The 173,876-nt window shown below is 55.7% G+C and carries 171 protein-coding genes, 7 tRNA genes, 1 other RNA gene, 2 pseudogenes, 3 riboswitches and 2 other annotated features (2 of these 186 cut by a window edge); of the genes and pseudogenes, 112 read left to right on the top strand and 69 right to left on the bottom strand.

The features are described 5' to 3' along the window. The 8 genes from JD108_RS14125 to JD108_RS14090 form a co-directional block, all read left to right on the top strand. Positions 1 to 72 (top strand) — tRNA-Trp (locus tag JD108_RS14125) (it extends 2 nt beyond the left edge of the window). 26 nt (positions 73 to 98) lie between these two features. Beyond that, a tRNA-His gene (locus tag JD108_RS14120) sits at positions 99 to 174 on the top strand. A 6-nt stretch (positions 175 to 180) separates the two neighbouring features. After that, positions 181 to 254, top strand: a tRNA-Cys gene (locus tag JD108_RS14115). 10 nt (positions 255 to 264) lie between these two features. Further along, a tRNA-Arg gene (locus tag JD108_RS14110) sits at positions 265 to 341 on the top strand. Between the two features lie 14 nt (positions 342 to 355). Further along, positions 356 to 437: transfer RNA gene (locus tag JD108_RS14105), tRNA-Leu, on the top strand. Positions 438 to 449: 12 nt separating this feature from the next. Next, positions 450 to 526: transfer RNA gene (locus JD108_RS14100), tRNA-Glu, on the top strand. 264 nt (positions 527 to 790) lie between these two features. After that, a complete protein-coding gene (locus JD108_RS14095; RefSeq protein WP_198826690.1) occupies positions 791 to 2,029 on the top strand; it encodes a glycosyltransferase family 2 protein in 1,239 nt (412 codons plus the stop codon). Between the two features lie 141 nt (positions 2,030 to 2,170). Further along, on the top strand, positions 2,171 to 3,133 hold the full coding sequence (locus tag JD108_RS14090) for a tRNA modification radical SAM protein MnmL/YtqA (protein WP_198826689.1): 963 nt from the start codon (positions 2,171 to 2,173) through the stop codon (positions 3,131 to 3,133). Between the two features lie 128 nt (positions 3,134 to 3,261). On the opposite strand, the gene JD108_RS14085 is transcribed toward JD108_RS14090, so the two are convergent. After that, entirely contained in the window at positions 3,262 to 4,041 is a 780-nt protein-coding gene (locus JD108_RS14085; RefSeq protein ID WP_228728147.1) for a glycerophosphodiester phosphodiesterase, read from the bottom strand. A gap of 353 nt (positions 4,042 to 4,394) precedes the next feature. Here JD108_RS14085 and ablB point away from each other — a divergent pair, with 353 nt between their 5' ends. Beyond that, positions 4,395 to 5,240 (top strand): putative beta-lysine N-acetyltransferase, encoded by an 846-nt coding sequence (gene ablB / locus JD108_RS14080; protein WP_198830128.1) that lies wholly within the window; start codon positions 4,395 to 4,397, stop codon positions 5,238 to 5,240. A 3-nt stretch (positions 5,241 to 5,243) separates the two neighbouring features. Here the strand turns inward: ablB and JD108_RS14075 are convergent, their stop codons facing one another. Then, positions 5,244 to 6,803, bottom strand: coding sequence for a PucR family transcriptional regulator (locus JD108_RS14075; RefSeq protein WP_198826688.1), 1,560 nt, complete (start codon positions 6,801 to 6,803; stop codon positions 5,244 to 5,246). Positions 6,804 to 6,944: 141 nt separating this feature from the next. Here JD108_RS14075 and JD108_RS14070 point away from each other — a divergent pair, with 141 nt between their 5' ends. The 8 genes from JD108_RS14070 (at position 6,945) to JD108_RS14035 (ending at position 16,524) form a co-directional block, all read left to right on the top strand. Continuing rightward, positions 6,945 to 8,294, top strand: coding sequence for an aspartate aminotransferase family protein (locus tag JD108_RS14070; RefSeq protein WP_198826687.1), 1,350 nt, complete (start codon positions 6,945 to 6,947; stop codon positions 8,292 to 8,294). Positions 8,295 to 8,313: 19 nt separating this feature from the next. Further along, positions 8,314 to 9,006, top strand: coding sequence for a CoA transferase subunit A (locus JD108_RS14065; protein ID WP_198826686.1), 693 nt, complete (start codon positions 8,314 to 8,316; stop codon positions 9,004 to 9,006). After that, complete coding sequence (locus JD108_RS14060) at positions 8,988 to 9,665, top strand: 3-oxoacid CoA-transferase subunit B (protein ID WP_198826685.1); 678 nt, start codon at positions 8,988 to 8,990, stop codon at positions 9,663 to 9,665. Before JD108_RS14065 ends, JD108_RS14060 begins: the two co-directional genes overlap by 19 nt. 12 nt (positions 9,666 to 9,677) lie before the next feature. Next, positions 9,678 to 10,949, top strand: a complete 1,272-nt coding sequence (locus tag JD108_RS14055) for a peptidase (protein WP_198826684.1) — start codon at positions 9,678 to 9,680, stop codon at positions 10,947 to 10,949. A 92-nt stretch (positions 10,950 to 11,041) separates the two neighbouring features. Further along, positions 11,042 to 12,400 carry a 4-aminobutyrate--2-oxoglutarate transaminase gene (gabT, locus tag JD108_RS14050; protein WP_198826683.1) on the top strand — a complete coding sequence of 453 codons (1,359 nt, stop codon included), beginning with the start codon at positions 11,042 to 11,044 and terminating at the stop codon, positions 12,398 to 12,400. 122 nt (positions 12,401 to 12,522) lie between these two features. Next, the gene (locus JD108_RS14045; protein ID WP_198826682.1) at positions 12,523 to 13,941 is read left to right on the top strand and encodes an aldehyde dehydrogenase family protein; all 1,419 of its coding nucleotides are present in this window, start codon (positions 12,523 to 12,525) and stop codon (positions 13,939 to 13,941) included. Positions 13,942 to 14,529: 588 nt separating this feature from the next. Continuing rightward, on the top strand, positions 14,530 to 15,942 hold the full coding sequence (ltrA, locus tag JD108_RS14040; protein WP_198826346.1) for a group II intron reverse transcriptase/maturase: 1,413 nt from the start codon (positions 14,530 to 14,532) through the stop codon (positions 15,940 to 15,942). A 493-nt stretch (positions 15,943 to 16,435) separates the two neighbouring features. After that, positions 16,436 to 16,524 (top strand) — tRNA-Ser (locus JD108_RS14035). Positions 16,525 to 16,664: 140 nt separating this feature from the next. On the opposite strand, the gene JD108_RS14030 is transcribed toward JD108_RS14035, so the two are convergent. After that, entirely contained in the window at positions 16,665 to 16,973 is a 309-nt protein-coding gene (locus JD108_RS14030) for a DUF3817 domain-containing protein (protein WP_198826681.1), read from the bottom strand. Between the two features lie 586 nt (positions 16,974 to 17,559). On the opposite strand from JD108_RS14030, the gene JD108_RS14025 reads away from it, so the two are divergent. Further along, the gene (locus JD108_RS14025; RefSeq protein ID WP_198826680.1) at positions 17,560 to 19,134 is read left to right on the top strand and encodes an acyl-CoA synthetase; all 1,575 of its coding nucleotides are present in this window, start codon (positions 17,560 to 17,562) and stop codon (positions 19,132 to 19,134) included. A 361-nt stretch (positions 19,135 to 19,495) separates the two neighbouring features. Here the strand turns inward: JD108_RS14025 and JD108_RS14020 are convergent, their stop codons facing one another. After that, positions 19,496 to 21,823: an exo-beta-N-acetylmuramidase NamZ domain-containing protein gene (locus tag JD108_RS14020; protein ID WP_198826679.1), complete on the bottom strand. Its 2,328-nt coding sequence runs from the start codon at positions 21,821 to 21,823 to the stop codon at positions 19,496 to 19,498. 286 nt (positions 21,824 to 22,109) lie between these two features. Here JD108_RS14020 and JD108_RS14015 point away from each other — a divergent pair, with 286 nt between their 5' ends. The 13 genes from JD108_RS14015 (at position 22,110) to JD108_RS13955 (ending at position 37,503) form a co-directional block, all read left to right on the top strand. After that, positions 22,110 to 22,934, top strand: coding sequence for a copper amine oxidase N-terminal domain-containing protein (locus tag JD108_RS14015; protein WP_198826678.1), 825 nt, complete (start codon positions 22,110 to 22,112; stop codon positions 22,932 to 22,934). Positions 22,935 to 23,010: 76 nt separating this feature from the next. After that, positions 23,011 to 23,634: a YhcN/YlaJ family sporulation lipoprotein gene (locus JD108_RS14010; protein ID WP_198826677.1), complete on the top strand. Its 624-nt coding sequence runs from the start codon at positions 23,011 to 23,013 to the stop codon at positions 23,632 to 23,634. Between the two features lie 131 nt (positions 23,635 to 23,765). Next, on the top strand, positions 23,766 to 26,957 hold the full coding sequence (locus JD108_RS14005) for an AfsR/SARP family transcriptional regulator (protein WP_198826676.1): 3,192 nt from the start codon (positions 23,766 to 23,768) through the stop codon (positions 26,955 to 26,957). 551 nt (positions 26,958 to 27,508) lie between these two features. Then, positions 27,509 to 28,513 (top strand): Bug family tripartite tricarboxylate transporter substrate binding protein, encoded by a 1,005-nt coding sequence (locus tag JD108_RS14000; RefSeq protein ID WP_198826675.1) that lies wholly within the window; start codon positions 27,509 to 27,511, stop codon positions 28,511 to 28,513. A gap of 49 nt (positions 28,514 to 28,562) precedes the next feature. Next, positions 28,563 to 29,045: a tripartite tricarboxylate transporter TctB family protein gene (locus JD108_RS13995; protein ID WP_198826674.1), complete on the top strand. Its 483-nt coding sequence runs from the start codon at positions 28,563 to 28,565 to the stop codon at positions 29,043 to 29,045. A gap of 20 nt (positions 29,046 to 29,065) precedes the next feature. Continuing rightward, complete coding sequence (locus JD108_RS13990; protein WP_198826673.1) at positions 29,066 to 30,562, top strand: tripartite tricarboxylate transporter permease; 1,497 nt, start codon at positions 29,066 to 29,068, stop codon at positions 30,560 to 30,562. Positions 30,563 to 30,645: 83 nt separating this feature from the next. Further along, positions 30,646 to 31,413: an MCP four helix bundle domain-containing protein gene (locus JD108_RS13985; protein WP_198826672.1), complete on the top strand. Its 768-nt coding sequence runs from the start codon at positions 30,646 to 30,648 to the stop codon at positions 31,411 to 31,413. Between the two features lie 96 nt (positions 31,414 to 31,509). Beyond that, positions 31,510 to 32,703 carry a transposase gene (locus tag JD108_RS13980; RefSeq protein ID WP_198826671.1) on the top strand — a complete coding sequence of 398 codons (1,194 nt, stop codon included), beginning with the start codon at positions 31,510 to 31,512 and terminating at the stop codon, positions 32,701 to 32,703. Between the two features lie 113 nt (positions 32,704 to 32,816). Beyond that, positions 32,817 to 33,776: a methyl-accepting chemotaxis protein gene (locus JD108_RS13975; RefSeq protein ID WP_198826670.1), complete on the top strand. Its 960-nt coding sequence runs from the start codon at positions 32,817 to 32,819 to the stop codon at positions 33,774 to 33,776. A 139-nt stretch (positions 33,777 to 33,915) separates the two neighbouring features. Next, entirely contained in the window at positions 33,916 to 34,506 is a 591-nt protein-coding gene (locus tag JD108_RS13970; RefSeq protein ID WP_198826669.1) for a TetR/AcrR family transcriptional regulator, read from the top strand. Positions 34,507 to 34,548: 42 nt separating this feature from the next. Further along, complete coding sequence (locus JD108_RS13965; protein WP_198826668.1) at positions 34,549 to 35,739, top strand: HlyD family secretion protein; 1,191 nt, start codon at positions 34,549 to 34,551, stop codon at positions 35,737 to 35,739. Then, positions 35,732 to 36,913 carry an ABC transporter permease gene (locus JD108_RS13960; RefSeq protein ID WP_198826667.1) on the top strand — a complete coding sequence of 394 codons (1,182 nt, stop codon included), beginning with the start codon at positions 35,732 to 35,734 and terminating at the stop codon, positions 36,911 to 36,913. The genes JD108_RS13965 and JD108_RS13960 overlap by 8 nt, the downstream gene beginning before the upstream one ends. An 89-nt stretch (positions 36,914 to 37,002) precedes the next feature. Continuing rightward, on the top strand, positions 37,003 to 37,503 hold the full coding sequence (locus tag JD108_RS13955) for a DUF3907 family protein (RefSeq protein ID WP_198826666.1): 501 nt from the start codon (positions 37,003 to 37,005) through the stop codon (positions 37,501 to 37,503). 60 nt (positions 37,504 to 37,563) lie between these two features. Here JD108_RS13955 and JD108_RS13950 read toward each other — a convergent pair whose 3' ends face one another. From JD108_RS13950 to JD108_RS13925, 6 genes are all read right to left on the bottom strand, one after another. After that, on the bottom strand, positions 37,564 to 38,157 hold the full coding sequence (locus tag JD108_RS13950) for an NAD(P)H-dependent oxidoreductase (protein WP_198826665.1): 594 nt from the start codon (positions 38,155 to 38,157) through the stop codon (positions 37,564 to 37,566). 12 nt (positions 38,158 to 38,169) lie between these two features. Then, complete coding sequence (locus tag JD108_RS13945; protein ID WP_198826664.1) at positions 38,170 to 39,570, bottom strand: S8 family peptidase; 1,401 nt, start codon at positions 39,568 to 39,570, stop codon at positions 38,170 to 38,172. A 93-nt stretch (positions 39,571 to 39,663) separates the two neighbouring features. Beyond that, the gene (locus JD108_RS13940) at positions 39,664 to 40,437 is read right to left on the bottom strand and encodes a Cof-type HAD-IIB family hydrolase (RefSeq protein ID WP_198826663.1); all 774 of its coding nucleotides are present in this window, start codon (positions 40,435 to 40,437) and stop codon (positions 39,664 to 39,666) included. Between the two features lie 103 nt (positions 40,438 to 40,540). Then, on the bottom strand, positions 40,541 to 41,656 hold the full coding sequence (locus JD108_RS13935) for an ABC transporter ATP-binding protein (RefSeq protein WP_198826662.1): 1,116 nt from the start codon (positions 41,654 to 41,656) through the stop codon (positions 40,541 to 40,543). A gap of 114 nt (positions 41,657 to 41,770) precedes the next feature. Further along, a complete protein-coding gene (locus JD108_RS13930) occupies positions 41,771 to 42,784 on the bottom strand; it encodes a PucR family transcriptional regulator (protein ID WP_198826661.1) in 1,014 nt (337 codons plus the stop codon). A gap of 43 nt (positions 42,785 to 42,827) precedes the next feature. Continuing rightward, positions 42,828 to 43,775 (bottom strand): metallophosphoesterase, encoded by a 948-nt coding sequence (locus JD108_RS13925; RefSeq protein ID WP_198826660.1) that lies wholly within the window; start codon positions 43,773 to 43,775, stop codon positions 42,828 to 42,830. 167 nt (positions 43,776 to 43,942) lie between these two features. On the opposite strand from JD108_RS13925, the gene acsA reads away from it, so the two are divergent. Then, a complete protein-coding gene (gene acsA / locus JD108_RS13920; protein ID WP_198826659.1) occupies positions 43,943 to 45,658 on the top strand; it encodes an acetate--CoA ligase in 1,716 nt (571 codons plus the stop codon). A gap of 69 nt (positions 45,659 to 45,727) precedes the next feature. Here the strand turns inward: acsA and JD108_RS22360 are convergent. From JD108_RS22360 to JD108_RS13910, 3 genes and pseudogenes are all read right to left on the bottom strand, one after another. Next, positions 45,728 to 45,973, bottom strand: a pseudogene (locus JD108_RS22360) (NAD(P)/FAD-dependent oxidoreductase); the annotation flags it as partial. Positions 45,974 to 46,127: 154 nt separating this feature from the next. After that, positions 46,128 to 47,504, bottom strand: a complete 1,377-nt coding sequence (locus JD108_RS13915) for a hypothetical protein (protein WP_198826658.1) — start codon at positions 47,502 to 47,504, stop codon at positions 46,128 to 46,130. 241 nt (positions 47,505 to 47,745) lie between these two features. Beyond that, a complete protein-coding gene (locus JD108_RS13910; RefSeq protein WP_228728146.1) occupies positions 47,746 to 48,135 on the bottom strand; it encodes an ArsR/SmtB family transcription factor in 390 nt (129 codons plus the stop codon). 180 nt (positions 48,136 to 48,315) lie between these two features. Between JD108_RS13910 and JD108_RS22600 the strand changes: the two genes are divergently transcribed. Then, positions 48,316 to 48,438: a hypothetical protein gene (locus tag JD108_RS22600; RefSeq protein WP_267459274.1), complete on the top strand. Its 123-nt coding sequence runs from the start codon at positions 48,316 to 48,318 to the stop codon at positions 48,436 to 48,438. A gap of 51 nt (positions 48,439 to 48,489) precedes the next feature. On the opposite strand, the gene JD108_RS13905 is transcribed toward JD108_RS22600, so the two are convergent. The 6 genes from JD108_RS13905 to JD108_RS13880 form a co-directional block, all read right to left on the bottom strand. Continuing rightward, complete coding sequence (locus tag JD108_RS13905; protein ID WP_198826657.1) at positions 48,490 to 49,374, bottom strand: metal ABC transporter permease; 885 nt, start codon at positions 49,372 to 49,374, stop codon at positions 48,490 to 48,492. Next, on the bottom strand, positions 49,371 to 50,723 hold the full coding sequence (locus JD108_RS13900) for a metal ABC transporter permease (RefSeq protein WP_198826656.1): 1,353 nt from the start codon (positions 50,721 to 50,723) through the stop codon (positions 49,371 to 49,373). The genes JD108_RS13905 and JD108_RS13900 overlap by 4 nt, the downstream gene beginning before the upstream one ends. Then, a complete protein-coding gene (locus JD108_RS13895; RefSeq protein ID WP_198826655.1) occupies positions 50,720 to 51,511 on the bottom strand; it encodes a metal ABC transporter ATP-binding protein in 792 nt (263 codons plus the stop codon). The genes JD108_RS13900 and JD108_RS13895 overlap by 4 nt, the downstream gene beginning before the upstream one ends. Positions 51,512 to 51,540: 29 nt before the next feature. After that, positions 51,541 to 52,497, bottom strand: a complete 957-nt coding sequence (locus JD108_RS13890) for a metal ABC transporter solute-binding protein, Zn/Mn family (protein ID WP_198826654.1) — start codon at positions 52,495 to 52,497, stop codon at positions 51,541 to 51,543. A gap of 232 nt (positions 52,498 to 52,729) precedes the next feature. After that, positions 52,730 to 53,395 (bottom strand): response regulator, encoded by a 666-nt coding sequence (locus JD108_RS13885; protein ID WP_198826653.1) that lies wholly within the window; start codon positions 53,393 to 53,395, stop codon positions 52,730 to 52,732. Further along, a complete protein-coding gene (locus JD108_RS13880) occupies positions 53,392 to 54,207 on the bottom strand; it encodes a sensor histidine kinase (RefSeq protein ID WP_198826652.1) in 816 nt (271 codons plus the stop codon). The genes JD108_RS13885 and JD108_RS13880 overlap by 4 nt, the downstream gene beginning before the upstream one ends. A gap of 103 nt (positions 54,208 to 54,310) precedes the next feature. Between JD108_RS13880 and thiD the strand changes: the two genes are divergently transcribed. The 11 genes from thiD (at position 54,311) to JD108_RS13825 (ending at position 63,132) form a co-directional block, all read left to right on the top strand. Then, complete coding sequence (gene thiD, locus JD108_RS13875; RefSeq protein ID WP_198826651.1) at positions 54,311 to 55,105, top strand: bifunctional hydroxymethylpyrimidine kinase/phosphomethylpyrimidine kinase; 795 nt, start codon at positions 54,311 to 54,313, stop codon at positions 55,103 to 55,105. 212 nt (positions 55,106 to 55,317) lie between these two features. Then, a complete protein-coding gene (locus tag JD108_RS13870; protein ID WP_198826650.1) occupies positions 55,318 to 55,527 on the top strand; it encodes a hypothetical protein in 210 nt (69 codons plus the stop codon). 89 nt (positions 55,528 to 55,616) lie between these two features. After that, positions 55,617 to 56,690, top strand: coding sequence for a spore photoproduct lyase (gene splB, locus JD108_RS13865; RefSeq protein ID WP_198826649.1), 1,074 nt, complete (start codon positions 55,617 to 55,619; stop codon positions 56,688 to 56,690). A gap of 176 nt (positions 56,691 to 56,866) precedes the next feature. Next, positions 56,867 to 57,502: a deoxynucleoside kinase gene (locus tag JD108_RS13860; protein WP_198826648.1), complete on the top strand. Its 636-nt coding sequence runs from the start codon at positions 56,867 to 56,869 to the stop codon at positions 57,500 to 57,502. Between the two features lie 47 nt (positions 57,503 to 57,549). Further along, a complete protein-coding gene (locus tag JD108_RS13855; protein ID WP_198826647.1) occupies positions 57,550 to 58,236 on the top strand; it encodes a deoxynucleoside kinase in 687 nt (228 codons plus the stop codon). Between the two features lie 152 nt (positions 58,237 to 58,388). Further along, positions 58,389 to 60,110 carry a hypothetical protein gene (locus tag JD108_RS13850; protein ID WP_198826646.1) on the top strand — a complete coding sequence of 574 codons (1,722 nt, stop codon included), beginning with the start codon at positions 58,389 to 58,391 and terminating at the stop codon, positions 60,108 to 60,110. Positions 60,111 to 60,210: 100 nt separating this feature from the next. Continuing rightward, the gene (locus tag JD108_RS13845) at positions 60,211 to 60,948 is read left to right on the top strand and encodes a class I SAM-dependent methyltransferase (protein WP_198826645.1); all 738 of its coding nucleotides are present in this window, start codon (positions 60,211 to 60,213) and stop codon (positions 60,946 to 60,948) included. A gap of 106 nt (positions 60,949 to 61,054) precedes the next feature. After that, positions 61,055 to 61,339 carry a 4a-hydroxytetrahydrobiopterin dehydratase gene (locus tag JD108_RS13840; protein ID WP_198826644.1) on the top strand — a complete coding sequence of 95 codons (285 nt, stop codon included), beginning with the start codon at positions 61,055 to 61,057 and terminating at the stop codon, positions 61,337 to 61,339. Positions 61,340 to 61,460: 121 nt separating this feature from the next. Further along, positions 61,461 to 61,784, top strand: a complete 324-nt coding sequence (locus JD108_RS13835; RefSeq protein WP_228728145.1) for a hypothetical protein — start codon at positions 61,461 to 61,463, stop codon at positions 61,782 to 61,784. Next, positions 61,781 to 62,563, top strand: coding sequence for a DUF3109 family protein (locus JD108_RS13830; RefSeq protein WP_198826643.1), 783 nt, complete (start codon positions 61,781 to 61,783; stop codon positions 62,561 to 62,563). Before JD108_RS13835 ends, JD108_RS13830 begins: the two co-directional genes overlap by 4 nt. Before the next feature lie 59 nt (positions 62,564 to 62,622). After that, positions 62,623 to 63,132 (top strand): acyl-CoA thioesterase, encoded by a 510-nt coding sequence (locus JD108_RS13825; RefSeq protein WP_198826642.1) that lies wholly within the window; start codon positions 62,623 to 62,625, stop codon positions 63,130 to 63,132. 56 nt (positions 63,133 to 63,188) lie between these two features. Here the strand turns inward: JD108_RS13825 and JD108_RS13820 are convergent, their stop codons facing one another. From JD108_RS13820 to uvsE, 5 genes are all read right to left on the bottom strand, one after another. Next, complete coding sequence (locus JD108_RS13820; RefSeq protein ID WP_198826641.1) at positions 63,189 to 63,605, bottom strand: thiol-disulfide oxidoreductase DCC family protein; 417 nt, start codon at positions 63,603 to 63,605, stop codon at positions 63,189 to 63,191. A 142-nt stretch (positions 63,606 to 63,747) separates the two neighbouring features. Then, complete coding sequence (hutH, locus tag JD108_RS13815) at positions 63,748 to 65,250, bottom strand: histidine ammonia-lyase (protein WP_198826640.1); 1,503 nt, start codon at positions 65,248 to 65,250, stop codon at positions 63,748 to 63,750. Between the two features lie 340 nt (positions 65,251 to 65,590). Beyond that, positions 65,591 to 66,943 carry an ISLre2 family transposase gene (locus JD108_RS13810; protein ID WP_198826639.1) on the bottom strand — a complete coding sequence of 451 codons (1,353 nt, stop codon included), beginning with the start codon at positions 66,941 to 66,943 and terminating at the stop codon, positions 65,591 to 65,593. A 263-nt stretch (positions 66,944 to 67,206) separates the two neighbouring features. Further along, entirely contained in the window at positions 67,207 to 67,545 is a 339-nt protein-coding gene (locus JD108_RS22355; RefSeq protein WP_228728144.1) for a hypothetical protein, read from the bottom strand. A 416-nt stretch (positions 67,546 to 67,961) separates the two neighbouring features. Further along, a complete protein-coding gene (gene uvsE / locus JD108_RS13800; RefSeq protein WP_198826638.1) occupies positions 67,962 to 68,897 on the bottom strand; it encodes a UV DNA damage repair endonuclease UvsE in 936 nt (311 codons plus the stop codon). 127 nt (positions 68,898 to 69,024) lie between these two features. Between uvsE and JD108_RS13795 the strand changes: the two genes are divergently transcribed. From JD108_RS13795 to JD108_RS13785, 3 genes are all read left to right on the top strand, one after another. After that, entirely contained in the window at positions 69,025 to 69,369 is a 345-nt protein-coding gene (locus JD108_RS13795; RefSeq protein WP_198826637.1) for a carboxymuconolactone decarboxylase family protein, read from the top strand. A gap of 258 nt (positions 69,370 to 69,627) precedes the next feature. After that, positions 69,628 to 70,419: an ABC transporter ATP-binding protein gene (locus tag JD108_RS13790; RefSeq protein WP_407649339.1), complete on the top strand. Its 792-nt coding sequence runs from the start codon at positions 69,628 to 69,630 to the stop codon at positions 70,417 to 70,419. Positions 70,420 to 70,504: 85 nt separating this feature from the next. Then, positions 70,505 to 71,197 (top strand): MBL fold metallo-hydrolase, encoded by a 693-nt coding sequence (locus tag JD108_RS13785; RefSeq protein WP_198826636.1) that lies wholly within the window; start codon positions 70,505 to 70,507, stop codon positions 71,195 to 71,197. Positions 71,198 to 71,216: 19 nt separating this feature from the next. On the opposite strand, the gene JD108_RS13780 is transcribed toward JD108_RS13785, so the two are convergent. Together JD108_RS13780 and JD108_RS13775 are read right to left on the bottom strand one after the other, a co-directional pair. Continuing rightward, the gene (locus tag JD108_RS13780) at positions 71,217 to 71,903 is read right to left on the bottom strand and encodes a tetratricopeptide repeat protein (RefSeq protein WP_198826635.1); all 687 of its coding nucleotides are present in this window, start codon (positions 71,901 to 71,903) and stop codon (positions 71,217 to 71,219) included. A 76-nt stretch (positions 71,904 to 71,979) separates the two neighbouring features. Then, positions 71,980 to 74,001, bottom strand: a complete 2,022-nt coding sequence (locus tag JD108_RS13775; protein WP_198826634.1) for a beta-propeller domain-containing protein — start codon at positions 73,999 to 74,001, stop codon at positions 71,980 to 71,982. A gap of 159 nt (positions 74,002 to 74,160) precedes the next feature. On the opposite strand from JD108_RS13775, the gene JD108_RS13770 reads away from it, so the two are divergent. The 3 genes from JD108_RS13770 (at position 74,161) to JD108_RS13760 (ending at position 76,804) form a co-directional block, all read left to right on the top strand. Continuing rightward, the gene (locus tag JD108_RS13770) at positions 74,161 to 75,687 is read left to right on the top strand and encodes a fumarate hydratase (protein WP_198826633.1); all 1,527 of its coding nucleotides are present in this window, start codon (positions 74,161 to 74,163) and stop codon (positions 75,685 to 75,687) included. Positions 75,688 to 76,052: 365 nt separating this feature from the next. Continuing rightward, positions 76,053 to 76,367, top strand: a complete 315-nt coding sequence (locus tag JD108_RS13765; protein ID WP_198826632.1) for a LysM peptidoglycan-binding domain-containing protein — start codon at positions 76,053 to 76,055, stop codon at positions 76,365 to 76,367. A gap of 248 nt (positions 76,368 to 76,615) precedes the next feature. After that, complete coding sequence (locus JD108_RS13760) at positions 76,616 to 76,804, top strand: hypothetical protein (protein WP_198826631.1); 189 nt, start codon at positions 76,616 to 76,618, stop codon at positions 76,802 to 76,804. A 42-nt stretch (positions 76,805 to 76,846) separates the two neighbouring features. Here the strand turns inward: JD108_RS13760 and JD108_RS13755 are convergent, their stop codons facing one another. Both JD108_RS13755 and yfkAB read right to left on the bottom strand, forming a co-directional pair. Then, complete coding sequence (locus JD108_RS13755) at positions 76,847 to 77,101, bottom strand: alpha/beta-type small acid-soluble spore protein (RefSeq protein WP_198826630.1); 255 nt, start codon at positions 77,099 to 77,101, stop codon at positions 76,847 to 76,849. Positions 77,102 to 77,129: 28 nt separating this feature from the next. Next, entirely contained in the window at positions 77,130 to 78,245 is a 1,116-nt protein-coding gene (gene yfkAB, locus JD108_RS13750) for a radical SAM/CxCxxxxC motif protein YfkAB (RefSeq protein ID WP_198826629.1), read from the bottom strand. A gap of 72 nt (positions 78,246 to 78,317) precedes the next feature. On the opposite strand from yfkAB, the gene JD108_RS13745 reads away from it, so the two are divergent. Continuing rightward, positions 78,318 to 79,004, top strand: coding sequence for a DUF1385 domain-containing protein (locus JD108_RS13745; protein ID WP_198826628.1), 687 nt, complete (start codon positions 78,318 to 78,320; stop codon positions 79,002 to 79,004). Positions 79,005 to 79,105: 101 nt separating this feature from the next. Here the strand turns inward: JD108_RS13745 and JD108_RS13740 are convergent, their stop codons facing one another. Further along, on the bottom strand, positions 79,106 to 79,639 hold the full coding sequence (locus tag JD108_RS13740) for a gamma carbonic anhydrase (protein WP_198826627.1): 534 nt from the start codon (positions 79,637 to 79,639) through the stop codon (positions 79,106 to 79,108). Between the two features lie 166 nt (positions 79,640 to 79,805). On the opposite strand from JD108_RS13740, the gene rnpB reads away from it, so the two are divergent. Beyond that, positions 79,806 to 80,188, top strand: an RNA gene (gene rnpB, locus JD108_RS13735) — RNase P RNA component class B. 103 nt (positions 80,189 to 80,291) lie between these two features. Here rnpB and asnB read toward each other — a convergent pair. Beyond that, entirely contained in the window at positions 80,292 to 82,148 is a 1,857-nt protein-coding gene (gene asnB / locus JD108_RS13730) for an asparagine synthase (glutamine-hydrolyzing) (protein ID WP_198826626.1), read from the bottom strand. Positions 82,149 to 82,299: 151 nt separating this feature from the next. Between asnB and JD108_RS13725 the strand changes: the two genes are divergently transcribed. The 5 genes from JD108_RS13725 (at position 82,300) to JD108_RS13705 (ending at position 86,289) form a co-directional block, all read left to right on the top strand. Then, positions 82,300 to 82,611 (top strand): hypothetical protein, encoded by a 312-nt coding sequence (locus tag JD108_RS13725; RefSeq protein WP_198826625.1) that lies wholly within the window; start codon positions 82,300 to 82,302, stop codon positions 82,609 to 82,611. Between the two features lie 109 nt (positions 82,612 to 82,720). Further along, the gene (locus JD108_RS13720) at positions 82,721 to 83,785 is read left to right on the top strand and encodes an HD-GYP domain-containing protein (protein WP_198826624.1); all 1,065 of its coding nucleotides are present in this window, start codon (positions 82,721 to 82,723) and stop codon (positions 83,783 to 83,785) included. A gap of 135 nt (positions 83,786 to 83,920) precedes the next feature. Beyond that, a complete protein-coding gene (locus JD108_RS13715) occupies positions 83,921 to 84,781 on the top strand; it encodes a universal stress protein (RefSeq protein WP_228728143.1) in 861 nt (286 codons plus the stop codon). 189 nt (positions 84,782 to 84,970) lie between these two features. Then, positions 84,971 to 85,831 carry a deoxyribonuclease IV gene (locus JD108_RS13710; protein ID WP_198826622.1) on the top strand — a complete coding sequence of 287 codons (861 nt, stop codon included), beginning with the start codon at positions 84,971 to 84,973 and terminating at the stop codon, positions 85,829 to 85,831. Between the two features lie 62 nt (positions 85,832 to 85,893). Further along, on the top strand, positions 85,894 to 86,289 hold the full coding sequence (locus JD108_RS13705; protein ID WP_198826621.1) for a hypothetical protein: 396 nt from the start codon (positions 85,894 to 85,896) through the stop codon (positions 86,287 to 86,289). An 83-nt stretch (positions 86,290 to 86,372) separates the two neighbouring features. On the opposite strand, the gene argS is transcribed toward JD108_RS13705, so the two are convergent. The 4 genes from argS to JD108_RS13685 form a co-directional block, all read right to left on the bottom strand. Beyond that, positions 86,373 to 88,088: an arginine--tRNA ligase gene (gene argS, locus JD108_RS13700; protein WP_198826620.1), complete on the bottom strand. Its 1,716-nt coding sequence runs from the start codon at positions 88,086 to 88,088 to the stop codon at positions 86,373 to 86,375. A 57-nt stretch (positions 88,089 to 88,145) separates the two neighbouring features. Continuing rightward, positions 88,146 to 88,399: a binding site (T-box leader), on the bottom strand. Between the two features lie 43 nt (positions 88,400 to 88,442). Further along, complete coding sequence (locus tag JD108_RS13695; RefSeq protein ID WP_198826619.1) at positions 88,443 to 88,922, bottom strand: hypothetical protein; 480 nt, start codon at positions 88,920 to 88,922, stop codon at positions 88,443 to 88,445. A 67-nt stretch (positions 88,923 to 88,989) separates the two neighbouring features. Beyond that, on the bottom strand, positions 88,990 to 89,877 hold the full coding sequence (locus JD108_RS13690; protein WP_198826618.1) for an effector binding domain-containing protein: 888 nt from the start codon (positions 89,875 to 89,877) through the stop codon (positions 88,990 to 88,992). Positions 89,878 to 90,015: 138 nt separating this feature from the next. Next, complete coding sequence (locus tag JD108_RS13685; RefSeq protein WP_198826617.1) at positions 90,016 to 90,120, bottom strand: YjcZ family sporulation protein; 105 nt, start codon at positions 90,118 to 90,120, stop codon at positions 90,016 to 90,018. Between the two features lie 199 nt (positions 90,121 to 90,319). Continuing rightward, positions 90,320 to 90,420, top strand: a riboswitch (SAM riboswitch). A gap of 101 nt (positions 90,421 to 90,521) precedes the next feature. Here JD108_RS13685 and metH point away from each other — a divergent pair. Together metH and JD108_RS13675 are read left to right on the top strand one after the other, a co-directional pair. After that, complete coding sequence (gene metH, locus JD108_RS13680) at positions 90,522 to 93,968, top strand: methionine synthase (protein WP_198826616.1); 3,447 nt, start codon at positions 90,522 to 90,524, stop codon at positions 93,966 to 93,968. 30 nt (positions 93,969 to 93,998) lie between these two features. Further along, entirely contained in the window at positions 93,999 to 95,867 is a 1,869-nt protein-coding gene (locus tag JD108_RS13675; RefSeq protein WP_198826615.1) for a bifunctional homocysteine S-methyltransferase/methylenetetrahydrofolate reductase, read from the top strand. A 97-nt stretch (positions 95,868 to 95,964) separates the two neighbouring features. Here JD108_RS13675 and JD108_RS13670 read toward each other — a convergent pair whose 3' ends face one another. The 3 genes from JD108_RS13670 to JD108_RS13660 form a co-directional block, all read right to left on the bottom strand. After that, positions 95,965 to 96,531, bottom strand: coding sequence for a mismatch-specific DNA-glycosylase (locus JD108_RS13670; protein ID WP_198826614.1), 567 nt, complete (start codon positions 96,529 to 96,531; stop codon positions 95,965 to 95,967). A gap of 157 nt (positions 96,532 to 96,688) precedes the next feature. Then, positions 96,689 to 96,835 carry a hypothetical protein gene (locus JD108_RS13665; RefSeq protein WP_198826613.1) on the bottom strand — a complete coding sequence of 49 codons (147 nt, stop codon included), beginning with the start codon at positions 96,833 to 96,835 and terminating at the stop codon, positions 96,689 to 96,691. 172 nt (positions 96,836 to 97,007) lie between these two features. After that, complete coding sequence (locus JD108_RS13660) at positions 97,008 to 98,525, bottom strand: carboxypeptidase M32 (RefSeq protein WP_198826612.1); 1,518 nt, start codon at positions 98,523 to 98,525, stop codon at positions 97,008 to 97,010. Between the two features lie 162 nt (positions 98,526 to 98,687). Here JD108_RS13660 and JD108_RS13655 point away from each other — a divergent pair, with 162 nt between their 5' ends. The 3 genes from JD108_RS13655 to JD108_RS13645 all read left to right on the top strand — a co-directional run bounded on the left by JD108_RS13655 (position 98,688) and on the right by JD108_RS13645 (position 102,424). Beyond that, positions 98,688 to 100,286: a peptide chain release factor 3 gene (locus tag JD108_RS13655; protein ID WP_198826611.1), complete on the top strand. Its 1,599-nt coding sequence runs from the start codon at positions 98,688 to 98,690 to the stop codon at positions 100,284 to 100,286. Positions 100,287 to 100,483: 197 nt separating this feature from the next. Beyond that, positions 100,484 to 101,125 (top strand): hypothetical protein, encoded by a 642-nt coding sequence (locus tag JD108_RS13650; RefSeq protein ID WP_198826610.1) that lies wholly within the window; start codon positions 100,484 to 100,486, stop codon positions 101,123 to 101,125. A 108-nt stretch (positions 101,126 to 101,233) separates the two neighbouring features. Next, positions 101,234 to 102,424 (top strand): MFS transporter, encoded by a 1,191-nt coding sequence (locus tag JD108_RS13645; RefSeq protein ID WP_198826609.1) that lies wholly within the window; start codon positions 101,234 to 101,236, stop codon positions 102,422 to 102,424. On the opposite strand, the gene JD108_RS13640 is transcribed toward JD108_RS13645, so the two are convergent. Next, the gene (locus JD108_RS13640) at positions 102,374 to 103,183 is read right to left on the bottom strand and encodes a DUF817 domain-containing protein (protein WP_198826608.1); all 810 of its coding nucleotides are present in this window, start codon (positions 103,181 to 103,183) and stop codon (positions 102,374 to 102,376) included. The two genes, JD108_RS13645 and JD108_RS13640, sit on opposite strands and share 51 nt — an antisense overlap. Positions 103,184 to 103,368: 185 nt before the next feature. On the opposite strand from JD108_RS13640, the gene JD108_RS13635 reads away from it, so the two are divergent. Further along, the gene (locus JD108_RS13635; protein WP_198830123.1) at positions 103,369 to 104,151 is read left to right on the top strand and encodes an exodeoxyribonuclease III; all 783 of its coding nucleotides are present in this window, start codon (positions 103,369 to 103,371) and stop codon (positions 104,149 to 104,151) included. 34 nt (positions 104,152 to 104,185) lie between these two features. Here the strand turns inward: JD108_RS13635 and JD108_RS13630 are convergent, their stop codons facing one another. Together JD108_RS13630 and JD108_RS13625 are read right to left on the bottom strand one after the other, a co-directional pair. After that, the gene (locus tag JD108_RS13630; RefSeq protein WP_198826607.1) at positions 104,186 to 104,614 is read right to left on the bottom strand and encodes a DUF6157 family protein; all 429 of its coding nucleotides are present in this window, start codon (positions 104,612 to 104,614) and stop codon (positions 104,186 to 104,188) included. Positions 104,615 to 104,683: 69 nt separating this feature from the next. Next, on the bottom strand, positions 104,684 to 105,511 hold the full coding sequence (locus tag JD108_RS13625; protein WP_198826606.1) for a sulfurtransferase: 828 nt from the start codon (positions 105,509 to 105,511) through the stop codon (positions 104,684 to 104,686). A 110-nt stretch (positions 105,512 to 105,621) separates the two neighbouring features. On the opposite strand from JD108_RS13625, the gene JD108_RS13620 reads away from it, so the two are divergent. Both JD108_RS13620 and JD108_RS13615 read left to right on the top strand, forming a co-directional pair. Beyond that, the gene (locus tag JD108_RS13620) at positions 105,622 to 106,254 is read left to right on the top strand and encodes a DUF502 domain-containing protein (RefSeq protein WP_198826605.1); all 633 of its coding nucleotides are present in this window, start codon (positions 105,622 to 105,624) and stop codon (positions 106,252 to 106,254) included. 262 nt (positions 106,255 to 106,516) lie between these two features. Next, positions 106,517 to 107,239, top strand: coding sequence for a gamma-glutamyl-gamma-aminobutyrate hydrolase family protein (locus JD108_RS13615; RefSeq protein ID WP_198826604.1), 723 nt, complete (start codon positions 106,517 to 106,519; stop codon positions 107,237 to 107,239). 48 nt (positions 107,240 to 107,287) lie between these two features. Here JD108_RS13615 and JD108_RS13610 read toward each other — a convergent pair whose 3' ends face one another. Next, positions 107,288 to 107,731 carry a DUF2621 domain-containing protein gene (locus tag JD108_RS13610; RefSeq protein WP_198826603.1) on the bottom strand — a complete coding sequence of 148 codons (444 nt, stop codon included), beginning with the start codon at positions 107,729 to 107,731 and terminating at the stop codon, positions 107,288 to 107,290. Positions 107,732 to 107,922: 191 nt separating this feature from the next. On the opposite strand from JD108_RS13610, the gene JD108_RS13605 reads away from it, so the two are divergent. Beyond that, a complete protein-coding gene (locus JD108_RS13605; RefSeq protein WP_198826602.1) occupies positions 107,923 to 108,297 on the top strand; it encodes an ATPase in 375 nt (124 codons plus the stop codon). 111 nt (positions 108,298 to 108,408) lie between these two features. Further along, complete coding sequence (locus tag JD108_RS13600; protein ID WP_198826601.1) at positions 108,409 to 109,368, top strand: tetratricopeptide repeat protein; 960 nt, start codon at positions 108,409 to 108,411, stop codon at positions 109,366 to 109,368. A gap of 171 nt (positions 109,369 to 109,539) precedes the next feature. Here the strand turns inward: JD108_RS13600 and JD108_RS13595 are convergent, their stop codons facing one another. Genes JD108_RS13595 through JD108_RS13585 form a run of 3 tightly spaced genes read right to left on the bottom strand, consistent with a single transcriptional unit; the run spans position 109,540 to position 112,128 of the window. Further along, positions 109,540 to 110,346: an ABC transporter permease gene (locus tag JD108_RS13595; protein WP_198826600.1), complete on the bottom strand. Its 807-nt coding sequence runs from the start codon at positions 110,344 to 110,346 to the stop codon at positions 109,540 to 109,542. Then, the gene (locus JD108_RS13590) at positions 110,327 to 111,130 is read right to left on the bottom strand and encodes an ABC transporter ATP-binding protein (RefSeq protein WP_198826599.1); all 804 of its coding nucleotides are present in this window, start codon (positions 111,128 to 111,130) and stop codon (positions 110,327 to 110,329) included. Before JD108_RS13590 ends, JD108_RS13595 begins: the two co-directional genes overlap by 20 nt. A gap of 5 nt (positions 111,131 to 111,135) precedes the next feature. After that, a complete protein-coding gene (locus tag JD108_RS13585) occupies positions 111,136 to 112,128 on the bottom strand; it encodes an ABC transporter substrate-binding protein (protein WP_198826598.1) in 993 nt (330 codons plus the stop codon). Positions 112,129 to 112,266: 138 nt separating this feature from the next. On the opposite strand from JD108_RS13585, the gene rnz reads away from it, so the two are divergent. The 4 genes from rnz (at position 112,267) to JD108_RS13565 (ending at position 114,421) form a co-directional block, all read left to right on the top strand. Then, a complete protein-coding gene (rnz, locus tag JD108_RS13580) occupies positions 112,267 to 113,244 on the top strand; it encodes a ribonuclease Z (protein WP_198826597.1) in 978 nt (325 codons plus the stop codon). A gap of 24 nt (positions 113,245 to 113,268) precedes the next feature. Next, positions 113,269 to 113,502, top strand: coding sequence for a hypothetical protein (locus tag JD108_RS13575; protein ID WP_198826596.1), 234 nt, complete (start codon positions 113,269 to 113,271; stop codon positions 113,500 to 113,502). Between the two features lie 58 nt (positions 113,503 to 113,560). Continuing rightward, positions 113,561 to 114,217, top strand: a complete 657-nt coding sequence (locus tag JD108_RS13570; protein WP_407649336.1) for a YczE/YyaS/YitT family protein — start codon at positions 113,561 to 113,563, stop codon at positions 114,215 to 114,217. A 108-nt stretch (positions 114,218 to 114,325) separates the two neighbouring features. After that, complete coding sequence (locus JD108_RS13565) at positions 114,326 to 114,421, top strand: YjcZ family sporulation protein (RefSeq protein ID WP_198826595.1); 96 nt, start codon at positions 114,326 to 114,328, stop codon at positions 114,419 to 114,421. Between the two features lie 111 nt (positions 114,422 to 114,532). Here JD108_RS13565 and JD108_RS13560 read toward each other — a convergent pair whose 3' ends face one another. Next, the gene (locus JD108_RS13560) at positions 114,533 to 114,763 is read right to left on the bottom strand and encodes a stage VI sporulation protein F (protein WP_198826594.1); all 231 of its coding nucleotides are present in this window, start codon (positions 114,761 to 114,763) and stop codon (positions 114,533 to 114,535) included. 203 nt (positions 114,764 to 114,966) lie between these two features. On the opposite strand from JD108_RS13560, the gene JD108_RS13555 reads away from it, so the two are divergent. Beyond that, entirely contained in the window at positions 114,967 to 115,890 is a 924-nt protein-coding gene (locus JD108_RS13555; RefSeq protein WP_198826593.1) for a S8 family peptidase, read from the top strand. Between the two features lie 70 nt (positions 115,891 to 115,960). Here the strand turns inward: JD108_RS13555 and JD108_RS13550 are convergent, their stop codons facing one another. After that, the gene (locus tag JD108_RS13550) at positions 115,961 to 116,302 is read right to left on the bottom strand and encodes a hypothetical protein (protein ID WP_198826592.1); all 342 of its coding nucleotides are present in this window, start codon (positions 116,300 to 116,302) and stop codon (positions 115,961 to 115,963) included. Between the two features lie 47 nt (positions 116,303 to 116,349). Between JD108_RS13550 and JD108_RS13545 the strand changes: the two genes are divergently transcribed. Further along, positions 116,350 to 116,790: a DUF188 domain-containing protein gene (locus tag JD108_RS13545; protein ID WP_198826591.1), complete on the top strand. Its 441-nt coding sequence runs from the start codon at positions 116,350 to 116,352 to the stop codon at positions 116,788 to 116,790. 39 nt (positions 116,791 to 116,829) lie between these two features. Here JD108_RS13545 and JD108_RS13540 read toward each other — a convergent pair whose 3' ends face one another. Continuing rightward, positions 116,830 to 117,711, bottom strand: a complete 882-nt coding sequence (locus tag JD108_RS13540; RefSeq protein WP_198826590.1) for a LysR family transcriptional regulator — start codon at positions 117,709 to 117,711, stop codon at positions 116,830 to 116,832. Positions 117,712 to 117,843: 132 nt separating this feature from the next. Between JD108_RS13540 and JD108_RS13535 the strand changes: the two genes are divergently transcribed. Next, complete coding sequence (locus JD108_RS13535; RefSeq protein WP_198826589.1) at positions 117,844 to 119,064, top strand: MDR family MFS transporter; 1,221 nt, start codon at positions 117,844 to 117,846, stop codon at positions 119,062 to 119,064. Between the two features lie 265 nt (positions 119,065 to 119,329). On the opposite strand, the gene JD108_RS13530 is transcribed toward JD108_RS13535, so the two are convergent. After that, positions 119,330 to 120,739: an amino acid permease gene (locus JD108_RS13530; RefSeq protein ID WP_198826588.1), complete on the bottom strand. Its 1,410-nt coding sequence runs from the start codon at positions 120,737 to 120,739 to the stop codon at positions 119,330 to 119,332. A gap of 177 nt (positions 120,740 to 120,916) precedes the next feature. Next, positions 120,917 to 122,329: a sigma-54 interaction domain-containing protein gene (locus JD108_RS13525; RefSeq protein ID WP_198826587.1), complete on the bottom strand. Its 1,413-nt coding sequence runs from the start codon at positions 122,327 to 122,329 to the stop codon at positions 120,917 to 120,919. A gap of 229 nt (positions 122,330 to 122,558) precedes the next feature. Here JD108_RS13525 and JD108_RS13520 point away from each other — a divergent pair, with 229 nt between their 5' ends. Next, positions 122,559 to 123,770, top strand: a complete 1,212-nt coding sequence (locus tag JD108_RS13520; RefSeq protein ID WP_198826586.1) for an ornithine--oxo-acid transaminase — start codon at positions 122,559 to 122,561, stop codon at positions 123,768 to 123,770. 255 nt (positions 123,771 to 124,025) lie between these two features. Then, on the top strand, positions 124,026 to 124,202 hold the full coding sequence (sda, locus tag JD108_RS13515; protein WP_407649437.1) for a sporulation histidine kinase inhibitor Sda: 177 nt from the start codon (positions 124,026 to 124,028) through the stop codon (positions 124,200 to 124,202). An 85-nt stretch (positions 124,203 to 124,287) separates the two neighbouring features. Here sda and JD108_RS13510 read toward each other — a convergent pair whose 3' ends face one another. Beyond that, a complete protein-coding gene (locus tag JD108_RS13510) occupies positions 124,288 to 124,797 on the bottom strand; it encodes a molybdopterin-binding protein (RefSeq protein ID WP_198826584.1) in 510 nt (169 codons plus the stop codon). Between the two features lie 214 nt (positions 124,798 to 125,011). On the opposite strand from JD108_RS13510, the gene glsA reads away from it, so the two are divergent. The 3 genes from glsA (at position 125,012) to JD108_RS13495 (ending at position 128,133) form a co-directional block, all read left to right on the top strand. Continuing rightward, complete coding sequence (glsA, locus tag JD108_RS13505) at positions 125,012 to 125,953, top strand: glutaminase A (protein ID WP_198826583.1); 942 nt, start codon at positions 125,012 to 125,014, stop codon at positions 125,951 to 125,953. Between the two features lie 108 nt (positions 125,954 to 126,061). Then, positions 126,062 to 126,346, top strand: coding sequence for an Fpa/YlaN family protein (locus JD108_RS13500; protein WP_198826582.1), 285 nt, complete (start codon positions 126,062 to 126,064; stop codon positions 126,344 to 126,346). Positions 126,347 to 126,443: 97 nt separating this feature from the next. Further along, positions 126,444 to 126,681, top strand: a binding site (T-box leader). A 117-nt stretch (positions 126,682 to 126,798) separates the two neighbouring features. Next, positions 126,799 to 128,133: a sodium-dependent transporter gene (locus tag JD108_RS13495; RefSeq protein WP_198826581.1), complete on the top strand. Its 1,335-nt coding sequence runs from the start codon at positions 126,799 to 126,801 to the stop codon at positions 128,131 to 128,133. Between the two features lie 228 nt (positions 128,134 to 128,361). Here the strand turns inward: JD108_RS13495 and cax are convergent, their stop codons facing one another. Further along, positions 128,362 to 129,405 (bottom strand): calcium/proton exchanger, encoded by a 1,044-nt coding sequence (gene cax / locus JD108_RS13490; RefSeq protein ID WP_198826580.1) that lies wholly within the window; start codon positions 129,403 to 129,405, stop codon positions 128,362 to 128,364. Positions 129,406 to 129,510: 105 nt separating this feature from the next. On the opposite strand from cax, the gene JD108_RS13485 reads away from it, so the two are divergent. Then, a complete protein-coding gene (locus JD108_RS13485) occupies positions 129,511 to 129,768 on the top strand; it encodes a hypothetical protein (RefSeq protein ID WP_198826579.1) in 258 nt (85 codons plus the stop codon). A gap of 92 nt (positions 129,769 to 129,860) precedes the next feature. On the opposite strand, the gene sleB is transcribed toward JD108_RS13485, so the two are convergent. Beyond that, positions 129,861 to 130,619: a spore cortex-lytic enzyme gene (gene sleB / locus JD108_RS13480; RefSeq protein ID WP_198826578.1), complete on the bottom strand. Its 759-nt coding sequence runs from the start codon at positions 130,617 to 130,619 to the stop codon at positions 129,861 to 129,863. A gap of 120 nt (positions 130,620 to 130,739) precedes the next feature. On the opposite strand from sleB, the gene JD108_RS13475 reads away from it, so the two are divergent. After that, the gene (locus JD108_RS13475) at positions 130,740 to 132,395 is read left to right on the top strand and encodes a thiamine pyrophosphate-binding protein (RefSeq protein ID WP_198826577.1); all 1,656 of its coding nucleotides are present in this window, start codon (positions 130,740 to 130,742) and stop codon (positions 132,393 to 132,395) included. Between the two features lie 66 nt (positions 132,396 to 132,461). After that, positions 132,462 to 132,791, top strand: a complete 330-nt coding sequence (locus tag JD108_RS13470) for an Asp23/Gls24 family envelope stress response protein (RefSeq protein WP_198826576.1) — start codon at positions 132,462 to 132,464, stop codon at positions 132,789 to 132,791. 45 nt (positions 132,792 to 132,836) lie between these two features. On the opposite strand, the gene ftsW is transcribed toward JD108_RS13470, so the two are convergent. After that, positions 132,837 to 134,009: a putative lipid II flippase FtsW gene (ftsW, locus tag JD108_RS13465; RefSeq protein ID WP_198826575.1), complete on the bottom strand. Its 1,173-nt coding sequence runs from the start codon at positions 134,007 to 134,009 to the stop codon at positions 132,837 to 132,839. 83 nt (positions 134,010 to 134,092) lie between these two features. Beyond that, positions 134,093 to 134,437, bottom strand: coding sequence for a YugN family protein (locus tag JD108_RS13460; RefSeq protein ID WP_198826574.1), 345 nt, complete (start codon positions 134,435 to 134,437; stop codon positions 134,093 to 134,095). Between the two features lie 191 nt (positions 134,438 to 134,628). Between JD108_RS13460 and JD108_RS22350 the strand changes: the two genes are divergently transcribed. The 5 genes from JD108_RS22350 (at position 134,629) to JD108_RS13440 (ending at position 138,226) form a co-directional block, all read left to right on the top strand. Beyond that, complete coding sequence (locus tag JD108_RS22350; RefSeq protein WP_228728435.1) at positions 134,629 to 134,709, top strand: putative holin-like toxin; 81 nt, start codon at positions 134,629 to 134,631, stop codon at positions 134,707 to 134,709. Between the two features lie 276 nt (positions 134,710 to 134,985). Beyond that, positions 134,986 to 135,432, top strand: coding sequence for a CBS domain-containing protein (locus JD108_RS13455; protein ID WP_198826573.1), 447 nt, complete (start codon positions 134,986 to 134,988; stop codon positions 135,430 to 135,432). Between the two features lie 174 nt (positions 135,433 to 135,606). Further along, entirely contained in the window at positions 135,607 to 136,656 is a 1,050-nt protein-coding gene (locus JD108_RS13450) for a MerR family transcriptional regulator (RefSeq protein WP_198826572.1), read from the top strand. 360 nt (positions 136,657 to 137,016) lie between these two features. Further along, positions 137,017 to 137,730 (top strand): thermonuclease family protein, encoded by a 714-nt coding sequence (locus tag JD108_RS13445; protein WP_198826571.1) that lies wholly within the window; start codon positions 137,017 to 137,019, stop codon positions 137,728 to 137,730. Between the two features lie 67 nt (positions 137,731 to 137,797). Continuing rightward, positions 137,798 to 138,226, top strand: a complete 429-nt coding sequence (locus JD108_RS13440) for a hypothetical protein (protein ID WP_198826570.1) — start codon at positions 137,798 to 137,800, stop codon at positions 138,224 to 138,226. An 87-nt stretch (positions 138,227 to 138,313) separates the two neighbouring features. Here the strand turns inward: JD108_RS13440 and JD108_RS13435 are convergent, their stop codons facing one another. Continuing rightward, on the bottom strand, positions 138,314 to 138,739 hold the full coding sequence (locus JD108_RS13435; RefSeq protein ID WP_198826569.1) for a protease complex subunit PrcB family protein: 426 nt from the start codon (positions 138,737 to 138,739) through the stop codon (positions 138,314 to 138,316). A 50-nt stretch (positions 138,740 to 138,789) separates the two neighbouring features. Here JD108_RS13435 and JD108_RS13430 point away from each other — a divergent pair, with 50 nt between their 5' ends. Together JD108_RS13430 and JD108_RS13425 are read left to right on the top strand one after the other, a co-directional pair. Next, entirely contained in the window at positions 138,790 to 140,685 is a 1,896-nt protein-coding gene (locus JD108_RS13430; RefSeq protein ID WP_198826568.1) for a hypothetical protein, read from the top strand. A 61-nt stretch (positions 140,686 to 140,746) separates the two neighbouring features. Further along, a complete protein-coding gene (locus JD108_RS13425) occupies positions 140,747 to 141,205 on the top strand; it encodes a YlbF/YmcA family competence regulator (protein WP_198826567.1) in 459 nt (152 codons plus the stop codon). A gap of 12 nt (positions 141,206 to 141,217) precedes the next feature. On the opposite strand, the gene JD108_RS13420 is transcribed toward JD108_RS13425, so the two are convergent. Further along, positions 141,218 to 141,535: a hypothetical protein gene (locus JD108_RS13420; RefSeq protein WP_198826566.1), complete on the bottom strand. Its 318-nt coding sequence runs from the start codon at positions 141,533 to 141,535 to the stop codon at positions 141,218 to 141,220. 72 nt (positions 141,536 to 141,607) lie between these two features. On the opposite strand from JD108_RS13420, the gene JD108_RS13415 reads away from it, so the two are divergent. Then, a complete protein-coding gene (locus JD108_RS13415) occupies positions 141,608 to 141,952 on the top strand; it encodes a YlbG family protein (protein ID WP_198826565.1) in 345 nt (114 codons plus the stop codon). A gap of 150 nt (positions 141,953 to 142,102) precedes the next feature. Continuing rightward, on the top strand, positions 142,103 to 142,867 hold the full coding sequence (locus JD108_RS13410; protein WP_198826564.1) for a 5-oxoprolinase subunit PxpA: 765 nt from the start codon (positions 142,103 to 142,105) through the stop codon (positions 142,865 to 142,867). Positions 142,868 to 142,904: 37 nt separating this feature from the next. On the opposite strand, the gene JD108_RS13405 is transcribed toward JD108_RS13410, so the two are convergent. The 3 genes from JD108_RS13405 to modA are packed head-to-tail and all read right to left on the bottom strand — an operon-like array spanning position 142,905 to position 145,139. Continuing rightward, positions 142,905 to 143,573, bottom strand: coding sequence for an ATP-binding cassette domain-containing protein (locus JD108_RS13405; protein ID WP_198826563.1), 669 nt, complete (start codon positions 143,571 to 143,573; stop codon positions 142,905 to 142,907). A gap of 15 nt (positions 143,574 to 143,588) precedes the next feature. Continuing rightward, positions 143,589 to 144,272 (bottom strand): molybdate ABC transporter permease subunit, encoded by a 684-nt coding sequence (gene modB, locus JD108_RS13400; protein ID WP_198826562.1) that lies wholly within the window; start codon positions 144,270 to 144,272, stop codon positions 143,589 to 143,591. A gap of 33 nt (positions 144,273 to 144,305) precedes the next feature. Continuing rightward, positions 144,306 to 145,139, bottom strand: a complete 834-nt coding sequence (gene modA, locus JD108_RS13395) for a molybdate ABC transporter substrate-binding protein (protein ID WP_228728141.1) — start codon at positions 145,137 to 145,139, stop codon at positions 144,306 to 144,308. Positions 145,140 to 145,275: 136 nt separating this feature from the next. On the opposite strand from modA, the gene JD108_RS13390 reads away from it, so the two are divergent. The 5 genes from JD108_RS13390 to JD108_RS13370 all read left to right on the top strand — a co-directional run bounded on the left by JD108_RS13390 (position 145,276) and on the right by JD108_RS13370 (position 149,269). Further along, positions 145,276 to 146,244, top strand: coding sequence for a helix-turn-helix transcriptional regulator (locus JD108_RS13390; RefSeq protein ID WP_198826561.1), 969 nt, complete (start codon positions 145,276 to 145,278; stop codon positions 146,242 to 146,244). Positions 146,245 to 146,366: 122 nt separating this feature from the next. Beyond that, on the top strand, positions 146,367 to 148,229 hold the full coding sequence (locus JD108_RS13385) for a stalk domain-containing protein (protein ID WP_198826560.1): 1,863 nt from the start codon (positions 146,367 to 146,369) through the stop codon (positions 148,227 to 148,229). Positions 148,230 to 148,236: 7 nt separating this feature from the next. Then, the gene (locus tag JD108_RS13380) at positions 148,237 to 148,761 is read left to right on the top strand and encodes a shikimate kinase (protein WP_198826559.1); all 525 of its coding nucleotides are present in this window, start codon (positions 148,237 to 148,239) and stop codon (positions 148,759 to 148,761) included. A gap of 62 nt (positions 148,762 to 148,823) precedes the next feature. Next, positions 148,824 to 148,985: a YqzE family protein gene (locus tag JD108_RS13375; protein ID WP_198826558.1), complete on the top strand. Its 162-nt coding sequence runs from the start codon at positions 148,824 to 148,826 to the stop codon at positions 148,983 to 148,985. Between the two features lie 29 nt (positions 148,986 to 149,014). Next, on the top strand, positions 149,015 to 149,269 hold the full coding sequence (locus JD108_RS13370; protein WP_198826557.1) for a YkuS family protein: 255 nt from the start codon (positions 149,015 to 149,017) through the stop codon (positions 149,267 to 149,269). Between the two features lie 178 nt (positions 149,270 to 149,447). Here the strand turns inward: JD108_RS13370 and JD108_RS13365 are convergent, their stop codons facing one another. The 3 genes from JD108_RS13365 to JD108_RS13355 all read right to left on the bottom strand — a co-directional run bounded on the left by JD108_RS13365 (position 149,448) and on the right by JD108_RS13355 (position 153,416). Continuing rightward, positions 149,448 to 150,317, bottom strand: a complete 870-nt coding sequence (locus JD108_RS13365) for a hypothetical protein (RefSeq protein ID WP_228728140.1) — start codon at positions 150,315 to 150,317, stop codon at positions 149,448 to 149,450. A gap of 114 nt (positions 150,318 to 150,431) precedes the next feature. Beyond that, positions 150,432 to 151,682 (bottom strand): YqhG family protein, encoded by a 1,251-nt coding sequence (locus JD108_RS13360; protein WP_198826556.1) that lies wholly within the window; start codon positions 151,680 to 151,682, stop codon positions 150,432 to 150,434. A 30-nt stretch (positions 151,683 to 151,712) separates the two neighbouring features. After that, on the bottom strand, positions 151,713 to 153,416 hold the full coding sequence (locus JD108_RS13355; RefSeq protein ID WP_198826555.1) for a DEAD/DEAH box helicase: 1,704 nt from the start codon (positions 153,414 to 153,416) through the stop codon (positions 151,713 to 151,715). A gap of 221 nt (positions 153,417 to 153,637) precedes the next feature. Beyond that, positions 153,638 to 153,732, top strand: a riboswitch (glycine riboswitch). Further along, a riboswitch (glycine riboswitch) is annotated at positions 153,733 to 153,843 on the top strand. 78 nt (positions 153,844 to 153,921) lie between these two features. Here JD108_RS13355 and gcvT point away from each other — a divergent pair. From gcvT to JD108_RS13335, 4 genes are all read left to right on the top strand, one after another. Then, positions 153,922 to 155,025, top strand: coding sequence for a glycine cleavage system aminomethyltransferase GcvT (gcvT, locus tag JD108_RS13350; RefSeq protein WP_198826554.1), 1,104 nt, complete (start codon positions 153,922 to 153,924; stop codon positions 155,023 to 155,025). 41 nt (positions 155,026 to 155,066) lie between these two features. Further along, entirely contained in the window at positions 155,067 to 156,416 is a 1,350-nt protein-coding gene (gcvPA, locus tag JD108_RS13345; protein ID WP_198826553.1) for an aminomethyl-transferring glycine dehydrogenase subunit GcvPA, read from the top strand. Continuing rightward, positions 156,409 to 157,875: an aminomethyl-transferring glycine dehydrogenase subunit GcvPB gene (gene gcvPB / locus JD108_RS13340; protein WP_198826552.1), complete on the top strand. Its 1,467-nt coding sequence runs from the start codon at positions 156,409 to 156,411 to the stop codon at positions 157,873 to 157,875. The genes gcvPA and gcvPB overlap by 8 nt, the downstream gene beginning before the upstream one ends. 709 nt (positions 157,876 to 158,584) lie before the next feature. Further along, entirely contained in the window at positions 158,585 to 159,382 is a 798-nt protein-coding gene (locus JD108_RS13335) for a lipoate--protein ligase family protein (RefSeq protein ID WP_198830119.1), read from the top strand. A 118-nt stretch (positions 159,383 to 159,500) separates the two neighbouring features. On the opposite strand, the gene dat is transcribed toward JD108_RS13335, so the two are convergent. Continuing rightward, positions 159,501 to 160,352: a D-amino-acid transaminase gene (gene dat, locus JD108_RS13330; protein ID WP_198826551.1), complete on the bottom strand. Its 852-nt coding sequence runs from the start codon at positions 160,350 to 160,352 to the stop codon at positions 159,501 to 159,503. Between the two features lie 309 nt (positions 160,353 to 160,661). On the opposite strand from dat, the gene JD108_RS13325 reads away from it, so the two are divergent. Continuing rightward, positions 160,662 to 161,876: a PA domain-containing protein gene (locus tag JD108_RS13325; RefSeq protein WP_198826550.1), complete on the top strand. Its 1,215-nt coding sequence runs from the start codon at positions 160,662 to 160,664 to the stop codon at positions 161,874 to 161,876. 74 nt (positions 161,877 to 161,950) lie between these two features. Here JD108_RS13325 and JD108_RS13320 read toward each other — a convergent pair whose 3' ends face one another. Continuing rightward, entirely contained in the window at positions 161,951 to 162,967 is a 1,017-nt protein-coding gene (locus JD108_RS13320; RefSeq protein WP_198826549.1) for a hypothetical protein, read from the bottom strand. A 159-nt stretch (positions 162,968 to 163,126) separates the two neighbouring features. Here JD108_RS13320 and JD108_RS13315 point away from each other — a divergent pair. The 3 genes and pseudogenes from JD108_RS13315 to JD108_RS13305 form a co-directional block, all read left to right on the top strand. Continuing rightward, positions 163,127 to 163,600, top strand: a pseudogene (locus tag JD108_RS13315) (NADPH-dependent FMN reductase); the annotation flags it as partial. A gap of 97 nt (positions 163,601 to 163,697) precedes the next feature. Then, positions 163,698 to 164,126 (top strand): transcriptional regulator MntR, encoded by a 429-nt coding sequence (mntR, locus tag JD108_RS13310; protein WP_198826548.1) that lies wholly within the window; start codon positions 163,698 to 163,700, stop codon positions 164,124 to 164,126. 113 nt (positions 164,127 to 164,239) lie between these two features. Then, on the top strand, positions 164,240 to 165,184 hold the full coding sequence (locus tag JD108_RS13305) for a patatin-like phospholipase family protein (RefSeq protein WP_198826547.1): 945 nt from the start codon (positions 164,240 to 164,242) through the stop codon (positions 165,182 to 165,184). Positions 165,185 to 165,200: 16 nt separating this feature from the next. On the opposite strand, the gene JD108_RS13300 is transcribed toward JD108_RS13305, so the two are convergent. Together JD108_RS13300 and JD108_RS13295 are read right to left on the bottom strand one after the other, a co-directional pair. Beyond that, entirely contained in the window at positions 165,201 to 165,539 is a 339-nt protein-coding gene (locus tag JD108_RS13300; RefSeq protein WP_198826546.1) for a hypothetical protein, read from the bottom strand. Between the two features lie 30 nt (positions 165,540 to 165,569). Beyond that, positions 165,570 to 166,505: a DUF1385 domain-containing protein gene (locus tag JD108_RS13295; protein WP_198826545.1), complete on the bottom strand. Its 936-nt coding sequence runs from the start codon at positions 166,503 to 166,505 to the stop codon at positions 165,570 to 165,572. A gap of 138 nt (positions 166,506 to 166,643) precedes the next feature. Between JD108_RS13295 and JD108_RS13290 the strand changes: the two genes are divergently transcribed. The 4 genes from JD108_RS13290 (at position 166,644) to efp (ending at position 169,394) form a co-directional block, all read left to right on the top strand. Then, a complete protein-coding gene (locus tag JD108_RS13290) occupies positions 166,644 to 167,144 on the top strand; it encodes a YqhR family membrane protein (RefSeq protein WP_198826544.1) in 501 nt (166 codons plus the stop codon). Between the two features lie 92 nt (positions 167,145 to 167,236). Continuing rightward, positions 167,237 to 167,677 (top strand): type II 3-dehydroquinate dehydratase, encoded by a 441-nt coding sequence (aroQ, locus tag JD108_RS13285; RefSeq protein WP_198826543.1) that lies wholly within the window; start codon positions 167,237 to 167,239, stop codon positions 167,675 to 167,677. Between the two features lie 47 nt (positions 167,678 to 167,724). Further along, positions 167,725 to 168,795, top strand: coding sequence for a M24 family metallopeptidase (locus JD108_RS13280; RefSeq protein WP_198826542.1), 1,071 nt, complete (start codon positions 167,725 to 167,727; stop codon positions 168,793 to 168,795). Between the two features lie 41 nt (positions 168,796 to 168,836). After that, positions 168,837 to 169,394, top strand: coding sequence for an elongation factor P (gene efp, locus JD108_RS13275; RefSeq protein WP_198826541.1), 558 nt, complete (start codon positions 168,837 to 168,839; stop codon positions 169,392 to 169,394). Between the two features lie 157 nt (positions 169,395 to 169,551). Here efp and JD108_RS13270 read toward each other — a convergent pair whose 3' ends face one another. From JD108_RS13270 to comA, 3 genes are read right to left on the bottom strand one after another with little or no spacing between them, the layout of a single operon-like run. Further along, entirely contained in the window at positions 169,552 to 170,013 is a 462-nt protein-coding gene (locus tag JD108_RS13270; protein WP_198830117.1) for a DUF441 domain-containing protein, read from the bottom strand. A 42-nt stretch (positions 170,014 to 170,055) separates the two neighbouring features. Continuing rightward, positions 170,056 to 170,772 (bottom strand): 2-phosphosulfolactate phosphatase, encoded by a 717-nt coding sequence (locus tag JD108_RS13265; protein WP_198826540.1) that lies wholly within the window; start codon positions 170,770 to 170,772, stop codon positions 170,056 to 170,058. Then, the gene (gene comA / locus JD108_RS13260; RefSeq protein ID WP_198826539.1) at positions 170,763 to 171,584 is read right to left on the bottom strand and encodes a phosphosulfolactate synthase; all 822 of its coding nucleotides are present in this window, start codon (positions 171,582 to 171,584) and stop codon (positions 170,763 to 170,765) included. The genes JD108_RS13265 and comA overlap by 10 nt, the downstream gene beginning before the upstream one ends. A gap of 149 nt (positions 171,585 to 171,733) precedes the next feature. On the opposite strand from comA, the gene JD108_RS13255 reads away from it, so the two are divergent. From JD108_RS13255 to spoIIIAB, 4 genes are all read left to right on the top strand, one after another. Then, positions 171,734 to 171,997: a YqhV family protein gene (locus tag JD108_RS13255; RefSeq protein WP_198826538.1), complete on the top strand. Its 264-nt coding sequence runs from the start codon at positions 171,734 to 171,736 to the stop codon at positions 171,995 to 171,997. A gap of 78 nt (positions 171,998 to 172,075) precedes the next feature. Beyond that, a complete protein-coding gene (locus tag JD108_RS13250) occupies positions 172,076 to 172,573 on the top strand; it encodes a CD1247 N-terminal domain-containing protein (protein ID WP_198826537.1) in 498 nt (165 codons plus the stop codon). Positions 172,574 to 172,872: 299 nt separating this feature from the next. After that, positions 172,873 to 173,835 (top strand): stage III sporulation protein AA, encoded by a 963-nt coding sequence (spoIIIAA, locus tag JD108_RS13245; protein ID WP_198826536.1) that lies wholly within the window; start codon positions 172,873 to 172,875, stop codon positions 173,833 to 173,835. Then, on the top strand, positions 173,823 to 173,876 hold the 5' portion of the coding sequence (spoIIIAB, locus tag JD108_RS13240; protein ID WP_198826535.1) for a stage III sporulation protein SpoIIIAB. Its footprint extends 465 nt past the window's final position; only the first 54 of its 519 coding nucleotides appear in the window; the start codon lies at positions 173,823 to 173,825; the stop codon falls past the right edge of the window. Before spoIIIAA ends, spoIIIAB begins: the two co-directional genes overlap by 13 nt.

The following is a 173,876-nucleotide window of genomic DNA, read 5'->3' as shown; positions in this document are numbered from 1 at the left end:
GGGCATAGTTTAAAGGTAGAACGAAGGTCTCCAAAACCTTTGGTGTGGGTTCGATTCCTACTGCCCCTGCCAAAGTACAACATTTTTTTCATGTCGTGGCGGTCGTGGCGAAGTGGTTAACGCACCGGATTGTGGCTCCGGCATTCGTGGGTTCAAGTCCCATCGATCGCCCCATGCTAAGGGAGTATAGCCAAGTGGTAAGGCACGGGTCTGCAAAACCTTCACCCCCGGTTCAAATCCGGGTACTCCCTCCATCTATCATACGTCCCAGTAGCTCAGCTGGATAGAGCAACGGCCTTCTAAGCCGTCGGTCGGGAGTTCGAATCTCTCCTGGGACGCCATTACCAACAAATTTGCGGTCGTGGTGGAATTGGCAGACACACCATCTTGAGGGGGTGGCGGGGCGACCCGTGCGAGTTCGAGTCTCGCCGACCGCATCTTGGATTTACGGCCCGTTGGTGAAGCGGTTTAACACAGCAGCCTTTCACGCTGTCATTCAGGGGTTCGAATCCCCTACGGGTCACCATTTTTGGCATACCTTTTTGTAGCAAAGCCTTTCTTCACAGGGCTTTTTTTTCTGTTCACGTATCATGTTTCCGAATAGAACGACATAAAGCTGGGAATGGTGATAAAAGCGCTCCTATTTTCCCACTTTTGATTCATTGCGATCTGACCGATTTTGAGGTAAACTCCCAATGGAGAGAAAGAGAATAGGTAAAAATCGGAAAAACACACACCACCTAAATCACAACAAAAAAATAAAAAAGATTTAGGTCGAGGAGAAGAATCCATGAGTGTATTAAGAGAGATCATTGAGGGATTGTTCATCGGATTTACCACTACGGTTGGTGTCGTCGGTACGTACCAGACATTGGTGTCGAGTGCAGGGCTGTTCCGCAAAAAGGAGCAGGTCACGCATGAACCGCAGAAAACATTTGCCGTATTGGTTGCAGCACACAATGAGAGTGCCGTAATCGCGCCGCTCATTGAAAATTTGAAAAAACTGGATTACCCCCGCGAGATGTACGACATCTTTGTCATTTGCGACAATTGCACCGACAACACAGCGGAGATCGTACGGGAGCACGGTGCATACGCATGCGAGCGTTTCGACTCCTCCAAGCGCGGGAAAGGTTATGGCATCGAATGGATGTTGGAAAAACTGTGGATGATGCCGAAACAGTACGATGCTGTCGTCATGTTTGACGCAGATAATCTGGTTGAGAAAAACTTTCTGCAAGTGATGAATGACCGCTTGTGCAAAGGTGCTCGCGTCATTCAAGGGTATTTGGATTCGAAAAACCCGTTTGATTCGTGGATAACGCTTTCGTATGCCGTAACGTACTGGTTTACAAACCGGATGTGGCAGTTGGCCCGCCATAATTTGGGGCTGCCGAACACGCTGGGCGGCACGGGGCTTTGCATCGAGAGCAATTTGCTGAAAGAGATGGGCTGGGGCGCTACCAGCTTGACGGAGGACCTGGAGTTTGCCACCCGTTGTATCGAGCGGGGGATCTATCCGACATGGGCTCATGATACAAAGGTATGGGATGAGAAGCCGATTGATCTGAAGGCTTCCATGCGCCAGCGGTTGCGCTGGATGCAGGGCCATTACGACGTCGCCGGCCGCTACATCGGATCGGTGCTGAAAAACGGCCTGCTGAAAGGGAAGCTGGGGATGCTGGATGCGGCATTCTACCTCTTCCAGCCGATGTATGTGTTGATGGTGTCGATGATGTCCTTTCTCTTCATGGGCCGCTTTTTTGAGATCGACCTGTTTATGCCGGTAGCGACGCTGTTGCCGACCTGGCTGATCTACGGCACGACAGCGGTCTTTTATCTGCTGCCGCTGCTCGCGCTCTATCTGGATAAGGTGCCATGGAAAGGATATCTGGGGCTGCTGCTCCTGCCCTTCTTTTTCCTAACGTGGCTGCCGATCATGTTTTATGCCTTCTTCACGAAAAAGAACCAGACATGGAGCCATACCTCGCACACACGTGCCATCCGGATCGAAGAAATTCAACAATAGCAAGCCGACTGCAAAACCACAGGGGTCTGCCCTGTGGTTTCCTGTCTTGCTCGTCGCATAAGCCCCCTCCTATTTGCTATAATGGGAGGTGGTTGTCAAAATCAAAGGCACAAACTCACCACCAGGAGGGGATCAGTTGTAATGAATGTACGGACGACACCGTTGGAAGTCCCCCAGTTGTGGGGGGATAAACGTTATCATACATGGAACTACCATCTTCGCCAGACGTTTCAGGAAAAGATCTTTAAAGTGCCTCTGGACGGGGGCTTCAGCTGCCCGAACCGGGACGGGAGCGTCGCGACCGGGGGCTGCACATTTTGCAGCGCCAGGGGGTCGGGCGATTTCGCCGGAGATCGGCGCATGGATCTGGAGCGGCAGTTCCACGATGTGAAGAACCGCATGCATCAGAAGTGGCCCCATGCCAAATACCTCGGCTTTTTCCAGGCCTACACCAATACGTATGCGCCTGTGGAAGAGCTGCGCGAGATGTACGAGGTGGTCCTAATGCAGGAGGGGGTCGTCGGGCTGTCGATTGCGACCAGACCGGACTGCTTGCCGGACGACGTCGTGGAATATCTGGCGGAGTTGAATGAGCGCACCTACCTCTGGGTGGAGCTGGGACTGCAGACGATCCATGAACGCACCGCTCAACTGATCAACCGCGCGCATGACTACCAGTGCTACCTGGATGGCGTGGAAAAGCTGCGCAAGCATAATATCCGCGTATGCTCCCATATCATTTACGGATTGCCGGGAGAAACGCACGAGGACATGATGGAGACCGCGAAGGCCGTAGCCCATCTGGATGTGCAGGGGATCAAAATTCACCTGCTCCATCTGCTTCGCAAAACGCCGATGGTCAAGCAGTATGAAGCGGGATTGCTGGAATTTTTGACACAGGAAGAATACACCAAGCTCGTGGCGGATACCCTGGAAATCCTGCCGCCGGAAATGATCGTGCACCGCGTCACCGGCGATGGACCTCCTGACCTGTTGATCGGGCCGATGTGGAGCCGCAAAAAATGGGAAGTCCTGAACGGCATTGACGCCGAGCTGGTGCGGCGAAACAGCTGGCAAGGGAAGCACTATACGCCTTGCCGGTAAAACGTTACGCGCCTGGTCCAAACGGCTAGAGGGTGGCGTACAGTCATAGGAGACTGTGCAGCCACCCTCTTTTTTTGTGCCATCTAGCTGCGGGCGAGATCCGCTTGCGAGCAAGGACAAAGGCTCGGCTACGGAGCAAGCTGCGCCAATGCTTTTCGGGCTCTCCCCGGATAATTGGTGATGATGCCGTCTACCCCCATTTGCGCGGCAGCCTGTATGCGGGAAGCAGAGTCCAGTGTCCAGCCGAGCACGCGAAATCCGTTCGCCTGCGCCTCCGCAACCAGAGACGGACTCAGCTGATCCTCGGGCACATGCAGCTCATCCGCTTGATACTGCGCCCCCACCTCCCAGGGGTGCTGCAGCGGACCGACGTACAACAGGCCAGTCTTGATCCGGGGATCCAGCTTTTTTACCGTAAGCAGGCTGTTAAAGTTAAACGAAGAAACGACGGTGCGCTCCGCCAGATCGTACCGGTGAATCAGCTCGATGACAGATTCCTCGAGATGCGGCTGGGGGTGAAAAAAGTTTTTCAGCTCAATGCAAAAACGCAGGGAAGTCGGCGCGAACGTGTGCAGCACCTCGCGGAGGGAGGGAATGCGACGCGGTCGATTCCGCTGGGGGTGTCCGTGCCCTTTGTCGGCACGCAGCTTCTTCAGCTGTTCCCAGGTGTGATCGCGAATCGCTCCAGACCCGTTCGTCGTCCTCTCCAGACGGTGATCATGGATGACCACCACCTTGTCGTCCTGGCTCAGCTGAACGTCCAGTTCGATTCCGTCTGCACGGCGTTTCCGTGCGGCGTGAAAAGCCTCCATGGTATTTTCCGGATGGCGACCGGAAGCACCGCGGTGAGCATAGATCAGAGGGATCACCAGAGCTTCCTCCTCCCGTTTCACCAGATCTTGACCCATCCAATGGCTCCTACTTCCATACATATGTAAAAAGCCCCTCTCTACGACCTGTCGAGAGGGGAATCCACTTTTTCAGGAACACGAACAAAGAACGATGACGAGCAGAATAAACAGTACCAGCACGAGGGTGTTATTGTTGTTCCTGCAGCTCATCCCAACCTCTCCTTTCCCATGGCCACATACCTTATCGTATGTGGCGGGGTGACAGATGGCGATGGTTGATTGCCCGCTTGCGTCAGACGGGAAGAGGGACAGCCGATTTATACAGTATGGAGAATGCCACCAGGATTCAGCATGATACAATAACAAGTATAGCTGACACAGTGAAAAAGGAATGGAAAGGCGTGATCTTGATGCTGGATGTATCAGGAATGATCGCAGCAGGAGATTTTGTCATCGACGATCGCAACAAACGAATAAAGATCCATCAATACGACGCCGAGGAGATGGAGTCGCTCCATGAATCGATGCTGAAAGCGGCGCAACAGTCCGAGGCGAGCAAATTGATCGTATATGCAAAAAAGTGCGATATCCCCGCATGGGAGCGCATCGGATACCGCTTGGAGGGGACGATCGACGGTTTTTTCCGGGGAGAACATGCTCATATGATGGCGTGCTTCCTGACAGCGGAACGGGCCGAATCGAAAAACCGCCAACAGGCGGAGGAGATCCTGCAGCTCAGTCTGTCTAAGGCTGGAAGCGGCGGCCCCAAGCCGCTGCCGGAAGGGTACACGCTGCGAGCGGCTGCCGAAGCGGACGCTCCCGAGCTGGCCCGCTTGTACAAAACCGTTTTTCCGACGTATCCGACTCCGATGGACGATCCCGCCTATGTGCGCAAAACGATGCAGGAGTCCACTTATTACCTGGTGGCGGAGCGCGAGGGAAAAATCGCCTGTGCCGCTTCTGCCGAGGTGACGGAGCGATTTGGCTCGGCGGAGCTGACTGACTGCGCCACGCATCCCGATCATGCGGGAATCGGCTTGCTTCAGCCAATTTTTTCCGCCTTGGAGACAAAAATGGAGGAGATGGGGATCTACTATCTCTACACGCTGACTCGCGCCCTGTCGGCCGGAATGAATATAACGGCGGCGAAGCACGGGTATCAGTACAGAGGCCGCCTGGTCAATAACTGCACGATTTACTCCGGTTACGAGGATATGAACATCTGGGTAAAGTCTCTGCGGCCCACCCGGGAGTAAGCCTCACATCGTTTCCGGATAGAGCATTTCCTGGAGCCGGCGGGCCATCAGCGCGAGCTGCAGCTGCCAGCGCTGGTGGGCGTCGTCCAGATCGAAGCCGGTCTTTTCCCTGATCTGCGCCAGCCGGTAGGTCAGCGTATGGCGGTGGATATAGAGTGCCTGCGCGGTCTTGAGTCCGTTTCCGTTGTGCTTAAGGTACATGTCCAGCGTCTCCAAAAGCTGATGATGATGCTTGGAATCATAGCCGAGCAGAGCGTCGAGCAGCGGCCGCCAGAGGGCCTCCAGCCGTTCCGGATGCTGGTGGTACGGGAAAAGAAACTGGTAGCCGCGCATCTGCTGATAGGAGAGCAGCGCGGGAGATTGCGCCAAAAGGGGATAAGCCTGCAGGGCAAAGCTGGCCTCTTCTGCCGCATCCTTGAGCTCGGTCAGGCTTCCGCGCGGACTGCTCAGGGCGAGGCGCAGCGCTCCTCCATGCTCCAGCCTGTCCCAGCGGGCGGCAAACTGCTCCAGCAGCTGCAGGCTGACCGGATCATGGGGCACGATGAACAAGAGCGAGGACGGCCTCTCCCGAAGCAAAAAGGATCGCTTGTGCGGGTCGAACAGGCGCTTCATCAGCGTGATGCAGGTCTGGTGCAGCATAGAGCCCGGCCGCTCCGGCGTCTCGTCGACCTGGATGGCGGCGACCAAATGGGAGCCCGTCAGCGGATAGCCCAGCATGCGGCAGCGGCTTTCCAACTCGGCTTGCGGAATCTCTTTGCCGCTGAGCAGTTCCTCCACAAAATCACCTTTCAGCCGCCATTCTGTGGCGGCTACGGCATTTTCCTTGATGTACTCCATCGCACACAGGGTGGCCGCGTGTTGCAGGGCCACGTCATCCAGCTCTTTCCACTCGCTTTGCGGCTTGGACAGACGGAGGGAGCCGAACATTTCCCGATGGGCACGGATCTCGACGGAGTGGGTCTGCACGCGCTCCTGCTCCTGCCGCTTTTCCGCGTGAGAAGCATCGTCTCCCTCCTGCTGGCCGTACACCTTGAAGCCGAGGGCGTCGGTCAGCGAGACGCGTCCGCCGGTCAATGCGGCCAGCTTGTCGACGATCGCGGGCAGACCGCCCCGGGAGAGGGCCGCTTCAATCATCTGGGTATGGATCGCCTGCGAATAGGCAAGCGTTTCGAACTGTCGATTGATGATCGGTTGCAGGATTGCCTTGGTAATTGTCGAAAAGTTCAGTTCAACAGGAATTTCCATGAGCGGCAGCTGGTACCTATCCGCCTGCTCGATCAGGTCGGGGGGGATCTCCCGCAGATAGAAGCCGGTGTGGAAAGCGATGCCGCTCAGCTTCCGTTCGGCCAGAGCAGGGATCAGCGAAGCGCGCCGCTTCTCATTATCCGCGAGGCCGAATCCGGTCGTGATCAAAAATTCTCCTTCTTGCAGCCGTCCTACATCCTCCAGCACCTCGACGATCGTCACCCAGCGGATCGGCGTATCAATCCCGCCGGCTCCGCCGACCAGGCGTATATGGACCATGTCCGGGAGTTGCAGCGCTTCACGGATCGTAATCGTCATTTCAGATTCCCCCTCGAGATCTCTTATACAAAATGTATAAAACATTCCGTCACTTTGTCACGCTTTTTCTTGCAGCCAGTCGAATGGCATCCCGCTGTCCTTCCGCTACGATTAGGGAAGAAAGAAGGAGAGGTGGCTCGCATGCAAAGAAGCTATGTCATAAAACCTGAGCTGGGCAAAGAGTATGCCCGCGTATCGCACGGCAAGGGGATTTATTTATACGATGTGTCCGGAAAGCGCTATATCGACGGCAGTTCCGGCGCGGTGACGGCCAGCATCGGCCACGGCATCGAAGAAATTGCCGATGTCATGCGGGAGCAGGCGCTAAAGGTGTCATTTGCCTACCGTTCCCATTTCAGCAGCGACGCCGTAGAGGAGCTGGGAGCCAAGCTGGCTGACTGGGCTCCGGGCGAGCTCAATTGGAGCTTTTTTGTCAACAGCGGATCAGAGGCGACGGAAACCGCCCAAAAGATCGCCATTCAATACTGGCAGGAGAAGGGGCGTCCGACCAAGACCAGAATGATTTCGCGCTGGATGAGCTACCACGGCATCACGATGGGGGCCCTGTCCATGTCCGGACATGTGCTGAGACGCAAGCGGTTTGTTCCACTGCTGGCCGATTATCCGGTCATCTCGCCGCCTTATCCGTACCGCAGGCCGGAGGGGATGTCGCTGGAAGATTACGCGATGCACTGTGCAGGTGAGCTGGAGACGGCCATCCTCCGCATCGGGCCCGACCAGATCGCCGCTTTTATCGCGGAGCCGGTCATCGGAGCATCCGGCGGCGCAGTTGTCCCGCCAGACGGGTATTTTCAGCGGATTCGCGAAATCTGCGATCGCTACGATGTCCTGTTCATCGCCGATGAAGTGATGACCGGAATCGGCCGTACCGGGGCCAAGTTCGGCGTGGATCACTGGGGCGTGAAACCGGACCTGATGACGCTGGGCAAAGGGATGAGCGCCGGCTATACGCCGATGGCCGCCACGATGGCGACCGACGAGCTGATCGATACCATCACGCGCGGCTCCGGCCTGATCATGGCGGGCCACACCTACAGCGCCAACCCGCAGTCAGCCGCAGTATCACTGGCCGTCCTGCGCTATGTGGAAGCCCATAATCTCGTGGAAAAAGCGGCTGTTCAAGGCGCCTATCTTCAGAAAAAACTGCAGGAGCTGGCGGATGAGTCTCCGATCATCGGAGAGGCGCGCGGCCTGGGATTGCTCTGCGGACTCGAATTCGTCAAAGACAAACAGACCAAAGAGCCGTTTCCTCTGTCCATGGGAGTGGCCGCCAGAGTCATTGCCAAAGCCTTTGAGAGCGGCCTGTTGGTCTATCCCGCAAGCGGCGGGCTGGACGGTGTAGCGGGCGACGCGATTATCATTTCGCCTCCGCTGACGATCACGACCGAAGAGATCGACGAGCTGATGGATCTGCTGAAGAAAGCGGTGCAGCAGGTTCAAGAAGAAGTGAGACAAGAAGTACGGACCTGATTTTTGGAGGGGAGGACATATGGCACACGGATTTGACAAAGTGGTATCGATCGAAGAAGCGCTGCGTCATTTTCATGACGGGATGACGCTCCTGGCGGGAGGCTTCGGCGGGGTAGGCAATCCGCCTACCCTGATCCAGGGCATCCTGGACAAAGGGATAAAAGACATTACGCTGATCAGCAACGACACGGCCTTTCCCCATATCGGCATCGGCAAGCTGGTTACGGAGCGGCGCGTGCGGAAAGTGATCGCATCCCATATCGGCTCCAATCCCAACGCCGGCGCACAGATGACTGCGGGCGAGCTGGAAGTGGAGTTCTGCCCACAGGGGATTCTCGCCGAGCGGGTGCGTGCGGGCGGCGTAGGGCTGGGCGGCATTCTCTCGGACATCGGCATCGGCACCATCGCGGAAAAAGGCAAGGAGAAGGTGCTGGTCAACGGTAAGGAATACTTGCTGGAGACGCCGCTGACCGCCGAAGTGGCGATCGTGCACGCGAAAAAGGCGGATCGCTTCGGCAATCTGGTCTACGACACCAGCGCGCGCAACTTTAACCCCTTGGTGGCGATGGCCGGCGATATCACCATCGTCGAAGCGGACGAGATCGTCGAGGTCGGGGAGCTGGATCCGGAGGAGATCGTGACGCCGGGCGTCTTTGTCCAGTACATTGTGAAGAGCGAGGGGGTGAACTGGCGATGGGCGTGGGAGAAGTAAAGGAGACGGAGAGCTTCCGTGAAAAAATCGCCAGAAGAGCCGCACAAGAGGTAGAGGACGGGATGATCATCAATCTGGGGATCGGCATTCCCACATTGGTGGCTGACTTTATCCCCAAGGAGAAAAACGTCCTGTTCCACGCCGAAAACGGCATTCTCGGCACAGGTCCAAGCCCGGCAAAGGGCGAGGAAAATCCAATGCTTTGCAACGCGGGCGGTTTTCCCGTAACGCTGGCGACCGGCGCCTCGTTTTTTGACAGCGCCACCGCGTTTGCCATTATCCGCAGAGGCCTTTTGGACATGACCATTCTCGGCGTCCTGGAGGTAAGCCAGCGCGGAGATATCGCGAACTGGATCGTGCCGGGCAAAAGAGTGCCGGGCATGGGCGGTGCGATGGAGCTGGCCCAGAAAGCGAAAAAAGTGATGGTCCTGACCACCCATCTCGATAAAAACGGACGCTCCAAGATCGTGCGCGAATGCTCCTTGCCCCTTACTGCAGTAGGGGCAGCCGATCTGATCATTACGGACATGGCAGTGCTGGAAGTCTGCGAAGATGGTCTATATCTGCGCGAAGTCATGTATCCCTATAGTGTGGCCGACGTGATTGGTGCGACGGAAGCGGAATTGAAGATCGACAAAGAGGTCAGAGTTTTCCGATAAAGGAGGATATGCATGACGAACTGGCATGCGCTGATACGGGAACAAATCGCCAAGGAACGCTCTGCTGCCGTGGAGCTATTGCAGGAATGGGTTCGCGAACCCAGCGTGCAGGGGGAGGAGCGTTCGATCCAGGAAAAAATCGCCGCCAGGCTGCACGCGATGGGCATGGACGTGGACATGTGGGTGATGGAGGGAGAAGAACTGCTCCGGCATCCCTACTTTGTCTCTCCGCGCACGGATTTTTCCGCAAGTCCCAACGTCGTCGGGGTGTGGAAAGGAACCGGCGGGGGGCGCTCCCTGATCTTGAATGGTCACGTCGACGTAGTCCCTGCAGGCGATCCTGCCCAGTGGACACATGATCCATTCAGCGGCGAGATCGTGGATGGCAAGCTGTACGGGCGAGGCTCCACCGATATGAAAGGGGGCAATCTCTCCTCGCTGCTCGCGATCCAGGTGCTGAAAGCCCTGGGCGTCCGTTTGAAGGGAGATGTCATCTTTCAAAGCGTCGTGGAGGAGGAGAGCGGCGGAGCAGGGACACTGGCGACCATTTTGCGCGGCTACAAGGCGGATGCGGCACTGATCCCCGAGCCGACCAACATGAAGATTTTCCCCAAGCAGCAAGGATCGATGTGGTTCCGGCTGCAGGTGAAGGGGAGATCGGCCCATGGCGGCACCCGGTACGAAGGCGTGAGCGCGATCGAAAAGAGCATGCAGGTGGTCTACGCCATCGCCAAGCTGGAAAAAGAGCGGAATGAGCGAATCACCGATCCCCTGTACGCCAAGCTGCCTATCCCGATCCCGATCAATATCGGCGTGATCGAAGGGGGGAAATGGCCCTCCTCTGTCGCGGATCTGGTCAAACTGGAGGGGCGCATGGGCGTCGCGCCGGGCGAGCAGATGGAAGACGCCAAGCGGGAAATGGCGGAGGCCCTCGCTGACCTGGCGAAGCAAGATCCCTGGTTCGCGGAGCATCCGGTCGAGCTGGAGTGGTTCGGTGCGCGCTGGGTGCCCGGAGATGTGGGAGAGGATCATCCGCTGATGGAGATCTTGCAGCAGCAGTTCCTTCAGGTAAAAGGGGAGCGGGCCGTGGTCGAGGCGTCTCCATGGGGGACGGACGGCGGTCTTTTGACGGCGCTGGCCGATACCCCGGCCATTATCGTCGGGCCCGGCACGACGGCGATTGCCCACTATCCCAATGAATCGGTAGAGCTGGACGCAGTCTTTCAATGTGCGGAAATCTTTGCCCTGACCATGATGGAATGGTGCGGGGTGGAGGAAGCGTAAGCGAGCCCGGCGAGGTGCGAAGAAAGGACGGCATGGGGTCCTCCCCGTGCCGATGCGATAAAAAAAAGCGAGATTGAGAGGAGCGAACCCAAATGGCATCGACGCAAACCAAATTCATTCAGCTCAAAACGGCAATTCCCGGGCCAAAAGCTCAGGAGCTGCTTGCCCGCAAAGAAAGCCATGTGCCGCGCGGACCGTTCAACACGGTGCCGACCTTCGTCGAAAAAGCGGAAGGGGCTTTGCTGACCGATGTGGACGGCAATACGTTTATCGATTTTGGCGGCGCCATCGGCACGATTAACGCCGGACACTGCCCGCCAGCCGTGGTGGAAGCCTTGAAAGAACAGCTGGACCAGTACATCCACACCTGCTTCCACGTGATGATGTACGAGCCATACGTGCAGCTGGCCGAGACACTCAACCGCATCACCCCGGGGACGCATCCCAAGAAGACTTTCTTCCTGAACAGCGGTGCCGAAGCCGTGGAAAATGCGGTCAAAATCGCCCGGAAATACACGGGACGGAAAGCGATTATTTCCTTTGAGCGCGGCTTCCACGGCCGGACCCTGCTGGCGATGTCGCTGACGAGCAAGGTGCGACCTTATAAGTACCAGTTCGGCCCGTTTGCACCCGACGTCTACAAGATGAGCTATCCGTACTACTACCGGGCAGGCGGAATGACGCCGGAGGAGTGCGACGAGCAGGTGCTGCGCCGCTTCGAAGACTTCTTCCTGGGAGAAGTGGCTGCCGACGATGTGGCGGCTGTGATCATGGAGCCGGTACAGGGCGAGGGCGGTTTCGTCATTCCGTCCAAGCGCTTTGTCCAGGGCGTCAAAGCCATCTGCGAAAAATACGGCATCCTGTTTATCGCCGACGAGGTGCAGACCGGATTTGGCCGAACCGGAAAGATGTTTGCCATGGAGCATTTCGGCGTCGATCCCGATCTGATCGTCATGTCCAAATCGCTGGGAGCGGGTCTGCCGATCAGTGCGGTAACCGGACGCGCTGAGATTATGGAGGCGCCCAATCCGGGCGAAATTGGCGGCACGTACGGAGGCAGTCCGCTGGGCTGTGTCGCCGCCCTGAAGGTCATCGAGATGATGGAGCAGGACGGCTTCATGGATCGGGCCAACCGGATCGGAGAGCGCATCCTGCAGAAGTTCGAGGAGTTCCGGGAGCGCTTTGTCCAGGTGGGAGACGCGCGCGGGATTGGCGCGATGTGCGCGATCGAGATCGTCAAAGACAAGACGACCAAGGAGCCTGACAAGGAACTGACGGCAAAGATCGCCCAGACCTGCTGCCAGCGTGGTCTGGTCGTGCTCTCCGCGGGCCTCTACAGCAACGTAATCCGCATCCTCTCCCCGCTGGTAATCACGGATGAACAGTTGGAGGAAGGTTTGCGGGTGATGGAGAATGTATTGGAAGAGCTGTGCACGCCTGCACAAGCATAAACATACCGCTTCGAAGACCTCCTGGTTTTGCAATAGTGGACGGAACCGGACAAAAGAGGCATAAGCAGACAGGAACGATCGTATAACAGGGGATGAAGCGAGTCTGAGAGGGAGGCTGGATTATGAAAAAAGCGTGCTACATTGGCGGACAATGGGTAGAGGCAACTGCCTACGCGCCGCTCTATTCCCCCTACAGCGGGGAGCAGATCGCGGAGATCGCCCAAGCGGACAGTGAACTGGTGGAGAAGGCGATTGCCTCAGCCCAGGAGGCTGCCGGCGTAATGAGACGGATGCCTGCTTATCAACGGGCGGCCATCTTGGAAAAAATCGCCCTCATCATCGATCAGCGCATGGAAGAAGCGGCGCGGATCATCGCCATGGAGGCGGGTAAGCCGATCAAGACGGCTCGCGGCGAAGTGATTCGGACCGTACAGACGTACAAATTTGCCGCCGAGGAAGCGAAGCGGATACACGGCGAGACGATTCCGCTGGATGCGGCGATTGGCGGAGAAGGCCGTCTGGCGTATACGGTCCGCGAGCCTCTGGGCGTGATCGGGGCCATCACCCCGTTTAACTTCCCGATGAATCTCGTGGCTCATAAAGTAGGCCCGTCTCTGGCCGCGGGGAACACAGTCGTGCTGAAGCCTGCCTCCCAGACGCCTCTCTCTGCGTATTTCCTGGCAGAAGTGGCGGAGCAGGCCGGACTGCCAGCGGGCGCTCTGAATGTGGTCACCGGCAGCGGGGCCACGGTGGGCGATATGCTCGTAAAAGACCCCCGAGTCAAAGCCCTGACCTTCACCGGCAGCCCTGCGGTGGGAATCGACATCCGCAATCGGGCGGGTCTGAAGCGCGTGACGCTGGAGCTGGGCTCCAACTCGGCCGTGATCATCGACCGGGGCGTCAATCTGGACGAAGTGATCCCACGCTGCATTTTCGGCGCGTTTGCCTACTCCGGCCAGGTCTGCATCTCCGTGCAGCGCATCTATGTGGTCAAAGACGAATACGAGACATTCGTGGAGCGCTTCGTCGCGGAGACGAAGAAGTTGGTGGGGGGCGATTCGCTTTCCGAGGATGTCGACTATTCCGCGATGATCTCGCCGAAGGAGACCGATCGAGCTCTGGCCTGGATCGAAGAGGCCAAAGAGCGGGGAGCCCGCGTGGAATGCGGCGGAATCGTAGAGGGACGCGTGCTGCAGCCAACCGTCCTGACCGGTGTTCCGGCCGATGCCAAGCTCTCCTGCCAGGAGGTGTTTGGACCGGTTGTCGTGATCAATGCAGTAGACTCCGTGGAAGAAGCGATCGAACTGGTGAACGATTCGGTCTACGGGCTGCAGGCTGGCGTCTACACCCAAAATCTTTCGCTCGCACTGAAGGCGGCGGATGAGCTTCACGTCGGCGGCGTGTTGATCAACGACATCCCGACCTTCCGGGTCGATCACATGCCTTACGGCGGCGTAAAAGAGAGCGGCATGGGGCGCGAAGGCCTCAAATACGCGATTGAAGAGCTGACGGAGCTGAAGCTGGTCATCGTCAAGCGTTAGGACTGCTTCGCAGCAGTGGGACGCGTGGGCTCGTTTGGAACCGCTTCGCACAGTAGACAGCTTTGAAGTTTGGAAAGTTTGTGCTCTGTAAAGACGGGAGGGTGCGGCGGACCAATGCCGAAAATGGTTTGCCCGCCTGCGATATACGAAAAAGTCTTGGCCCAGATGCCAAGACTTTTTTCTAGTGCGCCACGCATGGCGACTAACTAGGCGGTGAAAGTCCGCTGTGGGGGCTGGTAGTGGCCAACCACTAGCCAAGAGCAAGGGTGTCCACCGTGAGGTGGAATCTGAAGGAAGCTGGAGGCAAAATCCCGGCCCGAGGAACACGAACATCATCAGGCATATGGAATGGGACAAGCTTGCGAGACAAAGCAAAGTCCAATACACTACACGGACATTCCGGTGTAAATGATGCGGGTATATGGGAGGAAAGTGAGTCGTCTTACCGTGGGAGGTCTCATGGACGTGAGAAGATGACATTCGAATCACGGTTGAAACAAGATTTATCATGAGAAGTCAGCAGACGCCATAGTACCTCGAGCAGTCGACGGCTTGAGGGAAGGGCTGAACCTTAGGAGGTGGTCGTCAATGAATGTTACCGAAACAGGAGATAAGGGCAGCCAACTTCCAACGGAAGGCTCACCGCAAAAGAATAGTGCGGAACACGAAGGATATGCGGGAGTGCACGTTCCTGAGAGGATAGCTGAAACCGACGACACCAACGCAAACGAGTCGAAGGAAAGGTTACTTGAGAAAATCATAAGCAGAGACAATTTGAACGAAGCGTTCAAAAGAGTCAAAGCGAATAAAGGTTCACACGGAATCGACGGGATGGGCGTAGATGAACTTCTACAATATCTCAAAGAAAACGGTGAAACCATCAAGGAACAAATCCTGGCGGGCAGATATCGCCCAAATCCCGTTCGAAGGGTAGAAATCCCAAAAGAGAACGGAAAGAAAAGAAACCTGGGCATCCCAACGGTGGTTGATCGAGTAATCCAGCAGGCAATTGCACAAATGCTCACGCCGATCTATGAGCAACAGTTCTCGGACAACAGCTTCGGGTTCCGACCCAAACGAAGTGCCCACCAAGCCATAAGGCGCAGCCAGCAATATATTCAGGAAGGCTACCGCTATGTTGTGGATATGGATCTAGAGAAATACTTTGACACCGTCAACCAAAGCAAGCTCATTGAAGTACTCTCAAGAACGATTAAGGACGGACGAGTCATTTCACTAATTCATAAATATCTTCGGGCAGGAGTTGTCGTGAAGCACAAGTTTGAGGAAACAGAAGTCGGCGTACCGCAGGGCGGGAATCTGAGTCCAATTCTCAGTAATATCATGCTGAATGAGTTGGACAAGGAGCTGGAGAAGAGAGGACACAAGTTTGTGCGATACGCAGATGATTTACTCATCTTCTGCAAGAGCAGACGAAGTGCCGAACGGACACTAACCAACATTCTCCCCTACATTGAAAAGAAGCTGTTCCTAAAAGTAAATCGGGAGAAAACCGTGGTGGACCTAGCCATTCGAGTGAAGTTTCTGGGATTCTCATTCTACAACCAACGAGGGCAAGTGAAAGTCCGCATCCATCCCAAATCCATCGCCAAAATGAAAACAAGAGTGAAGGAACTAACCGCAAGAAGCAATGGCATGGGAAATGAAGAGAGAGCCGAAAGGCTCAGACGCTATATCATGGGATGGGTCAACTACTTCAAGATTGCGGATATGAAGAACCTGCTCCAAACAACGGATGAATGGATGAGAAGAAGGATTCGAATGATCTACTGGAAACAATGGAAACGAATAAGGACAAAATTCGAAAAGCTGATCTCGTTTGGAATCCCAAAGTTCAAGGCATGGGAATACGCAAATACAAGAAAGAGCTACTGGAGAATCTCCAATAGCCCCATCCTCGCGAAAGCCCTCGATAACAACACCATTAAAGGCCTCGGATTTCTTTTCTTCTCAGATTATTATCGACAAGTGACTGCGTGAACTAAGGAACCGCCGTATACCGAACGGTACGTACGGTGGTGTGGGAGGTCGGCTACTCAACTAATGGGTAGCCCCCTACCCGATTGGGCGATCGCTGTATTCCATGAGCCAGCAGTCCCGCGCTTCCTTTTCATGCCATTCATGCTTGGGTAGCAGCTTGACTTTGCGGAAGCCGGAGCGCTGATAGCAGCGGATGGCTCTTTCATTCCAGGCCTGGGGGGCCATGACGAATGCCGGTTCACTTTTTCGATGTCGTGCGGGTTGTCTCTGCCTTCGAAAAATTCCAGGATAACCGGATCGGTGAGCCATTTTACGAGCAAGTGCTTGTCGCTTTCAGATAAGCGGCGAACCCGCAGCCGATCATGTTGGTAAATCACGATATACCCCCCTTCTTCTGGTTGCCCCTGTACGGGCAGCCAGGCAGCTTTCTGTGCGGCCCGGCACTTGAGATTCCGGTGTTTTTATGCTATTATTATAGCGGTTTCAACCGTACGGAGGGATACCGAAGTGGTCATAACGGGGCGGTCTTGAAAACCGTTAGGGTGCAAGCCCACGGGGGTTCGAATCCCTCTCCCTCCGCCATATTCTCTGAGATTGCAGACGGGTCGATCAGCCCGTCTTTTTTTATCGTTTCCGCACGTGCCCATCGCAGGAAGCGGGTAAGGAATGACGAGCAAAGCCCCCAATGCCGATGCTGGGGGCTTTTTGACCGCTTTTTCAGATTAAGATCGCTTCATGGCGTTTTCTTCTTTTTTCAGATGCGCATCGAGAACGAAGTTTCCAAACGGGACCAGGGACGCGACGAATGCGCCGACTGCCCGCAGGATGGACCAGCGGTGCGCAAAGAAGACATGGGCGAGCGCCAGCATAAACAGGACGAAAAACAGTCCGTGCAGCGAACCGGCGATCGTCACGGCTTTGGGCATGTCTGCCAGGTATTTGAGCGGCATGGCGATGCCCAAAAGTACGAGATAGGAGATTCCTTCGATCAAGCCGATAAAACGCAGGCGGCCAATGGGCGTATGCAGCAAAGAGAACACCTCCAGCGAATAGTACCACTATTACGTATTCTAGCGAGGAAGATCAGCGGTATCAATGGAACGGCATGCTTTTTCATGCTTTTCCCTTCGATTTGTGGCAAAAACCAAAACTTTCATCTGCAGCCAGCGACTTCATATTCCAAGGTATGTACCCTTTGATATATTCTTTAGGTAAGCACTCATCAATTTCTTGGGGGCTGCGGCGACTTAGTAATGCAGATCGGGTCGCCGCACTTTTCTTTGCAGGCTCTGCCGAAGCGGCAAAAAGAGGCTGCCTTTTGCATGCTAAAATATACCGATTGAGTATATATTCGAGTGTATACTATAATGTAAGTACAACCTTCATAACCTTGAGTTCTTCTCCCTGACCAGTGATCCTTCTGGTCAGGTTTTTTTACTGTATCAGAAAGAATAAGCTTCCGGATCTTCTTCCTGATACAGCAAGAATAAGCAACGGCTAAATCGCGGTCGCTCCCCTTGAATCGACCTCGATAGAGGTTTTCTTATAGCTATACACTTAGCAATTTTCTGACAATTGGTAGTATAATAGCAGAAGGAAGAAGATGGAGGGATGAAGATGAGGGAGATCCAAAGAGCGAGAAGGCATACGCTGGGCGATATTTTGCGCAGAAGCCGGGGGCGGTTTCCGCAGAAGGTGGCGCTCCGATTCAGGGAGGAAGCACTCACCTATGAGCAGCTGGATACGCTGGTCAACCAGGCGGCTCAGGCCATCCTCCAGCACGGATTGAAAAAAGGGGACAAGGCAGCAATTCTCTCCCGCAACTCGATGGACTTTGTCATCCTCAATTTTGCCTTGGCCAAAGCGGGTGTCGTAATGGTCCCGATTAATTACATGCTTCATGCCGAAGACGTCGCGTATATCCTGGGGCATGCAGAAGTGAGGGCAGTCTTTGCCGCACCGGAGTTTCAGGCGGTGGCTGACGAGGCGATCCGCCAGTCCGGATGCAGCCCGATCCTGCGCGCCTCCATCTCCCAAACGGCGGAGAGGCCCGGCGACTGGCCGGAATTCCGCACACTTCTCGCAGAGGGCGGCACAGAGGAGCCGGAAGTGGAGTTGGACGATGACGACGTTGTACATATTCTCTACACGAGCGGAACCGAATCCAGACCAAAGGGTGTCATGCTGACGCATAAAAATGTGCTGTCCGAGTATGTCAGCACGATTATTGATGGGGGCATGACCGAGGACGATATCGCGATTCATGCCCTGCCGCTGTTTCACAGTGCGCAGCTGCACTGCTTTTTGGGTCCTTACGTGTATCTCGGAGCGAGCGGCATCATTTTGGAGCAGGCGCAGCCAGAATCGATCCTGCAGACGGTAGAGACGTACCGTGCGACACAGCTCTTCTGTCCGCCTACCGTATGGATCGCCCTGTTGCGTTCGCCCGACTTCGCCGTCCGTGACCTGTCTTCCCTGCAGAAATGCTACTACGGCGCCGCCATCATGCCTGTCGAGATTTTGCGGGAGCTGGGCAGCCGTTTGCCGGGGGCGCAGTTCTGGAATTTCTACGGACAGACGGAGGTGGCTCCTCTGGCTACCGTACTCAAGCCGTCTGATCAAATCCGCAAAGCAGGCTCAGCCGGCAGGCCGTCGCTCAATGTGGAGACCCGCATCGTCGACGATGAAGGACGCGAGGTGCCGAGAGGGACGGTGGGCGAGATCGTACACCGCACGAGTCACGCCATGCTGGGCTACTACCGTGACGCCGAGAAGACGGCTGCGGCTTTTCAGCGGGGATGGTTCCATTCCGGCGACCTCGGCATCATGGATGAGGAAGGCTATCTCACTGTCGTCGACCGCAAAAAGGACATGATCAAATCGGGCGGAGAAAATGTAGCCAGCCGGGAAGTGGAGGAGGTCATCTACCAGCACCCCCTCGTCTCGGAGGTGGCGGTGATCGGGATACCCGATCCGTATTGGATCGAGGCAGTCACCGCCGTCGTCGTGCCAAAGGCGGGATCGGTCCTGCAGGAAGAGGAGCTGATTCAGTTTTGCAAAGGCCGTCTGTCGTCCTTTAAAGCACCCAAATATGTAGTGATCGCCGAAAATCTGCCGCGCAATCCCAGCGGAAAAATCCTCAAACGGGAGCTGCGCCTCCGGTATGAAGGGCTGGCTTCCGCAAGGCCGTGAAGTCGGGACCGGCAAAGACAACGCTGCGAATCGTTTGTAACCGCCTGAGAGCTGTCTCAGGCGGTTTTTTTGCCGGCACGTCTTTGGATAAGGGGACCGGGGACGGGAGGGCTACACGTCCACCTTCAGGCCCTCTAGCCAGTCGGCGTAACATTCTTTGCAGAGAAGCTCGTCTCTTTCCTCCGTTCCACGAAAAAAAGTGATCATGTTCGCACTCTCTGTCTCGTGCTCACAGTGGTAACAGGTGTAGCTCACCGACATTTCCTCCCTGTGTTAAGAATCGTCCCTCGTATTATCTCCAGAAGAAAAAAACCAACTCCCGTAAAGAGTTGGTTCCGATTGCCCTGTTCCTTATCCATCTTTATTTGACGGTGGCTACGGTCGGCCTGTCTGCACGAATCGTCTCAAAGCGGTAGCCGTGATCTTTTAAAAACTGGATGACCGCGGGGAGGGACTTGGCTGTCGCCTCTTTGGTGGCGGCATCGTGCATCAGGATGACGATCTCTTTCTGGTTTTTCACCTGAGCCTTGATGTTGGCCAGCGCGCTTTCCGGTGTGTATTTGCTGCTTCGCGCATCGCCGTTGGTCACATTCCAATCGACGAAGATATAGCCGCGTTTGGCTGCTTCTGCTTTGATGGCGCCCATGACGGTGTGCTTTTGATTGTAGACGGAGGCGTTCTGATATTTTTTGCTGATAGTATTGGTGCTTCCGCCCGGATAGCGGAATACGGTCGGTTTGATGCCGGTCACACGCTCGATGAGCTGATTGCCTTTTTCCAGGTCGGCGAAAAAGGCGGAGATGTCTTTGTAGATAGTCCGGTAATTATGGGAGTAGGTATGGCCGCCCACTTCATGTCCCTCCGAAATGGTCCTCTTCAGCAAATCTTCATGGCCGGGAATGCTGGTGCCGACGACAAAGAAGGTGGCTTTGACCTGATGCTGTTTGAGGATGTCCAGGATTTCACCTGTGATCGGCGAGGGACCGTCGTCAAATGTCAGGTAAGCGACTTTATCCTGTGCAGGCTGACCGGCTCCTGACTTAGCGCTTTGCCCGGTTCCGGCTGGAGGAGGTGCGGTTGGCGCTGCCGCTTGGGGAGCAGCGGGAGAACCTGCTTCCGCCTGTGCCGCTGGCGTGCTGCCGGATGGGTTCGGAGCAGTAGGCTGGGGCGCTGGAGGCTGCCCAGGCTCAGCCGAATCTGCAGTCTTTCCGTTGCCGATAGGTCCGGTCTGTTCAGGTGTTGCTGGCTGTACCGGCGGCTTTTGCTGATCAGCGGGAGCGGCTTTGCCTGACGGATCGGATGGTTCGGAATTGCCCGCATCTTTTGCGGGTTGCTGCGCTTTTGGTGCTGAAGACTGTCCGGCTTGGCCCTGCTGTCCGCTTTGTGCGGGTGACGTTTGCCCCGCTGCGGCAGGATCAGTCGCCCCCGGCTGCTCCGAAGCGGTCGGGGCAGGAGGCGGGCTTGCGTGTTTCGCCACTAGCGGCTGGGTAGGCACATACGGTTCGCCGGAGTAGATGAGATGCATTTCCCGCAGCTTCCGAAAAGCCGCCAGATCGCTTGCATACTGCTGCTCGATTTGCTGGGGCGACAGGCCTTGCTCCAGATACTGCCCGATTTTGTCCGTGCCCATCAGAAGGTCAAACATCGACTGGGATGAACCGCTTTTGGGAACGGGAAACGGATGGAGCTGATGGGCATAGGCCAATGCGTACAGTCCCGTCCGTGCAGGGTTGAACCGCAGCGGGTCCGTGATGTGCAGGCGGACGCCTCCCATGCCCTCTTTGTTCTCCGGCAGGAAGATGACCCCGGGGAGCAGAGCGCCGTTCAGCAGGTCGGCATACCGCCCGGAGTCAATGCCCGGCCCGCCGATCCAGCGAAAATGATCTTGGGCCGTCACAGGGGTGCCCTCTCCCAAGCCTGTCGCCATGTACCCGAAAACGGCGGCCAGATCAGGGAACTGCGGCGAGGAGGGAATCCAGGCAAGACCGGTGTCCAGATAATTCATCTGGCGGGTGTAGCCCTTCATCGGGATGACGGTGAGCGGCGCGTCCAGCTGGCGGTTGAAAAACCGGGCCAACTCGCCGATGGTCATGCCATGAGCGAGCGGCAGGGTGTCCACTCCGACAGGGGAGCGGAAGTCAGGCGCCAGGACAGGTCCTTCGACGATAGTGCCGCCCAGGGGATTGGGCCGGTCCAGGACGACAATCGGCTTGCCTTGCTCCTTGGCAGCGCTCATGCATTGGTAGAGGGTAGTGAGATACGTGTCCCTGCCCGCGCCGCTGTCTTGCAGGTCCACCAGCAGCATATCGACAGAGGCGAGCATCTCTGGTGTCGGTTTGCGTACAGCGCCGTACAAGCTGTAGACCGGTATTCCGTAAACGGGATGATGAAAAGAGGCCACCTGCTCTCCAGCAGGGATTTTCCCGTAGAGGCCATGCTCAGGGGTGAACAAGGCGGTCAATTGTACGTTCCGTTCGCGGCGGAGTGCATCGATGGTGCTGACTCCTTTGCTGCCTACACCCGTTTGGTTGGTGAGCAATCCCACTTTCTTTCCCTCGATGAGATCGGAAAACTGGCTGAACAGTACGTCACTTCCGAGAAGTACGGCCGTTGTGTTGGCGGAGCTGCCGCCGGGGGGAATCATTGTCATGATCAGGATAAGAATGAGGAAAGGTATAAATCGTTTCATCGCTTCGGCCTCTTTCGAGATAAAATGTCGTCGTTGTATGTCTATTGTAGCTCGATTTTGTAGGAAATTGGTTTCATTTATGTAACAAATTCAAATTAGGTAAAAAGTTGGAGGAAAGAAGTCTCTTTTTGCAAGGCGAAAGCCAATTCTGTCTTGCATCTCGTGCAGGCCGAAAGCTACAATGACAAAGCGATCCCGCCTGTGCGAAAGGCTTGAAGAGGCGGCAGCAAGTATTGTACAGTTACGAGAGTAGAGGAAATGTCGAACGAAATGGAGTGAATCTGCGATGATGAAAAAATGGGCCGCACTGGCATTGGCACTATCTCTGGCGCCCGCATCGGTTTCGGCTGCGGCCGCGGTTACCGCACCTCCATCCGTCGTAAAAGTCGAATATAGTCAAAAACCGATCCATTTTCCCGATCAGAAGCCGGTGATCAAAGACAGCCGGACGCTGGTCCCGATTCGGCCGATCGCGGAAGGGCTTGGCTTTGACGTGGACTGGAACGAACAGAACCGGTCGGTTGTGATCAAAAAAGGTGATACGCAGATCAAGCTGGTGGTTTCGCAAAAAATTGCCAGACGAAACGGGGAGACCATCCCGCTTGACGTGCCGGCACAAATTATCAACAAGCGCACGATGGTACCTGTTCGCTTTATCGCCGAAGCGCTGTCCTACGAGGTAAACTGGGACACGGCGACGCAAACCGTCTCGATCGCGGATAAAACGCCGGAAAAATCTCAGCAGCAAACGGCGAAAGCTGCCGAAGAGGCAACTGCCGTGGGGACGGGCGTGCCGCAGCCGAAAAGCGAGCCGCCCGCGGCCGGCAACCAGCCCTCGAAAGAGAGTCAGCTGGTTGACAGCGAATCGATCAGTGCCCGGCTGGGCAAGATCATGGGACTGACTATTCTCAGCGTAAAAGGGAAGGCTGAGCCGGATTCCTCGCTGGTGCTGAATATCGAAGGCGTTAATTACGAAGTGCCGATCAATCCGGATGGCAGCTTTCTCTTTGAACTGGTAGAGAAAAATCTGTCAGTCGAGGAATATACACTGGCGGCCACCCGAGGGGACGAAGAGCAGACGCTGGAAGGGAAATTCACCCTGTTGAATTAGAAAAATGAAGCAGCACGGCAACGGAGTAAGAACACCACCGCCTCCCCAGACTAGGAGGTGAGGAGGTGTTTTTTCTTTGAAACGATGGAAGCAGGCGATCTGCGTACTTGTTCTCGCGGGCATTTGCACAGCGGGGTGTACACCGAACAAGCAGCAGGGCGGTGAAGATTACGATGGGAAACCGGCGAAATTTGACGCGTACGGGATAAACATGACCGATGACCGGCTAGGCAGAGACAAGGGCCCGGCAGCCATGATCGTGCAAAAGAACAGACATGCCAGGGAACCGCAGCTGGTTCGCACCCTGGAGCAGCAGGCGGAAAACATTCCGGGCGTAGTGGACATCAAGGTCCTCGCCTATAAGGACACGCTGATCATCGGGGTCCTCCCGGATGGGGCGACCAAACCGGATACCGTCATGCACTCGCCCTCGCTCCTTTATACGCGCGGGGTGCCCATTCGCATCGACAACGGGCACACGGACCGGCTGCAGCAGCGCGTGACCCAAGTGATGCGCAATCGGCTTCAGGCAGAGACGCGCTATAACCTCATGTACGTGGCGACAAATCCGGCCATCTACCATCGCATCGCCGACATCCACCAGCGAATCATCCGCGGCCAGCGTGTCCAGGAAGACGAATTCCAGACACTTCTCAATGACATCGGCTACACAATCAAGGGCATCAATCTGGTTGACTGACAACAGCCACGCGGCTTTCGAGAAAGACCACCTGATCTGTCGGGTGGCTTTTGTCATGCTTCGATGGAGGATTTTACAGCCAGTCATGGAACTAATAAGGGATGAAGTGAACGGTGAGGAGTGTACGGAAGATGAACGCATCCCGGGTTAGCCCAACGAGAATAACCGCTCCGCGAATGAAGCCATTCGTATTCCACAGATTGTCCCTGGCCAAAAAGCTGAGGCTGATGAAGCATAAATCCCTGAGCGTCATCCATGCCGGAGCCGGTTACGGCAAGACCACTTCCGTCGCCGCTTTCCTGGACAATACCAGGGGGGAGGCCTGTTGGTATCGGGTCGGGGAAAAGGATGAAAGGCTGTCCGTTTTCCTGGCGCATCTGGTGGAGAGCGTCCGCATCCTGCACCCGGCTTTCGGAATTTCCGTCCTGCTCGCTTTGCAAAACCTCCCGGGGAACGAGACGGAGGGGCAGCGGGAGGATCTCGCTGATCTGTTCATTCGGGAATGCATGGAGATCGACCGCGATATGACCCTTGTGCTGGATGATTTTCACCACGTCCGGCCCGGCGGAAGCATCGATCTCTGGGTCCAGTATTTCGTGCAAGCGATGCCGCAGCATGTGCGGGTAGTCATCCTCAGCCGGGTTAGGCCTATCTGGTCTTTTTTGGATATCATGAGCGCCCGCGGAGACTACATGGAGCTGACAGTCAGCGATCTGGCCTTTACGCGGGAAGAGATGGAAACCTTTTTTCTCGACGAGTACGACGTTACTCTGCCCAATGAGGATTGGGAACGAATTGAAAACGTTACCAAAGGGTGGGCGGCCGCTGTTCGGACGATCGGGGAGACGCTGGCGCTGGGGGGACACTCGGTTGGCAGCGCGTATGAGTCGGCCCGGTTTTTGCCGTTTTTGGAAAAAGAGGTGTGGGACGAGCAGCCGGCGGAGCTTCAGCTGTTCTTGATGCGGTCGGCTGTGTTTGAAAATTTTGAAGCGGAAGACATTCGCCAGGTGTTCGGCGAGCAGGAAGTGGCATTGTTCGAGGAGGCGATGCGTCGCAATCTCTTCTTGCTTTCGGCGGACAACCGCTATGCCTACCATCCGCTCTTTCGCCGCCTCTTGATCAGCAAGCTGGCCAGCCAGCACGGGGAGTACGTCCGCATGCACCGGCTTGCGGCCGAGTGGTACAAGCGAAAAGGGGAGGTGCAACAGGGGTTTGAGCATCTCCGCTTGATTGAGGCATGGGACGAGCTCGGGGAATGGCTCTCACAGGCCGCCGGTCCGCTTTTGCAGGCGGGCAAGCTCGATCTTTTGTCCCACTGGCTGCAGCTGCTGCCGGAAGAGGAAAAAGACAAATTCCACGTCCTTTGGTTTTATCAAGCGGAGATCGAGCGGTACCGCTGTCTGTATCCGAAAGCGCTGCTCTCCTACCACCGCTACCTCCCGCTCTGCGAGGCGAAGCAGGATATCATCGGCCAGTGCCGAGGGCTGGAAGGGCTGGCCCGGGTACATTTGGACAGCGTCCAGGGAGTGAAGGCGGAAGAATTGCTGAAGCAGGCGATTCAGCTGCTTCAGCCGCAGGATCACGAAATGGCGCCGCGCCTGTATCGATTGCTCGCGGAAATCTACACGAACCGGGGGGACGCCCAGCAAGCGGCGTACTGGTACCAGCGCAGTCAGGAGTGGGAGCAGAGAACGGAGGTAGAGCTGGAATCCCGGCTGTTATTTCGCACAGGCCGCCTGGAATCGGCCATCTCGCTCTTGGAGAACAAGTGGGAGAGCGAACAGCTTAAGCAGCCGGCATTGACCCGCTCGTACCGGGAAACCTCCCTGCTGCTGGCTTTTGTCTACGGACTGAACGGGGAATGGGAAAAGGGCATCAAGGCAGCGGATACGGCAATCCGTCTGGGAAAAGAAGCCCATTCGCCTTTTGTGGAAGCCAACGGCTACGTGCGCAAGGCGACCGCCGCACTAGTCGGCCAGCATCTGCCCTTTGAGAGAATCCGCGAGCTGTATCTGAAGGGACTCAAAATCATGGAAGACCTGCAATCGACCAGGGGGAAATCGGAGACCCTGCTGGGGCTTACGCTCCTCTACGGCCGCGAAGCCAATCTGGATCTCGCGCTGTCATACGGGCAGTGGGGGATGCAGGAGACGGAGGCGATGCGGGATGACTGGCTGCACAGCCTGGTCCGGCTGGCCATCGGCATCGCGTATGCGGCAGCCGGTCAGGATGGGCAAGCGGAGGAGTGGATCCGCGATTGCGAAAAGCGCTTGAGCCGATGCGGGGACAGCTACGGCGTCGCCATCTGCCATCTGTGGCTCAGCTATCTTGCCTATCGCCAGAAGAATTGGAATGCCTTTATCCCGGCGGTCACCCAGGCGCTCTCGGCTATTCAGGCGGGGGAATACCATTTTTTGCTGCAGCGGCCGACCATGTTTACGCCCCATGATGTGCAGCAGCTGATGCCGGTGTTGATCGAGGCGCAGCGCAGACAGGTGTCGCCGGATTACGTGTCCGCGTTGCTGACCGAGCTGGGCTTGCAAAATGTGGCCTTTCACCCCGGATATACGCTGCGAATCCAGACACTGGGCCAGTTTCGGGTCTGGCTGGGAGAGCGCGAACTCGGAGAAAAGTCGTGGCAGCGGGGAAAGGCCAAGCAGCTGTTTCAACTGCTGCTGACGAAGCGGCAGCACCTCCTCGCACGGGAGGATATCGTCACGATCCTCTGGGGGGAAAGCGATGAGGAGACGGCGACCCGCGATTTCAAAGTGGCGTTGAACGCGCTGAACAAAGCGCTCGAACCCAATCGCGAGGCTCGCGCGCACGCCTTTTTCATCCAGCGGCACGGCAGCTCCTACGGCTTTAACCTGGCGTCCGGCTTCCACATCGATGTGGAAGAATTCGAGCGGTATGTGACGCTCGGCCTGGAAGCGGGGGAGGCTGCGCAAGCCATCGTCTTGCTGGAAAAGGGGCTTTCCTTCTACAAAGGGGATTATTTGCCCGACTGTCGCTATGATGATTGGTGTGTCGCGGAAAGGGAAAGGCTGCGCGTGCTGTTCCTGCGGGGGGCGGAGCGCTTGGCCAAATTGCTGCTGGAATCAGACCGGATCGACGAAGCGATCCGCCGCTGCGAATCGATCCTGATGGTGGATGACTGTTGGGAGGAGGCCTACCGGCTGCTGATGCTCGCCTATTACCGCCAGAACAATCGCGCTTTGGCCATGCGCTGGTATGAAAAATGCGCCGCCAATCTGCAAAAGCAGCTGGGCGTTCACCCGATGCCGGCCACGGTGGAGACATATCGGATGATTATGGAAGGATGAGACCGCATTTGCGGTCTTTTTTTTTGTTAAGACGAGTTGTTACATAATTGTTAAACATAGGTCCCGTACCTGTTCGTGGAGAAAGGCGTCAAATCCATTTCTCCAAGAAATTTACAAAGGATTTAATGATAGAGATTTCCAAATCCTCTTCTCGCAATACCATCCAGGTGCGTCGAATGAGGGGGACACCGTCTCGAGTGGTGCACTTGGCTATAAAAAGATCCTCATTCTTATCAAGCAGAATGTCAGGCAATATCGAGTACCCCAAACCGTTGAATCATGGATGGCTACGCATCGGTGCCCCTCTCATTCCTTTCGGATTTATAGACAGATAGTTATGAAAGTTATGGATATTCTTGTCTTTGATTGACAGCGTTTCCAATATCCACAGTTCCTGTTTCGCTTGACCACCAATATTTTCAGCGGCGTTACCCGTTTACCATGCAAGAGTGCTGATCTATGCTTCTCCGCATTCATGTCTTTATCTTTCGTCTTTACAGACAATTGGTGTAGCGCTGCTGATCAAATAAAAAAACTCAGGGGGTAATTTCATGAAACGTAAAGCAATATTCCTATCCTTGGCCTTAACACTTGCGGTTGGATTAGCAGGCTGTGGCGGAAAAACCGACGCACCCGCTTCTGGCAGCCAGGCGCTCGACTATCCAAAGCGTCCGATTGAAATGGTCGTACCGTTTGGCGAAGGCAGCGCAAGCGACACCTTTGCTCGGAAATTCGCCGATTTGATGAGCAAGCACACATCCCAGCCAGTCCAGCCCCTTAACAAAGATGGCAGCGGCGGATTAGTGGGAATGGTATATGCGCACGGCCAAAAAAATGACGGGTACACCGTTCTGCAGATTACCCCTTCCCATGTCATTGCGGACGTTCTCGGAAAAGGGAAAGATATTAAATTGATGACGGAGTTCGAGCCGCTTGCACAGATTCAATCGGATATTTATGTTCTCTCCGTTCCCGCTAAGAGCCCCTACAATAGCTTTGAGGACCTGGTAAAAGTGGGGAAGGAAAAAGACATTACATTCGCAGGTGTTTCTCCGGGCGGTCTGGATGATTTGACCTTAAGTGCCTTAGCGGATGAAACCGGTATCAAAGTAAAGTTTATCCCCTACAAATCCGGTTCTGAGGTAAAAGCTGCAGCACTGGGGGGCGAGGTAGATGTTTACCTGGACAAATTAATTTCGGCGGTAGGGTTGATCAAGGATGGCAAGGTAAAACCAATTGTTGTCCTGAATGATAAGCGCATTGAATCCATTGATGAACTGAAAAATGTTCCATCTACTGTTGAACTTGGCTATAAAACCACGATTGGTTCCTGGAGAGGCTTTGTCGTGAAAAAGGGAACGCCTGCGGAGATCAAGCAATATCTCATTGACAGTTTGAAAAAGACCTACGACTCTCCTGAATACCAAGAATTTGCGAAAGAAAACCTCGCTGATATTCGCACCGGGTACCTCAGTCCTGAAGAGTTTACCAAGCAATGGCAAGCGGAGTACGAAGTGTTTGATGCCATCGCGAAAAAGACCGGATTGAAAAAATAATAATAAAGCTAGGCAGCTTCGCTGCCTAGTTTATTTTAAGGAGGATCAAATGGGGGAAATTATTTTTAACATCATCCTGCTCGTCGTCTTGGGATTGTTTTTTAAGGAGTCCTTTTCCATTGAAACAGCCAGAACAACAGACCCGATCGGTCCCGCGGGGTTTCCTCAAGCGATTATCGCGATTTGCTTCGTTTTCCTCCTGATCTCGCTGTATCAAGCCATTCGGAAGTATCGGAACCGAGATCAAACAGAAGCATCGGGCAAACCCGCGGAGTTGAGCAAAGAATTTATCGGGATACTTGCTGTCATTTCCATCTATTTGCTGATTGTTGACTATCTAGGGTTTATCCTTACCACCTTTGCCTTTTTTATCGTCCTCTATGCTTTGTTTGGAAGAAAAATGACACCGAAAAACATCGTCAGTTCCCTGTTGTTTTCCTTTGGCTTTACCCTTGTGTTTGGAACACTCCTCGATCTTCAGCTCCCACGAGGGATCGAACTATTAAAAAACCTTAGCTATTGGATTTATTAAACAGAAGAGGAGGAGAATACGTGGATTTTCAATTGCTGCTGGATGGATTTTTGACAACGATTTCACCTTTTAACTTCTTATTAGTAATGCTGGGGATGATGGCAGGTATTATTTTCGGCGCTCTTCCCGGTATCAGCGCATCCATGACGATCGTCCTGCTGCTGCCCTTTACTTACTACTTGGGGATTGTTCCATCTATCATATTGCTGGTAGCCGTATATATGGGATCCGCCTATGGAGGGGCTATTACCGCGATTCTCTTTAACACGCCAGGCGACCCTGCTGCCGTCATTACGGCGATGGATGGATACCCGATGGCGAAGCAAGGGAAGGCCGGCAGAGCACTCGGCTTGTCCATTAGCGGCGGTGCCGTGGGTGGAATCTTCTCCATCATTGTTATGCTATTCTTATCGCCTCCCCTCTCTGCTTTTGCCTTAAAAATTCAAAGTGCGGAGTATTTTGCCTTAGCCGTGTTGGGCATGACGTTGATCGCTTCCATCGGGAGAAAAAATCCGCTTCGCACCCTTATTTCAGGATGCTTTGGGATTTTATTGGCGACGATTGGATTAGACCCCATGACAGGCACCGATCGTTTAACGTTTGGCAGCCTCCATCTGATGAACGGAATCGACTTTATCCCGGTCATGATCGGCGCATTCGCATTTGCGGAGGTATTATCGCAAGTCGTGGAGAGACAAGCCGGCGGCACCTTCAACATGAGCAGTAAAATTCCCCTGGAGGGATTGAAATTAAAAGATGTCTGGTACCATCGCTGGTGTGTGCTTCGCGCCTCTGTCATCGGAACGATTATCGGCATTTTGCCGGGCACGGGAGGTTCCATCGCGTCGATCGTCAGCTATGGGGCAGAAATGAAAGCGAGCAAAAAACCTGAACAATTCGGAAAAGGGGCTGAAGAGGGAGTATTGGCTCCTGAAACTGCCAACAACGCTGCGGCCGGAGGATCGATGATTCCGATGCTCACATTGGGAATTCCCGGGAGCCCCACAACCGCTGTGATTTTAGCTGCCTTAACCCTGCAAGGACTTCAGCCTGGTCCGCAAATGATGACCGAGCAGCCTTTGTTGTTGTACGTCATTTTCTTCTCCATGCTGATTGCAAGTATTGCCGCTTTCATCGGAGGGAGACTCGGTGTTCAGATTTTCGCCTTGATGACCCGCTTGCCCTATTCCATCTTAGGGCCTACCATTTTAGCATTTTCCATCGTAGGGGCTTTTGCCGTGGATAACAGCATGTTCCAGGTATGGATTGCCTTGCTTTTTGGAGTGATTGGCTATTTTATGAGCAAATACGATTTCGCCCCTTCTGCGATGATTCTCGGCTTGGTACTAGGGAAAATGATGGAGGAAACATTCCGAAGACATTTGCTCGTAACGAATGGGGATTATTCCACTTTCATTACCCAGCCCATTTCAGGTTTCGTATTGCTGATCGCTGCTTTGGGAGCCACATACCCTTTGCTTTCAAAAGCGATCAAAAAGAAAAAACAAACGGCATAAAGAAAAAGGGTGGTCCTGAAGTTATTCTCGGGGATTCGCCCCTTTTTTTACATATGGCCCGAAAGCAGTCCAAGGAGGCACAGATGAAAGCGACGATTGGAACCAAATTAATGGCAGGTTTCCTCTCTATTTCCATTCTATTAATGGTGAGCAGCGGCATTACTTTTTATTACATGAAAAATATCCAATCCTCCTATTCTGATCTACTAGAAAGGGTCTCCGTAATCCTCAGCAATACGCAAGAGGTGAAATTTCATTCCGCTCAGCAGATTAGCTATTTAAGAGGATATTTGCTCAACCGAGACCAAGAACTTCTGGAGAAGCTCCAAGCCTCTAATCAAGAGGTAAGCCAATTAATCAGCAATACGATCCCACTCATTCAGGTGGAAGAAGTCCATGGCGGGATGACTCAATTGCAGGGGTTGAACGGGATTTTTAAAGAATCTGCTGATAAAGTCATACGCTTGGCCAAAGAAGATCTGCCTGCGGCCGTTACCCTGGCTGAAGCGGAAGCGATCCCTTTTGGCATCGAAATGAGCGCACAAGCGATACAAATCGCAGCTCTAGAACACCAGATCGTGGAGAAAGCGAGCAGAGAAAACGCGAACAATGTAGAGACATTGATTCGAACGATGATGCTGGCGAGTGTCACTGCCGTCATTCTCGCCGTATGGATCGGGATGACGATCTCCAGAAAAATATCAAAGCAAATCCAAATCGTATCGCAGGCTCTCGGACAAGTGGCGAAAGGTGACTTGTCGGTGGAGGAAATCACGCAAAAAAGCAAGGACGAAATCGGCGATTTGGTCACCTCTCATAATCGAGCATTTTGCATAAATCTAAGCCCTTGATAGGCAAGGATTTTCAAACATAAAAAAGGGACTTCACCCCGACTTGGAGAAGTTTTCAAGTGATCAAACCAGAAAACCCAAGGGGGGGAAGTCACCTTGTATATTCTCCAAGAAAGTCTGTTTTCCTTCGAAGAACTACTAAAAATGCAATCCAAAGAGCGATTGCCGATCTTTTTTGGTGTGCTGGATCTTCGTCCTTACGCCAAGGAACTAAGAAGTCGTTCACCCCGAGGCGCTGACGGTCATTGCAGGGAAGGTATTTTGCGGGCGCTTTTGGCGGCACCAATTGAGCACATTCATACGTTTACCGCCCTGCATCATCGCTTGGAAACCGACCTTCGTTTTCGCTACCAATGCGGACTTTCGCTTGATCGTGAAGCACCGTCTGTCTCCACATTAAGCCGAGTGTTTGCCGAACTTACAAAGAAAAACTTAGCTCAGCAACTGTTTGAGGATTTGGTCAAACGCTGCCAGGAAGACGGAGTCATCGACGGCAGTCACGTGGCGATCGACAGCGCCGCCATCCATGCTTACGAAAAGAAGCAGCCCAAACGCAAAAGCGAGCAAACCGGCAATGCAAATTGGGGCGCGAAGTTCGATTCTTTTGGCAACAAGATCACCTGGTTCGGCTATAAGCTCCATCTTGCTGTCGATACGAAAAGCGAGCTGCCGTTAGCGCTGGAGATCACGCCGGCGCATGTAAACGACGGCGAAAAGGCACCTGGTTTGATTCGAAAAATCGCCTCCAAAGCCAATACGCGATTTTTCATGCTTGATGCGGGCTATGATCAACTGAAAGTGTACGAAGCTGCCCGCAATGTGAGAGCGCAAGCGATCATTCCGCTTAACCCACGCGGCGAGAAGGAACCGCCTGCCGGGTTCACATCGAACGGAACGCCTTGCTGCTCGATGGGATTCGCGATGACCTATTGGGGAGCCGACGGAGATGATTTGAAGTTTCGTTGCCCGCACGCAACAGGCAAAGTCGAATGCCCGCTAGGCATGGCTGCATGCTCGTCTTCCAACTATGGCATGGTGGTCAAAATTGACATAAAGGATGACCTACGGCGATTTAGCAGCCCGCATCGGGATACGAAGCGCTGGAAGGAGCTATACAACGAACGGACAAGTGTGGAACGTTGCAACTCCAGATTAAAATCGTATCTCACAGCGAATGACCTGCATGTCTGGGGCATCCAGAAAGTGACGACACATCAGTATTTGAACGCTATCGTACTACTTATATCCGCCCTTGCCGCCGCTTGCAAGCAAAAGCAAATAGCTGCTTAAAAACGGAAAAACGAAAATTCTGCAGGTATGCCCATTTTTGGAAATGAACCTATTTCATAACCAAAGAGCCTTCAGATTTTGACTTTCTGTAACTAAAATCGGAATTATGCAAAATGCTCAATCAAATGATTCGCGACGTTCGAAATATCCTGACCACAATTATGCATACCTTCTCCAGTGTGACAGCTACCTCTGAAGAACTGGCCGCGATCTCGGAGCAAAGCTCCCGGGCCATTCAATTGTTGGCGGAGTCTGGATCCGAGCTCGCGCAAGGTTCCGAAAAACAGGTAAACGCTGTAATCGATTCGGTTGCCATCTTGGAGCAGTTCTCGGCGGGACTGGAGCAAATAGAGGACAACTGTCGAAGCATGTCCAACCTGTCTGTTATCTCCTCTGAAAATTGCGAGAAAGGCAAAATCGTGGTCCGGGAAGCACTCGTACAAATGAAGCAAATCCAGGATTCTGTCCAGGACTCCGCAACCATTATCAATCAACTCGGTCAGCATTCCCGAGAGATTGAGGGTATTGTTACCTTTATTACCGATATCGCCAATAAAACGAATATGCTTGCCCATAACGCAGCGATTGAATCCGCGCATGCTGGTGCACATGGCCGCGGCTTTGCTGTGATTGCAGAGGAGGTCCGCAACCTTTCTGAGGAATCCAAAGCATCCACCAAACAAATGGCCAGCTTGCTCTCCCTCATTCAAAGCGAATCACTGGAAGCCGTTGCATCCATGCAGGAAAATACAAGCAAGATCGCGCGAGGATTGGAAAAAACTCAACAAGCCAGCGAATCATTCGATACGATTCAAGCATCCGTTGAAAATGTTACTGGAAAAGTACAAGTGGTGAATAGAGCCGTAGAGGAAATGTCGAAAGCGAGTAAACAGCTTGTTCAAGCTGTCGAGCTCGTACAAATGATTGCGGAAAAAGGATTGCATCTAAGCCAACAAAATTCTGCCTCTGCCGAAGAGCAATTAGCTACCATGCAAGAACTGGAAGCCTCTGCGCAGGCGCTCGCCCATCTCGCTGATGAGATGCAGACATTGCTCGCTATATTCAAGTTATAGCGATAGAAAGAGTGGTCGGGTAAAATACGGCCACTCTTTCTCGTTGCATGATTGCTATTGACGAAATAAGGAAAAACCCGTACACTATCTTTTGTACTGACCAGTCAGTCCAAAAATAAAAAAGGAGGCTGAAGGAGGGATGGCACCTTCGAAGAAAGACCAGATTGTCGAAGCGGCTGTACGCGCCTTTGCCCAGTACGGCTACAGCGATACCACGATGGACACGATTGCCGAGGTGGCCGAGGTGGCCAAAGGCACCTTGTACTATCATTTTGCGACGAAGGAAGAATTATTTCTGTACGTCATTGAAAAAGGCGTGAAGATGCTGATCGATTCCGTAGACAGCGTGATGCAGCGAGCGGATTTGTCGCTGGATCAGCGCATGCTTTGTGTACTGGATGAGCATCTTCGCTTCTTTTCCGAGCACCGGGAGCTGTGCCTGTTGCTGCTTAGCTTTTTTACGGGCGATCAGCAGCGGGATCAGACGATCGGACAGCTGTTGTCCGGGTATTTCACTACGATGGAAGGCTATGTGGCAGAACTGCAGCGGGAGGGCCATGTCCGGCCGGATATTGAGGTGCGGACGATGATTTCCGCTTTGTTCGGCATGGCCGGCTTCACGATGCTGCGCAAACAGTTTCGCCAGGAAAACGGGGTTACGGACACGGATCGCCGCACGCTCCATTTGCTGCTGTCGGGTGTGCTGATAGCCGATTCGCCTGATCAATAATTCCGCCCCGTGTAAGAAAGATGGAGAAAGAGGAGAACCGATATGAAGAAACGTGCATGGATAGGAGTATCTGGATTCGTAGTCAGCATTGCTTTGCTCAGCGCCTATCTGATTGGACCGGGGGCTGCCGATGTTGCCGGACAGCGGCCTGTACAGATGGCCGGGGTCATCGAAGGAACGGAAACAGACCTTTCTTTTAAAATGGGCGGCTCCATCGCGGAGATCGCCGTCAAAGAAGGGGACGAGGTAAAGGCGGGGCAACTGGTCGCCACGCTGAACAGCGAAGAACTGCTCGCCAAACGGGAGCAGGCGCAGGCAGCCTATCATCTCGCGCAAGTGAAGCTGGAGCAGGCGAAAAAAGGAGTCGGCCTGACCAGCAGTTCCACCCATGCGCAGGTGAATCAGGCCAAAGCGGCAGTAGATGCGGCCAAAGCCCAGTACGAGGCCAATAAAAACGGGGCGCGCAGCGAAGAAGTGCTGCAATTGAAAGCCAAGCTGCAGGCTGCGCAAACAGCCGCACAAATCGCGGATACTCAACTGGAGCGGATGACCAAGCTATTTGCCGAAGGAGCCGTCCCGCAAGTGAAAGTGGACGAGGCGCGGATGGATCAGGAAAAAGCGGCGGCTGAGCTGAAGGCAGTCGAAGAGCAGTTGAAAATGGCGCAATCGGGGGCGCGCAAAGAGCAGCTGGACGCCGCCAAGGCGCAATGGGCCCAGGCCCAGGCCGCTTACGATCAGGCGGTCGCTGCGAGCGGACAGGTGGGGCTGAAGGAGCTGGATGTGAAGTCCGCGGAAGCCGCTGTCCAACAAGCTAAGGGCGCGCTGGATGAGATCGAGGCTTATCTGAACAACACCCGGCTGACTGCTCCGATGGACGGAATCGTCAAAGCGGTTGCGGTCCAAAAAGGGGAATTGGTCGCACAGGGCTTCACCGTTCTCACCCTGCAAAGCAATGAAAACAATTATGTCAAATTCTATGTGGATGAATACCAGATCGCCGGATTAAACGCAGGGGACACAGCGAAGCTCAGTGTGCCGTCCTTGAACCGGGATACGGAGGCCACGATCACAAGTGTCGCGCCTGCAGCCGATTTTGCAGTGAAAAAAGCGACGCAAGAGCTGGGAGACCGCGATATTCGCTCCTTCCAGGTGAAGATGGAGATCCGCGATCCAGAGCTGCGCCCCGGTCTGAGTGTCGTTTGGAACCTCGAAGGGGCTGGTGAGCGTGAGTAATCTGTCCCGCCTGTTTTGGGAAGAGTGGCAGCGTCTCTTTTCCAACAAGACGATCCGCCTCGTCGTCCTCGTCGTTCCGCTGCTCTACATGACGCTGTTCGGATTTTTGTACAGCGAGAAAAAAGTAACGGAGATTCCGACGGTCGTGGTCGATGCGGATGAGAGCGAACTCAGCCGGGAGCTGTCCCGCGCCTTTGATGCCGATCAGACCTTCCAGGTGACGCATCGGGTGCCTACGGAGACAGAGGCGATGGAATTGATCGACAGAGGCGAGGCGCTGGTTGCTGTCATCATCCCCGCAAAACTGGAGATGGATGCCAAGGCTGGACGTGAAGCGAGTGTGCTGACGGTGATCGACGGCAGCAACATGATGATTTCCAACACCGCTGTCCGGGCCGCCAATACCGTCACCAAAACGATTGCCGCAGGCGTCACGCTAAAAAAGCTGGAGGCCCAAGGCGGTTGGGGGGAAGAAGGGAAAAACCTGTATACCGGGATTGATTACCGCTATCGGGTCCTGTACAATCCGACCTTCAGCTACATGTCCTTCATGGTCTTCGGCTTGGCCGGAACCGTGCTGCAGCAGGTGTTGTTTCTCGGCATCGCGCTTTCTGTCACGCAGCAAAAAGAAGAGGGGACGTGGACCAGAGCAATCGCGGAACATTCCTTTTGGGCGATCGCGGCGAGCAAGCTGCTGCCCTATCTCTTGGTGGCGACATGCAATCTGGTGCTGACATTTACTTTATTGCTAAAGGGATTTGGCATCCCGTACTACGGAAGCGCCGCCCATCTGCTCGTGGTCGGCACCGCCTTTAACCTGGCCGTCCTGGCCATCGGACTGGCGATCTCTTTTTACGCGAAGGACCAGCTGCAGGCCACACAGGCGGCGATGATGATCGCTGTTCCCTCGTTTATGCTGTCGGGGTACACCTGGCCGCTGATGTCCATGCCGACGGTGGTCGCCGCTATTGGGAAATCCTTGCCGCTTACCTATTTTCTCGACGCCGTTCGGGAGATTTTGACCAAGGGGCACGGGCTCTCTTACGTGACGCATCACATGGCGGTCCTTCTGCTGATGACGGTCCTGGGCTTGTTTGCGGCATATGTCACCTACCTTGTCCACAGCAGAAGAGCAGCCTCTTCCATGGGAGAAAGTACAAGCGCGGAGGCGTGATTTGGAGAAAAGAAGTCCTTGAATTGCAAAGAAGCTATCCAGTATACTAATCAAAAAAAGCTGGATTCTTTCAACGCGAGGGGGACATTATGTCAGTGACTCATCTGAAGCAATTGTGCGAAGAGACGTACACAAAGTTGAAAAGAGTGAGCATGGATCTGGAGCGCTTTTTAAATCAAGTTACCTTGACGGGGCTGATTGAAAAGTCCGGTGATCCGGAGGAGTATGAGACTTACTATCGCAGCTACCTTTCCGACTTGCGCCATTTGCTGGTTTACTGTGAGAACGCAAGCGAGAGACTGGGTGTTGCTCTCCGCCGCACGAAGTTCGATGAAGAGTATGCCGAAGAAGTCCTGTATCAGGTCTATCATACCTGTATCACCAATTTCTACTACCCCAAAGGCGAAGTGTACGACGAAGATGGACGCCAGGCCTATACCAATGGCGATGCCATTGTCTTTCGGAAAGAGGTTACCCCTGAGCTGAAACAGCTGACGCTCTCTCTGTCCAAAGTATTCGAGCAGCTTCGCGAAGCGCTCTACTACTACGAAAACGATTACATTGCCAAAAGACGAATGCAGAAAATATAGGAAACGAAAAAACCCTGTGGGCAGGATCTTTCATCCGCGCTGCTCACGGGGTTGTTCATTTTACACGGTGGTTGGCTGGAGCGTCTTTTGAAGCAGATCGTGAACGCTGTTCAGCATCGCATCACGAGCTTGCTCGCTGACGTAGGGCACGGCGGCGAAGTTGTGGTAGACCACATCATAGCCGATCAAGCTCAGGGTGCCGTCCCCCATCTGCTTTTCGACGACCCGATCCAGTCCGCTTGCCTTCATGTCATGCTCGGACTCCCGCGTCGTGGTCATGACTAATGCCTTCTTGCCCCGGAGGAGACCTACCGGCCCTCTCTCCTCATAGCGGAAGGCGAAGCCGTGGGTAAAGACCCGATCCAGATACCCCTTCATAATGGCGGGAGGCGACCACCACCAGATCGGGAAGATCATGACCAAAAGGTCGGCTTCGGTGATCTGCTGCTGTTCTTCTGCGATGTCGGCGCTGACGTCGCCCATCTCGACCCGATGCATGTCCTCTCCGCGAAAAACAGGCTGGAATCCTTGCTGATACAGGTCGCGCACAGCATAGGAGATGCCTTCCTGCTCCAAATATTGTTTGGTTCGCTCCAGTATTTCATGGCAAAAGCTCGTGTATCCTTCGTGGGCAAAAACAATGTACGCTTTCACGGTTTTCCTCCTTTAATCAAAGCCGTAACGGAGCCGCAGGAAGAACTTGTTGAGGAGGCCGCCGATCGTCTCTCGTTCCTGTGTCTTCCGCACTTGTTTTGGGGCAGGCGTAAGTCCGCTCAGTGCGTTGTTTGCATTGATCAGACCGTAGCCGTACAGCATGTCTTTTCCGGGCGGCCCGAGATCATCAGCGGAAGTGCGGATCAATTCCATGACGTCCGTATTTTTCATGCCGGGCCGGACAGAGCGGATCAGCGAAGCCAGCGCAGCGACATGGGGACAGGCCATGGACGTGCCCGACAGAATGGCGTAGTCGCTGTAAATGTATGTGCTGGGAATGTCTACGCCGGGTGCGGCTACGTCGATGTTGTCGCCAAAGTTGGAGAAGTCGGCCCGCTCCCGATTGTGGTCCACCGCTGCCACGGAGAGCACTTCTTCATAGGCAGCCGGGTAACTGGGCTGCTCGCTGGCGTCGTTGCCGGAGGCTGCCACCAGCACGACATTTCGTTCAAAAGCGTAGCGGCAGGCTTCCAGCAAGGCGGCCGAAGAGGTGTAGTTGCCGACGCTGAGGTTGATCACATCCGCGCCGTGGTCGGTCGCCCAGTAAATGCCTTGTGCGATGTCGAAGGCGGACCCCGCGCCGTCAGCGCCGATGGCTTTGATCGGCATCAGCTTGCTGTTCCAGGACATTCCGGCGATGCCGTCCGCATTATTGCTCTTCGCGGCGATGACACCGGCTACATGTGTGCCGTGACCATTGTCATCCTCTGGATGGTTATTGTCTTCCAGCACGTTGTAGCCTTCCACCAGCTTGCCCTGAAATTCGGGGTGGGCCAGATCGATGCCGGTATCCACGATTGCCACAATCACGTCGTTGCTTCCCCGGGTAATCTCCCAGCTTTTTTCCATCCCGATCATGGGCAGGTTCCATTGATAGTCCTGGTAGTACGTATCGTTTGGCACCCGGTTGGGGAGCAGCAGATAGTTAGGCTCCGCGTAGATGGAGTCTGGATGCTCCGCCAGCTTTTTCATCAGCTCCATCGTGGAAAGCGAGCCCGATTTGATGATCATCGCTTGGCCATAATCCCGTTTGACCTTCCCGTCCACCGAGGCGAGCAGTTTGTCGATGGTGGATGGGGCGGGACGCGGGTGAAAGCGAACGACGACCTCATGCTCCACGTAGTGACTTCTGTCCCGCTCATTATGATGCAAGACCTTGATGTGCGAGCGGCTCTCCAGATCGCGGCGGATATCCCGCACCTGTTCGATATAGTTAATTCTCGGGATCGACGTCTCGACCGAGGTGAGGCGGGGGTGAGGCTCACGCATCTCCTGGCTCTCTTGCCAGCTCAAGGGAATCACGGCCAAGCCGACCAACGCGAGGGCGACGACTATCGGGCGAATTACGCGCAAAAAAACTCACTCCCTCCATGCTCTATGGCTATAGCCTGTGCATGGAGGGAGTGATTATGAGACCAAATCGCTGTCAGTTTCTAGCAGAGACCATCAGAGGATGCCCAGCTCACGCAAGCCGTAGGCAATGCCGCCGTCATCCACATGTCTCGTGATCTGACGGGCGTGCGGCTTCAGCTCCTCGTGGGCGTTTCCCATCGCGATTCCCATCCCGACAAAGGATAGCATCTCTTTGTCGTTGAGGCCGTCGCCGAATGCGGCCGCTTCCGCCGGGGTCAGCCCGTAATGGCGAAGCACCGCTTCGATGCCGCGGGCTTTGGAGCCGCTCGGGGGGAGCACATCCAGTACATTTTGATGCCAGCGGACATAGGAGACCGGGTGGGCATCGGTCATATACGTCTTTTCCTCCTGCTCCTTGCAGTAGAGGAATGCTTGATAGATCGGCGCATTCTCCCAATAGCGGGGATGGTGGGCCGGGGGAGACAGCCGCAGATAATGAAACGAGTCAATGACCTCGGGGTGATCTGCCTGATTGGCATAACATTCCTCCGGTCCGAGAAAGACCATCGGATGGCGGTTTGCGCTCGCCGCCGCTTCCAGCCGGGCCAGCGTCTCGGCTGGAAGCGGCGTGTGGTGGATCCGCTTGCCTTGGGCCACGACATAGGAGCCGTTAAAGCTGACGTAGGTATCGATCTCGAGCTCGTCTGCGATCGGCTTCAGATGGTAAGGGGCCCGTCCCGTGGCGATGGCTACCAGCACCCCATTTGCCCGCAGTTCGCGGATGGCTGCTTTGGCATCATCTGGAATTTTGTGAGCCGTGTTCAGCAGCGTGCCGTCGATGTCAAAAAACACAATTTTGTATGGCATCTGTTCTCTTCCTCTCCGTATCCCTTCTGGCGGGAATCTGCTCATCCGTACTCCAATAGAAAAAGGAATGTCGGCAGGGACATTCCTTTTGCCTTTCACGCTCCTAGAATACCGCCATTTCTGTTTCACTGTCAAATACATGGCATTTGGACAAATCCATGCCCAGCTTGACAGTCATGCGCGGTTTCAATCCTTCGCGGGCGTCGACGCGGGCGACCATTTGCGTATCTCCCACATTGGTAAAGTAGACGTACAGTTCGGAGCCCATGTTTTCCACGACGTCGATGACCGCCTCGATCGAGCTGTCAAACGGGTTGGCTTCCATAAACTGATGATCGCTGTAGATATCCTCCGGACGGATCCCGAAAGTGACCTCTTTGTTCAGGTAGCCGCGTTCTCTGAGGACAGCCGCTTTGTCCGGCGGGAAGCTGACGTGCATGTGAGGAGCTTCAAAGGCAAGCTGCTCTCCTTTTTCGACGATCCGCCCTTTAACCAGATTCATGGCGGGCGAACCGATAAAGCTGGCGACAAACTGGTTGACCGGGTGGTTGTAGATGTCGGTCGGGGTCGCTACCTGCTGGATGATGCCGTCCTTCATCACGACGATCCTGTCACCCATCGTCATCGCTTCGGTCTGGTCATGCGTGACATAGATGACCGTGGTGTTCAAGCGCTGGTGAAGCTTGAGGATCTCCGTGCGCATCTGGACGCGCAGCTTGGCATCCAGGTTGGACAGAGGTTCATCCATGAGGAAGACTTGCGGCTCCCGGACGATCGCTCTCCCGAGGGCGACACGCTGCCGCTGCCCGCCGGAAAGCGCTTTCGGTTTCCGATCCAAGAGATGGCCGATGTCCAGAATGCGCGCTGCCTCTTGGATCCGCTTATCGATCTCCGCTTTGGAAAACTTGCGCAGTTTCAGGCCGAACGCCATGTTTTCATAGACGTTCATGTGAGGATAGAGGGCATAGCTCTGGAAAACCATCGCGATATCCCGATCCTTGGGGGCCACATCATTCACCAGGCGGTCGCCAATGTAGAGATTCCCCTCCGAAATCTCTTCCAGCCCGGCGATCATCCGCAGCGTTGTCGACTTCCCGCAGCCGGAGGGACCGACCAGCACGAGGAATTCGCGGTCCTCGATCTCCAGATGAAAGTCATTCACGGCGACCACATCGCCTGCGTACCTTTTATAAAGATGTTCCAAATAGACTCTAGCCATACAGTATCCCCTGCCTCCGCCAGAATTTTTCACCGATTCAATCTTCTCTGCTGTATCCATATCGTAGCAGCCTGGGCAAGCGGCCTCCATCGTCATTTTGTATGAAAGCGTTCCTCATTTTTGACGAAAGAGTAGCAGCAGTTGGAGCAGGACGGCCTCGGAGAATCGCCGGGGGTCCAGCCCCGTCTGTTCGGTCAGTTTGTCCAGGCGGTAGATGAGGGTGCTGCGGTGCAGGAAGAGCTGACGGGCCGTTTCGCTGCTGTTTAAATGTTGCGAAAAAAAAGCCTCCAGCGTCTCCGCCTGCTCCGCGTTCAGCGCAGGCAGGGGCATCATCGCTTCGAGAGAGCGCCGCAGGGTGGCAACCGTCTCAGGCGGGAGCTGGGTGATCCACCGCTCCAGCGGATAGTCCTCTGTACAGGCTACCATCGTCTTGGGCCGATACTTGCGCAGGGCCTCAAGCAGCGCCACGCATTTGCTGACCGCCAACCCCATCAGCGCGGGCTGATCGATCGGCTCTCCGGCGATCACGCGGACATTTTCCATGCATTCCGTCGAGATCAGATCATGCAAGCTAAAGGCCCATTCCATCCGGGCCTCTGGATCCAGCGCTTTTCCCAATGAGGAGACGGGAACGGCCAGCAATAAGCAAGACGGCTGCAGGATAAAATGAGAAGGGGATACCCCCTGGAAAAAGTCGCGCAGAATGGGCAAGAGGGAAGACCAGAGAGAAGCAGCGTCTTCGTGAGAGCGTTCGAGCAGAAATGGCTGTCTCGGCTCCTGCCACGGCCACTGCATATCCAGTCCCTCTGGCGGCGGGGCGGGCTGTCCGGCCGCCACCTTGGAGAGCCACTCCGTCAGCCGCGCTTTCAGCGGCTGGTTGTTGGCGCGGACGGGAGCATCGAAAAAGAGGGAGAGCAGCGCACGGGACGCCTCCGGCCAGGCCTGGCCGAGGATGGCGATTCGGCACATCTCCTCGGCCGTGCCGACGATCACGACCGTCTCCCAGCCGGAACTCTCCAGCTCAAGCCACTGCTTGCCGACCGCTTCTTCGCTCCCGGTCAAACAGGAAATGGGCAGGCCAGTAGCCTGCCGAATCTGTTCTGTCTTTTGATACCAATGCTTGTTCATGCTAACGCACCTCGTCCCAGTCGTCCGATGTGCCTATTATACCTTAATCGATCGCCACGGTGCAGGTCGCCGATTCTGCTGTCGGCAGGGCGTGCACGGGCACGGCTGTGCCCTCCGCTGCGGCCGAGGAACCCCGATGCGAATGGGCCAGCGCGAAGTGCGCGGCTGGCGCCAAGGTGTGCATCGTAATCTCCGGACGAGAGCGCAAGCGGATATTCAAACCAGTCTGTCCCAGGCCTTCGCTGATATAAAAGGGACGGCCGTGGTACTCGTGAAGACCTTTGACCATGCTTAGTCTGGGCAGACGGCCCATCTTGACGAGATGAAACGGCTTTGGCCAGTGAATCTGGCCGCCGTGGAAATGTCCGGACAACAGGTAGTCATACGGATAGTTCTCCATTTCTAAAACGACATTGGGATCGTGGGTCAAGACCAGACGAAGCCCTTCCTCCGGCACGCCGTGAAACGCTTTGCGCAAATCGCTGCGGCGGGTGGCGTAATCGTCCACGCCGATAATGTGAAGAGGCATGCCTTCGAAATCGACGGTCATATTTTCGTTCACCAGTACCTTGCAGCCGATCCGCTTCAGTTCAGTCGTAAGCTGGGCCAGCTTCGGCAGGGGAAGCAAGTAATCATGGTTGCCCAAGACGACAAAAGTGCCGAGCTTCGGCTGCAGAGACATCACCGTCTCTACATAACGAACGGCTTTAGGAATATTTTTATGGCGATCCAGCAGGTCGCCCGTAATCGCAATCAGGTCGATTGGTTGTTCGGCGTAATCGCGGACGATGTTTTCCGCTTTAATCGACAAATTTTCCATGTGCAAGTCCGAGAGATGCAAGATCGACAGCGGCGCATGCCGGTCCGCATGCGGCAACCGATCGGAAGGCGTCAGCTCCAGGTTGACTTGGGTCGCGTTTACATGGAATGTATTGCGGTAGGCGCGAGCAAAGAGGACAACGACGAGAAAAGAAAAGAAAATCCAGGTCATCCCGGATCTCACCTCCGCATATGATTTTTCTAGACTCTATTATAAAGGATTTGGGGCCCGATAGAATAAGTAGGTTTTGGTAGGAGGAATAAGTCAGAAAGTGAAGAATTGTTATGAAAGTTATGTTTTTTAATGAGCCTTTAGCTGCACAAGGAGAGTGAGAGGTAATGAAAGTAGAAATGATTATGCCCGCAGAGGGTAAAAACAACCTGGAAAACTACGAGGAAGCTTATGCGAACTTCGATTGGGCGGAAGTGGAAAAGCAGTTTACCTGGTACGAAACCGGCAAGGTAAACATGGCGTACGAAGCCTTGGATCGACATCTTTTGACAGAACGCAAGGATAAAACTGCACTCCTTTTCAGTGACGGCAAAAGAGAAGAAAGTTACACCTTTGCACAGTTGAGCGAATTGTCCAACAAATTCGGCAATGTCCTCCGCAATCTGGGGATCGCCAAAGGCGACCGTGTATTCGTCTTTATGCCGCGCTCTCCTGAATTGTACGTGAGCTTTTTTGGAATATTGAAGGTCGGCGCCATTATTGGACCGCTGTTCGAAGCATTCATGGAAGTAGCGGTGCGCGACCGTCTGGAAGACAGCGAAGCCGTCGCGATCATAACGACACCGGCGCTGTTGCCGCGCGTGCCTGTAAAAGATTTGCCTCATCTCAAGCACGTCATCGTCGTAGGTGCGGAGGGCGAGCTGGAAGAAGGGCAGATCAGCTATGAAAAGGCCATGAGCGAAGCATCCTCCGATTTTGAGATCGAGTGGGTCGACCGCGAAGACGGGATGATCCTGCACTATACTTCTGGCTCCACAGGCAAACCGAAAGGAGTTCTCCACGTCCATAATGCGATGATTCAGCATCTGCAGACAGGGAAATGGGTTCTCGATTTCCAGGAGGACGATGTATTCTGGTGTACGGCTGACCCTGGCTGGGTGACCGGTACATCGTACGGCATCTTCTCTCCGTGGCTGAACGGCGTGACTAATGTCATTCGCGGCGGACGCTTTTCGCCCGAGGCTTGGTATGAGACGATTGAGAAGTACAAGGTAACGATCTGGTACAGCGCCCCGACCGCTTTCCGCATGATGATGGGGGCGGGCGACGAGATCGTGAAGAGATTCGACCTCTCGTCCCTCCGCCATGTTCTCAGCGTGGGTGAGCCGCTTAACCCGGAAGTCGTCTACTGGGGCATGCGCGTCTTTAACCAGCGCATCCACGATCATTGGTGGATGACGGAGACGGGTGGACATATCGTCGCCAACTTCCGCTGCCTGCCGATCAAGCCGGGCTCCATGGGCAAGTCCTTCCCTGGCATTTACGCTTCGATTATCGACGACCAGGGCAATGAGCTGCCGCCGAATCGGATGGGGAACCTCGCCATCCGCACTCCATGGCCGGCGATGATGAGAAAAATCTGGAACAACCAAGCGAAATTCGATGAGTATTTCCGTTTCCCGGGCTGGTACGTATCCGGAGATTCCGCTTATAAGGATGAAGACGGCTACATCTGGTTCCAAGGCCGCGTAGACGATGTGATTAACACCTCCGGCGAGCGGGTCGGTCCATTTGAAGTGGAAAGCAAGCTGGTCGAGCATCCGGCTGTGGCGGAAGCAGGCGTCATCGGCAAGCCTGATCCGGTGCGCGGAGAGATCATCAAGGCGTTTATCTCGCTGCGTGCTGGCTACGAGCCAAGCGAAGAGCTGATGGACGATATCCGCAAGTTCGTAAAAGAAGGACTGGCGGCACATGCTGCACCGAGGGAAATCGAATTCCGGGACAAGCTGCCGAAGACGCGCTCTGGAAAAATCATGCGCCGCGTCCTGAAGGCGTGGGAGCTGGGTCTTCCCACCGGCGATCTGTCCACGCTGGAAGATTAATCAGCGAAGAAAGAGTATCGCGAGCCACATCGGACAATCGGATGAACAGCGAAAACTCCTGACCAAGTGTCAGGAGTTTTTTTGTTGCGGCGAATGGACTCGATGGCGAATGGCCGCGAGCAAAAATGAGGCATCCTCGCCCACCCCGCCGATGAGTGCGGATGACCGCCGGGATTGCCAGGGCAGTCCGAGGAAATAAAGCCCAGGCACAGGGGAGACTCCGCGCTCGTGCAAAGGATTTCCCTGGTTGTCTACAGCCCCCGGTATCTGAATCCAGTCGTAGCTCATCCGAAACCCGGTGGCCCAGATGATATTGCGTATGTCGGCATGACTGCCTCAACAGAACGCATATCAATCACTCTTTTCACGGTGTTGTTAGGAAAAGTATACCAAATAAAAAACAACATTCAAGTATATATTTGAATATCGGAGAAAATATAAGCCGCTGCGAGGGCAGCGGCTCGGCTGCTCAGCCAGCCACCTGTTCTCTGCCAGGTATCTGGTAAGCGCGGTGCAAGATGAGGTCGCCAGGATGGTTGACATAGAGTGGGCCCCAGGAAGGGTTGGCGTCATGCATCGCTTTGAGCAGGGTGAGCATACCCTCAAAGATTCGGGGAACGTCTGCTCCTTTTTCCAGCCCGCTGGTGACGCAAGCGGCTACCACATGCGCCGCATACATGCCGGAGACGTGGCATTCATGCAGGTCGGAGCCGGTATACAGATGCATGCGAATTTGATCGGCAATCTCCTCGTCTTCGTTTCGCCAGTTCTGAATCTGGCTGAGCGCATGCTGCTCTAGACTTTTCAGAGGGGATTCGGCTACCGCTTGGGCGACCACGGCGGCAGAGCGTCTGGCGGTGTCTGCGTCGATGCTGTGTCTCCCTAGCTGTATGGCGGTCAGATCCTTGTCCGTTTCCGCCAGGATCGCGTCAGCCCAGCTGTCGGCCTGGTCAAAATGGAGGAGCAGCACTACTCCGGCGGCCAGATAACCGCGCAGCAGATCCACCGGATGCGGCGCATGCTCCGGTCCTGTATTGCGCAGCACTGGCTTGCCGCTCCAAGCGCCATTCAAACCGCGGAAGTAGCCGATCAGTCCAATGCCGGCAGCAGGTCCCATATGGAGGATGCCCATCACATCGGAAGCGGTTTCATCTGCCCGCTGCGACCAATAGTTGGCCAGATTCGCGGAAAAATTCTCTTTCAACAGCCGCTCGCGAATCGTGAGCGCCAGTTCTTTGAGCAGACCCGTGTCGGCGTGCAGGATGTCATGTCCGGCTGTTTCATGGCTGAGGGCTGACCAGCCGAGAAGACCGCATCTGGCATGGGAAGGGGGAAGGTTGACGATGCCCGACGCCAGACCGAAGTGTGAGGCGGCACCGATCGTCCAGGTGTAAGGACCGTACTCCGGCCGTCCCCATTTGACCAAGGGGGCGGTCACGCTCAGGTCCGGCGGCTTGATGCCTTTCCGGTCTGCTGCGCTGAGATAGCCGTCGTACAAGTCGCTGACGACCTCTTGAAAGGCGTCAGTGGCTGTCTCTTCGTACCCCTCTCCGTTTTGCAGGATCGCTTGCGCAATATCCAGCAAGAGGCCGGCAGCCTGTTCGCGCCGGGGATCGCGGCGCAGCAGCTCGTTGAAGCCTTTTTCAGAGAGCTCGTCGAGTGTCTTTACGAACGGCTGATAGACGCGGTCCCGATAGAGCGGCGGGATTTTTCCCTCTGCAGCCGTAAGCCGCGTGTACAGATCCCCGAAATCGGTGGGGTCTGCCGGGCCGCGATTCTTGTCGAGGGCTGCCTCCATCGCATCTTTGACACATACATCCATATTGCTGATATCCGGCTGATTCATACATGACGCCTCCTTTTGGCGAGAGTGGGCTCTGAACCAGTGGCTACGTCAAACGCGAGCGATCATGGCAGGAAGGCTGGCCACCTCCTTTGGAATCAGAAAGACTAGCGGTGAATTGCACGGTGCTGTCTGCTGCAGGGAATAGGCATGAAAGCGAATGGGAGCTGAGCGCGGATCTGCTTTTGATGCGTGTGGGCAAAAGCCCGGAGCTATAGGGGAAAGGGGGTAGCGGCTCCGGGTGTTACGAATTCTGGCGTTTTTGTTCGGCGGCGTGCTCGACGCCTGTCAGGATCAAGTGGCGCACATGGTCATCATCGAGAGAGTAGTAAACCAGCTTTCCTTCCTTGCGGTAACGGGCCAGTCCCATATTGCGCAAGAGGCGCAGATGGTGGGAGGTATTGGCAATGGTACTGTCGATGGTATGGGCCACGTCACAGACGCATAACTCGCCTTCCAGCGCGAGCGCATAGATAATCTTTGCTCTCGTGTCGTCGGCCAGCGCCTTGAAGATCGTAGCTACTCCATCGGTCTCCCGCATGCGGGGTCTCAGGCGGTTTACTTTTTCCGGATCGATGCTTTGCGTACTGCAAATCGTATCGGTGTCTGTCAGGAGCTTATCATCTGCTGGCACTTCATCACCTCCCTGTCTCCGTATTATAGAACGGAATCAACTGGAAAAAAAGCGATACTCGTCCTAGATAGCGCATCCACGATGGCGCTTTTTTATCCAAGCGATGTAGAAATGTGGTAAATTAGGCATAGACTGATAAAGGACAAGCGAGATGTGGGCAAGGAAGAGGAGGAAGTTGGTTTGCTGGCAAAAATTCGCGGGCTGTTTGTGGAAATACTGGGAGCTCTCTTGCTCGGAGCCGCTGTCATGGTGCTGCTTGGCAGGGACGGTCAGGAGGATGCCCGTCTGCCCAGTCTGCAATAGTTTTTTGCAGGGCCATCCCTCAGCCGATCAGGCAGGCTGCGGGATGGCCTTTTATGCTGGTTCGCTTACTTTTATTTTGCGCCGTGTCCATGCGCGCGTGACCAAGCCGTGCCGCGGCGAGAGGAGAAAGGCGAGCAGAAACAGCAATCCGGACACGCCCGTCATCGCGCCGGCTATCGAGCTGTCCAGCCACGAGGCGAGAGCATAGCCGAATACCGCGCAGAGCACCCCGACTCCCATGCTGATCCACAGCATGCGGTGCAGCTTGTCGGTCAAGAGGTAGGCGGTGGCGCTGGGGACGACCAGCATGGCCACCACCAGGATTGCCCCTACGCTTTCAAAGGCGGCGACCGTCGTCAGCGACACCAGGGTCATCAGCAGATAGTGGAAAAAGACGACGGGAATGCCGATGGCTGCCGCGAGAGCCGGGTCAAAGCTGCACAGCTTGAACTGTTTGAAAAACAGCCCGATAACCAGCAGGCTGAGCAGAAAGACACCGCCGACGCCCCAGGCCGCACGCGGCCCCATGTCGATGCCCGCCCATTGCCAGGTATCCCAGGGGACATAGGCAATCTCGCCGTACAGGACACAATCGAGATCGAGATCGACCTGTGCCGTGAACAGGGAGACGAGGATGACGCCGACGGAAAACAGGGCGGTAAACGTCACGCCGATCGCGGCATCGGTTTTCACGCCGTGATGGCTGAGGAGCTGGACGATCAGCACGGTGATCAGACCGACGACGGCAGCACCGATCAGCATCGGCATGATATCGCGGCTGCCGCTGAGCAAAAAGGCGATCACGATGCCCGGCAGAATGGCGTGGCTGATCGCGTCTCCCAGCATCGCCATCCGGCGCAGAATGAGAAAGCAGCCGAGAAAGCCGCAGGAGGCGGCTACGAGAGAGCCTGTCAGGATAATCCAGAGCGCATTCACAGTGGCACACCTCCCTGATTGTTTCCGGTCATGGGATAGAGCGGCGTGCTTTCTGTCAGCCTGGGCGTTAAGTCGTAGGCCTCCAGCTGCGCCAGCATTTGCGCCAGGACCTCATCGGTGAGCTGGGGAGCGAGCTCTTCCCGGCTTTGATCGATTTGTACATGAAGGTATTGATTCTGCGTCATGTGGTACAGATCCCACAAGCGCTGGTTGAGGATGAACGGATAGGCCGCTTTCATCCCTTCAGAGGTGAATGTCCAGGCCGCCTGACCCTCCGCCTTTTCACGCTCCACCACCCACTTCCTGCGCCTCAGCTCCGCCAGCGCCCTTTTTACCTGTGCGGGCGACTTCCCGCTCTTCCTCGCGATCTCGTCTTCGCTGATGCCGAGATACACCCCGCCGACACGCGTACGGCTCGCCAGCTCCTCGAGGCTTTCGTACAAGGATTGCATGACATCCTCCACCAGTACCTTGTTGCGCAACTTCACAAAGCGGTACAGGCGGGCGAGTATGCCGCGCCGAGGGGAGAAGAGGAGCGAAAACAGGAAAAAGCAGGTGGCCGACAAGACAATGGTCGGGCCTGTGGGCAGATTTTCTTGCTGCGTGCTGATCAACGTGCCCAGGACTCCGCTCAGCGCGCCGAAACAGCCTGACAAAAAGACCATCCGGCTCAGTTTGTCCGTCCAGTACCGGGCCGTAACGGCGGGCGCGATCAACATCGCCGCGACGAGCACCACTCCGACAGCCTGCAGCCCGATTACGATAGACATGAGCAGCATCAGCATCAAGAGGCCGTCCAGAAGTCCCATCGGATAGCCCAGTCCGCGCCCAAAGCCGGGGTCAAACGACAGCAGGGCAAATTCCTTGAACAGCAGAGTCGTGAGCAGAAGAAGCACGCTAGCGACGCTCATGATGGTAATCACATCGCCGTGCACTAGTGAAGCAGCCTGGCCGAACAGAAACTTATCCAAGCCGCTCTGATTGCCGCTCGCGCTGTGCTGGATAAAAGTCAAAAGCACAATCCCGATGCCGAAGAAGACGGAGAGGACGATCGCCAGCGAAGTGTCTTCCTTGATCCGGCTATAGCGGGAAATGGCCGTGATGCTGTAGGTGGCCAAGAGTCCGGCCACACCGGCTCCGATCAAAAACAGGCCGATGGATTTGGAGCCCGTCAGGAGATACACTATGCAGACGCCAGGGAGCGCTGCGTGGGCCAGCGCGTCTCCGACGAGCGAGCGGCCGCGCAGGAAGGCGAAGCACCCCAGTACGCCGCTGCTGATGCCGAGCATGATGCAGCCCATCAGCACCCACTTCGTATTGGGATCTTGCAGGGTATAGAGGATACTCACGTGGCATCATCCTCTCCGATGGGACCGCTGTTGGCGAGCAGCACCTGATTGCCCAGGATCTGCAGCCTGCCGCCGTAGGTCTTTTGCAGATTTTCCGCCGTAAAGGTCTCCTGGACGGGACCGGCTGCGATGATTCTCCTGTTGAGCAGGACCACCCAATCAAAATATTCCGCGACAGTCTGCAGGTCGTGGTGCACGACGAGGACTGTTTTTTGCTGTTTTTTCAGATCGCCCAGGAGCTGGATGATGGCCCTCTCCGTGGAGGCATCCACGCCCGCAAACGGTTCATCCATAAAGTAAAGCTGCGCTTCCTGCGCCAGGGCGCGGGCGAGAAAGACCCGCTGCTGCTGTCCGCCGGACAATTGGCTGATCTGCCGGTCGGCGTAATCGGCCATGCCGACTTTTTTCAGGCATTCCATGGCGAACTGCCGGTCTGCCTTTCCCGGTCGGCGGAACCATCCGAGCCGTCCGTACCGGCCCATCAAGACGACATCGAGTGCATCCGTGGGAAAATCCCAGTCAACAGATTCACGCTGGGGCACGTAGCCGACGAGCTTTCTTTGCTGGGCAAAGGGTTTGCCGTAAATCTCGGCCGTGCCGGAAGCGGCGGGGATCAGCCCTTGTACGGCTTTGATCAGAGTCGATTTCCCGGCTCCGTTGGGACCGACGATCGCGATCAGCTTGCCTTCCGGGACGCGCAGGTTCACATTGCGCAGGACGGGCTTTTTCTGATAGGCGACAGTCAGGTCGCGCACCTGCAAGGGGACAGCGACTGTATCCGTCATCATGCGGTTTCCTCCTATCACACCGATTTGGCTTATTTCAGCGCATTCACAATCGTATCAACATTGTGGCGGATCATTCCGATGTAGGTGCCCTCGGGGGTCCCCGGCTCACCCATCGCGTCGGAAAACAGCTCGCCGCCAATCGAGACCGTATGCTGTTTGGCGGCCGCTCCCTGGACGACGGCTTCGATCGAGCGGGCGGGCACCGATGATTCCACGAAGACCGCTTTGATTTTGCGTTCGACCAGGGTGTCTACCAGGTGCTGCACATCCTTCAGGCCGTACTCCGACGCTGTGCTGATGCCTTGCAGACCCATGACTTCGACGTCATAGCCCCGGCCGAAGTATTGAAAGGCGTCGTGAGCGGTGACCAGCACTCTTCTCTCCTGCGGGATCGCCCCGAGCTGGGCGCGGGCGTACTCATCCAGCTCCTTCAGTTCTGCCAGATAGCGATCCGCATTCGCCTGATAGGCGGCGGCATGGGCGGCGTCAAATTGGCTCAAATCGTTCCGGACCTGTTCGACGGCTTTCATCCACAAGGTGACGTCGAACCAGACGTGTGGGTCCGGGTTGTCGGGCGAAGCTGGATCGGCGAGCAGCAATTCTTTGGGGATGCCGGCGGTCACTGCTTTTACCGGCTTTTTGGCACCGATTTTTTCGAAGATGTCGACGAGCTTTCCTTCCAGGTGGAGACCGGAGTAAAAGATCAGATCCGCTTCGTCGATGCGTTTGATATCCCCCTGCGACGCTTTGTACAGATGGGGGTCCACGCCTGCGCCCATCAGCTGGGTCACTTCGACATGCTCGCCGCCGACTTCCTTGACGATATCTGCTACCATCCCTGTGGTGGCCGTCACTTTCCAGGCAGAGGCCGTGGCAGGTGCGGTATCCGGCGGTTCCGTCTGCGCGCCGCACCCGGCCAAAAGCAAGGCTGCAGCTGCAATGACGCATAGCGATCCCTTCAGGTTTTGTAGATATGTAACTTTCATGATTGTCCCTCCTCAATTATTTTACCCTCACGCATAAAAGTTGCACTAAGGAAACATTACCACAGAAAAATGGGATGGTGCAACAGTATTTTCCGAGGGGAAAAAAGTTTTCCTAGGGCAATATTTGATCCAAAAAAAATCAACTGCCCTTTTGTGGCCTAACATATGCAGGGACAGGCGAATGGGTTCACCTGTCCCTGCAGAAAGAAAAAATATGGCGGCTGCGCCTTATTTAGTGGTGCTCGTCATTGGTTTTCAGCACCAGGTGGTGGCGGACGGCATAAGCGGCGAGCTGGACCCGGTTGACCAGCTGCAGCTTTTCCAGAATGTTCTTGATGTGATTTTTTACGGTGTTTTCGGCGATGATCAAGGCATCGCTGATTTCTCTGTTGGTCTTGCCGGCGCCTACATACATGACGATCTCACGCTCGCGAGGGGTCAAAATGTCGGGAACCGGCTCGTCCATGCTCTCTTCCCGCCGGAAGCGGGTGAACAGGCGGGCCGCCATCTCTCGGGAGAGCTCACTGTCTTCTCCGAGCAGCGCATGCAGGTAGGTAATCCAGTCGTCCGGCTCCAGATTTTTCAGCAGATACCCTTGGGCTCCGAACTGAATGGCGGTAATCAGATCGCCGACGTCGTCCGAGACGCTGAGGATCACGACTTTGATATGCGGGTAGGCCTTTTTCACTTCCCGGGTAGCCTCCAGACCGGTCCACCGCGGCATGCTGATATCCATCAGCACCAGATCCGGCTGCAAATCGCCGCACATCCGGTAGGCTTCCTCTCCGTTCGTCGCTTCTCCGACCACTTCAAAAGACGGGTCCTGCTCCAGCAGGCTGCGAATGGCCATCCGTGCCATCGGATGATCATCTGCGATCAAGACGCGATACGCGTTCATGATTGACTTCCTCCTCCTCTGTCTGACGTCAGGCGTATCAGTGTTCCGCCTTCTGCCCTTCCTGTTATCTCGATGACGGAGCCTACTTGCTTGGCCCGTTCCCTGACCATTTTTAATCCGTATTTATTGGCTTCCGTGCCCGTCTGGCGAATCCCGACGCCATCGTCTTCGATGGAGAGCTGCCAGCTGCCCGTGGCTTGATCTGCTTTCAGCTTCAGCCAGGCGTGCCCCGCCGCCGCGTGCTTCTGGATATTGGCGAAGGTTTCCTGGATCACCCCGAACAGCTGGACCTCCTCGGCAGGGGAAAAGAAGCCATCAGGCACCTCGATCTCATGGGTGAGATCCACACCGGAGAGGGCGCACCACTGGCTCAGCCACTTTTCCAGCCGCTGCTTCAGACTGCTGCCTTCCTCGGGAAGCGAGCGCAGATTGAAAATGGCTTGGCGCACGTGGTTGTCGATGGCGGATACGGCGCCGCGGGCTTCTTCCAGTTGGCCTTGCTTCAGTTTGACGTTGAGGAAAAACAGGGATTGCGCAATCCCGTCATGAAGCTCTCTGGCCAGCCGCTCCCGTTCCTCGTAGACGGCTCGCCGGGCCTGCTCTTCGACGATTTTGGCATTCATCCGGTCAATTTTCCGAAACATCCAGTTGGCGAAGAGAAACGAAAGCACCAGCGTCAAGATCGTGATGTACACATTTCCCGTTTCCATAGAGAGGTAGGGAAGCAGAAAATCATGGCGCACAAATTCAAAACCGCCAATGACGATCGGCGGAAGCAAGACGGTCAGCCAGTAAAAAACGCGGTAAGACATGATTTCAACCCCTTCTCTGACGCGATGATACATCCCCAGTATACCGAACGACAGGAGCTGATGATATACTCGTATCAGATAGAGTGGGACAGGAGGAGAGAACATGACAACTATCGCCAAAGCAATGACCATCGCCGGTTCTGACAGCGGGGGAGGAGCGGGCATTCAGGCGGACCTGAAAACCTTTCACCAGCTCGGCGTATACGGCACGAGCGCGATCACGGCGATCACGGCGCAAAATACGAAGGGCGTCGCAGGCGTGTATCCGCTGCCCGCGGAAGCGGTCGTCCAGCAAATAAGCGAAGTCTTGAGCGATATCGGGGCGGAAGCGGCCAAAACGGGGATGCTCTTTAACGCCGAAATTATCGAAGCGGTCGCCGGGGAGATCAAAAAATTTGGGCTGGACAAGCTGGTCGTCGATCCGGTCATGATCGCAAAGGGCGGCGCCAAGCTGCTTCAGGATGAAGCCATCGCGGCTCTCAAGCGCCATCTGCTGCCGCTGGCCGAGGTGGTGACGCCCAACCTGCCGGAAGCGGAATGCTTGAGCGGGCTTCAGATCGTTACCCCTGAGCAGATGAGGGAGGCAGCGCGGGCGATCCATCAGCTGGGGGCCCGCCATGTGATGATGAAGGGGGGCCATCTGCAAGGCGATGCGATCGTGGATATCCTCTTCGACGGACGTGATTTCTACGAGATGGCCCATGGCCGAATCCAGACGCGCCATACCCACGGAACCGGCTGCACGTTTTCGGCGGCGCTGACTGCCGAGCTGGCCAAAAAGACGCCGCTCGTCCAGGCGGTAGAGAAGGCCAACCGCTTTATCGTGGCGGCGATTCAAACCGCTCCGCAGATCGGCGAAGGGCATGGTCCGACGAATCACTGGGCGGTCGTGGACTGACTTTACCCGCTTCTATAAAAAAGTGGCAAAACCCGGGGTGAATTGCTTGTGGCAACAGGCAGGAGCTCCGGGTTTTTTGTTTTTCCCCTTACGTGCTGCCAACATATTATCGATGCGGAAAATGGCAGATTTTCTCCCTTGTCTGGGGGAACGGGAACGTCTCTGCTCGCTTATGGTATCGTATAAAGCCAGGGAAGGACGGTTTTCCGGAGATGTGGATCAAATGGGTGACGATACATGAGTCGTACGGACTGCCCAGAGTGGCCCAAGAGTACAGACATTACCTGGAGCGCAGGGGCATCCACGTGAGACTGCTGTTCCGAAAGACGCGCAAAATGAGCCATGTCTACATCCTGCAGGTGCCGGCGGAAGAGCGGGAGCAGGCCCTGGAGTGGCTGCGGATGTTCAAAGCGCGGCTCTGATGAGGCTGAGGACAGCGCCAAAGTTTCAAAGTTTCCCCTGCGGCGGGTCCCGGGTAAAAGGGGGGATACTACTGCTGGGGGGATGGACCATGGCAACGACGCTAGTGGATGCGCCAAAATCTGCCGCTGCCCGCGACTCCAAACTGTTTCAGCCGGATCTTGTTTTCTTTGAGCCGGATGCGCTCCAGTATCCGCTGGGCCGGGAGCTGTACGAACGCTACCAGAAGCAGGGAATTCCGATTCAGATGACCACCAGCCACAACCAGGTGCGGGGCATTCCCGGCGAGACCGATGTGGAGAAGTACCGCAACGCCAAACGAACGCTGGTCGTCGGTGTCCGCAAGACGCTCAAATTCGAGCAATCGAAGCCTTCCGCGGAATACGCCATCCCGCTGGCGACCGGTTGTGCCGCTCATTGCCACTACTGCTACCTGAACACCAATATCGGGACCAAGCCCTACATCCGCGTCTACGTCAATACGGATGACATTTTTCGGCAAGCGGAGGCTTACATCCGCGAGCGGGAACCGGAGATCACCCGTTTTGAAGCGGCCTGTACGTCAGACCCGGTCAGCATTGAGCACATCACCGGCAATCTGCGCCGCGCGATCGAATTCATGGGGGAGCAGCCGCTGGGAAGGCTTCGTTTTGTGACCAAGTTCCACCATGTGGATTCGCTGCTGGACGCCAGACACAACCGGCACACCCGCTTTCGCTTCAGCATGAATGCGGATTACGTGATCAAGCATTTTGAACCGGGCACCTCTTCGTTTGAAGAGCGTTTGGAAGCGGCCGGAAAGGTGGCCAAAGCCGGCTACCCGCTCGGCTTTATCCTCGCCCCTCTCTACTGGTTCGACGGCTGGGAGGAGGGCTATACCGATCTGCTGGAGCGGCTCCGCGATCAGCTGGTTCCGGAGGCGATGGAAGACCTCACCTTTGAGCTGATTCAGCATCGCTTCACCAAGGTGGCCAAAAAGCTGATTCTGCAGCGGTATCCCAAGACCAAGCTGGAAATGAACGAGGAAGAGCGAAAGTACAAATGGGGAAAATACGGAAGGGGCAAGTACGTCTACCCCGACCCGCAGGCCAAGGCGCTGAGGGACCATCTGGAAAAAGAAATCGCCCGGCTGTTTCCCCAAGCCAGGATCGAGTATTTCACCTAGTTTTTGCAAGAAAAGGAAGCGCCCGCTGTCCGCGGCTCGCCCCAAAAGCCGCTGCCTCCTGCCAGGAGCAGCGGTTTCCCTGTTGTTTGACATTATCCGAATCTTTTCGACAAAACCCTGATTTCCATGCTACAATATGGAGGCTCTCATATCTGGGAAAGGATTTGTAAGACTATATGAAGCCTATTTTCGTGACGATTGAGGGACCGATTGGCATTGGCAAAACATCGCTGTCCCGGGAATTGAGCAAGGCCTTTGAATTGAATTTACTGGAAGAGATCGTGTACGAGAATCCATTCCTGGGCAAATTTTATGAAAATATTGCCGAATGGAGCTTCCAGCTGGAGATGTTTTTTCTCTGCAACCGGTACAAGCAGCTGCAGGACATCCATCGGGACTATTTGCGTCAGGGCGTTTCGGTCGTAGCGGATTATAATATTTTCAAGAATACGATCTTTGCCAGACGGACGCTGGATGGGGAGAACTTGCCCAAGTACCTGCGCATTTACGACATCCTCACCGAAGGCTTGCCTGAAGCTAATCTGGTGATCTATCTGACAGCATCCATCGACACCGTCATGAAGCGGATCGCCATGCGCGACCGCGATGTGGAACGGAACATGGATGTGGGCTACATGGAGAATCTGATCGCCGACTACAACGAATTTATGGAAGCGTTTGAACAGCGCCATCCGCATATTCCCGTGATCAAGCTTCAGTGCGACGACCTGGATTTCGTCCATCGGCCGGAAGATCTCCAAGGGGTGTTGAAACAAATCCAGCCGTATATGGATGCTTTGCGCAAAGAATAGGCCGGACAAGGCTGCAATTGATTATTTGGTAGATAGGGGTTACGTTCATGTCAGGTTTTAAAAATAGCCATCTTCGCGAAAAATACGGGATACCCAGCAATGCGGTGATCACCATCGGCGGGACCGTCGGGGTAGGCAAGTCCACCTTCACCTACGCTCTGGCTGATTTGCTCGGCTTTCGCGTATCTGTAGAGAAAGTGGATAACAACCCGTACCTGGGGAAGTTTTACGAGGATCTCTCCCGCTGGGGCTTTCACTTGCAGGTATTTTTCCTCGCTGAGCGGTTTAAGGAACAGAAGCGGATGTTTGAATACGGGGGCGGCTTTGTCCAGGACCGTTCGATTTACGAGGATACCGGGATATTTGCCCGCATGCTGTTTGAGCAGGGCCATATGACAAAAGAGGATTATCATACATATACGCAGTTGTTCGAAGCCATGGTCATGACCCCGTACTTTCCCCATCCCGATGTGCTGATTTATCTGGAAGGCAGCTTCGAGGATATCATCGAGCGGGTCCGTGAGCGGGGACGGCCGATGGAGCAGCAGACACCGACCGAGTATTGGCGGGATTTGTACAACCGATACGAGGAGTGGATCAGCCAATTCTCCACCTGCCCGGTCCTGCGCATCAATATCAACGAGTACGACGTCGTCGAAGACACCGCTTCCGTGGAGGTCGTGCTCGCTCGCGTCGCGGAGAAAATCAAGCTGGGCAGATCATTTCGCCGGTAACATGCTATCCTCCCATGCAGGCAGTCGATTCCGCCGCTTGGGAGGTTTCTTTTCCCGACGAGGGGACGGGGCTACCCGCCAAGTTTTCTGATGGCTGGTGACTTGGGTGATGTATAATAGTCTGAAAAGGGAGAAATCCAGGGGGCGTTGATGTGAAGAGGTGGCTGCTGCTTGTTATCCTCGGATCGATTTGCATGGCTGCCGTAGGGGTGCTGAAGGACGTCTACCAGTCTCGCCGGGCGGAGGAGACGGCCCGGACCGTGCAGGCAGGCGAGCGGGAAGCGTTTGAACGAGCGTTTCAGCGGTTGGTGATCGGCCAGCAGGACCATGAGAATCGTCGGCCGGTTGTGGAGTTTGAAAAGTCAAAAATGCCAAAACAGGCTATCCAGCTCGGCATTCATTCGGAAGATGCCTATATCCATATTGATGTCGCGACCAGCCAATCTCTGGAAGCGGCCGAGGGCTTTTTGTCGCAGGTGGAGCTCATCGGCGATGTCAATTACAGCACCTCGGCCCGTGAGGTGTCCAAAGGAAATTATCAACTGTCGATGTACTTTTCGGGAGTCCGGGACCAGTTCGGCTTTCGTTTTGGCAATATTCCGACGATCACGCTCAAGCGGATGGATCCGCTTGCCCTCTCGATACGGCCAGGGAAGAGCGAGGGAGCCCTCATGGTCATGCCGGAAAGCAGAGACTCCACTGCTTTGTATCTCACCGAGGGGCTGAACCAAATCGAGCTGCATTTCTCCGAGCCGATGATCAAAGAGGAAGAGGCCGGGATGTCAGTCAACGGCTATCCGGCTGTATGGCTGGACGAGCGGACAATCTCCCTGAATGTCAGCCAGATCAGAGGGAATGCTCTCAATTTGACCTCGCTCTTGTCGCGGTCGGGCAATTATCTCCCCGAGGAGTACGGCTATGTTTCGCTCTACAAAAAGGAAAAGCGCTCCTGGCTGGCGTATCCGGAGAGTAAAGTCGTCGGCTTTAGCCCTTATGATTCCTTTTACCAGCAGCTGATCTTTTCTCCGGATCGCAAAAGCTATGTCGGCATCATCGATCGCGGCAAGAGTCCGGAATCTGCGGGAGGGAGACGGGTAGCCCTGGTATTGGAGCAGAAAGGACAGGCGTCCACTCTCCTGGAACCGGCGTTTACCAGTACGAGTGCAGGCAGCAGGCTGCAGCGGATGATCCAGTGGCTCGATGATGACCGCATCCTCTACGCAGGGGAGAAGACGGGAATCGTCTACCGCATCTCAACCGGTGAGAAGCAGCAGCTCTTCGATGAAAGGAATACGGGATTTGCCGCAGTGGAGAGTGCCGTCGATCGTGAGGCGGGATCTCTCTACCTGCTCTTCGTGAAACCGGCGGGCGAAAAGAATCGCTATGCGGTGGAAAAGCGCAGCTATCGCCTGGAGACACTTGCCCTGGAGGGGACGGATGGCTTCGGCGAGCTGGTCCATCATCCCAGGGAGCCTTTCCCCGCATTGCCGATCACGGTGCGCCGGGACGGCGTCTATTATACAAAAGAGGAGCAGCAAAAGACGACCACCTGGTACCTCTCGCGTCAGGGGGAATCCTGGTCGGCAGAAGGGGAAGTCGTCTGGGCTGATGATCAACGTCATGCAGTGTTGAAACGGGAGCATGAGGAGAAAAAGGCGCAGTATATGTGGTGGCCCATCGGAAAGAAGCCGCGCGAGATCCCGCTGTCGAGGGGCGAGCTCCGATCCTTTGGCCCGTATCTGGTGGCGGATGACGGTTTGCACTATCACCTCTGGGACCGCCGGCGCATGAAGTGGGAGCCGCTTGATCTGGCCGAGGGGGAAATCAGGCTGCCCGTCTCGGACGATATCGCCCTCTACTCGCGGGTACGCTGAAGCCGCACACCCTTTGCACATTTTCGGGCGGAAAAGCGGAGTCTGGGCCAAATAGGCTGTGGTATAATAGGTGCATCTTGGAAATCAAAGGAGTACAGACATGGCAGAGGAATGGTTCGAACGGAGTTTTCGTGAAGATTACGTGCTGGTCTATCAGCACAGAGACGATTCATCAGCAGACAAAGAGATTGCCAATCTGCTGGAGCGGCTGCCGATCAAGCGGGAGGGCAGGGTGCTCGATCTCTGCTGCGGGAGCGGACGTCATTCCCGCGCATTGGCTCGGAGGGGATATGACGTCGTCGGGGTGGATCTATCCCCTGTGCTGCTTCAATTGGCAAACGAGCGGAATCCTTTCCCCAACCTTCAGTTTTTTCAGTACGATATGAGAGAGATTCCGTTTCGGGATGAGTTCGATATTGTCGTAAATCTGTTTACCAGCTTCGGGTATTTCTCTTCCGATGAAGAAAACGCCCGCGTGGTTGCCAATATGGCCCATGCGCTGAAAGCAGGGGGCGAGGTCGTCATTGACTACCTCAATCCTGCCTATGTGGAAGCCCATCTCGTTCCGTCTTCCCAGAAGGAGGCTGCAGGTTTGCTGATCCAGGAAGAGCGGTGGCTGGAAAATGGCTTTGTCAAGAAGCGGATCGTCGTGAGCGATCCGGAAAAAGCGGAGCCGCGTGTCTATCAGGAGCAGGTGCGCCTGTTTAGGCTGGAAGAGATGACCCGGATGCTGCAAGCGGCCGGATTTACGTCCATCCAGACATTTGGCGACTATCAATTCCAGCCGTATCTAAGAGAGAGCTCCCCCCGGATGATTTTCTATGCGGTCAAAGCCTAGAATGGGCGGAAAAAGTAGCGGAATTCGCAGATTTGCGTGACTAACCCGTTCTCATCGTGAATATGATGGTGGAAACCAAGTGATGAGGGAGGATGGGGGTGCGCTGATGAGCAAGCTTTCGCTGGAGCAAGTCAAACTGTATCTAGGAAAAGTTCCCGGCTGGCAATTGAGAGAGGAATCCATGGCGCTGTCCCGCACATACCAGTTCAGTGACTTTCCTGCGGCGATCAGCTTCGTGGGCAGGGTAGCCGAGCTGTTGGAACAAGACAGCCGTCATGTAGAAATCCGCATTCACCAGGAGAGGGTCACCTTCACCGTATCCAGCAAAGAAGCACAGGGGTTAACAGGAAAAGATTTTGCGCTCGCCCAGATGATCAGCAAGGTCAGCTAGAGCAAACAACATTCCGCCTTGTTCGTGACGAGGCGGATTTTTTTGTCAGATGGCGAAGCCGAGTTTTCTCGGGCCAAGAATTTGGTATGATAAAGACAGGACAACACGCGTGGAGGGGTAAATGTTGGAGATTCATAAACATGACGAATTGCTGAAAACACTGGAGGAGCATTTTGCCGGGCAGCAGCTGGGCGTGGTGTTCACCCAGTGGGACGGAGATGAGGAAGAGGAGGAAGTGACCGAACTGACAGGCCAGCTGCAGGAATGGAGGCTGTCGGACAATGAATTCGGGGAAAAGGATTTGTACATGCGGATCGAAGCGCAGGGAGAGGGAGACGTCGAGATCCTGATGGAACTTCCGGCTGAGGAAGAGAATCTGGCTCAATTCGGGGAGGGGCGCCTCTCCATCTTTGGGACCGAAGCGGAGCTTATTTTGACCCGATGAGCGAACAGGAAGCGGTTCGCTATATGGGAACCTCCGATCCGATCACGGAGAAAGAGGCCTATGCCTGCAGGAAGTACATCAAGAAACACCGGGCTTCTCTCATACAGCTCGGAGGGGTGCTGCTCGACCTGCCGGCGTTGCTCAGGCCATTTCATCTCGATTGTGACAATTGCCGCCTTGTTCATCGCGAGACCTGCTGCGAAGGGGGGCAGCCCTACGCGATGGAGAATGGGCAGGCCGACCTTTTGGATCGCGAAGCGGCAGCGATTGCCCGCCAGTTCTGGAAGCAGCGGGAGCAGCAAAGCCTTGCCTCGGAGGGCATCTGGGACAAGTATTTCGGCTACGGCACAATTCGCATGGAGCACGGCAACTGCCTCTTTTACAAAGAGATGAACGGACGCTACGGCTGCTCGATTCACGCCTATGCGGAGAAGGCGGGGGTGGAGGTGGTTCCCCTCAAGCCGTTTAGCTGCCAGCTCTATCCGCTGGAGCTGATCAATACGGGGGAGCTGGTCCTGCTCACCGCCTTGACCGAGGAGACTGCCGCTTTTTCCCGGTGGGGAACCGATTATCTGGAGCAGTTTTACTGCGCCAGCCTCGAGAGGCGGCAGGCGGCCCGCCATCTGGACGGCGAGCATTTTGCCCCGAGCGGGTATAAAGCCGCCTACCGGTGGAATCTGCCGTTGCTGCATGCCATCCTCGGGCCGGATGCGGAGAAGGCGCTGGACCTGCTCCACCGGCAGGAGCATCAGCAACTCGCGGTATTGGATCGACGATAACGGATATGATATGATGACGGGGTTATCTCTAGTAGATTGGCAAAGGAGCAGCAAAGAAGATGAAAGCGAAGACCACAACGGAATCCCGTACGATTCAAGCCTCCCTGGTACAGCCTTCGGACACCAACTATCACGGCACGATGTTCGGGGGCAAAATGATGGCTTACATTGACGAGGTGGCTGCCATCGCGGCGATGAGACATGCTCGCCGTCCGGTTGTCACCGCCTCGATGGACTCCATAGATTTTTTATCTCCTGTGAAAATGGGTCACTCCGTCTGCCTCGAAGCGATTGTCTCCTATGCGGGGACATCCTCGATGGAGGTATTTGTGAAGATCATCTCGGAAGATTTGCAGACTGGCGAGCGCACGCTGACCGCCACCTCTTTCCTCACGTTCGTGGCGCTCGGAGAGGACGGCAAGCCGACGCCGGTGCCGCCGATTGTGCCGGAGACAGAGGAGGAACGCTATCTGTTCGAGACGGCCGAGGAGCGCAAACGGATGCGCAAGGAACGGAAGCGGAGCACAGAAGCGTTCACAAGCCAGTTGAATATCACAAAGAATATCTAAGCAAGAGATCAAATGAAAAAGAGGCAATGCCGCAAGGGCACAGCCTCTTTTTTTATTTACTCCAGGAATCGGGCCCGCATCTCGGAAGTGGGCATCAGGCAGGCATCTGCCTGGCCAAACCAACGGTACCGGTTGCGGGCGATATAGCGATACAGGCGATCCCGGAGCCTCCTGGGGACGAGACGGCCGGCGGCTGACAAAAGCGGCCAGCCTCCCGCGAGAAGCCTGAGCGTGCGGAGCACGGCATCGGAATGGAGATACGCTCTCCCATGATCGATCAAGACGACGGAAGACAGGGCTTCCGCCGGCAATCCATAGCTCTTGAGGCATTGCTTGCCCGTATCCGACTGCAGGGAAGCAAAGTGAATGCGGCCCTGGGGATCCCGGGGGATGATAAAGCGAACAGCGCCGTGGCAGAAGTTGCAGACGCCATCGAAGAGCAGAATCGTCTCCGGGCGGGGAGTGCGCGACATGGCGGACGCCTCCTTGTCCATCAAAGCCATTTTTGTTCGAAATGGTCTTTCTCTCTCTATCATACCAGTGCTTCCCTCAGGTTAAAAGGCTTCCCGAGGGAGGATGATCCGGGGTGCCATCGGGCTGTCCGTCCCTGCTTGCTTATGAGACCAAAAAGCCGCCGGCAATTAGCTCTTCCGCCTTGCGCATATCGAGATGCATCTCCCTGTCGTCTGCGAGAGGGGGGATCGCCTGACGGATTTTGGCATAGGCTTGCTCTGTGCCCGCTCCCAGTTTTCCTTTGCCGAATTCGATCGCCTGGGCAGCCGCCAGATACTCGATCCCCAGCACCTTCGCGGAGTTGGAGAGAATCGTCCGCAGTTTTCGGGCTGCCGTCGTTCCCATGCTGACATGGTCCTCCTGATTTGCTGAGGAGGGGATCGAATCGACAGAGGCAGGGTGGCAGAGCACTTTGTTCTCCGACACGATGGATGCGGCCACATACTGGGTGATCATAAAGCCGGAGTGCAGGCCGCCTTTTTCGGTCAAGAAGCCGGGCAATCCGCTGAGCTGCGGATTAACCAGCCGTTCGGTCCGTCTCTCCGAGATATTGGCCAGCTCCGCGATGGCAATCGCCAAAAAGTCGGCAGCCAGTGCCATCGGCTGACCGTGGAAATTGCCGCCCGAGATCACATCTCCTGTCTCCGAAAAGAGAATCGGGTTGTCCGTGACGCTGTTGCATTCACGTGTGACGGCCGCGTACACATAATCCCAGGCATCGCGAGTCGCTCCGTGAACTTGCGGAACGCAGCGCAGGCTGTAGGCGTCCTGAACCCGCAGCGCTCCCTGGGCAGTCGTGCGCTCGCTTCCGGCCAGATGTTCCAGCAGCTTCCGCGCAGACTCCTGCTGACCGGGATGAGGCCGGACAAGGTGGAGCTGCGGATCAAACGCCTTGGGAATCCCGTGCAGGGCTTCGACTGTCATCGCGGCCACGACATCTGCGTTTTCGATGAGGATTTTCGCATCTGTTACCGCGAGGCAAAGCAGCGCCGTCATCGCTTGGGTGCCGTTGATCAAGGCGAGCCCTTCCTTTGCTTCCAGACGGACAGGCTTCAAGCCGGCTGCGTGCAGAGCATCAAGACCCGGCATCCGGCTGCCCTGGTACTCCGCCTCTCCTTTTCCGAGCATGACGAGCACCATATGGGCCAGGGGAGCCAAGTCGCCGCTAGCGCCGAGTGAGCCTTGCTGCGGGATGATCGGATGGACGCCGCGATTGCACATCTCTTTCAAGAGGAGCAGCGTATCCTCGCGAATGCCGGAGTAGCCTTTGGCCAGCGCATTGATCCGCAAGGCCATCATCGCGCGGACCACTTCGGCCGGATACGGTTCCCCCATACCGCACGCATGGCTCATGATCAGATTCTCCTGCAGCTGGCTGACATCCTCGGCAGGGATGACCACGTCGGAAAACTTGCCGAAGCCGGTGGTTATGCCGTAGACCACCTGTTGGCTGCTCACCATCTCTTCGACCATGGCACGCGAGAGGCGGACCCTTTCCATCGCTTCTGGCGCCAGTTCGATTTGCAGACGCTCTCTGGCAATAGCAGCGACTTGTTCGATGGACAGCTGGTATCCGTCCAAATGGATGACTGTAGATGATTTCATGATTGTTTCCTCCTTTAGCATAGCAGAGAACAAAAAGGAAGAGGGGCTAGGACTTTAGATCCTAACCCCTCTTCCCTCGCGGGTATTCAATTTCCAAAACGTGCAAAGCGCCCGATTCTGCATCTTGGTCCCCGCTTTCCGTTTGTCTCAAATTATTTAGATGATTTCTAATACTCCTTATTGTAGCACTGCTTGCGATGGTGTCAAGTGAAACCGTTGTCAGGTGTGAGTCAAGCCATAGTGGGCAGGATTTTTTTGTCTCCAAAATAAGACTTCTGGTTTCCTCTTCTTGAAAGCGCTTTATTTTTGTATGATTCCTTTCTTCCACTCGATTTTTGCCTCATCCGCGAAGGGCTTTTAAGGCCAGCCCGGTAGGGCTGCTTTGATATGGCCCGTGCAACAGGCGGATCGTCCCGTTTATATAGCCTTTTGCCTGCTCTTTCACTTCCCGTAGCAAGTCCTTCACTCGGACCATTGGGTTGGGCTGTAACACTTGCTTCTTCGCTATCGCCTGGCCGCTCAAACGACTTCCCTCTTGTCGTGCCATAATGGCTCGCAACATCGCTTGTACTCCCCGTACACTCCAACTGTAGCCGCCTCGTTTGGTCCTTTTTGCCATCACCCGCATTTGCGCTTCCGCACTCCCCATTGGACGCATGCCCGTCGTGTCGATACCAGCTTCACCCAGAACCTTTCGATAGTCGATAAGATGCCTTCGATGCCGCCGTAAATAGGCCACGTATTTCCGCCATTCGTTCCGGTGCTCTTCCAGAATCTTTTCCTCCGGTACGGACTCTACTGTCGCCAGCAAGATATCCGCTTCAAAGGCCGCCAACGCCTGCCTTACCGTCTGCCACGTCTCTGGCAACTGACCCAGGAATCGGCGCAATTCTCGCGCCACATGAAAGCGATCCAGTGTGTAAATACAGCGGTGAAAGTAGGATTCGCATTCTCCAATCCAATTGGCCCCATCCCCATTGACTACGATCCATGTGTTTTCATCCATGTCGTAATGACGAACCAGAAAGTCGCCAAACCCTTCCCAGAACTCTCCCTTCGTCGTATGCAGGTAATGGCGTTTCGACCTAAGCCGCACTCGGTCCCCCTCTTGTTCCCATCCTTCGTGCACAATCGCCATTCGATTTTCCATTCCCCGCTGGCGTTGCCTCTGCAATGAGGTGTAAAGTCCATCCACTTCCACAAACAATACGCGAACCGACCTTCGGGTCGCTTTCGACACGATGGTTGATGCTTGTTCAACCCGCGTGATTAGTTTGTCCCGAATGGCCTCATGGCTCAGTACCCGATACCCCAGTAACGCTTCCAAGCGTTTTGCGCTGTCCCGGTACGAGGGGCCTTGGCTAGCAAATTCGATCGCTATCTCTTCCAAAAACGGGCTTAGCTTCTCCCGCCCGTCAAAGGCCAGCATACGATCCAACAAATACACATGTTGACCCTTCACGCGATCCTGATACAATCGCCGTTTGAATCGAACCGTACCAAAGAGCGTGTCGATCTGGACTTCTCGTTGGTCCTTCAGCCGAAAGCGTGAATGATCCCGTTGATGCATCAGATACTCGTCCAACGCTTCCAAAATATAAGCCATACCGGCAGCGAACTGTTCCTGCAACGTTCGAAACAACAACGTTTCAAGCTCTTTCATTGTGGGAAATTCCGTGGTAAACTTGCTCACAGGGTTTCTCCTCCTTGGTGTGTTTGGTTTTGGCGCTTTACACTTTACCAAGAAGAGAAGCCCTTTTCTATACCCTCCAACTGATTTTTCTTCAAAAATTTCTTTTCGGTTTGCCCACGAACATTTTACTCATACCGTTGTCAGGTGAAGGGATCCTGAGCCGGTACCAAATCGACCAAAAAAGGGCGCTGTTTTTTGCAGAATATGGGCAAGTGTCGTTTCTCTGGACGGGTGAATGTCATACCATGTACTGTGCGATTTCATTAGAGAGGACGTGTGAGATTGGAAAACCGCCGTAATATGCCGCCAATGCCGCCAGCCCGGCCGATGCCACGCCGGCCCAAAGAAATGCCTAAGCCGTCGCCGAATCTGCCGTCGCCGATTATGCCATCGCCCATGATGCCATCGCCAAATATGCCATCGCCCAACATGCCGTCGCCCAACATGCCATCGCCTAACATGCCATCTCCCCAAATGCCGTACCGGATGATGCCGAGGCCGATGATGCCGTCGCCCAACATGCCATCACCCAATATGCCGTCACCGAACATGTCGCCAAACCGCAGGCCGCCTTCCAGACACAGGATGCCTGCCCGGCCCAAAATGGAGTCTTCGGTAAATCTGGAGATGCTTCTGTTCCGTTACAGGATGCACATGGAGCGGATGCATCACTATCGGCAAAAGTGCGAACAGTACCGCCACCAACGGAAAAAGTACAACATGTATTACCGCCAGTACCAGCACCATAAACGGAGAATGCGCCACTACTACGACAGCTGTTATCCGCAGTACCGCATGGAAAGCAGCTCCTCCTCGTCCGGGTACGGCTCATCCGATTACCGCTCCTCCCGGAAACGGTCGTACAGGTACAGCCGCCGACACGGCTCTTCCTCAACCGGATGTGATTGCGGCTGCTGATCAATTCAGCATACGCAAAGAACGCAGCTCACTGTGAGCCGCGTTTTTTTTTTTTTGCTTCCCGCTCTCGCTGCCCTCTCCACGTGTTGACGGATAGGGCTCATTTTTGTCCAAGTGCGTGCGCTTCAACGGAAACCCCAGCTTTATGCATGTCTCTTCTCAGCGCCAGCAGGGCGTCATCCTTATTTTTGCACTCCAGCATCACATCGAGGTCATAATCGCTCATCCGGGATACCCACTCGATAAAATGGCTGGCATCAATCTCGTCAGCATGGGCCCGCACATCTTCCTGCGACTTGGGGGAGGAAAAGTGCATCTTCGGCCTGCGGTTTCCCCACGTCGCGAGAATTCGCGGAACGTATTCATAGAGATCCTCGCCGTTGTTGTGCACCTGGTGGTGATGCACGTCCAGCACCATGGGAATGCCGATCTCTTCACAGAGCGTGAGCACGTCCAGCATCGTGAAGGAGGTGTCGTCATTTTCGACGACCAGCCTTCGTTTGACGGACTCGGGCAGCAGTGCAAAATGCTCAGCAAACCGCTTTAGGGAAGTCTCCTTGTCATTGTAGACGCCGCCCACATGCGTGACGAGCACAGAATTATCGTCCAGTCCCATCAAGTCGAAGACCTGTGCATGATACGAAAAATCCGCGATGGTGGCCTGCAGGACATTGGGGTTATCCGTATTCAGGATACTGTAGTGGCCAGGGTGGGAAGTCAGGCGAATGCCATGCTTTTTGATATAGGCGCCCGCTTTGTCAAAATCCCAGGCAAACTCCTTGGCCCAGTCCCAGTCTTCGGTGATGCGATGGGTAGCTAGCGGGATAAACTCCGAGGGGAGACGGTAAAGGTAAATATGATGCTCCACATTGTAGGCGAGCAAATCCATCAAGTTGAAGAAGTTCGTCTGCAAAACCTGGCGCAGCTTTTTTCGCCTGGCCTCGGGACTCAGCTTCGATAGCTGTGCGACGGTCGATTTTTTGTTCGGATTGCTGGAGCTGTCCAGACGGATGCATGCATAACCCAGCCGTATCATCCGGCATCCCTCCCTGTCCAAGATGGGTGTCCTTCATAGTATTTCCCCGAATCGGCTGGAAGCGATGAATGAGCCTTTCCTTTTGGTGGGAAGCTAACTGCGAGAATTTGACAGGAGGAGTCCAGTGATGGAGCACTATTTGGCGGAGCAATATCGGGAAGGGCTGCGCGCATTTGGTCAAATGATGCCCGATGCCCTGCAAGCGTACAATGATTTTACCAGCAAATGCTTTTCGCAAGGGGCCTTGTCTGCAAAGCAAAAGCATCTGTCTGCCCTGGCGATCGCTCTGTATGCGGGTAATGAGCATTGCATCGTATACCATCTGGAAGCCCTGCTGGATGAGGGGGCCAGCGAACACGAAATCGCGGAGGTCGTCGCAGTGGCAGGAGCTTTTGGCGGCGGCGCGACTCTCTCGCATGGCGTGATCCTGATTCAGGAAGTGCTGGAGGAAAAGAAGCAGGGTCTTCAGTAGGCAAAAAAAATGTAGCAGTCAGGGGATGAGGAAAAGCGGGTCATGCGGCCTGCTTTTTTTCTGGGAAAAAACGATCAAAAAAAGTCACAAACTTTTCCATGTCATTTTCTGTCGATATTTGCTCAGGCAGCTGGCCGGGATGCGACAGGCAGCAGGTAAAGCGATAGCGAAATTCGTCCCGACTCTCGTGACGTTTGCCGCGACTGGTGTATACTCGTACTAATACGGTTTTTGCTAGAGAGAAGGAGTGACGGGAGAATGGGAGAGAAGATCGTCATCGATATTCGCGAAGTAACCTGGCTGCGTGAAGACAAGCAGATCCTGCGCCAGGTGAACTGGCAGGTACAAGACGGGGAGCACTGGTGCCTCGTGGGTCAAAACGGTTCCGGCAAGACGAGCCTGCTCAATATCATCTGCGGCTACATCTGGCCGACAAAGGGAAGCGTAACGGTACTGGGACAGCGCTATGGCCAGGTAGATTTGCGCGATATGCGCAAGTCGATCGGGTGGGTAAGCTCTTCGCTGATGTCCCAACTCCATGAAAATGAGACAGCGGAGCGCGTCGTGCTTAGCGGCAGAGAGGCCACGATCGGCCTGTACACGAAGCCTGCCGAAGAAGACATCGAGCGGGCCTATACTCTCCTGGAACAATTTGGCTGCGGCCATTTGCGTGACGCGGCTTATCGGACACTCTCGCAAGGGGAGAGGCAAAAGGTCCTGATCGCTCGGGCGTTGATGGCATCGCCGCGACTGCTCATCTTGGACGAGCCTTGCACGGGCTTGGACCTGCTGGCGCGCGAGCAGCTCTTGTCCATGATCGCCCAGATCGCGGAGCAGCCAGATGGACCGACGCTGCTCTACGTGACGCATCATATCGAGGAGATCCTGCCCTGCTTCACGCATACCCTGTTGCTCAAAAAGGGGCAAGTCGAAAAGGCGGGGCGCACACGGGAAGTGCTGACAAAGGAAGAGCTCAGCCGTTTCTTTGAGGTGCCGCTCGACATTCGCGAAGGGCAGGGGCGCATCTGGGTCAGTCTGCAAGAAAGGTAAACGTGTTTTTCTGCGGCACTTCCCTGGTCAATTGTGTATAATAAGGGGAGGAATATACTTTTGGAAGGAGAGGAGAGATGGGCGCTTGACAAACGTAACCGAACTCATAGCCGATTCCACTTGGGCAATCCTCACCTATGAAGAAGCGTGGCAAAGCTACATCAACAGCTATGTAATCGCAAAGAACGATGCCTATGTGCTGATTGACTCCCATCTTCGCAAGCACCGCCCCTACTTCCAACAGGCGCTTGTGGAGATTGGAGTCAAGACGGAGCAGATTGCTTACGTATACTATACGCATCGTCATGCTGACCATATTGGCAATGCCGACCTGTTTTCCTCCCGGCATAACTGGATTCATCTCGAAGATTACTATGAATTGGATGATTTTTCACAAACCTTTTTCGGGCACACCTTCACGGGCATCGGGGGTGACCTGCCGCTGCTTCAGTTTCGCCAGCTGCCTTACCACACCGAGGGCTCTGTTGCCTTTTACGATCCCGATACCAAAGTGTGCTTTGTCGGGGACCACATCCATTTTGGCCAGGCGCCGTTTGAGCGCTTGGTCGAATATGGCGGGCTCCAGCGGGATGCTTATCGCCACTTTCTTCAGAAATGCAAGGAGGAGGACCCGCAAAAGGCCGAAGGGTTAGCTGAAGGCCTGGAGATCCTCTTGAGGTGGCCGATTGAATATCTGGCTACGGGTCACGGTCCCGTCTTGCAGGGCGACATCGCCCCCTTCTTTGAAGAGCTGATCGGACTCGTTCGAAACAACTGATTCCCCCATGCAAAAAGCCTCACCCGACGCGGGTAGAGGCTTTTGTCCATTCTTCAAAGCGCTTTTGCAGTTCGGATTGATTCAGGCAGAGAGCAAGCCCCGACTTGGTCATGAGCTTTTGCAAGTGGCCGAGGGCGCGCTCGTAATTGCCTTTTGCCGCCTCGATTTCGGCGAGGCAGAGAATTTTCCACTCCCGGGTCGAACGTTTGCCGGGGATCAGCCGGTAGGCTTCGACCGCGCTCTCGATTTCTCCCAGGCGGGCGTGAGAGCAGGCGATCAGTCCAAGCGAGTCCGTCATGCCCTGATCTCGCTGGTAGACCCGAAACGCGACGTCCAGGGCTTCGCTGTACTTGCCGCTGGTAAAATAGACGAAGGCCAGGTTGTAGAAGAGGTAGTGGGCCATCGCCTGATTGAACAGGGAGGGACGCTCTTTGCAGACATGCAGTCCTTGCACAATATACTTTTCCGCGAGCTCGTAATTGCCCGACAGGATTTCGTAGGAAGATTTGTCCAGCATCGCGACGATTCGGGTGCGATTGCGACGGTACGATGCGTCCAGCCACCGCATGCGCTTCTCCGGATGCTGCTTGCAGAGATAGCCGAGGTACTGATACCGAAACGGCCAGTGCAGCCGAAAGAAGGCGACCATCAGCACAGCAGTAACACCGGAAAGCGTCGAGGTCAGATTTAAGTCAAAGTAATCCAAACAGATGACACCCTCTCTTTGCTGCGTCTCCTGTTAATAGTAGCACAGAATTTGCACGCTTGACAGATGGTTTCCTTTATTTGGACAGGTGCAATGTTCTGTATTCCGTCAGCGTTTGCAGGTTGTTCGCTTTCACCTTATCGCGGGAGAGTGTGTACAGGGTGTCGCCGATGTAGATGATCCTCTCGATGTTTTTGGCGCTGTCATACCAGTCATGGCCGGCTTTTTTCAGATCGTCGGGATCGAGATGCGTGATCCGGCCGCGCAAGGCAAAGCCTTCGTCTTTATTCAACCGGTAGACATAGGCGCCCTGGAAGGAAAAATCCCCAAACGCACTCGCCTGGCCGGCAGCTTTTTGTGCATGCGACAGCGTATGGACGCTGACGGGGAAGGCCAGCAGCTCTTTCTCTTTGGAAAAGAGCAGCGCCTTGTGATTGCGCAAAAGCTCGGAATCGGTCCCGCGATCGCCAATCACCGTTTGAAACTTCTCGCGCGGATTGTTCACATCCGTTACATCGAAGAGGGCGAGCTTCATGCCTTGGTAAAAGGCGGTCTCCTTGTCGGCGACAGCGTCCTTGCCAAACCCGATGATGTGATTTTCATCGTAGGGATGGAGGTAATCGCTGTAGCCCGGGATTTTCAGCGCGCCGAGGACTTGCGGTGCAGCGGGATTGCGGACATCGATAACAAACAGCGGATCGACTTGCTTGAAGGTGACCATGTACGCGCGATCGCCCATGAAGCGGACCGCGTATATTTTCTCGCCGGGGGCAATGCCTTCCAGCACTCCGGCCAGCTTCAGCTTGTTGTCCAGAACATAGAGGTTATTTTTGGAAGTACCTTCGTCCGTCCGCCACATATCCCCCGTAGTGGTGGCGATCCGCAGATGATCCTCATGCTCATCCATGGAAAACTGATTCAGCAATCGGCCGGGTACCGACCCTTTCCCCGTGTAGCTGAGAGTCCCGGCTTTCATCGAGAACCGGTAGAGCGTAGTCTGCACCTCTTCGGGCGGAGCAGGCGCGCGCCGGCTGGGAAGCAGCGAGGGAGCCTTTTCCAGCGCAGGTGAATGTTGGCGCCCGGTTAGGGCTACGTACAGATGGTCAGGAGAAGCGTAGACGTTCTCACCCGCCCCCAGGTAGGTGTGGATGGAGAGCGGCTGCTTCGGGTCGTCCAGATTGGCTCCCGCCGCGATGAGGTATTCAGGCCTGACGATCTCCGGAAAATAGCGGATTTCGTCAAAACGGACCGTTTGATAGGCATTCCCCTGGGCCGAGTCTCGGTAGATCGGGAGAGCACCTTGTTCGGACGCGTAGAGCAGATGGCTGTCGATCGGCTTGTTGGTTACCAAGTACAGGTTGGACCCGATTTTGCGGGAGGAGACGTAGTGGCCGTCGGCTTCCAGCGTGCGAGTCAGCCGGGGTGCGCTCTTATCGGTCACATCATAGACCAGTGCCTGCACCAGCGTGCTGTAGCTGGGGGGGAGTGCTGGCGCCGCCTTCTTTTTCTTCACGGCGGGGTAATCCCGTACCGCTGGGGGCATGGAGTGGCCGATCACAACCAGTCTCTTTTCATCGAGGTAGAGTTCCAGCGGGTGAAACGATTGGTCCGCGTAGCTGATCCGGCTGACCACCTCCATGCGATCCACAGGCTGTGCGCGAATGATCCGGACTTCCTCGGGCGTGGCCTGGTACAGATAGGTTCCGTCGGTCATTGCGACGTCCGCTTCATCGACGCCCTGCACCTGCACATTGGTCACAGAAAAGTCAGCGGAATCCATAGCGGGAGCACTGGCTGTTTTCATGCTTTCCACGCGGGCCATTTCTTGCACCGGAGCGGCTCCATCGGAGAGAGACACTTCTGTTTCATAGACCACCAAGCTATCTTCATAGGTCTTCAGCAGCTTTTTGAGAGATGGATACGAGCCGACGACAGGCAGCGGCTCTTCCTCCTCAGGTGAGACCGCTGCACGCTGGGGAGAGGGAGGCGATTCTTCCGCCACGGCGACTGGTGGACGATCCCCATACACTCCCTGCAGCCCAATCCCCAAGGCAAAGAGGAGGACCCCTGACAGTAGCAAACCAATCGTTTTCTTCACGACGATAATCCCTCCTTTTTCTTCCTATAGGACGGCGAGCATCCGGAAATGTTTCACACACCGAGGGGCACTTTCAGCGGACAAAAGTAGGGACGGGTGTGATATAATGAAAGGCGGTTTCATACATCGAAAAACATATACAAAAAGGAGCGGACAAGGATGGATACATGGAAGCAAAGTATTCTGGAGCTGATTACGGAGACCTCGACCAATCTCCCTCCAGATGTGCGCCGCGCCATCAATGACGCGAAAGCAAAAGAAGACCAGGGTACCCGTGCGGCCCTCTCGCTGTCTACCATCGCCCAAAATATCAAGATGGCGGAAGACAATGTATCGCCGATTTGCCAGGATACCGGTATGCCGACGTTTGAAATCAAAACGCCCGTAGGGGTGAATCAGCTCGTGATCAAAAAAGCGATCTACGAAGCTGTGGTAGAGGCGACCAAAACCGGCAAATTGCGTCCCAATTCGGTAGATTCGCTCACCGGAGCCAACAGCGGAGACAACCTGGGACCCGGAACGCCTGTCATTCACTTCGAGCAATGGGAAGAAGACGAAGTCGAAATCAAGCTGATCCTCAAAGGGGGCGGCTGTGAGAATAAAAATATCCAATACTCCCTCCCCTGTGAGCTGGAAGGGCTGGGCAAAGCAGGCCGCGATCTGGACGGCATTCGCAAATGCATCCTGCACTCCGTCTACCAAGCCCAAGGACAGGGCTGCAGCGCCGGCTTCATCGGCGTGGGCATCGGCGGCGACCGGACCTCCGGCTATGCGCTGGCCAAACACCAGCTGTTCCGCCGTGTCGATGATGTGAACCCGATTCCGGAGCTGGCTGAGCTGGAAGCGTACATCATGGAAAAAGCGAACGAGCTGGGCATCGGAACCATGGGCTTCGGCGGCGCATCCACCCTGCTCGGCTGCAAGATCGGCGTGGAAAACAGGCTGCCGGCCAGCTTCTTCGTCTCTGTGGCGTACAACTGCTGGGCGTTCCGCCGTCAAGGCGTCCGCATCAACCCGGAAACTGGCGAAATCAAGCGCTATCTCTACAAGGATGAACCGGTGGAGATGAATCTGGACGCTGCCGCCGAGCAGCCGGCAGAACGCCGTGAAGTAGTGCTGCAAGCGCCGATTACCGAGGAGCAGATCCGCAGCCTCAAGGTAGGCGACGTGGTGATCATTAACGGCATCATGCATACCGGCCGCGACGCCCTGCATAAATACCTGATGGACCACGACTGCCCGGTCGATCTGAACGGCGGCGTCATCTACCACTGCGGTCCGGTGATGCTGAAGGACGAACAGGGCGAGTGGCATGTCAAAGCGGCAGGACCGACCACGTCCATCCGCGAGGAGCCGTACCAAGGGGACATCATCAAAAAGTTCGGCATTCGCGCCGTGATCGGAAAAGGCGGCATGGGAGCCAAAACCCTGAAAGCGCTGGGCGAGCACGGGGCCGTGTACCTGAATGCGATCGGCGGAGCGGCGCAATACTACGCCGACTGCATTGAAAAGGTAGAAGGGGTAGACTTCATGGAATTCGGTATTCCGGAAGCGATGTGGCACCTGCGCGTAAACGGCTTTGCGGCGATCGTGACCATGGACTCTCACGGCAACAGCCTGCATGCCGACGTGGAAAAAAGCTCGCTGGAAAAACTGGCGCAGTTTGCAGAGCCGGTATTCAAATAAACAAGTTGTGACCGATTCACCGTACAAGTCATCAGTGATTGCCACTGGTGGCTTTTTTTTCGTCCGGCAAAGACAGTGACGGGAGGGGCTGTAAGGAGCCGCTTGGGGCCGCCAGGAGCCGGTGACCATGCCCCCTTCTGCGAGCTGCTCTTAAAAACGGCGGGAACCAACTGGTGGAAAATTGCATCATACAAGCAAATGCTGGGAGGCGGGATGGACTGGATGCGACCAGTATGCCAGTTCTCGTCACGGCATCTGGCATGGGTAAACAACCATTCTTTTGAAAATAGGTGTTGGTTTATTTCGCGGCAAGGCGGGCGGGCATAGGTTAATAACGAATCAAAAACAAAAAAGGAGTGGTTTACGTGAATTACGTAGTCCAACCCGGGGATACATTAAACGCCATTGCCGCCCGCTTTGGTGTACCGGTTCAAGAATTGATACGCGTCAATAACATTCCTGCTCCGTATTACATTTACATCGGGCAAAACATCTACGTCCCGATCAGACCGCCTGTGCCGACACCGCCCCCGACGACGGATATAGACCGCCGCATCCGCCGTCTCGATGAGCGGATGGACCGTGCAGAGCGCAACATCCGTGACCTGGATCGCAGAGTCGATCGGCTGGAGCAGCGCGTGACGCGTCTTGAGGCACGGCCGCGGCCGCGCACCACGTAATGAGAAAAGGGGCCTCCCAACCGGCTGGTTTAGACGGTGGGATGGCCCCTTTTTCATGCTTCTTCTCAGCATAGCCGCGATACTCCACTTTATCGCTTTTCGCTATCTATTGGAAAACCTCTCGGGGGACTGGCCAGCTGCTTCCAAAAGCAATAAAAAAAAAATGGGCGTTTTCACCAGAAATAGCAGGGACCCGCTTTTGCCGGATGTGCATAGGGTGGTAGAAGAGATACAGAGGAGGTGCGGTCATGCTTCGGCTGAATGCCAAAAATGTTCGCCACCATTTTGACGGCGTCTACGGAAAAGTGGTGCAGGTGCGGGAACTGGTCGAGGTCCTGGATCAGATGTTTGATTCGTTTCACAAAGTAAACAGCATCAGCCGCTCCATGCTTGGGCCCGTGAGGAGAAGCGCCAAGCGATTGGACCGGCTTCGCTGACATTTACGCGAAAGAACCGCATCGGACACGGATGCGGTTTTTCTATTTGCGGGGGAGCTGCTCCATCGCCATGCGAACCAGCTCTTTCACCATATGGCCCCCGAGATGGCCGCCGATCCGGCCAGCATCATGGGAGGTAAGCTGTCCGTTGTACCCTTTCTGCAAGGGCACCTCCAGCTCTTGGGCGATCTCGTACTTGGCCTCGTCCGGCTCCCGGACCCCGGCCACCTGTGCCTTCAGTCGGTCCAGTCCGGCCTGTGCCCCGGGGACGAGAGGCCTTCTTCTCCTTCTGCTCATACCCATCACCTCAGGGTTAGCATGCCCATTAGACCAGCGCTTTTCGCTTGGTGAAGTTTTCACCCGGATAGTAGGTGTTGGCAACCAGCAGATTGGGGCCGGCACATGCGGCAGCCGGGCAGAAGCAGTTGATGTTTTGGTTGAGCGGATGTTTTTGCCAGGCGGTAAACATCGCGTCCAAACGGTCTGTCTGGACATTGCCCAGCGGAGCGACATCGCCGAAATCCGTCACGATGACATCGCCGGTAAAGATATTTACGTTAAGCCGATTGCGCCCGTCCGGGTCGTTTCTCACCGTGACATTCTTTGCCCGGCGCAATCGCTGGATCAACTCCCGATCTTCCGCAAGCGGGCTGCAAGCAAAAAACGGCAGGGTGCCAAACAGCATCCACAGCTCTTCATTTCGCACATCGAGCAGTTCATGAATCGCTTGGCGCAGCTCTGGCAGGGTAAGCACCTCCAGATCGCGGGCAAAATCGCTGGCGTACATCGGATGAACCTCATGGCGCAGACAGCCCATCTCCTGAATCTGCCGGTGAAGGGTTGGCAATTGGTGGAAGGTTCGCTTGTTTAACATGGTTTCCGCGGAAACAAATACGCCGGATTGCGCCAATTTTCCGGCCGTTTCCCAGATCGCGCGAAACTGCTGCTCCGCCTGTTTGGCCGAAACCGTTTGCCTGCTCTTTGCGTAAACAATGGTATGGAACTCCTCGGGCGAGGCCCAGTTCCAGGACATATGCATGACATCTATATAGGGCAGGATCAGCTCATATCGGGAGAAGGGCATCGTCAGATTGGAGTTGATCTGGGTGCGAAGCCCCCGGTCTGCGGCATAGCGCAGGAGCGGCAGGATAAACTCTTTGACGGTTCGTTCACTGTACATGGGTTCCCCGCCTGTTATACTGAGGGTAGCGAGGTCTTGCGCTTCATCCAGACGACGCAGGATCGTCTCAATCGGCAGTGCCGGATCGTCTTTGAATCGCAGCGTGTCGCCTACTGCACAGTGCTCGCAGCGGAGATTGCACAGGTTGGTGACGGTAAATTCCACACTGGTCAGCTTGTATGCAGGCGGAGTCGCGTGAAACAATGGCTCCCACGGGTCGTGACTCGGTGTTAGCGGTGTAGTTGGTACCATGCGGATCATGGATAGACCCCTCCTTCATTCTGCGTACATTCTTCTTATTATACTGATGAAGCAACGGAAGGAGAATAGATAATGGTGATGGGAATCTCTTTTTCTCGCGGTGTTCTTTTTCACGACCGTCATGTGCTCGCCTGCGCCGAGGTCAAAGACGGCGTCATCGAGGTATGGGCGGAAAAAATCACCCTGCGGACCATCGGCAAGCTGTGGATGCGCATTTTTTTCTCCTTTCCCTGGTACTATCAGCTGTTTCATGCGGCTCTCCTGCTGTACGTGGCGGCGGCCCTCCTCTCTCCGGAGTGGGCCTTTCTCAATCCGTGGTGGGCGGCCGTATACGGGGCCGGATTTCACTTTGTCTTTCCCCGCGAACTGAAAAAATTCCACGGAGCCGAGCATAAAGTATTCAGCTACCGGGGTGAAAAACGGCTCGACGCCTGGGAAGAGATCGGCCGGGCGGATATTGTCAACGACGGCTGCTCGACCAATCTGGTCGTCTGCTTTTTTGCGGCGTTTTTGCTGGCGGTTCCCTTTGTTCCGTTAGCTTTCAGCGTGGCGGCCGGCTTTCTCGGCATCGTGCTCGGCATGACGGCAGATCGCATTCTGCGCAAATACTGCGGAGGGCTGTACCGCCTCTCCCGCTTCTTTCAGCGTCATCTTACGACAAAGGAGCCCAGCCGGATCCATCTGGAGACCGCGATCCGCTCCTACCGTCAGTTTGACTACATGCGCCAAAAGGTGCGTGAAGCCAAACAAGCCGCCTGATTGGGAAAACCCGGCTTGCCGCAAGTCCAATAGTGAAAGCCAAAAGTCCGCTTGCGAAGATCGGCTTTCTGAAAGAACAAAAGAAGACCGCTCCCCGGCCGTCAACTGCGGGTGAGCGGTTCTTCTTCCAACTTGCGATACAGTTTTCCTTTGTCCACATAAGATTGGCGGATGCGCCTGAATTCTTTGAAGTCTTCTTCCGTCAATTCCCGTTTTACTTTGGCTGGGGAGCCGACGACCAGCGTGCGCGGCGGCACTTTCATGCCCGGCGGCACCAGCGCGCCTGCACCGACCAGCGCTTCCTCGCCGATCTCCGCGCCGTCCAGGATGATGGAGCCCATGCCGATCAAAGCGCCACGGCGAATAATGCAGCTGTGCAGGACGACATTATGTCCGACGGTGACCTCATCCTCCAGGATCAGCGGATTGCCCGGGCTTTGATGCAGCGTGCTGTTGTCCTGCACGCTGACTCGGCGGCCGATAATGGTAGGGGCGATATCCCCGCGAATGACGGTGTTGTACCAAATTGTCGAATCTTCGCCGATCTCCACATCACCGGAGACGACGGCCCCTTTTGCCAAAAAGACCGACTCGTGAATGCGGGGAACGTGATTTTCAAAAGGCAGAAGCAGCATAGATCTTTTCCTCCAAGTTATGCTAGTTTCACGATCCAAGAACAACTCATATTGTACTACAGCAGAGCGTTATTCACAATTTGCCAGTGTTTCCAGCAGACATTGGTTGACGGTAGCAGTCGCAATATGATACATTATTTGTTGCCGATTCATTCGAGTGGGCAAGGAATGTGGGTAGTCGCTGCCGCGGCCTTCGGGTCGGCGGTAGAGGAAAGTCCAGGCTCGCCCAGACTGAGATGTCTGGAGTGTTCGTACCTGGTGCAAACCAGGGCAGTGAGGCTTCGGCTTCGCTGACGGCGCAGAAAGGGTTCTCCCTGAGACCCGAGTACGCTGAAAGTGCCACAGAAACGTAGCTTTCCTGGCGACAGGAAAGATGGAACGCGGTAAACCCTGCGAGCGAGAAACCCAAATTTGGTAGGGGAACCGTCCTGAAGGAATTCAACGGAGGGACGGATGGCGCCTGGTGCGCCATAGATAGATGACTGCCGCTCTTGGTGCGAGGAGAGGATCCGTTTGCAGCACGGGAGAGACAGAACCTGGCTTATAGCATTCCTTGCTTCCTACGTGAAGACAAAAACCGTCTGAGATTCAGACGGTTTTTTTATATGTTCGGGACATGCGGATGGAACGCGCTCCGGCTTATTTCCGAAGTTCAGGAAGTGACGGTGACCTTGTAGGTCCGCATCCACAGATCGATGGAGGCCAAATAGGCAAACATCTGCGGGCCGCCCATCAGCTGTCCAAAATAAGGCTTGCCGGATGCCGGCGCTTCCCCCTGAGCAAAACGCTTCACGGCCGTAACGTCGATCAATGGCCGGAGCGGAGAGTCCGGGTCGTCCAGCACTCCGAGCAGCCAGGAGCGAGCCGCTTCCGTGTAGGCGGGATGATGCGTCTTGGGGTAGGGGCTTTTTTTTCGGTACAGGACCTCTTCCGGGAGAATTCCCTCCAGAGCCAGCCGCAGAATGCCTTTTTCCCGATTGCCTGTGTTTTTCATCTCCCACGGGATGTTCCAGACGTATTGGATCAGCCGGTGATCGCAAAAAGGGACCCGGGCCTCGAGACCGGCGGCCATGCTCATGCGGTCCTTCCGATCCAGCAGTGTGCTCATGAACCGCGTGAGATTGAGGAAAAACAGTTCGCGCTGCCGCGCTTCGGCGGGATTCTCGCCGGGCATCCGGGGCACTTCGTCCAGCGCCTCTTCATAGCGCCGTTTGAGGTACGCCTCCGGCTTGATCCATTCCCTCATCTCGGGGGACAGCCAGGCCGCCCGCTCGCTGGTGGCTTGCAGCCAGGGAAAAGACCGCTGGCCCGGAATCTCCCCACGGTAAAACCAGGGGTATCCGCCGAACATCTCATCCGCGCATTCCCCGGACAGGACGACGGTCGTCTCCTTTTTGATCTCTCGGCAGAACAGATACAGCGAACTATCCACGTCGGCCATCCCGGGCAGGTCACGGGCCTGAAGAGCGGCGCGCAGCGCATCGGTCAAGGCCGTATTCTCCAGCAGGACCGTTTGATGCTTCGTGCCGAAGCGATCCGCTATCAGCCGGACGTAGGGAGCGTCGTCGCCCGGCTGGTACTCGCTCGTCTGAAAATGGCGGTCGTTGTCTGCGTAGTCGACTGAATAGGTGCGCAGCGTGCCGCGTCCTTCCTCCGCAAAGACAGCCGCAGCGATGGCCGTGATCGCACTGGAGTCCAGCCCTCCGGAGAGCAGGGTGCCGATCGGTACATCGGATATGAGCTGCCGGGCGATGGAGTCATAGAGCAGCTCGCGGATGGCCAAAGCCGTCCGGCTGAGATCATCCTCATGCGGGTGGCTGACGAGTCCCCAGTATTTCTGCTCCCGCACGCCATCGCGCGTGACTGTCAGATGATAGCCCGGGCGAAGTTCCCACACATTTTGAAAAACCCCGTGACCCGGCGTGCGGGAAGGGCCGAGTACGAAGATTTCCGCCAGTCCTTCCTTGCCGACCTCAGGCTCAACCAGCGGATGGGCCAGCAGTGCTTTCAGCTCCGACCCAAAGAGAAAGGCACTCTTCCGTTGCGCGAAAAAAAGCGGTTTGACGCCCAGGCGATCACGGGCCAGAAAGAGTCGCTGCGCTTTTTCCTCCCAGACGGCAAAGGCGAAGATGCCGTTTAGCTTATGCAGGCAATCGGCCCCCCACTCCATGTAGGCGGCGAGCAATACTTCCGTATCGGAGTGGGAGCGGAAGCGGTGGCCGCGGCCGATCAATTCCTGGCGCAGATCGGCGGTATTGTACAATTCACCGTTGTAGACGAGCGTATACGCTGTTCCGTCATCCCGCCGCCTCGTCATCGGCTGCCTGCCTCCTGCGGGATCCACGACGATCAGGCGGCGATGACCAAAGGCTGCGTGCTTGGAGGGGGAGAACCAGATCCCCGCTTCATCCGGTCCCCGATCTGTCAATGCTTTTGTCATGGCTTCCACGAGGGCGGGCTCGCTTTGGACATCCCGCTCCCAGTCGATCCATCCGGTAATTCCGCACATGGTCATCACCACTCCTGTATTCATTTTTTTGGCAAAAGCTATCATATGCCGATGAAACCGTCTGTTTGTCTGTCCCTGTTTCGAAAACCGAAAAAAATGAATAGCGGCCAGTCCTCTTGTTCACGCTAAAGAGAGAAAGGGGGGAGCGGGAATGAGCAGTGACAAAGAGACCAAGCCGACTACCGGATTGGATGTCTACGAGCGAACCCGAAAATCGCTCCTGGAGTTGATTGAGGAATTGGGCGAGGCGATGGACGAAGCCGATGCGGACGCCTACAAGCGAAAAGGGTACGAGATGATCGGACACTACTTTCGCACACCCGTACATACCGGCGAGCTGATGCTGACCTTAACGACCGTGCTGGAGGATATCCTGCACAAGCTGGAGATGACGCAGCAAGGCGAGCAGGTCACCATGGTCAGAGGGCCATACAGTGTGATGAAACGAAAGGAAGACGAGTGAGGAAAAGGCCCCGAGCGGCCTTTTTTTTGCCTTCCTCTCCCATTTTTCGTGGTAAGATAGGGAGAACCGAACGCAACAGGGGAGTAGGAAATCAGGAGGACGACCCCATATGAAATATGTCAGCTTGGAACAAGTGGAGCCGGGAGATATCCTCGGCCGAAGCATTTACACAAGTGACGGACTGACCCTGCTGCAGACCGATGTGCAGCTCACCGTCGGAATGATCAATAAATTGCGCCGTTATGGCGTGACGATGATCAGCATCAAAGACCCGCATCTGCAGGATGTAAAAACAGAAGAGGTCCTGACCGAAACGACTCGAAAAGACGCCATTCGCAACCTCTCCGGGGCCATACAATGCGTTCAGGCCGGCAAAGAGGTGGATGTGCGCGGACTTCAGAAATCGGTGAACCATATCGTCGACGAGACCTTGCGGAATCGTCGCGTCCTTTTAAACCTGGGCGAAATTCGCACCAATGACAATGCGCTGTACATCCATTCTCTCAACGTGTGCATGATGGCGACCGTCATGGGAGTAGGCCTGGGGTATTCGGTAAACCAGCTCAAGGAATTGGCCATCGGCTCCCTGCTTCACGACATCGGCAAAGTGGCGCGGGACGAAGGGGAGACTTCGATCTACAAGCAGGACAGTCTGGAGAGCCATCATACCTGGACAGGCTTTAACCTTTTGCGGAAAAAACACGAGATGAGCATCGTATCCGCGCATATCGCGCTGCAGCATCACGAGTGGGTCGATGGGAGCGGAGTCCCGCGCGGACTGACCGGAGGGGAGATTCACGACTTCGGAAAAATCGTCGCCATTTGCAATGCGTATGACAATTTCATTTCGCCGTTTTCGACAGAAGAGGAGACGCTTCAGCCGTACGAGGCATGCGAGCGCATCATGGGCCTTGCGGAAAAACGTTTTGACCACGCGATGGTGGTTCACTTTTTGCGGACGATTGCGATGTACCCGACGGGCACCTCGCTGCGATTGAGCACCGGCGAAGTGGGCGTTGTCATCGATCAGAACAGGGGCCTGCCCTCCCGTCCCGTGGTGCGGATCATCCGCAAAGAGAGAGCCGGCCATCACCGTACAGGAGAGGACCATGAGATTCGCGACGTGGATTTAAGCGAAGAGCCAACCATTTTTATCACAGGCATCTTGGAGTAAAAAAGTAGAAATCAGGGAGTGCGGCGTGAAAGATCAGGGAGTTTCCCTACTTACGGCATCGGGACCATCCTCTACAATGAAGACAGAACAGGGCAATGCTGCTCCCGCCCGAGTTGTGAAGATAAAGGATGATGCATGATGCCAAGAATTTTGGTCCCGGTCGATCAAACGCCCCAATCCATGCAGGCCGTCAAGTTCGCGCTCGCACTGGCAAAGCAGGAGGACAGCCTTACCCTTCTCCACGCCATTCCTCCGTTCTCCGCGCGCTTTGTCGTCAATCAGCTGGGCAACAAGCCCGTCGAAGAGTTTCAGCTGGAAGAGGCCAAAGAGGATCTGAAGAGCATCGAGGAGCTCGTGCAGGCGAGCCAGGTGCCCTGTGAGATGGTCATTCAGTTTGGAGAGCCGCCTGAAGTCATTGCCGCCCATGCGCGCGACGGGTACGCGGCGATCGTCATGGGGACGCACGGCTATGGCCGGATGACCGGATTTTTGATGCAAAGCGTCAGCTATCCGACGATTCATGATGTGGATATCCCTGTCTTTTTGGTGCCGGAGGATGCCCAAGTCAACGAAAAATGGAAGACCGTCCTGGTCGCTGTAGACGGATCCGACCATGCCAAGCGGGCGACGGCCCAGGCCATCCGGCTGGGCAAAGAGCAGGGGGCCCGGTTCATCCTGCTGACCGCTGTGATTCCTCCTGCCAGCTATGCAGGCGTGTACGGCATCGGCTGGGAAGATGCGGCGACCCTGGAGGAATGGGGAGAACAGACGCTCCGTCCGTATCGGGACATGTTCGAGGCGGCGCAGGTTCCCTATGAGAGCAAAGTCCTGATCGGCGATCCATCGATGTCAATTAAGGATGTCGCCCATGAAAGCGGGGCCGATGTGATCGTGCTCGGTCATCACGGCTTGGGCGGCGTAGCGGGAACCCTGATGGGCAGCGTCACCTTTAAAGTCATCCACCGTACCCGCACGCCGCTGTTAATCGTCAAGTAATGCATGCCGCTCGCTTCCTACAGGAGCGGCAGGACTGTCCAGATGCGTGGACAGTCCTTTTTTAATGACAAGGGTGCCTTCGTACGGTCGAACCACCCTCTCCTTTCAAGGGGGAAAACAAAATGGAGAGTGAAACGGTACGCGAGTGGGGAGACTGGATAGCAAACAGCACCGAGAGGGGGATTACGCGTGCGCATCGGCTGCCATATCAGCATCCGAAACGGTTATCTGGGAGCCGCCCGGACTGCCTATGCCATCGGAGCCAATGCCTTTCAGTATTTTCCTAAAAATCCGCGCAGCATGGGCATCAAGGACTTTGACAAAAAGGATGCGGAGGCTTGCCGCCGCTTCAGCCGGGATCACGGACTCCGTTCCATCGCACATACTGCCTATCCGATCAATCTCTGCGCGGCGGAGGCGGAGCTGTATGAATTGACGGTCAGACATCTGCGCAATGACCTGGAGATCGCGGAAGCATGCGGATCGCTCGGTGTCGTCGTCCATTTTGGACACTTCAAAGGGCCGGATCCGCTGGAAGGGTACAAGCGGATAATCCAGATGCTGAACGAGCTTTTGGCGGACTGGAGCGGCCAAGCCAAGATCCTGCTGGAGAACAACGCCGGAGTGGGCGGACGGATGGGGACCACCATCGAGGAGCTGCTGCAGGTGCGCTCGCTGCTCGCGGCACCGGAGAAAGTCGGCTTCTGTCTGGACACCTGCCACGCCTTCGCCAGCGGACTGTGGCGCGGGGACAATTGGGACGAGGTGGCGGAGCGGATGAGAAGCAGCGGCTATTTGGCCTTGCTGGGAGCGGTTCATCTGAATGACTCCGTCTACCCGTGCTGTTCCTGCCGTGACCGCCATGCCCCGATCGGCAGGGGAGAGATCGGGGCGGAAGCCATCGCCCGTTTCTTGCAGACGCCCGAGCTGGCCGATCTGCCGATCATCCTGGAGACGCCTGCTCCGGCAGACGGCGGCCATCAACAGGAAATCGCTCTCGTCCGGCAGCTGGCGCAGACCGAGGACACACGTCTGCCTGTGGAAAAATGAACCGCGTGTATGGTAGAGTGAGGGATGGAATTGTCTGTTGCAGAACCGAGGAGGAGCCTTACGTGAAAAGACGAGTAAAAGTAACCATTGAAGATTTTACCAACCTGCAGGAGAACCTGAACGATCCGGCGGAGCTCGCTCTCTATCAGGGAGCCAACGGCCATACATACGATGCGGAAATCGAGCACGACGGCTACGCCATCATCGATCTGACGGAAGAGGATTACATCGAGCTGGCCCCCGGCGAGTACCAGATCATGATCGAGGAATGGACGGCGGCAGGCGCGATCGGGGCGTACAAGCTGGAGACCAAGTCGGACCCGGCTGACGACAAGTCCCTGCTGTACCGCCTCGTCGATGAGGGGGGACAGGTGCAGGAGGAGCGCTCTTTGTCCAAACAGGCAGTGGAGCAGCTGGCCAAGGTCTGGTTCGGGAAGCCGGCGAGAAAAGAGGATTGACAGGAAAATGGGAAAAACCGCTGAAGGCTTGCATGCCAAGCTTCAGCGGTTTTTCTGCAGTTGTCGCTTTTTATTGCGGTCTCTTACATCTCTTCCGGTGCAGACAGGCCGAGGATGCGCAACCCTTCCTTCAGCACGACCACGACTGCGGCCACCAACTGCAGACGGGCGGCTTTCACCGCTTCTTCCTCCGCGAGGATGCGGACGTTGGCGTAGAACTTGTTGAAGGCCTGTGCCACATCGATCACGTATTTCCCGATTTGGGACGGATCAAACTGGCTGGCCGCGCGGTCAATCACTTCCGGGAAGGCATGGAGCAGGGTGACCACGGCCCAAGCTTCTTTGCTGTCCAGTGCTTCCGCTGTCAGGGAGACGGAAGTGTTTGGCGTGTAGCCGCCCTTGCGCAGGAGGGAGCAGGCGCGCGCATGCGTGTACTGGACGTACGGCCCGGTTTCGCCTTCAAAGGTGAGCATCTCTTCCCAGGAGAAGTTGATGTCGTTGAGGCGATAGTTTTTCAAGTCGTGGAAGATGACAGCCCCCACGCCTACCTGGCGGGCGACGGCTTCCTTGTTCTCCAGCGAAGGATTTTTTTCCTCGATCACTTTTTTGACATCCTCGATCGCCTGCGTCAGCACTTCTTCCAGCAGGACGACCTTGCCTTTGCGCGTAGACATCTTTTTGCCGTCTTTCAGCATCATGCCGAACGGCACATGATACATCTCTTTTGCCCATTCGAAGCCCATTTTTTCCAGCACCTTGTAGAGCTGCTGGAAGTGGAGGCGCTGCTCGTTGCCGACCACATAGAGCGCCTTGGCGAAATCGTAGGTGTCGTGGCGGTAGAGAGCGGCTGCCAAATCGCGCGTCGCGTACAGGGTCGCGCCGTCCGACTTTTTGATCAGGCAAGGCGGCATGTCGTACTCATCCAGCGTCACGACCAGGGCGCCGTCCGATTCTGTCAACAGTCCTTTTTCCTCCAGCAGCGTGACGACGCGGTCCATCTTGTCGTTGTAGAAGGCTTCCCCGTGCGTGGAGTCGAAGCTGACGTTCATCAGCTCGTAGATTTTCATGAATTCCTTCATCGATTCGTCGCGGAACCACTGCCACAGGTGGAGCGCTTCGGCGTCTCCGTCCTCCAGCCTTTTAAACCACTCGCGTCCCTGATCCTCCAGCGAGGGATCGTTTTCCGCCTCCTCGTGGAAACGGACATAGAGGCTGAGCAGCTCCTTGATCGGCTCCGCTTTTACCTTTTCCTCGTCCCCCCACAGGCGGTAGGCGACGATCAGCTTGCCGAACTGCGTGCCCCAGTCGCCCAGGTGGTTGATCCGCACGGGGCGGTAGCCATGCTTTTCCATGATGTTGGCGATCGCATTTCCGATCACGGTGGAGCGCAGATGGCCCATGGAAAACGGCTTCGCGATGTTGGGCGAGGAGAGGTCGATCGGCACATTGCGTCCTTGGCCGATGTCACGGCTGCCGTAGGAGGAGCCTTCGGAGAGGATGGTGCTGATGACCTGCGCCGCTACCTCTTGCTGGTCGAGAAAGAGATTCACGTACGGGCCGGCCGCCTGTACCTCGCGAACGGGGGCCCCGGCGATCTGTCCAGCCAGTTCCGCCGCGATCATCGGCGGTGCCTTGCGCAGCGCTTTGGCCAGCTGGAAGCAAGGAAACGCGACATCGCCCATCGCCGGGTTCGGCGGAGTCTCCAGCATGGCGCGGACCTGCTCCGCATTCAGGGTATCCACACCCATTTGGGACAAGGCCTTCGAAATCATTTCGGCCACTTGATGTTTGTAACTCATAAGTCGAAAAACTCCTTTCACGATGAAAAAATAAAAAACCCCTGCGTCTCCGTACGAACAAGAGACGAGAGGTATGCTCCCGCGGTGCCACTCTTCTTGCCATGCTGCCCGATTTTCCCCGGCAGCATCGCCGCTTTTTCTGCGCTAACGGGCAGTCCCGGCAGACCTGTTGCCATTTTGGAATGTCCGCATGGCCGTCCAGTCTGCAATCTCCGAGGTGCGCTTCCTGTCGCCGTCCTGCACCGGGCTTTCACCATCCCCGGCTCGCTTGGGCATGTCAGGCGGAGTACTGTCCTCATCATCGATCCCTGTCATTCCTTTTAGTATAGCGAAAAAGGGAGCGCTTCTGCAACTTTATTCATCCGTTTTTTTGATGATCTCGTCCAGATCGCGAAACAGGTCGCGCGTCAAGGCTTCCTTATCATCGGCGTCCTCCCACTTCCGCTTGAACTGCTGCAGCTTGGCCAGCAGGGCCAGTTCCGCTTCGGCGTCCTTTTCCAGGTCGTGGTTTTCGCTGGGGTCAAACGGCATCAGGCGGTCGTCGGTGCCGCTGCGCAGATAGGCACGCTTCCACTGATCCGGAAACTGGTACGGCTGTTCGCCGAAGAGGATCGCGAGCACGTCGTCGGAGGCAAGCGGCAGGAAATGATCAAACTCGTCTTTCCGGCCGCCCTCGGACAAATTGATATGGGTAAAGGAATAGCGCAAATAGTGTTGGCCATTTTCCCGATCCTTGACGATCGCGTACGTCTCGAAATCGGTCTCATCCAAATTCTTCACCGTTTCCAGACGGGAGAGGAATTCCTGTTTTTCTGTGGGAAGTAGTGGATCCAAAGCGTTTCGCTCCTTTTGCTTGGCTTCGGTCTCATCATAGCAAAAGGGGATGGAGATGACAATTTGCTCAATCTACCGGTATGTAGATTTTCATTTTGATCAGATCGGGATAGGAGGAGTTCACCACATCGGTGATTTCGAAGTCGGGTCCTTCTCTCCGTTCGTAGTTGGAAATGGGCAGCCAGATACCGTAGATGTAGGAGCGAACATGCTGTGGCTGCTCGAATCCGCCGCTCACTTTGAATTCGGCGTATTTCCCGGGGGGCAGTTGAAAATGGACGAAGCCCTCGGGGAGCGCGCGGGTCGGCTCAGCGTCCAGCAAGGCGGCGTTTACCTCTTCCCCCACGATAAAGGAAAATCCGCCGTCATCCCGGAAGTCGCAGGAGATGCCGTAAGCCATATCCGGGGCGGTCTTGTGGGGAATGTGCTGGAAGTACTGCTTGCTGCCAAAATCGGCATAGAACTGGGGAATGTCGGCGAGGTATTGTTCATGGCGCAGGTTGGTCTGATAGCGGTAGCCGATGATGTCGATGGCATTCCATTCCACGATGGTCGGTTTGTTCACGGATAAGGTCCCCTTTTCCTTTTTTTGATAGGCAAAAAAGTTCATCTTTTTTTGCAAGGGAAGCGGCGTGGCGGCTCTCCGGTATTTGGCGGGCGTGACGCCAAAACAGGCTTCGAAGGCGCGGGTAAAGGCCTCTTGCGAACCGTATTGATAGCCAACGGCGATCTCCAGCACGTTTTTCTGGGTCTCCTTCAACAGCACGGCAGCCTCGGACAGCCTTCTCTTGCGAATGTATTCCTGCACCGAAAAACCGGTGATGGCCTGAAACAACCGCTGAAAATGAAAGGCGGAAAAACAGGCTTTGGCCGAGATTTCGGTGATCGGCAGCTCTTCCTGCAAATTCTCTTCGATATGCTCAATGGCTGCCTGAATTCTTTCAAATGTATCCATGCGTTCACCTTTCTCCCAATAGTTGATACCCCTATTGTACAGGGAAGAGCCGGCATTTTTTTGATTTTTTGTGCTCTTTGCGGGAAAAACGAAAAAAGAAGCCCGGCATTATCCAGGCTTCTTCCTCAAGCAGTCCCCTTAGTTGTCGCAGCTGCACCCTACGATGACCAGCAGGATAAACAGAACGAGCACCAGGGCGAAGTTGTCGTCAAAGAAGTTGTTTCCGCAATAGGATGTACTCATGTTTGTTTTCCTCCTTTCCGTTATGTTTTAGTCTATACACGAATGCGGGGAATCGTGTGGGCGGATGACTAGGGATGGCAAATATGGGCGATGCCAAGAAAAAGAATGGCATTTTCCTCATTGACGCAGAGGAGGGGGGGTGTTAAGATAACTTTCAAACATTGCAATAACTGGAATGAATCGAATAGCAAAGCAACATCTCTTATCCAGAGAGGCAGAGGGACTGGCCCAATGAAGCCTCGGCAACCGGATTTTTCAGGTGCCAATTCCAGCAAAGCCCTGTGCTTTGAAAGATAAGAGGATGTGTCGGGCGTTTAATCTATTCGCGGACAAAATCCTCTTCTGCACAGGAGAGGATTTTTTTTGTACTTCAATAGCAGCCTGTAGAGAGGGAGTTAACCATGAAAACAAATTTTCGTGAACAACTTTACCGAAAAATTCTGATACTGGACGGCGCGATGGGGACCATGCTGCAGCAAGCCAATCTGACAGCGGAGGATTTCGGGGGAGATGCGTACGACGGCTGTAACGAGCTGTTGAACCTGACGCGTCCGGATGTGATTCGCTCTATCCATGAGAAGTACCTGGAGGCAGGCGCCGATATCATCGAGACCAACACCTTCGGGGCGACTTCCATCGTTCTCGCCGAGTACGACGTGGCGGACAAGGACCTGGAGATCAATATCGCGGCAGCCAAGCTGGCGCGCGAAGCGGCGGATGCCTACTCGACGCCGGAGTGGCCGCGTTTTGTCGCAGGGGCGATGGGGCCGACGACCAAGACGCTCTCGCTGACAGGCGGCGTCACCTTTGATGATCTGGTGGAGTCCTACTACCGCCAGGCCAAGGGACTGCTGCTCGGCGATGTGGACGTCTTGCTGCTGGAGACCTCCCAGGACACGCTGAACGTCAAGGCAGGAGGCATCGGGATTCGGAAAGCATTCGAGGTATTGGGGAGAGAGGTGCCGGTGATGCTTTCCGGCACGATTGAGCCGATGGGAACCACCTTGGCCGGTCAGAACATCGAGGCCTTCTACGTCTCGCTGGAGCATCTGAAGCCGATCACGATTGGCCTCAATTGCGCGACAGGACCGGAATTCATGCGCGACCACATTCGGACGCTGTCCGGGCTGGCCGAGTGCGGAGTGAGCTGCTATCCCAATGCGGGGCTTCCGGATGAAAACGGCCATTACCATGAGACACCGCAGGGGCTGGCGTCCAAGATCAAGGCGTTTGCGGAGCAGGGCTGGCTCAATGTCGCGGGAGGCTGTTGCGGCACGACCCCCGAGCATATCCGGGCGATGGCGGAGGCCCTGCGGGATGTGACCCCGCGTAGGCCGCAGCAAGCCGAGGTCAGCGCTGTATCGGGGATCGATGTGGTCTACGTGGAGCAGGACAACCGGCCGCTCCTCGTCGGAGAACGGACAAACGTCATCGGGTCGCGCAAATTCCGCGAGCTGATCGCAGGCGGCCACTATGAAGAAGCGTCCGACATCGCGCGGGCTCAGGTGAAGCGGGGCGCCCATGTGATCGACATCTGCCTGGCCGACCCGGATCGCGACGAGTACGCCGACATGGAGAAGTTCTTGCAGTTTGTCGTCAAGAAGGTAAAAGCGCCGCTGATGATCGACTCCACCGACGCTAAAGTCATGGAGCTGGGCCTCAAGTATTCCCAGGGAAAAGCGATCCTCAACTCGATCAATCTGGAGGACGGCCTGGAGCGTTTCGAACAGGTCGTGCCGCTGATCCATAAATACGGGGCCGCTGTCGTCGTCGGGACCATCGACGAAACCGGCATGGCCGTCACCGCCGAGCGAAAGCTGGAGGTGGCGAAACGCTCCTATGATCTGCTGGTGAACCAGTACGGCGTGAACCCGCGGGACATTATTTTTGACCCCCTGGTCTTCCCGGTGGGGACCGGAGATGAGCAGTATATCGGCTCCGCCAAAGCCACTGTGGAGGGCATCCGCCTGATCAAGGAGGCGATGCCGGAGTGCAAGACGATCCTCGGCGTCAGCAACGTCTCCTTTGGCCTTCCGGCGGCAGGACGGGAAGTCCTCAACGCCGTCTTTATCTATCACACGACGCTGGCTGGCTTGGATTACGCCATCGTCAACACGGAAAAGCTGGAGCGCTACGCCTCCATTCCCGAAGAGGAGAAAAAGCTGGCAGAAGCCCTCCTGTTCGATACGACAGACGAGACACTGGCGGCTTTCACCGAATTTTACCGGCAAAAGAAAAAGGAGACAGGCATCGAAGTATCTTCGCTCACGCTGGAGGAGCGGCTGGCGCGCTACGTCGTCGAAGGCTCCAAGGACGGGCTGATCGATGACCTCAAGCTGGCTCTCGACAAATACGCGCCGCTGGAAATTATCAACGGGCCGCTGATGAGCGGGATGGAGGAAGTGGGCCGGCTGTTTAACGCCAACCAGCTGATCGTCGCAGAGGTGCTGCAGAGCGCGGAAGTGATGAAAGCGTCTGTATCGTTCCTGGAACCGTTTATGGAAAAAACGGAATCGGCCGCCAAAGGGAAAATCCTGCTGGCTACGGTAAAAGGGGATGTGCATGACATCGGCAAAAACCTGGTGGAAATCATCTTGTCCAACAACGGCTACGAAGTGGTCAATCTCGGCATCAAGGTGCCGCCGGAGCAGCTGATCGCCGCCTGCCGCGAAGAGAAGCCGGATGCGATCGGCCTCTCCGGACTGTTGGTCAAATCGGCCCAGCAGATGGTGATCACGGCGCAGGACTTGCGCGAAGCGGGCATCGATATTCCGCTGATGGTGGGCGGTGCGGCTCTGACGCGCAAATTCACCTCCAACCGGATCGCTCCCGAGTACCGAGGCATCGTGCTGTACGCCAAAGACGCGATGGACGGGCTGGAGCTGTTCAATCGACTGCAAAATCCGCAGGAGCGGGAGCAGCTGATCGCCGAACAGGAGCAGGCCCAAGAGACGGCTTCTGTCGAGCAGCCGGCGCCGGAGGCGGAGAAGTCCACAAAGCCAAAGCGCTCCGCTGTAAGCCGGACGGTGCCGATCCATCTCCCGCCTGACTGTGAGCGGCATGTGCTGCGCAACTACCCGCTCAGCCATCTTCAGCCGTACCTGAATCTCAGAATGCTGCTGGGCAAGCATCTGGGCGTGCGGGGCAATGTCGAGAAGCTGATCGCCAGCGGGGATGAAAAAGTGACGGAGCTCAACGACCTGGTTCAGGAACTGCTGGCGGAAGCCGTCCAGACCGGCACGATTACCGCAAACGGCATCTACCAGTTCTTCCCGGCCCAGGCGGATGGCGACCAGATCCTGATTTACGATCCGCATGATCAGACCAGGCTGCTGGAGCGCTTTCAGTTCCCGCGCCAGACGGAGGAGCCGTATCTCTGTCTCTCCGACTTTCTGCGTCCCGTCGAGAGCGGCGAAATGGATTATGTCGGCTTTCTGGCGGTCACGGCGGGAGGAGGCATCCGCGAGCAATCGGAACGCTTGAAACAGAATGGCGATTACCTCCGTTCCCATGTCTTGCAGGCGCTGGCATTGGAGCTGGCGGAGGCGTTTGCCGAGCGGGTCCACCACGTGATGAGGGACAGCTGGGGCTTCCCCGATCCAGCCGACATGACGATGCTGGAGAGATTCGGAGCGCGCTATCAGGGGATTCGCGTCTCGTTTGGATACCCGGCCTGCCCGAGCCTGGAGGATCAGGCGCAGCTGTTTCGGCTGATCAGGCCGGAGGACATCGGCGTTCAGCTCACAGAAGGCTTCATGATGGAGCCGGAGGCCTCTGTCACAGCGATGGTGTTTGCCCACCCGGAGGCCCGGTATTTCAATGCAGGACCGTCGGTTTTTGACCTGTAGGTGATCGATATGGGGAGAGAAGGGATCCAATTGTCTAGAAAAAAGAGAGAGTTGCGTGCGTATTTGCAGGAAAACCTGCTGGTCGGGGACGGAGCGATGGCCACCCAGCTCTACCGGATGGGCGTGCCGGTTGGCGTCAGCTTTGAGGAGCTCTGCCTCTCCAGCCCCCAGCTGGTCCATGATGTACACAAGGCTTATTACGAAGCGGGAGCCAGGCTGCTGGAGACGAATACCTTCAGCGCCAATCGCGACGCGCTGTCCCGGTACGGGCTGGAGCATAAGGTGACGCGGATCAACCGGGCGGCCGTCGCCATCGCGCGGGAAGCCGCACAGGAAGATGCCTTTGTCGTCGGCAGTGTCGGCTCCATCCTGGCGGGCCGCGTGCGGCAGAAAGTGCTCGATGAATTCCGCGACCAGTACGAGGAGCAGGCGATCGCCCTGCTGCATGCCGGCGTGGATGGTTTGATCCTGGAGACGTTTTTGGATGTAGAGGAACTGCTCCTCGCCATCAATGTGATCCGTCCGCTCACCGACCTGCCGCTGATCTGTCAGCTGGCGACATTGGAAGTCGGAAGGACGCGGGACGGCTACACCTTGACCGAGGCTTTTGCCCAGCTCCAGCAGGCCGGGGCTGACATCATCGGCCTCAACTGTCGTCTCGGTCCCGCAGAAATTCTGCGCTCTTTTGAGCAAGCGCAGGTGCCGGAGGGGGCCCTCCTGTCGGCCTTCCCCAATGCCGGGCGGCTGGGGCTGGCCGACGGCGAGTACGCCTACAAGTCGTCGCCGGAGTATTTTGCCGAAAGCGCCCTGCGCCTGCGCGAGCAAGGCGTGCGGCTGATCGGCGGCTGCTGCGGGACGACCCCCGAGCATGTCAAGGCGATGGCGGATGCGCTCCGCGGCCTGGCGCCGCAGCCGCGGATCAATCCCGTCATAGCCGATCCGGAACGTACGTCTCCGTCGGCCCATTACGTGCGGGACCCCCAAAAACCCAGCATTGTCGAGCGGGTCAAGACAGGGACGACGATCATCGTCGAGTTTGATCCGCCCAAAGATCTGGATACGGAAGGCTTCATCCAGGGCTGCTGTGAGCTGCACGCCGCAGGTGCGGACAGCATCACGCTGGCGGACAACTCGCTGGCCAACGTGCGGATGAGCAACATGGCGCTGGGTGCGATCATGAAGGGGCAGTACGGCATGGACCCGTTGATTCACATCGCCTGTCGCGACCGGAATCTGATCGGGCAGCAGTCCCATCTGATGGGCTTGCACGCGCTGGGCATTGACCAGGTGCTGGTGGTGACCGGGGACCCGTCCCGGTTTGGCGATCTGCCCGGGGCCAGCTCCGTCTTTGACGTCACCTCGTTTGACCTGATCCGGATGGTCAAGCAACTGAATGAGGGAATCTCTTTCTCCGGCAGACCGCTCAAGCAGAAGGCGCAGTTTATCGTGGGCGCGGCGTTTAACCCCAATGTGCGGCAGATCGATGCGGCCATCAAGCGGCTGGAGAAAAAAGTGGAGGCGGGGGCCGATTTCATCATGACCCAGCCGGTATATGACGTGGAATCGATCCGGTTGGTGCATGAATCGACCAAGCATATCGGGATTCCCGTCTTTATCGGGATCATGCCGCTGACCAGCTCCCGCAATGCCGAGTTCCTGCATAACGAGGTGCCGGGGATCAAGCTCTCCCAGGAGGCCCTGGAGCGGATGCGCCGGGTGCAGGGGGAGGCTGCGCGCCAGGAAGGGATCAAGATAGCCAAGGAACTGCTGGATGCCGCCATCCCGGCTTTCAACGGCATCTATCTGATCACGCCGTTTAACTACTACCAGATGAGCGTCGAGCTGATCCAGTACGTGCAACAAAAGAGCAGCCTGCTGCAGACGTCCGGGCAGATTTGAGCCGAACCGGACTGAGAAACTCATGTCACCCTAGCCCCGAGCGGTCTGATGACGGCATCGGGGCCAGGGTTTTCTTTTTGGGGCGTGAACTGGAGCTCTATCGCAGGGGATGCCAGCCTTTTTGCCGCAAAAAGGCGCTCAGCTCCGCAAACATCGCCAGCCGCTCCTCGCGGGAAAAAGACGCGTTCGCCCCGCTGGTCGACGGGATGACGAAGACATAGCTGCCCGGCCAGTCTGTCTGGCCAAAAAAGCGATCGGGCTGCAGGCCGAGCCGGATGGGCTCTTTTTTGCGGCCGGTGGCGTGACGGAAAGCCGTGATGCCGTTAAAACAGATGACGCGGGGGCGATAAACGCCGACCATCTGTGAAAATTGCGCACCCCCCTGCGCGAAATCCTCTTCCTTCAGATCGCTGGAAGAGCGGGTCGGGCGGGAGACCAGATCGGTGATGCCGTAGCCGTAATCGAGCAGGGAAGCGGTCTCTTCGGGCTTCAGCTGTCTCGGCGTCAAGCCGCCCTCGTAGAGCCCGCGCCAGAACAGATTGGCGGGATTAGCATAGTGATAGCCCGCCGTAGCCGAGACTCGTCCCGGATTGATCCCGCAAAAAAGGACGATCAGATCCCGGCGGATGTAGGTAGGGAGCCATTTTTCCGTATAGGGAAGCATGAGAGCCACTCCTTCTCGCTGGTAACTTCGTTCGCTGCCCTTCCTTGAACCTGAAGGGGAGGCATTGGTTATTATAAGCATACAACAAAGCCCACTACCTGAGCGGTACTGGGCTTGTGATTTTCCGAAGACAGATTGGCTGTATATCGGATGAAAATTACATCTGGGGAAACGTCATGAGATCCTCGTGGTGTGCCGGGACGAATTGCTCCAGCTCATTTTTGACGTAGATCTTTTTCTCAAACGGTGCTGTTACTTCTTCACTGACCAGGACCCGCAGCCATTCGGCAAAGGTCGTTCTCATTTTGAACATCCCTCTCTCAATCAATTGGTTACACACTCATCATAGACCACTTTTGTGTGGAAATTGTTGGGTATTTGTGAAGAGAAGTTGAAGGTTCCGTGGCGGCTTTGTGAACGAAAAAACACCTTTCCACAGGGAGCGGACGGCTCCTCGCGGAAAGGTGTTCTGCTTCTTAGAGGCTGTAGATCTCGGAGAATTTTTTCTCCAGGTAATTCATCAGGTAGGTCGCATTGGTGCCCTCGCCGGTGATGGCTTTGACGATTTCACCGGGACTCTTCATTTTGCCGTACTGATGAATATTCTTCTTCAGCCACTCGCGAATCGGCCCAAACTCTCCGTTCGCGATCAAATCTTCATAGCCGCTGATTTGCTGCTGCATGACATGGGTAAACTGGGCAGCATAGACATTGCCGAGGGAGTAGGTCGGGAAGTAGCCAAAGCTTCCGCCGGCCCAGTGAATATCCTGCAGGACGCCGAGCGTATCGGTTTCCGGCACGATGCCCAGGTATTCTTTCATCTTTTCATTCCAGATCGCCGGCAGATCGCCGACCTCGATCGTCTGGTTGATCAGCCCTTTTTCGATCTCATAGCGGATCATTACATGCAGATTGTACGTCAGCTCGTCAGCTTCCGTACGGATAAAGGAAGGGGTCACCCGGTTGATCGCCCGGTACAGCTGCTCGACACTGACTCCTTCAAATTGGCTGGGGAACTGTTTTTGCAGATCGGCGTAAAAATGATTCCAGAACGGACGGCTGCGGCCGATCATATTCTCCCAGTAGCGGGACTGCGATTCGTGTATGCCCATAGACGTCCCGTCGCAGAGCGTGGTGCCCATCAGGCGGGGATCGATGTTCTGCTCATACATCGCATGGCCCGCTTCGTGAATGCAGCTGAACAAGGCGTTATTGAAGTCGTTCGGGTCAAAGCGCGTCGTGATGCGGACATCCCCAGGGTTAAACGAAGTGCAGAACGGGTGAACGCTTCGGTCCATCCGGCCCGCCTGGAAATCATAGCCGATTTTCTCCAAAATAAAGCGGCTGAACGCTTCCTGTTCGGCTTCCGGAAAATGCTTGTTGAGAAAGGAAGAATCCGGCTTGTTGGGCGAGTCGGCGATGGCGGCGACCAGCTTCACGGTCTTCTCGCGCAGCGTGGCGAAGATCGGGTCCAACTGATCGACGGTCATGCCCGGTTCGTACAGATCGAGCAGGGTGTTGTACTTGTTTTTGCCGTCAAACCCCCAGTAGTCCACGAACTCCAGCTGGAAGCCGACGATTCGCTCCAAATAAGGCCGGAACATGGAGAAGTCGTTTTTGGCTCGGGCTTCTTCCCAGACGGTCTCGGCTTGCGAAGTGAGCACGACGAATTCTTCGTAGCGATCTGCCGGGATCTTTTTGTTTCGCTCAAAATCCTTTTTGCAATCGAGCACGGTGGCGCGGGTCACCTCGTCGAGCGATTCCAGCGCAGCCGGCTCGCTCAGGGCCTCCAGATGCTCCTCCATTTCTTTGGAGGTGGCGAGGCGAAACTGCTCCCCGGCCAGGACACCGATGATCTCAGAGCGGGCATCCATTCCTTTTTTGGGCGCCTGGGTGTTTTTGTCCCAGTGCAGGACAGCGAGCGCCTGGTTGTAGCTCACCATCTTTTTCACGTACTGGCGAAAGGCAGCCGCGCGGTTTTCATGGGTGGACATAGAACTCCTCCTTCGGGGATATGTACATGCAGTCAAAAAATTTTTATAACTTACATTATACCTTTTTGGCAAAAAAAAACTAGCTAGATGGCATGCCGATTTGCCGTTATAATCGTAAAGAATGAATGATGCGAGAGACGTTATGCGACAGGAGTAGTGACGATGAATCAAATGAATCCTCAATGGCAGCAAGAGATTGCTAAACGGCGCACGTTTGCCATTATCTCCCACCCGGACGCAGGGAAGACGACCATGACGGAAAAACTGCTGTACTTCGGCGGAGCGATCCGCGAGGCCGGTGTGGTCAAGGGCAGAAAAAATTCCAAGCACGCTACATCCGACTGGATGGAAATCGAGAAAAAACGGGGAATCTCCGTTACGTCCAGTGCGATGGACTTTGAATACAAAGGACACCATATCAACATTTTGGATACGCCGGGTCACCAGGACTTCAGCGAAGACACCTACCGGACGCTGACTGCGGCCGACGCCGCGGTGATGATTATCGACGTGGCCAAAGGGGTAGAGGCGCAGACGATCAAGCTGTTCAAAGTCTGCCGGATGCGCGGCATCCCGATCTTTACCTTTATTAACAAGCTGGATCGTCACGGAAAAGATCCGTTTGAACTCCTGGAGGAAATCGAGCGGGTGCTGGGAATTCGCTCGTACCCGATGAATTGGCCGATCGGCATGGGCAGCTCGTTCAGCGGCGTGTTCGATCGCGTGAAATCGCGTGTAGAGCTGTACCAGAATGACTCGGATCATGAGGACATCCGCTTTTTCGAGGTGCAGGGAGCCGATGATCCGATCATTGGCGAGCGTGTTGGCCAGGATTTGTGGCAGCAGCTCCAGGATGAGATCTCCCTGCTCGATGTGGCGGGCGATCCGTTTGACATGGACCTGATCAACCGGGGCGAGCTGAGCCCGGTCTTTTTCGGCAGCGCGATCAACAATTTCGGCGTGCAGACCTTCCTGGACAACTTCCTGCAGATGGCGCCGCCGCCGTCCGCGAAAAAGAGCACGGCGGGCCTGATCGAACCGAGCGAGCATCCGTTTTCCGGCTTTATCTTCAAAATCCAGGCCAACATGAATCCGGCGCACCGGGACCGCATCGCCTTCCTGCGGATCTGCTCCGGCCGATTCGAGCGCGGCATGACGGTGAAGCACGTCCGCCTGGGCAAGGAGATCAAGCTGGCCCAGCCCGTACAGTTCATGGCCCAGGACCGGGAAATCGTCGAGGAATCCTATGCGGGGGATGTCATCGGCCTGTTTGACCCGGGCATTTTCCAGATCGGCGATACCTTGTGTGTCGGACAACCGTTTGAGTATGAGGAGATGCCGCATTTTTCGCCGGAGTTTTTCTCCAAGGTGACCGTAAAGGATGCGATGAAGCACAAGCAATTCCAGAAAGGCATCCTGCAGCTGACCGAGGAGGGCACCGTGCAGCTGTTCCGGACGTATCCCATGGAGGAGCTGATTCTCGGGGTCGTGGGCGTCCTGCAGTTCGAGGTGCTGGAATACCGGCTGAAAGCGGAGTACGGCGTAGATATCACGCTGACGCGCATGCCGTTCCAGATCGCCCGCTGGCTGGAGGGAGAGAAGGCAGCGCTCGACGCCATCAAATCCAAGACGGTGACGGATCGCTACGGACGTCCTGTCATGCTGTTCGAAAGCGAGTACCAGCTCCGCGTCGCCACTGAGAAGTACGCCAATATCAAGTTCCATGAAAGCTCGCTGGGACTGAAAAAAGCACAGGATTGACAGAGGCATCGGCGGGCTGCGGGCAATTCGCCTCCGACGCTTTCACAACGACGACACCATGGGGGGCCTTTCCGCTCGTAGCAGCGAGGGGCCCTTCTTTCACATGTCCGTATCCCAATCCGATGTGAAAACGTCATACACAGGAGGACGCAGTCTGGCAGTTGGCCAGCCGAGCGAAGGAAGGGAGAGGCGGCTCGATGTTTGGAAAAAAGGGGAAAATGGCGCTGACGGCCATCGTTCTCTATCTGCTGGCATGGGGATTGAATATCCAGTTTCCCCACGGGCTGTCACTGGCGGACCAGCTGGTGGAGGGCATGGGGTTTCCTGCGTGGTCCAGAGGCAATCAAGGCTTTCACTACGCAGCCATCATCCAGCTGGGGCTGATGATTGTATCCTACTGGATGCTCGTCGGCGTGACGAAGCGGCCATTGATCACGCTTGTCATCCTGCTGCTTGCTCCCGCGGGGCTGCCCAAGCAGCAAGAGTTGGTCCGGTGGTACCAGCGCACGATGGCGAATGGGATCTACATGATCGAATACAAAGAGGACGAATCACGGTGCATCGCCAAAACCAAAGCCGAAGGGGTGCGGACCGGCTCCTGTATGATCATGCTGCAAAACCACGGGGATGAAGCCGTCCAGCTGGAGCTGACGGTATACGGACCCAAGGGGCGGGAGTTGCCGCCTGTCTTGTCCGGGTATCCGCTCACGGCAAAGGGCGGGGAGATCGAGCCGTTCGAGGTGCCGGTAGATCCCGGCGGAGCGGGGACTGCGGTCTATGAGGAGTGGTATCACCCGCGGATCACGATCTCGCATGCAGGCAAAGAGCGCAATCTGTAGCAGACGATACAAATCGGACGGACTCTCCTTTTGCGGAGAGTCTTTTTCTATTGGGACGACTATTGACATATACATGGGACAAAGAGGTGCGGAGGGAGTGGGCAGTATTTGCGCTTTCTACTGTTTGTGATCTTGTTTCTCGTCTCCTTCGACATGCATGCGCAGACACCGCTGTTGGCCCCGTACATGCACGTACTGGGCGCATCCACAGCGATGATCGGCTTTGTCCTCGGGGCTTACGGCGTCAGCAACATGACCGGAAATCTGATTGCCGGCCCATTTTTGGACCGTTTTCCCAAAAAGTGGTTTATCGTCTCTGCCCTGATCCTCTCCGGCTTCATATTGGCGGGGCAGGGCATCGTCCGGGAGACGGAATCTTTTTTTGTCCTGAGATTGCTGCTGGGCTTTTTGATGGCTTTCGTCTCTCCTGCCTGTTTTGCCCTGCTGGGAGAGACGGGGCGGACGCGTGCCGAACAAGGGGAGCTGATGGCGAAGAACGGCATGGTGCTGACAGCGGCCGCCGTAGTCTCGCCGGCGGTCGGCAGCTTTCTGGGGGTACAATTCGGGTACGGCATGTCTTTTGTCATCCTGGGCGGGATCATGGGGGGCGCCGGACTGTTTGCGCTGCTTGTCCTGCCGCGGGGGCCGGCCGTAGAGAGGGCTGAGAGAGAGACTGGTGATGCTGCGAAAAAAGGCTTCGGAAAAGGAGCAGGACTCCGGGAGCTGTCCCGAGCGCCATCCCTCACCGACATTCTGGAGAACCGCCATCTGTACCTGGCGTATCTGGGAGGCTTCGCTGTGATGTATGCGCAGGGGACGATCATTTACGAGATTCCGCTTTCGATTCAAAAGGAGAATCTCCCGCTCTCCGTGACCGGCATGTTGTTCAGCCTCAAGGGATTAGGCTCCATGGCCATCCTCAGTCAATTCTGGCTGGCGCGGATCGGACCGGAGGAACGGACGCTCGCCGGCCTGGGCATGCTCAGCATCCTGATGTACCTCATGGCCCTGGGCACGCCGCTCTCGCTCTATATCATGATGTTTTTGCTCGGCTGCTGCACGGGCTTGCTCTTCCCGGCGCTGTCGACGATCCTCACGGTGCATGCGCCGCGAGAGCTGTATGGCAGTGCCTTCAGCATTTTTTCGGCGGTGCTCTCCGCCGGGGCCATTTTGGCGCCTGTCGTGTCCGGCCTGATCAGCAATTGGAACCACTCTTTTTTTATCGTCTTTTTTGTCACGGCTGGCTCTTTACTCTTTGGCAGCTTCCACCGCCTCTTTCTCAACCGGCCGATCGGCTAAGGCCCGTTTAACATGCTTCAGCTCCGCGACGATGATAAAGCTGACGATGACCAGAAGGAACCAGGAGCTGATTTTGCTCAGATGCACCAGCTGCCAGCCCTCTTGCTGGTTGGGGTAGCGCCATGCGCCGAAAAAGGTGGCGATATTCTCCGCGATCCAGATGAAAAAGCCGATCAACACATAGGCCACCGGCAGCGGCATCCACATGCGTTCCCGCTCGACGCGGAAATAGACGCGGCTCCGCCAGAACAAGAGAAAAATCGCAGCGGTTAAAAACCAGCGGATGTCGATGGTGAAGTGATGCGTAAAGAAATTGAAATAGATGGCGGCCCCGAGCGGAACCACATACAGATGGCGGGGCCATGCTTCCAGCGAGACATCCAACCGGCGCCAGGCCTGGCACAGATAGCTGGCCACGCTGGCGTACATAAAGCCGGAGTAGAGCGGGACGCCGAACAGCTTGGCGTAGGCGAACTCCGGGTAAGACCACGAACCCATATGCACTTTGAAAATCTCCAACGCAAGGCCGATCAAGTGGAAGACGGTGATCACTTTCAGTTCGTCTTTCGTCTCCAAGCCGCTTTTGACCATGAAGATCTGGAACAGCAGACAGAGAAGCAGCAGCAGATCGTAGCGGGGAAGACCCGGGATGTGGATTAGTTTGGACAAGGCGAGCGAACCAAAGATAAAGACTGGGAACAGGCAGGACATCGCCTCCTGATAGGTAAAGTGGCAGAGAAGACGAAAATAGCGGCTCAACACGTGTATCCCCCTAAAAATCACGATGTATGGATGATTGCCTGATCAAGCGAAACGCCTGTCAAGAAGTTCGCGGGCAATCGGCGTGCTGAGAGTTAATACGCACGGCCAGCCGGCTATGTTACACTGGAGGGGAGAGATGTATCCACACGGACAGAGAAAAGATAAAGGAGATCAACACGATGCTGAAGCTGGTATCCTGGAATGTAAACGGGCTGAGAGCCTGTCTCAACAAGGGATTTCTCGACTATTTCAAAGAAGCCGACGCCGACATCTTCTGCATCCAGGAGACGAAGCTGCAGGAGGGTCAAATCTCCCTGGAGCTGGGCGGGGAGTACCTGCAATTTTGGAACTACGCGGAAAAGAAGGGCTATTCGGGGACGGCTGTTTTTACGAAAAGAAAGCCGCTCCAGGTTCGCTACGGCATGGAAGAGGATGGCGAACCGGAGGGCCGGATCATCACGCTTGAGTTCGAGCGCTTCTATCTGGTCAATGTCTATACGCCCAATGCCCGGCGTGATTTGTCCCGGCTGGATTTGCGGCTGGAGTGGGAAGACCGCTTCCGCGCGTATCTGAAGCAGCTGGACGGCCGCAAGCCGGTGGTCGTCTGCGGCGATCTCAATGTCGCCCATCAGGAAATCGACTTGAAAAATGCGAAATCCAACATGAAAAACTCCGGGTTCACGCCGCAGGAGCGGGAAAAGATGACGACGCTGCTGGAATCGGGCTTTCTCGATACCTTCCGCCACTTCTATCCCGAACAGAAGGATGCCTATACCTGGTGGTCCTACATGCCCAAGGTGAGGGAGCGGAATATCGGCTGGCGCATCGACTATTTTCTCGCTTCCACCCGTCTGGCTCCCTGCCTGATCGATGCCCGCATCGATTCCGAAGTGATGGGGAGCGATCATTGTCCGGTCATCCTGATCATGAACGAGAGAGAGTGCGAGTCGGACGAGCAGGTGTAGGCATCCTCATGCAGCCTCGTAGCTGTCAGCGGCCTTAGCGAGCCCTTTTGTTCCGCATGGCAGAAAGCAGCTTGACCTGCTCGTATGCGCCCTGGACGAAACGCTCGTATTCGGGCGAATCGACAGCGTACAGTGCGATTTTTCCCTCGTGATCGAAGTGAATCCCCCAGCCGAATTTCTTCGGGAGCATCGATGCCCGCAGACAGGGCTTGGGCTTCTGGAAGAATTCGGCTCGCAGCTGCTCTCCGCGTTGGCTGAGCTCCTCTGCCGTGTAGCCTTTGTGGCGGATGTGCACCTGGTAGAGCAGCTCTTCCTGCGTGTAGCGGTAGGGCGCGCTTGCGATCAAGTCATACTCGATGCCGTGCTTGGTCTTTCCGTTCTTTTTCTCCGGAGGCACGATGGCTCTGTCCGCAGGGCAATCGGGCGCCACGGTGATAAACGTATCGTAGTAGTTCCAATCCATGCAGATTTTCCTCCCGGCCATAGAAGCCATAACCCCGAACGAACCGGTTATGGCTTCTTTGCGTCATATCTATTCGTCACCTGTGGCGACAGGGTTGTCTGCATAGGAGACCCAGTCACTCCAACTGCCGGCATATAATTTGGCATCCGTCCGTCCGGCTGCATGGAGCGCGAGCAGATTGGTGCAGGCGGTAACTCCGGAGCCGCAATAGACGATGATCTCTTTTCCTTCCAGGTCATCGAAGCGGCGTTTCAATTCTTCTGAGGGGCGCATGCAGCCCTCGGCCGTGAGATTTTCTTTGTAAAAATAATGGAGGGCGCCCGGGATGTGGCCGGCCTTCGGATCGAGCGGCTCCACCTCTCCGCGGTAGCGCTCGAGCGCGCGAGAATCGAGCAAGGCTGCCTGCTCATCGCGGGTTTGCACGCCCTGACAGTCGACGAGCATATGTGCCTGCAACTGCGGTACGAACGTGCGCGGCTCTCTCACCGGCACTTCCTTAGTCACTGCATAGCCGGCCCGCTTCCATGCGGAAAGACCGCCGTCGAGCACGGCCACCTTCTCATGGCCGGCATAGCGCAACAGCCACCAGAGGCGTCCGGCGTAGGACATGTCTTGGTCGTCATAGGCGATAACCGTCACATCCTGATCGATGCCGGCGCGGGAGAACAGGGAGGCGAGCTGCTCCACGTCAGGCACGGGATGACGTCCGCCATGCTCTCCTTTCGTTCCGGAAAGGTCGCGGCCGAGATGAAAATAAAGAGCGCCGGGAATATGCTCCTCGCCGTATTGCTCTTCGCCGAGAGACGGTTCGCTCAGGTTATACCGACAATCTACCACCAGAATCTGAGGATCTTCCAAATGCTCGTGAAGCCATTGCGCTGATACCAATGCCTGCATGCGGATCTCCCACTTTCTTTTTTCCTTCATCATAGCAGATGGCCGCGCTCTCGGGTACAATGTTTGGTAGAAGAAATAGGAAACCGTCCAGATGAAAGGAAGACACATCCATGAAAAGGTTGCTTCGCTATTTTCTCAATGGTTTGCTCGTCATCACGCCGATCGTCGTCTCGATTTACGCGGTGGCCTATCTCGTCCGGCTGGTGGATGAACTGGGGCAAAAGGTGTTTGGCCTGATTCTCCCCGTCATTCCCTTTGGCGCCGGGCTGGTGCTGACGCTCGGCGTGATCATCCTGATCGGTTTTATCAGCCAGCACTGGCTCGCCCAAAAGCTGATCCGCTGGATAGATGCCCTGTTTAACCGCTTTCCGGTATTAAAGACCCTGTACAATTCTGTGAAGGAGACGCTGCAATCCTTTGTGGGTGAGAAGCGGAGCTTTTCCCAGGTGGTCATGGTGCAAGAGCCAAACGGCGTTCGGCGCATCGGCTTCGTGACGACGGAGGATCTGGCCTTTCTCGGCTGTCCCCCGGACATGATCGCGGTCTACATCCCGCACGGCATGCAGGTAAGCGGGGAATTGAAGCTGTTTCCCCGGGACAGCGGGCAAATTGAGTTTCTCGACGTCTCCGTAGAGGATGCGATGCGTTTTTGCCTGACAGCGGGGATCGCTTCCAAAAAGGAAGGAAATCCGGAAAAGCGGGAAGGAGAGCAGCTGGTCCAGTCGGAAACGAAAGGGATTTGAGCTCAGGTCGCAAGCAGCCCGTTGTTTGAGCCTTGTTTGCCAATTGTGACAGCCTTTGAAAAGCGGCAGCAGTACGCAAGATTACTCACCTCTCCCGTGTAACAGATCTCGGGGATACGCCGCTTTTATCGGATAACGTGCGGAACTGGCAGGAATCCGTGCGGCCAGAATCGTATAAAGAGACCCAATCGGATATGAAAATTGGAGCAAGTGAAAGCTGCAGCATCGATCGCATTCGCAGCGCAGGAGAGGTGGAAGCCGGATGTCCAGAAAGCCCGTCATCGGTATTACCGGGGCCTATATCAAGCATAATGCCTTCTCGGAAGGAGTCTACGTCCACCATGACTATCACCGGTCGGTGGCAGCAGCAGGCGGACTCCCGATTGTTTTGCCTTATCTCAGTCCGGAGATTGCCCTGGAGACCGCGGGGCTTGTAGACGGAATCATCCTCAGCGGCGGCGAGGACGTCGATCCCTTGTACTATGGCGAGGAGCCGCATCTGCATCTGGGGTATACGAACCCGGAGAGGGACGATGTGGAGATCGCTCTCGCCAATTACGCCGTCGAACGCCAGATTCCCTTGCTGGCGATTTGCAGAGGGGTGCAGATCCTGAATGTAGCCCGAGGGGGCACACTGATCCAGGATATTCCCAGCCAGGTGAAAGACCCGCTTCAGCATGCGCAAAAAGCAGAGCGAAGCCGGGATACGCACTGGGTGACGATCGAGTCGGGCAGCTGGCTGGCCGAGATCTTCGGGACCGAGCAGATCAGAGTGAACAGCCTGCACCACCAGGCGCTGAAGGATGTGGGCGACGATCTGAAGGTAGTCGCCAGGGCGTCGGACGGCATTATTGAAGCCGTCGAGTATACCGGCTCCTCCTTTGCCGTGGGCGTCCAATGGCATCCGGAATCGCAGGCAGCCTCCGACCCATTGATGCGGAGACTTTTTGCTGCATTCGTGGACTGCGCCAAACGCCGAAAGTAGAGAGAAAGGGACGCCCGGTAGCGGGACGTCCCTTTCACATTTCTCGTATTACGCTTCCTGATGGAGGTACTTTTCATAAGGGGCGTAGTCGATCTGTTTTTTCTGCAGGTGGCTGATCAGAAATTTATGATCCCGCTTGGGCGTGGCCAGAATGTATCCCTTGATGATCAGCTCCATGCTGATCACGGTTGCTTTTTCGTCGAGAGCCAGCTTTCCGATCTTCGCCGCGATGGTGCGGCGAGCCACATCCCGAAAGAGCTGCGGGACGGGATCCACCAGTTCGTTTAACAGTTGAAGGCCTTCTTCCGTCCACATGGAGCGGGTCTGCTCGATATAGTAGTCCTGCCAATCCAGGTCAGACTTGCCGTCCTGTTTGGGCATCGACTTGAGGAATTTGCGAAACATGAAGAAGCCGCCAATTCCCATCAAGCCTACCAGGACAATCGACCAGCCGACGATAAAGATGGAAAAGCCCGTGGACATTTGGGTCATGATTTGTACACCTCGTTCCATTCGATTACACTGGAAAAAGTGATATCTACAGAAGTGTAACGCATTTTCGCCGTTCCAACAAATCTTTTTGCGCATATTGCCGAATAAAAAGACAAAGGAGCGGTTTGCCCTTCCCAAGTATGCATACAATTTAGTATGATTAGAATGAATCTCAAAAGGGGTTGACGCTCATGTTCAAGCTTGGACAACGGGTCGTCATCGTTGCTGACTCCTTCGAACAAGGTATGCCGATCGGTGAGTACGGGTATCTGATAGGTCGAGATCGCAATCCGGACAGCGCTTTCTCCTGGATTGTGCGTATTCCCAAAATAGATAAGCAGTTTGCCGTGGTAGAGGATGACATCGCTCTGGAAGAGACCCTGAGGGAACAAGAAGCGGAGCGGATCCAGAAAGAGGCGCTGCTTGACTATGCATTGGCTACACGCAACGAAGCCCTGTTTCGTCAATTGATGGGGATTCCGGACGAAACGGTGGAAAATGGCGAACCTGTCAAGGAATCCATGGAAGAGTTTATCCGGAAAGTGAATATAAAAGCCTGGATTTAGAGAATCGGGAGACAGAGGATACGGGCGGTTTCCGAGCGTGGGAATCGTTCGTTCTCTTTTTGGTGTAAATCCCGAGGCACGCGGTGATCCAAAGGAAAGAGAGGCTGTTGCATGTCAGAATTCGTGACCTTTACCAATGAGTTTGGCCAGTCGGTTCAATTGGCGCGAGAGGATTTTCAAAAGAAGATCATCCCGCAAAGTCTCGACAAATTTTGGGATGACAAGGAGAAATTGCGCGACTTTGCGATGGACCTGGTGCGGGAGCGCTTTCCGGAGCAGGCGGCCGTGGCGGCAGACCGGCTGCTGGAGCTGTATGGCCCTATCGAGTCCGCGCTGATTTTCCGGGCGGTGGTCCATATGCAAGCGGCCGAGTATGAGCAGGCCAAAAAAATGCTGCTCGACTGCCTGGAGCGCTTCCCGTCTTCCGGTACCGCCTGTACCAATCTGGCCAAGGTGTACGCGCTGGAAGGGCAGGAGGCAAAAGCCTTCGAAACATTGGAAGCGGGCTTGTTTCGGGACCCCAATCAGGAAAACGGTCTGAATATGTACGTGGAGAGCTTTCTGCAGTTTAACAAGCGGGATGAGCTGAAGAAGCGTTTGGAGGCTTTCATGGCCAAGGAAGGCGCATGGCGGCCGCAGCTGCACATGGCCAGGCTCGCACTGACAGAGGAAAATCTGCTGAAAGCGATGCACTGGTACAAAGAGGCGGTCGAGCGGGCGCCGGAGAAGGAAGAAGTCATCATGACCGTGACCGGCGAACTGGGACAGGCGGGCTATGTGTACCAGCTGATTCAAATTTGCGAGCAGTACTGGTCCCCGGCCCTGAGCCAATACCCGTTTACCGGCTTCAACTATGCCAACGCGCTTTTGACCACCGACCAAAAGGAGAAAGCGATCGCCGTCCTGCGCGAGATGCAGCAGCATCTGTCCGAGCAGTACAAGCCGATGGTCGACCACTTCCTTTCGCGCATACCGGGTGCGGATGAGGTGGAGGCATCCCTAAAACAGACCGCCGTCAATCAGCCATCCGGTGAAGAAGAAAAGAAGAGCAAATGGAAGTTCTGGAAATAACAATGACTGTCTGCGCCTGAGCGATTGCCGGGCGCTTTCGTCTTTTTGCATCCGGGGCGGTTAATGGAATAATAATCGGGAAATGTCTGAAGATGTGTGCCAAGAGCGACCGCACCCCTCCCTGATTGAAAAAAGACGGCGCGGCGGTAGGCCGCAAGCGCCGTCTGTCCTCTATTTAAACTGGCTGGTCAACCGCCGCTCCAGAAATGCCACACCCTGATACATCAGCGTAGCCACGACGGCGATGATCGCCAGGGATACCATGACCAGCGTAAAGTTAAACACTTGAAAGCCGTAGATGATCAGGTAGCCGAGTCCCATTTTGGAGACCAGGAATTCACCTACGATCACTCCCACCCAGGAGAGGCCCACATTGACCTTGAGGGTGGAGAGGATGGCGGGGATCGTAGACGGCAGGATCACCAGGCGGAAAATCTGCCGCTTGTTGCCGCCCAGGGTCCGTACGACCCTGATGTAATTCTGGTTCACTTCCTTGAAGCTGGTGTAGATGACAATCGTCGTGATGATCACGGAGATCGCGCAGCCCATCGCGATGATCGATAGCAGGCCCGGTCCGAGGAAGACGATAAAGACGGGGCCCAGCGCTACTTTGGGCATGCTGTTCAGCACGACGAGATAGGGGTCGAGCACGCGGGAAAGAAAGGGCGACCACCAGATCAAAGTGGCCAGGAGCGTACCGAGAATCGTCCCCAGCAGAAAACCGACGACGGTCTCCCAGACGGTCATGCCGATATGGGGCAAGAGTCTGCCGTCCATCAGCTGCGTCCAAAAGAGCTCCCACATTTTCGAGGGGTGGCTAAAGATCAAGACATTGATCGCATTGATTTGCGCGAGCCATTCCCAGATGCCGACGAAGCATAAAAAGATGGCGACCTGGGTTGCCAGAATCAGGTATCGTTCTTTTGCTTTTTGTTTGATGTGATTTCGGTGGATCGCTTCAACTTCCTTTTGCTGCATCGGAAACCACCTCCATCTCTTTCCAGACTTGATGGAACAGATCCTGAAATCCGCTGATGTTCCGGGCATCAAAGGGGAGGGCGTGGCGGATCGGATCGGGCACGGCTATCTCCGAGCTGATACGTCCGGGATTCCGTCCCAGGATGTAGATGCGGTCTCCCATCGCGATCGATTCGGAGAGGTCATGGGTCACCAGGATCGCTGTTTTCTTATGACGCCGCAGCGCGGAGAAGATCAGGTCCTCCAGTTTGAGCTTTGTTTGGTAATCAAGCGCCGAGAAAGGTTCATCCAAGAGCAGGATGTCGGGCTGGCACGCAAGCGTCCGCACCAGCGCCACCCGTTGGCGCATGCCGCCGGAGAGCTGCGCGGGGTAGGAGCGGCGCACGTCGGCCAGCTCCATTTCTTCGAGGAGATGCAGGGCGAACGCCTCTGTTTCTTTGTTGCGGATGCCCTGGATATCCAGACCGAGGAATACATTTTCCTCAATCGTCCGCCAATTGAACAGATAATCCTGCTGCAGCATGTAGCCCACCTGGCGCGAGCTGCCCAGCGCGGGTTTGCCCTCGATCAACACTTTTCCTGCCGTGGGCTTCTCCAGTCCAGCGATCAGGGACAAAATCGTGGTTTTTCCACAACCACTAGGGCCGACCAGACAGATGAACTCGCCTTCCTCCACGCGCAGGTTGATGTCCCTAACCGCCATGAACGCTTGGGACGTCGATACATAGAGATGCGTAACGTGGCGTAGCTCAATCTTGGCCGGCGTAGAAAGAAGCTGGTTCATATTCTTTACTTCCCTTCTTTAGCAGTTTTGGCAAAGGTGGTGTTGACCAGTTTGCCGTAGGGGGCCCGCTCTTTTAACTCACCTGCGGAGTCCATGATGTCTTGCAGCCGGTTCCACTCATCCTCGTCGAGTATCGGATCGGTGGCAAAGGAGCCCTGCTCCTTGTAGCGCTGAACAGAGGCCTCCAGTATCTCCGGCTGGATATCCTGGAAGTAGGGGGCGATCACGTCGGCAATCTCCTTGGCGGAGTGGGTGTCGACCCATTGTTGCCCTTTGTATATCGCATTGGTAAACTTTTGTATAGCTGTTTGCTGTTTGTCGAGATAGCTTTGCTTCGCCATGAAGACGGTGTAGGGAACGGTGCCGCTCTCCTTGCCAAAAGAGGCCACGACATGGCCGATGCCGTTTTTCTCAAACTGCGAGGCTTCCGGCTCGAACAGTTGCACGTACTCCCCTGTGCCGGAGGCAAACGCGGAAGCGATGTTTTTAAATTCGATGTTTTGGATCAGCTCCAGATCGCCGTGCGGATCGATATTGTTTTTCTTCAAGACGTATTCGCCGACCATCTGCGGCATGCCGCCCTTGCGCTGGCCGAGAAAGACGCTTCCTTTCAGCTGGTCGAAGGAAAAGCTGTCTGTTTTCTTGCGCGACACCAGGAAGGTGCCGTCGGTCTGTGTGAGTTGCGCAAAATTGATTACCGGATCGGCTGCTCCCTGCTGTGCGACGTAGATACTGGTCTCGGAACCGACGAGCGCGATGTCGATCCCGTCGGACAAAAGCGCGGTCATGGTCTTGTCGCCGCCCCATGTCGTGCTCAGCTCGACTTCCAGGCCTTCTTCCTTAAAAAAGCCTTTTTCAATCGCGACGTACTGCGGTGCGTAAAACAGGGAACGCGTCACTTCGCCGATGCGGATTTTTTCCGCGCTTCCGGAACATCCGCTGATGATGGCGGTTAGTGCCAGCCCGGCAGCCAGTGACGCTTTAAGCAAACGTCTCATCCTCATCCCTCCTGTCAGGCATTGTCCTGACCCATAGCGTTTTTCTGTTGTAGGGTATGCGCCCAGAGAAAAAAGGGTGATTGCTCATTCCATAGACAGGCACCGCGAGAAAAAAAGATAAAGGAGATCGATCGCAGCATGCACGTAACCTTTTTAGGAACCGGATCCGGTGCCCCCTCCACACGGAGAAATGTAAGCGGAATCGCGCTTGGTTTCGACCAGCGGGCCAAATGGTGGCTGATTGACTGCGGAGAAGGGACGCAGCACCAGATTCTCCGCTCCCCGCTGAAAATCAGTCAGCTGGAAAAAATCTTTATCACCCATCTGCACGGGGATCATCTGTACGGACTGATCGGCCTCTTGGCCAGCCGTTCGCTGCGCAACGACCATGCGGTGCCTGTCGAGCTCTACGGTCCTCCCGGGGTAGATCGATACATCAAAGCGGTCATGGATGTAAGTCCGGTCCATCTTCACTATCCGCTTCACGTGAACATCGTCCAGGAGGGCACGATCTTTGAGGACGAGGAGTACCGCGTGGTTTGCCGCAAAGTGCGGCATCGGGTGCCTGCCTATGCCTATGCCGTGCGGGAAAAAGAGAGGCCCGGGTCGTTTCTGGTCGAGAAGGCCAGACAGGAGAACATCCCGGCAGGCCCGCTGTACGCCGCGCTGAAGCGGGGGGAAGCCGTCACCCTCCCGGACGGACGAACCGTTCTGGGCAAGGATTTCGTCGGACCTGGTCAGCCGGGCAGAAGCGTGGTGTTCAGCGGAGACACAGAGCCTTGTGAGGCTGTCGCTGAACTGGCCCATAGCGCGGATCTTTTGGTCCATGAAGCGACCTACGCTTTTGCGGACAAGGAGCTGGCGGTTCGAAGCGGACATTCGACCGCACGGGAAGCGGCGCTGCTGGCTCGGGAGGCGGGCGTGAGGGCCCTGTGCCTGACCCATTTTAGCCCGCGCTATGAGAACGAGGAGGGAGATTTGACGATGGCGGACCTGCTTCGCGAGGCGCAGGAGGTCTTTCCGAACACCGCTCTCGCCAGTGATTTTGCCACTTTTTCGGTGAGGAGAGAGAGAATCACGGTGGGAGAAAACGAAAAAGCCTGCTATAATGAATGATCATTGCAAGAAAAGAGGGAAACCATGAAGCGGGTAACCTTTGCCTCCCTGGAGGAACTGAAGGTGCATTGTCAGGAGCATGAGCTGTCACTGGTCATCGAATATCAGGACGAGGTGAAAAAGCAGCGCCAGGTCGTCCTCGCAGGAGAGCGGCTGACAGATGCGGATACCTATCTGGGTATGCCGGGAGCGATGGCCTATTACCGGCGGGATGGCGTCTTTTACGAGGTCATACCGGCGTGGCAGAGAGGCGGGTAGAAAGACGGATCGGTTTCTGCTGATGAGAAGGACTTCGAGAGAGGAAAGGTGAGCAGAAGTGTCCGTTAACTGGATGGGTTCGCCCATCGTCATTCGCTATGCCATGTTTGTGCTGGGATTGCTGGTCAGCGCTTTTGGCTGTGTCCTGATGATCAAGGCGAATCTGGGCGTGTCGCCTTGGGATGTGTTTCATATCGGATTGCAGAAGACATTTGGCCTCACGATTGGTCTGTGGACGCAGATCGTCGGGGCGATCGTGATCCTGCTTTCCTACGTACTGGCGAAAATCAAACCCACATTTGGGATGTTTTTAAATATGGTCTGCTTTGGGCTTTTTTTGGATATGTTTCTCTGGCTGAATCTCATTCCCTCCGTGGAAGGCATGGCCCAGCGCATCGTCATGCTGCTGATCGGCCTCCTGGTCATCTCCGTCGGGATTGGCATGTACATTTCGCCGCGGCTGGGGGCGGGGCCCAGGGACAGCTTCATGCTGGCGATGCATGAGCGGATGGGCTGGAGCATTCAGAAGGTTCGGCTGATTATCGAAATCTCCGTACTCCTCGCGGGTGCGGCTCTCGGCGGGCCGGTTTCATTCGGGACGGTGCTGGTCGCGCTGCTGACAGGACCCTTGATCCAACGGACGATTCCCTTTTGGGAAAATGTGATGCAAAAGCCGTACGGAATGACGGAGCGGCTGCATCGAAAGGCGAGCTAGCCATAACTGATAAAAGGCAAAGATCACGCGTGATTGGGCGCAAGTCCAGTCACGTTTTTTGTTTTCCACATACTGTATGAGTAGTTTGCCAGTAAAGGAGGTAAAAGGATGAGCGTGTTCAAAAGCGGCGGCTTTGACGATTTCTCTCTGATCCTGGTTCTCTTTGTATTGCTGACCATCGTGGGTTGTTCTTGCGACGACTAATGATGGCGGATGCATGAGTGGCGGCAGGTGTCGAGTCCGCCTCCTGCCAGCGAAAAAAAGAAAAGAGGGGAGCGGCTGCTCTCCTCTTTTCTTTTTCGTCCGGAGTTTGGCTTACAGGCCCGGCAGGCGATTTTTCACTTGCTTTCGCACGCTGGCCAGTTGATCATCGGAAAGCTTGAACCCTACTGCTTTGCTCACTTTCTTGATCAGTTCCTTCAGTTTTTTGTCGTCTTTGAAGTCCTTCTTTTTATACCCTTTCGCCAGCGATTTGATATCGCTCATGCTCAGCTTCTTTTTGCTCTTCTGGTTTACTTTTTTTAACAGGTCGCTCGTCTTTGCCATGGTTCTTTTCACTCCCTCTGACCGTTATTGCCGTTTTGGCGGCGATTTGTCTCATTGCAGTCATATGGCAGCCGAACGGATTATGTATGGTCAGAAGCCGAAGCGGGGAGGCCCAATTTCTCTGCTCTGTGTATCTACCCAACCCACCTACTCCGCTCCTACATATGATGAGGCAGACATTTGTCACGATAGGAGGAAGCGTGTTGAAAATTTTGTCCTTTCACCGGAAACATCCCTTTCCGGCCATCTTATCGGAGCTGCAGGAGAAAATCTCCCGCCACATGGTCAAACAGCCCTGGAACTGTTACGAGGATGTCGGCTGCCTCTGCGTCAAACAGGATGCATTCGATCTCTACCGCGAAGATTTTCTGCGGTACAACCCCACCGTGGAAGAGAATGTGACCGTTCGCATCCACGCCGCCGACGAAATCCCCTGGGGTGTGAAGTACGTCGGGGCCGAACGGAAATGGAAAAAGGGGATGGGCAAGGGAGTAAAGATCGCGGTCATCGATACGGGAATCGCCCGCGACCACTATGAGCTGAGAGACCGGGTCAAAGGGGGAGTGGATCTGGTCGGAGGCAAGCGGAATGGCCATGGCACGCATGTGGCCGGAATTATCGTGGCTGAGATGAACCAAGAGGGCATCGTAGGGGTCTCGCCGGAGGCCCATCTCTATGATGTGCGCGCCTTTCGCGAGGATGGCACCGCGTCCTTGTCCCATATCCTCCGGGCCATCCACTGGTCGATCGTCAATGAGATGGATATGATCAACATGAGCTTTGGCATGGAGGGCTACAGTGAGGCATTGGACAGGATGATCCAGAGAGCCTCCCGGCAGGGGATCGTCATGGTGGCTTCGGCCGGCAACAGCGGCGGCGAGGTGGAGTACCCGGCCCGCTATTCCGGCGTCATCGGCGTCGGCGCGATCGATCAGGAGGGGAAGCTGGCCGATTTCAGCTCGCGCGGTAAAGGGATGAATGTAAAGGCGCCGGGTGTGGGTATCAAGTCGACCTGGCCGGGAAATACCTTTCGCACATTGAACGGCACTTCGATGGCGGCTCCCCATGTGACGGGGCTTTTGGCCCTGCGGCTGGGCAGGAAGAAGAAGATTGCAAGCAGAGTGTGAGAAGAAAAAGAAACCGGACGGCTGCCGCAGGGGGATGCCGTTCGGTTTCTTTTATGGGCGGAATGGGCGGTTATTGATGCGTTTTGGTGTCGTAGTCTTGCTGGATGCGGAACCATATATTAAGATCGTTGATAATGCTCGCCAATTCGTGTATTTCCGTATTTAATTCGCAGCAGCGGGGAAAATCTTCTTCCTCCGAAAGCTGCGTCTGCTTTTCATTGATCATGGCTTCCAGCTTGATAATCCGATCCGGGATCGTGGCGCGGATCTCTTCCCACTCCAGCAAAATATCGGCTCGCTCGCCTGGAGAATATTCTTCCCACGCCAACGATAGCTCGGGAAGCCGGATCCCGATCCTTTCATCGTAAACAAATTGGTAACGCAAAGGCTTCTTCACTCCTCTCCTCCTCATCGTATCAAAAAAGGAGAGGGCGGGGAAGCAGGAAAAGAGGTGGCAGATTGCAGGAAAATCGAGTGTTGATAGACGCCGATGCATGTCCCCGGCAGGCGTTGGCGATCGCCAGAAGCCTTTGCCGGGAGAAGGGCTGGCGCTGCATCACATTTGCGAGCTACAATCATCAGCTGTCGGGTGAAGACCACGTCACTGTCGATGCAGGCCCGCAAGCTGTGGATATGAGACTGGCCAATGAGGCGGGGGCCGGGGATATCGTAGTCACCCAGGACATCGGGCTGGCGGCGCTGATCCTGGCGAAACGGGCAAAAGCCGTATCGCCGCACGGCACGATCTTTGATCAGGAGCGGATCGCCTTTCAGTTGGAGGAAAGGAATGAAAAAGCCCGCTTTCGCCGAGGGGGCGGCCGGACGAGAGGGCCTGCCGCCCGCAGTCAGGAGGATGATGACCGGTTCAGCCACGCGCTGGGGCTGCTGATGGACAGCTGAGGCGGCATGGACCGACGTGTGGAAAGGGTGCGAGTACCCTCAGGTAGAGTAGCCGAATTCATTCATCAAGCTCAGCCATTTCTCTACGCTGGGCTTGTTTTTCTTGTCTTTGGGCAGGACGATATAGGCGGATCGCTTCGGCGGCTGGTTGCCGACGATTTTGATCTCCCGGAGCGTGCCCGCTTCCAGCTCCGCTTTTACCGTGGAGCGGGTGAGCAGACTTGCGCCCAGCCCGTCTTTGACCAGATCAATCGCCAGCTCGGCTTTGTCCAGATGCAGATTGGGCACGTAGCTGCGCGGAAGCGTCTGGCGTATCCATTCGTCAAAAGGCGGCCCCCAGTTGACGTACAACAGCGGAAGGTGGCGAAGCTCTTTCGCATCCACATGCGTCGCTGCCGTCACCGAGTCGCCCGGCTTGCAGACGAGCACAATCTCGTCCTCCCAGGAGGGGATCACCTCAAAATTGGGCAGCGACGGCGGGACGTAGACGATCCCCAGCTGGATGACATTGTCCAGGAGGTACTGAATCACGTCAGAGGAGTGTCCCGTCTTGGTGCTGATGGCGATCTGCGGGTAGCGGCAGTGGTACTCGCGCAGGATCGGTTCCAGGATGGCAGTCCAGATCGAGTTCAGGCTCCCGATCGACAGATAATCCTCATAAGGCTGCAGCGATGCCACTTCATGCAGGGCCTCGTTGGCCAGCTTGAGAATGCGCTCCGCATAAGGGAGCAGGGTGAGGCCGGCTTGGGTGATTTCTACGCTGCGTTTGTCGCGGATAAACAAGGGCTTGCCGACCTTGTCTTCCAGCTGCTTGATCCGCATCGTCACCGTCGACTGTACCAGATGGAGGATCTCCGCTGCCTTGGTAAAATTTTTGGTCTGGGCTAATGTATAAAATGCGCGAAGTTGTTCGAAATCCATTCTTTGGGCTACCTCTTATCTAGAGAATTGATAACTCTATACAAAAAGAATCGTTTCTCAAATTATACCTTGTTCCCTATGCTGAAGGTACCGTTATTTGTGGAAGAGATATCAAGAGAGAGAGTGATCGGGATGAATCGGGAAATATGGGGCCAGACCCCGGTTTCCGTCAAGCTGTTGTTATGTACCTCCTTCATGATGAATCTGGGATTTTACGCGCTCATTCCCTATTTGACGCTCCACTTGACAGGCAGCATCGGATGGACGGTCGCCATGGCCGGCCTCGTGCTTAGCGTGCGCCAGTTTTCACAGCAGGGATTTGCTTTTCTGGGCGGAGTCGTGGCCGACAAATTCGGATACAAGGGAACGATGGTGCTCGGCATGATGGTCAGGGCCATCGGGTTTGCCATGTTTGCGTTCTGCACGGAGACGTGGCATTTTTTTATCGCGGCCATCTTGTCCGGATTGGGCGGGTCGCTGTTTGATCCAGCAGGCTCGGCAGCCTTTGCCGTGCTCACTCCCGACTCGATCCGAAAAGAAGTCTTTTCGTTTCGCAACGTCCTGACCAACATCGGCGTAGTCGGCTCGCAAATCATCGGAACTTTGCTGGCCTCGGTGGATTTTACCTATCTGTCTGTTTTTGCGGGAGGCATGTTTGCCGCGAATGCCCTGCTTGTCTTTTTCTTCCTGCAGCCGATCGCAGCGAAAAATACCAGTCGGGGAATCTGGAGCAGCATGGCGGTGGTCATCCGGGACCGTCGCTTTGTCCGCTATACGATGATCCTGATGGGCTACTACTACCTGAACATGCAGCTGTTTCTGACCATTCCCCAGCTGGTGGAGGATGTGACGCAGCGGAAAGCGGATGTAGGCATCGTGCTATCCGCCATCTCTTTATCTGTCATCCTGCTGCAAATGAAAGTGACGCAGTGGCTGGAAAAATATACGCAGCGCTTTACGCTCATCGGTATTGGTACAATGGTCATGGGGGCAGGGCTGTTTCTGCTCGCCTTTGCCGACAACCTGTGGCTGCTCATCGTCAACTCTTTCCTGTATGCGCTCGGGACGATGATCGCCGTGCCCAATCTGGTGGAAGTCGTTCCGCGTTTGGCCCCGCGTGAGCAGGTGGGTGCCTACTATGGATTTAACGGATATTCGCTGGCCATCGGCGGTTCCTTCGGACAATTTGCCGGGGGATGGGTGTACGACACGGCCCGCGACTTGGGTACGCCGTGGCTGCCGTGGACCATCTGCCTGCTTATCGGGATCTGGGTGGCTTGGCAGATGTATCGGATGGAACAGATCATTTTGGCTGACAGCAGCAAAAACTGTCCGAATGCCGCGCGTTCATGAAATGTGCAAAGCTTTGAAACATTTTCCATTTTGGGTACGTATATAACGGTAGAGAGTTGGCAATTTACACATTTGGAGGGAATCGCGTATGGAAGATATGAAGAAGCTGAAACGCATGTTGCTTGTAGCCAGTTCCCTTGGTTTTGCCGTCTTTGCCATGGTGGTTATTACAGAGATCGTACGGTTATCCATGTAAACGACAACGACAACATGACGAAAAGCTTGCGGGTATCAGCCGCAAGCTTTTCTTTTTGCAACGGCGGAATCAGGCTGCGCTGCCGCCTTGCTCCGGGTTGCCGCTTTTCTTTTTAAAGTAGAGTTGATAAATGATGATCGACACGATCACAAAAGGAATGCCGCCATACAAGGCGATGCGCTGGCTCGGATCGAAGGCAAGGCTGACGAGCACGGTCAGATTGAGCAACAGGGCCAGAGCCGGCAGCAGCGGATAGAGCGGGGTGCGGAATTTCAAATCCTCCAGCTTGCCTCCGTTTTTCAGGTAGTGGCGACGGAACGCCAGTTGGGATGCGGAGATGGAAATCCATCCGACCTGGGCGCCGAGACCGGCGATGGACAGCAGTATCATAAAGACCGTCTCCTCCGCAAAAAAGCCGGACAAGAGGGACAAAAGGGAGATGGCAAAGGTGATCAGAAGCGCATTCATGGGAATCCCTTTGCGGTTGGTCAGGCCCAGTTTCTCGCTAGCCATGTTGCTCCGGGACAGAGAGTAGAGCATCCGCGTAGCCGCATACAGGCCGGAGTTGGCGACAGACAAAAGCGCGGTCAGCACGACGAAGTTCATGATGTCGGCCGCATAAGGAATCCCGATGCTGTCAAAGACGGCGACGAACGGACTCTCCACGACACCTGCCTGCTGGTACGGAATCAGACCGGCGAGAATAAAGATCGCGAGTACGAAAAAGACGAGCGTTCTCCAAACAGTGGTGCGGATTGATTTCGGGATGGTTTTTTCCGGCTCCTTGCTCTCACCCGCGGCGATCCCGATCAACTCCGTCCCCTGGAAAGAGAAATTGACCGTAATCATGGTCAGCAAAAGTCCCGTGATGCCATTCGGGAGCAAGGGGCTGTTGAAGTAGTGGCTCATCAGAGGAGCGGGCTGTCCGCCTTTCATGCTGATCAGGCCGAACATCGCCGCACCGCCTAAAATGATGAATAGGATGATAGCGCTTACTTTAATGCTCGAAAACCAGAATTCCGACTCGCCAAAAGCCCGGGCAGAAAGCGCATTCAGAAGAAACAATACGACGCCGAATATCGCGCACCACATCCAGACAGGCGAATCGGGGAACCAGCGCTGCATCATGAGGCCGGAGGACAAAAGCTCCAGTGCGACCGTGACCGCCCATCCGAACCAATACAGCCAGCCTACAGCGAAGCCCAGTGACGGACTGACGAATTTGGTCATGTAGGTCTGGAATGATCCCGCTACCGGCATGGCTACCGATAATTCTCCCAGACAGAGCATCGTCAGGTACATGATAAACCCGCCGACCAGATACGAAATAATCGTGCCGATTGGTCCGGCCTGGCTGATGGTATACCCCGACCCGAGGAACAGACCGGTGCCAATCACGCCACCGAGAGAGATCATGAAAAGATGTCGACTGTTCATGGAACGTTTTAATTCATGATGCTGTTCATTCGTTGATGCCATTTGACCCTCTCCTTAAACGGAATACACAACTGATGTTCATAATTTGCGTGTATAATCTTTTTTGCAAATAATGTGCCAAGTCGGAATTTCCATACGGGGACCCATGAACAGGAAACGGGAAGCGTGTGATGCAAAAAAACTGGTCAGCAGGTGCAAAATAATTAGTTGATCGCCAAATTATTTTGCGGAATCGGGACGCTTTACTCCCAGCTTGCGAAGCCGGTATTGCAGACTTTGGCGGCTGATTTCCAATTCCTTGGCTGCTCGGGAAATGTTGCCGTTATGCTTTTCTACGACGCGCTGGATATAGTAGGTCTCGAATTCCTGCAGCTTCTGCTTGAGCGGGGCGATCTCATCCGAGACGGGCATCACTGTTATCTTTTCCTTTAAAGAACCAGATGTACGGCGTAAAAAATGGTAGGGCAGGTGCTCCGAGGTGATGGTAGTCTCGTCGACCATCAAATTCATCGCGCCTTCGATCACGTGCTGCAGCTCCCTGACATTGCCCGGCCAATCGTGGTTCATGAAAAAGTGGCGCACCTGGTCGCTGATCCCCGTCACTTCCATTTGAAACAATTGATTGTACTGCTCGATAAAATGGCGTACCAAAAGCGGGATGTCCTCTTTCCGATCGCGGAGGGAAGGGATGAAGAGCGTCACCACGCCGAGGCGGTAGTACAGGTCCTTGCGCAGCCGCTGGTTGGAGATGGCTTCGACAGGATCCTCATTCATCGCCGCGACGATTCTCACATTAATCGAGCGGTCTTTGGTATCGCCGATGCGGCGAATGGACTTTTCCTGCAGGGCTCGCAACAGTTTGGCCTGCAGGGGCATACTAAGCGAGTTGATTTCGTCCAGGAACAAGGTGCCTCCTTCGGCCTGCTCAAACAAGCCGGGCCTCTCCACGGCTCCGGTAAAGGCGCCTCGAGCCGTGCCAAAGAGCAGCCCTTCGATCAGCGTATCAGGCAGAGCGGCGCAGTTCTGGGATATAAACGGCCCGGAAGCGCGCAGGCTGGCGTTGTGCAGACTTTGGACAAAGAGCTCCTTGCCCGATCCCGTTTCGCCTACGACCAAGACGGAGGAGGAGGTGCGGGCCGCTCGCTTCGCATTCTCCACGGCATCCTTGATCACCGCGCTCTCGCCGATGATTTTGTCAAAGGTATAGCGAACCCCGTTTTTCTCGCGCATGTTTTCGCGGAGGAGCCGCTCCATCTTGGTGACGTCATTGGCCAGCTCCATCGCGCCGAGCAGCTGATCGTTGAGCAAAATGGGGAAGGTGTGGTTGATCGTGGTGATTTCCTGCCCTTTGTCATTAAAATAGGTTTGCCTCACATTGCGGACCGGTTTGCCGGTGCGAAGACAAGTGAGCAAGGTACTCTCCTGTCCAGGGGGGAACTGGAACACCTCTGCAAGCGGTCTGTTGATCACATCCTGCTTGTTCATCGATTCCAATTCGGTCATTTTGCGATTGTATAGGATCGTCCTGCCCGCTGCATCGATGACATGGACGCCTTCCGTTACACTGTCGAGAATGTTCTCGAGGATATGGAGGAATTGATCCGGTGAGATGAATGGCTTTTCGCTAAGCATGACGGTAGATACACCTGCCTTCTCGAATCTTCATGAGGTTCATCATAACACAGGATGCGATGGGTGCAAAATAATTATGCTCATTTATGCTGTCATTCGTTATTTTGCGCAAAATATTTTTGCGATGTTCCTTCTCCTTGTGAAACAAACTGCGTCAGATCAAGGAAGACAGCGTTGGCATCATTCTTGAAAAGGAGAAGAGGCAGAGTGAATATAGGAGGCTAAGACGATGAACAAAACCAAACAGGTAATTGACCAGACGGAAAAATTCGGTGCCCATAACTACCATCCGCTTCCGATCGTCATCGCGAAAGCAGAGGGGGTATGGGTAGAGGATCCGGAAGGAAACAAATATCTCGATATGCTGAGCGCCTATTCCGCATTGAACCAGGGCCATCGTCACCCGCGGATCATCCAGGCGCTGAAAGATCAGGCGGATAAAGTCACGCTGACCTCTCGCGCTTTCTACAATGACCGCCTGGGCGAATTTTATGAAAAACTGGCCGCACTAACCGGCAAAGATATGATCCTTCCGATGAATACGGGAGCAGAAGCAGTGGAAACCGCGCTGAAGGCCGTTCGCCGCTGGGCGTATGACGTGAAAAAAGTGCCGGAGGATCAGGCGGAAATTATCGTCTGTACCGGCAATTTCCACGGGCGCACGGTAACGATCACCTCGTTCTCGTCCGATCCTGGCTACAAGCGGGGCTTCGGTCCGTTCACCCCGGGCTTCAAGCTGATTCCCTACGGCGACATCGAGGCATTGAAACAGGCGATCACGCCTAACACGGCTGCCTTTATGCTGGAGCCGATCCAGGGCGAAGCGGGCATCATCATCCCGCCTGCAGGCTTCTTGAAACAGGCTGCGGAGCTGTGCAAAGAAAACAACGTTCTGCTCGTATGCGATGAGATCCAGACGGGTTTTGGCCGCACGGGCAAAATGTTTGCCGCCGATTGGGAAGACGTAAAGCCGGACATGTACATCATGGGGAAAGCGCTGGGCGGCGGGGTATTCCCGATCTCGGCTGTCGCAGCCAACCGCGAAGTGCTCGGCGTGTTCGAGCCAGGCTCCCACGGTTCCACCTTTGGCGGCAATCCGCTCGGTTGCGCCGTAGCCATTGCGGCGATGGACGTTCTCACGGATGAAAAGCTGGTAGAGCGGTCCAGCGAGCTGGGCGAGTACTTTATCGGCAAGCTGCGGGAGATTCAAAACCCGCTGATCAAAGAAGTGCGCGGACGCGGGCTCTTTATCGGGCTGGAGCTGCATGGCGCGGCGCGTCCTTACTGCGAAAAACTGAAAGAGCTGGGACTTCTCTGCAAAGAAACGCATGAGACGACCATTCGCTTCGCCCCTCCGCTGGTGATCAGCAAAGAGGATCTGGATTGGGCGATCGAGCGGATCAAGCAGGTCCTGGAAGTAAAAGAGACAGCAAACGCGTAAAAGCGACAAAGGTATACCAAGAAGATGACAACGGAAAAGCGGTCCCGCCACGAGTGAGGGACCGCTTTTTTTCGTTATAGACATACAATCGTTCGACAAATTACGACATCATGTGGATAATTCAGGAAGGAGAATCCACATGGACAAACCTGTCTTTTTGTCAGTTGCCCACAGCTTGCCCACAACTTACCCACATGATATCCCCATTGCCTGTGGATATCAGAACGGTTGTTCGGGGCCGTTTCTTCTGCTACAATGGGTTCAGGTAAAGGGATGGAGGTGACACACAGCGTGAAATACTTAACTGACCAACTGTTGATCGAAGTATATCATCGTGCAGTCGACCTTCAACTGGATCCGGATTTTATTGAATTGCTCAACACAGAGATAGAAAGAAGAAACATCAGACTCGCGCAAGTGGTCAGCGCGTAAACGGGCGAAAAAGCAAAAAATGTTAGAAAGAGCCATCCTCGAGAGAGGGTGGTTTTTTTGTGCTTTCAGATAGTTTGCATCGTTTTTATTTTTCTTCCGCTACGAATTCGAAGGCGTAAATCCCCTTGATTGGAGCTTCGCCTGCGAGGAACATCTCCGGCAGGTAGAAGTATGCCGGCCCGTCCGTCCGGATCGGCTTGCCGTCCTTGGAAAATTGCAGGATGGCTCGTCTGGCTTCCTGGATCGGCAGGAGGATCGGCTCGCCTTCTTCCCGATGGATGCGCACATGGGTCGCTTCGGGGAGCGGGGCGGCATTTTCAATAAAGGGCTCCATGCGAATCGCGTAATCGCCTTCCAGCGCCTTTCTCTCCTGGATCAGGCCTTTGCGCTCAGACGGCAGGGCTGCTCCTTCCCGCAATTCTTTATCCCACTGTGCGCCTGTGCCTTGGAGATACTTTTGCGCATTGCCATCGCCATCGCCCGTTTCTCCCTGATAGGTGCTCAGATCGAACTTGCGGTCATCAAAAATCCATACGCTCGGATCAAGGGTGATGGGAAAAGAGACAGCTCCCTTGAACACGATTACCTCTGCCATGAAAACATACCTCCGTCGAGTTGCATTAATGGATTCTATTGTACCGCAAGCCGCGAGGATGTGGCAAACAAGCATCCTGCACGCGATATGAGCGCCCAGCGTAGCGCAAGCGGCGCCTTTTGACTCCGGCCTGATTCTTTCCTACAATAAAGACGCGGATGAAAAGTCTCTGGAGATTGGACAGGCAGAGGCTGTACATAGACAGGAGGTACCCATGAATTTCTCAGATCATACAAGCATCCGGCAAACTCTGGAGAATGTCTTGGAGCAATCCAAGAGTGTAGCGGAGAAGGGGGAGGTAGCATCCTACATCCCGGAGCTGGCCAGGCGGGAGAAGGACTTGCTCGGTGTAAGCGTCTGCCTCCAGGACGGCACGCTGCTGTCGGCAGGAGACGCCCATCTCCCTTTTACGCTGCAAAGCATCTCGAAAATCTTTTCGCTGATGGTAGCGCTGTGCGAGCACGGCGGCGACTACGTATTCCGGCGGGTAGGCAAGGAGCCGACGGGCGATCCGTTCAATTCGATTATCAAGCTGGAGACGATCAAGCCGCACAAGCCGCTCAATCCGATGATCAATGCGGGGGCGATTGCCGTCGCGGGCATGATTCCGGGAGCCACTATCGAGGCGCGGCTGGAAAAGATCATGCGATTGCTCCGCAAGATGACCGGCAACGCCGATTTGCGCGTCAATGAGAAGGTTTATCAGTCGGAGAAACAGACTGCAGACCGCAACAGGGCTCTCGCCTATTTTCTGAAGGACAGCGGCATTCTCGAAGGGGATGTGGAGGAGACGCTCGATTTGTATTTCCGGCATTGCTCCATCGAGGTGACCACGGCCGAGGTGGCCAGGATGGCTGCCGTCCTGGCTGCAGACGGCTACGACATCCGCAGCGGGGAGCAGCTGTTTCCTCGCGAGGTCGCCCGCATTTGCAAAACCTTCATGGTGACTTGCGGGATGTACAATGCCTCCGGGGAATTCGCGATCGATGTCGGCATCCCGGCGAAAAGCGGAGTGGCTGGCGGGATCATGGCGGCCGTGCCGCAGCGTATGGGGATCGGCGTATTTGGCCCTGCACTGGATGACAAGGGAAACTCGGTAGCCGGCGTCCATTTGCTGCAAAAGCTATCGCAGCAATGGGAGCTTAGTATTTTTTAGTGGCAGTGGATTTGTCTACTTGCAGTTGCCAAATGCTCTCCTCTTTTCAAATGAATCAGAATGACGTACTATGTAAGATAAGGTTGGTGGCAAACGGAGGGATAGATTTTGACAGAGACCAAGATTCCCGATCTGGAGCAAAAGGCACTGGAATTGCTGCGAGCAGATGCGGACAAGATATTTAAATTAATCGATGTACAGATGGAAAACCTGACAATGCCGCAGTGTCCGCTTTATGAAGAGGTGCTGGACACTCAGATGTTCGGGCTGTCGCGCGAGGTGGAGTTCGCCGTCCGTTTGGGACTGATAGAAGAAGAGATCGGACGAGAGATCATGGGTTCGCTGGAGAGAAAGCTGGCTGATTTGCACGAACTCTACAATCAGAAGAAGTAAGAGCGAGAGAATGGCAACGTTCCTCGCTTTTCTATTATACTTAATTATATTGTTGATTTTTCATCTGGGTTATATTACAGTAGGTAGGAATATTTTTTTAAAAGCGTTGATGGAGACTAGTAGACGAGAAGCGTCTTGAAAGGGAGAAGCCGCCACGGACTGAAAGCGGCTTTGAAGTGCGCCCCGTCGAATTCCCTCCGGAGCTGTCCTCTGAACGTCCCTGGCATCAGTAGGAGGATCACCGGGTCATTCCCGTTACCAATGAACAAAAGTGAGACAGCTTGGAACTTCATGCTGTCTAAACAGGGTGGTACCGCGAGCAACTCGTCCCTTTGCAGGACGGGTTTTTTTGTACTTTCGGAAAGTATCTGTTCGCTCATGCGATCACCAAGTATTCCTAATTGTACGAAAGCGATAACCCCCAGCTATCACGTCGATGAGGTGGAATCAACATGAAGCAATCTGAACAATGGACAACCCGGCTCGGCTTTATCCTGGCGGCAGCGGGATCCGCGATCGGCCTCGGGGCGATCTGGAAATTTCCCTATGTGGTCGGAACCAGCGGGGGCGGTGCATTTTTTCTTCTGTTCCTGCTCTTTACGCTCGCCATCGGCCTTCCGCTCCTGCTCGGCGAATTCATCATCGGGAGAAGCACGCAGCGGGAAGCCGTCTCTGCCTATCGGATGATCGCGCCGGGAACCGCCTGGCATTGGATCGGCCGACTGGGCGTCTGCACCTGCTTTTTGCTCTTGTCCTTTTACAGCGTGGTCGGCGGCTGGATTCTCAGCTATATTTTCCTTGGCGCCTCTGGACAGATGAAGGGACAGCCTTATGATCAGCTGTTTGGTAATGTCATCGCAAATCCGCTGGGAGCGGTCGGCGCGCAGCTGTTGTTTATGCTGATCACGATCTGGGTCGTGGCCCGCGGCGTACAGGCCGGAATCGAAGCGGCGAACAAATATTTGATGCCGGCCCTGTTCCTCCTGTTTCTCGTGCTGATGGTGCGCTCCCTCACGCTGGACGGCGCGCTGCAGGGCGTATCCTTTTTTCTCATGCCGGATTTCTCCAAGCTGACCGGCGAGTCGATTTTATATGCGATGGGGCAGTCCTTCTTTTCCCTCAGTGTCGGGGTCTCGGTCATGGTGACGTACAGCTCTTACCTCGGCAAACAGGAAAATCTGGTCCGCTCTGCAGGCTCCATCGTCGGGCTTAATCTGCTCGTCTCCTTGTTTGCCGGACTGGCGATCTTCCCGGCGGTCTTTTCCCTGGGATTGGAGCCGACGGCCGGGCCGGGCCTGCTGTTTATCATGCTGCCCTCCGTATTTGAGCACATTCCGTTTGGCAGCCTGTTCCTGCTGGTGTTTATGGTCCTGTTTTTGTTCGCCACACTGACCTCCGCCTTTTCGATGCTGGAGATCATCGTCGCCTCTCTGTCCAAAGGGGAGGCCCGCAGACGCAAACGGTATTCCTGGATCGTCGGGCTGCTGATCTTTCTCCTCGGGATTCCCTCTGCGCTCTCCTTCGGTGTCTGGTCAGAGGTGACGATCCTGGGAAAATCGGTCTTTGATGCGGCAGACTTTTTGGTCAGCAATATCCTGATGCCCGTCGGCGCTTTTCTGATCGCCGTCTTCGTCCCGCTCCGCTTAAAAAGAGAGATGCTCATGCGTGAACTGCAGGTCTCGACAAATTGGGGAAGGCGGGCATTCGCGGTATGGCTGCTGTTGCTCCGGTATGTCGCCCCATTCGCAATTATCATCGTATTTATCAGCTCGTTGGGCCTTTTATAGGAATAACAGAGGGTGCAGCAGCGGAGCCCAACCGCCCCGGAGCAGACAGTCCGCGCATCCCCGGAGGCGGACCCCGGAGCGAAGTAAAGGAAACAAGCTTTTTCCCACTGCGGCCCCGATATCACGATACAAAAAAGCAACCAAAAAGAGGCGCAGCGAACATGTCTGAAAAACATGTACCGCCGCGCCTCTTCTTTTTTGGCATACGAGCAGGGAAGGATCATCGGATCAGGCAAAGAAGAAGGCCGTGCCCAAAATAATGTAGACGACGAGCAGCAAAACCCCTTCAAACCAGTTGGTGGCGCCGTCTCGGGTAATCGAGATCGTGATAAACGTCGCCACCCCGATCGCGGCCAATTCGTAGGCGGTGAACACGATGTCCATCGGCCGGCCCATCAAGAGGCTGATCAGCACCAGCGTGGGCGCGACGAACAGGGCGATTTGCAGGCTGGAGCCGACCGCGATCTCGACGGCCGCGCCGATCCGCCCTTTCATCGCCAAGAGCAGAGCTGCACTGTGCTCGGCAGCATTGCCGATGATGGCGATGACAAAAGCCCCGACGAACAACTCCGACCAGCCGAATGCCTCGGAGACGTGGTGGACGCTGTGGACCAGCCATTCGGATACGACCGCCACGAAGAAGGTGGACAACGCCAGCATCAGGACAGACACACCCTTGGACCAGGATGCTTCGCTGTCATGGGTTTCAATGTCAGACAAAAAGTCGCGGTGGGTAAACATGGAGAAGACCAGCCACAGGAGATAGGAGAGAATCAAGAGCACTGCGATCACGATGCTGAGTCTTTCGATCTCCAGAGGCGGCAATCCCTGCATGAACACAGCGGGGATGAACAAGGCGACGATCCCCAGCATCATCAGCGAGGCGTTATGACCGGCCAGCTGGCCGTTAAACGTCTGCTCTTTGTATTTCAAGCCGCCCAACAGAACGCTCAATCCCAATACCAGCAGCATATTTCCGATAATCGCGCCGGTAATGGAGGCTTTCACCATGTCGAACAGCCCTTCTTTCACTAGGAAAAACGCGATGATCAGCTCTGCCGCATTGCCAAAGGTGGCGTTGAGAAAACCGCCGACCCTGTCGCCTGCATAATGGGCGACACTCTCCGTCGCCTTTCCCAGCCAGGCGGCGAGAAAAATAATCGCCAAGGATGAAGTGATAAACCGGAAGAGTTCATTCTCAGTAAAATAGTGGGCATATCCGGCGAGCAGCAGACTGGCCCCGACGAGCGTAAAAAAGAGCCGCAGATTCATACATTCACCTCATCGAAACGGATTTACAAATTTTTCCATTGATCGGTATTCCTCTCGCTTGCGCATACTAACAGGTGAGACATCCCAAGGAGGTGCCGTTTCAATATGACGAAGCCCTATCTTTGTCCCACCTGTAAATCCAACCGGATGAGGTTCACGGTCATCGAACAGATCCCGCGCTATGTCAGGCTGGATCCGCAGACAGGGGATCTGGTAGCCGAGCTGTCGCAGCAGGAGCTGGATACGTTTCATCAGCCGTATAAAGGCGAGTCCTATCTGATCCAGTGCGGCATATGCGGGACGACCGAACAGGAAGAGCGATTCATCAAGATGGCGGAGCATATGCAAGCGCAGCGCTCCTGACAGTGCGGGTTCCTGTACATCCGAATGGTTCCCGGCTCGTCCGGACAAGTAAGAAAACAGGCACGGTCACCCACCGTGCCTGTCTGCATTTGCTAGCGGCAAAAGATGTGTTTGCCGATGCGCTTGATCTGCGGTCTCGTCCAGATCCAGGCAGAGGTAGCTGTATCCGGGTTGAAGTAGTAGATGGCGCCACCTGTCGGATCCCATCCGCTCAGCGCATCCCGGACAGCCTTTCGGGATGTATCATTGGGCGTCAGCCAGATTTGTCCGTCCGCCACAGCGGTAAAGGCTCGCGGCTCAAAGATGACGCCCGCCGGCGTGTTGGGAAACGCAGGATTGCGGGTGCGGTTAAGAATGACCGCAGCGACGGCCACTTGACCGACGTACGGTTCTCCGCGCGCCTCGCCGTGGACGGCGTTTGCCATCAGACGCAGGTCATTCTCCGAGATGCCCTTGCTGCGATAGGTTTTGTTTCGCGGCGCAGCCGGGGCGGGAGCAGGAGCAGGAGCGACGCCCAGTTCCTCTGCGGTCGGCCGGTATCCAGTGGTCGCGTTATAGAGCTTCAGCTTGGTCTTGGGGCCGAGGATGCCGTCTACTTTCAGGCCGAATTCATACTGAAAATTGCGCAGGGCCCAATAGGTGCGCCAGGAAAATTGACCGTCTACCTTGCCGGTGTAGAAACCGAGGTATTTTAAGCGACCCTGCATCTCCCTCACGTCTTTTCCGCTGGCGCCGACGCGCACTTCTTCTTTGCTGAAGGCGTCCGTGCGCACGGGGTAAATCATGACAGAGGCTGTAAACAACAGAACGATAGCCAATAGGGCGAGCAGCCATTTAACAGGCCGATTCATACCTGTTCCTCCTTCTTATCACCTTCTGCTCACTAGGCTTCCCGAAAAGACTGGAAACTTATTAGTAAAATGCTGGATAGATTGCCAAACTAAGAGGGAAATCAAGCAGGAGGTGTCAGCATGCAGGTAGCCCAATACTTTACAGAGCAACTGAGAATCTGGGGAGTCAGACATATATACGGAGTGGCGGGGGATGCGATCCTGCCGTGGCTGGATGTGCTCGGCAAACAGGAGGGGATCCGCTACATCGCCTGCCGGCATGAATCTGCCGCCGCGATGATGGCGTCGGCCGAAGCGAAGCTGACGGGCCGTCCGGCTGTCTGTACGGCCACGAGCGGGCCGGGCACGGTGAATTTGCTCAATGGACTGGCGGATGCCTCCGCCGATCAGGTCCCCGTCGTGGCGATCACCGGTCAAGTCGAGACGCAGAAGCTGGGCGGGCATTACAAGCAGTATATCCCCCAGGAGGACATGCTCCGTCCCATCAGCCTGTATACGACGACAGTGGCGCATCCAGAGGCGATTGGCCATGTGCTTCACCGGGCCTATGTCACCGCCGCAAGCCATCGCGGCGTCGCGCACATCGCCATCGGCAAAGATATCTTTTCACGGTCCACGACCATGCCCTTGGTGGAGTCCCTGCCGCGTCTGATCAGCGGCACGCAGCCAGACCGGATGGAGATCGAGCTGGCGGCAGAGATGCTGAGCAATGCCCAAAGGCCGGTGATCCTGCTGGGCAACGGCAGCCGGGAACATGCCGCATCCTGCCTGCGGTTGGCAGAATCGCTCGGGGCGGCGATCCTTCTGTCCCTGGGGGCCAAAGGGGCGGTCGATGAAGCCCATCCCCTGGTCGTAGGGGGCTTGGGGGAAGGAGGGAGCAGAGCAGCACTGGCCGCGCTGGAGCAGGCCGACCTGCTGCTGATTCTCGGAGCGAGCTGGTTTCCGCGCTCTTTTATTCCGGCAGGCTTGCGGATTCTCCAAGTGGATCACAAACCCACTTCGATCCACGCTCATCCGTTGCTGATGTCCGTCATCGCAGAGCTCGGCGACGTCCTTCCCCACTGGCTGCGCCGATTGGAGAATCGGGCTGCTCCTCAGGGGTGGCGAGGGCAGGTCGAAGCGTGGCACGCGGACTTCTGGGAGGAGACGGAGCAGCTCGTGGATCAGGGGCCGGATGACTTGATTAAGCCGGAAACGCTGCTTCGCGCCCTGTCAGAGAGCGTGAATGAGGATGCCATCATGGCCATCGATACGGGAGAACACACTCTCTGGTTCAACCGCGCTTTTCGCGCGAAGGCGCACTTGCCGTTATTCTCGGGAAAGTGGAGAACGATGGGCTTTGGCCTCCCTGCCGCGATTGCGGCCAAGCTGAATTACCCAGGCAGACAAGTGGTCGCCATCGTGGGGGACGGCGGATTCCAGATGACTCCCGCAGAGCTGATGACGGCTGTGGAATGCGGCCTCCGCTTCCCGCTGATCGTGGTGAACAACAAGACGCTGGGCCTGGAGGAATGGAAGATGACCCAGAGCGGACTTGCGCCATTTGGCACCCGCCTTCAGAACCCCGACTTTGTCAAATGGGCGGACGCTTGCGGGATCAAGGGAAAACGCGTGAATGCGGTACAGGATCTCAAGGGTGCCCTGCAGGAAGCGCTGGCGTCGAATGAGCTCTATCTGCTCGACATTCACTGCACACTTCCGACATTAACGGAGAGAAAACGAGAAATCCCCTTTCAAGCCCAAGCATCCCATGTTTATAATGAAAGAAAAGTCTGAAAGTAGTCTCGCGGGAAAAAGAGGATTGTGATGCTGAGGACAGAGAGCGTGGGAGGAGGGCGATCCATGGATGACATGCGCGGTGAGATCAGGGTAGCGGATCAGGTCGTGGCCGTGATTGCGGGTGTCGCAGCGGCAGAAATAGACGGGATAACCGTGCGGACAGGCGGTTTTTACCATGATTTGGCGAAAAAACTGGGCGGCAGCGGAAAAGGTGTTTTCGTCGTCGTGCAGGAAGGTGCCGTCTCCATCGAAATGCGCGTCTCGATCAAGTACGGAATGCCGATACACGAGCTTTGCCGCCAGCTTCAGGAAAAGGTGAAGGACTGCGTGGAAACGATGACAGGCCTGGATGTCGAGGCGGTACATGTGCATGTGGACGGGATTGATATGTAAAAGGGGAGGGACCTGCAGCATGATGCAGGTCCCTTTTCTGAGGGGTTACCGCTGGGCGTGCACCTGTTTTTTTCCTTGTTCCACCACTTTTTGCCGGCTCACTTCCCGCGAGACGCTCAGCAAAATGCCCGTGGATAGCAGGACCACCAGCAGGGAGGAACCGCCGTAGCTGATAAACGGGAGCGTCACGCCTGTCAAAGGAATCGTGGAGGTCACCCCGCCGATATTGACGAGCGCCTGGATGCCGATCATGCTGACGATGCCGATCCCCGCCAGGCTGGCAAAGGTGTCGTTCACTCTCAGACAGATATGGATGCCGCGCAATAAAAACAGAAGATAGACCAGCAGGAAGAGGGTTGTCCCAATAAAGCCCAGCTCCTCCGAAATGATGGCGAAAATAAAATCCGTATGCGCTTCGGGCAGGTAGAGATATTTTTGGATGCTCTTCCCAAACCCGGTGCCGGACCACCCTCCGTGCGCGATGGCGATCAACGACTGCTTGATGTGGTAGCCCGTATTCAACGGATCGCTCCAGGGGTCGAGAAACGAAGTCAACCGGTTAAGCGCGTGGTCCTTGGTCGCGACATAGCCGAGGACGGCGAGGGATGTCGTGGGAAAGCCGATCAAGAAAAGATGGCTGAGGCGAGCCCCCCCGCAGATCATCATCACGATGGCCGTCCCTAGGAGAATGGCGGCCGTCCCCAGATCGGGCTGGGCGACAATCAAGCCAAAAAAGATGCCGGTGATGACGAGCGGCGGCATCAGTCCTCGCTTCAACTCGCGAAAACCGTCCCCCTTTTTGGCAATGATCGCGGCCAGGTAGAGGATCAGACCCAGTTTCGCAAATTCGGCAGGCTGCAGATTGGCGGGGCCAAAGCTGAACCAGGAGCGCGCCCCTTTGATGTCCGTCCCGATGCCGGGAATCAGTACCAGAAAAAGGGAGAGGACGCTAATAAACGCAATCAAGAGAAAATTTCGTTTGTAAAAGGAAAAGGGAATATTCATGGTAATGAGCATTCCGACTGTTCCGATCAACAGCCACATCGCCTGTCTTTTGACGAAATACAGCTCGTCGCCGCCGCAAATTTTGCAGCCGTTCACCGTAAAACTGGTTAAGGCGAAGATGGAACTTGCGCTCAGGACCATGGTGATGCCGAAGCCCACCAAGAGGGCGGTCAACAACAAGAGCAAAAAGTCAGGGACCCCCCGTGTCTTCATCAAAGAACCCTCCCCTTTGACGTAAAACAGAGAGGGGCTGCCTCTCTGTAGTCAGTTGCGGCTTTCAGTTGGAGTCGAAGCGATTAGTAATTAGACAGCTTCTCGTTCAATACCTGCAGCTTGCGCTTGGCAGTCTGCACCACGGAATCTGGAATCGGAGAGTCGTAATCCAGACCATGAGGGAATAAATGCTTGCCCATGTATGGCTCTTCCAATTTGAGTACGGCATGGCTGTCTTCCAGCTTGCCTTCGGTCACATTGGCTTCAATTCGCAGATAATACACATTTCCTTTATCCTTTAATTCATAATCGTATGTAGCGTGATGGTAATCCCACGCGCCGCGAACGAATCCCAGGTCACTCATGTAGTGATCCAAATCGGCAAGCATGACTTCCTTGTTGCCGATTCCCGTTTCCTTGATAACCATTAGATTTTCCTCCTACAAATGGTAAGTTGTTCACTTCCTTATGATAGTCTGTTTTCCTGTAGAGCGCAATGGATAAGTCGTGTCTCTGGCCGGATGCCTATGTTCCCAATTTATGGTATAATCTATAGCTACAGTAGGTGCGCTCCCCAAGGTGGTCGGTTCATCCCCGTTTTTGGAAAGGGGGTGATAGCATGACAGTATATGAAGCACTAAGTCTGATGCTAACGTTCGGGACCTTAGTCTTGATGCTGTCAACCAGTAAAAAGAAATAAGACCTCCCCGTAACCTGAAACACCGGGAGGTCTACACCGAGACATGAGAGCCGCCCCCCATTGGGGAACAACTATTGTATATTCTAGACCGTACGGGTGTTGCAGCACCCTGCGGTCTTTTCTTTCATTTGTGCGGCAGTCGCCAGCACCACCTTTCCATCTTACCATAACGCCGCGAATCATTCCTAGTCAGAAAATGGGTAGCGCGTCCAGCGCGCATGAAACCTTTTTGCGGCGGACAAACTACAGTTGTTATCAGCAAAGGAGGAGAGAAAGATGGCAAAAGTCGAAAACCGGACGCTGCGTGAAATCATGACCAAGAACGTAGAAACGGTAACGCTTAAAGATAACGTCTATGAAGTAGCTTGCAAAATGCGCGACTGGAACGTAGGGGTTATCCCCGTGGTAGACGAAAAAGAAGACGTGATCGGGATGATCACAGACCGTGACATCGTCATCCGCGGTCTGGCTGAAAAGCGGGAGGGATCGGCTGCCGTCGAGCAGGTGATGACGCGCGACGTGATCCTCGGCCGCCCGGACATGACCGTCGACGAGGCGGCCAAGATTATGGCCCAGCATCAAATCCGCCGTCTGCCTGTCGTCGAAAACGGGAAATTGGTCGGCATCGTGGCCCTTGGCGACATGGCCGTGCGGCAGGTGCACCACGATGAGGCCTCCGAAGCGCTCTCGCAAATCTCGGAGCCGCTGGGCAACACGCACTAAGAGCGGGAAAAAGCAAGCAGCAACAACCACGGCAGCAATACCCCCGGGAAGGATTTACGTAGACAAAGAGGCTGCACCCTGATGGGACAGCTTCTTTTTTTTTGCGTCTTTACCTTTCCCTAACGTCAAGGTTTACAATAGAAACAGAAGCGGAATCGAGAAAGGAAGAAGGACGTGCTGATCAAAGAGCTGGCAGAACGCTTGCAAATCACCCCAAGGGCCATTCGCTTTTATGAGGAAAAGGGGCTGATCGCCCCGAAAAAAGCAGATCACTCCGGCTATCGCCACTTTTCCGAAGAAGATGTGTGGCGGCTGCAGACGATCATCACCCTGCGCGAAGTGGGCATGCCCATCGAGGATATCCGCGAGATCCTGTCGCGGATCGATCAGGAAGAGGACAGCCTCCTTCATCACCTGGAGATCCAACGCTCCTGCATGTTCGACCAATGGGTCGAGCTCTCCCGGGTGATCCAGACGACGGAGCGGATGATTGAGCGAGTGCAGGAGCGGCGCCATGTCGATCCGGCTTCCCTCTATGAGCTGGCGGAAGCGAACAAGCGGCTGCGGCAAATGAGGAACAGCTGGGTGGACCGCTGGAATTTTAATCAGATCGCAGGTCAGTACGACACATGGGTCAATGAAAAAAAGCGGGGGTTTTACCCGTACGAGGAATACGAATCCATCCTCGAAGCAGTCGTCAAGGCGACGGCTCCGCTCCCTTCGGAACTAGGCCTCGACGCGGGTACCGGGACCGGCAACTTGGCCAAGCGATTTCGCGATGCCGGCATCCGCATGAGTGCCTTTGACCAGTCCTTGCAAATGCTGAAGCAATGCCAGCGAAAAAATCCCGGGATGGAGACAAAATTGGGCACCTTTTTCGCTTTTCCCTATCTGGACAGCCGCTTTGACTTCGTGGCGACCAGCCTCGCGCTCCACCACTTGACCGACGAACAGAAAACACTGGCATTGGCGGAGTGCAAGCGGGTGCTCAAGGCGGGCGGGAGGCTGGTCATCGCCGATTCCATGTTTGAGGATGAGGAAAAGCGGGCCGCCCATTTGCAATCGCTCCGCCTGGCTGGCCGCCTGGAGGCGGTCGCGGAAATCGAGGATGAATACTACGCGGACCGCTCCAGGCTGATCGGCGACCTGGAAGCATTGGGGTTTCAGGTAGAAGCGAAGCAGCTGACCACCTATGTCCATCTGCTCGTCGCGCGGCTGAGATGATGGGCGGCTGCCGAGTACAAGGTTCCCTCTCCCCCTGAACTTTTGGGCTTATCCAGACTGACACCCAGATTGTCGGCTGCATAGGCTGTAACGAGAAGGAAAGGGGGACTCCACTATGGGGTTGTTCGATAATTTTTTTGACCGGGAAAATGATGAGCTGCTGTGGATCATCATCGTCGTAGTGGTGCTGCTGTTCTTGTTTAACAGTGACCGAGATTAATTCCCCAGCCTGTCTGGATCGCGAAAAACGACCTTTAGCACCGGGTCGTTTTTGTTTGTTCCGGCATCAGGCGATTGACCCGCCTTGCCGCTTCGGATACGCTGGTATACAGCTAGCGGGAAAAAGGAGATGGCAGAACCATGAGAAGTCTACTGGGTTGGCTCCTGGCGCTGGCCTTTGTGCTGAGCGCTTGCGGCGATGCCGGGGAGCCGGCGGCAAACGGAGAGATAAAAGCGACCGTCACGCGTGTCGTCGACGGCGACACATTTGAAATTTCCACGGGGGAGAAAGTGCGGATGATCGGGATCGACACGCCGGAGACCGTCAAGCCGAATCACCCTGTTGAGACTTACGGCAAGGAAGCGAGCAACTTTACCAAACAATTGCTGACGGGACAGGAAGTGCGCCTCGTCTTTGACGTAGAGCCTCATGACCGGTATAAACGGCTTCTGGCGTACGTCTATTTGCCGGATGGCACTTTCGTCAATGAAAAGCTGGTACGCGAAGGCTACGCCCGGATCATGACGATCCCGCCCAACGTTGCCTATGCCGATCTCTTTTTAGAGGCGGAGCGGGACGCGCGCAAGCACAACCGGGGACTGTGGGGAGCGGAACCGTCCGCCGACGCGGGGGAGCCGGAGGGAGGCGAGGAGCCGTCCACAGCGACGCCGTCCGATTCCTCCCGAGAGGATGCGCCCCCTCCGGGCAAGCCCATTAAAGGAAATATTAATGCCAAAGGGGAAAAAATCTATCACATGCCGGGCACTTCGCATTATGAACGGACGAAGGCGGAGCTCTGGTTTGCGACGGAAGAGGAAGCCCAGGCTGCCGGATTTCGCCCGCCCAAACGCTAGCGGGGAGAATGAAGCAGGACGCGTTGGGGAAAAATGGGGATGATTGTCTGAGAAAAGGAGTGTCCCCATGAAAGAGAGAATCACGCAACGTCTGGTCTACCGTCTCCTGCTGGTGCTGGGTCTGGTCGCATGCCTGGAGTTGGCGTTTTCAGCCTTCCGCCATGTGGAAACCGGAGGCGCCGGCCAGGCAGCGGATGAAAGCCGCCCAGCCCCAACGCTGGAGGTAAGCCACCATCTGGAAAAGAACGAGCTTCATCTGCAGCTGAAGGTGACGAGCTTTGCTTTTTCCGTGGAGAATATGGGCAAAGATAACCGCTTTGGCGAAGGGCATGTGCATATTTACGTAGATGGGAAAAAGATCGCCAAAGCCTTCGAGGAGACGTACGTGGTCAAAGACCTGCCCAGCGGCAAGCATGACATCGTCGTCGAGCTGGCTCATAATAACCACGATTCATACGGAATCAAACAGGAATTCAGCGTGAATGTGAAGCCGTAAGCAGCTTCTTTTTGCGGCATTCAGAAGGAAAGCAAAAAAGCCGACTTCCGGCACCTGCGCTGGATCGTCGGCTTTTCTTATTTCTTTTTAGCGGAACACAACATTGATCTGTGCCTGGCTGTCTGGAACAGTCACGACGAGTGTCGGGAAGCTGATTACCTGCGTCTTCATCGCTCCGGCGGCAGGCTTTTGCTCTCGGACGTGAATGACGTAGCCGTGCGTTCCCTTCCGTTCGATCCGCTCAGCGATCAACCGGTATCCGCCTGTCGGACGCTGGCCGGCCCCGATCACGACGTAGGTCTGTTTGTCCGCGCGTACGATAGTATGTCCTCCCGCTTTCCGAACGGAGCGAAGCGCATCCTGAACAGCAGGAGGGTAGGAAGAAGCTGCCGGCTGCAGCGCTTCTCCAACTTCCACAGCCGCGTTCGGGCTGGTAGGATGATCTATAGAGAAAGGCTGACCTGTCCATGCGAGAGAGGCAGCCAAAAGCAAACTGTACCATGCGTGCAACATTGTCATCCCTCCATAAGAGTGGGTTGTTTAGTGTAAGTGAGGTGAAAGGCGTGCGTATCCATCAAGGTATCGAATATTTATCCCAAAACACGAGGCAGTCGATCCTGGGCGAGCATGCCAGACGATTGGGTCTAGATGACAAACGTGATGTGGCAGAAAGGTTGACCGATCCGCTCGTAATCGAGAGCTATTGGCATCGCGCAGATGAGAACGAACGGGAAGTCATTCGCCTTTTCGTCACCTCCGCCGCGCGAGGATTTCTGCGAAAAAAAGAATGGGAAAAATGGGTGCAGCGAAAAGGCCGTCTGCTGACAGCAGGCCTGAACAAGCTGCGCCGTCTTGGTATGATCCTCACCGTCCGCAAAATGTGGGGAGAGGTGGGCTACCAGATGCCGCGGGAAGTGAGAGAAGGCTTCACCCTCTGCCTGATAAAAGACAGGGAGCCAACTGCACCACCTGCGGAAACGCTCCCTTATTATATAACAGCAGGCAGAGGGATACATCTGGATCTTATTGGGCTTTTTGTCTATTTGCGGGGCGGGGACGTGCCGATTACGCAAAAAGGGCAGATCCATCGTCGGATTCTCCTGAAATTGGCACCGCTTCTGTCCATTTCCGATGCGCATGTCAGCGGATGGGCGGAGGCGGCTCTGCCTGATTCGCCGAAAGAGGGCATCGCGCTGACGGTCGTCCTAGATCTGGCCGTCCGTCTCGGCCTGATTCGCATGCGGGGCAGGCAGCTCGTCCTGAATCGCACTCGCCTGGAGGAATGGCTGCAAGCTGCGCCCGAACAGAGATGGGATGATTTGTACGATTTGCTCGCCGAAGAATACCTTCCCCATGACAGTTGGTGGGATGGTCTGGCGACGCGGATGAAGACCGCGGAGCCGGAGCGGTGGAACAGCCTCGCAGAAGAGCTGCGAGCATTGGCAGAAGCCGGATTCGAGCTTCCGGAGGATGCGGCGGACCTTGCGGTGAACGGGTGGCTCCATCTGCTGCTGGGCTTTGGCTGGATCCAGATGGGGCAGGATACGGCGGGCGGCTTGTATTGGCGCTGGAGCAGCCTGCCTCGCCTGGCGCAGACAGAGGGCTGGTTTATCGATCCCGCCGGCACGGTGACAATTCCGCCGCTGGTGCCGCTTGCGGCGATCTGGCAGCTTAGTCGATTTTGTCCGCTTGATTTTCACGGCGACTTTCTCTCGGGCACGCTGCAGCCAAAACCGCTGCAGGCCTACTTGTCGGCGGGCGGGACAGAAGAGGAAGCGATCAGGCTTTTGCAGCGCTATTGCCATCATCCCGTACCCGAGCCGCTCGTGCAAATGATTCGGCAATGGGGACGAGAGACGCGCCAAATTCAGCTCGAACCGTTTATCCGCGTCCGCGTGGCTCATCCCGGCTTATTGGCGGAGCTCAGGGACCTGATTCCTTTTCAGCCTTATTTGTCCATGATCATCGCTCCGACCGATTTTCTCATTTCGCCGAGTCAGGAGAAAGAGGTAGTGGCGCTCTTTCGCAAATTCGGCTATGAGCCCCACCAGCCTCAGCCGATGATCGGCGAGCCGCAAGCAGAGGAGCCCCAGGCTGCGGGATATAAGGACGGATTGTTCACCATCGCTCGTCCCTGGGACGGGTACGCGGTCGAAAACACCTTTCCCGATCAGCTGGACGGCATGCGGGAACTCTCGGCGTTGCCCAAAATGTGGACGCAGCATTTTCAATCCTACCATCCCCAGACCATGCGGACCTTGCTGCAGCGCGCAGCCGAACTGGGGCTGGAGATACAGGCGGAGCTCGCGGACCGGGCAGTGAGGGCCGGCGTACCGCGTGAGGTGGCAGTCGACATGGGCTACTGGTATGTTTCCCTGGAGCAGGGGAAGAAAAAGCAGCGGTATCGGCTGGACGAGATTCAGCGAGTGCGCATCGTCCTCCCTGAATCTCTGTACTAGCCTGTTTGCTTCGTGGTACAATAAAAGGCGATCCGTAAAAAACAAACAGGAGGTCTCGCTGATGGAAGCATTGAAAACAGTGGATATGGCTGAGCTCATACTGCATTCGCATGAGCTGTCCACGATGATCAACCAGTCCCGCGAGGTCTCGGCTTATATACACGCCAAGCAGTGCATGGAGAGGGACGAAGAGGCACAGCGCCTGCTCGCCCAGTTTGAACGGAAAAAAGAACAGTACGAGGATGTGCAGCGCTTCGGGAAATACCATCCCGACTACGAGAAAATCTCTACGGAGATTCGTCAGCTCAAGCGCTCCATCGAAATGCTGGACTCTGTGCAAGCCTTTAAGCGGGCGGAGGATGCCCTCGACCAGCTCCTGTACGAAGTGAGCCGCACCATCGCGGATTCGGTGTCAAACAGTATCAAGGTGCCCAGCAACAACCCGTTTCTGGAAGCGAAAAGCAGCGGTTGCGGCGGCGGCGGAAGCTGCGGCTGCAGTGTGAAAAAGCGCTCCTCGTAGCCGGGATTGCACCTAGGATCGAAACAGAAAGCAATCTTCGCACAGATTGCCGCAGCAGAACTTCTTGTCCTCCGGGATGCGGAAGCGAAAGCGGTACACCTGATCAGTACCCGATGACCGCACGAAGATGCATTCCGGCCGGGCGACAGTTCCTTGCGTCATCCGCTCTCCCGCTTCCGTCAGGCAAATGCCGAGCTCCGGAGGCGGGAGAGGGCTGTTTACATAGAGGAAGCGCTGGCCGGCATACTCGCGCCAGGCAGCCTCGGTGATGACTCCTTCTTCCCGCAGGTGTATAATCAGTTGATGATACCATTGATCAAGCAGCCTCATGTGGGCGATCATCTCCATATACTTTTCGTTGCAAACAGTTTACCACGATCGAAAGGGGCAGGATGACTGGTTATGAGAGAAAGACGTTTGGGTCTTGCCGTATGGGTGAAAAATACCCGTGCCGCTAAAAATTTACGCAAATTCGGAACCATTCATTACGTCTCCAAACGCTTAAACTACGTCTCGATGTACGTCGATGCCGCTCAGATCGACGAAACCATTCGGGTGTTGGAGCGGCTCCACTTCGTCACCAGGATCGAGCGCTCCCATCGTCACGAAATTCCGATTGAATACAATAATGCGAAGCCGGATAAGGCAAAGGAATACGATTACAAACAGGAGAAGCACCAGCTCATGGCGCTCGCTGATTCCCTGATCGGGGAGAACGAACTGCAACCAGCGGGAAGCCCTCAATGATACCGGATGCAAGCTGCCCGATTCAGGCAGCTTTTTTCCTTTTCCTGCTAATCGGTTACATGGTATGCTAAAAGGAATGAAATACAGCGGCTATGCCGATGATTGCGTTTTCAAAAATAGGATAGAGAGAAATGGAAGGGGCGGTGCGTGATGATACATCTCGATATTAACTGTGACCTGGCGGAGGGCTATGGCCGCGGAAGAAGAGGCGAAGACTTGGGCATCATGAAGTGGATCACCTCCGTCAACATTGCCTGCGGCCTTCATGCCGGAGACCCCCATATCATTTGCCGGACGGTTGAAGCGGCGCTTCGGCACGGGGTGAAGATTGGCGCGCATCCCGGCTACCCGGACGTCCACGGTTTTGGGCGCCGCTCGATGAACCTGACTGTCCGTGAAGTATATGAGCTCATCTTGTACCAGGTGTCAGCCTTGTCCGGCGTGACCCGCGCGTTGGGTGGAGAGCTGCATCACGTGAAGCTGCACGGGGCTTTGTACAACGAAGCGGCAGAACGGCCGGAACTGGCAGAGGCGGTAGCACGGGCGATTTCCGACATCGATGACGAGCTGATCGTCTACGCCCTCTCCGGCAGCGCTTTGGTGGAAGCCGGATTGGAGTATGGCCTGCAGGTAGCGGAAGAGGTTTTTGCGGACCGCGCCTATCTGCCGAACGGACGCCTGGCCCCTCGCGAGCTGGAGGGCAGCGTGCTGATCAGCAAGGAGGAACAGATGGAGCAGACCAGACAGTTGGTGCTGAAGCAAAAGGTCAAGACTGTTGACGGCACGAGCATTGCCTTGGCCGCCGATACCCTCTGCGTTCATTGCGAAAGTCCCGATGTCCTCCAATTTCTCATCGAATTGCACCGCTGGGCGAAGCAGAATGATATCCAGCTGCAAGCCATCGCACCGCGATAATCGAGCAGGCGAAAAAAGCCATGCCGCTCCCTGTGTCTTACGGCGCAGGGGAGAGGGCATGGCTTTTTTTATGTTGCAGGGGGAGGCACCAGGCCCCATTCTCGCTAGTCAGCACCAGGTCGCCGAGGCGCTCCGCTTCGTCCTGGTCATGGGTGACGAGCAAGATGGGGATCCGCCATTTTTCGTGGATGCGCAGCAGCTCATCCTGACACTGACGCCGGGTCTGGGCATCGAGGGCGGAGAGCGGCTCGTCGAGCAGCAGGATGGACGGCTCCGTGGCCAGCGCCCGGACCAAGGCTGCCCGTTGTTTTTGTCCGCCCGACAATTGATGCGGATATTTGGAGAGCAGATGATCGATTCCTACTGTTTGCAGCAGCTCGGGCAGGTTTACCTGAGCGTGCCGCTTCATCCCGTAGCGGATGTTTTGTTCCACTGTCATATGGGGAAAAAGGGCGTACTCCTGAAAAACGTACCCGACTCCCCGGTTTTGCGGGGGCAGCTTATACGGCCGCTCGCCGTCAAAAAAGACCTGGCTGGACAGGCGGATGGACCCGTCGTCGGGGTGTGTCAGACCGGCGATGCAGTTGAGAATCGTCGTCTTTCCCGAGCCGGAGGGACCGAACAGGACGGCGATCTCCTCCCCGACGGAAAAGCGGGCGGTCAATGTAAATTCCGGCAGGCTTTTCGTAAAATCTACATGAAGCATGTCTGCGTTCTCTCCTCATTTTTTGTAGGCGTAGCGGCGCAGATGGCGGCGGCTCCACCAGTTGAGCCAGACGGTCGTGCACAATCCCAGCGCGACGATCACGATGACCCAGAACATTGCTTTGTCCATTTGACCCGCCTCTACCGCGAAGTAGATCGCGACGGGTATAGTGTCCGTTTTGCCCGGGATGTACCCGGCCAGCATCAAGGTCGCTCCAAACTCGCCGAGCCCTCTGGCGAAAGAGAGGACGAGCCCCGCCAAAAGTCCGGGCCAGGCGAGCGGAAACGAAACCGTCCAAAAGAGGCGCCACTCGGATGCCCCCATCGTTCGCGCCGCATCCTCCAGGCGGCGGTCTATGCTCGAAAACGCCGCCTGAGCGCTCTGATACATCAGCGGAAAGGAGACGACGACCGACGCGATGACAGCACCTGTCAGCGTGAACACGATCTGCAGACCAAAGACATCCGAGAGCCACTTGCCGAGGAATCCGTTTTTGCCAAAGGCGAGCAGCAGGCCAAAACCGACTACCGTCGGCGGGAGTACGAGCGGCAGCAAAAGCAGGGATTCCACCATGTTTTTCCCCCAGAACTCCTTTTGCGTCAAAAATCTCGCCATCACCAGCCCGCTTAAAAAGACGACAGCCGTGGAGATGAGCGCCACTTTCAAAGACAGGGCCAGGGGAGTTAGATTTGAGTCCACGTACCATCCATCTCCTTTCCTCCCGCGCAGGGCTTAGTGAAAACCGTATTTTTTCAAAATCTCCCGGCCCTCCTCGCTGGACAGAGACGCGAGGAAATCCCTGGCCAACTGGGCGCGGGGTGAGCCTTGGATCACGGCTCCCGGATAGACGATCGGCTGGTGCCACTCCGGATTTGCCGCGGCTGCGACCTGTACCCGATCGGAGCTGGCTGCGTCGCTGCTGTAGACGATTCCCGCTTCGGCATTTCCCGATTCCACAAACGTGAGCACCTGACGCACGTCGCTGGCGAACACCATTTTTTCAGACAGCGGCTCCCACAGCTGCAGATGTTCCAGCGTCTCTTTTGCATAGCGTCCGGCCGGGACACTGTCAGGCTGGCCCACCGCGATATGCTGCACAGCGCCGGCTTGCAAGTCCTCAAAGGAGGATACCGGCACTAAGCGATCCTTGCTGATGACGAGGACCAACTGATTTCGGGCAAAATCGATGCGGCTCTCTTTTTCGATCAATTGTTTCTCATCCAGCTTGTCCATATCTTTTTTGCCGGCTGAGAGGAAGAGATCAGAGGGTGCTCCCTGCTCGATCTGGGTAGCCAGCTTTCCGGAGCTGCCCAGGACATAGGTGACGGTTACGCCCGGATGGTTCTTTTCAAAGAGCGGTTTTAGCTCTTGCAAAGCATCGGTGAGGCTGGCTGCGGCCGAGACCATCAATTCCGCCTGGTCTTGAGCAGGGGGAGTGCCGGCCCCGGCAGACGGCGTGGACGACGGTGCCGACGGTGTCGACGGGGCGGAACAGCCGGCGAGTGCCAGGATGAACATGGCGAGCAAAAAGGAAAACAAATTCGTTTTGGTCAAAGAAATAGCCAAGAAACGCTCCCTCCAATCTTATATGTAGATATAACTAGTTATAATTGATTATAATTAGATTATAGGGAATTGATCCAAGAATCAATTGCGAAATGAAAAATGGTCCGATTTCGCATGAATCCGGGAGGCAGAATGCATGCAAGAGAACTCCTATACGACCGAAGAAATCGCCAAGCTGCTGAAAATCTCCAAATTGACGGTCTATGATCTCATCAAAAAAGGAGAACTCCCCGCTTATCGGGTGGGCAGACAAATGAGAGTGGACGCTTCTGATCTGGAAGCGTACAAGGCTCGTGCCAAGGGGGCGCACCGGGGGACTGCCGCAGCGTATTCGCCGGCGGCAATGCCCGTACAGGCAGCGACGTTAGTGCCAGTCTCCGCCGCCCGCAGCACACAGCGTCAATCAGTCATCATCAGCGGGCAGGATGTCAGTCTCGATCTGCTGGCGGATCACCTGGGCAAGCGGATGGACAGCGCCCGTCCGCTTCGCTCCTACGTGGGCAGCATCAACAGCCTCTGGGCGATGTACAGAGGCGAGGCCGACATCGTCAGCACGCATTTGTTTGACGGGGACACGGGCACGTATAACATCCCTTATGTCCGGCATATTCTGGTCGGCCATCGTTTTCTGGTGGTCCACCTGCTCTCTCGCTGGGCCGGTTTTTACGTGCAGCCGGGCAATCCTCTGGGACTTGCGGCGTGGGAGGATTTTCGCCGGCCCGGCGTCCGCATGGTCAACCGCGAAAAAGGCTCCGGTGCTCGCACTTTGGTCGAAGAGCAGTTCCGCCTGCATGGCATAAAAGGCGGTGATGTGGCCGGATACGGGCGGGAGGAGGGCAATCACCTCTCGGTGGCGGGGGCAATCGCTCGCGGCGAGGCGGATATCGGGGTCGGCATCGAAAAAGCGGCTCACCTCGTCGGAGTCGAATTCTTGCCGATGATCGAGGAGCGCTACGATCTCGTCTTGCTCAAGACGGGGGAAAACCGGGCGTGGATTGAGCAGGTGCTGAAGATCCTGCGTTCCCCCGAATTCCGCAATGACCTGTCCGCGCTCGGCGGCTACAACCTGACCGATACGGGAAAAGTGGTTTACGAAACCTGGTAAAGGGGCCCGTCCCTCTGCAGGAATCTACAAGGTTCTGCAAATTTCTACTAAGTCTTACCGTTCTTTGATACAATGGGAGAGAAAAATGCGAACGCTTGTCGCTCAGGCAGTTGGGGGCTGGCATGAAAGATTTGAAAAAAACAAGCTTGTTGATCTGTTTTGCTATTTTGGTTCCTTTCTTGTCCGTAGGCGTCGTCTTGAATTGGCCGGTGATCTCTTCCTGGATCTCCAGCTGGGACGAGCCCGCCGTGAGCAAGCCGGAAGCGGGGGTGGATCCGTTTTCATACGATCCGCCGCTCCCATCTCTGGTGAAAGACTTGCATCCGGTGTACAAGATACAGGCAGAATTACATACGTCAGAAGCGAAAATCAAAGGCAGTGTCACCGTCGAATTCGACAATCCGGGAACAGCGGATATCCGCCTTTACGTATACGATTATTTGTGGAGCCCGATGACGATCAAGTCGATCCGCTACGGGGAGCAGTCGCTGCCTTTTTCCAGGCGGATGGCGGTCGTTGGGCTCGACAATCCGTTTGGCGGGGAAAAACGGGGGACACTGACGATTCAGTTCGAGAATCCGGTTCCGCGCCGGGGAACTCGTTTTGGGGTGAAGGATGACATCTGGACCTTAACCACCTGGTATCCGATGCTCGGAGCCCAGGATCAGCGCGGGCAGTGGTACGAACCCCCGCAGCGCGTCGACTTTGGCGATCCCTTTGTCTACCATTACGGGGATTACGACATCTCTTTCGTCTCTCCCCAAGGCTACACCTGGGTGAGCACGGTCGGATTGGGCGAATCCAAAGCGGTGGAAGGAAACCGGCAGGTCGTCCATTACAACGGGAAGCGGCTGCTTAATTTTGCGCTCGTCGGCAGTCCGCTGTATCAGGTGGAGACCGTCACCTTCGCGCCCAACTTGACGGTCGACATCGCCTCGATTGACAAACGAAACATCGCCCGGATCAAAACCATCGCTGAGGCCGTCATCCCTGTGTACACGGAATGGTACGGGCCGCTTCCGTATCCGCGCGTGGCGATCGCCGAGACGAGCACGGGTACGACCTATGCGATGGAATACGCCAACATGGCCATTTTCAAAAGAGACATGCACGCAAACAGTATGATTGATCACTGGCTGCCGCACGAGATCGCCCATCTCTGGTGGTACAACAGCATTGCTACACTGGAGGCCCGCTATGGCTGGCTCGATGAGGGACTGGTGGAGCGGAGCGTCGTTCATTACAAGCTGGCGCGCCACGGACAGCAGCAGGCTGACAGTCTTCTCGCCGAGTACAGGCGGGACGTCGAGCGGCTGGCGGAGCGCTATCCGTACGGCAAGCTGGGCAAAGAGCTGCACCAGTTTGCGACGCAAGAGGAGTTCCATTGGACCTGGTATTCCCGCGGGGCGCTGCTGTATGAGAATTTGCGGCAAAAGATCGGTGACGACGCCTATAAGCGCTTCCTGCAGCGTGTGCAGCGTACGTATCACGGCAGCCTGATCGGACCGGAACATCTGGACCAGGCGCTGGGACAAGTCCTGCAAGGCAAAGCCCGCTATTTTACGACCAATCACGAGCAGATGAACAGGGAGGGATTTGCGCCGATTACGCTGATCCCGTATGTGACGACCGTGATCAACGGGGCCGGCTACTATCCGGAAATCCCTTCCCGCATCCTCGACCAGACGGTCTATCTGCCGCTCCGCGAAGTGGCGGAAAAGCTGGGCTACCGGGTTCATTGGTCCGCCGAAAAGAGTGCAATCGAGGTTAGCGGCTATGGCCGTACTTTTTGGCTCCAGGAGAGAAGCAACTATGCCGAGTCGGACGGGGGAAGAATCGATTTTGGCAAGCCGCTGCAGGAGGTCGAGGGCCGCACGCTGGCGCCGAGCAGCTTCTTCGAGCAGGTGCTGGGCAGCGAGCTGCATTGGGACGAGAAGAACCGTATCTTAAAACTGCAATTCCAACCGCAAAGGATAAAGGGGTAAGACTGGGATGAAAAACAATCTGATTCTCGTCGGCTTCATGGGGACGGGCAAAACGACAGTAGGAGCAGCATTAGCCGCAGAATTGGGCATGCGTCACCGGGATTTGGACGAGACCATAGTGAACCGGGCGGGATCGACCATCCCCGCGATCTTTGCAGAAAAAGGGGAGGCTTTTTTTCGCGATCTGGAGTCCGAGCTGCTTGCCGAACTCCTCGGGGAGGAAGGCCAAGTGCTGACGACGGGCGGTGGCGCCGTGCTCCGCAAGGAAAATGTGGCCTGCATGCTCGCAGGCGGGACGGTCATTGCCCTGTCGGCCGCGGAGGAGGAGCTGATCCGCAGGCTGGAGTCCGATCAGCAGCGCCCCCTGCTCGCCGGCGGCGTGGCGGAGCGCGTCAGGACGCTGCTGAAAGAGCGGAAGGATGCCTATTCCTTCGCGCCCGTCCAGGTGGATACGACCGGCAAAACAGTGGGGGAGATCGTCGCCGAAATCCGCCAGGCAGTGGTTGAAAAGGGCGGTTTCAGGGGAGACTAGGAGTGGAAACGCTCATCGATTCTCATACGGAGCGATCCGCGCGTGCGAAGGAGGGACGTGCGATGTCGTTTCAGGAATACCTCAAGTATCTGACGCGTCTGTTTGTGGACTACGTGGAAACACCCAAATCACAGCGGCGGCAAAACAAGTCTCCCCGTGAGTCCTGGTCTGCCCGCTGGTTCGGAGCCATTCCGATGTCGATCAAATTGCTCAGGCGCAAATAACACATCACGGATGCAGACGGAGGGAACCCATGGCGAGAGTAGCTGTAGAAGGAAATCTGACGCAGATCTCCCAGATGCTTCGGGACAATGGATACCAGGTAGTCGAGCTGGGAAACTGGCAAAATCCGGTCGATGCGGTCGTGATTACCGGACAGGACGTCAATGTCTTGAGTGATCAGAGCAAGACGATCACCGGCGCGCCTGTCATCAACGCAAACGGGATGACCGCACAGGAAGTGTTTCATGCTGTCCACGTCAGGCTGAGCCCGACCAGACATCACTAGCATGCCTGCATGCAGCTGCTGGCAAATCCGGTGGTAAGCGGTTCGGTGCTATAAAAAGCTCTCTGCGAACGAAATTGCGCGGAGAGCTTTTTCATTGTGAGGAAAAGCGAATGGTTCTTCAAGCAAGAAGCGTCATGTAATGGGCATATGGTCTTTTCTTGTGATCTGCCCTCCGAGTCTATTGGCTGTGAAATTTCCCCACTTTTTGCACATAGGCATACGGAAGAAAGCGAAGGCCTTCGTCCCAGACGCCCACATAGGGCTTGTGATGATTCCACACATGCAGGGAACCCACGGAAAAGGGCGAGAGCACCTCGGAGTGGTACAGCCGAACGGCCACCGTCATCTTGTCGGTATCCCGCTGCCACAGATCCTCCCAGGAAAGGCGGGGCGATTCCTCGGCCGCCCGGACCAGAGGTACAAACCAGCTAATGTCGTCAAACGGATGGGTCTCTTCAGAACGGACGATCCGGGTCGCGGTGAGCTGTTGTCCGGGAACAGCCAGATCCTGTTCCCGGAGCGAGCTCATGACCGGCTCCTCTGCCTGTGTCGTGCTGAGATAGCGCTCGCCGGTTTTGGCATCAATGACCTGCTTTCCATGTTGCGGGAGGCTGACCAGCCAGTGGGAGGCAAATCCGTCGTAGACAGGCTCGGCGGCTATCTCGCGCGGCGCGAAAGTGTCGTCAAACAGGATGTATTCGCCCAGCCCGTACTCCAGGAGGACAAATTGGGGCGGAGCGGCAGCAGTATCCGTAGGCATCACCTCGCCGATCACCATATACCCGACCTGTTTGGAACCGCGTGACAGGCTGATCAGCCACTGGTGCTGATTGGTTCCGAGTGTCTGCACCTCAATCTGAGCGTCGCGCCACTCTTTAAACTGCGGATCCTGCGCGACGATGGTATTTTTCCACTCACCGACTTGTGTCCGGAAGCGTTCATCCCATCCTGCCTCCTCGGCAGACGCAGAGGGCTGGATGGGAACAGCAAGCGCCATAGCGAAAAGAAACGCGAAAAGCGATCGGGCCATAGAGACTTTTCCGCTCAAAATGAAGCACCACCTTTTGATAAAACAGCTCTCTATGGTACCTATTGTAACCAGAGCGAGGAAAAAGATTTGTTGGTTATTGTCCCTCGCCGTTCGTATTTTCTCGCTGTGCTTTTACAATTTTCGCCGGGAGGGGAGCGCCATGGCGGAGGCGGGATCGGATTGCAGGTAAAAGAGCCCGCCGTTGATGAACTGGACGGCGATTCGCGGTTCGTATTGCCAGCGCATCTCGTCCATTCGACGCTGTTTTTCCTCCCCAGGGGTACTGGCTTTCCACTCGTCTAGCTGGATTTTTTCCTTCGGCGTTTCCTGAAAGCTGTTGGCCTGCAGGAAATCGAGAATTTTACCGCCCGATGAAAGATGCTCCTCCAGTGTGGGGAGCGGGGGCTCGTCCCTGGCCGCTCCCATCGGCGGGGGAGGTCCCCAGGCAGGAGGCTGGGGCTCTTCAACTGGCTTTGCCTCGCGCTGCCCCCTTGGCTGCTCTGCCTGCTGTCCCTGCGGCTGCTCTGCCTGCTGTCCCTGCGGCTGCTCTGCCTGCTGTCCCTGCGGCTGCTCTGCTTGCTGCCCCTGCGGCTTCTCCAACTGCAACTCCTGCTCCTCCGACATCTCCTCCGACCGCTCCGCCAGAGGGGACGCTTCGTGCTGTTCAGTAGATTCCCCGGCCTCGCGCGCCTCCAGCTCCCGGTAGTAGTCCTCCAGGATTTGCAGCTCTTCCTCCAGCCGCTGCCGGGCCTCTTCCGCCCAGCGCTGATCCTCTTGCGCCAGGATGCGATGAATTTCCGCTTCCATCATCGCAAATGCCTCCGGGATTGTCATGCGCCGGTCCAGGGTGTAGTGGTAGTCGGGGATGGCGGGAGCCAACGGACGCTCCAGCAAAAAGGGATAAAACTCCCGGACAAGCTGCGGCTGGTGTAAATTCACCCCGAAATGAAGGATCAAGTCACGCTTTTTGTCGCATATAAATGAGATCTTCCAGTTCACCCCGAGCCAGGGCACGAGCGGGGCCGAACGGCGCGAGAGGGGACGCGTCTGCCCTGGGGGCTGCGTCTCGTACATGCAGACAAAGCTGCCGTGCTTCCGCGTGGATTGGAATATTTGCTGAAGCCGGGCCGCTCCCAGATGGAGATGCTCCACTCTGCGGTCGCTCGGCATGCGATCCGGATGGAAACAAAACGTGAGGACCATCGGCTGATAGGGCAGGTTCATCTTCTCTACCCAGCTCCAGTAGAAGGGGCGGTTGCCGATGTCTTTGTCCACTTCGACCGGCAGTTTGACGGTCAGGAAATCGGGATGGGTTTCTACGATATGGGAGGAGAAGGCGGCCAGGTATTTTTCCACATACTCGCGCACTTGCATTTGGTTCATTGATCCGTCCCTCCTGTCACCCTCGGGTGTTTATTTGTCCGCTGCTTCCGGCAGGGGTGAGCGGGTCTGCTTCGCCATCCGCATCGCGCGGATCGCTTGCCCCATGTTGTCCAGCTTCAGGGCCATCTCCCGCTCGGAGCGGGAGTCCATGATGATGGAGATCAGATTCTCTTCGAGAGACTGCGACAAATGGAGCCGCTCGACGATGTCATCCAGCTCGCCGATCACCATCTCAAACAAATCGATTTTCTCATAGAGCAGCTGCAAGATATGCTCCTCGATCGTCCCGATAGTGGAGAGATTGTAGATGTGCACATCCCGCTGCTGGCCGAGGCGATGGACGCGGCCGATCCGCTGCTCGACCCGCATCGGATTCCAGGGCATGTCGTAATTGATCACGCGGTTGCAGAATTGCAGGTTGATCCCCTCGCCGCCCGCTTCCGTCGCGATCAGCACCTGGGCCCGGTTCTGGAACAGGTCGGTCATCCAGTCTTTTTTGCTGCGTTTGAATCCGCCGCGAAAAGGGACGGAGGTGATGCCGTGATCGTGCAGGTATTTCTGCAGGTAGTTCTGGGTCGCGCGATACTCGGTGAAGATAATGACCTTGTCGTCGATTTCCTTGATCAGCTCGACGGTTTTGGCCGCCTTGGAATGCGTCTCGATGCGCTTGATCATCTCTACCAGATCCATGATCACGGGGCGGACAGGAGAGTCCTCCGCGGCGCGCTGGTACATATTGTAGAGCGTGAGAAAAGCCGCTTCCCTGCTGGAGCAGACCTCCCGCTGCAGCGTGATCAGCGCGAGCGAGTTGTAACCGCCGGAGCCGGTCTGATACTGCTCCTTGACGAAGCGGGTGACACCCTCGTATAGAGCGGATTCTTCCGGCGAGAGCTCGATCGGGATCGACTGCACATGGCGGGCGGTGAAATGGACCCCGCCGTCGCTTCGCCGGTTGCGAATCATCACTTTTTCCAGTTCGCCCTTCAGCTGCTCGTTGTTTTTCGCCTGCCGCTTACCCTCCACATAGGTGGTGGCGAAATTGGAGGTATGTCCGAGATGGCCCGGCTTGAGCAGATTGATCAGATTGTACAGCTCGTCCATTTCATTCTGAATCGGCGTGGCCGTCAGGAGCAGACAGTATTTTTTGCGGATCTCCTTGACGAACTGGTAGTTGCGCGTTTTTTTGTTTTTCAGCTTGTGCGCCTCGTCGATAATCAGCATGTCGTAGTCGATATCCAGGACATGCCGTCTGTGCGGATCGCGTTTGGCCGTGTCGATGGAGGCGACGACGACATCGTACTGCCGCCACATGTATTCTTTTTTCTGGGCGACGGCCGGGATGCCGAATTTCTGATTCAATTCCTTGGTCCACTGGATAACCAGCGAGGCCGGCACCAGGATGAGAATTTTTTTGGCCAATCCGCGGATCATGTACTCTTTTAAGATCAATCCGGCTTCGATGGTTTTCCCCAGCCCGACCTCGTCGGCCAGGATGGCCCGGCCGCGCATCTCGTTTAAGACGCGCTCTGCGGTTTGCAGTTGGTGCGGATAGGGTTTGAGCGTGGGCAGATACTGCAGGCATTGCAGCTGGTCAAACTCGCGGATCGCCATCGCTTCCTCCGCTTCCAGCGTCAGCTGAAAAAGGTCCCATTTGTCCCAGGGACCGTCCTGTTTGAGCCGCTCCTGTAACAAATCCATCCAATCAGTCTCGAAGGAAACGGGAATGTTCGGCACAACATCACATCCAATTCATGTATTTCCCAATGTAATGGGTATACAAAATAAAAGAACGAACATTGCTTCTTTTTTATAAAAAATTTGTTAGTGATTTTGTAAGTTGAAAGGCAATTTGCATATTTTCAAGAGCCGACTCTCATGGTAGGATAGAGAGGAGTTCATTCCATTAGTATGGAATGGTAAGGAAAAGATTATGTATGACCCAGTATCCATCGCGAATGATAGTAGCAGGGAGAGACTGCCGAGCGGGGCAGCGCCGAAGGAGCAAGCCAGTCATGGTGAATCTCTCAGGCAAAAGTACCTCTACTGGACGCATCTCTGGAGAGAGCCCGGCTGCGGGCCACCAAAGGGGAAACTTGCTGGCGGAGCGACAGGCTCCCATGCAGCGAGGCAACTCTCAGGTACCAAGGACAGAGGAGGAGAAATGGGCGCCTTTCTTTTGGCGTTCCCATTTCTCTTGTTTTGTCCTTTTTTGTTGTATAAAAATCAGGAGGTGCCAGGTATGACGACATTGAAGCGCACGCCGCTGTTCCCGGTCTATGAAAAATACGGGGCGAAGACGATCGACTTCGGCGGCTGGGACTTGCCCGTGCAGTTTTCCGGAATCGGGCAGGAGCACGAGGCGGTGCGGACAAAGGCAGGATTGTTTGACGTATCCCACATGGGAGAAGTCGAGGTAAAGGGAGAGAAGGCTTTTCTCTACCTGCAGCAGATGACCACCAACGACCTGTCCAAACTGGAAGTGGGGCAAGCCCAGTACAGTGTCTTTTGCTACCCGGATGGCGGGACAGTGGACGATCTGCTCATCTACAAATACGCCGATGACCACTATCTGCTGGTGATCAACGCAGGCAATACAGACAAGGACTTTGCCTGGATGCAGGAGCACCTGATTGACGGCGTGCAGATCGAAAACATCTCCCCACAGACAGCGCAGCTGGCGATTCAGGGACCGCTCGCCGAATCGATCTTGCAAAAGCTGACCGATACCGATCTCTCCGCCATTGGCTTCTTCCGCTTTCAGCGCGATGTGCAGATTGACGGGATTTCCTGCCTCGTCTCCCGCACGGGCTATACAGGAGAAGACGGCTTTGAAATTTATCTCGATCACGACAAGGCGATCCAGCTGTGGGACAGACTGCTGGAGGTCGGCCAGGCGGACGGTCTGGTGCCGTGCGGACTGGGGGCTCGCGACACCCTCCGGTTTGAGGCGAAGCTGCCGCTCTACGGCCAAGAGCTGAGCCAGGATATTTCGCCAATCGAGGCGGGCATCGGCTTTGCGGTGAAGGTAGACAAAGACGTGCCGTTTATCGGCCAGGAGGCTTTGAAGGCGCAGAAGGAAAACGGCGCCCCGCGCAAGCTGGTCGGCATCGAAATGATCGACCGCGGCATTCCGCGCAGTCATTACCCGGTATTCATCGGGGACGAACAGATCGGGGAAGTCACCACCGGCACGCAGTCGCCCACGCTGAAGAAAAACGTGGGGCTGGCACTGATCAAAGCGGAGCATGCGGCGGTCGGCACAGAGCTGGACGTGGAAATCCGCGGCAAGAGACTCAAAGCGGTCATCGTGCCTACGCCGTTTTACAAGCGTCCCAAACAATAAATCGTTTTGACCAGATCCTATATACAAGGAGGACAACATTCGTGAAATACCGTTACCTGCCTCAAACCGACCAGGATAAACGCGAGATGTTGGACACCCTGGGCATCTCCCGGGTGGAAGAGTTGTTTGCTGATATTCCCGAAGAGGTTCGCTTCAAAGGCGCCCTGCAGATTCCAGAAGCGCTGTCCGAGCCGGAATTGGTCAAGTATTTTTCCGGCCTTGCGGGCAAAAACGCCAACTTCAGCACCCATGTCAACTTTTTGGGAGCCGGCGTCTACCAGCACCATATCCCCAGCGTCGTCAATCATATGCTGCTCCGCGGGGAGTTCTTTACCGCTTATACGCCGTATCAGCCGGAGATCAGCCAAGGCGAGCTGCAGGCGATTTTTGAGTTCCAGACCATGGTATGCGAAATGACCGGCATGGAAGTAGCCAACTCCTCCATGTACGACGGCGCTACCTCCCTGGCAGAAGCGGCGATGATGGCGGCCGGCCACACGGGCAAGAAAAAGGTGGTCGTCTCCCGCTCGGTGCATCCAGAAGCGCGAAATGTCCTCCAAACCTACGCGTACGGCCAAGGCGTGGAAGTGGTCGAAGTTGATATGGCCGGCAGCGTGACCGATACAGCCGCGCTGGATCAACTGGTCGACGAACAGACGGCAGCCGTTATCGTTCAATACCCGAACTTCCTCGGCCAAGTGGAAGACTTGACCGCGATCGAGCCCATTGTTCACGGAAAAGGAGCGCTTTTGGTTGTCTCGTCCAACCCGCTCTCGCTCGGCGTCCTGGAGGCACCTGGCAAGCTGGGTGCGGACATCGTGGTGGGTGACATGCAGCCATTCGGGATCTTCGCATCCTTCGGCGGACCGCACTGTGGATACTTTGCCACCACAGCCAAGCTGATGCGCAAAATGCCGGGCCGCATCGTCGGACAGACCAAGGACGAAGACGGCAAACGCGGCTTCGTTCTGACGCTGCAAGCACGCGAGCAGCACATCCGCCGCGAGAAGGCGACGTCCAACATCTGCTCCAACCAGGCTCTGCTGGCGCTTGCCGCCTCCATCGCCATGTCCTCCTACGGCAAACAAGGCGTGCAGGAGCTGGCTATGCTCAACCTGCAAAAAGCGCACTACGCCAAGCAAGCATTGGCGGCCAAAGGGTTTGAGATCGCAGGCAGCGCGCCTACCTTCAATGAGTTTGCCGTGAAATTGAACAAACCGGTAGCAGACGTAAACAAAGCCCTGCTGGCGAAAGGCATTATCGGCGGCTACGATCTGGGTCTGGACTATCCGGAATTTGCCGGCTACATGCTGCTGGCTGTAACCGAATTGAGAACCAAAGAAGAGATCGATACACTGGCGGAGGAATTGGAGGCGATCAACCGTGCATAACAACAAAGAAAAAGCACTGATCTTTGAACTTAGCAAGCCCGGTCGCGTAGGCTACAATCTTCCGGCGCTGGATGTGCCCGAAGTAAATATTGCGGAGCTGTTGCCAAAGCACCTGATTCGTGAGACACCTGCCGAACTGCCGGAAGTATCCGAGCTCCAGCTGGTGCGTCACTACACCGAGCTGTCCCGCAGAAACCACGGGATTGACAACGGTTTTTATCCGCTTGGCTCCTGCACGATGAAATACAACCCGAAAATCAACGAAGACGTCGCACGCTACGCGGGCTTCGCGCAGACGCACCCGTACCAGGCGGAAGAATCCGTCCAGGGCGCTCTGGAGCTGCTCTACAATCTACAGGAAGAACTGGCTGAAATCACCGGGATGGACGCCGTGACTCTGCAGCCGGCAGCAGGGGCTGCCGGCGAGTGGACCGGACTTCTGATGATTCGCAAATACCACGAGAGCCGCGGCGATCACGGCCGCACCAAGGTAATCGTGCCGAACTCCGCGCACGGAACCAACCCGGCCTCCGCAGCGGTAGCCGGACTGGACACGATCACGATTCCTTCCGACGAGCGCGGACTGGTCGACATCGAGGCGCTGCGCCAGGCGGTCGGACCGGATACCGCCGCTCTGATGCTGACCAACCCGAATACGCTGGGTCTGTTCGAAGAGGATATCGTCGAGATGGCCAAAATCGTCCACGATGCAGGCGGCCTGCTCTACTACGACGGAGCCAATGCCAACGCGATCCTGGGAATCGCGCGTCCGGGCGACATGGGCTTTGACGTCGTTCACCTCAATCTGCACAAGACGTTTACCGGCCCGCACGGCGGCGGCGGCCCTGGTGCAGGCCCAGTCGGGGTGAAAAAGATCCTGGAGCCGTTCATGCCTGCGCCGATCGTCGGAAAAAAAGCAGACGGCACCTACTATTGGGACAACGACCGTCCGCAATCCATCGGACGCGTCAAAGGCTACCACGGCAACTTCGGCATCCTCGTTCGCGCGTATGCCTACATCCGCTCCATGGGACCGGAAGGCCTCTTGCAGGTCTCGCAAAATGCGGTGCTGAGCGCCAACTACATGATGCGCAAACTGGCGAGCGCCTACGAGCTGCCGTATGACCGCGTCTGCAAGCATGAATTCGTCCTCTCCGGGGTGCGCCAGAAGAAGCTGGGCGTCCGCACGCTGGACATCGCGAAGCGCCTGCTCGACTTCGGCTACCATCCGCCGACGATCTACTTCCCGCTGATCGTCGATGAGTGCCTGATGATCGAACCGACGGAGACCGAGTCCAAGGAAACGCTGGATGAGTTTATCGACATCATGCTGCAAATCGCGCGTGAATGTGAAGAAAATCCGGAAATCGTCCAGGAAGCGCCGCACACCACTGTCGTCAGACGTCTGGATGAAGCGACTGCTGCACGCAAACCGGTTCTTCGCTATCAGCCGGAATAAGAGGGGAAAGCTGCCGAGTTTGTTCGGCAGCTTTTTTCTTCCTTGTGGTGAAATCGGGGCCGCGGCGAGAAGAAGCATGTTTCCCTGCTCCGCTCCGGGATCCGCCCCCAGGGAAGCGAATCGCCCCTCCGCTGGGCAGGGCTCCACAGTCGCTCCGCAGGGAAACACGCTTCTTCACAAACCGAGGCTCTCAAAAAGATGTAGAACGTCATTTCAAAAGGTGAATGGAAAGAGAAGTACTGGTAAAAGCAGACGGATGAGATCCAAGCCTATCAGGGATCTGCTATCCATCAGCTAGCTTCCTGGCCGTACAAAGTCAGGTGGAAGCAGCATATTCGGGGAAGAATCATGTTTCCCTGCGGGCGACTGTGAAGCCTGACTCAGCATAACAACGTTTGGCGGGAATCAGGGACGCAACCCTGGGATGACCTCGGAGCGACTCTGCTTTTGCGGACCCCCGCCAAACGTTGTGGAGCGGACAGTGAATCATCCCGGCAAGGCGGAGCCCGGAGCCAAGCAGGGAAACATGATTCTTCTCGCTACGGTCCCGTTGCGCGGACCTCAGCCGGGTCAGAGACCAACGGTCTGTGTTCTGCACCTAGGAAGCGGCACATCTGTTGCCCTAGGATCGTTCGGAGAAGTACAATGGAGTTTGGTGAGGAGGGGTAGCGAAGTGACAGAACAATGGCGATTTATCGTGACCGAGGGCATGTCCCCGGCAATGAATATGGCAGTGGATGAGGCCATCCTTCAGCTGCACAGCGAAGGGAAGACGCCTCCGACCGTCCGTTTTTATACCTGGAACCCGGCTACGCTGTCGATCGGGTACTTTCAAAAAGCAACCAAAGAGATCGACCTTGCGCTGGTGCAGGAAAAAGGAATCGGCTTCGTGCGGCGGGCGACGGGCGGACGAGCCGTCCTGCATGACCAGGAGTTGACCTACAGCGTCGTCGTCTCGGAGGAACATCCCAAAATGCCGTCCAGCGTGACCGAAGCCTACAAGGTGATCAGCATGGGGCTGCTGCACGGCTTTCAGAATCTGGGACTTGCGGCGGAGATGGTCTCGCTCGCATCCGAGGAAGAGAAAGAAAAGTACAGCTCCCCCGGTTCTTCCGCGTGCTTTGACTCGCCCTCCTGGCATGAGCTGGTGGTCGAGGGCAAGAAAGTGGCGGGAAGCGCGCAGACGCGGCAAAAGGGCGTCATTTTGCAGCACGGCTCCATCCTGCTTGACATGGATGTGGAGCTGTTGTTCTCGCTCTTGCAATTCTCTTCGGAAAGGCTCAAGGAGCGGATGATGGAGAGCTTCCGGCAAAAAGCGGTGACCATCAACCAGGTTAGCAGCCGCCCTGTTCAGCTTCCCGAGGCTATGGATGCTTTTCGCAGAGGGTTTGCGAGCGGACTGGGCGTGGAGTTGGTCGACAGCGAGCTGACGGCTGAGGAAAAGGCGCTGGCCGAGGAGCTGGCCGTTGGGCGGTACGCCACGGACGAGTGGAATTTTCGCCGCTGACGCCATCGCTTCGCATGAATGTCTATCAAAGAAAGAAGCTCTCTTGGCGGAAATGCAGCCGAGAGAGCTTCTTTGGTGTTCCTATAATCGATTCGGTCGTCAGGATCGGAGAAGGGCCCTAGACGGTTACGCTGCGGGTAATGCGTTCTTCAAACAACTGCTGCAGCTTTTGCACGACCGGCCCCACGCTTCCGCCGCCAACAGGCTGGCCGTCGATGGAGATGATGGGCATCACTTCTACAGTCGTTCCGGTGCCGAACACCTCGTCCGCCTGCATCATAAAATCAACCGTAAACGGCTCCTCATGCACGGTAAATCCATTCGCTTTGGCCAGTTCGATCACATCCAGCCGGGTGATTCCATTGAGAATCAGGTGATTGGCTGGATGGGTGTACAGTTCGTTGTCCTTGACCATGAAAAGATTGGCCGCGCTGCACTCTGTCACGGTGCCGTTGCGGTGCAGAATCGACTCCTGCGCTCCGGCTTCCTTGGCGTACTGCTTTACGAGAACGGCTCCCAGAAGGTTCAGGGTTTTGATGTCGCAGCGAAGCCAGCGGATATCTTCGATGACTTTTGCGGTCATACCTTTTTTCATATCGGCGAGCGGACGCTCTTTGCGGCGTACAAAGCCCATGATGACAGGACGAATGCCGCTCGGAATATCATGGACGCGCGGAGCGACACCGCGAGTCACCTGCAGATACAAGGTGGCGTCGTCTTCAGACGTGATGTTGTTTCGGGCCATCAGTTCATCGGCGATCCGAGACAGCTCCTCCGCAGTCCAGGGCATGTCCAGCTTGATTTCGCGAGCACTTCTCAACAGTCTCGTCAGATGTCCTTCCCACTGATACATCTTCCCTTTGTAGATGCGAACTACCTCGTAAATCCCATCTCCAAAATTGTAGCCGCGGTCTTCCGGATGTACGGAAAGCTGGTCAGCTTCCACCCATTTGCCATCCACGTAAAGCATGTAAATCCTCCTTCTCCGATTACACGAGTAGAATGTCTGATTTCGTTTGCGCTTGTCGCAAGCAAGCGTCCCACCCTCATCTCCGAACATCTGTCATGTCGAAGAGTGATGGTCTGCATCAACCTTAACAAATACGCGGTCAAGGGTCAATTTGAAAAATGGAAGCGGCGAAAACTTGTCTCGCGGACGGGGGAGATGCTGTCGGGAGCTGGCCATCCGTAGCTTTATTTGACGGACTATTCTGACTAGACGCTGCCGCTCATCCCCTTTCATAATGGGGGAAAGACCGGCGAAAAGGGGAGGTATGGCATGAGCAGAGGGAAGCGGACGCTGATTGGACTGACCATCGCATGCGGACTACTTGCGCTTTCACCTGGTTACGCAGCATTGGCGGCGGGTGAACAGGCGGATCCCGAGCGGTTGATGGAACATGTGGAAAAACTGGTTTCTTCACCGCGGGTGCCTGCGACAGAATCGGAATTTCAGGCCGTGGTCTATCTGGAGGAGTGGCTCCGCATCTACGGGTATGCCACCGTCCTCCAGCCATTTTCCTACTACGTCTACACGGAACCGACGGAGGCAGCGCTGCAGATCGGGGATCTGGCAAAAAGCGCGGAGACGATCCGAACGATCCCCGTTACATTTTCGCAAAACGGAGAAGCAACCGGTGAAATGATCGACGCCAGCGGTTGGAAGCCCGCTGACTACGCCTTAAAAGGCGCACAGGGCCATATTTTGCTGATCAGCGACGATACCGTGCCGACTGCGGAAAAAGTGCGTCACGCCGCGGCCGCGGGAGCCAAGGGAGTGATCTGGATCCAAACGCAATCAGCGGCGGGGTATAAGCCCTCCCTTCCAGGACCGCTGGATTTTGGGGTTCCCGTAGTGGCAGTTGCCCTAGAGGAGGGGCGCAAACTGGCGAAGCGCGTGCAGGCGGGAGAGCGGGCACAAGCCAGGATCAAAGTCACAGGTGCCTCGATGATGAAAAAGACGTCGTACAATCTTCGCACAGGGGAAATGCCCGCAGGAAGCAATCAAGCTGCTCACGGGAACTTGATCCTGGTGCTTGCCCACCATGACGCCGATGCGGCCGCCGCGGACAAAATCGGCGATGCAGCGGGGGCGGCGCTCCTTCTCGAAACAGCCCGTCTTTGGTCCCTGCATGCAGATAATAAAGCGGCGGACATTCGCTTCGTCTCGCTCGGCGCCGCTTCGGACGGGGATCGCGGCTTGGCAGAATTTTTGCAAACGCTGACCCCGGCCGAAAAACAGCGCGTCACAGCCGTCTTTTACTTGGATGGCCGAGTACGGGCTGCGGATCGCCCGCTAGCGGGGGCAGGGCTAGATGGCAGACTCCGCGCAGCCTTCAGCCATGCAGCGACGTATACAGACCTACTCAACCCCGCCGAGGAGAAAACGGCGAAGAGCGGCCACAGGAATCTCCCCGGCGAGCAGCTGGCTCTGGCAGCGGATGAAGTCTTGCGAATGCTCGAAGAGGTGGGAGAGCGCGGGAAGAATCCCTAACGGAGCCGGATTGGAAAAAAGAACATGGTTAAGCCCCGGAACGAATCAGGAATCCGGGGCTTTTTTCGCGTTGATTAGGGAACTTGTTTTGTTTTCCATAAAAAGGATAAGGCGAGAAACAGGCCGAAATACGTGACAGCGGTGGCGACAAGATAGGCGAGGCTTGCCCAGATGACCGACAGCAGCGAAAGGAGAATCACGCCGATTATCATGACGACCAGCAGGGCCGTCAGACGGATCTCATAGCGGACAGAGACGGGAGACGCTAGCGCGTACACCCACACAGCCAGCATTATGCCTGCGTGTCCCAGCATCGCGAACGCATGGATCCATTCCCCCTGGGGCAAAGCGGCCGACAGCACCGTCCTAAGTGGCAATGGCGATGAATGAATATCATGCCAGTACCCCAGAAAAAGGCCCTGAAGCAGCAACGACAAGAGAAGGAACAGAAAGCTGCCGAGCATGACGCCGGTTGCGATCGGCTGTACACGGGGTGCCCGGGAAGCGAGAGGCAGACAGATGACCAGAATCAGCAGAAAATGAAGGGAAAAGTAATACAGCGAATGAAGCAGCCATTGAAAATTTAGCTGATAGCCCAGAGAAGGGACGGCGATATGCGGCCGTTCGATGTAAGAGGCGGCGATCAGCAGAAAACCGATGATGAAGAAAAGCGACAAAGCCCGCAGAAGAAGCGGCCAGCCCCTTCCGATCAGGAAACAGGCCAGCGCGATCGGAATGAAAGCTACGATCCAGACCAAACCTTCTCCGGATAAGCGGCTGGCCGCCTCTCCGATCGTCGTCCCCGCATAGGCCAGAAGCAGCAGGTGGAGCAGCACCGAGAGGCCGGGGGCCGCTTTTTCCCCGAAACCGTAGGCCAGCAAATCGTGAAGGGAGCGAAATCCGAGATGGTGGCTGAGGACCAGAATCCGATAGCCTGCCCACCCGAAACCTATGCTGACAAGCAGAATGCCCAAGAAACCCCAAGAACCGAAATAGGCAAAAAAGCGAAGTCCGTCAGATCCTCCCAGATAGCTTCCACCCAAGGCTGCGGCTGCAAACAGAACGGCAATTCGCCAGGATCCTCTGTCCATCGATCATCATCCTTTATCCAACCTTGGTACAAGTGTATGAGCGGGTGGGGCTTGTTCAGAACCGAAGGAAATAAACAAACATATTTATTTTCTATGTATGATAAATGGGTTATACTGGATATAGAAGGAGCTTGCTGAACTTAAAATGAGGCTGCCGAAAGGGCGGGAGCGAAGACGGAACTGATCCATCTGGCCGATTGGCCGCTGCCCGTTTATGATGTGCGCGATGACGAATCCACGTATCCAGAGACGGTCCATCGGTTCATACAAAAAATCTCCGATGCGGATGCATTGCTGATCGCCTCTCCGGAATACCACGGGACTCTGACAGGCGCTTTGAAAAATGCGATCGACTTTCTCGCGGCCAGGCATCTGCGCGAAAAGCCCGTAGCGGTCATGGGGATTGCCGCTAGCAGCCTCGGAGCGGCCAATACAGTCAATACGCTTCATCTGATCATGCGAAACCTGCATGCCTGGGCTATTCCCAACAGCCCGAGCATTCCTAACTCCTCTCGCGCATTCGGCCCCGACGGCAAGCTGATCGACGCCCGCCTGCATGAGAGAGTGGAGCTGCTCGGCCAGCAATTGGTTCGGATGGTTCGCATGATCAAAGCGGAGAAGCAGTTGAACTAAGAGGTTTTCCTTGCATCCTGTCCCGAATCCACGGTATGATAGAACTACATGCTTTTTTTGGCCCTGATGAAATACCGTTTTGAAACGAGGGATACCAATGCCAACTCCCAGCATGGAAGACTATTTGGAACGCATCTACAGCTTAATTGAAGAAAAAGGTTACGCCCGTGTCTCCGATATCGCGGAAGCGTTGGAGGTACATCCCTCTTCGGTTACGAAAATGGTTCAAAAGCTGGATAAAGACAAATACCTTGTCTATGAAAAATACCGTGGACTCGTGCTGACGCCAAAGGGCAAGAAAATCGGCAAACGGCTCGTCGACCGCCACAGTCTTCTGGAGCAATTCATGCGGCTGATCGGCGTAGACGAGGAACATATTTATCAAGATGTCGAAGGAATCGAACATCACCTCAGCTGGGAATCGATCTCCTGCTTTGAATATCTGGTCCGTTATTTTCAGGAGGATCCGCAGCGCGTGGAGGACCTTCGCCGGATTCGGCTCGAGGAAGAACAAAAAGAAGAATAGGATGTCTCCAAAAACGCAGGCCTTCGGGCTTGCGTTTTTTGTCGTAATAGACTAGCTCTTCTACTATATTAGGAATAAGGGGGATCAGAGCAGAATCAGGAGGGGGTGGATGAGTGAAGGCAGATGCAGTGTTTGAAGGGGGCGGCGTCAAAGGCATCGCTTTTATCGGGGCGCTGGAGGTGATGGAGCGCCATGGCTTCGCCTGGCAGAGAATTGCCGGTACTTCTGCCGGGGCGATCGTCGCCGCTCTGGTCAGCGCCGGGTACAAAAGCAATGAGCTGCGTCCGATCTTCGAGAAGCTGGACTATCTTTTTTTTCTGGAGAGAAGGGGACTCGGACGATTGCCCATCGTCGGACCCTTGTTCGAGCTGGCCGTTCGCAAAGGCATCTATCGGACGGACCGGCTGGAGAAGTTCATTGACGAACTGCTGCGGAGGAAGGGCATTCGCACCTTCGGCGATCTGCCCAAGGACGCCTTGCGCATCATCGCTTCCGACATAACCGCGGGAAAAATGCTGGTCTTGCCGGATGACCTCGTCCACTTCGATTTGGATCCCGAACGTTTTTCCGTCGCGCGGGCGGTGCGCATGTCTTCCTCGATCCCGTTCTTTTTTCAACCGGCACGCCTGTACAGAGAAGAGGCACCCCACTTCATCGTCGACGGCGGCCTCTTGAGCAATTATCCCGTCTGGCTGTTTGATGTGCCGGGCATTCCCCGCTGGCCGACGATTGGTTTTCGACTCCACGACAACAAGGTTGATCGCGAAGCCTACCGAATTAGAGGGCTGTTTTCATTCACCCGCCAGCTCGTCGTCACGATGCTGGATGCCCATGATCGCCTGCATGTCGACCGGGCTCACGCAGTTCGAACCGTATTTGTGAATACCTTGGGCGTGCGAACGACGCAATTCCAGCTCTCGCCGGACATCCGGCGGCGTCTCTACGAATCAGGCGTACTGGCAGCGACGCATTTTCTGGAGCAATGGAATTTTGAACAGTACATCGAGGTTTTTCGCCGACAGCTGTCGCCCACAGAAAAAACAGGCCACCTGGTATAGGCAGCCTGTTTTCTTTTTACTGCGAAATATGATTATGAGGGTCATGGTCGCCGTCATTTTCCTTCGCTTTTCCTTTGTTTCCGTCAATCACCCGGAACGGATGGTTTTTCCGTGCCTGCTGTGCGCTTTTTTTATGCGGGGGGCGAGGAGCAGGCTTGGGCTTGGCTGCCCTCGGTTTGGAGGCGCCAGGCAAAAACTTGCCCGTCTGGAGGTAATTCCTCACCGCAAAGATGACCAGTGCAGACAGCCCGATGACCACCAGCGCGTTTAGCGGATTATTGAAAAACCAGCTTAAAAAGCCATAAGCAGCAAACAACAGGATGATCAGAATGATCGGGGATATACGGGGAAACATAGCGCCTCACCTCATCATTTTGAAAATGCCTTATCCTGCGGAAACCAACCCTTGCTCCTTGATCTCAAGATCGCGCTTGCGCATTTGTTCAAAGGCCGCGATGGCAACCTCGACTTGACTGTCGTCCGGTTCCCGCGTGGTGATTCTTTGCAGCCACAGACCCGGATATCCCAAGTAGCGCAGGACCGGAGTGTCCCGCAATTTATTGGTCCACTGGAGGAATTCATACGACACCCCAATGACGACCGGGAGGAGGACGATCCGTTGAACGACGCGGTCCCACAATGTTTCATACGTGAAGAGGGAGTAGATGACGACACCGATGATCACGGTGAAAATCAAAAAGCTGCTCCCGCAACGGTAATGCAGGGTGGAAAATTTTTGCACATTCTCTACGGTTAAGTCTACCCCGGATTCGTAGGCATTAATCACCTTGTGCTCCGCGCCGTGGTACTGAAAAAGCCTTTTGATCAAGGGGGCTTGGGCAATGGCCAAGATGTAGCCGAGGAGCAGGATCAGCTTGATGACACCTTCAGCCAGATTTTGGGCGATTCCATCCGGCACCCATTTTCCCAGGAGAAAATCGGCCAGGAACACCGGAATCAGCGTAAATACAAATTTTCCAAAGAGAAACGAAAGAATGCCTACGACAGCCACTCCAAAAATCATTTGCATCCGCGATGGTCCTGTCGAGACTTCCTCGTCTGATTCTGTGCTGTAACGGTCGGAGGCAAAGTTCAAGTGTTTGGCTCCGTTGGCGCTTGCTTCGATCAGCCCGACGATTCCGCGGATAAAGGGAATCTTTTTCAAGGCCCTGACCCATGGAAACTCTGTCCGGGGTGCTTCAAAGTATTCGATTTCTTGGCTTTTTCTGCGTATCGCTGTGACGGTTATTTGCTTACCGCCGAACATGACGCCTTCAATGACGGCTTGACCGCCGTAGCTGGGAACGTTTTGTTGCGCCAATCCTATCACCATCCTTACTTCATATTCTAACGGAAACGAAGCGTGCAGGCTACTGGCAGATCAAATCACCGGGCCATCCGCTCCAGCTGCTAGTGAAAGCGGCAGGCTTTGCACATACTAGGGACAGAGGTGATAGGTATGAGCACGACGAAAACGAGAGCCTTTTTGCGAAGAAGTCCTGCAGACGATCGAGAGGAAGCGCGGCCGGAGGAGTCTGTCAACGTCCGTCCCTTTTCCGCTTCCAGGATCGTGGAGTTGGCATTTTGGGGGACGATTTTTTGGGGAGTGTTCCGCCTGACGGCCCATTTCCTCAACTTTACGCCATATGGGGTAGGCGCGTTTGCCCGTCCTTTTCTCGGCGTCACGAATGAGGATACCTGGTCCGCGATTTTCCTCGGCGCCATTTTGCTGTTCTTTGAGAGCTTGCTCGCTATTTTTGTCTACTCCTTGCTGTTCCGCCGCACCCGCTTTTGGTGGAGCGGCCTCTTGTACGGACTGATGCTGCTGGTGGTTGCCGGTTTTTTCTTCCGCATCGGCAACTGGGATCAAGCGACCTTGAGCACGGAACTCTTCTGGTATCTTTCCTACGGCTTGTTTGTCGGGATGACCGTGACGCTGGAACAGTCGGATGAAGCCTGATGCTGTCAAGATCACGTCCCGTATGGTAAAATTACTCTCTAGTAAAATTGTTTTTACAAGAGAACCGGAAAGGCATAAGGGAGGTATGAAACATGTTGTCGATCCTGCTGTTAAATGGGCCCAATCTCAATCTGCTGGGCAAGCGGGAGCCGGAGGTTTACGGCCGTGAGACCCTGCAGGATGTGGTCAAGCGGCTGGAGAAGGTCATGCAGGAATGGGACGGACATCTGGAGCATTGCCAATCCAATCACGAGGGTGACCTGATCGATGCCATTCACCGGGCCAAGGGCGTACATAACGGCATTATCATCAATCCCGGAGCCTTCACCCATTACAGCTACGCCATACGGGACGCCTTGGCGGCTGTGGAAATTCCCACGATCGAGGTGCATATCTCCAATGTGCATAAACGGGAGGAGTTTCGCCACACGTCCGTGATCGCCCCTGTGGTGATCGGACAAATCGTCGGCCTGGGAATCGACGGGTATGAATGGGCCCTGCGGTCATTGGCCGCCAGAGTGCAAAGCAAATAAAAACGGCTCCTGAAGAAGAGGGAGCTGGCGAAGAAAGGGAGAGGAAAATGCAAAACCGCCTGAACAAATTGCGTGATGCCCTTGCGAATATCGGTGCCGATGCGCTGATTACGGAAAGAGACGTAAACCGCCGCTACCTGAGCGGTTTTACCGGATCGACAGGCTGGGTCATCGTGACGGAAAAAGATGCGTTTTTGGTTACAGACTTCCGCTACATCGATCAAGCTCAGGAACAATGCCCGGATTTTACTGTCGTCAACAACCAGCGCAAGGCGGTCGAAGCCATCGCCCAAGTGCTGAAGCAGGCTGGCGTCAAGCGGCTTGCTTTTGAGAGCAGCCTGTCCTACGGCTCCTATGCGGAGTGGAGCCAAGCCTTTGACGGCGTAGAGCTGGTTCCGACCAGCGGAGTTCTGGAAAAACTGCGGATGTATAAAGAGGCGTCCGAGGTAGAGATCGTTCGCAAAGCGGTAAAAATCGCCGATGATGCCTTCCAGCATATCCTCGGCTACATCAAGCCGGGTGTCAGCGAGAGCGACATCGCCCTGGAGCTTGAGTTTTTCATGCGGAGGCAAGGGGCCTCGGGCATAGGCTTTGACATCATCGTCGCATCCGGCCCGCGCGGAGCCCTGCCGCACGGACGCGCGAGCGAAAAGCTGATCCAGGCGGGCGAGCTGGTCACGCTCGATTTCGGTGCCCAGTTCCAGGGGTACAATTCCGATATTACGCGCACAGTAGCAGTAGGGGAGCCCAGCGCCAAGATGAAAGAAATCTACGACATCGTGCTCAAGGCGCAAATCGCCGGTGTGAATGCGCTCCGGCCGGGCATCACCGGAAAAGAAGCAGATGCCGTGACGCGCGACATCATTACGGCTGCCGGCTATGGCGACGCTTACGGACACAGCGCCGGCCACGGGCTCGGCATGGACGTGCATGAGCTGCCCAATTTGTCCACGGTCAGTCCGTTCGTCCTGGAGCCAGGCATGCTGGTGACGATGGAGCCGGGCATCTATGTGAGCGGGCTGGGCGGCGTCCGCATCGAAGACGATGTCCTTATTACGGAAGAGGGGCATGAGGTGTTGACCCAGTCGACGAAAGAGTTGCTCATTTTGCCCGTCTAATTTATACTATTTGTGTTATTTGTTGATTTGGGAGGACAAACATGATCTCTGTTAACGATTTTCGTACCGGCTTAACCATCGAAGTAGATGGCGATATTTACCAAGTATTGGAATTTCAACACGTAAAGCCAGGGAAGGGCGCGGCTTTTGTCCGTTCCAAACTGCGTAACCTGCGCAGCGGCAACGTGACCGAGATGACGTTCCGCGGCGGTGAAAAAGTAAATCCTGCCCGTATCGAAACCTCTACCATGCAATACCTGTATGCGAGCGGCGACGATCATACCTTCATGAACACGGAGACCTACGAGCAGCTGACTTTCACCAGCAAACAGATCGAGCGTGAGCTGAAGTTCCTGAAGGAAAACATGAACGTGCAAATCATGCAGTACAATGGCGAGACCCTCGGGGTTCAGCTGCCGAATACTGTGGAACTGACGGTTGTCGAGTGTGAGCCGGGTGTAAAAGGAGACACTGCCTCCAACGTTACGAAAAAAGCAACCCTGGAAACAGGTTTCGTGGTAAACGTACCGCTTTTCGTCGAACAAGGAGACAAACTGATCATCGATACACGTTCCGAAGCATACGTGTCCCGCGCATAACGAGAATCCTAAAAGCCCCCGCCGGCATCGCGCTTCGGGGGAAAGAAGAAAGCTGTACCTCATCGGGTACAGCTTTTTTTATAGCTGTCTTTTTCGTCCATCCCAAGCCGGTGTAACCCGTCAGCTCAGCGAAAGGCCAGTTCTCACCGTAGCCGGATCAGCGGCCGCCGAATAAATCCCACAGCTTTAGAACAAAGGCGGTAATCCCGGCGGCCATCAGCGGCCCGACCGGGATGCCTCGCAAAAAGACGATGCCGATGATGGAGCCGATGACCAGACCGACGATGATGGACGGCTCGGTCCGCAGCAGGTCGAGACCCTTGCCGTTCATCCACGTCGCAATCGCTCCGCCTGCCAGCGCCATCATTCCGATTGCCGTCGTAAACAGCGGCGTGATGTCCCGCCAGGAGATCTTTTCACTGGCAAACGGTACGAGCACGGAGATGGTCAGAAAGAGAAGGCCAAGCTCGAGGCCGCGCCTCTCGACGACAGGAAAGAGACGCTCCAATGAAGTCAATTTTAAGACAAGCAGGATGCTGGCTGCTGTAGCGATGATCGGCGATCGCCCGATAAGGCCTATGACGATCAGGATGACAAGCATGATTTCCCCAGATACCATTGTCATCAAAACCCCTGTCCACGTCCCTAGTCTTCTTCCACTTTATGAGACGAGGAGGGGGAGTATGCGTCTCTCCTTTACGATGGGGACCAGTTGGTAGCGGTCAATCTGGGCGCAAAAGGCGAGATCCGCCTGAAAATGGTGCTGGACCAATCTCTTACCCGTCGTCGTATGCGGCAACACCTCGGGCAGTCTGGCGGAGACATGCAGATAGCTGGCCCTGAGGGCTTCTCCGAGATCGCAAAGCTGGATCTGGGGCTGCCGGTTCTGGGCCAAATGGATCAAGAGCCCTGCCGCCAGTCCGTCTTCCAGGGCAAATTCCGAGCGAGTGCCGGCACAGTAGAGCGTGATGTCCAGGTGGCGTGCCAGCGCGTGCTGGATGCATGCGCTGGCATTGAGAAAACAGCCGATCAAAAGACAGGCGGCACGCTCCGCCTTTTGAATGGCGCGCGTCCCGTTGGTGGTGGTGAGAACCAGCTCGCTGCCCGGATGCGGGTGACTGGCGATCTGGGTGGGAGAGTTGTTGTAGTGGAAATCGGCAATCTTGCGGCAATGTCTCTCGCCGGCGAGGAAGTTCGCGTTCGTTCGGAGCGCCTGCGCCTGGCCGATCGTCTCGACGGGAATCACGGCTTCAAAGCCGGTACCCAGCGCCGTGACGATCGTGCTGGAGGCACGCAGCACATCGATGACGATCACGACGCGGTTGCCAATCTGTTCATGACGGATCTCCTCTACCGTGGGAACGACATCTATTCGCACGCCGCTGTCCTCCTCTCGGCAAACATCGCAGCCGTATCGCCTCTCAGCCCCCTCCGCAGCGTTTCGACAGCGAGAACATCCCCGCCGGCGATATTCCCCAGATTGACGTCCGTTCCCAAGGTCTTGATCAGGGCCACCTGCTGTTCCTTTTGGGGGGCCTCCCAGATGAGCCGGGCCGCATTTTTGCCGGCGGCTTGATGGATGTCCCGCAAATAGCGCTCCTCCACTTTTCCCCGCGCGTCAAACACCCCTACGTTTCCGCTCTCGCGGGCCTCGACGATGACATAACTGGCACCCGCCGCCAGATCAGCCTCCAGGGTTTGGAGCAAGTCCTCTTGCTCCGCGCGGAAATCGGCTGCTTTTTTTCCAAATTCCGAGTAGACGACGAGATCGGCATCAACAGCGGTGGCGATGGCCCTTTTGCGGAGCTCCGGTGAGAGAGGAAATGTGCCGTCAGAAATCTCCACGGCGTTAAAGCCGATGGACTTGACTTGCTTCAAGTATTCCTCCAGGGAGGAGTGGCGGAGGGCGATTTCAAACAGCGTGCCGCCCGGCATGATGTGCAGATTCCACGCTTTGGCCTCTTCCACCTTTTGCTGCAGGAATTTATGAGGGTACAAGGCCGAGGTGCCGAAGCCCAGTTTGTATATATCGATAAAGGGTGCGGCCAGCTCCATCAGATCGCAGAAAGCGGCGCGGCCCAGGCCTTTGTCGATTACCATGGTTAGTCCGGTTGCTCGCGGCTTTTCTTGCCTGCTTTGGGACGGGTCGGTCCACGCTGCAGGCCAGAAGGGAAGATCTCGGTTAAACATGGCAGTTTCCTCTTTTCTTCTAGGCGTTTGCTTTAGTCTATGTGCGGTTTTGCCAGGAAGTGAGCCATCGCCCTGTAGGCAAGTGCCCAGCTTGAGTGATGAATCGGTGGAGGACGGGCATAGAGTAAAGGGAGAGGAGGGCATGAGCGATGTGGGAAAAGGCGATTCTCGGGATGGCGGCGCTCAGAATGATGTCGGGGAGCATTGAGGTGCTGGCTGCCCTGTTCATTTTAAAGGTAAACCAGGTGGAAAAGGCGCTCTTGATCAACTCGGGGCTGGCGATTGTGGGTCCGCTGGTACTGCTGACCACGACGACGATCGGTTTGATCGGCATGTCGGACCGGATCAGCTTTGCCAAAATCATGTGGATTTTCCTCGGGATTGTCTGTATTTTCGTCGGTGTTCGAAAATGATGGCTACGCCAAAACGTAAGTAACCACCCCAAAACTCGGGAAGAATAGCAGGAGTAAACGAACAGGGGAGGGTTCCGCGTGCTGGAACAGTTGGCAAATCGTATTTCGTATCTGCGAGGCTTGGCCGATGGCATGGACGTCAATCAAGGAAGCAATGAAGGCAAGATCCTGGCCGAAGTGATCGAGATTATGGACGATATGTACGGCCAGTTCCGGGAGCTTCACGCCAGAATCGAGGAAACCGAGGATTACGTCGAGGCGATCGACGACGATCTGGATGATGTGGAATTGTACCTCTTTGGCGATGAAGATGATCTGTACGCAATCGTGGATGACTGCGACGATGACACAGCCATCCTGCTCGATGACGACTACCCGGAACAGGACGATGAGGATGCGGCAGTTTATGAGCTCGATTCGGAAGATGATCAAGTTATCGCATCGTACGAAATCGAGTGTCCATCCTGCCATGAAATTCTTTACTTCCCGGAGGGGGAGGACGAAGAAGGGGATCGCCACTACGTTTTCGAGCAGATGCCTCAAGAGAGAGGGCACGAAGCGATCAACCCGACCTAACAGGGGGATGCCCAGTCGACTCGCAGTTCAGCAATTGTTCAGCAAGTAAATAGTAAACGCCGCAACCTGGCTGTGTTGGCACTCTCTTCGGTTTTTGGCCGAAGTGCGCCAAGACAGAGCCGGGTTTTTTGCTGTTTTCCGGGGCTGTTTTCCGAGGCCTGAGGGAAGCAGCGCAGGGAAACACACTTCTTCGCCCCCACAGCAGTTTTAGGCATAATACTCGTCCAGCGGCGCATAGGATGGAGGTAAGTCAACGTGGACAAAGACGTACAACCACTGACCACGAGGGGGGATATGCCGTGAAAGAGATTATGGCGATTTTGCCGGCGACCATCCGCAACATTCTGACTGCATTACCCTCCGCCGTCAGAGAGCATTTGGAGGAAATACGCCTACGGCAGAATCAGCCGCTGGAAATAAGGTATGGACAGCAATCGAGCTACGTTACACAGGCGGGGTTATTGACGGCCAACGCCAGACAGGGCTGGTCCTTTCCGGAAGAGCAGGCGGTCAAACTGCTCAGCCTGATCAGCCAGCACTCGCTGTACACCCTGGAGGAGGAGTTGAAGCGCGGCTACATCACCGTCCAGGGAGGCCATCGCATCGGGATTGCCGGCAAGGTCGTGCTGGAGAGGGGCGAGGTCAAAGGAATCCGGGACGTGACCAGCTTCAACATCCGGATCGCCCGGGAGAAAAAAGGAGCGGCGCTCAAGGTATTGCCCTATCTCTACGAGGACGGCCGCATCCACAATACGCTGATCATCTCTCCTCCCCAATGCGGCAAAACGACGCTGCTCCGCGATATCGCCCGCTGCATCAGCTACGGGAACGAATGGTCTTCCAGCCGAAAGGTGGGGATCGTGGACGAGCGTTCTGAGCTGGCCGGATGCCTGAACGGTGTGCCGCAGCGCGATGTGGGGCCGCGCACCGACGTGCTCGATGCCTGCCCGAAGGCGGCAGGAATGATGATGATGATCAGGTCGATGTCGCCCGATGTGCTGATTGTGGACGAGGTAGGCAGGCCGGAAGACGGCGAGGCTGTATGGGAAGCCATCCACGCCGGAGTGTCCGTCATCTGCTCGGCTCACGGGGCGGAGGTCGCAGAAGTGGCACGCCGTCCGGCTCTCGGCAAATTGATGCAAAACGGGGTGTTCAGCCGCTACCTGGTGCTGAATCGTTCCCGCGGCGTCGGAACCATCCAAGGCATCTACGACCAGAATCTCCGGTCCGTACAGAGGGAGGAAGCGGCATGGTCAAGCTGATAGGCGCGGTGCTGATCCTCTTTTCCGCCTCCATGGTCGGG

Origin of the sequence: Brevibacillus composti, assembly GCF_016406105.1 — a bacterium.
Taxonomy (GTDB): Bacteria; Bacillota; Bacilli; order Brevibacillales; family Brevibacillaceae; genus Brevibacillus; species Brevibacillus composti.
The sequence above is the reverse complement of the archived record's forward strand: the minus strand, read 5'-3'. Positions and strand labels throughout refer to the sequence as shown.

Bases quoted from the DNA above. Each gene is read 5' to 3' on its own strand.
- comA (WP_198826539.1), bottom strand. From the start codon at position 171,584: ATGTTTAACCGAGATCTTCCCTTCTGGCCTGCAGCGTGGACCGACCCG.
- argS (WP_198826620.1), bottom strand. From the start codon at position 88,088: ATGAGTTACAAACATCAAGTGGCCGAAATGATTTCGAAGGCCTTGTCC.
- JD108_RS14095 (WP_198826690.1), top strand. From the start codon at position 791: ATGAGTGTATTAAGAGAGATCATTGAGGGATTGTTCATCGGATTTACC.
- JD108_RS13935 (WP_198826662.1), bottom strand. From the start codon at position 41,656: ATGGCTAGAGTCTATTTGGAACATCTTTATAAAAGGTACGCAGGCGAT.
- JD108_RS13530 (WP_198826588.1), bottom strand. From the start codon at position 120,739: ATGGCATCAACGAATGAACAGCATCATGAATTAAAACGTTCCATGAAC.
- JD108_RS13825 (WP_198826642.1), top strand. From the start codon at position 62,623: ATGAAAGCGAAGACCACAACGGAATCCCGTACGATTCAAGCCTCCCTG.
- splB (WP_198826649.1), top strand. From the start codon at position 55,617: ATGGCAACGACGCTAGTGGATGCGCCAAAATCTGCCGCTGCCCGCGAC.
- JD108_RS13880 (WP_198826652.1), bottom strand. From the start codon at position 54,207: ATGTCTTACCGCGTTTTTTACTGGCTGACCGTCTTGCTTCCGCCGATC.
- JD108_RS14020 (WP_198826679.1), bottom strand. From the start codon at position 21,823: ATGAAACGATTTATACCTTTCCTCATTCTTATCCTGATCATGACAATG.
- JD108_RS13870 (WP_198826650.1), top strand. From the start codon at position 55,318: ATGTGGATCAAATGGGTGACGATACATGAGTCGTACGGACTGCCCAGA.
- glsA (WP_198826583.1), top strand. From the start codon at position 125,012: ATGAATTTCTCAGATCATACAAGCATCCGGCAAACTCTGGAGAATGTC.
- cax (WP_198826580.1), bottom strand. From the start codon at position 129,405: ATGAATCTGCGGCTCTTTTTTACGCTCGTCGGGGCCAGTCTGCTGCTC.
- JD108_RS13820 (WP_198826641.1), bottom strand. From the start codon at position 63,605: ATGTCGCGCACTCCCCGCCCGGAGACGATTCTGCTCTTCGATGGCGTC.
- JD108_RS13415 (WP_198826565.1), top strand. From the start codon at position 141,608: ATGAGAGAAAGACGTTTGGGTCTTGCCGTATGGGTGAAAAATACCCGT.
- JD108_RS13615 (WP_198826604.1), top strand. From the start codon at position 106,517: ATGTCCAGAAAGCCCGTCATCGGTATTACCGGGGCCTATATCAAGCAT.
- rnz (WP_198826597.1), top strand. From the start codon at position 112,267: ATGCACGTAACCTTTTTAGGAACCGGATCCGGTGCCCCCTCCACACGG.
- JD108_RS13420 (WP_198826566.1), bottom strand. From the start codon at position 141,535: ATGAGGCTGCTTGATCAATGGTATCATCAACTGATTATACACCTGCGG.
- JD108_RS13755 (WP_198826630.1), bottom strand. From the start codon at position 77,101: ATGAGCAGAAGGAGAAGAAGGCCTCTCGTCCCCGGGGCACAGGCCGGA.
- JD108_RS13460 (WP_198826574.1), bottom strand. From the start codon at position 134,437: ATGGTTATCAAGGAAACGGGAATCGGCAACAAGGAAGTCATGCTTGCC.
- JD108_RS13940 (WP_198826663.1), bottom strand. From the start codon at position 40,437: ATGCCATACAAAATTGTGTTTTTTGACATCGACGGCACGCTGCTGAAC.
- JD108_RS13320 (WP_198826549.1), bottom strand. From the start codon at position 162,967: ATGGACAGAGGATCCTGGCGAATTGCCGTTCTGTTTGCAGCCGCAGCC.
- JD108_RS14075 (WP_198826688.1), bottom strand. From the start codon at position 6,803: ATGACGATTACGATCCGTGAAGCGCTGCAACTCCCGGACATGGTCCAT.
- JD108_RS13740 (WP_198826627.1), bottom strand. From the start codon at position 79,639: ATGCTGCTTCTGCCTTTTGAAAATCACGTTCCCCGCATTCACGAGTCG.
- JD108_RS13445 (WP_198826571.1), top strand. From the start codon at position 137,017: ATGAGAAGTCTACTGGGTTGGCTCCTGGCGCTGGCCTTTGTGCTGAGC.
- JD108_RS13485 (WP_198826579.1), top strand. From the start codon at position 129,511: ATGACGAAGCCCTATCTTTGTCCCACCTGTAAATCCAACCGGATGAGG.
- JD108_RS13525 (WP_198826587.1), bottom strand. From the start codon at position 122,329: ATGCTTAGCGAAAAGCCATTCATCTCACCGGATCAATTCCTCCATATC.
- acsA (WP_198826659.1), top strand. From the start codon at position 43,943: ATGAAAGTAGAAATGATTATGCCCGCAGAGGGTAAAAACAACCTGGAA.
- JD108_RS13715 (WP_228728143.1), top strand. From the start codon at position 83,921: ATGATGCCAAGAATTTTGGTCCCGGTCGATCAAACGCCCCAATCCATG.
- ftsW (WP_198826575.1), bottom strand. From the start codon at position 134,009: ATGAAGACACGGGGGGTCCCTGACTTTTTGCTCTTGTTGTTGACCGCC.
- JD108_RS14085 (WP_228728147.1), bottom strand. From the start codon at position 4,041: ATGGGTCAAGATCTGGTGAAACGGGAGGAGGAAGCTCTGGTGATCCCT.
- JD108_RS14090 (WP_198826689.1), top strand. From the start codon at position 2,171: ATGAATGTACGGACGACACCGTTGGAAGTCCCCCAGTTGTGGGGGGAT.
- JD108_RS13965 (WP_198826668.1), top strand. From the start codon at position 34,549: ATGAAGAAACGTGCATGGATAGGAGTATCTGGATTCGTAGTCAGCATT.
- JD108_RS13510 (WP_198826584.1), bottom strand. From the start codon at position 124,797: ATGGCAGAGGTAATCGTGTTCAAGGGAGCTGTCTCTTTTCCCATCACC.
- gabT (WP_198826683.1), top strand. From the start codon at position 11,042: ATGGCATCGACGCAAACCAAATTCATTCAGCTCAAAACGGCAATTCCC.
- JD108_RS13405 (WP_198826563.1), bottom strand. From the start codon at position 143,573: ATGCTTCATGTAGATTTTACGAAAAGCCTGCCGGAATTTACATTGACC.
- sleB (WP_198826578.1), bottom strand. From the start codon at position 130,619: ATGAATCGGCCTGTTAAATGGCTGCTCGCCCTATTGGCTATCGTTCTG.
- JD108_RS14055 (WP_198826684.1), top strand. From the start codon at position 9,678: ATGACGAACTGGCATGCGCTGATACGGGAACAAATCGCCAAGGAACGC.
- JD108_RS13255 (WP_198826538.1), top strand. From the start codon at position 171,734: ATGTGGGAAAAGGCGATTCTCGGGATGGCGGCGCTCAGAATGATGTCG.
- JD108_RS13535 (WP_198826589.1), top strand. From the start codon at position 117,844: ATGAATCGGGAAATATGGGGCCAGACCCCGGTTTCCGTCAAGCTGTTG.
- JD108_RS13270 (WP_198830117.1), bottom strand. From the start codon at position 170,013: ATGGTATCTGGGGAAATCATGCTTGTCATCCTGATCGTCATAGGCCTT.
- ablB (WP_198830128.1), top strand. From the start codon at position 4,395: ATGCTGGATGTATCAGGAATGATCGCAGCAGGAGATTTTGTCATCGAC.
- JD108_RS13300 (WP_198826546.1), bottom strand. From the start codon at position 165,539: ATGTTTCCCCGTATATCCCCGATCATTCTGATCATCCTGTTGTTTGCT.
- JD108_RS13720 (WP_198826624.1), top strand. From the start codon at position 82,721: ATGAAATATGTCAGCTTGGAACAAGTGGAGCCGGGAGATATCCTCGGC.
- efp (WP_198826541.1), top strand. From the start codon at position 168,837: ATGATCTCTGTTAACGATTTTCGTACCGGCTTAACCATCGAAGTAGAT.
- JD108_RS13550 (WP_198826592.1), bottom strand. From the start codon at position 116,302: ATGAGGAGGAGAGGAGTGAAGAAGCCTTTGCGTTACCAATTTGTTTAC.
- JD108_RS13585 (WP_198826598.1), bottom strand. From the start codon at position 112,128: ATGAGACGTTTGCTTAAAGCGTCACTGGCTGCCGGGCTGGCACTAACC.
- JD108_RS13290 (WP_198826544.1), top strand. From the start codon at position 166,644: ATGAGCACGACGAAAACGAGAGCCTTTTTGCGAAGAAGTCCTGCAGAC.
- JD108_RS13790 (WP_407649339.1), top strand. From the start codon at position 69,628: ATGGGAGAGAAGATCGTCATCGATATTCGCGAAGTAACCTGGCTGCGT.
- JD108_RS13985 (WP_198826672.1), top strand. From the start codon at position 30,646: ATGAAAGCGACGATTGGAACCAAATTAATGGCAGGTTTCCTCTCTATT.
- JD108_RS14005 (WP_198826676.1), top strand. From the start codon at position 23,766: ATGAACGCATCCCGGGTTAGCCCAACGAGAATAACCGCTCCGCGAATG.
- mntR (WP_198826548.1), top strand. From the start codon at position 163,698: ATGCCAACTCCCAGCATGGAAGACTATTTGGAACGCATCTACAGCTTA.
- JD108_RS13385 (WP_198826560.1), top strand. From the start codon at position 146,367: ATGAAAGATTTGAAAAAAACAAGCTTGTTGATCTGTTTTGCTATTTTG.
- JD108_RS13590 (WP_198826599.1), bottom strand. From the start codon at position 111,130: ATGAACCAGCTTCTTTCTACGCCGGCCAAGATTGAGCTACGCCACGTT.
- JD108_RS13955 (WP_198826666.1), top strand. From the start codon at position 37,003: ATGTCAGTGACTCATCTGAAGCAATTGTGCGAAGAGACGTACACAAAG.
- gcvT (WP_198826554.1), top strand. From the start codon at position 153,922: ATGACGACATTGAAGCGCACGCCGCTGTTCCCGGTCTATGAAAAATAC.
- JD108_RS13575 (WP_198826596.1), top strand. From the start codon at position 113,269: ATGAAGCGGGTAACCTTTGCCTCCCTGGAGGAACTGAAGGTGCATTGT.
- asnB (WP_198826626.1), bottom strand. From the start codon at position 82,148: ATGTGCGGAATTACCGGATGGATCGACTGGGAGCGGGATGTCCAAAGC.
- JD108_RS13440 (WP_198826570.1), top strand. From the start codon at position 137,798: ATGAAAGAGAGAATCACGCAACGTCTGGTCTACCGTCTCCTGCTGGTG.
- yfkAB (WP_198826629.1), bottom strand. From the start codon at position 78,245: ATGATCCGCATGGTACCAACTACACCGCTAACACCGAGTCACGACCCG.
- JD108_RS13835 (WP_228728145.1), top strand. From the start codon at position 61,461: ATGTTGGAGATTCATAAACATGACGAATTGCTGAAAACACTGGAGGAG.
- JD108_RS13665 (WP_198826613.1), bottom strand. From the start codon at position 96,835: ATGAGAACGACCTTTGCCGAATGGCTGCGGGTCCTGGTCAGTGAAGAA.
- JD108_RS13475 (WP_198826577.1), top strand. From the start codon at position 130,740: ATGCAGGTAGCCCAATACTTTACAGAGCAACTGAGAATCTGGGGAGTC.
- ltrA (WP_198826346.1), top strand. From the start codon at position 14,530: ATGAATGTTACCGAAACAGGAGATAAGGGCAGCCAACTTCCAACGGAA.
- JD108_RS13610 (WP_198826603.1), bottom strand. From the start codon at position 107,731: ATGACCCAAATGTCCACGGGCTTTTCCATCTTTATCGTCGGCTGGTCG.
- JD108_RS13370 (WP_198826557.1), top strand. From the start codon at position 149,015: ATGGCGAGAGTAGCTGTAGAAGGAAATCTGACGCAGATCTCCCAGATG.
- JD108_RS13670 (WP_198826614.1), bottom strand. From the start codon at position 96,531: ATGCTTCCCTATACGGAAAAATGGCTCCCTACCTACATCCGCCGGGAT.
- JD108_RS13435 (WP_198826569.1), bottom strand. From the start codon at position 138,739: ATGTTGCACGCATGGTACAGTTTGCTTTTGGCTGCCTCTCTCGCATGG.
- JD108_RS13930 (WP_198826661.1), bottom strand. From the start codon at position 42,784: ATGAACAAGCATTGGTATCAAAAGACAGAACAGATTCGGCAGGCTACT.
- JD108_RS13725 (WP_198826625.1), top strand. From the start codon at position 82,300: ATGAGCAGTGACAAAGAGACCAAGCCGACTACCGGATTGGATGTCTAC.
- JD108_RS13970 (WP_198826669.1), top strand. From the start codon at position 33,916: ATGGCACCTTCGAAGAAAGACCAGATTGTCGAAGCGGCTGTACGCGCC.
- JD108_RS13685 (WP_198826617.1), bottom strand. From the start codon at position 90,120: ATGAGTACATCCTATTGCGGAAACAACTTCTTTGACGACAACTTCGCC.
- JD108_RS13650 (WP_198826610.1), top strand. From the start codon at position 100,484: ATGTTTGGAAAAAAGGGGAAAATGGCGCTGACGGCCATCGTTCTCTAT.
- JD108_RS13390 (WP_198826561.1), top strand. From the start codon at position 145,276: ATGCAAGAGAACTCCTATACGACCGAAGAAATCGCCAAGCTGCTGAAA.
- JD108_RS13660 (WP_198826612.1), bottom strand. From the start codon at position 98,525: ATGTCCACCCATGAAAACCGCGCGGCTGCCTTTCGCCAGTACGTGAAA.
- JD108_RS13605 (WP_198826602.1), top strand. From the start codon at position 107,923: ATGTTCAAGCTTGGACAACGGGTCGTCATCGTTGCTGACTCCTTCGAA.
- JD108_RS13540 (WP_198826590.1), bottom strand. From the start codon at position 117,711: ATGGATTTCGAACAACTTCGCGCATTTTATACATTAGCCCAGACCAAA.
- JD108_RS14025 (WP_198826680.1), top strand. From the start codon at position 17,560: ATGAGGGAGATCCAAAGAGCGAGAAGGCATACGCTGGGCGATATTTTG.
- JD108_RS13470 (WP_198826576.1), top strand. From the start codon at position 132,462: ATGGATGACATGCGCGGTGAGATCAGGGTAGCGGATCAGGTCGTGGCC.
- dat (WP_198826551.1), bottom strand. From the start codon at position 160,352: ATGCTTTACGTGGATGGCAAATGGGTGGAAGCTGACCAGCTTTCCGTA.
- JD108_RS13890 (WP_198826654.1), bottom strand. From the start codon at position 52,497: ATGAAAGTTACATATCTACAAAACCTGAAGGGATCGCTATGCGTCATT.
- JD108_RS14070 (WP_198826687.1), top strand. From the start codon at position 6,945: ATGCAAAGAAGCTATGTCATAAAACCTGAGCTGGGCAAAGAGTATGCC.
- JD108_RS13335 (WP_198830119.1), top strand. From the start codon at position 158,585: ATGTCCCCGGCAATGAATATGGCAGTGGATGAGGCCATCCTTCAGCTG.
- hutH (WP_198826640.1), bottom strand. From the start codon at position 65,250: ATGAAATCATCTACAGTCATCCATTTGGACGGATACCAGCTGTCCATC.
- JD108_RS13600 (WP_198826601.1), top strand. From the start codon at position 108,409: ATGTCAGAATTCGTGACCTTTACCAATGAGTTTGGCCAGTCGGTTCAA.
- JD108_RS13325 (WP_198826550.1), top strand. From the start codon at position 160,662: ATGAGCAGAGGGAAGCGGACGCTGATTGGACTGACCATCGCATGCGGA.
- JD108_RS22350 (WP_228728435.1), top strand. From the start codon at position 134,629: ATGACAGTATATGAAGCACTAAGTCTGATGCTAACGTTCGGGACCTTA.
- JD108_RS13885 (WP_198826653.1), bottom strand. From the start codon at position 53,395: ATGAACGCGTATCGCGTCTTGATCGCAGATGATCATCCGATGGCACGG.
- JD108_RS13855 (WP_198826647.1), top strand. From the start codon at position 57,550: ATGTCAGGTTTTAAAAATAGCCATCTTCGCGAAAAATACGGGATACCC.
- JD108_RS14000 (WP_198826675.1), top strand. From the start codon at position 27,509: ATGAAACGTAAAGCAATATTCCTATCCTTGGCCTTAACACTTGCGGTT.
- sda (WP_407649437.1), top strand. From the start codon at position 124,026: ATGGGTTCAGGTAAAGGGATGGAGGTGACACACAGCGTGAAATACTTA.
- JD108_RS13410 (WP_198826564.1), top strand. From the start codon at position 142,103: ATGATACATCTCGATATTAACTGTGACCTGGCGGAGGGCTATGGCCGC.
- JD108_RS13840 (WP_198826644.1), top strand. From the start codon at position 61,055: ATGAGCAAGCTTTCGCTGGAGCAAGTCAAACTGTATCTAGGAAAAGTT.
- JD108_RS14060 (WP_198826685.1), top strand. From the start codon at position 8,988: ATGGGCGTGGGAGAAGTAAAGGAGACGGAGAGCTTCCGTGAAAAAATC.
- JD108_RS13760 (WP_198826631.1), top strand. From the start codon at position 76,616: ATGCTTCGGCTGAATGCCAAAAATGTTCGCCACCATTTTGACGGCGTC.
- JD108_RS13520 (WP_198826586.1), top strand. From the start codon at position 122,559: ATGAACAAAACCAAACAGGTAATTGACCAGACGGAAAAATTCGGTGCC.
- JD108_RS14045 (WP_198826682.1), top strand. From the start codon at position 12,523: ATGAAAAAAGCGTGCTACATTGGCGGACAATGGGTAGAGGCAACTGCC.
- uvsE (WP_198826638.1), bottom strand. From the start codon at position 68,897: ATGATACGGCTGGGTTATGCATGCATCCGTCTGGACAGCTCCAGCAAT.
- JD108_RS13375 (WP_198826558.1), top strand. From the start codon at position 148,824: ATGTCGTTTCAGGAATACCTCAAGTATCTGACGCGTCTGTTTGTGGAC.
- JD108_RS13995 (WP_198826674.1), top strand. From the start codon at position 28,563: ATGGGGGAAATTATTTTTAACATCATCCTGCTCGTCGTCTTGGGATTG.
- JD108_RS13360 (WP_198826556.1), bottom strand. From the start codon at position 151,682: ATGAACCAAATGCAAGTGCGCGAGTATGTGGAAAAATACCTGGCCGCC.
- JD108_RS13975 (WP_198826670.1), top strand. From the start codon at position 32,817: ATGCTCAATCAAATGATTCGCGACGTTCGAAATATCCTGACCACAATT.
- JD108_RS13895 (WP_198826655.1), bottom strand. From the start codon at position 51,511: ATGATGACGGATACAGTCGCTGTCCCCTTGCAGGTGCGCGACCTGACT.
- JD108_RS13915 (WP_198826658.1), bottom strand. From the start codon at position 47,504: ATGAATCAGCCGGATATCAGCAATATGGATGTATGTGTCAAAGATGCG.
- JD108_RS13795 (WP_198826637.1), top strand. From the start codon at position 69,025: ATGGAGCACTATTTGGCGGAGCAATATCGGGAAGGGCTGCGCGCATTT.
- JD108_RS13845 (WP_198826645.1), top strand. From the start codon at position 60,211: ATGGCAGAGGAATGGTTCGAACGGAGTTTTCGTGAAGATTACGTGCTG.
- JD108_RS13690 (WP_198826618.1), bottom strand. From the start codon at position 89,877: ATGGATACATTTGAAAGAATTCAGGCAGCCATTGAGCATATCGAAGAG.
- JD108_RS13620 (WP_198826605.1), top strand. From the start codon at position 105,622: ATGAAAAGGTTGCTTCGCTATTTTCTCAATGGTTTGCTCGTCATCACG.
- thiD (WP_198826651.1), top strand. From the start codon at position 54,311: ATGACAACTATCGCCAAAGCAATGACCATCGCCGGTTCTGACAGCGGG.
- JD108_RS13830 (WP_198826643.1), top strand. From the start codon at position 61,781: ATGAGCGAACAGGAAGCGGTTCGCTATATGGGAACCTCCGATCCGATC.
- JD108_RS13425 (WP_198826567.1), top strand. From the start codon at position 140,747: ATGGAAGCATTGAAAACAGTGGATATGGCTGAGCTCATACTGCATTCG.
- JD108_RS13630 (WP_198826607.1), bottom strand. From the start codon at position 104,614: ATGGATTGGAACTACTACGATACGTTTATCACCGTGGCGCCCGATTGC.
- JD108_RS13380 (WP_198826559.1), top strand. From the start codon at position 148,237: ATGAAAAACAATCTGATTCTCGTCGGCTTCATGGGGACGGGCAAAACG.
- JD108_RS13595 (WP_198826600.1), bottom strand. From the start codon at position 110,346: ATGCAGCAAAAGGAAGTTGAAGCGATCCACCGAAATCACATCAAACAA.
- aroQ (WP_198826543.1), top strand. From the start codon at position 167,237: ATGTTGTCGATCCTGCTGTTAAATGGGCCCAATCTCAATCTGCTGGGC.
- JD108_RS14015 (WP_198826678.1), top strand. From the start codon at position 22,110: ATGATGAAAAAATGGGCCGCACTGGCATTGGCACTATCTCTGGCGCCC.
- JD108_RS13280 (WP_198826542.1), top strand. From the start codon at position 167,725: ATGCAAAACCGCCTGAACAAATTGCGTGATGCCCTTGCGAATATCGGT.
- JD108_RS13770 (WP_198826633.1), top strand. From the start codon at position 74,161: ATGGATACATGGAAGCAAAGTATTCTGGAGCTGATTACGGAGACCTCG.
- JD108_RS13495 (WP_198826581.1), top strand. From the start codon at position 126,799: ATGAAGCAATCTGAACAATGGACAACCCGGCTCGGCTTTATCCTGGCG.
- JD108_RS13860 (WP_198826648.1), top strand. From the start codon at position 56,867: ATGAAGCCTATTTTCGTGACGATTGAGGGACCGATTGGCATTGGCAAA.
- JD108_RS13625 (WP_198826606.1), bottom strand. From the start codon at position 105,511: ATGCAGGCATTGGTATCAGCGCAATGGCTTCACGAGCATTTGGAAGAT.
- JD108_RS13655 (WP_198826611.1), top strand. From the start codon at position 98,688: ATGAATCAAATGAATCCTCAATGGCAGCAAGAGATTGCTAAACGGCGC.
- JD108_RS13560 (WP_198826594.1), bottom strand. From the start codon at position 114,763: ATGGCAAAGACGAGCGACCTGTTAAAAAAAGTAAACCAGAAGAGCAAA.
- JD108_RS14065 (WP_198826686.1), top strand. From the start codon at position 8,314: ATGGCACACGGATTTGACAAAGTGGTATCGATCGAAGAAGCGCTGCGT.
- JD108_RS13745 (WP_198826628.1), top strand. From the start codon at position 78,318: ATGGTGATGGGAATCTCTTTTTCTCGCGGTGTTCTTTTTCACGACCGT.
- JD108_RS13455 (WP_198826573.1), top strand. From the start codon at position 134,986: ATGGCAAAAGTCGAAAACCGGACGCTGCGTGAAATCATGACCAAGAAC.
- JD108_RS13925 (WP_198826660.1), bottom strand. From the start codon at position 43,775: ATGACCTGGATTTTCTTTTCTTTTCTCGTCGTTGTCCTCTTTGCTCGC.
- JD108_RS13565 (WP_198826595.1), top strand. From the start codon at position 114,326: ATGAGCGTGTTCAAAAGCGGCGGCTTTGACGATTTCTCTCTGATCCTG.
- metH (WP_198826616.1), top strand. From the start codon at position 90,522: ATGAAAACAAATTTTCGTGAACAACTTTACCGAAAAATTCTGATACTG.